Annotated in this window: 150 protein-coding genes, 2 tRNA genes and 4 pseudogenes (1 of these 156 running past the window's edge); 55 read left to right on the forward strand and 101 right to left on the reverse strand. The window is 71.5% G+C overall.

Annotated elements, in window-relative coordinates; translation table 11 throughout:
- Positions 1–70: 70 nt before the first annotated feature.
- Together ACH4D5_RS05700 and ACH4D5_RS05705 are read left to right on the forward strand one after the other, a co-directional pair.
- A complete protein-coding gene (locus ACH4D5_RS05700; protein WP_398298956.1) occupies positions 71–697 on the forward strand; it encodes a TetR/AcrR family transcriptional regulator in 627 nt (208 codons plus the stop codon).
- Complete coding sequence (locus ACH4D5_RS05705; protein WP_398298958.1) at positions 694–1,560, forward strand: alpha/beta fold hydrolase; 867 nt, start codon at positions 694–696, stop codon at positions 1,558–1,560. The genes ACH4D5_RS05700 and ACH4D5_RS05705 overlap by 4 nt, the downstream gene beginning before the upstream one ends.
- 634 nt (positions 1,561–2,194) lie before the next feature.
- Here the strand turns inward: ACH4D5_RS05705 and ACH4D5_RS05710 are convergent.
- From ACH4D5_RS05710 to ACH4D5_RS05730, 5 genes are all read right to left on the reverse strand, one after another.
- Entirely contained in the window at positions 2,195–2,512 is a 318-nt protein-coding gene (locus ACH4D5_RS05710; RefSeq protein ID WP_398299961.1) for an SCO5918 family protein, read from the reverse strand.
- Positions 2,513–2,571: 59 nt separating this feature from the next.
- Positions 2,572–2,856 (reverse strand): CBS domain-containing protein, encoded by a 285-nt coding sequence (locus ACH4D5_RS05715; protein ID WP_398298960.1) that lies wholly within the window; start codon positions 2,854–2,856, stop codon positions 2,572–2,574.
- Between the two features lie 44 nt (positions 2,857–2,900).
- Positions 2,901–4,385, reverse strand: a complete 1,485-nt coding sequence (locus ACH4D5_RS05720) for a DEAD/DEAH box helicase (protein WP_398298962.1) — start codon at positions 4,383–4,385, stop codon at positions 2,901–2,903.
- A gap of 177 nt (positions 4,386–4,562) precedes the next feature.
- Entirely contained in the window at positions 4,563–4,766 is a 204-nt protein-coding gene (locus ACH4D5_RS05725; protein ID WP_004986771.1) for a cold-shock protein, read from the reverse strand.
- Between the two features lie 317 nt (positions 4,767–5,083).
- Positions 5,084–6,934 (reverse strand): APC family permease, encoded by a 1,851-nt coding sequence (locus tag ACH4D5_RS05730; protein ID WP_398298964.1) that lies wholly within the window; start codon positions 6,932–6,934, stop codon positions 5,084–5,086.
- Between the two features lie 244 nt (positions 6,935–7,178).
- Here ACH4D5_RS05730 and ACH4D5_RS05735 point away from each other — a divergent pair, with 244 nt between their 5' ends.
- The 7 genes from ACH4D5_RS05735 (at position 7,179) to ACH4D5_RS05765 (ending at position 13,939) form a co-directional block, all read left to right on the forward strand.
- Positions 7,179–8,333 carry an aminotransferase class V-fold PLP-dependent enzyme gene (locus tag ACH4D5_RS05735; protein WP_398298966.1) on the forward strand — a complete coding sequence of 385 codons (1,155 nt, stop codon included), beginning with the start codon at positions 7,179–7,181 and terminating at the stop codon, positions 8,331–8,333.
- A 450-nt stretch (positions 8,334–8,783) separates the two neighbouring features.
- Positions 8,784–10,127, forward strand: a complete 1,344-nt coding sequence (locus ACH4D5_RS05740; RefSeq protein ID WP_398298968.1) for an ATP-binding protein — start codon at positions 8,784–8,786, stop codon at positions 10,125–10,127.
- A gap of 2 nt (positions 10,128–10,129) precedes the next feature.
- Positions 10,130–10,546: a roadblock/LC7 domain-containing protein gene (locus ACH4D5_RS05745; RefSeq protein WP_362989547.1), complete on the forward strand. Its 417-nt coding sequence runs from the start codon at positions 10,130–10,132 to the stop codon at positions 10,544–10,546.
- A complete protein-coding gene (locus tag ACH4D5_RS05750; protein ID WP_398298970.1) occupies positions 10,543–10,899 on the forward strand; it encodes a DUF742 domain-containing protein in 357 nt (118 codons plus the stop codon). Before ACH4D5_RS05745 ends, ACH4D5_RS05750 begins: the two co-directional genes overlap by 4 nt.
- A complete protein-coding gene (locus ACH4D5_RS05755; RefSeq protein ID WP_398298972.1) occupies positions 10,877–11,488 on the forward strand; it encodes a GTP-binding protein in 612 nt (203 codons plus the stop codon). Before ACH4D5_RS05750 ends, ACH4D5_RS05755 begins: the two co-directional genes overlap by 23 nt.
- Positions 11,485–12,693 carry a cytochrome P450 gene (locus ACH4D5_RS05760; protein ID WP_398298974.1) on the forward strand — a complete coding sequence of 403 codons (1,209 nt, stop codon included), beginning with the start codon at positions 11,485–11,487 and terminating at the stop codon, positions 12,691–12,693. The genes ACH4D5_RS05755 and ACH4D5_RS05760 overlap by 4 nt, the downstream gene beginning before the upstream one ends.
- A 13-nt stretch (positions 12,694–12,706) precedes the next feature.
- Positions 12,707–13,939 (forward strand): cytochrome P450, encoded by a 1,233-nt coding sequence (locus ACH4D5_RS05765; protein ID WP_398298976.1) that lies wholly within the window; start codon positions 12,707–12,709, stop codon positions 13,937–13,939.
- A 45-nt stretch (positions 13,940–13,984) separates the two neighbouring features.
- Here the strand turns inward: ACH4D5_RS05765 and ACH4D5_RS05770 are convergent, their stop codons facing one another.
- Complete coding sequence (locus ACH4D5_RS05770; protein ID WP_398298978.1) at positions 13,985–15,298, reverse strand: cation:proton antiporter; 1,314 nt, start codon at positions 15,296–15,298, stop codon at positions 13,985–13,987.
- Between the two features lie 227 nt (positions 15,299–15,525).
- Here ACH4D5_RS05770 and ACH4D5_RS05775 point away from each other — a divergent pair, with 227 nt between their 5' ends.
- Positions 15,526–15,738, forward strand: a complete 213-nt coding sequence (locus ACH4D5_RS05775; protein WP_398300019.1) for a hypothetical protein — start codon at positions 15,526–15,528, stop codon at positions 15,736–15,738.
- On the opposite strand, the gene ACH4D5_RS05780 is transcribed toward ACH4D5_RS05775, so the two are convergent.
- Positions 15,688–16,377 carry a DUF6300 family protein gene (locus tag ACH4D5_RS05780; RefSeq protein WP_398298980.1) on the reverse strand — a complete coding sequence of 230 codons (690 nt, stop codon included), beginning with the start codon at positions 16,375–16,377 and terminating at the stop codon, positions 15,688–15,690. The genes ACH4D5_RS05775 and ACH4D5_RS05780 overlap by 51 nt on opposite strands.
- A 417-nt stretch (positions 16,378–16,794) precedes the next feature.
- Here ACH4D5_RS05780 and ACH4D5_RS05785 point away from each other — a divergent pair, with 417 nt between their 5' ends.
- The 3 genes from ACH4D5_RS05785 (at position 16,795) to ACH4D5_RS05795 (ending at position 20,785) form a co-directional block, all read left to right on the forward strand.
- Positions 16,795–17,712 (forward strand): hypothetical protein, encoded by a 918-nt coding sequence (locus tag ACH4D5_RS05785; protein ID WP_398298982.1) that lies wholly within the window; start codon positions 16,795–16,797, stop codon positions 17,710–17,712.
- Between the two features lie 364 nt (positions 17,713–18,076).
- Positions 18,077–19,471, forward strand: coding sequence for a Mucin-2 (locus ACH4D5_RS05790; protein WP_398298983.1), 1,395 nt, complete (start codon positions 18,077–18,079; stop codon positions 19,469–19,471).
- 630 nt (positions 19,472–20,101) lie between these two features.
- On the forward strand, positions 20,102–20,785 hold the full coding sequence (locus ACH4D5_RS05795) for a hypothetical protein (RefSeq protein ID WP_398298985.1): 684 nt from the start codon (positions 20,102–20,104) through the stop codon (positions 20,783–20,785).
- A 74-nt stretch (positions 20,786–20,859) separates the two neighbouring features.
- On the opposite strand, the gene ACH4D5_RS05800 is transcribed toward ACH4D5_RS05795, so the two are convergent.
- A complete protein-coding gene (locus ACH4D5_RS05800) occupies positions 20,860–20,994 on the reverse strand; it encodes a hypothetical protein (protein WP_398298987.1) in 135 nt (44 codons plus the stop codon).
- Between the two features lie 48 nt (positions 20,995–21,042).
- On the opposite strand from ACH4D5_RS05800, the gene ACH4D5_RS05805 reads away from it, so the two are divergent.
- A complete protein-coding gene (locus ACH4D5_RS05805; protein ID WP_398298989.1) occupies positions 21,043–21,567 on the forward strand; it encodes an SMI1/KNR4 family protein in 525 nt (174 codons plus the stop codon).
- Between the two features lie 182 nt (positions 21,568–21,749).
- Positions 21,750–22,463 (forward strand): hypothetical protein, encoded by a 714-nt coding sequence (locus tag ACH4D5_RS05810; protein WP_398298991.1) that lies wholly within the window; start codon positions 21,750–21,752, stop codon positions 22,461–22,463.
- 119 nt (positions 22,464–22,582) lie between these two features.
- Here the strand turns inward: ACH4D5_RS05810 and ACH4D5_RS05815 are convergent, their stop codons facing one another.
- Positions 22,583–22,894, reverse strand: coding sequence for a hypothetical protein (locus ACH4D5_RS05815; protein WP_398298993.1), 312 nt, complete (start codon positions 22,892–22,894; stop codon positions 22,583–22,585).
- A gap of 271 nt (positions 22,895–23,165) precedes the next feature.
- Complete coding sequence (locus ACH4D5_RS05820) at positions 23,166–23,804, reverse strand: SMI1/KNR4 family protein (RefSeq protein ID WP_398298995.1); 639 nt, start codon at positions 23,802–23,804, stop codon at positions 23,166–23,168.
- A gap of 344 nt (positions 23,805–24,148) precedes the next feature.
- On the opposite strand from ACH4D5_RS05820, the gene ACH4D5_RS05825 reads away from it, so the two are divergent.
- Positions 24,149–24,736 carry a hypothetical protein gene (locus ACH4D5_RS05825; protein ID WP_398298997.1) on the forward strand — a complete coding sequence of 196 codons (588 nt, stop codon included), beginning with the start codon at positions 24,149–24,151 and terminating at the stop codon, positions 24,734–24,736.
- 908 nt (positions 24,737–25,644) lie between these two features.
- A complete protein-coding gene (locus ACH4D5_RS05830; RefSeq protein ID WP_398298999.1) occupies positions 25,645–25,809 on the forward strand; it encodes a hypothetical protein in 165 nt (54 codons plus the stop codon).
- 1,683 nt (positions 25,810–27,492) lie between these two features.
- On the opposite strand, the gene ACH4D5_RS05835 is transcribed toward ACH4D5_RS05830, so the two are convergent.
- The 5 genes from ACH4D5_RS05835 to ACH4D5_RS05855 all read right to left on the reverse strand — a co-directional run bounded on the left by ACH4D5_RS05835 (position 27,493) and on the right by ACH4D5_RS05855 (position 30,661).
- Positions 27,493–27,960 (reverse strand): hypothetical protein, encoded by a 468-nt coding sequence (locus ACH4D5_RS05835; RefSeq protein ID WP_398299001.1) that lies wholly within the window; start codon positions 27,958–27,960, stop codon positions 27,493–27,495.
- Positions 27,961–28,344: 384 nt separating this feature from the next.
- Positions 28,345–28,482 (reverse strand): hypothetical protein, encoded by a 138-nt coding sequence (locus tag ACH4D5_RS05840; protein WP_398299003.1) that lies wholly within the window; start codon positions 28,480–28,482, stop codon positions 28,345–28,347.
- Positions 28,483–28,510: 28 nt separating this feature from the next.
- Complete coding sequence (locus tag ACH4D5_RS05845; protein WP_398299005.1) at positions 28,511–28,816, reverse strand: hypothetical protein; 306 nt, start codon at positions 28,814–28,816, stop codon at positions 28,511–28,513.
- 1,060 nt (positions 28,817–29,876) lie between these two features.
- Positions 29,877–30,197, reverse strand: coding sequence for a S1 RNA-binding domain-containing protein (locus ACH4D5_RS05850; RefSeq protein ID WP_398299008.1), 321 nt, complete (start codon positions 30,195–30,197; stop codon positions 29,877–29,879).
- Positions 30,194–30,661, reverse strand: a complete 468-nt coding sequence (locus tag ACH4D5_RS05855; protein ID WP_398299010.1) for a S1 RNA-binding domain-containing protein — start codon at positions 30,659–30,661, stop codon at positions 30,194–30,196. Before ACH4D5_RS05855 ends, ACH4D5_RS05850 begins: the two co-directional genes overlap by 4 nt.
- Positions 30,662–30,751: 90 nt before the next feature.
- Here ACH4D5_RS05855 and ACH4D5_RS05860 point away from each other — a divergent pair.
- A pseudogene (locus ACH4D5_RS05860) lies at positions 30,752–30,898 on the forward strand (IS5/IS1182 family transposase); the annotation flags it as partial.
- A pseudogene (locus ACH4D5_RS05865) lies at positions 30,896–31,087 on the forward strand (site-specific integrase); the annotation flags it as partial. The pseudogenes ACH4D5_RS05860 and ACH4D5_RS05865, both read left to right, overlap by 3 nt.
- A gap of 99 nt (positions 31,088–31,186) precedes the next feature.
- Here ACH4D5_RS05865 and ACH4D5_RS05870 read toward each other — a convergent pair.
- A tRNA-Pro gene (locus tag ACH4D5_RS05870) sits at positions 31,187–31,260 on the reverse strand.
- Between the two features lie 107 nt (positions 31,261–31,367).
- Here ACH4D5_RS05870 and ACH4D5_RS05875 point away from each other — a divergent pair.
- A complete protein-coding gene (locus ACH4D5_RS05875; RefSeq protein ID WP_398299012.1) occupies positions 31,368–31,895 on the forward strand; it encodes a DUF309 domain-containing protein in 528 nt (175 codons plus the stop codon).
- 119 nt (positions 31,896–32,014) lie between these two features.
- A complete protein-coding gene (locus tag ACH4D5_RS05880; RefSeq protein WP_398299014.1) occupies positions 32,015–34,102 on the forward strand; it encodes a DHA2 family efflux MFS transporter permease subunit in 2,088 nt (695 codons plus the stop codon).
- On the opposite strand, the pseudogene ACH4D5_RS05885 reads toward ACH4D5_RS05880, so the two are convergent.
- From ACH4D5_RS05885 to ACH4D5_RS05900, 4 genes and pseudogenes are all read right to left on the reverse strand, one after another.
- Positions 34,060–34,164: pseudogene (locus ACH4D5_RS05885) on the reverse strand (sulfite exporter TauE/SafE family protein); the annotation flags it as partial. The gene ACH4D5_RS05880 and the pseudogene ACH4D5_RS05885 sit on opposite strands and share 43 nt — an antisense overlap.
- Before the next feature lie 7 nt (positions 34,165–34,171).
- On the reverse strand, positions 34,172–35,689 hold the full coding sequence (locus ACH4D5_RS05890; protein WP_398299016.1) for a long-chain fatty acid--CoA ligase: 1,518 nt from the start codon (positions 35,687–35,689) through the stop codon (positions 34,172–34,174).
- 493 nt (positions 35,690–36,182) lie between these two features.
- The gene (locus ACH4D5_RS05895) at positions 36,183–37,370 is read right to left on the reverse strand and encodes a thiolase family protein (protein WP_398299018.1); all 1,188 of its coding nucleotides are present in this window, start codon (positions 37,368–37,370) and stop codon (positions 36,183–36,185) included.
- A 97-nt stretch (positions 37,371–37,467) separates the two neighbouring features.
- Complete coding sequence (locus ACH4D5_RS05900) at positions 37,468–37,962, reverse strand: MarR family winged helix-turn-helix transcriptional regulator (protein WP_398299020.1); 495 nt, start codon at positions 37,960–37,962, stop codon at positions 37,468–37,470.
- A 90-nt stretch (positions 37,963–38,052) separates the two neighbouring features.
- On the opposite strand from ACH4D5_RS05900, the gene gap reads away from it, so the two are divergent.
- Entirely contained in the window at positions 38,053–39,057 is a 1,005-nt protein-coding gene (gene gap, locus ACH4D5_RS05905) for a type I glyceraldehyde-3-phosphate dehydrogenase (protein ID WP_398299022.1), read from the forward strand.
- 16 nt (positions 39,058–39,073) lie between these two features.
- On the opposite strand, the gene ACH4D5_RS05910 is transcribed toward gap, so the two are convergent.
- Genes ACH4D5_RS05910 through ACH4D5_RS05920 form a run of 3 tightly spaced genes read right to left on the reverse strand, consistent with a single transcriptional unit; the run spans position 39,074 to position 43,166 of the window.
- Entirely contained in the window at positions 39,074–40,294 is a 1,221-nt protein-coding gene (locus ACH4D5_RS05910) for an NAD(P)/FAD-dependent oxidoreductase (protein WP_398299024.1), read from the reverse strand.
- Positions 40,291–41,706 carry an FAD-dependent oxidoreductase gene (locus ACH4D5_RS05915; protein ID WP_398299026.1) on the reverse strand — a complete coding sequence of 472 codons (1,416 nt, stop codon included), beginning with the start codon at positions 41,704–41,706 and terminating at the stop codon, positions 40,291–40,293. Before ACH4D5_RS05915 ends, ACH4D5_RS05910 begins: the two co-directional genes overlap by 4 nt.
- Complete coding sequence (locus ACH4D5_RS05920) at positions 41,706–43,166, reverse strand: FGGY family carbohydrate kinase (protein WP_398299028.1); 1,461 nt, start codon at positions 43,164–43,166, stop codon at positions 41,706–41,708. The genes ACH4D5_RS05915 and ACH4D5_RS05920 overlap by 1 nt, the downstream gene beginning before the upstream one ends.
- A gap of 256 nt (positions 43,167–43,422) precedes the next feature.
- On the opposite strand from ACH4D5_RS05920, the gene ACH4D5_RS05925 reads away from it, so the two are divergent.
- Positions 43,423–44,415 carry a hypothetical protein gene (locus ACH4D5_RS05925; protein WP_398299030.1) on the forward strand — a complete coding sequence of 331 codons (993 nt, stop codon included), beginning with the start codon at positions 43,423–43,425 and terminating at the stop codon, positions 44,413–44,415.
- 44 nt (positions 44,416–44,459) lie between these two features.
- Positions 44,460–45,986 (forward strand): amino acid permease, encoded by a 1,527-nt coding sequence (locus tag ACH4D5_RS05930; protein WP_398299032.1) that lies wholly within the window; start codon positions 44,460–44,462, stop codon positions 45,984–45,986.
- 1 nt (position 45,987) lies between these two features.
- Here the strand turns inward: ACH4D5_RS05930 and ACH4D5_RS05935 are convergent, their stop codons facing one another.
- The 3 genes from ACH4D5_RS05935 to ACH4D5_RS05945 all read right to left on the reverse strand — a co-directional run bounded on the left by ACH4D5_RS05935 (position 45,988) and on the right by ACH4D5_RS05945 (position 48,811).
- Positions 45,988–46,545 (reverse strand): GNAT family N-acetyltransferase, encoded by a 558-nt coding sequence (locus ACH4D5_RS05935; RefSeq protein ID WP_398299034.1) that lies wholly within the window; start codon positions 46,543–46,545, stop codon positions 45,988–45,990.
- 35 nt (positions 46,546–46,580) lie between these two features.
- Positions 46,581–47,315 (reverse strand): SDR family oxidoreductase, encoded by a 735-nt coding sequence (locus tag ACH4D5_RS05940; protein ID WP_398299036.1) that lies wholly within the window; start codon positions 47,313–47,315, stop codon positions 46,581–46,583.
- A 137-nt stretch (positions 47,316–47,452) separates the two neighbouring features.
- On the reverse strand, positions 47,453–48,811 hold the full coding sequence (locus ACH4D5_RS05945; RefSeq protein WP_398299038.1) for a radical SAM protein: 1,359 nt from the start codon (positions 48,809–48,811) through the stop codon (positions 47,453–47,455).
- Between the two features lie 319 nt (positions 48,812–49,130).
- On the opposite strand from ACH4D5_RS05945, the gene ACH4D5_RS05950 reads away from it, so the two are divergent.
- On the forward strand, positions 49,131–50,831 hold the full coding sequence (locus tag ACH4D5_RS05950) for a translation initiation factor 2 (protein WP_398299040.1): 1,701 nt from the start codon (positions 49,131–49,133) through the stop codon (positions 50,829–50,831).
- A 23-nt stretch (positions 50,832–50,854) separates the two neighbouring features.
- On the opposite strand, the gene ACH4D5_RS05955 is transcribed toward ACH4D5_RS05950, so the two are convergent.
- Complete coding sequence (locus tag ACH4D5_RS05955) at positions 50,855–51,844, reverse strand: helix-turn-helix domain-containing protein (protein WP_398299042.1); 990 nt, start codon at positions 51,842–51,844, stop codon at positions 50,855–50,857.
- A gap of 288 nt (positions 51,845–52,132) precedes the next feature.
- Here ACH4D5_RS05955 and ACH4D5_RS05960 point away from each other — a divergent pair, with 288 nt between their 5' ends.
- Complete coding sequence (locus ACH4D5_RS05960) at positions 52,133–52,516, forward strand: SH3 domain-containing protein (protein ID WP_398299044.1); 384 nt, start codon at positions 52,133–52,135, stop codon at positions 52,514–52,516.
- Here ACH4D5_RS05960 and ACH4D5_RS05965 read toward each other — a convergent pair.
- The 8 genes from ACH4D5_RS05965 to ACH4D5_RS06000 all read right to left on the reverse strand — a co-directional run bounded on the left by ACH4D5_RS05965 (position 52,504) and on the right by ACH4D5_RS06000 (position 62,255).
- Positions 52,504–54,645: an NB-ARC domain-containing protein gene (locus ACH4D5_RS05965; protein ID WP_398299046.1), complete on the reverse strand. Its 2,142-nt coding sequence runs from the start codon at positions 54,643–54,645 to the stop codon at positions 52,504–52,506. The two genes, ACH4D5_RS05960 and ACH4D5_RS05965, sit on opposite strands and share 13 nt — an antisense overlap.
- Before the next feature lie 53 nt (positions 54,646–54,698).
- Positions 54,699–55,721, reverse strand: coding sequence for a Gfo/Idh/MocA family protein (locus tag ACH4D5_RS05970; protein WP_398299048.1), 1,023 nt, complete (start codon positions 55,719–55,721; stop codon positions 54,699–54,701).
- A complete protein-coding gene (locus ACH4D5_RS05975) occupies positions 55,718–56,761 on the reverse strand; it encodes a Gfo/Idh/MocA family protein (RefSeq protein ID WP_398299050.1) in 1,044 nt (347 codons plus the stop codon). The genes ACH4D5_RS05970 and ACH4D5_RS05975 overlap by 4 nt, the downstream gene beginning before the upstream one ends.
- 48 nt (positions 56,762–56,809) lie before the next feature.
- A complete protein-coding gene (locus ACH4D5_RS05980) occupies positions 56,810–57,646 on the reverse strand; it encodes a carbohydrate ABC transporter permease (protein ID WP_398299052.1) in 837 nt (278 codons plus the stop codon).
- Positions 57,639–58,586, reverse strand: a complete 948-nt coding sequence (locus ACH4D5_RS05985; RefSeq protein WP_398299054.1) for a carbohydrate ABC transporter permease — start codon at positions 58,584–58,586, stop codon at positions 57,639–57,641. Before ACH4D5_RS05985 ends, ACH4D5_RS05980 begins: the two co-directional genes overlap by 8 nt.
- Positions 58,583–59,839, reverse strand: a complete 1,257-nt coding sequence (locus ACH4D5_RS05990; protein ID WP_398299056.1) for an ABC transporter substrate-binding protein — start codon at positions 59,837–59,839, stop codon at positions 58,583–58,585. The genes ACH4D5_RS05985 and ACH4D5_RS05990 overlap by 4 nt, the downstream gene beginning before the upstream one ends.
- A 67-nt stretch (positions 59,840–59,906) precedes the next feature.
- Positions 59,907–61,040, reverse strand: coding sequence for an ROK family protein (locus ACH4D5_RS05995; protein ID WP_398299058.1), 1,134 nt, complete (start codon positions 61,038–61,040; stop codon positions 59,907–59,909).
- A 123-nt stretch (positions 61,041–61,163) separates the two neighbouring features.
- Complete coding sequence (locus ACH4D5_RS06000; protein ID WP_398299060.1) at positions 61,164–62,255, reverse strand: amidinotransferase; 1,092 nt, start codon at positions 62,253–62,255, stop codon at positions 61,164–61,166.
- A gap of 327 nt (positions 62,256–62,582) precedes the next feature.
- Between ACH4D5_RS06000 and ACH4D5_RS06005 the strand changes: the two genes are divergently transcribed.
- Positions 62,583–63,671, forward strand: a complete 1,089-nt coding sequence (locus ACH4D5_RS06005) for a mechanosensitive ion channel family protein (RefSeq protein WP_398299061.1) — start codon at positions 62,583–62,585, stop codon at positions 63,669–63,671.
- Between the two features lie 56 nt (positions 63,672–63,727).
- Positions 63,728–64,654, forward strand: a complete 927-nt coding sequence (locus ACH4D5_RS06010) for a cation diffusion facilitator family transporter (protein ID WP_398299063.1) — start codon at positions 63,728–63,730, stop codon at positions 64,652–64,654.
- 23 nt (positions 64,655–64,677) lie between these two features.
- Here ACH4D5_RS06010 and ACH4D5_RS06015 read toward each other — a convergent pair whose 3' ends face one another.
- Complete coding sequence (locus ACH4D5_RS06015; RefSeq protein WP_398299065.1) at positions 64,678–64,899, reverse strand: hypothetical protein; 222 nt, start codon at positions 64,897–64,899, stop codon at positions 64,678–64,680.
- A gap of 279 nt (positions 64,900–65,178) precedes the next feature.
- On the opposite strand from ACH4D5_RS06015, the gene ACH4D5_RS06020 reads away from it, so the two are divergent.
- Positions 65,179–66,171 (forward strand): esterase/lipase family protein, encoded by a 993-nt coding sequence (locus tag ACH4D5_RS06020; protein ID WP_398299067.1) that lies wholly within the window; start codon positions 65,179–65,181, stop codon positions 66,169–66,171.
- Between the two features lie 52 nt (positions 66,172–66,223).
- Here ACH4D5_RS06020 and ACH4D5_RS06025 read toward each other — a convergent pair whose 3' ends face one another.
- Positions 66,224–67,597: a phenylacetate--CoA ligase family protein gene (locus ACH4D5_RS06025; protein WP_398299069.1), complete on the reverse strand. Its 1,374-nt coding sequence runs from the start codon at positions 67,595–67,597 to the stop codon at positions 66,224–66,226.
- A gap of 662 nt (positions 67,598–68,259) precedes the next feature.
- Between ACH4D5_RS06025 and ACH4D5_RS06030 the strand changes: the two genes are divergently transcribed.
- Complete coding sequence (locus ACH4D5_RS06030) at positions 68,260–69,039, forward strand: thioesterase II family protein (protein ID WP_398299071.1); 780 nt, start codon at positions 68,260–68,262, stop codon at positions 69,037–69,039.
- Complete coding sequence (locus ACH4D5_RS06035; protein WP_398299073.1) at positions 69,036–69,839, forward strand: BTAD domain-containing putative transcriptional regulator; 804 nt, start codon at positions 69,036–69,038, stop codon at positions 69,837–69,839. Before ACH4D5_RS06030 ends, ACH4D5_RS06035 begins: the two co-directional genes overlap by 4 nt.
- Before the next feature lie 65 nt (positions 69,840–69,904).
- On the opposite strand, the gene ACH4D5_RS06040 is transcribed toward ACH4D5_RS06035, so the two are convergent.
- A complete protein-coding gene (locus tag ACH4D5_RS06040; protein ID WP_398299075.1) occupies positions 69,905–71,155 on the reverse strand; it encodes a cytochrome P450 in 1,251 nt (416 codons plus the stop codon).
- Between the two features lie 282 nt (positions 71,156–71,437).
- Between ACH4D5_RS06040 and ACH4D5_RS06045 the strand changes: the two genes are divergently transcribed.
- The 5 genes from ACH4D5_RS06045 (at position 71,438) to ACH4D5_RS06065 (ending at position 90,155) form a co-directional block, all read left to right on the forward strand.
- Positions 71,438–76,360, forward strand: a complete 4,923-nt coding sequence (locus tag ACH4D5_RS06045) for a type I polyketide synthase (RefSeq protein ID WP_398299077.1) — start codon at positions 71,438–71,440, stop codon at positions 76,358–76,360.
- A gap of 107 nt (positions 76,361–76,467) precedes the next feature.
- Entirely contained in the window at positions 76,468–87,753 is an 11,286-nt protein-coding gene (locus ACH4D5_RS06050) for a type I polyketide synthase (protein ID WP_398299078.1), read from the forward strand.
- Positions 87,750–88,184 carry a nuclear transport factor 2 family protein gene (locus ACH4D5_RS06055; RefSeq protein WP_398299080.1) on the forward strand — a complete coding sequence of 145 codons (435 nt, stop codon included), beginning with the start codon at positions 87,750–87,752 and terminating at the stop codon, positions 88,182–88,184. The genes ACH4D5_RS06050 and ACH4D5_RS06055 overlap by 4 nt, the downstream gene beginning before the upstream one ends.
- A 55-nt stretch (positions 88,185–88,239) precedes the next feature.
- On the forward strand, positions 88,240–88,662 hold the full coding sequence (locus tag ACH4D5_RS06060) for a nuclear transport factor 2 family protein (RefSeq protein ID WP_398299082.1): 423 nt from the start codon (positions 88,240–88,242) through the stop codon (positions 88,660–88,662).
- On the forward strand, positions 88,659–90,155 hold the full coding sequence (locus ACH4D5_RS06065) for an NAD(P)/FAD-dependent oxidoreductase (RefSeq protein WP_398299084.1): 1,497 nt from the start codon (positions 88,659–88,661) through the stop codon (positions 90,153–90,155). The genes ACH4D5_RS06060 and ACH4D5_RS06065 overlap by 4 nt, the downstream gene beginning before the upstream one ends.
- A 57-nt stretch (positions 90,156–90,212) precedes the next feature.
- Here the strand turns inward: ACH4D5_RS06065 and ACH4D5_RS06070 are convergent, their stop codons facing one another.
- The 7 genes from ACH4D5_RS06070 to ACH4D5_RS06100 all read right to left on the reverse strand — a co-directional run bounded on the left by ACH4D5_RS06070 (position 90,213) and on the right by ACH4D5_RS06100 (position 151,256).
- Complete coding sequence (locus tag ACH4D5_RS06070) at positions 90,213–93,176, reverse strand: AAA family ATPase (protein WP_398299086.1); 2,964 nt, start codon at positions 93,174–93,176, stop codon at positions 90,213–90,215.
- The gene (locus ACH4D5_RS06075) at positions 93,173–98,245 is read right to left on the reverse strand and encodes a type I polyketide synthase (protein WP_398299963.1); all 5,073 of its coding nucleotides are present in this window, start codon (positions 98,243–98,245) and stop codon (positions 93,173–93,175) included. Before ACH4D5_RS06075 ends, ACH4D5_RS06070 begins: the two co-directional genes overlap by 4 nt.
- Positions 98,246–98,280: 35 nt before the next feature.
- A complete protein-coding gene (locus tag ACH4D5_RS06080) occupies positions 98,281–110,532 on the reverse strand; it encodes an SDR family NAD(P)-dependent oxidoreductase (protein ID WP_398299088.1) in 12,252 nt (4,083 codons plus the stop codon).
- A 49-nt stretch (positions 110,533–110,581) separates the two neighbouring features.
- Positions 110,582–122,743 carry an SDR family NAD(P)-dependent oxidoreductase gene (locus tag ACH4D5_RS06085; RefSeq protein ID WP_398299090.1) on the reverse strand — a complete coding sequence of 4,054 codons (12,162 nt, stop codon included), beginning with the start codon at positions 122,741–122,743 and terminating at the stop codon, positions 110,582–110,584.
- A 105-nt stretch (positions 122,744–122,848) separates the two neighbouring features.
- Positions 122,849–135,316, reverse strand: coding sequence for an SDR family NAD(P)-dependent oxidoreductase (locus tag ACH4D5_RS06090; RefSeq protein ID WP_398299092.1), 12,468 nt, complete (start codon positions 135,314–135,316; stop codon positions 122,849–122,851).
- Positions 135,317–135,368: 52 nt separating this feature from the next.
- Positions 135,369–142,091, reverse strand: a complete 6,723-nt coding sequence (locus tag ACH4D5_RS06095) for an SDR family NAD(P)-dependent oxidoreductase (protein ID WP_398299094.1) — start codon at positions 142,089–142,091, stop codon at positions 135,369–135,371.
- Positions 142,092–142,097: 6 nt separating this feature from the next.
- Entirely contained in the window at positions 142,098–151,256 is a 9,159-nt protein-coding gene (locus tag ACH4D5_RS06100; protein WP_398299965.1) for a beta-ketoacyl synthase N-terminal-like domain-containing protein, read from the reverse strand.
- A 275-nt stretch (positions 151,257–151,531) separates the two neighbouring features.
- Here ACH4D5_RS06100 and ACH4D5_RS06105 point away from each other — a divergent pair, with 275 nt between their 5' ends.
- Positions 151,532–152,338, forward strand: a complete 807-nt coding sequence (locus ACH4D5_RS06105) for a thioesterase II family protein (protein ID WP_398299096.1) — start codon at positions 151,532–151,534, stop codon at positions 152,336–152,338.
- Positions 152,339–152,580: 242 nt separating this feature from the next.
- Here the strand turns inward: ACH4D5_RS06105 and ACH4D5_RS06110 are convergent, their stop codons facing one another.
- Complete coding sequence (locus ACH4D5_RS06110; RefSeq protein WP_398299967.1) at positions 152,581–153,096, reverse strand: TetR family transcriptional regulator; 516 nt, start codon at positions 153,094–153,096, stop codon at positions 152,581–152,583.
- Between the two features lie 73 nt (positions 153,097–153,169).
- Complete coding sequence (locus ACH4D5_RS06115) at positions 153,170–154,705, reverse strand: DHA2 family efflux MFS transporter permease subunit (protein ID WP_398299098.1); 1,536 nt, start codon at positions 154,703–154,705, stop codon at positions 153,170–153,172.
- Positions 154,706–154,898: 193 nt separating this feature from the next.
- On the opposite strand from ACH4D5_RS06115, the gene ACH4D5_RS06120 reads away from it, so the two are divergent.
- The 4 genes from ACH4D5_RS06120 to ACH4D5_RS06135 all read left to right on the forward strand — a co-directional run bounded on the left by ACH4D5_RS06120 (position 154,899) and on the right by ACH4D5_RS06135 (position 159,656).
- Entirely contained in the window at positions 154,899–155,765 is an 867-nt protein-coding gene (locus ACH4D5_RS06120) for an SAM-dependent methyltransferase (protein WP_398299100.1), read from the forward strand.
- A gap of 53 nt (positions 155,766–155,818) precedes the next feature.
- Positions 155,819–156,718: an alpha/beta fold hydrolase gene (locus ACH4D5_RS06125; protein ID WP_398299102.1), complete on the forward strand. Its 900-nt coding sequence runs from the start codon at positions 155,819–155,821 to the stop codon at positions 156,716–156,718.
- Between the two features lie 111 nt (positions 156,719–156,829).
- A complete protein-coding gene (locus ACH4D5_RS06130; RefSeq protein WP_398299104.1) occupies positions 156,830–159,304 on the forward strand; it encodes a type I polyketide synthase in 2,475 nt (824 codons plus the stop codon).
- A 34-nt stretch (positions 159,305–159,338) separates the two neighbouring features.
- The gene (locus ACH4D5_RS06135) at positions 159,339–159,656 is read left to right on the forward strand and encodes an acyl carrier protein (RefSeq protein ID WP_398299106.1); all 318 of its coding nucleotides are present in this window, start codon (positions 159,339–159,341) and stop codon (positions 159,654–159,656) included.
- Positions 159,657–159,736: 80 nt separating this feature from the next.
- On the opposite strand, the gene ACH4D5_RS06140 is transcribed toward ACH4D5_RS06135, so the two are convergent.
- Together ACH4D5_RS06140 and ACH4D5_RS06145 are read right to left on the reverse strand one after the other, a co-directional pair.
- Complete coding sequence (locus ACH4D5_RS06140; protein ID WP_398299108.1) at positions 159,737–160,291, reverse strand: hypothetical protein; 555 nt, start codon at positions 160,289–160,291, stop codon at positions 159,737–159,739.
- A gap of 299 nt (positions 160,292–160,590) precedes the next feature.
- Positions 160,591–160,779: an antitoxin gene (locus tag ACH4D5_RS06145; protein WP_398299110.1), complete on the reverse strand. Its 189-nt coding sequence runs from the start codon at positions 160,777–160,779 to the stop codon at positions 160,591–160,593.
- A gap of 209 nt (positions 160,780–160,988) precedes the next feature.
- Here ACH4D5_RS06145 and ACH4D5_RS06150 point away from each other — a divergent pair, with 209 nt between their 5' ends.
- Positions 160,989–161,654 carry a DUF1345 domain-containing protein gene (locus tag ACH4D5_RS06150; protein ID WP_398299112.1) on the forward strand — a complete coding sequence of 222 codons (666 nt, stop codon included), beginning with the start codon at positions 160,989–160,991 and terminating at the stop codon, positions 161,652–161,654.
- A 3-nt stretch (positions 161,655–161,657) separates the two neighbouring features.
- On the opposite strand, the gene ACH4D5_RS06155 is transcribed toward ACH4D5_RS06150, so the two are convergent.
- Together ACH4D5_RS06155 and ACH4D5_RS06160 are read right to left on the reverse strand one after the other, a co-directional pair.
- Positions 161,658–162,074 (reverse strand): DUF6003 family protein, encoded by a 417-nt coding sequence (locus ACH4D5_RS06155; RefSeq protein ID WP_398299114.1) that lies wholly within the window; start codon positions 162,072–162,074, stop codon positions 161,658–161,660.
- Between the two features lie 119 nt (positions 162,075–162,193).
- The gene (locus ACH4D5_RS06160; protein WP_398299116.1) at positions 162,194–163,135 is read right to left on the reverse strand and encodes a LysR family transcriptional regulator; all 942 of its coding nucleotides are present in this window, start codon (positions 163,133–163,135) and stop codon (positions 162,194–162,196) included.
- 70 nt (positions 163,136–163,205) lie between these two features.
- On the opposite strand from ACH4D5_RS06160, the gene ACH4D5_RS06165 reads away from it, so the two are divergent.
- From ACH4D5_RS06165 to ACH4D5_RS06175, 3 genes are all read left to right on the forward strand, one after another.
- The gene (locus ACH4D5_RS06165) at positions 163,206–164,126 is read left to right on the forward strand and encodes a 4-hydroxy-tetrahydrodipicolinate synthase family protein (RefSeq protein ID WP_398299118.1); all 921 of its coding nucleotides are present in this window, start codon (positions 163,206–163,208) and stop codon (positions 164,124–164,126) included.
- Between the two features lie 181 nt (positions 164,127–164,307).
- A complete protein-coding gene (gene gdhA / locus ACH4D5_RS06170; RefSeq protein ID WP_398299120.1) occupies positions 164,308–165,684 on the forward strand; it encodes an NADP-specific glutamate dehydrogenase in 1,377 nt (458 codons plus the stop codon).
- 23 nt (positions 165,685–165,707) lie between these two features.
- Positions 165,708–165,980, forward strand: a complete 273-nt coding sequence (locus tag ACH4D5_RS06175; RefSeq protein ID WP_398299122.1) for a DUF3253 domain-containing protein — start codon at positions 165,708–165,710, stop codon at positions 165,978–165,980.
- 27 nt (positions 165,981–166,007) lie between these two features.
- On the opposite strand, the gene ACH4D5_RS06180 is transcribed toward ACH4D5_RS06175, so the two are convergent.
- The 11 genes from ACH4D5_RS06180 to ACH4D5_RS06230 all read right to left on the reverse strand — a co-directional run bounded on the left by ACH4D5_RS06180 (position 166,008) and on the right by ACH4D5_RS06230 (position 174,324).
- The gene (locus tag ACH4D5_RS06180; RefSeq protein ID WP_398299124.1) at positions 166,008–167,174 is read right to left on the reverse strand and encodes an alkaline phosphatase PhoX; all 1,167 of its coding nucleotides are present in this window, start codon (positions 167,172–167,174) and stop codon (positions 166,008–166,010) included.
- Positions 167,175–167,334: 160 nt separating this feature from the next.
- Positions 167,335–167,523 carry a hypothetical protein gene (locus ACH4D5_RS06185; RefSeq protein ID WP_398299126.1) on the reverse strand — a complete coding sequence of 63 codons (189 nt, stop codon included), beginning with the start codon at positions 167,521–167,523 and terminating at the stop codon, positions 167,335–167,337.
- A complete protein-coding gene (locus tag ACH4D5_RS06190) occupies positions 167,523–168,614 on the reverse strand; it encodes a hypothetical protein (RefSeq protein WP_398299128.1) in 1,092 nt (363 codons plus the stop codon). The genes ACH4D5_RS06185 and ACH4D5_RS06190 overlap by 1 nt, the downstream gene beginning before the upstream one ends.
- Positions 168,615–168,619: 5 nt before the next feature.
- Positions 168,620–169,666, reverse strand: coding sequence for a hypothetical protein (locus ACH4D5_RS06195; protein ID WP_398299130.1), 1,047 nt, complete (start codon positions 169,664–169,666; stop codon positions 168,620–168,622).
- Positions 169,667–169,703: 37 nt separating this feature from the next.
- Complete coding sequence (locus ACH4D5_RS06200; protein WP_398299131.1) at positions 169,704–170,558, reverse strand: phage distal tail protein; 855 nt, start codon at positions 170,556–170,558, stop codon at positions 169,704–169,706.
- 165 nt (positions 170,559–170,723) lie between these two features.
- On the reverse strand, positions 170,724–171,890 hold the full coding sequence (locus ACH4D5_RS06205) for a hypothetical protein (RefSeq protein ID WP_398299133.1): 1,167 nt from the start codon (positions 171,888–171,890) through the stop codon (positions 170,724–170,726).
- A 15-nt stretch (positions 171,891–171,905) separates the two neighbouring features.
- Entirely contained in the window at positions 171,906–172,526 is a 621-nt protein-coding gene (locus ACH4D5_RS06210; protein WP_398299135.1) for a hypothetical protein, read from the reverse strand.
- 28 nt (positions 172,527–172,554) lie between these two features.
- On the reverse strand, positions 172,555–172,932 hold the full coding sequence (locus tag ACH4D5_RS06215; protein ID WP_398299137.1) for a hypothetical protein: 378 nt from the start codon (positions 172,930–172,932) through the stop codon (positions 172,555–172,557).
- A 14-nt stretch (positions 172,933–172,946) separates the two neighbouring features.
- The gene (locus tag ACH4D5_RS06220; RefSeq protein ID WP_398299139.1) at positions 172,947–173,240 is read right to left on the reverse strand and encodes a hypothetical protein; all 294 of its coding nucleotides are present in this window, start codon (positions 173,238–173,240) and stop codon (positions 172,947–172,949) included.
- 48 nt (positions 173,241–173,288) lie between these two features.
- Entirely contained in the window at positions 173,289–173,861 is a 573-nt protein-coding gene (locus tag ACH4D5_RS06225; protein ID WP_398299141.1) for a phage tail protein, read from the reverse strand.
- 55 nt (positions 173,862–173,916) lie between these two features.
- Entirely contained in the window at positions 173,917–174,324 is a 408-nt protein-coding gene (locus ACH4D5_RS06230; protein WP_398299143.1) for a hypothetical protein, read from the reverse strand.
- 494 nt (positions 174,325–174,818) lie between these two features.
- Here ACH4D5_RS06230 and ACH4D5_RS06235 point away from each other — a divergent pair, with 494 nt between their 5' ends.
- Positions 174,819–178,985 carry an NACHT domain-containing protein gene (locus ACH4D5_RS06235; RefSeq protein WP_398299145.1) on the forward strand — a complete coding sequence of 1,389 codons (4,167 nt, stop codon included), beginning with the start codon at positions 174,819–174,821 and terminating at the stop codon, positions 178,983–178,985.
- Positions 178,986–179,426: 441 nt separating this feature from the next.
- Here ACH4D5_RS06235 and ACH4D5_RS06240 read toward each other — a convergent pair.
- From ACH4D5_RS06240 to ACH4D5_RS06265, 6 genes are all read right to left on the reverse strand, one after another.
- Positions 179,427–179,500: transfer RNA gene (locus ACH4D5_RS06240), tRNA-Pro, on the reverse strand.
- A gap of 302 nt (positions 179,501–179,802) precedes the next feature.
- The gene (locus ACH4D5_RS06245) at positions 179,803–180,066 is read right to left on the reverse strand and encodes a hypothetical protein (protein WP_398299147.1); all 264 of its coding nucleotides are present in this window, start codon (positions 180,064–180,066) and stop codon (positions 179,803–179,805) included.
- Positions 180,067–180,160: 94 nt separating this feature from the next.
- On the reverse strand, positions 180,161–180,541 hold the full coding sequence (locus ACH4D5_RS06250) for an MmcQ/YjbR family DNA-binding protein (protein ID WP_398299149.1): 381 nt from the start codon (positions 180,539–180,541) through the stop codon (positions 180,161–180,163).
- 48 nt (positions 180,542–180,589) lie between these two features.
- A complete protein-coding gene (locus ACH4D5_RS06255; RefSeq protein ID WP_398299151.1) occupies positions 180,590–181,564 on the reverse strand; it encodes an alpha/beta fold hydrolase in 975 nt (324 codons plus the stop codon).
- Positions 181,565–181,719: 155 nt separating this feature from the next.
- Positions 181,720–182,334 carry a GNAT family N-acetyltransferase gene (locus ACH4D5_RS06260; protein ID WP_398299153.1) on the reverse strand — a complete coding sequence of 205 codons (615 nt, stop codon included), beginning with the start codon at positions 182,332–182,334 and terminating at the stop codon, positions 181,720–181,722.
- Positions 182,331–182,894, reverse strand: a complete 564-nt coding sequence (locus tag ACH4D5_RS06265; RefSeq protein WP_398299155.1) for a helix-turn-helix domain-containing protein — start codon at positions 182,892–182,894, stop codon at positions 182,331–182,333. Before ACH4D5_RS06265 ends, ACH4D5_RS06260 begins: the two co-directional genes overlap by 4 nt.
- Before the next feature lie 334 nt (positions 182,895–183,228).
- Between ACH4D5_RS06265 and ACH4D5_RS06270 the strand changes: the two genes are divergently transcribed.
- Entirely contained in the window at positions 183,229–184,020 is a 792-nt protein-coding gene (locus tag ACH4D5_RS06270; protein WP_398299157.1) for an SDR family NAD(P)-dependent oxidoreductase, read from the forward strand.
- Between the two features lie 344 nt (positions 184,021–184,364).
- On the opposite strand, the gene ACH4D5_RS06275 is transcribed toward ACH4D5_RS06270, so the two are convergent.
- Entirely contained in the window at positions 184,365–185,246 is an 882-nt protein-coding gene (locus ACH4D5_RS06275) for a PhzF family phenazine biosynthesis protein (RefSeq protein ID WP_398299159.1), read from the reverse strand.
- Between the two features lie 195 nt (positions 185,247–185,441).
- On the opposite strand from ACH4D5_RS06275, the gene ACH4D5_RS06280 reads away from it, so the two are divergent.
- Positions 185,442–186,344: a LysR family transcriptional regulator gene (locus ACH4D5_RS06280; RefSeq protein ID WP_398299161.1), complete on the forward strand. Its 903-nt coding sequence runs from the start codon at positions 185,442–185,444 to the stop codon at positions 186,342–186,344.
- 98 nt (positions 186,345–186,442) lie between these two features.
- Here the strand turns inward: ACH4D5_RS06280 and ACH4D5_RS06285 are convergent, their stop codons facing one another.
- The 3 genes from ACH4D5_RS06285 to tdh form a co-directional block, all read right to left on the reverse strand.
- Entirely contained in the window at positions 186,443–187,342 is a 900-nt protein-coding gene (locus ACH4D5_RS06285; protein ID WP_398299163.1) for a LysR family transcriptional regulator, read from the reverse strand.
- A 515-nt stretch (positions 187,343–187,857) separates the two neighbouring features.
- The gene (locus ACH4D5_RS06290) at positions 187,858–189,057 is read right to left on the reverse strand and encodes a glycine C-acetyltransferase (RefSeq protein WP_398299165.1); all 1,200 of its coding nucleotides are present in this window, start codon (positions 189,055–189,057) and stop codon (positions 187,858–187,860) included.
- Positions 189,058–189,125: 68 nt separating this feature from the next.
- Positions 189,126–190,154 carry an L-threonine 3-dehydrogenase gene (gene tdh / locus ACH4D5_RS06295; protein ID WP_398299969.1) on the reverse strand — a complete coding sequence of 343 codons (1,029 nt, stop codon included), beginning with the start codon at positions 190,152–190,154 and terminating at the stop codon, positions 189,126–189,128.
- A 435-nt stretch (positions 190,155–190,589) separates the two neighbouring features.
- On the opposite strand from tdh, the gene ACH4D5_RS06300 reads away from it, so the two are divergent.
- A complete protein-coding gene (locus ACH4D5_RS06300; protein ID WP_398299166.1) occupies positions 190,590–193,037 on the forward strand; it encodes a polysaccharide lyase 8 family protein in 2,448 nt (815 codons plus the stop codon).
- A 53-nt stretch (positions 193,038–193,090) separates the two neighbouring features.
- Here ACH4D5_RS06300 and ACH4D5_RS06305 read toward each other — a convergent pair.
- The 4 genes and pseudogenes from ACH4D5_RS06305 to ACH4D5_RS06320 all read right to left on the reverse strand — a co-directional run bounded on the left by ACH4D5_RS06305 (position 193,091) and on the right by ACH4D5_RS06320 (position 198,932).
- Positions 193,091–194,311: pseudogene (locus ACH4D5_RS06305) on the reverse strand (alpha/beta hydrolase family esterase).
- A gap of 253 nt (positions 194,312–194,564) precedes the next feature.
- The gene (locus tag ACH4D5_RS06310) at positions 194,565–196,511 is read right to left on the reverse strand and encodes a helix-turn-helix domain-containing protein (RefSeq protein ID WP_398299971.1); all 1,947 of its coding nucleotides are present in this window, start codon (positions 196,509–196,511) and stop codon (positions 194,565–194,567) included.
- 136 nt (positions 196,512–196,647) lie between these two features.
- Positions 196,648–198,048 (reverse strand): MFS transporter, encoded by a 1,401-nt coding sequence (locus ACH4D5_RS06315; RefSeq protein WP_398299168.1) that lies wholly within the window; start codon positions 198,046–198,048, stop codon positions 196,648–196,650.
- Positions 198,049–198,119: 71 nt separating this feature from the next.
- Positions 198,120–198,932 carry a 3-hydroxybutyrate dehydrogenase gene (locus ACH4D5_RS06320; RefSeq protein ID WP_398299169.1) on the reverse strand — a complete coding sequence of 271 codons (813 nt, stop codon included), beginning with the start codon at positions 198,930–198,932 and terminating at the stop codon, positions 198,120–198,122.
- Between the two features lie 318 nt (positions 198,933–199,250).
- Between ACH4D5_RS06320 and ACH4D5_RS06325 the strand changes: the two genes are divergently transcribed.
- Both ACH4D5_RS06325 and ACH4D5_RS06330 read left to right on the forward strand, forming a co-directional pair.
- On the forward strand, positions 199,251–200,033 hold the full coding sequence (locus tag ACH4D5_RS06325) for a CoA transferase subunit A (RefSeq protein ID WP_398299171.1): 783 nt from the start codon (positions 199,251–199,253) through the stop codon (positions 200,031–200,033).
- Between the two features lies 1 nt (position 200,034).
- Positions 200,035–200,694, forward strand: a complete 660-nt coding sequence (locus ACH4D5_RS06330; protein WP_398299173.1) for a CoA transferase subunit B — start codon at positions 200,035–200,037, stop codon at positions 200,692–200,694.
- Between the two features lie 65 nt (positions 200,695–200,759).
- Here ACH4D5_RS06330 and ACH4D5_RS06335 read toward each other — a convergent pair whose 3' ends face one another.
- The 5 genes from ACH4D5_RS06335 to ACH4D5_RS06355 all read right to left on the reverse strand — a co-directional run bounded on the left by ACH4D5_RS06335 (position 200,760) and on the right by ACH4D5_RS06355 (position 204,831).
- Positions 200,760–201,296 (reverse strand): GAF domain-containing protein, encoded by a 537-nt coding sequence (locus ACH4D5_RS06335; RefSeq protein ID WP_398299174.1) that lies wholly within the window; start codon positions 201,294–201,296, stop codon positions 200,760–200,762.
- Complete coding sequence (locus tag ACH4D5_RS06340; protein ID WP_362998458.1) at positions 201,293–201,886, reverse strand: ATP/GTP-binding protein; 594 nt, start codon at positions 201,884–201,886, stop codon at positions 201,293–201,295. The genes ACH4D5_RS06335 and ACH4D5_RS06340 overlap by 4 nt, the downstream gene beginning before the upstream one ends.
- Positions 201,864–202,235 carry a DUF742 domain-containing protein gene (locus tag ACH4D5_RS06345; protein WP_398299176.1) on the reverse strand — a complete coding sequence of 124 codons (372 nt, stop codon included), beginning with the start codon at positions 202,233–202,235 and terminating at the stop codon, positions 201,864–201,866. Before ACH4D5_RS06345 ends, ACH4D5_RS06340 begins: the two co-directional genes overlap by 23 nt.
- A gap of 2 nt (positions 202,236–202,237) precedes the next feature.
- Positions 202,238–202,672: a roadblock/LC7 domain-containing protein gene (locus tag ACH4D5_RS06350; protein WP_398299178.1), complete on the reverse strand. Its 435-nt coding sequence runs from the start codon at positions 202,670–202,672 to the stop codon at positions 202,238–202,240.
- Positions 202,673–202,761: 89 nt separating this feature from the next.
- Complete coding sequence (locus ACH4D5_RS06355; protein ID WP_398299180.1) at positions 202,762–204,831, reverse strand: ATP-binding protein; 2,070 nt, start codon at positions 204,829–204,831, stop codon at positions 202,762–202,764.
- A 289-nt stretch (positions 204,832–205,120) separates the two neighbouring features.
- Here ACH4D5_RS06355 and ACH4D5_RS06360 point away from each other — a divergent pair, with 289 nt between their 5' ends.
- Entirely contained in the window at positions 205,121–205,639 is a 519-nt protein-coding gene (locus ACH4D5_RS06360) for a CGNR zinc finger domain-containing protein (RefSeq protein ID WP_398299181.1), read from the forward strand.
- Positions 205,640–205,704: 65 nt separating this feature from the next.
- Here ACH4D5_RS06360 and ACH4D5_RS06365 read toward each other — a convergent pair whose 3' ends face one another.
- Together ACH4D5_RS06365 and ACH4D5_RS06370 are read right to left on the reverse strand one after the other, a co-directional pair.
- Positions 205,705–206,910: an MBL fold metallo-hydrolase gene (locus tag ACH4D5_RS06365; RefSeq protein ID WP_398299183.1), complete on the reverse strand. Its 1,206-nt coding sequence runs from the start codon at positions 206,908–206,910 to the stop codon at positions 205,705–205,707.
- Between the two features lie 148 nt (positions 206,911–207,058).
- Positions 207,059–207,778, reverse strand: coding sequence for a GAF and ANTAR domain-containing protein (locus ACH4D5_RS06370; protein ID WP_398299185.1), 720 nt, complete (start codon positions 207,776–207,778; stop codon positions 207,059–207,061).
- 308 nt (positions 207,779–208,086) lie between these two features.
- Here ACH4D5_RS06370 and ACH4D5_RS06375 point away from each other — a divergent pair, with 308 nt between their 5' ends.
- On the forward strand, positions 208,087–208,887 hold the full coding sequence (locus tag ACH4D5_RS06375) for an SDR family oxidoreductase (protein WP_398299187.1): 801 nt from the start codon (positions 208,087–208,089) through the stop codon (positions 208,885–208,887).
- A 53-nt stretch (positions 208,888–208,940) separates the two neighbouring features.
- On the opposite strand, the gene ACH4D5_RS06380 is transcribed toward ACH4D5_RS06375, so the two are convergent.
- From ACH4D5_RS06380 to ACH4D5_RS06390, 3 genes are all read right to left on the reverse strand, one after another.
- Positions 208,941–209,837: a LysR family transcriptional regulator gene (locus ACH4D5_RS06380; RefSeq protein WP_398299189.1), complete on the reverse strand. Its 897-nt coding sequence runs from the start codon at positions 209,835–209,837 to the stop codon at positions 208,941–208,943.
- Between the two features lie 84 nt (positions 209,838–209,921).
- Positions 209,922–210,755 carry an SGNH/GDSL hydrolase family protein gene (locus ACH4D5_RS06385; RefSeq protein ID WP_398299191.1) on the reverse strand — a complete coding sequence of 278 codons (834 nt, stop codon included), beginning with the start codon at positions 210,753–210,755 and terminating at the stop codon, positions 209,922–209,924.
- Positions 210,756–210,950: 195 nt separating this feature from the next.
- Positions 210,951–213,041 carry an alpha-galactosidase gene (locus tag ACH4D5_RS06390; RefSeq protein ID WP_398299193.1) on the reverse strand — a complete coding sequence of 697 codons (2,091 nt, stop codon included), beginning with the start codon at positions 213,039–213,041 and terminating at the stop codon, positions 210,951–210,953.
- 155 nt (positions 213,042–213,196) lie between these two features.
- On the opposite strand from ACH4D5_RS06390, the gene ACH4D5_RS06395 reads away from it, so the two are divergent.
- The gene (locus tag ACH4D5_RS06395; RefSeq protein ID WP_398299195.1) at positions 213,197–214,012 is read left to right on the forward strand and encodes an ArsR/SmtB family transcription factor; all 816 of its coding nucleotides are present in this window, start codon (positions 213,197–213,199) and stop codon (positions 214,010–214,012) included.
- A gap of 88 nt (positions 214,013–214,100) precedes the next feature.
- A complete protein-coding gene (locus ACH4D5_RS06400) occupies positions 214,101–214,925 on the forward strand; it encodes a tyrosine-protein phosphatase (protein ID WP_398299197.1) in 825 nt (274 codons plus the stop codon).
- A gap of 30 nt (positions 214,926–214,955) precedes the next feature.
- Here ACH4D5_RS06400 and ACH4D5_RS06405 read toward each other — a convergent pair whose 3' ends face one another.
- The 15 genes from ACH4D5_RS06405 to ACH4D5_RS06475 all read right to left on the reverse strand — a co-directional run.
- A complete protein-coding gene (locus ACH4D5_RS06405) occupies positions 214,956–215,072 on the reverse strand; it encodes a DUF6126 family protein (protein WP_361169991.1) in 117 nt (38 codons plus the stop codon).
- A 53-nt stretch (positions 215,073–215,125) separates the two neighbouring features.
- Positions 215,126–215,761, reverse strand: a complete 636-nt coding sequence (locus ACH4D5_RS06410; RefSeq protein ID WP_398299199.1) for a helix-turn-helix domain-containing protein — start codon at positions 215,759–215,761, stop codon at positions 215,126–215,128.
- A gap of 88 nt (positions 215,762–215,849) precedes the next feature.
- Positions 215,850–217,235, reverse strand: coding sequence for an aspartate aminotransferase family protein (locus ACH4D5_RS06415; RefSeq protein ID WP_398299201.1), 1,386 nt, complete (start codon positions 217,233–217,235; stop codon positions 215,850–215,852).
- The gene (gene dxs / locus ACH4D5_RS06420) at positions 217,232–219,142 is read right to left on the reverse strand and encodes a 1-deoxy-D-xylulose-5-phosphate synthase (RefSeq protein ID WP_398299203.1); all 1,911 of its coding nucleotides are present in this window, start codon (positions 219,140–219,142) and stop codon (positions 217,232–217,234) included. Before dxs ends, ACH4D5_RS06415 begins: the two co-directional genes overlap by 4 nt.
- An 87-nt stretch (positions 219,143–219,229) precedes the next feature.
- On the reverse strand, positions 219,230–220,252 hold the full coding sequence (hpnH, locus tag ACH4D5_RS06425; protein ID WP_398299205.1) for an adenosyl-hopene transferase HpnH: 1,023 nt from the start codon (positions 220,250–220,252) through the stop codon (positions 219,230–219,232).
- Between the two features lie 5 nt (positions 220,253–220,257).
- Positions 220,258–220,911, reverse strand: a complete 654-nt coding sequence (locus ACH4D5_RS06430) for a 1-hydroxy-2-methyl-2-butenyl 4-diphosphate reductase (RefSeq protein WP_398299207.1) — start codon at positions 220,909–220,911, stop codon at positions 220,258–220,260.
- Positions 220,911–222,980, reverse strand: a complete 2,070-nt coding sequence (gene shc / locus ACH4D5_RS06435; RefSeq protein ID WP_398299209.1) for a squalene--hopene cyclase — start codon at positions 222,978–222,980, stop codon at positions 220,911–220,913. The genes ACH4D5_RS06430 and shc overlap by 1 nt, the downstream gene beginning before the upstream one ends.
- A 134-nt stretch (positions 222,981–223,114) precedes the next feature.
- Positions 223,115–224,248, reverse strand: coding sequence for a polyprenyl synthetase family protein (locus ACH4D5_RS06440; protein WP_398299211.1), 1,134 nt, complete (start codon positions 224,246–224,248; stop codon positions 223,115–223,117).
- A complete protein-coding gene (gene hpnE / locus ACH4D5_RS06445; protein ID WP_398299973.1) occupies positions 224,245–225,654 on the reverse strand; it encodes a hydroxysqualene dehydroxylase HpnE in 1,410 nt (469 codons plus the stop codon). The genes ACH4D5_RS06440 and hpnE overlap by 4 nt, the downstream gene beginning before the upstream one ends.
- 124 nt (positions 225,655–225,778) lie before the next feature.
- Positions 225,779–226,729 (reverse strand): presqualene diphosphate synthase HpnD, encoded by a 951-nt coding sequence (hpnD, locus tag ACH4D5_RS06450; protein WP_398299212.1) that lies wholly within the window; start codon positions 226,727–226,729, stop codon positions 225,779–225,781.
- Positions 226,726–227,625 (reverse strand): squalene synthase HpnC, encoded by a 900-nt coding sequence (hpnC, locus tag ACH4D5_RS06455; RefSeq protein ID WP_398299214.1) that lies wholly within the window; start codon positions 227,623–227,625, stop codon positions 226,726–226,728. Before hpnC ends, hpnD begins: the two co-directional genes overlap by 4 nt.
- Positions 227,626–227,972: 347 nt before the next feature.
- Positions 227,973–228,758, reverse strand: coding sequence for an ABC transporter ATP-binding protein (locus ACH4D5_RS06460; RefSeq protein ID WP_398299216.1), 786 nt, complete (start codon positions 228,756–228,758; stop codon positions 227,973–227,975).
- Positions 228,751–229,689 carry an ABC transporter permease gene (locus ACH4D5_RS06465; RefSeq protein WP_398299218.1) on the reverse strand — a complete coding sequence of 313 codons (939 nt, stop codon included), beginning with the start codon at positions 229,687–229,689 and terminating at the stop codon, positions 228,751–228,753. Before ACH4D5_RS06465 ends, ACH4D5_RS06460 begins: the two co-directional genes overlap by 8 nt.
- Positions 229,690–229,784: 95 nt before the next feature.
- A complete protein-coding gene (locus tag ACH4D5_RS06470; RefSeq protein WP_398299975.1) occupies positions 229,785–230,657 on the reverse strand; it encodes a glycosyltransferase family 2 protein in 873 nt (290 codons plus the stop codon).
- A 26-nt stretch (positions 230,658–230,683) separates the two neighbouring features.
- Positions 230,684–230,686, reverse strand: partial view of a CDP-alcohol phosphatidyltransferase family protein gene (locus ACH4D5_RS06475; RefSeq protein WP_223778111.1) — the end only. The gene runs 777 nt beyond the window's last position; only the last 3 of its 780 coding nucleotides appear in the window; its start codon lies off the right edge, out of view; its stop codon occupies positions 230,684–230,686.

Here is a 230,686-nt window from a genome sequence, read left to right on the forward strand (position 1 = left end):
TTTTAGAGACCCCTCTATTTTTAGAGGGGTCTCTAGTTTTTTCCATGTCATGGCGGAGGGGTGCACGCGTATGCGGAAGGTCGAAGAGGGCGGCCTGCGTGAGCAGAACAAGGCCCGGCGGCGGTCCCTGATCCTGGAGGCGACGCGGGCACTCCTGCGGGAGGGCCCGGAGTCGGTGATCAGTACCGAGCGGATCGCCGAGCGGGCGCAGGTCGCCCCGGCCACCGTGTACAACCTGATCGGGCCGCGCGACAAGGTCTGGGAGGCGCTCGCCGCCGGGTTCATGGACGAGCTGGAGCGCCGGCTCGCGGTGTCGGGGGCCGGTGACCCGCGGCACGTCGTGAGGTCGACCGTCCAGCTGTTCGTGGACGACCCGGTCGTGTCGCGGCGCATGGTGCGGGAGTGGCAGGCAAGTGGTCTCGTGTTCGACCGCAGTCCGCTTGTCCAGCTCCGCCGGACGATGGCGGACGCCCGGACGCATGGCCTGCTGCGGGCCGACATCGACACCGACGCGCTGGCGGCCACTGTCGCCGCCTCGTGCGTGGGCGCGCTGCATCAGTGGGTCGCCGACCTGATCGACGACGAGCGGTTCCTGGCGCGCGCCCTGTTCGCACTGGACGTCGCGCTCGCGGCGGCGGCCTCGGACCCCTGCCGCGACGAGCTGCTTGCGCCGCTACGGACCCGGGGCACGGCATGACGCCCGGCGCCGCGCCACGGACCCGGCGCTTCGTGGGCCGCGACGGCATCCGTCTGACGGCGGACGTATGGGGCGAGGCGTCCTCGCCGCCCCTCGTCCTGCTGCACGGCGGCGGCCAGACACGGCACGCCTGGGACCGGACCGGCCCTCGACTGGCCGCCCTGGGGTGGTACGTCGTCGCCCCCGATCTGCGCGGGCACGGCGCCAGCGAGTGGTCGGCCGACGGTGACTACGACCTCGACCTGTTCGCCGACGACATCCGGGCGCTCGTCACCGGCATCGGCGGCCGCCCGGTGCTCGTCGGCGCCTCGCTCGGCGGTCTCGGTTCACTGCTGGCCGCCGGAGAGCCGCCCGGGGCGGCGGTTCGCGCGCTGGTTCTCGTCGACGTCGCCCATCGGCCGGACCTCCACGGCACCCATCGGATCTTCGCTTTCATGCGCCGACGGCCGGACGGCTTCGCCGACGTCGGCGAAGCGGCCGCGGCGGTCTCCGCCTACCTGCCCCACCGGCCGCGTCCGGACGACCCCGAGCGGATACGGAACAACTTGCGCCGCCACGGCGACCGCTGGGTCTGGCACTGGGACCCGCGACTGCTGGACAGTTTCGAGGACCGGATGGATCCGCCCGGCATGGCGGAGCGCCTCCTCGACGCGGCGCGCGGCGCCGGCGTGCCGATCCTGCTCGTCCGCGGCGGGAGCAGTGACGTGGTGCGTCAGGACATCGCCGAGCAGTTCTGTGCCGGCGTCCCCCTCGCGCGGTGCGTGGAGGTGGCCGGTGCGGGACACATGGTGGTCGGCGATCGGAATGAGCGCTTCATCGAGGCGGTCGTCCCGTTCCTCGAAGGGGCGATAGCCCGGTCGTGACGCGCGGGCGTACGGCGGATGAGAGACGCCGCCCATGACGCGCGGGCGTACGGGCGAATGAGAGACGCCGGGCATGTGGAGGGGCCCCGGCGCGTGTGGCACCGGGGCCCCGAAGGAACTACAACACCATCTGCCGACCTCAGTGTTGCGTCGGCTTTCCGTATCCGCACGGCCGTCCGTCGCAGTGACGGGGGTGCGGGGATCGCGGATGCGTGACCGGAGACCACCTGCCTATCGATGTCCTGCGGTACCCGGGTGCAGACTTCCGCCCGGGCGATCCTGACGGCGCTCTATTTCCTCCGTTCTTCCCTCTCTGTACTCAACTGTGGCCTCTTACAGCGCCACTTCGACAGCCGGCCCGTCGCCCATCCCGATCCACTCTGGCTCCGAGCCCCGCCGCCGTACCACTGCCCGGCAGTTCGTGTCTGCCGTGCCTTTCTCGATGCTCAATCTCGACTACAGCAGAAACCATAGACGGGTGAGCACCCAATGTCTACTCCAGCGAGAGCAGATTTTTCGCCTTCTCTCGATGAGGTAATCGGACCCGCTGATCTATGGATGCCGAACGCAGTGAGGGCCTGACCGGCACGTGCCGGTCAGGCCCTCACTGCTGTTCTGGTGGTTGCTCCGGCGGTCAGGCCGGCAGCGGAGCGCCCAACAGGGCGGACGCCCGCTCGAACGGACTGCCCATCCTGGCGGGGGCGACCGGGGCGGCCGCGGGCAGGGTCCGGCAGGTGAAGCCGAGCTGGGCCATGGCCCGGAGGACCTCTCCCGCACTGAAATCACGGGGATCCTGGCGGGTGATGACCCGGCCGACCTGTTTGACGGGGTAGTGGCGGCGCCCGATGATCACGGACTGGCCGGTGACCGGTTCGGGCTTGACGCCCTTCATCGTTTCCAGCACCCCGCTCTTGGTGAGGTCGAACGGGAAGCGAGCGATGACACAGCGCATGAGACCTCGCATGGGGAGGGGGTGGGGAAGAAGGTCGGGGCGGCCCGTGACGGGCTGGTTCAGTGGACGGGGGCGGCGGTGAGGTCCCGCAGGCGCATCAGGTCCGTGTAGCCGGAGCCGTCACGGACAGCCGTGAGCCTGGCCCTGGTGACCAGACCGGTGCGCCGGCCGTCCTCGTCGCAGACGAGCAGGTGCCCGACGCGGGCGCCGGCCATGACGGACAACGCCACCTCGACGGTCATGTCGTCCCATACCCGCGGTCCTGCCTCGGCCGCGGCGTCGCCCGAAGGACCGCGTACGGGCTCGGCGTTCACCGGCCGGGGATGCGTCTGAACCAGCGTCAAAGGTGCCTCCTGAAAGCGGGGTTGATGTCCGGAGCGCGAAGGGGCTACGCCGCGGCGTCGACGGCGGACCGCTGCGAAGCGGCGCGCCGGGCCGCCGAAGCGGGGCGGCGGCGACCGCGTGCGGCGGTGCCGCGCTTGGGGCGTTCGGTGACCGGCGCGGTGATGACGACCGGGATGCCCGAGGGGGCCTGGGCGCCGGTGATGCGGTGCAGCTCCTGCTCGCCGGAGCGGACCTGGGTGATCTGCGGGCGGATCCCGGCGTCCGACATGAGGCGGACCATGCCGCGGCGCTGGTTCGGGGTGACCAGGGTGACGACACTGCCGGACTCACCGGCACGGGCGGTACGGCCGCCGCGGTGCAGGTAATCCTTGTGGTCGGTCGGCGGGTCCACGTTGACGACGAGGTCGAGGTTGTCGACGTGGATGCCGCGGGCGGCGACGTTGGTCGCCACGAGCACGGTGACGTGTCCGGTCTTGAACTGCGTCAGGGTGCGGGTGCGCTGGGGCTGCGACTTCCCGCCGTGCAGCGCGGCGGCCCGTACACCGCTGTTGAGCAGGTCCTGGGTCAGCCGGTCGACGGCGTGCTTGGTGTCCAGGAACATGATCACGCGGCCCTCGCGGGCGGCGATCTCCGTGGTGGCCGTGTGCTTGTCGGCACCGTGGACGTGCAGCACGTGGTGCTCCATCGTCGTGACCGCGCCGGCCGAGGGGTCGACCGAGTGGACGACGGGGTCGGTGAGGTAGCGGCGGACCAGGAGGTCGACGTTGCGGTCCAGGGTGGCCGAGAACAGCATCCGCTGCCCCTCGGGCCGCACCTGGTCGAGGAGCGCGGTGACCTGCGGCATGAACCCCATGTCCGCCATCTGGTCGGCTTCGTCGAGCACGGTGATGGCCACCTGGTTCAGACGGCAGTCGCCACGGTCGATGAGGTCCTTGAGCCGGCCCGGGGTCGCCACGACGATCTCGGACCCGGTGCGCAGCGCGCCGGCCTGTCGGCCGATCGACATGCCGCCGACGACGGTGGCAAGGCGGAGCCGGACGGCGCGGGCGTACGGGGTGAGCGCGTCGGTCACCTGCTGGGCGAGCTCGCGGGTGGGGACCAGGATCAGACCGAGCGGCTGGCGGGGCTCGGCGCGCTGTCCGGCGGTCCTGGCCAGCAGGGCGAGGCCGAAGGCGAGGGTCTTGCCGGAGCCGGTGCGCCCGCGGCCGAGCACGTCACGGCCCGCGAGGGAGTTCGGCAGCGTCGCCCCCTGGATCGGGAAGGGCACGGCCACTCCCTGCCTGCCGAGCTCGGCCAGGAGCGGCGCGGGCATGTCGAGATCGGCGAAGCCCTCCACTGCGGGCAGCGCCGGGGTGACCGTCTTGGGGAGAGCGAACTCACCCTGCACGGGGGCGGGTCGGCGGCTGTAGCCACCGGACCCACCGGATCGGCGCGGGGCCGCCGCTCCGAAGCGGCTACCGCTCTTTCCGGCGTCGGCGCCGCCATTACGGCTGCGGGAAAATCGGTCGTTCGTACGTGTGCGGTTCATGCGGAACCTTCCTCGACGCGGTGCATACCAAGGAATTCTTCCGGCGATGAGCGGCACAGAGAATCACAAGAAATGGACCGAATGGAACGTAAAAGCGAGAATGCTTTACGGTAAAAGAATGCAGCTGGGGCCCGCACCCCGAAGGATGCGGGCCCCAGCTGCAAGTGCGCGTTCGCGTCAGGCGGGAACGATGTTCTCGGCCGTCGGGCCCTTCTGGCCCTGCGCGATGTCGAAGCTCACCTTCTGGCCTTCGAGCAGCTCGCGGAAGCCCTGGGCGGCGATGTTCGAGTAGTGGGCGAACACGTCAGCGCCGCCACCGTCCTGCTCGATGAAGCCGAAACCCTTTTCCGCGTTGAACCACTTCACGGTGCCAGTAGCCATGTCATATCTCCTTGGGGCAGTACATCGGTGTCCACACTGTGCGGACACCGTGTCGCCGCGATGATTAACCCCGCCCGGAAAAATGACCGGAAATACAAGAGTGCTCCCACCGGCAGGGCCGGTCAGGGGCACTTGAAGTTCGGGAACCACAACTGCAACTGAGATCGACAGTAGCACGCTTAAGGGGGCCTGCACACGGCGGAAAATCCCGCTCCTCCGCTGTGCCAAAAACCCTCACCGCGGGGATCGTTAAACCCTCATACGGCGGTCTCATATATTTCCCGACCGGGAGCCCAACGTTTCGGAGAAAATTTTCCTCAGGTCAGCCGGAAGCGGAGGCGGCAGATCGCCGCGTCCGTGTCGCGGCGTACGGCGTGGGCGACGACCGCGCCCCGCTGGTTCTGCAGGATGCGCTGCCAGAGGTGGGCCGGCTCCGTCTCGGGGATGAGGACCGTGACGCGGGTGCCGGGGTGGTAGTCGTAGATCCTCCTGACGTACTCCGCCACGGGGCGGCCCACCGTGCGGTGCCGGGACCTCAGCTCGATCAGGTCGACACCCGGGTTCCACAGCTCCCAGTCGCGGCGCAGCGCGGCCGCCGCCTCGCGGTCCTCGGGCTCGTCGTACGTCACGGTCACCGCCCGCACCTCGTCGCCGAGGGACACCGCCGCGTTCAGCGCCTCACCGGTGAGCTTCGAGAGCCCGCCGACCGGGACGACGACCAGCGAGTGGTCGCGGTGCGGGGGCTCGGGCACGCGGCCGATGCCGAGCCGCTCGCCGATCTTCGCGTACGCGCGGTGGACGGTCTCGAAGGAGAGCACGAGCAGCGGGAGCGCGACCACGATCAGCCAGGCACCGTCGTGGAACTTGGTGGCGGTCACGACGATCGCGCTGACCCCCGTGAGCAGGGCGCCGAGGCCGTTGAGCAGCGCCTTGGCCCGCCACCGGGCGCCGCGCTCGCGCCGCCAGTGCAGCACCATGCCGGTCTGCGCGACGGTGAAGCCGACGAAGACGCCGATCGCGAAGAGCGGTACGAGCGTGTTGGTGTCGCCGCCGGAGAACAGCAGGAGCGCGGCCGAGACGCCCGCGAGCGCGAGCACGCCGTGCCGGTGCACCTGGCGGTCCGCCTTCAGGGCGAAGACGTGCGGCAGGAAGTGGTCGCGGGCGAGCAGTTTGAGCAGGACGGGCAGGCCGCCGAAGGAGGTGTTCGCGGACAGCGCGAGCAGCACCGTGGTCGCGAACTGGATGACGTAGAAGGCCCAGTTGTGCCCGAGGGAGGCGTCGGCGAGCTGGGCGAGGACGGTGACGCCGTCGACCGGCCGCAGGCCGAAGCGGGAGATGAGCACGGCGAGCCCGATCAGCATCGCGCCGAGCAGACCGCCGAGGGCGATCTCCGCGTGCTGGGCGCGCCTGGCCCGCGGCTCGCGGAACGAGGGCACGGCGTTCGCGATGGCTTCGACGCCGGTCAGCGCCGAGCAGCCGGACGCGAAGGCCTTGAGCAGGAGGAGGGCGCCCACGGTGGTGGCGTTCTCCGTGAGGACGGCGGCATGGCCTTCGGCGGTGGCGGTCGAGACGGGCGCGTCCCGGAACAGGCCGACGGCTATCAGCGTGAAGATCGCCACGACGAAGACCGCGGTGGGCACGATGAAGACCTTCGCGGACTCGACGATGCCGCGCAGGTTCACGGCCGTGATCAGGACGAGCACTCCCAGACAGAGGACCAGCCGGTCGTCGTACAGCGCCGGGAAGGCGGAGGTCAGCGCGGCGACGCCGGCGGTGACGGCGACCGCGACGTTCAGCACGTAGTCGAGGACGAGAGAGGCCGCGGCGACCAGGCTGGTCCGGCGTCCCAGGTGGACCTTGGCCACGGCGTAGGAGCCGCCGCCGTCCGGGAACGCGGCGATCACCTGACGGTACGAGGCGACGAGGACAGCGAGCAGGCCGGCGATCGCGAGGGTCACGGGGAGCGTGAACCCGAGGCCGTGCCCGCCGGCCGCGGCGAGCACGAGAACGATCGCCTCGGGCCCGTACGCCACGGACGCCATCGCGTCGAGCGAGAGGGCGGCGAGTCCGGTGAGGGCGGTCAGCCGGTGCTTCTCGCCGGTGTCCGGGGTATCCGGCGGTTCCTCCGCGGCCGGGACGGTGCTTGACTCGACAGTCGGAGCGGACATGTACGCGTACTCCTTCACGCGCCCTCTCGGGCAGATCATGGGCAGGTGCGCCCAGGTTCCGTCCGTTCGGGCCGGCGGGAGTTCGTCCCTTACGGGTCCTTCATGTCCAGGGCCGCATTCCATACGCGGCTCTGACGAGACGCGCCTCCGCGAGGCCATATCCGGCGGCGAGAACGCGACATCCGCGGAAGCGGTGTCGGCGGACGCCTGCGCATGTCGCCGTCCCCCTGAGACGATCGTCGGCGTGCCCGCAATCACCCCCACCTCCCCCGCCGAATTCCCCGGTGGCGCCGAGCTGTTCCGGCTCAGTGCCGACGTAGCCCATCTCAACCACGGGTCCTTCGGAGCCGTCCCCGTTCCCGTCGCCCGCGCCCACCGGCGCCTGACGGAGGAGGCCGCCGCGGATCCGGACGCCTTCTTCCTCGCCGTCCCGGACCGGCTCGCCGAGGCCCGCGCCCGTATCGCGGTCCACCTCGGCGCCGACCCCGACGGAATGGCCCTCGTCACCAACGCCACCGAGGCCGCGGGGCTCGCCCTGGACACCCTGCGGCTCGCGCCGGACGACGAGGTGCTGGTCACCGACCACGGCTACGGCACGGTCGTCGCGGCCGCCGCCCGCCGGGCCCGGGTCGTCACCGTCCCCCTCGACCCGGCGCTCGCCGACGGAGAGGCGGTGCGCAAGGCCGTGCTCGCCGGCCTCACCCCCCGCACCCGGGTCGCGCTGCTCGACCAGATCAGTTCGCCCACCGCCCGGCCCATCGCCACGCCCGGGCTCCTCGCCGACCTCGCGGCGCGGGGCGTGACGACCGTGGTCGACGGCGCCCACGCCCCCGGGATGCTCCCCGATCCCCTCGCCGGAGCACCCGACTTCTGGTTCGGGAACCTCCACAAGTGGGCGTACGCCCCGCCGGGCAGCGCGGTGCTCGCCGTGGCCCCCGCCCACCGGGCACGGGTGCCGGCCCCCGTGCCCTCCTGGGAGGACGACCGCGGCTTCCCCCGCGCCGTCGAGTACCGGGCCACCGCCGACTACACGGGCCTGCTCGCCGCCCCGGACGGCCTGGACCTCCTCGCCTCCCTCGGACCCGGCCGCGTACGCGCCCACAACAGCGCCCTCGCCGGCTACGGCGCCGAACTCCTCGCGGCGCTGCCGGGGCTGAGGCCCCTGCCCGCCGACGAGCGGCTCGCCATGCGGGCGCTGCGGCTGCCGCCGGGCCTCGCCCGCACCCAGGCCGAGGCGGCGGCGCTGCGCGAGGAGATAGCCGGCCGCCTCGGTTTCCGCGTGCTGGTCTGGTCGTGGCCGGGTGGCGGCGGCATCCGCGTCTGCGGACAGATCTACAACGTATCCGCGGAGTACGAACGCCTCGCGGCGGCGCTGCGCCCGCTGCTGGACGGGCGGTGACCAGGTCGCCCGGCGTGGCCCCTGCTCATCTGGACCACGAGCGGTGAACACGACAAGATATCGTTGACGAGCGACGCCAACTGGCTCTTTTCAGAAGCCAATTGGCTGAAAACGTATGCCGTGGGAAGTCTGCCACGACCGAGGAAAGCCAGGAAGTGCTGATGAGTGCAGTGAGACAGGCCGGGCCCTCGAGACGGTCTCGATGCGCCCACTGGCTCGGCTTCCCACAGACGCCCTAGTCGGCACCCGCCCCGCGGCGGCCCGGCCCGTGACGGGCCCGGCCATGTGCCCGCGCGGCTTCCGGACGGGCCCCACGCGTCGTGGCAGCCGAGCGCACCGGATGCCGCCGGGCGGACCGCGGCCCGCGGCACGGCCCGCACCTGCCACAGTCACCCCGTCCAGTCGGCGGCACCCGTCCGCCTCACCCCTTTGAGACCTCTAGAGGACGTGATGACAGACCTGATACAGGCCACCACCGTGGTGCCCTCGGTTCTCGCCCTGGCCGCCGGCGGCGCGGCCTGGCGGTTCTGGGACCAGTACCGGGGCGAGCGCGCCACCAGCGGCCGCCTCCGTGCCGAGGCCGAGGAGATCGCCAGGCGACAGCGCGCCACCGAGGACGTCCTCGCGCAGTTCGCCGGCGGTGTGATTCCCAGGCTGGGGGCCGAGGCGGAGCGTCTCGGCACCGGCCACGGGGTCGACATCGAACTGCCCGAGGCGCTGGTGAACACGGTGCTCGCGCAGCGCCTCGCGGAGCTGGCCGACTCGGCGGCCCACACGGTGCGCAAGGTCCAGTACGACGCGCAGACCAGCACGAGCGCCCAGATCGCCGAGGTCCGGGAGAGCGCTCACGACGAGGTCGCCCGGGCGCGGCAGAGCGCCGAGGAGTCCAGCAGGGCTGCGGTGCGAGCCGTCTCCTCCGCGATGGTGGGCATGGCCTCCAAGCTGAGCCAGCGGGTCAGTCACGGCGTGCGGCGGCACGAGGGAGACGAGGCGTACGAGACGCTGGTCGGCATCGACCACCCCACCCAGCAGATGCTGCTCGTCGCCCAGAACTACGTGGTCCTGTCCGGAGGCAAGTTGTCGCGTCGCTGGCCGGCCACCCCGCTGACCGATGTGGTGCGGGCCGCGATGGGCAGCATCGAGGAGTACGAGCGCGTCGAGCACCAGGAGCTGGACGTCACGCTGACCAGCCGGGCGGTCGGGCCGGTCGTCCACGCCTTGGCGGTGCTCCTGGACAACGCCGTGCGCTACTCCCCCTCCTCCGCGCGCGTCCACGTGGCTTTCCAGGAGGGCCACCACGGCGTCTCGGTCATCGTGGACGACGCCGGTCTGCGCATGAACGAGGAGCAGCTGACCTGGGCCCGAAAGATCCTGACGGGTACTCAGCGCGACGACATCAACCAGCTGGGCGCGCACCCGCAGACCGGCCTGCGAGCGGCCGCGGCCCTCGCCGCCGACTACGGCTTCCGGATCGACCTGGAGGCGCCGAACCCGTTCGGTGGCACGCGCGTGTACATGTTCATCCCCAAGAGCCTGCTGACCGCGTCCGCCGCGCCCTCCCCCGCTCCCCCGCCGGCGGCCGAGCCGTCCCCCGCCAAGCGCACCACCGCCAGCGGGCTCACCGTCCGGTCCCGGTCCGCGGCCGGCCGGTCGCGGACGTCCGCCGCCGCGAGCCCGCGGGCTTCGGCGCCCGAGGCCGCGGCGCCGGGGCGGCCCTCGATCGCCGCCGCCTGGGCGCAGGGGACCCGCAGCGCACGCACCGAAGACCCGACCACCACGCACGAAGGAGCCTGACCGTGACCACCGGCAACGAACTTGGCTGGCTGCTGGACCGCTCACTGGGGTCCCTCGACGGCGTCCGGCACGCGGTGCTGATGAGCTCCGACGGTCTGCTGCACTCCCGGACGTCCGGGATCGGACAGGACGAGGCGGAGAAGTTCGCCGCGATCACCGCGGCCGTCCGCGCCGCCGCGCTCGCCTACGACGAGGAGACCGGCGGCGGGGGCACCCGGCAGGCGCTGATCGAGCTGACCAACCACGTCGGCCTCATCACCCAGGCCGGCGGCAACACCATGCTGTCGGTGCAGACCAGCGGCCCCGACGCGGACATCGGCCTGATCACCCATCACATGCTGGAGCTGGCCCAGCGGGTGGGTCACGAGATGAAGGTCGCGCCGCGGCAGCCCTCCGAGTTCGGCCTGCCGACGACGTGAGCGGACCGCGGCGGGACCCGGACCTGGTCAGGCCGTATGTCCGTACCGACGGGCGGGTCCGCGCCGATCCGGCGGTGCGCCTGGAGACCGTGGTGATCGCCGCGAGCGGGTCGAGCGAGGGCCTGGGGGCGGACGCCCGGCGGGTGATGGGCCTGTTCACCCACGCCGGGGGCGGCGGCCTGGCGGTCGCGGACATCGCGGCCGCCCTGGAGTTCCCTCCTTCGACGGTACGCATCCTCGTCTCCTCGCTCATCGACGAAGGCCTGCTGACCCGCCCTGTCGCCGCCGGTGACGACCAACCCCAAACCGATCTGCTCCAGGAGGTACTGCGTGGTCTCCGCGCCCTCGTCTGACGGCCTCGTCTATGTGCCACCCGGCGTGACCCGGTCCGCGAAGATCGTGATCTCGGGGAGTTTCGCCGTCGGCAAGACGACGTTCGTGGGCAGCGTCTCCCAGATCCCGCCGTTGCGCATGGAGGAGCGGATCACCCAGGCCAGTGCCGGGGTGGACGATCTGGCGCGGACGCCGCGGAAGACGACCACGACCGTCGGCATGGACTTCGGCCGCCTGCACCTGAGCGACTCCCTGGTGCTGTATCTGTTCGGCACTCCCGGTCAGGGGCGGTTCCGTCCCATGTGGGCCGGGCTGACCGAGGGGGCCCTGGGGGCGCTGGTCCTGGTCGACACCCGCAATCTGGAGGCATCCTTCGAGATCCTCGCCCTGCACGAGGAGCAGGGCACTCCGTACGCCGTGGCGGTCAACCTGTTCGACGGAGCGCCGCGTTACGACCTGGACGAGATCCGGCAGGCTCTCGACCTCGACCCGGCCACGCCCCTGACGACGTGCGACGCGCGGGACAGCACCTCCAGCGTGCTGGCCCTGATCACCCTCTGCGAGTACCTGTCCGACCTGCACGCACCTGTTTTGGAGCCCCGCCCGTGACCAGCCCGACCACGACCGACGCGGCGACCGAGCGCCGGATCGCCCTGTACGACGCCGAGTTCGCGGCCGATCCGCACGCGGCGTACGCGCGGATGCGGGCCGAGTTCGGGCCGTTCGTCCCGGTGGACCTCGTTCCCGGGGTCCCCGCGACCCTCGTCGTCGGCTATGCCCAGGCCCGGCGCATCCTCAACGACCCCCTGCGGTTCCCGGCCGACCCGAGGGTGTGGGAACAGTCCGTCCCGGAGACGTGCCCGGTGCGCCCGATGATGGAGCACCGTCCCAACGCGCTGCGCTCGACCGGCCCCGAGCACACCCGCTACCGGTCGGCGAACACGGCCGCGATCGACGCCGTCGACCAGCACGAACTGCGCACGGTGGTCGAGCGGGTCGCCGACGCGACCATCGCCGAGTTCCGCGACTCCGACGGCGCCGATCTGCTCTCCCAGTACGCCTGGCCCATCGCCTTCCGGGTGCTGAGCGCCCTGCTCGGCTGCCCCGACGAGGTGGGCCGCCGCATCGCCGACGGCATGGCCAAAATCTTCGAGGGGGTGGACGCCGCCAGCGGCAACGAGATCCTCGCCCGGGCGGTCGCCGACCTGGTGTCGCTGCGTCGGCGGCAGCCCGGGAACGACATCACCTCGCGGCTCCTCGCGCACGCCGCGGAGCTCGACGACGTGGAGATGGCGCACCAGCTCGTCACGCTCTACGGCGCCGGCATCGAACCCCTGACCAACCTCATCGCCAACACCGTCCTGCGGATCCTCGTCGACGACCAGTTCTCCGGCGACCTCCACGCGGGCGGCTCCTCCGTGCGCGAGGCGCTCGACACGGTGCTCTACACCGACCCGCCCCTGGCGAACTACTGCATCAGCTACCCGCCGCACCCCGTCGACGTGGACGGCTTCCTGCTGCCCGCGCACCAGCCGGTCGTCATCTCGATGGCCGCCTGCAACAACGACCCCGCCCTCGGGGAGCAGCGCATCGCGAGCAACCGCGCCCACCTGTCCTGGAGCACGGGCCCGCACGCCTGTCCCGCGCGCCCGCACGCCTACCTCATTGCCGAGACCGCCATCACCCACCTGCTCGACGCGCTGCCCGAGATGGACCTCGCCGCCGCCCCCGACGACCTGGTCTGGCGCCCCGGGCCCTTCCACCGGGCGCTGTCCGCCCTGCCCGTCCTGTTCCCCACCGCCGCATCCGTCTGAAGGGACCACCACCATGGCCGTGCCCACGCAGCCGATCGTCCTCGACCCCACCGGAGCCCGCGCACACGACGAGCACCACCGGTTGCGGGCGCACGGCCAGGCCGTCCGCGTCGACATCCTGGGCGTCACCGCCTGGTCCGTCACCGACCCGGCGCTCCTCAAGGAGCTGCTGACCAGCCCGAACGTCTCCAAGGACGCCCGCGCCCACTGGCCGGAATTCAACGACACGGTCCAGCGATGGCCGCTCGCGCTGTGGGTCGCGGTGGAGAACATGTTCACCGCGTACGGGGCCGACCACCGGCGGCTGCGGCGCATGGTCGCCCCCGCCTTCAGCCATCGCCGCATCACCGCGCTGCAGGAGAACATAGACACGCTCGTCACCGGCATCCTCGACCGGCTGGCCGCGCTCCCGCCCGGCGAGACGGTCGACCTGCGCGAACAGCTCGCGTATCCGCTGCCCATCGCGGTCATCAGCCAGCTCATGGGCGTACCGGCCGGACAGCAGGACTCCTTCCGCCGGGTCGTCGACGGCGTCTTCGACACCACCCTGACCGCCGAGCAGTCCGAGGCCAACACCAAGGCGCTCTACGAAGCCCTTCACCTGCTCATCGCCGCCAAACGCAGCGAACCCGGCGACGACATGACCTCCCTGCTGATCACCTCGCGCGACGAGGACGAGGAGGGCGGCATGTCGGAGGACGAACTGCGCGACACGCTGCTGCTGATGATCAGCGCCGGGTACGAGACCACCGTCAACGTCATCGACCAGGCGATCACCCAGCTGCTCACCCACCCCGACCAGCTCGCGCTGCTCCGGTCGGGTCAGGTCGACTGGAGCGAGGCCGTCGAGGAGACGCTGCGCCTCGAACCGGCCGTCAGGCACCTGCCCCTGCGGTACGCCGTGACGGACATCGCGCTGCCCGACGGCCAGACCATCGCCCAGGGCGAGGCGATCCTCGCCTCCTACGCGGCCGCCAACCGCCACCCCGACTGGCACGGCGAGAGCGCGGACGACTTCGACATCACCCGCACGGTCAAGGAGCACCTCGCCTTCGGCCACGGCGTCCACTTCTGCCTCGGGGCCCCGCTCGCCCGCCTCGAGGTCATCACGGCCCTGCGCCTCCTGTTCGACCGCTTCCCACAACTCGAACTCGCCGTACCGGCCGACGAGTTGAAGCCGCTCGGCTCCCTGCTCAGCAACGGCCACCAGACCCTGCCCGTACGCCTCCGTCCCGCGCAGCCCTGACGAGGAGGGAGCCGGCGCCGCGCAGCGGGTCGCCGCGACACCCCGCTACGAACCGCGCCCGGTGCCGTCCGCCGCGTGGTCCGTCGCCGGCTCCCCCTCCCGCGAGGTCGTGGTGGTCGTCCTGCGCCGGTCCAGCCGGGAGACGACCGGCCCGGCCGTGAGGCCGTGCACCACGACCGAGACCAGCACGGTGAAGGTCACCACCGCCCACAGCTCCCGCTCCGGCACCGGGAAACTCTGCCGGCCCAGTGCGTAGGCGAGGTAGTACAGCGACCCGATGCCGCGGATGCCGTAGGCGGCGACCACCCAGCGCTCCCGGCCTCGCACCCGGCCGCCCAGCAGCCCCGCCCAGCCGGCGAGCGGCCTGATCACCAGCAGGAGCAACAGCCCGGTGACAGCGCCCTGCCAGGTCAGCGGCGCCAGGCCGCCCAGCGCGATGAAAGCGCCGAGGAGGAACAGCAGGGCCGCGGTGAGCAGGCGCTCGACCTGCTCGACGAAGTCATGCAGCACGTTGTGGAAACCGTGCGCGCGCTCGGCCGCCCGGACGGTGCACGCGGTGGTGAAGACCGCCAGGAAGCCGTAGCCGCCGGCGAGTTCGGTCACTCCGTACGACAGGAAGGTGGCGGCGAGCGCCACGAACCCTTCCTTGTACTCGGACAGGCGCAGCGCGGTCGCCCGGGTCCGGAAGAACAGCCAGCCCAGCAGCCGCCCGACCAGCAGTCCGCTCAGTACGCCGACGACGCACTTGAAGGCGACGTCCTCCAGCGCCCACGCGCCGACCCAGTCGGCCGACCAGCCGGCTCCCGCGGCGGCGGCGAGCGCGATGGCCGCGTAGGTGAAAGGGAAGGCGAGACCGTCGTTGAGCCCAGCCTCACTGGTGAGGGCGAAGCGCACCTCGTCCTCGTCGTGCTCGTCCCTGGTGGGCTCACCCACCCGCACCTCCGAGGCGAGCACGGGGTCCGTCGGCGCGAGGACGGCCGCGAGCAGCAGGGCGGCGGCGGGCGGCCAGTCCAGCAGCCACCATGCCGCCAGTGCGGTGACGACGACGGTCAGGAGCATCGTGATGCCGAGCAGCCGCCAGGTCGAGGACCACAGCCGTGGGCCGACGGGCCTGTTCAGGGCCAGCCCCGCACCCATCAGGGCGATGATGACGCAGACTTCGGTGACGTGCTCGGTCAGCAGCCGGTGCTGCATGGGGTCGACCGCCGGCAAGGGCAGCGGCAGCAGATATACGGCGATACCGCCCACCAGGAAGACCACGGGCAGCGACAGCGGCCGCCCGGCCACCACCCGGGGAAGCACCGCCGCGAGCAGCGCTCCCGCTCCCAGCCACACGAACACGCCGTCGGCAAGCGTCACTGTGCTGTGCCTGTCCTTTCCATGACCCTCAACCCATACTTCACATGGGTTGCACCGCACCACACGGCTCACAGTCCCACGTGCCCTCGCGAGGGCGCCTTACGCGGCGTCAGTGGTGGGCGTGTGTGGGGGTGGCCTCCGTGCTCGGGCACGGCGGTGGAGGTGGCCCGGGTCCCCGACCCGCAGTGCCACCAGGTGCCCGAAAACGGTCGAAGGGCCGTGTAGGTATGAGGCAAGGCGACAACGGTGACGGTGTCTTGGATCCTGCTGTTGCGGCCGCGCTGCTGGATGCGTACTGGCTGATGATCGACTCTCCTGCTCGGTCGCTTTGCGCGCTGTGCCGGACGGAGCAGGCAAAAGACGACACCGAAGGCAATCAGCAGGGGCGCTTATTCAGCATCGACCGCATGTCCGGCAAACGCCGCTGGTCCGGTCCGTGATACTGGCCGTTGCCGCGGCCTCTGTCGTCGCCGCGGCGTGGGCAACGGCCCTGGCCGGAAGCTGAGGGCCTGGCCCAGGGCTCGCCACCGCCGTGACCTGAACCTACCCGAACAGAACACCGCTGCCGCCGACCTCGTCGCCAGCAGCGGGACCCCCACACTCCCGGCAGCACCGTCGTTCCAGCTGCCGTTCCTGCGCCATGCCAACAGCGGAACAGTGGCCGAAGACGAGGCCGACCGATAGCGGCGGGGACACCGACTGCCAGGCCCGGCGTCGCCGTCAGTCGATGAGATGGCCCCGGGACGGCCTGGGGCCAGACCGCAGCCCGACCACCGGCCACCCGGATCGGCAGGGGCTTCCTCCCAGAACCAGCCGTAGGCGCCCATACCTTCCTTGGTCCACTCCATCATCAGCCGCGCTCCCTCCTCGGCCTGCCTGGTGTCGTGGCCACCGCCCGTGCTGAAGAAGCGGATGACAGCGGAGGCCGCAGGCTTATCCGCGTCGCAGACCTTGCACAACTCCAGCCGGATGGGCCGGCCATACGAGTCGGTCTTCGGCATCTTGGCCACGGTGACGAGCTGATCTTGACTACAGCGTGAACAGGCGGGCAGGGTCCGGGATCGCACAACCTGGTTCATAAGGCGCCCCCTTGCGCAAAACGAGAGCCTCCACCCAAGACTCCCTCACACCCCCCTTGCACCCACCGCACACGCCAGAACTTCTCCCAGCCGCCAAACCTGACAGGCTTCTAGCGGTGGTCAGCGGCGGCTCATGCAGCCCGGTAAGACGGACCTGAGTGGGGACATCGGGTGAGACATCCACCAGGGCGAAATGCCTTTCCCTGGGAGGAAGCTCTCGAACGCCGAGTCTTCCCGCTGTCTCACACGTGTCCATCCCAGCGTGGGCCTGGGGATCACTTCGACTTCACGCCCTGAGAGTTGGGTCCTCGGCCTCGCCCGCTCCGGGTCGCCGCTGCAAGGAAGGGAGTGATCCGAAAGACGAACTTAAGTGCACCCCCCTTGGGCATGTACGTAGCTACGTACATGCTGGATTGGGTGCAGTCCAGCGCCCAGAGCGCCGCCAAGGGCAAGCCCGGCTGGGCCGGACGACTCGCCGACGCCCGCCACGTCATCGGCCTGACCCTCACCAAGGCCGTGCTCCTGACCCTCACAGCGCTCGTCCTGGACCTGCGCCTCACCGCCACCGGACTGGCCGCCGGCCTCACCCTGGACGCGGCCTCCCACTGGTGGGCCGACCGACGCTCCACCCTCGCCTGGCTCGCCAAAACCCTGCACCGCTCCGAGTTCTACCACCTCGGCAGCGCCGCCCATCCCGCACACCCGACCACCGCTGAGGGCAGGCACGCCGCACATCTGGGGACCGGCGCGTATGCGCTGGATCTTCTCTGCACCAACCCAGGGCCACGCGGGCGTTTGGTTGGTGAGGGCAGGCACCCGGCACGTTCAGCTAATTCGGAAGCCCAGGTCCGCGAGGAAGTCACGAGGGTGCATGACCTCGATGTCCTGTTCCCGAGCCCTCTTCGTCAGACGATCATCCCCTGTCACGAGGACGCTTTGCTCGTATTGGGCGGTGACGCCGATCAGGGCGTCACGGGTATGCCCTCCAGAGCCCGACCTCAGTTCCTCAAGCGTCGATGTCTCACTGCTCAAGCGGGCCTGGTCAAGGCGCGAAACGTTAAGGACGAATCCACCGCTCGGGACGAGACGGCCAAGGCTGACCAGCACGAGAAGCAGCAGACGCCGCTTCTCCAGATCACCGGTCTCGGCCAGCTCATCGACGGTGACATGTGGGAAGAGGATCTCGACGTTTCCGCTGTCGACAGCTGCGCGAACCGCCTCGTAGGCACCCGAGTGCAATGCGATCGGGTCCACCGCGTTGGAGTCCAGGACGAAGTGCCGCATGGTGCGGACCGTACTTGCTCGCGGCTGTGCCGCGTGGGAGGTGCCCGGTGACGAGTATTGAGCATGTTGCGACGCTGGCAACGTTCGGGGCGGTGTGGGCGGTGTAGGCGGTCCTTGCGGTCGGGCACAACCTGGCAGATCAGGTGATCGGTCAGACCGACCGACAGGCCGCGGGTAAGGGTGCGCCGTCAGCGACGGATGTCGCCGACAGCGTGAACCCGCGGAAGAGCTGGGGTGCGTGCCTGGCTCACGTCACTTCTGTTGGGCTGGTGGCTTGGGAGCCCTCCCCCTGGGCAGGCATCTGTGCTGGTCAAAGCCTCGAGGACTGGTGCCACGGCGGTCGACAGATGTCGTGCATGGCATACGAGATCATGGGCGTGGACCGGCCGGAGAAGACACAGGGGGTAGGGGAATCATGGTTGCGTTCCACGCATCCGCGCTGGACGGAGTGGCCCGAAATCCGGCGCTGCCGACGCCGCTGCTGCTGCGCCTGCTCACCCTCGGGGCAGACGGTGACCGTCCGCCCCGTGACGTTCTTCACCGGGCCGGACTCCCCGAGTCGGCCGTCGCGCTGATCCTGGCCCACCCGAACCCGGGGGCCCGGATCGATTTCGCCATGAGTGCCAGGGCGGAGCCTGCACAGCGGGCTCGACTCGCGGACGATCCTTCTCCCAAGGTGCGGGCAGCTCTCGCATACGGACCCGAGGTGTACGATCCGCGCGCAAGGATCGCGCCGCTCCCGGATGCCGTGTGCGCCCGCCTACTCGACGACCCGGAACCTTCCGTACGCACGGCCCTGCTGGAGTCGCCCCATCTGGCGCCATCGTTCGTGGCATCGATGGCCACTCATCACCGTGCGGCAGCGCGCCGGGAAGCGGTGCGTGCATGGCCGTCCCTGTCGGCGGGCGAGCGGTCGGCACTGCTGGCCGACCCCGACCCCGAGGTGCGGCGGGCCGCCAAGCTGCAGAAGTGCCGGCGGGACGCCCGCGTGACCGCCGAACTCCTCCGCGACCCGAAGTCCGCCGCCGAGGCACTGCGCCGCGGGCTCCTTGACCGTGCCGCCGCCGAGCGGTGCCTCGCCGAGCGGACGCACCTGGCGGCCCTCGCCGAGAACCCGTCGCTGCCCGCCGACCTCGTAGAGCGGCTCGCCGTGGACCCCGACGAGGCCGTACGGCTCGCCGTCTCCCTTCGGCCCGAGCTGGACGAGACGCGGCGCATGGCCATCGACTTCACGGCCGGGGACCTCGACAGGGGTGACGGCGTGTGGTGGGTACGGGACGGGCTCGCCGAACCCGAGGTAATGCGCCGGGCCGCGACCTCCGCTCACCCGTTGCTCCAGCGCGCCGCCGCCCGGAGCCCCCATCTGCCGCCTGACCTGCTGCGCCTGCTTGCACGCGTCGAGGACCCGGTGGTGGAGAACCTCCTGGGCATTCACCACCCCGACGCTCCGGAGGAGGTCCTGATGCGGGTGTTTGCGCGGCTGGGTGGGACGTTCTCCGCCTGGATGGCGGAGACGCACCCTCGGTTTCCCCGCGAGGGCCTAGCCACCCGCTACGCGAACCACCCCGACGGGAACTACCGCCGACTGGCCGTACGGGATCCGGCCGCCACGCCGGAGCTGATCGAACGGCTCAGCCACGACCCCGTCGTCTGGACGCGTCAGGCGGCGGCCCGCGATCCGCGCCTCCCGTTCCACCGGCTCCGCGAGGCCCTCCTCGTCCCCGAACTGGCATCCAGCGCGGGTGCCAACCCGGCGCTCCCCGAGGACGAGATGGCCGCCGTCCTGGACCGAGCTGGCGTTCCCGCCTGACTGCCGGGCGGAACCGACTTGCTCGCACCCCACAGTGAAGGCTGCGATCACCGACCAGCGGTTGGTGTCTGGGCTCGATGAAGCGAAGGAGTCTCATGCACGATCACATGATCAGAACTCAAGGCCCCCGGACCCAACGAATCCCCGAGTTGGTGCAGTTAACAGACCAGAGCTTCCACACTCTATTCCTCTTCCTCGCCGCCCTGCTCATCGCCACCCTCTGACGGACGGCAGCAAGTCCCCCACCAGCGCGAGCCAGAGCTCCGCAGACAACGCAGCCCGTAAGCGGGCCCTGACGGCGCACGACACCTTCGTCGACTCCGCCGCCCGCTACCTGGAGAACACCGCCCGCTGCCCCACCCAAGCCCACCAGGAGAAACACATAACTGAGCAGGCCGACACCGAGCAGCCCGAGCAGGACATCCTCGCCCAGCTGAGGGAAGCCGCGGCAGCGCTGGAGCGGTGCTCGCAGCGGCTCGCCGAGACCATCGCCGAGCCGCTCTCCGTGACGGCGACGCCTGACCAACTCCCGAAGACCAGGCCGTGGCCGCTGCCCTTCCAGACGTTGCCTGCGGCCTTCCTGTCGGTGAGCCGATCCTCTGACCCGGGCCGACGGATACCGTGAGGAGGATGCACAAGGACCACTACGGCCTCTCCTGGATCGGCGAGCATGCCTACGCCGACACGCCGTCTCGCGACACACCAGGTATGCGTGAGGGGATCTCGTTGACCGCGATACGCGGCATTGACACGTCCGCGTGGCTCGACCGCCTGGGCGCTGTCACGACCGGGAGGCCGGTCGCGTACCGGGACTACACCATCCCGGACGACGTCGAAGGGTCGCTCGCCATGGTCGGAACCAGTGGCGACTGGTCCTTTGTCCTGGAGGACGGGGACGCGGCCACAGTGTTCCTGTCCCAGTTCGACAACGATGACGTTCTGTCCCGTGAAGGAGAGGAGATGGTGTGCGTGACGCTCAACCGCCACGATGCGCCTGCCATGATCCTCTACTCCTCTCCGGCCGATGACCGGATGGCATGGTCGGCTGATTTCGGCACGGCCTTCCTGGACGGATACTCCGCGCTTCCCGAAGACACTGCGGCCCGCCTGTCCGTTCTTGACGACAGGCTCGCTGCTTACGGTGCCGTCCATGCCCGGCTCGCTCCTCCGGCCCGTCCGTGGTCGGAGATGGGACTGTCGGACTGGGCGCCGGCCGTGTATCGGGCCGTCGGCTGCCTGTTCGGCATCCGGATCGACCGGGACGACGTCGAACAGGGACAGCTGCCCGCGGTGGTACTGCCGGAGCCCGTGTAGACGCGGCCAGGACACAAGGAGGGGAGGGGGCAAGCCTGGCTGGTGTGCCGCCCCTCCCTTGTGCTGTTACAGGGTCAGCTCGTCTTCATGGTGCACTTGAAGAGGCCGTTCTTGTCCTCGCAGTCGCCGCTCATGCCGGTCTCGAGCCAGTACGCATCGCGGTCGTCGAGACGGAGCTTCTTCGCGAAGCCCACGGAGAACGCGGACATGGACACGGAGCAGTACGGCCCGGTTTCTGGGGGCCATAGGATGCGCTCGTGGCGCAGCTTGATGAGGTCAAGGCGACGTTCCGGGGCGAGGGCCGGTACGGGGTCCAACTGCCGTTGACCGACGCTGTCGTTCAGGATGCCGAGTGTCAGCTCGGTGTCCGTCTGCCGGCTTCGCTGCTGGAGATCCTGCGGATCCAGGACGGCGGTGCGGTGGCGGAGCTGTGGAATGCGTTCCCGACCGATGTGGCGACGTCGTGGAGCGAGAACCACGTTCCGCTCGACGACATGATGGGCATTGGCCGTCACGACGGCCAGTTGTCTTTGCTGGACACGGCGTATCTGGTCGAGGAGTGGGGTCTACCGTCCCCGCTGGTTCTGTTGTCCGGTGATGGTCATTGCTGGATCGCTCTCGACTACCGCAGGTGCGGAAAGCACGGGGAGCCGTCGGTGACGTGGGTCGACGTGGACGACGACACGGAGCTCCCGCTGGCCGCGGACTTCAAGACGTTCGTCGAGCGTCTGGTTGCGGCCACGTCGCTCGATTCCGGTGCCTCGGAGGGTGACCGGTCGTAGTCATGATCCGGCTCTGCCGAGCCTGCCGGGTTCGGGGTGTTCTGACAGGGCGCCAGTAGATCTCGTGCTGGTCGTGGCCGGCGTTGCCGGGCACGGTCCGCCGGTACGACCTTTGTGCTCGCCCGGGTGGCACTCCACCGAAACCGTCCTCGGCGCCCGACGGGCCCCGGTATCACCAGACCGTGATCACCACCTGTCGCGCGGCCCTGGCCGCAGCCTTCCTCGCCCTGCCCCTCACCACTGTGTCTCCGGCCGCAGCCGCCGACGCCGACCTGGTCGCGCTCCCGATGACGCTGAAGCAGGCAGTCGCCGCTCTGCCAGCGGCCGCGGAGAAACGGGAGGGCTACCAGCGCTCTCGCTTCCAGCACTGGACTGACGAGGACCGTGACGGATGTGACATCCGCGAGGAAGTCCTCATCGCCGAGTCCCGCACCGCCCCCACCATCGGCCCGGGCTGCAAGGTCACCGCAGGGGAGTGGTTCTCCTACTACGGCGGCCAGACCACCACCCAGCCCCGCGGCCTGGACATCGACCACATGGTGCCGCTCACCGAAGCCTGGGACTCCGGCGCCTGCACTTGGAGCGCCGCGCGGCGCAAGGCCTACGCCAACGACCTCGGTGACGAACGGTCACTCGTCGCTGACAGCCCGGAGCAGCCGCTCGAAGTCCGACCAAGACCCGGCCGAATGGCAGCCGCCGCTCGCCGACGCCCGCTGCACCTACACCACCCACTGGGTGGCGACCAAGCTCCGCCGGAACCTGGCCGTCGACAAGGCCGGGCGGTAGGCCCTGCAAGAGCCGGCCGCCGGGTGCGGGCAGGAGAGGGTGGAGTACGAGCCCGCCGGCTAACCAACGCCTCTCCGTCCCTGGGCGCCGGGGCGGGGCATCCCGCGTGACCGCCTTCTGCTCAAGCCGGTGCAGGTCGCGGCGGTGGCGGAGGGTGAACCAGGCACACTCATCCGCCATCGCAGCAACCCTCCTGCGCCACCGCGGAATGGCCGAATGAACTGGTGTCTTAGCAGGTCAGCCGGCGTTCGGCGCTTTCGTAGGTGGCGAGGTTGTAGTCGACGCTCACGACGGTCTTGTAGGTGTAGGTGCCGGAACCCGTGCAGGTCCACCACGCCATCTGGGTACCGCTCTCAAGCGGGGCCCAGTCCACTTCCTCCCAGCCGTACCAGCGGTGACGCTGCAGGGAGATGGTGGCATCCGTGCAGCCGCTGCGGGTCTTGCCGGCCTTACCGATGATCTCGCTGATGCCCTTGTAGGGGGCCGAGATGCTGTAGCAGTTCCGGTCCCAGTCCGAGGCGGCGGCCGGAGTGGCCGGCATCAACAGCGTGGCTGCGCAGGCCAGCGCCACGGCGACAGATGACTTTCCGGCGATCCCGAGAGTACACAGCCAGAGCACCGTCAAAACTCATGCGTAGGGCGGCGTCTTGGCCTCCAGCATCCCTACGCGAACCCAGCAAGGTAAAGGAGCGACCTTCAACCCCCGCGGCCAGACCAGCTTGTCGATCCACTGCGCCTCGCCGCGAACTGCCGCTCGCTCTTAAGCGCCGCCAGGTCCGCCCCCGCCCGCCGCGAACCGAGCCCCAACTACGTCAGGTTCGGATCTGCCACTCCAGGCAACGGTGGCCTGATTCGTCCTCGTACGGTGTGGGCCAGTAGTAGAGGAACGGGCCGTCAGATTCCAAAGCGTCGGCCAAGGTTCGAAAAAGCTCCGTCAGACCGGTTGCCCAGAGGGTCCCGTCCAGGTCCCCGGACCCGATGCCCATTTCATATACGTGACCGTATGAGGGTCCGGGGCGGTGATCGACAAAGGCAACCCCGCCATCGTTGGGAAGCGCGAACGGCACGCAGCGGTGCAGATTCACGGCCAGTGCATCGTCCTCCCACAGGTCGGCACCAAGGTTGTCCTTGCCGACATCCACGAGCACGTCGTACATCGTCTCGATGTCGTCCACGCCGCCAAGACGGTGCCCCGAGGGAAGAAAAGCACCAGCAGGAAGGGGCCTGTGGAAGCCAGGAGCGGCAACAGGTTCATCGGCCCCATCATGCTGCTGCAGCAGTGCCTTGAGCTCTGGGTGCAGGTCGAAGCCAAGCCGCGACTCCAGCGCGATGAGCCGCTCGCGCTCCGCCGGCCTTCGCAGCATGGCGTGATCGGCGGGCGAGTTCGAACAGAGCCACGACTTAAACCGAAACCACTCACGCTCGAACGCCGGAAGATCTATCTGTGTCATCCGCTAAACATAGAAGGTCGCACTGACAGCGAGCTCCCAGGCGGCCAGACTGGCCGGCAGGAGTCAGAAACACCTACTCGTCTGCAGGCGGCTGCACTCCGGAGAAGGTCGGCGGCAGGCCATCTCCAGGTGCTGCGAGCGCGGTCAGGCGACCGTAACTCGCACCGCCCTTCCACCACAGAAACTCACGCTCCCTGCGGGGCAGCACTTAAAATGCCGTCCACAATCGCGCAACGGCCCGGGAAAGGAAACTCGTGGTGCGGGAGTGCTGGTTCTGCCGGGAAGCCACACCGGCGTCATGGCACGACCGCGTCCTGGGGTTGCACAAGGACCCCGAAACCACCATGACCCCATGGATCGTCGTCCTGCGCACCACCTGGCGTCAGGAAAGCGTGTCCGTGCCACGCTGTGCCCGCTGCCACACCGGACACCAGATAGAGCTGACCGCGGCGGTGCTCTCCATTGCCGCGTTGATCGCCTACGCTGCCAGCGGCCAGTTGGACCGGCTGCTCGGCATTCTGTCGGCTTCGGCCGGAGAGCGGACAGTCGCGGCGATCTGGGCGGCCGGCGCCTGCCTACCGGGGCTCGCATGGATCGCCATCCGGCAGGGCTGGCTGCCATGGCGGCGCCTGGCACCCCGCCGTCTGGGCTACGCCCGCCACCACCCGGAGTATCTGCGGCTCCGGGACGAGGACTGGAAGCCCAGGTCAGGCCCCCTCCACTACTGGCGAGGCCCGACGAACCCCCATCACCCTCCGCCGCCTAGCCGTCCCCGGCGGCTGATCGGGGGCTTCATCGAGCTGGTCGGAGCAGCCTGCGCGATCGCCATCCCCATCACCTACTTCCAGGGCTACGAAGAACTGGCCGGAGGTTTCATCGCGGCAACGGCAGGGCTGTTCTTCGTGTCCTCGAAGATCAAGCCCGAGGACTGATCGCCGACGAAGGCCGCCCCCACGTCCCGTGAACCCCCAGGTGAGCGCATCTGTTCGAGGGGCTGTTCGAGGTCGTGGCACCATGTACGGCATGACGACCAACCGAAAGGTCCATGCCGCGTAGACGGCCAGGACGCATCCGGGCCGGCATCCCGGACCGACAGCAGTCACAGCACTCAAGGCCGGCCATCGACCGCCTCTCCTCGCGCGCGCTGGCCGAGATAGTTCACCTTGAACGCACTCGGAACTATCTCCAGCCAGGTGACACCAGCGCGGCATTGCGCCTGTGGAAGGATTACGTCCACCGCCCTGCACGCGAACTCTGGCACGACGACGAGTTCGGCAACGTGCACTGGTACTGCTGCGGCAACCCTCTCGAAGGCCGTGCCCTACTCGACGGCGTGATCCGAGCAATGTCACCTCGCGGAGCCCGCGAACTCCGAAAGATCATCGAAGATCTGGACGCCTCGATGGCCCCGTCTTGCCCGGCCACAGACCACCGAAGATAAATAACAAGCTCAAGGCGCATGCCAGGTGCCGGCGTGTCCGACTGCTTCTGCAGGGGGCTCGGGTAGGCGGGCCGTGAGCGCGGGCTTCCTCGTATCTCGTCACTGGTCGGTAGCAGGCTGTCGCGGGGAGGGCCGCTTCATGGTGCGCCATCGCGGCGGCGCCGCAATGAGAAGTACGTTTTGGCCTTCAAAAGCGTTCAATCAGCCGCAATTTGTCGCTGTTACTTGTAGTTCACGGCATGAGAACCGGGTGGGGGCCCGAGGTCATTGTTCCGTAACTCCATGATCACGTTGAGTGGTGTGCGCCCGGCGCACCATGCTGTCGTCCAACTCCTCCGGCGCGCCTGAGCACCGCGCCGGAGGAGCCTTTCCAGATCCTGAAGCCGTAGGGAAGGTGCGATGACAAGCAAGCAGGTGATGGCCGTGGCTGCGCTGCTGCCCTCGCTGGGGCTCCTGGTCCAGCAGACCCTTTCCGCGCTCGGCGGTGCGCAGGCACAGCCAAGCGCGACGCCGGCGGCCGATCCTGCCGCCGTGCCGCCCGGACTTGAGGGGCCGTCACGGTGAAGCCGCCTCAGGTACCCGCTCAGCCCGGAGGGGATCCTCCCAGTCGCCTCGGCCGCCCACCGGGCCCGATCAGCGAGGCGGCGGGTGACATGCACAAGACCTGGCTCTCCGAACCCTGCGAGGCAAGGACGATGGGGAGCTGAAACACGAGTTGAGTCAGCTGCACTCCTGTTTCAACCCGTACAAATACACGCTGGATCCGGGGAAGTAACCTCTAGTGCTGCCCTAATGGCGCCGCCCCCGAGGGGGGCTCCACACCCTCACTTTGGGACGGCGAAAAGTATGACACATGACAGTTCAACGGTGAAGATCGCTCGGCATGCGGCACTGGTTGGCATTGGCGTGTGCGTACTCGTAGTAGTTCTGTGCCTGATTCTCGGCAAGTCGGCTTCCTATATCGCTTACTCCGCAATTTCTACCTTCGCAGCCTGGTTCGCTATACAGTTCATTTTCGATTATGCGAAGTTTAAGATTGCACGTAGCGGCCGATAAGCTGGTGAGCAGGTTGACTGGCGGCGGGGGCATGGCGGGAACAAGAACAGCACTGAGATGTGGTGCCGGGGCTCCGGTCAGCGAGCCGGCAGACCATGCCCTCGGTCGCTCCCGCGGTGGACTGAGACGGCCTGGCCGGAAAGGCCTACATGGCCCGCGATCAAACCGTTTCGGTACCTGATCGTGTATCCGGCGCTCATCCCGGCGATCGGGCGGCGCTGGCGAGCCCTGGACGACAGTTCTACGTCACACACGAGGAGCGACAATGGTTGACGCCACGCCCCACTCTCCAGGCCCCAGCCCACGCCCACGCCCACGCCCACGCCCAGGGCAGGGTGCGCCACATCCCGGTGCCACCCTCCGCGCATGTGCTCAGCACGCTCCACAGGGTCGACTACGAGAATGCCTTGCTCGCCGAACTCGCTTCAGCGCGCGACCGTACCGCCGAACAATGGGCGCGATCGGTCTCCTCGCCGCCGACCCCACCCTCGGACTGCGCGCCGAGCTGCTCTTCCAACGGCAGCAGCACACACTGCTGCTGGCCTGCTTCATCCAACTGGACGACGACACCACACGCGCCCTGTGGGCCCCGGCCGAGAGCCGGCACCCTCAGGTCATGCACCAGATTCTCCAATGGCCGTATCCCGGACGGCGTCGGCCTGCCCCACGAGGACAAGACGCTGGCCGACGGGACACCACAGCGGGAGCCCTCACCGAGGTAACGCAGCGTCGTCCATCCCTCCCACGGTCAGGAGCAGACCGACGGCTGGGGCTCCGGGACGACGGTGCGCACCTAGCGGGGCGACTACGCGCCCATCGGCCAGTTTGGCCAGTTCGGCTGGGACGGTGGAGCCAGGCACCACGGCATACGCCGACCCACACCACCAGCTCGTCGGGTCACGCCCGGGCGGAGCGGGCAGGGTGACCTGCGCGGGATAGTCGGCAACCGTCGTGCGGGCAGGAGCTGTGTCGGACTGGTCCGCGGTGATTGCGTGCGGGGCGTACGTGGCCGGGCCGACGACGTGGTCGAGGAACTCGCTGACAAGCTGTGCGAGAACCCCCGCCGCCGGTCAGGACTTTGCCGGGGTGGGGAACCATGCTGGCGTTGAGGCAGGCGTCCTCGCGGTGTGAGTGCTTCGGGTGGCGGGGCGCACCACCTGAAGCACTCAATGGATGCCATGGCAAGAACGCTTACGCAGATACCGGCGAGACCGCCGTACGGCGACGGTAGTAGTGCACCGTGACCGCGCCCAGCAGAGGACCCCACAGGAGCAGCGGCGCGTAGACGATGTTGAGCAGCCAGATACCCCAGGGGGAGGCATCCATGTCCGCGTTGATCGACGTGTAGACGAACATCGCTCCGAAGACCGTCGTGGCCACGGCGCCGAGCCCCGCCACGACGGTGGCCAGCAGCACCGGGACTCGATGCCCGCGCAGATACGGAATCCAGCGCGGCCAGGTCTCACCCCAACCCTGCACGAGCCCGAGGGCAAGCAACGCGAAGAACTCGGCGACCAGGCTGAGGACGACCAGGTAGAACGATCCCCAGCCAGGGGCGTGCATCTGGTCGTACTCGGACTGGGCCAGCCCGACCGGAAGGCCTACCGCGATGGCCAGGCGCCACAGCCCCGAGGGCACATTGGTCAGCGCGGCACCCATGGCCGCACATTGCGCCCAGCGTGGCACGTTCGGCAGCGTATTCACTCTCAACATGTGATCCACACTCGCGCGCGAGGGCACCGCCACGCGTCGGCCTGCGGTCGAGTCCTCCTCCCCCGAGCGGCGACCCGCAAGTACAACCGCCGCGGCTTGACAGAGCGCGGGCGCTGCCCGCCACAGCCGACGACCTGCCCAAGCACCCGCCATACCGGCTGCAGGGAGGCCGACTGAACGGCGACGGCAGCGGCGGTTGATGCATGTGTTTGTCGAACGTCGGCGGATGGTGGAGAAGCTCGTCACGACGCCGTACGCCATCGGCGAGCTGATGCTCGAAGTCCGGTCAGTTGGGGGGGCGACTCGACGGCTGGTCTGGCTCTGACGTCGTCAGAGCCACTGTGCGGAGGCCTCCTCGACGACGTCACCCGCTGCGATTCCCGGTTCACGGACATCGAGCACCTCGAGTTCGACCTGTAGCCGCCCCGAACAGCCGCTCGCGTACCCCCCGGGGGAACAGATGCTCACGCAGGCGATGCTGTGCTCACCACGCGTCCTACTCAGGAGGCGGCGTCACCAGCTTCGTAGCGCTGGGGTCGACCACCGCTGTGCAGGCCAGGGTCGGCAGGTCGTGGTCAAGCAGGCCGTTCATCTCCATGGCTGCCCGGCTGAGGAGATGGGCAGCCTGCACGGACTGATCGTCGGCGACGGCAGCGTAGAACCGGGCAGCATAGGTGATGGCATCGACATCGCCGATGGTGTCGGACGTCCCGATGGCGAACGGCACGGTGTCAACCAGCTTCCCGGCCTGGGTTGCGGAATGGCAGGAGTTGAGCAGGACCAGCAGCGGCTTATCGTCCACAATGGCTCACAAGTAGCCGTCATGCCGCCCGTCATCATGGGTGGGATCCGGCTCAGGTGGTTCAGGTGCATTGCTCCCGCCAGCGCTAGCGGTACGTTGAGAACGCCGGGTATCCCGCCAGCTGCCATACGCTGCGATCCCGCCCAACAACCCGCCCACTCCTCCGGCCAGCCCGGCCGCCGTCCCCAGCACCAGAGACACACCTTCAACCGCTCCTAGGCCTGTCTCTGTCCCAGGCTCAGGCTTCGGTCCGGGCCCCGGTGGTCGTTTGGATGCTGGCGTCACCTCTTGTACCACCACGCCGGTTCCAGCAGCCGTCGCCACGCCGCCCATCAGAAGGGCGACCATGGCCGCGTAGACCGCCAACCCGTATTTGTTTCCGCGAATCGACGTCTCGAAGCGTGCGGTAAGGCTTGGCTGCCAAGGGGAGGCGCTGACGCTCCGTGGACGGCTGGCGCGGTAGGCGCTGAGTGCAGCCTCTTCGCCCGACAGGATCTGATCGCTCGTGGGTGGCAAGTCCCCTAGATGCAACAGGTGCTGCTCTAAGATCCTTGCGTTCTTTTGCACTTCGGCCTCTGTTGCCGCCCGCCATCGCCGGTATCGACGATTAAGCAGGAGCGACACAAGAGAGAGAACCGCAGCCGCAACAGCGACATACACGAGGATCGGCAACCCGCCCCCCTTACTCCAAGCCGTGCCAACTACGGTACGCGCCCGGTCTGCGGACTGCACCGCCCTCATGCGCGCAGCGGATCTTCCGGCAGGCTTCCGCCCGTCCCAGGCCCTGTCCGCCCCAACCTGGACGACCGACTACGCCAGGAAGCGTCCGCCTTCGTCTGGGCCTACGTCACCGGCGGCGAGCCGCTCTACGCGCCACGGCACATCGAAGCCGAACAGCCCCCGGAGGCTCGCCAAGCCTGGCGGCAGTGCCGGACGAACACCTGGATCCAGCTCTCCCGCCCCGACTCTCTGAACCACTACACAGCCCTACGCGGACTCCTCTGCCAGCACAGCGACGCCCTCATCGAGAAGATCGATCGGGCACCAGCATGCCCATTCGCTAGATTCTGTCCGCTCCACCGACGGCGCCCAGTCGCACCCGGTGACGCTGGAGGTCGACCTCGGAGACCTTCACCGTGATCAGCTCGCCTTCATCGACGAGCTGATCCGGGGTCCCGATCGGCTCTTCAGTCAGCTCTGAGAGGTGAAGGAACCCCACAACGTCGGGAGCAAGCTGCACGAACACACCAAAAGGAACGATCTTGGTGATCGGCCCGGTGAGGACTCTGCCGACCTGATCCGCGAACTGAATGAGTGGATCTTCCTGCAGAGTCTTCAAGGAGAGCATGACCTGTCCGGAGCGTATCTCGGCGATGATCACCTCAGCGGTCTTCCGCTGGCCGGCTTCGACTGCCTCGGAGGGGCGGTTGATCCAGCCCACGTCAGGTCCGGCACCTGGATGAAGCCGGTGCACAGGCCGGCCGGTTCGCCATCGACGTGAACGAAGACCCCGAAGTTGTGAACCTCGGAGACCGTCCCAGCGACGACCTGCCCTCGTTCAAACGCGAGGAGGAAGGACCGCAAGGCCGGAATCTCGCACGCCCTGGCGGAGAGGTGAAGCTGACCGTCGTGCCACCGCCCGATCTCTTCGGCATTGATCTCCTGACCGATCTCGAACAGCTCGGATGGATGCTCCATCCGACGCATCGACGTTTCCTGCTGAGTGATCCGGCCGATCGCGGTCGCCCCTCCTTCGGCAGCTGCGAGCTGCACCAGGACGTCCGCTCCGTCGAACCCGGTGATCTTCACCGTTCTCACGGCCCCCGGCCTGAGGTGGTTGGTCAAGGACTGCATGCGAGGGTCAGGGGCTGGCTCGGACATGGAGGTGAGCCTAAAGCGCGTTGCACAAGGCCGTGAGCTGGGGATCTCCGTTGTATGGCTGGGGTGTTGAGGGCCGAGCGCGTGTGGGTGGAAACATTCACGGGGCTGCGGGTGGATCAGTTCAGGCGGCTGCTGAAGGTGGTGCGGGAGCGGGGCGGTGACGGCACTCTGCAGGGTCGGCCGTGGAGTCTGCCGCTGGCCACACACTGGGACGCCGTGGTCACCAAGCTCGGCTACGAACTCGCCGGCCACGGTTCACTGACCACCACGCAGCGCTACCTGCATCCAGACGTACACAAGATCACGGCTGCCGGGACCGCGCTCTCCGCACACCTCAGCGCGCTGCGCGCTCCACGCTCGCTGCCCAGTCCGATCGTCATGACCCGCTGAACCCGGTCAAGCACGCCGGTCCCCAGCTGGTCCCCAAAAATGATCAAGGGCCGGTTTCGGATTCCTCCAAAACCGGCCCTGACCTGCGACTCTTACGAGTCGGGACGACAGGATTTGAACCTGCGACCCCTTGACCCCCAGTCAAGTGCGCTACCAAGCTGCGCCACGTCCCGTGGTGTTCGGCGCGGTGTCCCGCGTGATCACAGGTAGAACTCTACCCCACGTGGACGGGTGCTTCGTCCTCCGGTGACCGCCGTCAGGCACGCGCGACAATCGTCGTATGAGCTCTGCACCTGGACCGGACGGAAGTGGCCGCGAGCGGGACCGCGACGAGGAGGGACGGGCCCGTAACCAGCGGCCTCGCGACGGGCTCGGGCGGCCGTTGCCCTACGGCACCGACGGGGTGCCACGGCAGCCGGAGGGGGTCGTGCGCGCGCCCGAGGAGTCCGTGGCCGAGGCGCAGGCGCTGTTGGACGCGGGGCGTCCCTTCCACGCGCACGAGGTCTTCGAGGACGCGTGGAAGTCCGGGCCCGAGACGGAGCGCGGGCTGTGGAAGGGGCTGGCCCAGCTCGCTGTCGGCCTCACGCACTCGGCCCGCGGCAACACCACGGGCGGAGCGCGCCTGCTGCTGCGCGGCGCCGGCGCCGTCTCCGAATGGAGCGAGCAGACCGGACAGGACCGGCCGTACGGAATCGGCGTCGCCGAACTGGGCACCTGGGCGGAGACGTTGGCCGGGCGGCTGGAGCGGGAGGAGACCGCGGTGGACGCGGCGTCCCACGCGCCGCGGCTGCGCGGCGGAGCGGGGTAGGGACCGGGGGGGGACGGGGGGAGAGGAAGCAGGGGGTTCGGGGGGTGCGGAGCGGGGCCCGTCACCGCACCGGACTCGCCCCGCATGCACATGGCCGGTGGCGGTGTGAGGGTGGGCGTGTGACGACGACGACCACCGATCAGTCGGCTGCTTCCGCCTTCGTCGAGGCGCAGGCGCCGCCCGTGCTCGACCGGCGGCGCCGCAATGTCGTCTTCGTGACGATCATGCTGGGGATGCTGCTCGCCGCCCTCGACCAGACGATCGTCGGCACCGCGCTGCCGACGATCGTGTCGGATCTGGGCGGCGCGGAACACATGTCGTGGGTCGTCACGTCGTACCTGCTCGCGGAGACCGTCGCCACGGTCCTCGTCGGCAAGTTCGGTGACCTGTTCGGGCGCAAGGTCGTCTTCCAGGTGTCCGCGGTCGTCTTCATCACCGGGTCGTTCCTGTGCGGCCTGTCGACGAACATGACGTTGCTGATCGCCTGGCGGGCGATGCAGGGCATCGGCGCGGGCGGTCTGATGGTCACGTCGATGGCGTTGATCGCCGATGTGATCCCGTTGCGGGAGCGCGGCAAGTACCAGGGGGCGATCGGGGCCGTCTTCGGGGTGGCCACGGTGATCGGGCCGCTGCTGGGCGGGCTCTTCACGGACCATCTGACGTGGCGCTGGGCGTTCTACGTCAACGTGCCCATCGCGATCGTCGTGGTCCTCGCGGCCGCCCGCACGATCCCCGTGGTGAAGTCGGCGGTGCGGCCCGTCATCGACTATCTGGGCATCGCGCTCGTCGCCGTCGGCGCGAGCGCCCTGATCCTGGCGACGAGTTGGGGCGGCAACCAGTACGCGTGGGGGTCGCCGACGATCATCGGCCTCTTCGTCGGCGGGCTGGTCGCGCTGGCGCTGTTCTGCGTCGTCGAGACGCGGGCCGCCGAGCCGATGCTGCCGATGCGGCTCTTCGCCAACCCCGTCTTCACGGTCTGCTCGGTCCTCAGCTTCATCGTGGGCTTCGCGATGCTCGGCGCGATGACGTTCCTGCCGACCTATCTCCAGTACGTCGACGGCGACTCGGCCACCGTCTCGGGTGTCCGCACGCTGCCCATGGTCGTCGGGCTGCTCATCGCGTCCGTCTTCAGCGGCAACGTCGTCAGCAAGACCGGCACGTACCGCATCTTCCCGATCGTCGGCGCGCTGGTGATGGCTCTCGGGCTCTACCTGCTCTCGCTGATGGGGCGGACCACCAGCACCTGGCTGGAGTCGCTGTACATGTTCGTGCTCGGCACCGGCATCGGGCTGTGCATGCAGGTCCTGACGATCGCCGTGCAGAACACCGTCGCGTACACGGACCTGGGCACCGCCACGTCCGGAGTCACCTTCTTCCGTACGCTGGGCAGCTCGTTCGGCACGGCCGTGTTCGGCACCATCTACGCCAACACCCTCGCGCCGAACCTGAAGGACGGGGTCGCCGAGGCGGCGCGGGCCGGCGGTGATCCGGCCGTGCTCGGCAAGGCGGCGCAGAGCCCGGGCGGGCTGCACGAACTGCCGGCGGCCAGCGCCGAGCCCCTCATCAAGGCGTACGCGGATACCCTGCAGACGGTCTTCCTGTGGACCGTCCCGGTGGCGCTTCTCGGGTTCCTGGTGGCGCTCTTCCTCAAGCAGGTGCAGTTGCGCGACAGTGCGCGCATGGGCGCGCCGGACATGGGCGAGGGCTTCGCTCAGCCGTCGAGCGGCGACTCCGGGCATCTGCTGGAGCGGGGCGTCGCCAACATCATCCGGAATGTGGGCATGACCACGGCCCGCGGGATCATCCGGGACTCCGACACCCGTCTGGACATCGCGGGCGCCTGGGCGGTCATGCAGGTCTCGCTCTTCACCCGGATGGTCGGACACGCCAGTCTGGGGCTGATCGCGGCCCGGCGCAGGATTCCGCCCGAGGTGCTCGTGCCCGTCTTCGACCGCATGGTCGAGGAGGGCTATCTGACCCGTACGGACGTGTACTTCTCGCTCACGCCCGCCGGGGAGCGCGAGGCGGAGGTCATCTCCAGGGCATGGTCCGCGTGGCTGGGCGAGGAGATCACGAAGGACATCGGCCGGCCGCCGGACCAGGAGCTCGCCGCGGCGGTCGACGCGATCGCCAAGCGGTTGCTCGCGGAGGATCTGGAGCACGGGCTCTCACCCGAGACGACGGGCGCCACGGTCGGCGCGCGCTGAATGGTATTGGCGCCGCTGACGGCCGTCTTCGAGAAGCCGACCGACAGCGCCGCCGCGGCCAAGGCTTTCCTACGCGCTGTAGTGGGCGCGGAGCTCCCGCTTGAGGACCTTCATGCTGGGGCCGAGCGGGAGCTCGTCGATGAACTCCACGAGGCGCGGGTACTTGTGACGGCCCAGGTGGTCCTTGGACCACTCGATGATCGCCGCCGCCTGTTCGGGGGTGGCGTCGGCGGCCGCGACGACGACGGCGCAGATCTCCTCGCCGTGCACGGGGTCGGGCAGGCCGATCACGGCGGTCTGGGCGACGGCCGGGTGGCGCATCAGGACCTCTTCGACCTCGCGCGGGTAGACGTTGAAGCCGCCGCGGATGATGACGTCCTTCTTGCGGTCGACGATGGTCAGGAAGCCGTCGGCGTCCTTGGTGCCGAGGTCGCCGCTGCGGAACCAGCCGTCGACCAGGGCCTCGGCGGTCGCCTCGGGGCGCCCCAGGTAGCCGGAGAAGACGTTGTGGCCGCGGATGACGACCTCGCCGAGTTCGCCGGTGGGCAGCAGCTCGACGCGGTCGTCGAGGTCGGCGCGGGCGATCTCCACGTCGACGCCCCACAGCGGGTGGCCGATGCTGCCGGGCTTCGTACCGAAGTCGGGCTGGTTGACGGACGCGGTCGGGGAGGTCTCGGAGAGCCCGTATCCCTCGTAGACGGGGGTGCCGAAGGCCTTCTCGAAGCGTTCGAGCACGGCGACGGGCAGCGAGGCGCCGCCCGAGATGCAGATCCGCAGCCGCGGCAGCCGCTCGGCGGCCTCGGCGGCGGCGACCAGGCCCACGTACATGGTCGGGACGCCGTGGAAGGTGTTGACGCCCTCCGCGACCATCAGCTCGATGGCCCGCGCCGCGTCGAAGCGGGGCAGCAGGACGAGGGTGGCGCCCGCCCGCCACGTCGAGTTCATGGAGACGGTCTGGCCGAAGGCGTGGAAGAGCGGGAGCGCGCCGAGGGCGGTGTCGTCGGGCCGGATGTCGTTGGCGTCGAAGGCGTTGACCGTCGCGTTCATCACCAGGTTGAAGTGGCTGAGCACGGCGCCCTTGGGGACGCCTGTGGTGCCGCTGGTGTAGAAGATGACGGCCGGGTCGTCGGCGTCGCGTGTGACGTAGGTGGTGAGGGGTTCGGTGGCGCGGGCCAGGGTCTCCAGCTCGCCCTCGGGTCCGAGCCGCAGCATCCGCACGCCGGTGGCCTCGGCGGCCGCCCCACCCGTCGCGGCCTGCGCGGGATGACAGAGGAGCAGGGTCGCGCCGCTGTCCCGCAGGACGTGCTCGACCTCCTCGGCGGAGAGCAGCAGATGGACGGGTACGACGACTCCGCCGGCGGCGAGGACGGCGTAGTACGCCATCGGGAACTCGGCGGTGTTGGGCGCCATCAGGGCCACGCGGTCTCCCGGCCGCACACCGAGCTCCGCGAGAGCCGCGCCCTGGGCGCGGGCCTCGCGCCACAACTCCCGGAAGGAGAACCGCTGTTCGCCCTCGACGAGGGCGGTGCGGTCCGGGTGGCGGCGGGCGGGCTCGGCGAGGATCGCGGCGAGGGACAGCGTGGCCATGAGGGAGGATGCTCCGTTTCGGTGGGCTTGCGTGAGTCTTTCGTGGGGGTGGGGCTTACGTGTGGCCGGGGTGGGGTTTACGCGGGGCTGGGGCGGGTGGGGTTTACGCGGGGCGGGCGGTAAGTCGTTCGCGGGGCCTTGCCTGAGTCGACGGCGAGTCGGGCCGGCATCTCGCCGGGGGGCATAGTGGGTTCGCCCCCATAGGTAGAGGGCGACGGCGCGTTCAGGGTTGGGTCGCCTCGCCGGAGGAGTTGGGTCGCGCCTCGCCTGGGGCTGAGGCGCACCTCACCGGAGGGTGTGGGACCGCACCTCGCCGGGGTATCGGGCCGTGCCTGCCCGAAGGGCACGCCCCGCCGGAGGAGTGCGTCCTGTCTCACCGGAGAGGGCGGGTCGCGCCCGGGGACGGTCACGCCCCGGGCGGGGCACCCCTGCGGCAGCGGCACGCACCCGCTGCCCTCCCCGCCCCTCCCCCGGCGCGGACGCGCACGCCCGCTCAGTCGCGTTCGACCAGGAGCGCGCTGCCCTGCCCCACGCCCACGCACATCGTGGCGAGGCCGCGCGTTGCGCCGGTGCGGCGCATTCTGTGCAGCAGGGTGGTGAGGATGCGGGCGCCGGAGCAGCCGAGCGGATGGCCGAGCGCGATGGCCCCGCCGGACGGGTTGACCAGCTCCGGGTCGATGCCGAGGGCGTCGACGCAGGCGAGCGCCTGGGCCGCGAACGCCTCGTTGAACTCCGCTTCCTGGAGGTCGCCGATGTCCCAGCCGACCCGGGCGAGCACCTTCCGCGTGGCGGGCACGGGGCCGATGCCCATGACGTCGGGGTGGACGCCGGCCGAGGCCCCGGCCGCGTACCGCCCGAGGGATTCGAGGCCGAGGTCGTTGAGGGCCTCCTCGCTGACGAGGAGCAGCCCGGCCGCGCCGTCGTTCATCGGCGACGCGTTGCCCGCGGTGACGGTGCCGTCCTTGCGGAAGACCGGCCGCAGACCGCTGAGCTTCTCGTACGAGGTGTCCTCGCGCACGCACTCGTCCGCGTCGACGACGACGCCGTCCGGGCGCGTGACGGGGAGGAGTTCGTCGTCGAAGTGGCCGTTCTTGCGGGCGGCGGCCGCGCGCTGGTGGCTGCGGAGCGCGAACTCGTCCTGGCGTTCGCGCGGGACGCCGTACCGCTCGGCGACCTCCTCCGCGGTCTCGCCCATCGCGAGGACCCCGTGCAGCTCCTTCATTTTCTTGTTCGTGAGGCGCCAGCCGAGGCGGGTGTCGGCGGTCTCCATGCGGTGCGGCAGCGCCTCGTCGGGGCGGGGCAGCACGAAGGGCGCGCGGCTCATCGACTCGGAGCCGCCCGCGAGGACGATGTCGGCCTCACCCGCGGCGACGGTGCGCGCGGCGGTCGTGACGGCTTCGAGGCCCGAGGCGCAGAGCCGGTTCACGGTCGCGCCGGGCACGGACTCGGGGAGCCCCGCGAGGAGGGCTGCCATCCTCGCGACGTTGCGGTTGTCCTCGCCCGCCTGGTTGGCGGCGCCCCAGTAGATGTCGTCGATCCGGGCGGGGTCCAGCTGGGGGATGTCGGCGAGGAGTCCCCGCACGACGCCCGCTGCGAGGTCGTCGGGGCGGACGGAGGACAGGGCGCCGCGGAGCTTGCCGATGGGGGTGCGGCGGGCGGCGGCGAAGTGGACGGTGCGCACGATACGGCTCCGGATCGTTCTGCGAGGTCTCGCTGCGTAAATTAGCGCTGCTAGTTTTGGAGTCTATGCGCGAGGTGGGGGCCATGGGAAGGGTGTCCTACGCCTCACCCCGCCCCAGTTCCGCCAGGCGCGCCAGCGCGGGCAGGGCCTCCGCCACCGCCGTGCGCTGCTCCGGGGTCAACTGATCCACGAGCGGCGCGAGATGGCGCGTCCGGTCCTCGTGGCGGGAGCGGCCGATCCGGCGGCCCTTCTCGGTGAGGTGGACGAGGACGGCGCGCCCGTCGCTCGGGTCAGGGCGGCGCTCCACCAGGCCGTCGCGTTCCAGGCGGGTGACCAGCTGAGTGATGCCGGGCTGGCTGACCTGCTCTGTTTTCGCCAGCTCGGTCAGCCGCTTGGGGCCGCCGCCGAACGCGAGGGTGTCAAGGACCGACAGGGTCGTGAACGGCAGCTTCTCCAGCACCGGGAGGCGGATGTAGAAGCGGTTGAAGTTCTCGATCGCCGCGGTGAACTCCTCCACGTCGAGCTCGCCGGGCCGGCCGCCCCCATGGCCGGCACCGTGATCCCGGTTGCCGTCGCTCTGATCGTCGTGCATGTCAGCCACCCTGAAGAATTACATTGCTCACTTATGTAAGCTGCTTATATTGTTCTCGACCGCGCCTCGGCGGCGCAAGGAGAGAGTTCCATGACTGTTCGTATCGGCATCAACGGCTTCGGGCGAATCGGCCGCAACGTCTTCCGGGCGGCGGCAGCACGGGACGCGGACCTGGAGATCGTCGCGGTCAACGATCTGGGCGACGTGCCGACCATGGCGCACCTGCTGGCCTACGACTCGATCCTCGGCCGCTTCCCCGGCGAGGTCACCGCCGAACCGGGAGCGATCCGCGTCGGCGACCGGACGGTCCAGGTGTTCGCCGAACGCGACCCCGCCGGCCTGCCCTGGGGCGAACTCGGCGTGGACGTGGTCATCGAGGCGACGGGCGTCTTCACCGACGCCGACCGGGCCCGCGCGCACGTCGAGGGCGGCGCGAAGAAGGTCATCATCGCGGCCCCGGCCAGCGGTGAGGACGTCACGATCGTGCTCGGCGTGAACGACGACGCCTACGACCCCGAGCGGCACACGATCATCTCCAACGCCTCGTGCACCACCAACTGCCTGGGCGTCCTGGCGAAGGTGCTGCACGACGCCGTGGGCATCGACTCCGGGATGATGACCACCGTCCACGCCTACACCCAGGACCAGAACCTCCAGGACGCCCCGCACAAGGACCTGCGCCGCGCCCGCGCCGCGGGCCTGAACATCGTCCCGACCTCCAGCGGCGCCGCCAAGGCCATCGGCCTCGTCCTGCCCGAACTCGCCGGCCGCCTCGACGCGTTCGCACTACGGGTCCCCGTCCCGACCGGTTCGGTCACCGACCTCACCGTCACCACGCGACGGCCCACGAGCGTCGAGGAGATCAAGGAGGCGTACGCGGCGGCGGCCGCGGGACCGTACAAGGGAGTGCTGTCCTACACCGAGGCCCCCATCGTGAGCACGGACATCGTCACCGACCCCGCGTCCTGCGTCTTCGACGCCGAGCTCACGCGCGTCACGGGACCGCAGGTCAAGGTCGTCGGCTGGTACGACAACGAATGGGGCTACTCCAACCGCCTCATCGACCTCGCCCGGCTGGTCGGCGCCTCCCTGTAGTCGACATCAGGCGACATCAGCCGAGGGCGACCCGCACCGCGCCGCCCCGCACGTCCACCCCCGCCGTCCAGCTTCCGGAGACCCGGAACGGCCGGTTGGGGACGACCGGGCGGCGCGGGCGGGCGCGGTGCAGGGTTCTGCCGTCCTGCGTGACGACCAGCGTGGGACGCGGGACGAACTCCGTGCCGCGGAGGGTGAATTCCTCCGTCGGCTCGTCCAGGCAGAGCCGGTTCGGGGCGATCCAGGCGAGCGGGGCCGCGACCCGCAGCGGCACCGAGGCCGAGGGCCAGTCCCCGTCGGAGAGGTAGCGCCGCACGGCCGCGGCCGCCAAGGCTCCCTCGCGCGCCACCACGCGCGCCGGCTCGGCGGCGTGCAGCACGTTGCCCACCGCGAAGACGCCGCGTTCGTCCGTGCGGAAGGCGCTGTCGACGGCGGGGCCCCGCGTGCCGGGGTCGAGCAACAGGCCGCCGAGGCGGGCCAGTTCGTGGTCGGGGACGAAGTCACCGGTGAAGACGACCGTGTCGCAGGGGACGTCCGCCGTTCTGCCGTCCCGGTGCCGCAGCCTGACCCCCGACAGGCGGCCGCGCCCGAGGAGTTCGGCCACGGTGGCGTCCGTGAGCAGCGGCACGCCGCGCCGCAGCCGTGCGTCCAGGGCGCGGGCGGTCGGCGCCTGGTGGCGCCGGTGCTCGGTGACCTGCGCGGTGACGGAGACCCCGGCCCGGCGCAGCGTGTCCAGCGCCGTGAAGCTCACCGGTTCCGCGCCGACGACGACGGCCCGCGTGCCGATCCGCTGCCGGTGGAGGTGGACGGCCTGCTGGAGCTCGCCGGTGGTGTAGACCCCGGCGGGCCGTGTCCCCGGCACCAGGCGTGCGGCGCGCGGCCGCTCCCGGGCGCCCGTGGCGAGGACCACCGCGCGGGCGGTGATCCGCTCCAGGCCCCGGGGGCTCGTGGTGTCCAGGGTGAGCGGTGCCGCCCAGGAGGTGACGGTGACGCCGGTCCGCAGGACGGCGCCGGTGCCCACGGCCGCCGCCACGCACCGCTCCGCGTACTGCGGCCCCGTCATCCCGAGGCGTCCGAAGCCACCGTGCAGACAGTGCCGCGGCACCCCGCCCGCCTGCCGCTCGCGGTCGACCACCTCGACCTCGCCGACGCCCGCCGCGGCCAGTCCGACCGCCGTGGCGAGGCCCGCGGGCCCGGCGCCGACGACCAGCACGTCGACGATCCGCTCGCGCCTCATCCGGTACCCCACTCCGCACCCCGTTCGTAGAGTTCCCGCACTTCGGCACCGCAGTAGAAGCCCTGGCAGCGACCGCCCCGCGCCCGGGTGCGCCGCCGCAGGCCGTCCAACGATCCGGGCGGCACCGTGGCCGCGAGGGCGTCCCGGATCTCGCCGCGCGTCACCCGTTCACAGTGGCAGACCACGTCACCGTACGCGGGATCGGTGGCGATGAGATCGGCGCGCTGATATGGGCGCGGGAAGGCCTCGCCGAGGTTCGGCATGCGGACGGGCGGCAGGTCGCGGGGGCCGGACAGCTCCAGGCCCGTGGCGGCGAGGAGTTCGGTGACGTGTGCCGCGATGGCCAGGGACGCGGTGAGGCCGGTGGAGCGGATGCCGCCGACGGTGACGTAGCGCTGTTCCTTGTGGGCGCTGATGCGGTAGTCGTCGTGCTCGGTGGCGGCGCGCAGTCCTGCGTAGACCGCGGTGACCTCCTCGTCGAGCAGCTCCGGGAGGATCCGGCAGCCCTTCTCGCGCAGCGCGGCGATGCCGTCGGCCGTCGACCCGGTCGCCGCCTTGTCGTCCAACTCCTCTGCGGTGGGGCCCAGAAGGACGTTGCCGTACACGGTCGGGGCCACGAGGACGCCCTTGCCGAGCGCCGTGGGAACGGGCAGCAGGATGTGCCGCACCAAGTCGCGGGCGAGCTTGTCGAAGACGAGGAGCTGGCCGCGGCGCGGGGTGACGGTGAAGTCGTCGTGGCCGAGCAGCCGGTCGACGGTGTCGGCGTGCAGGCCGGCGGCGTTGACGAGATACCGGGTCCGCACGGGGCCGCGGCTCGTAGTCAGGAGGTGGACGCCATCCGACGTATATACGTTCTCCACGCGGCAGTTGAGGAGCAGGTCGACGCCCGCGCGCACGGCCTGGGTGGCGTAGGCGAGGGTGGTGGTCCAGGGGCAGATGATGCTCTCGCCGGGGACGTCGAGTGCGCCGAGGGCACCGGGTCCGAGGTGCGGCTCGCGCGCCCGGAGCTCCGGAGGTCCGATGATCCGTGCCGCGTCGTAGCCGTTGCGCTCCGCCTTCGCCAAAAGCCCTGGCAGTGCTGCCAGTTGGTCGGCGTCCCAGGCGACGAGCAGTGCGCCGACCGGCTCGACGGGGATCCCGGACTCGGCGGCGTACGCGGCGAGCAGCCGTCGGCCCTCGCGGACCAGACGGGACTCCAGGGACCCGGGCACCGCGTCGAAACCGGTGTGCAGGATCGCCGTGTTCGCCTTCGACGTGCCCTCGCCGACGTCGTTCGAGGCCTCCACAAGGGCGATGCGCAGGCCGGGGTGGCGGGCCAGTTCGCGTGCGACGGCCGAGCCGACGACTCCCGCGCCGATGACGGTTACGTCGTACGTCACGTCGGGCGGCGTGCCACGCCTGGTCAGCGCCATCAGGGCGTACGTTCCAGGAGTGCCGTCACCGCCGCGTCGAAGCCCGCGAGGCGTTCGGCGGCGCGGTCCGCGTCGATCCGCGGTTCGTAGACGGCGGCGGGCCGCCACTCCGGGACGGCGTCGGCGACGGTGAGTGCGGGATCGAGGCCGATGCGGGCGACGGCGGCCGCGCCGAGGGCCGTGACGTCGGGCAACGCCGAGACCTCGATGGGCAGTTGCAGCAGGTCGGCCTGGGTCTGCATGAGCAGGGCCGAGCGGGTCAGACCGCCGTCGACCCGCAGGCTCGTCAGGGGCTGCCCGAGGTCGGCGGCGACGGCGTCGGCGAGCGAGACGACCTGCGCGGCGATGCCCTCGCAGAGGGCGCGCACCAGGTGGCCCGCGGTGGTGTCGAGGCCGAGTCCGGTCAGCGATCCGCGCAGGTCGCCGCGCCACCAGGGTGCCGCGAGACCGGCGAGCGCCGGCACGAAGGTGACGCCCCCGGCGTCCGGGACGGCGGAACCCACGGGGTCGATGTCCTCGGCGCCCGCGATCACGCCGAGATCGGTGAGCCAGCGGACGGCGGACGCGGCCGTGTAGACCTGCCCGTCGAGGCAGTAGCTGCTCTTGCCCGCGAGCCGCCAGGCGACACAGCTGACGAGTCCCGAGCTGCCGCGCCGGGGACGCGCGCCGGTCTGGGCGAGCAGGAACGCCCCGGTTCCGTAGGTGCACTTGGCGCTGCCCGGGGTGGTCACGTCTTGGGCGAGCAGCGCGGCCTGCTGGTCGACGAGGAGGCCGGTGAGGGGGAGTTCGGGGCCGAAGGCGGTGGTCGTGCCGACCGGTCCCGCGGCGTCGACGACGCGGGGTAGGCGCTCGTCACCGAGGCCGTAGAGCTCCAGGGTGCGCGGTGACCATGCGACGGTGTCGAGGTCGAGGAGCTGGGTGCGGCCCGCCGTCGCGGCATCCGTTACGTAGGCGCCGGTGAGGCGGTGGACGAGCCAGGCGTCGCTGGTCGTGACCACACCGCGCCGGGTCAGGTGGCGGCGTATCCACGCCATCTTGGGAGCGGCGAAGTACGGGTCGAGGGGCAGGCCGGTGAGGTCCCGCAACTCCTCTGCATGGTCGGCGAGTTCGGCACAGACCGACTCGGCGCGGCGGTCCTGCCAGACAAGGGCGTCGGTGAGGGGCTGCCCGGTCTCTGGGTCCCAGGCGAGGACGGTCTCGCCCTGGTTGGCGAGGCCGACGGCGGCGACCGGCTCGCCCGCGTCCGCCAGCGCCGCGCGGCCCGCCTCGACGACGGACGAGAACAGTTCGGCGGGGTCGGCCTCCACCAGGCCGCCGGGCAGGAAGCGGGGGCGCACCGGCGCCGCGCCCGATCCGATCACGCCGCGTTCCGGGCAGACGACGAGGGCCTTCGTCCCGGAGGTGCCCTGGTCCACGGCGAGCACGGGGCGCTGCGCCGGGGGCCGCTGATAGGTGATCACCGCGGGAAGACTGCTACAGCGGCCCGGAGGGCGTCAAGGGATCGCGATGACAGATGACGTCCGTCAAATGAGCGCTCGGCGCGCCGTGTTGACAGAACGGGGTCATAAAAGATCGGCGAAGTGCCCTGGAACCGGAAGGGCCGGATCTACACTGTCCGCCGAGCCCCACCCGTCACCCCCCGCCCAAGTCGTCAACTCCCGTACCAATGCGCCCTTTTAAGCGTTCAACCTCCACTCTTCCCCCGACAGAGGTCTCATGCCCATGCCGTTAGGCCGCCCGGTGTACCACCCGGCAGGCCACGACGAAGCGTTGCGCGCGGTGCTCCAGGACCTCAGGACCGGCCGCTGGGTCTCCACGCGCAATCTGCTGACCGAGACACCCGACTGGGGGCTGTGGACACAGCGCACGCAGATCCTGGGGGCCGCCGTCGCCGGGTCAGACGTGGTGCGGACCTGGCGCGCCGAGGAACCGCGCAGCGCGTCGGCCGCCGTGCTGCACACCCGCGTCCTGGTGGAGCGGGCCCTGCGCGCCCACCGCACGGGGCACCGCAGGACAAACGACCTGTGGCGCGAGGCGGTCGCGGCGTGCGCCGACGCCTCGGCCATGTCGCCCGAAGACCCCGTGCCGTGGATCTGCCTGCTCGCCCTGGCCCAGCTGGACGTGGGGCAGCGGTGGGACGAGCACCGGGTGGCACCTCCGGAGCCGATGCTCTTCCCCGGCCCCTGGCAGCTCCTCGCCGAGGCGGACAAGCGGGACCCGGGCAACCGTGAGGCGTACCACCGCATGCTGCAGTTCGTGTACGGGCGCCGCGCGGAAGGGCCGCTCACCGAGGCGTACAACTTCGTGCAGTGGGCGTCGGCGGCGGCGCCCGCGGGCTCCGCCCTGCATCTGCTTCCGCTGTACGTGCGGGTCGAGCGGTACCGCAGGGAGTCCGGGCAGGAGCAGGCCCTCGATCTGCACTGGATCTCCGAGGACGCCACGCGCGCCGCGCTCCTCGCCCTGCAGCTGTGGTTCGACAACGCGACGCCCGCCACGACCTCGCTCCTGGACCTGAACCACCTGGCGCACGCCCTGTGGGGCGCCCACCAGTTCCACGACGCGTCCCGCGTGTTCCAGGCCCTCGACCCCTTCTACACGACCGTGCCGTGGACGTACCGCACCCACTCCCCCGGCGACGCGGACGCCGCCGCCGAGGTCTTCGTCCAGGCCCGCGCCCGCTGCTTCAGCGCTGCCCGGGGCCCCGGGTAGCCCCGCGGACCCCGCCCGTCCCCCACCCCACCGGAGGTCCCACCGTGTCCCGCACCACCTGGTCGTCGAGCTCCGTCCCAGCGCCACGCCAGGACGAGGAGGAACGGCTCAGAGAGCTCGGCTACCAGCCCGTCCTGGCCCGCCGCATGGGCGGCTTCGGCAACTTCGCCATCAGCTTCTCCGTCATCTCCATCCTGTCCGGCTGCATGACCCTGTACGGCTTCGGCCTGCTCACCGGCGGCCCCGCCGTGATGCTCTGGGGCTGGGTCGGAGTCGGCCTGTTCGTGCTCTGCGTAGGCCTCGCGCTCGCCGAGGTCACCAGCGCGTATCCCACATCGGGTGCCCTCTACTACATGGCCGACCGGCTCGGCGGGCGCCGCTGGGGCTGGTACACGGGCTGGCTGAACCTCCTCGGTCTGCTCGGCGCGATCGCGGGCATCGACTACGGCGCCGCCCTGTTCACCGGCGCGTTCCTCAACCTGAAGTTCGGCTTCACGCCGACCCCGGAGAAGACGTTCCTGATCTTCCTGTGCATCCTGCTGCTGCACGCCGTCCTCAACCTCTTCAACGTCCGCCTGGTGAGCCTGCTCAACTCGGTCAGCGTGTGGTGGCACCTGGCCGGTGTCACCGTGATCGTCGGTGTCCTCGCGATCGTGCCTGACCACCACCAGTCGCCGTCCTTCGTCTTCGGCGAGTTCTTCGACGGCACCGGCTGGGACAACCCGCTCTACGTCACCGCCATCGGCCTGCTCCTCGCGCAGTACACCTTCTCCGGCTACGACGCGTCCGCGCACCTGTCCGAGGAGACCTCCAACGCGTCGGTGTCCGCGGCCCGCGGCATCGTGCGCGCCATCTGGGCGTCGTGGATCGCCGGTTTCGTGCTGCTCGCCGGGCTGACCTTCGCGATCCAGGACTACGCGGGCACACTCGCCACCGACACCGGGGTGCCGCCCGCGCAGATTATGATCGACGCGCTCGGCGAGTCCGGGGCGACGGCGCTGCTGCTCATCGTGATCGTGGCGCAGCTGTTCTGCGGCAACGCCGAGACGGCGGCCGCGAGCCGCATGGTCTTCGCGTTCAGCCGCGACAACGCGCTGCCGGGGTCCGCGCTCTGGCGCAAGGTCAGCGCCCGCAGCCAGGTGCCGGTGCCCGCGGTGTGGCTGTCGGTGGGCCTCGCCGCGGTGATCGCCCTGCCGTCCCTGTACTCGGCGACCGCGTACACCGCCGTGACCGCCATCAACGTCATCGGCATCACCCCCGCGTACGCCATCCCGATCTATCTGCGCCTGCGCGCCGGCGACCGGTTCCGGCCGGGGCCGTGGAACCTGGGCCGCTGGAGCAGGCCCATCGGCTGGATCGCCGTGGTCTGGGTGGCGTTCGTGACGGTCCTGTTCTGTCTCCCGCAGGCTTCGCCGGTGACGGCCGAGACGATGAACTACGCGTCGATCGCGCTCGCCGTGGTGCTGCTCCTCGCCACCGTGTGGTGGTTCGTGGCGCGCCGCTCCTACAGCACTCCGCAGGCGTACGGCTCGGACCGCGAACAGGCCGAGGTCGCGGAGAACATCGTCTGAGCTAACCGGCCGGGCGGTCGTTGAGGATCCGCTGGAAGAGCCGGTGATCGCGCCAGGCGCCGTTGATGTGCAGGTACTTCGGCGCGATCCCGTACTCCTCGAAGCCGCACTTGGTGAGCACACGCTGCGAGGCGGTGTTGTGGAGCAGGGTGCCCGCCTCGACGCGGTGCAGGCCGAGCCGGGTGTCGGCCACCTCGCAGACGTGGCGCGTGGCGGCGGACGCGATGCCCCGGCCGACGAGCGCCGCGTCGGTCCAGTAGCCGAGCGCCGCGCTGCGGGCCGGGCCGAGCACGATGTTCGACAGGGCGGCGTGACCGACGATCTCGCCGCCCTCGACGAACACCCAGTGCGCGGCCCGGCCCGCCCGCATCTCCTCCAACTGCCCCCGGACCCGGTCGGCCTGGCCCTCGACGGTGTAGAAGGCCTCGGTCCTTTCGGGGTCCCAGGGGGCGAGGTGGGCGCGGTTGCGCCGGTAGGCGCGGGCCAGCGCCGCCGCGTCGTCGTACGAGACGGCCCGGATCAGGACGTCCCCCGTGAGTACTGCCTCTCCGCCGATCATGCGAACCAGCGTACGAGAGGGCCCGCGCGGGAGCGTCAGCGGCCGCCCGCGACCCGCAGCACCGTTCCCGTCGCGTACGAGGCGTCGTCCGAGAGCAGCCAGGCGACGGCCGCCGCGATCTCCGACGGCTGGCCGGCGCGGCCCAGCGGGATGCCCGACGCGAGCTTCGCGGGGCGCTCGGGGTCGGCGTGGAAGTCGGTCCAGATGACGCCGGGGGCGACGGCGTTGACGCGGATGCCGTCCGCCGCGACCTCCTTGGACAGGCCGACCGTCATCGTGTCGACCGCGCCCTTGGCGGCGGCGTAGTGGACGTACTCGCCGGGTGCGCCGAGGGTGGCCGCGGCGGACGAGAGGTTCACGATCGCGCCGCCGCCGGTGGCCCGCATATCCCGCACCGCGCGCCGGGCGCAGAGCAGATACCCGAGTACGTTCACGTCGAGGGCCCGGCGCATGCCCTCGGCGTCTGCGTCGGCGAGGGGGCCGACGGGGCCGCTGACACCGGCGTTGTTGACCAGTCCGGTGACCGGGCCGAGCTCGGCTGCGGCGGTGTCGAAGAGACGGTCGACGTCGGCCTCGTCGGCGGTGTCGACCTGGACGGTGACGCAGCGGCGGCCGGCCGCGCGGACCGCCTCCGCGGCCTCTTCCGCGGCGGCCGCGTTCGAGCGGTAGCCGATGACGACGTCGTGGCCGTCCTCGGCGAGACGGGCGCTGACAGCGGCGCCGATGCCGCGGCTGCCGCCGGTGACGACAGTGACGGGGTGGGGCTGCACGGGGGACCTCCGGCTGTGGGTGGCTGACTGTCGCGCCGCCCGGACGCGGGGATCGCCCGCGTCCGGATCACGCCGTCATCCTACGAAGCGGTGATCTTCGTCGGGCCGAGGGGCACCGTCGATACGGCCCCGCGGGGCTACTGGGCCTCCGCCGGGATCACGGCGTCCTCCGGGGCCGCCTTCTCCGCGGGCAGGCTGTCCATGAAGGAGCTGACCGAGAAGACCGCGTTGCCGGGTCCTGCCGGGCCGTAGCCGGGCGGGGACGAGAGGCCGTTGGCCTCCATGGTGGCGCGGTAGGCCTCCAGGAGCCGCACGTGGTACTCCAGGGGCGCGCCCTGCGGGTTCGCCTTGCCGAGCGGGGTCGTCGGCTCCGGGCACCAAGTGGTGAAGCGGGGCGTGATGCCGCGCGACATGAAGTACTGCAGCCCCTCGACGGTCGAGTCGATGGCCTCGTCGACGGTCTTGAAGCCGAAGGGCTCCGCCATCTCCACGCCCGCCACGAAGTTCGGGATCACGTTGCGCGGCCCGAAGACCTCCGCGGAGTCCAGGATGCGGCGGTGCCACTCGTCACGGCCGACGTAGCGCTCCTTGCCGGGGCAGTAGCGCTCGAAGAGGTACGGGTCCCACACCTCGTAGTTGGGGTGGTAGATCCGCACGCCGTAGTCGTGGAAGCGCTGCACGTCCGCCTTCGGCAGGGCCTGGGCGACGACCTTGCCGATCCAGCGGCCAGGGAAGCGCTCCTCGATGGCCTTCGCGTACTGCCCGTAGAAGTCGGCCTCGTCCTTGCCCTGGAGCTGCGTGGTGATGGCGCCGCCGGTCAGCGTGTACGCGGTGGACGACTTGTTCGTGTCGTACTTGTCGATGATGGCGAGGGCTTCGAGGACCTCGTCCATCGGCTTCACGCCCGTGTAGGGGCGCCCCGCCGCCTTCTGCTGGCGCCAGTTGTGGTTGATGTCGCAGTACTGGCACTCCTCCTTGGCGCCGAAGTACTGGCAGACCCGGAAGACCGTCAGATAGATGAGGTAGCCCCACTGGATGGTGGGCGCCACCTCCATCACCGACTTGCCGTTCTCCAGCGTGTGCCGGTAGTAGTCCGGCATCGGGGGCAGGCCGACGTCGGAGATCCGCACACCGTCCAGGTAGAGGCCGAGCACGCCGTTGTCGTCGGCGGCCACGCGGTACGGCGACGCCGGGTTCACGCGGACCGAGACGACGGTGCGTCGCAGCTCGTACGGGCCGCCGGTGAGGACGATCTCCTCCGGCGGGCGGCGCAGGGCGGCGGCGCCCAGCTCGGGGAGCGTGCCGTGGTCGAAGGAGAAGATGAAGTACGACTTCGGCTTGACGTCACCCCCTTCGTTGTCGCTGAGCGCCGACTCGTCGAAGGCGATGCCGCCGCGCAGCAGATCCTCCTTGATCACGGCTTCCCGCGGGACGTGCGGGAACCGCTCCATGAGTGACTCGATGAGCTGGGTACGGCTCTCGCTGCGGCTTGCCATGGGCAGGGCACCTCGGATCCTGTCGATCGATCTGTTCCGTCCACGCTAATACCCTGCCGATCCGATCCGGATCCGACTCCGGTCGCAGGACGCATCCGCCGCAGGTCTATCCTGCGGGCCCGGCCGGGCGATCCGGGTACGATCTCCGGCATGCCGCCCGCCAACCCTCACATACCCGCCCCGAAGTGCGGAAACGGGCCCCACGCCGCCTCGCCGCAGACTAGGATGAACACTCCCGAAGCGGGCAGCGGGCAGCGGGCAGCGGGCAGCGGGCAGCGGGCAGCGGGCAGCGGGCAGCGGGCAGCGGGCAGCGGGTCCCGTGGCGGGTGCCTCCCGTGCCGAGAAGCACGTGCTCTTCGCCGCCCGGTCGGCGACCGCCCTGCACCGGCTCCTCGATGTGCTCCCCGTCTTCGCCGGTGACGACCGCATCCGCCGCCGCTTCACCCTCGTCCCCGGCTCCGACTTCGACGCCGACGCCCTCGCGGCCGTCGAGCGGGCGGGCGGCCGCACCATTCCGTGGGCCGAGGCCGTCACCCGCCCCCACGACCTGATCCTGGCCGCCAGCCCCAAGGGCGGACTCGCCGAGCTCCGCGGCCCGCGCGTCCTCCTGCCGCACGGCGCGGGCTACAACAAGGCCCTCGGGGAGAAGACGGAAACGGAATCGGACGGCCCCGGCGACTCCGCGTCCGGCATGGCCCCGGCGCTCCTGATGCCGGGCGGCCGGCCCCTGGCCCGCCTCCACGCACTGGCCCACCCCTCACAGGTCGACCGCCTCGCCACCGAGTGCCCGCCCGCCGCGGCGCGCGCCACGGTGACCGGCGATCCCACGCTCGACCGGGTCCTCGCCTCCCTCCCGCTGCGCGAGCGCTACCGGGCCGCGCTGCGCACCCACGGCCGGCGGCTCGTCGTCCTCACCTCCACGTGGGGGCCGCACTCCCTGATCCGGCGCCACCCCGGACTCCCGGCCCGGCTGGCCGCCGAGCTCCCCCACGACACGTACCAGCTGGGGCTCGTCCTGCACCCCAACGAACACAGCAGGACCGGCGGGTTCGACCTCGCCCAGGCTCTCGCGCCCGCCCTGGACGCGGGCATGGTCCTGGCCCGGCCCCATGAGGAGTGGGCCGCGCTGCTCGTCGCCGCGGACACGGTGGTCACCGACCACGGCTCGGCGGCGCTGTACGCGGCGGCGGCCCGCGACGTTCCCGTGATCGCCGCGGGGGACGGCGGCGGTGAGCTGATACCGGGCACCCCGATGGCCGAACTCCTCGCCCGCGTACCGGTGTTCACCTCGCTGGACCGGCCGACCGCGGCCGATCTGGAGCGCGCCGTCGCGGCGCACAGACCCGGCGTTCCGGCCGCGGCGGCCGGGCAGGCGTTCGCCGAGCGCGGCCATGCCGTACGCCGCCTGCGCGAGGAGCTATACCGCGTCCTCGGCCTGACTCCACTCGACGCGCCCGCCGAGCCCCGCCTCCTGCCGGACCCCGCACCCCCCGCCCGCTCCCTCGCGGCCTTCGCCGTACAGATCGACCGGCGAGGCCCGCACCTGCACATCGAACGACGGCCCGCGCGCTCCGACGCGCCCGCCCATCACCTGGCGGCAGAGGACGGCAGGGCGTCGGACACCCAGCTGCAGAGCGCGGGGCTCCTGTTCCGCCGCGCTGGGCACACTGCCGGCCACCCGGTGCGGGGCGAGACCTGGACCGTCGACGGCTGGACGCGGCACGCGCTCGACGAGTACGGCGGCCCGCGCACGGCCGCCGTCGCCCTGAGCGCCTCGCACTGCGTGCTGCGCCGGACCGGCGGCGCGCTCCTCTCCGTCCGCGTCGAACCGCACCGGGAGCCGGACGGCCGCATCATCCGCGCGGACGCGGCTGCGGTGCTCTCCGGCGTCCACGCGTGGCTCGTGGACCATCCCGGGACGCCCACAGTCCCGGTGTCGATCCCCTGCCTCATCGCGGACCGCACCCACCACGCGACACTGGCCCCCGCCACCCCGGCAGAGGCGCAGCAGGAGATCTAGGGCCCCGCTCCCGGGGAAGTGCCTCACGGAGGCGAGATCAGTTCGATCAGGAACTCCTGGTCGGGGGCGCCGGAGCAGCGGCCCTGGACGATCTCCGCACCGGCTTCGGTGTCCTGGTCGCGCAGGCTCAGACACCGGTCGGTGAGGACAGGGTGAAGGCGGAAGTGCGCCGCGGCGGCCGGGCCGAGGGGGCTGATGCGGAACTGCTGGGCCCGGTCCTCGTCGGAGCAGTCGTCGCGCGGTTCGAGCAGGTCGCGGCCCGGCCCCTTCCGCAGGACCGTCAGGCAGCCGATGCCGTACTTCGGGTGGTGCCACTGGATCTGCACGACGTCCTTGCGCAGAGGTTCGAGGAACACGCGGGGCTGGACCGCCTTCCCGCAGGGTTGCTGGGCGGCGACAGCGGTTCGGTAGGCGCCGGTGCGGTCCTTGCCCTCCGTCACGCAGAACTCCGGCGTCCGGGCGGGGTGGATGCGTGCCCAACTGCCCACGGCCGGGATGCGCACCCCGGTCACCGGCATCGCGACCGACACGGCCGTCGGCTCCGAGGCGTCGACGAGGTTGCCGACGCCGAGGGTGCCGGCGACCCCGAAGCCCGCGGCGGCGGCCAGAGCGGCAGCCGCGTGCCACCGCGGGGCGCGCCCCGGGACGGGCGCGGCGGTCCGGTCGTCGCCGCCCTCGGTGTCGCCGGTCGGTGCGGGCCCGTCGGTGGCGAGGCGCCGGCGGACCGCGAGCCACCGGCGTACTTCCTCGTCACCGAGGCCGCACGCGCGGGTGAAGGCCTCGACGAACCGTTCCCGGGGCAGGGTGACTCGCCCGAGGGTGGTCGCGATCGTGCTGGCGGGCAGGGTGTCGCCGCGCGCGGCGGCCTTGCTCTCGAGCTGGCGGTAGGTCAGTCCGGACCACGTCCGCATCACGCGGAGTGCCGCCGCGAACTCGGTCGCGGTGCTGATCTCGCCCGGCTGCGGTGCTTCGGCCGGCTGCCCGGCCAGGACACCCTCGTCCCGGCTCGTCACGGCATCGCCCTGGGCCGACCGACGGCCCTCGCCATCGGGCGGCGCACTCGTGTTCGGACGTGTACGGAACACGATGAGCACCGTTCCGAACAGGCTCGAACGCCGTTCGGCCTTGTCGGCGCGGTGAGCAACGGGCAGCGTCTGCCCCGACCGGTTCCGACCGCCATGCTGCCGCCCCCTTCGACGCCTGTGCACAGGCAGGCGGCCAACTTACGCACCACCGCTGCCGGTCGGCAGGTTTCATCAAGTCATTGTCATCGTCCGGCCCATCGATCTCCAAGGAGCATCATGCGTACTCGCACCTGGTTCGTCGGACTCTCGGCGGGTGCCGCCCTGCTGGCCGGCGGTTCGGTCACCACCGCGCAGGCGGCTCCCGCCGGCGGGGAACCGCCCAGCTGGACCCCCAGCGGAGTCCAGAGCTGTTCCTCCCACTCCCACCGCGACATCGACCCCGGCGGCGGGGAGACGGTCAGCACCCAGACGCTGCGCCGCAGCGGTCCCCACAACACGTGCGGCAGCAATCCCGTCCACAGCACAGCGGTCAACTACCACTGCTACACGACGAACGAGTCCGGAAACACGTGGACCTATCTGACGGTCCGTTCGACCGGAGCCGAGGGCTGGGTGTACGACGGAAACCTGACGAACGGTGGCAGCACCTACCCGTGCTGAGCTGAGGCCTCACCGACGTCGTCCAGGCCGCCGCCCCGCTCCCGCACCGCGCGCGCCGCGGTGCGGAACTCCGTGGCGGCGGTCTCATCGCCGGTCTCCGCGGCCAGGTCGGCCAGGGCGTCCAGGGCCCGCAGCTCCTCGCGGGGGGACTTGCTGAGGCGGGCCTCCCGGAGCGACTCGTCGTAGAGCGCCATCGCCTCGGCGGGTCGTCCGACGCGCCGCAGCACCCGGGCTAGCGCGAAACCTGTGCGGGCGGTCAGGCGGGCCCGGCCGAGGTCCTCGGCCTGGGTGTGCGCGGCCGTCAACAGGCTTGCCGCGCGGTCGAGTTCGCCGAGTTCGGTGAGGGCCTTGCCGAGGAGGTACGTCTGGAGCATGGCGCCGTAGGCGTTGCCGATCTCCGCGTGGATGCGCCCGGACGCCTCGAAGTCCGTCGCCGCTGCCGCCCAGTCGCCCCGGGCGGAGCTGAGCAGCCCGCGGAACTCGATGACCGAGGCGCGCAGTTTCCTCTCCCGGGTGCTGTCTCCCAGCGTCTCGGCGGCCGCCGACGCGAGGCGGAGTTCCGTCGCCGCGTCGTCGAAGCGTCCCCGCTCCCACAGCGGGCGCGCCAGCTGGCAGCGCATGCGGATCAGCGCGGTGAGCGGGCCTCCGGCGCGCAGCGCGGCGTCGCGTCCCGTGGTGAAGGTGTCGATGACCTGGGTGAGGCGGGGGTGGTCCATGTAGTGGGTCCACAGGGGTTCGCAGAGCGCCCAGGCCTCCGTGTCGAGTCCGTGCGCGTGGGCGACGCGTACGCAGTCGTGGAGCGCGAGCCGCTGGGCCTCCAGCCAGTGCAGCGCCTTCGCCTTCCGCTGCTTCTCGCTGTCGTCGGCGGTGATCCCGAACTCCGTGTCGGGAGTGTCCGGCGCGTCCGGGAGGGGCGGGACCGGCTCGGCGAAGGTCATGCGCGGGCCCGCGCGCAGCGCGTCGGCGCGCTGGGCCTGGCGGAGGTACCAGCGGATGACGCGCCGCCGCCCCTCCGCCGCCTCGGCGCCGCGTTCCCGCTCCGCCCGGCGTGCGGCGTGGGCGCGCAGCAGGTCGTGCAGGCGCAGCCGCCCGTCCCGCTCCCGGGCCAGGAGGCTCGCCCGGACCAGCTCGTCGAGGGCGTCCTCGGCCGCGTCCTCTCCCCTGCCGAGCAGCGCGGTGACCGCCTCGGGATCGATCCATGGGCCGGGGTGCTCGACGAGCAGCCGGTAGAGCGTGCCGGCGTCCGGCGTGAGGTCCTGGTACGCGGCGTCCCACACGGCCTCCACCGTGGGCACCCCCTTCACGTCGAGTTCGGCGGCGAGCTGCGCGGTGAGGCGTGTGAGCCTTCGGGTGCGGTGCTTGCGCAGCCATTCGGCGGCCACGTGGAGGGCGGCGGGCAGGCCGCCGCAGATCCGGGTGAGTTCGGCGGCCGACGCGGGGTCGGCGGCGAGTCGCGGGTCGTCGACGATGCGGCGCAACAGCCGTGCGGCGTGCGGTTCTTCGAGCGGGCCGACGGGGAGTTCCAGGTCGACGCCGCCCTCGACGTCGTAGAGCGTCCGGCGGCTGGTGGCGACGACGACGCTCTCCGCCGACGACGGGAGGAGCTGGGTGATCTCGGTGCCGGAGCGGGCGTTGTCCAGGACCAGGACGAGGCGCCGCTTGCCGGTCTGCTCCCAGTACTGCTTGCGGCGCCGTGCCGGTGTCCCTTCGAGGAGGTCGGTGACCTTGAAGGAGCGCAGCAGTTCGCCCATGACGTCGGCCAGGTCGGCGCCGCCGTCGGGCCGGTGGTCGTCGAGGTCGACGTAGCGCACGACGTAGGCGTGCTCGTCGGCGAGGCGGTGGGCGAGGTGCACGGCGAGCGCGGTCTTGCCGACGCCGTGCACCCCGGTGACCGAGACGACCAGCGGGCGCCCGGCCGCCCGGGGGCGGGCGGCGATGTCGAGCACGCGCGAACGCTGGTCGTCGCGGTCCTCGAAGTGCCGGACGTCCGGGGGCATCTGATGCGGCAGGAGGGAGTCCTCGGGCGCGCCCGGAGCTCCGTACACATTCAGCACCTCTACCGGGCCCGTCTGGACGGCCGTCCCGACCTGCGCCTGCCCGCTCACACTGTTCCGCGTCCGCTCGTCCACGGCGTCAACTGTAGGTGGCGGTAGGGACGTACGCGTCCGAAGGACGTACGCGTCTATTCGTCCCGGCCCAGCGTGACCGGGACTCCGCTGCGGGCCGACGCGTAGCCCGCCTCGACGATGCGCAGCGTGCGCAGGCCGCCCTCGCCGTCCGCGACGGTCATGCCGCCGTCCCCCGGCCCGTAGAGGAAGGCGCGCAGCATCAGTTCGTCCAGGTCGACGCCGAACGGCAATTCCGTGCCGCGTCCTTCGCGTTCGCTGAAGCCGTGCACCTTCTGGTCGAAGGCGTCCATCTCCAGGGTGGCGCGTTCGCCGACGACGGTGAGTTCCAGGCCGCCCCAGGAGTGGTGGGAGCGGGGGTGGGACCAGCTGCAGTCGATGGTGGCGACGGCGCCGTTGGAGTAGGTGACGCTGACCAGGCCGCCGGTCTCGGCGGCGACCTCGTCGGCGTACAGGAGGTTGTTGGTCTGCGCGTACACCTCGACGGGCCTGGCTTGTCCGAAGAGGTCGTCGAGCAGGTCGGCGATGTGCACGGTGTGGTCCATGAGGGCGCCGCCGCCGGAGAGTTCGGGCTCGGCGAACCAGCGGCGGGCGCGGGTCGGCATGGCGCCGTTGTTCGCGCCGGACACCGCGAGGACCCGTCCGGCGTCGCCCGCGTCGACGGTGGCCTTCACGGCGGCGTACGCCGGGCTGAACCGCACGGGGTAGGCGACCGCGAGCCGTACTCCCGCCGCGCGGCAGGCGGCGACCATCGCTTCGCCGTCCTCGACCGTGGCCGCCAGCGGCTTCTCGCAGAGGACGGGCACGCCGTGCGCGGCGGCACGTTCCACGAGGGGGCGGTGCCGGGCGTTCTCAGAGCAGACGATCACCGCGTCCGGTCGCTGGGCGAAGGCTTCCTCGTACGTGTCCGCGTACGCGACGCCTAGTTCGTCGGCGAGCGCGCGGCCCCGTACCTCGCCGGGTGCCGCGAGGTCCGTGTCGGGGTCGCTGCCCAGGACCTCGATGCCGGGCATGCGGTCCAGCAGCCGCAGGTAGCCCGCCGCGTGGACGTGGGCGAACGACAGGACGGCGACCTTCATCGCGCTGCCTCCTCGGTCCGGTCGGAAAGTGTGGCCGCGGCCGGTTCGACGACTTCACCGGTGCGGCTGGATTCCACCGCGGCCTCGGCTATCCGCACCGCTTCGACGCCGTCGCGCGTGCTCACGCGTGGTTCGGGCCCGCCGTCGTGCCAGGACGCGGCGAACTCGCGGAGTTCGGTGAGGAAGGGGCTCTCGGTCATGGGGCTGGACGGGATGCCCTCGTTGGCGGCGCGCATTCCCTGTGCGGTGATCCGGAAGCCGGGCACGGCGGTCGAGTCGTGGTGCAGCAGGCCGTCGGCGCCCGCGACCCGGAACGTGGTGCGGAACGGCTGGTCGGGCAGGCCCCACAGTCCGCTGATGTGGCTGACGGCGCCCGACGCGTGGGTGAGGACGGCGGTCGCGGTGACGACTTCGGGCGGGGCGCCGGTGGCGTGCTCGACGCCGCGGGTCCTGGCGTGGACGCGGACGACGTCGCCCGCGAGCCAGCGCGCGATGTCGATGTCGTGCACCATCAGGTCCATGATGACGCCGCCGGACTGGGCCGGGTCGCCGAACCACGGCGCCCACTGGGGCCTGGCCCCGCCGCGCGTGAAGCGCAGCACGGCGAGGGCGCCGAGGTCGCCGCGGGCAACGGCCCTGTGCAGGGCGGCGTACGCCGGGAAGTAGCGGACCACGTGGGCGGGATGCAGCCGTACGCCTGCCGCGGCGGCCGCGGCGGCGAGCTCCTCGGCGTCGTGGGCGGTGAGGGCGAGCGGCTTCTCGCAGACGACGTGCCGCCTCGCGGCGACGGCCGCGAGGACGAGTTCCTTGTGGGTGGGGGTGGGGGTGCAGACGTCGACGGCGTACGCGTCCGTGAGGAGGGCGTCCAGGGTGTCGACCGCCCGGACGTCGTGCCCGCGCTCGGCGTACTCCGCCGCGAGTTTCTCCGCGGAGCCGTCGACGGTGTACACGCTCACCCGGGCGCCGAGCGCCAGCCAGCCGGGCAGGTGGGCGCGCGCGATGCCGCCGGCGCCGAGCAGGCCTATGTGAAGCGGTGGCATGGAGAGGGGCTGCCTTTCTGTGGGGGGTGGTGAGGGGGCCGGGCCCGGTCAGTTCTTGGAGCCGGAGAGGGCGACGCTCTGGACGAAGTGCCGCTGGAGGAAGACGTAGACGAGCAGCATGGGCAGGCTCGCGACGAGCGAACCGGCCATCATGACCGGGTAGTTGGTCTCGTACTGGCCTTCCAGGGAGGTGAGGCCCGCGCTGATCGGCATCTTCTCCGGGTCGGTGTTGACGATCAGGGGCCACAGCAGGTCGTTCCAGGACCACATGGCGGTGATGACGGCGAGCGCGGCGAGCGCGGGCCGGATCAGCGGCAGCATGATCGACCAGAAGATGCGGAAGGACCCCGCGCCGTCGATGCGGGCGGCTTCCTCCAGCTCCTTGGGGAGCGTCAGGAAGAACTGGCGGAGCATGAAGGTGCCGAACGCGCTGAACATGCCGGGCAGGAAGAGCGCGGGCGCGGAGTTGAGCAGGCCGAGCGACTGGATGATGTCGTACTGCGGCAGGACGAGCAGGGAGCTCGGGACCATCAGGACGGACAGGAAGAGCGCGAACAGGGCGTTGCGGCCGCGGAATTGCATGCGCGCGAAGGCGTAGGCGGCGAGGGAGCAGAACACGAGCTGGCCGAGGGTGCGCCCGACGGTGTTGATCAGGCTGTTGGTCAGCATCTCGCGGAACGGCAGCGCGGTGAAGACCTCTTCGAAGCCGGCCCAGTTCCAGTTGTCGGGCAGGAAGGTGGGCGGCACCCGTGAGGTCTCCGCGAGGGTCTTGAGCGCGGTGAGCAGCTGCCACAGGAACGGGAAGACCATGACCAGTGCGCCGAGGGAGAGCACGGCGTGGGTGGCGACGGATCCGGCGTCGATGCGCCGTCGGCGCTCAGGCATAGTGCACCCACCTCTTCTGGATCCGGAATTGGAGGTACGTCAGGGCCGCGATGACCAGCATCAGCAGGAAGGCGAGCGCGGCTGCGGCGCCCTGGGCGTTCTCGACGAAGGCCCATTTGTAGAAGAGGCCGACGATCGACTGCGTATCGCCGATCGCGGGATTCGACTCACCCATCATGATGTAGATCAGGTCGAAGGTCTGCAGGGAATTGATCATGCAGATGACGGACGCGAAGAAGATGGTCGGGCTGAGCAGCGGGAGCGTGATGGTGAAGAACCGGCGCAGCGCCCCGGCCCCGTCGAGTTCCGCGGCTTCGTAGTAGTCCCGGGGAATTCCTTTGATGCCGGCCATGAAGATGACCAGGTAGTAGCCGGTGGTCGACCAGACGATCACCGTGCCGATCGCGTAGACGGCGGTGGAGGGGTCGGACACCCAGTAGCGGCCGTCGACGCCGACCCAGCCAAGGACTTCGTTGATGAGGCCGAAGTCGCCGTTGTAGAGCCAGTTCCAGACGAGCCCGACGGCGACGGGCAGTGTCACGAACGGTACGAAGTACAGGGCGCGGTAGAGGGCGACGCCGCGCAGCCCGCGCCGGTTGAGGAGGGACGCGACGACGATGGCGACCGGCAGCGCCATCAGCCCGATGGCGCTGTAGATCAGGGTGTTGCCGAGGGCCTGCCAGACGGTGACGTCCTTGACGACGCGGACGTAATTGTCGGTGCCGATGAAGGTGTGGCCGCCGAACGCGCCGAATTCGGTGAAGCTGTAGTAGAAGGTCTGAAGCAGCGGCCAGAAGTAGAAGACGGCGAAGCCGAGGCCGAGCGGCGCGATGAACCAGTAGGCGGAGCGCTGGTTGCGGGCCCCGGGCCGGGCGCCGGACGCGGACGCCCGGTCGCGCCCGGCCGATTTCGCGGCCGCCGTGGCGGGAAAGACACTCATGAGGCGCGTTCCTCCTTCAGGGCCCGGTCCATCTGCTCGCCCAGCGTGCGGGCTGCGCTCTCGATGCCGCCCTTGCCGCTGAAGGCGGCGCCGAGCAGCGGGTATTGCAGGTTCTCCCAGACGGCGGTGTTCTCGGAGCTCGGATAGGGCACCGCGTACTTCTGCATCTCGATGAAGTGCTTGAGGTCGAATTCGGGCATCGACTTGAGCCAGGCGTCCTGCGTGCCCTCGTACGAGGAGATGGTGACGCCCGCCTGTGCCTGGATCTCGGCCGCCTCGCGGCCCGCCATGAAGTGCACGAATTTCCAGGCGGCCGCCTTCTTGTCGCTCTTGGCGGAGATGACGTTCGCAAGGCCGTGGATGATGGTGGCCCTGCGGCGTCCTTTGGGCAGGACGGTGATGCCGCCGTGGTCCTTGATCGCGGGTACGGCGTACATCTGCCCGGCCATCGCGGAGAGGTCGTAGTTCATGGCGACCTTCTCCGACCAGTAGCGCACGCGCCCGACGGATTCGGTCATGGCGCTCTGCGGCGGTGACCAGCCCCGGTCGATCATGTCGGTCAGGAAGCGCAGGCCCTCGATGGTGCGTTCGTCGCCGAAGCCGGAGCGGCCGTCCCGCAGGATGAAGCCGTCGGCGCCGACAACCGCCGGGTAGATCTTGATCTGCCGGTGCATCTCGGCGGCGAAGCCGTGCACCCCCTGGCTGGGATCGGTGAGTTCGGCCGCCGCGTCCCGTACATCGCCCCAAGTCCAGCTCGGGTCCGGGTACTTGATGCCCTTCTTGTCGAACAGCTGCTTGTTGTACCAGAGGCCGATGGTGTCGAAGTCCTTGGGCAGGCCGTACTGCGTGCCGCGGTAGGCGTAGAGCTTCAGCAGGGCTTCCGGGTGGCGGTCCACGGGAGTGGCGTCGGCCTTGATGTGCCCGGAGAGCGGTTCGAGGACGCCGTTGGACGCGTACAGCTGGAAGTTGACGGCGTTCATCCAGAAGACGTCGGGGGCGGTGCCGCCGCGCATGGACGTCTTGAGAGTGGTCCAGTAGCTCGCCCAGGGCGTCAGCTGGATCCGCACGGATATGCGCGGGTTGCGCTTCTCGAACGCGGCGATGATCTTCTCCATGCCCGGCGCCTGCGCCGGATCCCACATGCCGTACGAGAGCGTGGTCCTGCCACCGCTGTCCGTGCCGTCGCTCCCTCCGGAGCAGGCGGCGAGCAAGGGGGCGGCCAGCGCCCCGCCGAGCAGAGTCCTTCTGCGCATGTGCGCCTTCGCCTCCCGATGAGTCGTCGGACGCCCCACGGCTCCCCCGCGCGTGGCGGGCCCGCCGCTACGGCGCCTTGTCCGCGAGCAGGTCCTCCTCCACCAGGTCGAGCGCCTTGCGTACGGCGCCGATGGCCACGCCCCGCTCGCCGAGCGAGCTCAGCGCGATGCGCGGGACGTGCAGGGTCATGGGGCGCAGCCGCTCTTCGAGGAGCGGCACGAGGTGCCGGCCGACGGGTGTCGCCCCGCCCGTCAGCACGATCAGTTCCGGGTCGACGGCGAGGGCGAGGGCGGCGATGCCCGGGGCGATGCGGTCGGCGAAGTCCGCGACGGCGGCTTGGGCGCGCGGGTCTCCGGCGTCCGCCGCGCGGGCCAGGGCGGCCACTTCGGACTCCCCGGCACGCCGCGCACCCGGCCACTTCAGGGCTTCCTGCGCGGTGCTCATGCCGAGCAGCGGCAGCATGCCCAGTTCGCCCGCGCCGCCGCGTCTGCCCCGGTGCAGCCGGCCGCCGATGGTGAGGCTGCACGAGACGCGGTGCCCGGTGAGTACGCAGACGACGTCGCCGGCGAGGGTGGCGGCGCCCTGCCAGCGCTCGGCGAGCACCGCGAGGTTCACGTCGTTCTCGACGAGGGTGTGGCCCGGCCGCCCGTCCTGGAGCAGCCGCCCGATGTCGACACCGGACCACTCGGGCACCACAACAGAGTTCAGGACGCCGCCCGTGTCCACCACTCCCGGCACGCCCACGCAGCGGGCGAGCACGGCGGCGCGGCGCGGGGCGTGGGCGTCGAGGAAGGCTTCCGTGCCGTGCCGCAGCAGGTCGAGGCGGGCGCCGCCGCCGAGCTCCGGGTCGATGTCGCGGCGGTGGGCGGCCAGCACGGTGCCGCCGAGGTCGGCGAGGAGCAGCACCATTTTGTGCAGGCCTATGTCGGCGCCGAGCACATGACCGGCCTCGGTGCGGAAGCGGAAGCGGCGTGCGGGCCGGCCGGGCGTGCGCTCGGCCGACTCCTCGGTGGACTCGCCGACGAGGCCGCGCTCGGACAGTTCCTCGACGGCGGCTTCCACGGTGGGCCGGGAGAGGCCGGTGCTCGCTGCGAGCTCGGCGAGGGTCCGCGGGCTGCGGTGGTGCAGGGCGCGCAGCACGACGGTGGTGTTGAGCCGCCGCAGCGCGTTCAGGTCGTGCCCACGAGCCCTGTTCCGCATCAGTGCTTCACCCCGTATCCGCGCGGCGGCAGCCCACTTGGCGGGCTGTGATGTCCACCGGCCCGCGGAATTAGGGAGGAGACTTGCATAACCGTCGCGGTGGGGGAACCCCTCCGGCGACGGTCAGTCGAAGTACGTCTCGAGCGTGCCGCGGCGCCGGACGTCGAGCGTCGCGCAGTGGAACGAGCCGCCGAAGGGCGCGTAGTGGAGCAGGTCGCACGGGATCGGCTCGAACCCCCACGATTCGAGGGCGCGCAGCATTCCCGTGTGGTGCCGCTCCGCGATGACCCGTTTCTCGTCGATCATCAGCACGTTCATGCTGAGCCACTTGCCGCACATCGAGGTCATCTTGAGCAGGCGCTCGTCGATGGGGTCGGGCTCCGGGGCGATCAGGACGTCCCACGAGTCCAGCACGTCGGGCAGGCGGTCGACGTCGACGTACTCGGGATTGACGAGGACCTTGCCGGGCGCGAGCAGGACGAACGTGGTGTCGATGTGCATGGGCACCCGGCAGCGGCTCTCGATCTCGTGGACGCGGTACTCCGGCCCGAGGTGACGGCGCAGCCATTCGATGCCCATCAGGTTGGTGACGTTGCTCCGCGTCACGAACAGGTCGCGGCCCGCCCGCACGAAATCCGCCGCGTCGAACACCGGCTCGAACTCGGTGAGGATGTAGCGCATCGGTTCGCCCTCCTCGGGAGGGCGGAAGTCCTTCTCGTACAGCGCCTCGGTGAGCTGGGGTCGCGGTGCCGCCGTCCAGCGCGCGCCGCGCCGGAAGTAGTCCTTGAGGAGTTCGCGGTACGAGTGCGTCTCGAAATAGCGGCACGGCCACGCCATCGGGGTCTCGATGATCTCGTCGCCGACGACGAGCATGCTGTCCCGCGGGCAGGAGTTGCAGAAGCCGCGCGACTGCCAGTCGGGGGTCCCGAAGCGGTGCTTGTGGTCGACGGCCGCCGGTCGTCTCACCGTGACGTCGAGGGATTCCAGGAGAGCGATGAACTGGTCGAGCTCCTGCTGCGCCGGCTCGATCAGCCGCTGCGGATACTCGAACCCGGCGGCGAGACCCTGCAGCCGTGCCGCCCAGGTCGGGATGTTGCACGCCACGACCGGATGGCTGGAGGGAATGGTCGCGCCCTCCAGCCGGCCGACGATGATCTCCTCCAGCGGATCCCACTCGTTGTGCGAATTGACGGGTGACATTCCGGGTCTGCACATGGGCGCCATGCTCAACCGCCTCCGCTCACGTAGATCGACCGGCTCGACCGGTCCGCCGAGTGCCGAGTGGCCAAATCGCCTGACTCAATGCTTTACCACGGGCAGCGCGCTCATCGGCGCATGGACAGACGTGGCCGGTCTGTGAAGATCCAGGTGGGGGTATGCACGCCTGCCGTGGGCGGATGGGGCAGGATGACGTCCGCGCCGGAACCGAGCTCTCGTCCCGGCGTGACCGCACTCCCCGGAATCGAGCAGGTATCACAAGGTGACGTCACATCACATACGCCCCACACAGGCGCACTCCCCCCGTACGACGGGAGCGAACTGATGACCCGTGCCCTCACACTGCACGACTGGATCGTGGCCGGTATCGCGGTCGTCGCCGGCGTCGTCGCCGGGCTGCTGCTCCGCGCACTCCTGAGGTGGCTCGGCGAACGGGCGAGCAAGACCCGGTGGAGCGGTGACGACGTCATCGTCGACGCCCTGCGCACTCTCGTGCCCTGCGCGGCCATCACCGCCGGGCTCGCCGCCGCGGCGGGCGCGCTGCCGCTCACGCCGCGCACCGGACGCAACGTCACCATGACGCTGACCGCGCTGCTCATCCTCGCCGCCACGCTCACGGCGGCCCGGATCGTCACCGGCCTGGTGAAGGCCGTGGCGCAGTCCCGCTCCGGAGTGGCCGGATCGGCCACCATCTTCGTGAACATCACCCGCGTCGTGGTGCTCGCGATGGGCTTCCTCATCGTCCTGCAGACCCTCGGCATCTCCATCGCGCCGCTGCTCACCGCACTCGGCGTGGGAGGTCTCGCGGTCGCCCTCGCGCTGCAGGACACGCTCGCCAACCTCTTCGCGGGCGTGCACATCCTCGCCGCGAAGACCGTGCAGCCCGGTGACTACATCCAGCTCAGCAGCGGGGAGGAGGGCTACGTCGTCGACATCAACTGGCGCAACACCACGGTCCGTCAGCTCTCCAACAACCTCGTCATCATCCCCAACGCGAAGCTCGCCGGCACCAACATGACCAACTACAGCCGCCCCGAGCAGGAGCTGTCGATCATGGTGCAGGTCGGGGTCAGCTACGACAGCGACCTGGAGCAGGTCGAGAAGGTCACGACCGAGGTGGTGGACGAGGTGATGGCCGAGATCACCGGCGCGGTCCCCGACCACGAGGCGGCGATCCGCTTCCACACCTTCGGCGACTCGCGGATCAGCTTCACGGTGATCCTCGGCGTCGGCGAGTTCAGCGACCAGTACCGCATCAAGCACGAGTTCATCAAGCGCCTGCACCAGCGGTACCGCGCCGAGGGTATCCGGGTCCCCGCCCCCGTGCGCACGGTCAGGGTGCAGCAGGGCGAGCTGCCGCCGCTCGGCATCCCGCACCAGCGCGACACCTCCACCCAGGCCCGGCTGCACTGAGCCGACCGGCGGTCGCTCGGTGGCGGGTGCCGCGCCGCCGTGGTCCACTCGCGGGCATGGGGCACGACCACGGTCCGTCCGCCGGGGCGGCGGGCGGCACTCTCAGCGGCACGTACCGCAAGCGCCTGCTGTGGACCATCGGCATCAGCGGCTCGATCACCGTCATCCAGGTGGTCGGCGCGCTCCTGTCCGGCAGCCTCGCGCTGCTCGCCGACGCCGCGCACAGCCTGACCGACGCGGTCGGCGTCTCGCTGGCCCTCGGCGCCATCACCCTCGCCCAGCGGGCGCCGACGCCGCGGCGCACCTTCGGGTTCTACCGCGTGGAGATCTTCTCCGCGGTCCTGAACGCGCTGCTCCTGGTCGTCATCTTCGCCTGGGTCCTGTGGTCGGCGATCGGCCGGTTCAGCGAGCCGGTGGAGGTCAAGGGCGGCCTGATGTTCGTGGTCGCGCTGGGCGGGCTCGCCGCCAACCTGGTGGGCCTGTGGCTGCTGCGGGACGCCAAGGAGAAGAGCCTCAATCTGCGGGGCGCGTACCTGGAGGTGCTGGGCGACGCGCTCGGCTCGGTCGCGGTGATCGTGGGCGGCCTGGTCATCCTGCTCACCGGGTGGCAGGCCGCCGACCCCGTCGCGTCGATCGTCATCGGCCTGCTGATCGTGCCGCGCGCGTACGGCCTGCTGCGGGACTCCTTGCACGTCCTGCTGGAGGCGACCCCGCAGGACGTCGACCTCGGCGAGGTGCGCCGGCACCTGCTGGAGGAGCGGGGCGTGGTCGCCGTGCACGATCTGCACGGCTGGACGGTCACCTCGGGGATGCCGGTGCTCACCGCGCACGTGGTGGTCACGGAGGCGGCTCTCGCGAGCGGGTACGGGGAGCTCCTGGGGCGCCTTCAGCGGTGTGTCGGGGGCCACTTCGACGTGACCCACTCGACGATCCAGCTGGAGCCGGAGGGGCATGTGGAGGAGGACGGGGCTCTGCACACGTAGGGCCGCGCAGGGCCGCCGGCGGGTCAGGTGCCCTCGGTTCCGAGGACTCGTCGCACCGCCTGCTGGGCCGCGTAGAAGTCGGCGTCGGAGACTGCCGGGTCGTCCTCGACGCCGTCGAGCCACTCCGCGATCTCGTCGGCCGTCCACAGGTCGAAACCCTTTGGAATGTCCAGTGTCGTGGTCTCCGCGCGGAGCTGCTCGGCGGCAGCCGCTTCCTTCATGCTGCGCGTGCTGACTTCGATCATCGTGATCGTGACGCTCCCTTCGGTTCTTGAGGGGGACGGACGGGCGACCATGCCAGAGGCTCCCCCGGGATGTCCAACCGGACCGTCCGCCCAGGTCACGGTCCCCTCGCGCACGGCGCGGGGCGGCGGGGCCCGGGCGCTTCGCCGGACGGGCCCGGCCAACTGTCAACTACTCGGCCCCGTGGGGCAGTTGACGGCTACTGTGGCGCCGCCGCACGATGAGGTGCTCCCTCTGGCGGGAGTTTCCGCTCACTCGTGAAGGTTCCTGTGGAGGTCACCGTGCGCTTGTCCTCATGGCTCGGCGGACTCGTGGCGGCCGTGCTGGCCGCCACCGTCCTTCCGGTCTCCGCCGCTTCGGCGGCGGACGATTCCTCTCCCCCGTTGGAGATACCGGCGGCCGAGCTCGCCAAGGCGCTGCACTGCGGGACGGAGCTGGGGGACCTGCGTGAGGCCGGTGACAAGCCGACCGTCCTCTTCGTGCCCGGGACCGGCCTCAAGGGCGAGGAGAACTACGCCTGGAACTACATGGCCGAGTTGAAGAAGAAGGGCTACCAGTCCTGTTGGGTGGATTCTCCCGGTCGCGGGCTCCGTGACATGCAGGAGTCCGTCGAGTACGTGGTGTACGCGACCCGCGCGATCCAGGAGGCCACCGGCCGGAAGGTCGATCTCGTCGGGCACAGCCAGGGCGGGCTCCTCACGGCGTGGGCCCTGCGCTTCTGGCCGGACCTGCCGGGGAAGGTCGACGACATGGTGACCCTGGGCTCCCCGTTCCAGGGGACCCGGCTGGCCTCACCCTGCCGCCCGATCGCCGAGGTGGCGGGCTGCCCGGCGTCGGTCCTGCAGTTCGCCCGCGACTCGAACTGGTCGAAGGCTCTCGGCGCCGACGGCACGCCCATGCCCGCAGGACCGTCGTACACCACGATTTATTCGTACGCCGACGAGTCCGTGGTGGCCGACGGGGAGGCGCCGTCGCTGCCGGGCGCCCACCGCATAGGCGTCCAGGACATCTGTCCGGGGCGGCCGTGGCCGACCCACATCGCCATGGTCGTCGACCAGGTCAGCTACGACCTGGTCGCCGACGCGATCGAGCACCCCGGTCCCGCCGACACGAGCCGCATCGACCGCGCGCACTGCGCCAAGCCGGTCATGCCGCTCAACAGCCAGGAGGCCGTCGACGCCCTGCCCGGCCTGCTGAACTTCCCGATCGAGCTGCTGATCCACAGCCAGCCGTGGGTCGACGAGGAGCCTCCGCTGCGCCCGTACGCGCGGTGAGAGCGGCTCAGGCGGCCAGCGCACCGGCGGCGCGCGGATAGTCGGCGAGTGTTCAGGCGGCGAGCGGGATGATCGTCCGGTACTTGCCGCCGGACGCCTGCCGCGGCGGCTCCTCGCCCCGTTCGACGGTTACGTTGTCGAGCTTGTTGTCGGCGAGGAGGTGGGTCAGCCCGTCGTGGGCCCGCTGCCACACGTGGTCCGCGTCGGCGCCGGGCGCCTGGACCACGCGGACGCGCAGGGTCGACGGCGCGGTCTGCTCGATCTGGAAGAGCTCGACTCCGGGCATGCGGTCGAAGAGGCTGCTGAAGGCGAGCGGGGCGAGGCTGACGTCGTCGCCCCGGCCGGAGGGGAAGGTGAGGATGTCGCCCGACCTGCCCTGGACCCGGATCGCGGGCGAGGGGGTGCCGCAGGGGCAGGGGTCGGGGCGGAGCATGACGCTGTCGCCCAGGTCGTAGCGGAGGAACGGCTGGACGCGGTTGGCGAGGTTGCTGATCAGGGTGGTGTGCGAGAACTCCCCCGGCGGGGTGGGCCGGTGGTCGGCGTCGACCGGTTCGAGCACGGCCCAGTCGTCGTTGACGTGGTACCAGCCCTCGGCGCAGCCGTGGCTGAGGTAGGTGCACTCGGTCGCGCTGTACATCGTGCGCACCTTGGCGCCGAAGGCCGCCGCGATGCGGTCGGTGTCGCTCTCGGTCATCGTCTCGCCCGCGGGCTCGACCAGCACCGGGTCGATGTGCAGCCGGCCCGCTTCCTGTTCGGCGGTGAGCAGCATGATCGTACTGGCGTAGCCGATCACGAACGCGGGGCGGTACTCGTTGAGTTCGGCGACCAGGCGCGACATCGGCTCGTGCACGGAGAAGGCGCGGACGAGCTTGCTGCGCGCTCCGCCGTCCTGGCGCAGGCGGGAGTATCCGGCGAAGCCGACGTAATGTCCCTCGGTGGCGACGAGTTGGGCGAAGCGGCCGCCGTGGACGACGGCCCGGGCGATGCCGAGGGGGCCGAGCCAGGAGGCGAGCACCCGGGAGGAGACGGCGGAGGACACGTTCATGTACCGGTCGTCGAGCACGAACAGGCCGCGCCTGCCGCTGGTGCCCGACGTGGTGGCCACCAGATAGCGGCCGAGGAAGCGCCGCCCGATCAGCTCGGGGTCGTCGGTGAACGCGCGGACCTTCTCGAAGGTGATGTCGCGGTCCGTCGGCCAGTCGTCGAAGTGGTCCATCAGCTGCTTCTTGTCCGTGACCGGCAGCAGCGTCGGGTCCTCGATCCGCTCGGGCAGGCCGTGGTAGAGCTCTCGGTAGTACGGCGACGCCGAGCGGGCGTGGGCGACCAGGTCCGCCAGCCGGTCGGCTCGGCGCCGCGCGGTCCCCGCACTGCCCTCCTTGCGGGCCTTGCGGACGTCCCGCGTCAGCCACGCCATGCTCTCGCTCATCGTTCTGTGCTCCTTCCCACTTCACCCATGGCACGACGATCGCGGATGCACCACGGGCCAGGACGCCTTGAACGAGGCCAGTCACCCCAAAAGGTGACAACCCCGTCCCCGGAGCCTGTCAGAGCGAGTGGCCAACTGCCGCTGTTTCACACGCGGCGCCACAAGAAAACAACAAGCCACAATCGCGGTCGAGGCCAGCTCGACCGGCACCCCAGAGGGGAAAGGCGATCTTTTACCACCCATGACGGAAGGCTGGCAAATAGCGCAGGCCAACGGCCGGGGCCGCGAAGCAAACCAATGCAACGTAATAATCCCGCAAAGACCTCGGCGACAGTGGGCGGGGGACGGCGCCCGGAGGCCTCGTCAGGCCATCACGGCTGGCAGGGGTGCCAGTCACCGCCCAGGCGGCCCGTCGCACAAGCGGTGCGACGTTAAGCATTCATATTGAAATTTACTCCATCTTGGCCGCCGGGATTCGATCACGTAAGAATCGCGGAATAAAGGATGGGGAATGTCTGATTCCGCCCTGCTCCCCCGTTAGCGACGTTGCCGTTTAAACTTTGAGCTGCGCATGATCAGGAGCGGCTATGTGATGTGGCGACACACCGTTGTCAGCGTTCCTGGCGAAGGGAAAGATCTTGTCTGCCTTCCCCCCACCCGATATGTCGGACCCTTGGATACGTCGCTTCCGGCCCCGACCGGAAGCCGTCGTTCGCCTGGTCTGCTTCCCCCACGCGGGCGGCTCGGCCTCCTACTACCATCCCCTTGCGCAATCCCCCACTCTCCCGACCGACACCGAGGTCCTCGCGGTGCAGTACCCCGGGCGACAGGACCGCCGCAGAGAGCGGCTCCTGGACGACATCGGGGAACTCGCCGACCTCATCACCGATGCGCTCGGCCCCTTCGACGACCGCCCGTTGGCGTTCTTCGGCCACAGCATGGGCGCCGTCCTCGCCTACGAAGTCGCCCAGCGGCTCCGCGAGCACACGGGCAAGCAGCCCTGCCGGCTGTTCGTGTCGGGACGCCGCGCGCCGTCCCGCTTCCGGCGCGGCACCGTACACCTCCTCGACGACACCGAGTTGGCCGCCGAGCTGCGGCGGGCCGGTGGCACGGACCCGCGGTTCCTGGACGACGAGGAACTGCTCGCGGAGATCCTCCCGGTCGTCCGCAACGACTACCGGGCGGTCGAGCTGTACCGGTGGAACCCGTCGCCGCCGCTGTCCTGCCCCATCACCGCCCTGGTGGGCGACCGGGACCCGCAGGCGCCGCTGGACGAGGTCGAGGCCTGGCAGCAGCACACGGAAGGCCCCTTCGACCTCAAGGTCTTCGCCGGGGGCCACTTCTATCTGAACACGCACCAGCAGGGCGTCACGGAAGTCATCTCCAAGGCCCTGGCCGACAGTGCGCAGCAGCGTGCGACAGCAAGGGGGAACGCTCGGTGAGATACGAAATGCTGGGCCCGCTCCGCATCAAGGACGGAAACGACTACGCCACCATCAACGCCCAGAAGGTGGAGATCGTCCTCACCGTGCTCCTCATCCGCGCCGACCGGGTGGTCTCCCTGGAGCAGCTGATGCGGGAGATCTGGGGCGAGGACCTGCCGCGGCGCGCCACGGCGGGACTGCACGTGTACATCTCCCAGCTCCGCAAGTTCCTCAAGGTGCCCGGTTCGGCGGGCAACCCCGTCGAGACCCGTGCGCCGGGGTACGTCCTGCACAAGCGGGACGACGACCAGATCGATGCCCAGATCTTCCCCGAACTGGTCGACGTGGGGCGGTCGTTGCTCAGGGAGAAGCGGTTCGACGAGGCGGCCTCCTGTTTCGGGCAGGCACTCGCGCTGTGGCGCGGCCCGATCCTCGGGCAGGGCGGGAACGGTCCCGGCACCAACGGCCCGATCATCGACGGCTTCTCGACCTGGCTGACCGAGATCCGCCTGGAGTGTCAGGAGATGCTCGTCGAGTGCCAGCTCCAGCTCGGCCGGCACCGCGAGGCGGTGGGCATGCTCTACGCCCTCACCGCGGAGAACCCGATGTGCGAGGCGTTCTACCGCCAGCTGATGCTGGCGCTCTACCGCTCCGAGCGGCAGGCGGACGCGCTGAAGGTGTACCAGTCGGTGCGCAAGACGCTCAACGACGAGCTGGGGCTCGAACCCGGACGCCCGCTCCAGGAGCTGCAGCGGGCCATACTCGCGGGTGACATGCACCTGATGTCCCCACCGCCCTTGGCCCTGTCCGGTCGCTGACAGTCGTCGGCAGTCGCTGATCGGAGCGTCGTGAGGCGCACATGCGCAGAGGGAAGCGTATGTGCTCAGAAGGCGCAGTGCAGGTGCTTGATCCCTTCGATGAAGCTGGAGTCCAGCCTGCGGGGCTGCCCCACGGCATGGATCTGGGGCAGCGCCGCGAGCAGCTCCCGGTACAGGACGGTGATCTCCATACGGGCGAGGTGGGCCCCGAGGCAGACGTGCGGGCCCACCGCGCCGAACGTGACGTGCGCGTTCGTCCCGCGCGTGATGTCGAACCGGTACGGGTCAGGGAAGACGGATTCGTCCCGGTTGCCCGACCAGTAGAACAGGAAGATCCGATCGCCCCTGCGGAACCTGTGGCCGTTCATGTCGCAGTCGCGGGTGGCGACGCGCCGCATCCAGTTGATGGGCGTGGAGACCCTGAGGATCTCCTCGACCGCGTTCGGCGCGTGCGTGTCGAAGTCCGAGAGCAGCAGCTGCTTCTGCTCGGGATGCTCGGTCAGCAGTACCAGCGCGTGCGAGATGGCGTTGCGGGTGGTCTCCATCCCGGCGATGACGAGCAGGATGAAGAAGGAGACGAGTTCCTGCCGCGTCAACTGCTCACCGTCGGCCTGGACTTGCACGAGCTTGGTGATGAGGTCGTTGCCGGGGGCGGCGAGCCGTTCCGCGCGAAGGCCCGCGATGTAGTCGCCGAGTTCGCGTGACGCATCGATCACCGCGCGTTCGGAGTCCGCCCGGTCCGGCACGTAGTCCGGGTCGAGGGGGCCGACGATCGTGTTGGACCGGTCGAAGAGGAAGTCGTGGTCCTCCGCCGGGATGCCCATCATGTCGCTGAGCACGGCGATGGGCATCTCCGCGGCGACGGGCCTGATGAAGTCGCCGGGTCCCCGCGCGATGAGCTCGTCGATGATGCGGCGGGCGGTGCGGGTCGCCACGGCCTCGAACTCGGGGATCATGTTGCGGCCGAAGGAACGCGAGACGATGCGCCGCAGCCGCGAGTGTTCCGGGTTGTCCATGTTGATCATCGAGCCGTAGTACTCGTCCAGCTCGGGCGGCAGACCGATGATGGTGGTCGCGCCGTTCGAGGAGAAGTCCTGCGGGCGGCGGCTCACCTCCACGATGTCCGCGTACTTGACCAGCGCGTGGTAGCCGAACGTCCAGGGCACGCCGGGCATGTTCTGCCGGATGAACGCCGGCCGCGGCAGCCCGCGCATCTCCTCGAACAGCGCCACGCGTTCCGCGTGCGGCCGCGCCCAGAACGACGGGTCGACCAGGTCGGGGAATGTGGCGGCCGGCTTGCTATCCGTGATGGGCACGATGCCTCGCTTCGCGTTGTCCGGACCCGACGGTCAGGCCCACCGGCCGCACGGGCACGGCACGGGCGACGCCGCTGATCAGGGCGTGACGGCCTGACACCGGCACACCCTGGCAGGCACCGCTTAAGCGCCCCTAAGAAAGCCCCTGTTCCCTGGGCCCGAGCCTCCGACCAGTGCGGACGCCCATGGCAGCGAGCGGTACACAGCCGAGTATTAGGAGGGCTTTAGCGCCGTCGACGAGTCTGCGGTCTGTTCTCGCGGAGAGGGGCGGTTGTCACCGGGATGGCGCACACCGAAGAGAAACTTCTGGAATACCTCAAGCGTGTCACCGCGGACCTGCGTCAGACGGAACGCCGGCTGCAGGACGTCGAGTCGGCGGGCCACGAACCGGTCGCGGTCATCGGCATGGCCTGCCGGCTGCCCGGCGGAGTCCGGTCTCCCGAAGAGTTCTGGGAGCTGGTCTCCACCGGCGGCGACGCCGTCGCGCCCCTGCCCGGCAACCGCAACTGGGACCTCGACTCCCTCTACGACCCGGACCCCGAGAGCACCGGCACCAGTTACGTCCGGGAAGGCGGCTTCGTCTACGACGCCGGTGACTTCGACCCCACCTTCTTCGGCATCGGACCCACCGAGGCCGCGGCCATGGCGCCGCAGCAGCGGCTCGCCCTGGAGACGGCGTGGGAGGCGATCGAGCGGGCCGGCATCGACCCCCTCAGCCTCCGCTCCAGCGACACCAGCACCTTCATCGGCTGCGACGGACTCGACTACGCCCTCGGCGCGTCCGAGGTCCCCGAGGGCACCGCCGGATACTTCACCATCGGCAACTCCGGCAGCGTCACCTCCGGCCGCGTCGCCTACACCCTGGGCCTCGAAGGCCCCGCGGTGACGGTCGACACGGCGTGCTCCTCGTCGCTGGTCTCCCTCCACCTCGCCACCCAGGCCCTGCGCACACAGGAGTGTTCGCTGGCCCTGGCGGGCGGCACGTACGTGATGTCGTCGCCCGCGCCGCTGATCGGCTTCAGCGAACTGCGCGGCTTGGCCCCCGACGGACGGTGCAAGCCGTTCTCGGCGAGCAGCGACGGCATGGGCATGGCGGAGGGCACGGGGGTGGTGCTCCTTGAGCGTCTCTCCGACGCCCGCAGGAAGGGCCACAAGGTCCTCGCGGTGATCCGGGGTTCGGCGATCAACCAGGACGGCGCGAGCAATGGCCTGACCGCCCCCAACGGCCCCGCCCAGGAACGCGTCATCCGCGCCGCCCTCGCCAACGCCCGCCTCACCCCCGAGGACATCGACGCCGTGGAGGCGCACGGCACCGGCACCACGCTCGGCGACCCCATCGAGGCCGGGGCTCTCATCTCCGCCTACGGCCGGGAACGGCCGGAGGACCGGCCGCTGTGGGTGGGAGCGGTGAAGTCCAACATCGGCCACACGCAGATCGCCGCGGGCGTGGCCGGTGTCATCAAGATGGTCCTGGCCCTGCGGCACGACCTGCTGCCCGCCATCCTGCACGTCGACGCCCCCTCGCCCCACGTGGAGTGGGACGGCAGCGGGCTGCGCCTGCTCACCGACCCGGTGAAGTGGCCCCGGGGCGAGCGCCCCCGCCGGGCGGGGGTGTCCTCGTTCGGCTTCTCGGGGACGAACGCGCATCTGATCCTGGAGGAGGCGCCGCCGGAGGAGGAGGACGTGCCGGGCCCCGTGGCCGAGGAGCCGGGTGGGGTCGTTCCGTGGGTGGTCTCCGGGCGGACGCCGGACGCGCTGCGTGCACAGGCGCGGCGACTGGGCGAGTTCGCGGCCGGGCCGGCGGATGCGTCGGCGGCTGATGTGGGCTGGTCGTTGACCACGACCCGGTCGGTGTTCGAGCACCGGGCTGTGGTGGTGGGGCGTGATCGGGATGCGTTGACGGCCGGTCTGGGGGCGTTGGCTGCGGGTGAGGCTTCGGCGGGTGTGGTGGCCGGGGTTGCTGGTGATGTGGGTCCTGGGCCGGTGTTGGTGTTTCCGGGGCAGGGGTCGCAGTGGGTGGGCATGGGTGCCCAGCTCCTTGACGAGTCGCCCGTCTTCGCGGCGCGGATCGCGGAGTGTGAGCGGGCGCTGTCGGCGCATGTGGACTGGTCGCTGAGTGATGTCCTGCGCGGGGACGGGAGTGAGCTGTCCCGGGTGGAAGTCGTGCAGCCGGTGCTGTGGGCGGTCATGGTCTCGCTGGCTGCCGTCTGGGCCGACTATGGCGTCACTCCGGCCGCTGTGATCGGGCACTCGCAGGGCGAGATGGCCGCTGCCTGCGTCGCGGGGGCACTCTCGCTGGAGGATGCGGCGCGGATCGTGGCCGTACGCAGTGAGGCGCTGCGTCAGCTGCAAGGGCACGGCGACATGGCCTCGCTCAGCACCGGTGCCGAGCAGGCCGCGGAGTTGATCGGCGACCGGCCGGGCGTGGTCGTCGCGGCGGTCAACGGGCCGTCGTCGACCGTGATTTCGGGGCCGCCTGAGCATGTGGCAGCGGTCGTCGCCGATGCGGAGGCGCAAGGGCTCAGGGCCCGCGTCATCGACGTCGGATATGCCTCGCACGGCCCCCAGATCGACAAGCTGCACGACCTGCTGACGGAGCGTCTGGCCGACATCCGGCCAGCGACCACGGACGTGGCCTTCTATTCAACGGTCACCGCCGAGCGCCTGACGGACACCACCGCCCTGGACACGGATTACTGGGTCACCAACCTCCGCCAGCCCGTCCGCTTCGCCGACACCATCGAAGCCCTGCTGGCCGACGGCTATCGCCTGTTCATCGAGGCCAGCGCCCACCCCGTGCTGGGCCTGGGCATGGAAGAAACCATCGAGCAGGCGGACATCCCCGCCACCGTCGTCCCCACCCTCCGCCGTGACCACGGCGACACCACCCAGCTCACCCGCGCCGCAGCCCACGCCTTCACCGCCGGCGCCCACGTCGACTGGCGGCGCTGGTTCCCGGCCGACCCCACCCCTCGCACCGTCGACCTCCCCACCTACGCCTTCCAGCGTCAGCACTACTGGCTCGAACGTTCCGCGTCCGCCTCGGGAGCCGCCAGCGGTGAGCAGAGTGCGGCCGAGGCCCAGCTGTGGCACGCCGTCGAGGAGCTCGACCTCGGGCTGCTGGCCGAGACGCTGGGGTCAGAGGAGGGCAGCGAGGAGGCCGTCCGGGCGCTGGAGCCCGCGCTGCCGGTGCTCAAGGGCTGGCGGCGTCGGCACCAGGACCAGGCGACCATCGACTCCTGGCGGTACCGCGTCACGTGGAAACAGCGGTCCGACGGGCCCGCACCGGAACTCGGCGGCGACTGGCTGCTGTTCGTCCCTGCCGACAAGGCGGAGCACCCCGCCGTACGAGCCACCGCCGAGGCGTTGAGCGAGCACGGGGCGGCCGCCGTCCGGCTGCATCCGGTCGAGACCGGCCGGGCGGGACGTGAGGAGCTGGCCGCGGTGGACACGGCCGGTCATGCCGGAATCGTCAATCTGCTGGCGCTGGACGAGGAGCCGCACCCCGAGCACCCGGCCGTGCCCGCGGGGCTCGCCGCGACGACCGCTCTCCTCCAGGCCCTCGGCGACAACGGCACGACCGCACCCCTGCACACCGTCACGCAGGGTGCCGTGTCGACGGGCGCCACCGACCCACTCACCCACCCCCTCCAGGCTCACGTCTGGGGGCTCGGCCGCGTCGCCGCCCTCGAACACCCGCGCCTCTGGGCCGGACTCGTCGACCTCCCCGCTCGTATCGACCGCCACACCCTCCCCCGCCTCGCCGCTGCTCTCCTCCCCCAGGACGAGGACCAGACCGCCGTCCGCCCCACCGGAATCCACCATCGGCGCCTCACGCACGCCGTCGGAAGCACTCAGAATCCCGTGCACAGCGAGGCCACCTGGCGGCCGCGGGGCACCACCCTGATCACCGGTGGGACCGGCGGTATCGGTGCCGTCCTCGCCCGTTGGCTGGCCCGGCAGGGCGCCCCCCGTCTTCACCTCACCAGCCGCCGCGGGCCCGACGCGCCCGGCGCCCGGGAACTCGCCGCCGAGCTCGACGGGCTCGGCACCACCGTCACCATCACCGCCTGCGACGTCAGCGACCCCCGGCAACTGAGCGGCCTCATCGACGACATACCGGCCGAGCATCCCCTCACAGCCGTCATCCACGCGGCGGGCATGACCGATCTGACCGCGATCGGTGATCTGACGACCGCGCGCCTCGGCGAGGTGCTGGGGTCGAAGTCCGACGCGGCCTGGAACCTGCACGAGTTGACGCGCGACCTGGACCTTTCGGCGTTCGTGATGTTCTCGTCGGGCGCCGGCGTGTGGGGCAGTGGCCAGCAGGGCGCCTATGGTGCGGCCAACCACTTCCTCGACGCCCTCGCCGAGCACCGCCGCGCCCAGGGCCTGCCCGCCACCTCCATCGCCTGGGGGCCCTGGGCCGAGGCGGGCATGTCCGCCGACCCGGAGTCACTGACGTACTTCAAGCGCTTCGGTCTGCTCCCGATCGCTCCGGACCTGTGCGTCAAGGCGCTGCACCAGGCGGTCGACGCGGGTGACGCCACGCTGACCGTGGCGAACTTCGACTGGGCGAAGTTCACGCCGACGTTCACCGCGCAGCGGCCCAGTCCGTTCCTCGACGACCTTCCGGAGAACCAGCGGGAGGCCGAGCAGACGGGGTCCGCCGCCGAGACGAGCGCGTTCCGCGAGGAGCTGGCGAAGACGCCCGCGTCGCAGCGGCTCGGCTTCCTGGTCCAGCAGGTCCGGACGTACGCGGCCGCCACGCTCGGCCGCACGGTGGAGGACATTCCCGCCGCGAAGCCGTTCCAGGAGCTGGGCTTCGACTCGCTCACCGCGGTCCAGCTGCGCAACCAGCTCAACACCACGACCGGACTCTCGCTCCCCGCCACCGTGATCTTCGACCATCCCACGTCCGAGGCCCTCGCCACGCACTTGCGCGGACAGCTCGGCGACGGCGCCGAGGCCGCAGGTGAGGGCGACGTGCTCGCGGCGCTCGACAAGTGGGACACGGCGTTCGGCGCGGCCGAGGTGGACGAGGCGGCTCGGCGCCGCATCGTGGGCCGGCTGCAGGTCCTGGTGTCGAAGTGGAGTCCGGCGCAGGACGGGCCGGAAGGCACCGATTCGGCCCATGCCGATCTGGAGGCGGCGAGCGCGGACGACATCTTCGACCTCATCTCCAGCGAGTTCGGGAAGTCCTGAGCAGCCATCAGTCCTGAGCGCGATGGGCCCCGGCCACACCGGCCCCCTTGCCCTCCCCCAACCTCATACGCCCCGATCACCACGTAGCGCCAAGGAGCCTGGGTCAGATGTCGAACGAGGAGAAGCTTCTCGATCACCTCAAGTGGGTCACCGCGGAGCTGCGCGAGGCCCGGCAACGGCTCCACGACAAGGAATCGACCGAGCCGGTCGCCATCGTCGGCATGGCCTGCCGTTACCCGGGCGGCGCCCGGTCGGCGGAGGACCTCTGGGAGCTCGTGCGCGACGGGGGTGACGCGGTCGCGGGGTTCCCCGACGACCGGGGCTGGGACCTGGAGTCGCTGTATCACCCGGATCCGGAGCATCCGGCCACCAGCTATGTGCGGGACGGCGCCTTCCTGTACGACGCCGGCCACTTCGACGCCGAGTTCTTCGGCATCAGCCCGCGCGAGGCCACGGCGATGGACCCGCAGCAGCGGCTGCTCCTGGAGACCGCGTGGGAGGCGATCGAGCACGCGGGCATGAACCCGCACGCGCTGAAGGGCAGCGACACCGGCGTCTTCACCGGAGTGAGCGCCCACGACTACCTGACGCTGATCAGCCAGACGGCCAGCGACGTCGAGGGGTACATCGGCACCGGGAACCTCGGCAGTGTGGTGTCGGGCCGGATCTCCTACACGCTGGGGCTCGAAGGTCCCGCGGTCACCGTCGACACGGCGTGCTCGTCGTCCCTGGTGGCGATCCACCTCGCCAGTCAGGCGCTGCGGCAGGGCGAGTGCTCGCTCGCGCTTGCGGGCGGTTCGACGGTGATGGCGACGCCGGGTTCGTTCACCGAGTTCTCCCGGCAGCGGGGGCTCGCGCCCGACGGGCGGTGCAAGCCGTTCGCGGCCGCCGCCGACGGCACCGGCTGGGGCGAGGGCGCCGGGGTGGTGGTGCTGGAGCTGCTCTCCGAAGCGCGCCGCCGCGGCCACAAGGTCCTTGCGGTGGTACGGGGTTCGGCCACCAACCAGGACGGTACGAGCAACGGGCTCGCCGCCCCCAACGGCCCCTCCCAGGAACGCGTCATCCGCGCCGCCCTCGCCAACGCACGCCTCTCCGCCGAGGACATCGACGCCGTGGAGGCCCACGGCACCGGCACCACGCTCGGCGACCCCATCGAGGCGCAGGCCCTGATCGCCACGTACGGCCAGGGGCGTCCGGAGGACCGTCCGCTCTGGCTCGGCTCGGTGAAATCCAACATCGGTCACACGCAGGCCGCCGCCGGTGTCGCGGGCGTCATCAAGATGGTCATGGCGATGCGCAACGGTCTCCTCCCGACCTCCCTGCACATCGACGCCCCGTCACCGCACGTCCAGTGGGAACAGGGCAGCGTACGACTGCTCTCCGAGCCCGTGGACTGGCCGGCGGAGCGCACGCGGCGGGCAGGCATCTCGGCGTTCGGGATCTCCGGGACGAACGCGCATCTGATTCTGGAGGAGGCACCGCCGGAGGAGGACGTGCCGGGCTCCGTGGTCGAGGAGCCGGGTGGGGTCGTGCCGTGGGTGGTGTCCGGGCGGACTCCGGACGCGCTGCGTGAACAGGCGCGGCGGCTCGCCGAGTTCGTGGTCGGGGCCGGGGATGCGTCGGCGGCCGAGGTGGGCTGGTCGCTGGCCACGACACGCGCCTTGTTCGATCAGCGGGCCGTGGTCGTGGGGCGGGACTTGGCTCAGGCCGGTGCCGGCCTGGAGGCATTGGCTGCGGGTGAGGCGTCGGCGGATGTGGTGGCCGGGGTGGCCGGCGATGTGGGTCCTGGGCCGGTGTTGGTGTTTCCGGGGCAGGGGTCGCAGTGGGTGGGCATGGGTGCCCAACTTCTTGACGAGTCCCCCGTCTTCGCGGCGCGGATCGCGGAGTGTGAGCGGGCGCTGTCGGCGCATGTGGACTGGTCGCTGAGTGATGTCCTGCGCGGGGACGGGAGTGAGCTGTCCCGGGTCGAGGTCGTGCAGCCCGTGCTGTGGGCGGTGATGGTCTCGCTGGCTGCCGTCTGGGCCGACTATGGCGTCACTCCGGCTGCCGTGATCGGGCACTCGCAGGGTGAGATGGCTGCCGCGTGCGTCGCGGGGGCCCTGTCACTGGAGGATGCGGCGCGCATCGTAGCCGTACGCAGTGACGCGCTTCGTCAGCTGCAAGGGCACGGCGACATGGCCTCGCTCAGCACCGGTGCCGAGCAGGCCACTGATCTGATCGGCGACCGGCCGGGCGTGGTCGTCGCAGCGGTCAACGGGCCGTCCTCGACGGTGATTTCGGGGCCGCCTGAGCATGTGGCAGCCGTCGTCGCCGAGGCGGAGGCGCAGGGGCTCAGGGCCCGGGTCATCGACGTCGGGTACGCCTCGCACGGCCCCCAGATCGACCAGCTCCACGACCTCCTCACCGACCGGCTCGCCGACATCCGGCCGACCACCACCGACGTGGCCTTCTACTCGACCGTCACTGCCGCGCGCCTGGCCGACACCACCGCCCTCGACACCGCCTACTGGGTCACCAACCTCCGCCAGCCCGTCCGCTTCGCCGACACCATCGAAGCGCTGCTGGCCGACGGCTACCGCCTGTTCATCGAGGCCAGCCCCCACCCCGTCCTCAACCTCGGCATCCAGGAGACCATCGAGCAGCAGGCCGGTGCCGCGGGGACGGCCGTCACCATCCCCACCCTGCGTCGCGACCACGGTGACACCACCCAGCTCACCCGCGCCGCAGCGCACGCCTTCACCGCCGGCGCCCCCGTCGACTGGCGGCGCTGGTTCCCGGCCGACCCCACTCCCCGTACGGTCGACCTGCCCACCTACGCCTTCCAGCACAAGCACTACTGGGTGGAGCCGCCCGCGGCGGTCGCAGCCGTGGGTGGTGGGCACGATCCGGTCGAGGCCCGGGTGTGGCAGGCGATCGAGGACCTGGACATCGACGCCCTCGCCGGCAGCCTGGAGATCGAGGGGCAGGCGGAGAGCGTCGGAGCGCTGGAGTCCGCACTGCCTGTCCTCTCGGCCTGGCGGCGTCGGCACCGCGAGCAGTCCACCGTCGACTCCTGGCGTTATCAGGTCACTTGGAAGCATCTACCCGATGTGCCGGCGCCGGAGCTCAGCGGGGCCTGGCTGCTGCTCGTGCCCGCCGCGCACGCCGACCACCCGGCCGTCCTCGCGACCGCGCAGACGCTGACCGCCCATGGTGGCGAGGTGCGACGCCACGTGGTCGACACGCGTGCCGTGGAGCGTACGGAGTTGGCGCAGGAGCTGCGTGTCCTGATGGACGGGGCCGCGTTTGCCGGGGTCGTCAATCTGCTGGCCCTGGACGAGGAGCCGCATCCGGAGCACTCGGCCGTGCCCGCGGGGCTCGCCGCGACGACCGCTCTCGTCCAGGCCCTCGGGGACAACGGCGCAGACATCGCCGTACGCACTCTCACGCAGGGGGCTGTTTCCACGAGCGCCGGCGACGCCCTCACCCATCCGGTGCAGGCTCAGGTGTGGGGACTGGGGCGCGTCGCTGCGCTGGAGTATCCGCGGCTGTGGGGCGGGCTCGTCGACCTGCCCGCTCGTATCGACCATCAGACGCTGACCCGGCTGGCCGCCGCGCTGGTTCCGCAGGACGAGGACCAGATCTCCATCCGGCCGTCCGGCGTCCATGCCCGTCGCCTTGCACACGCGCCCGCCAACACGGTCGGCAGCGGGCTTGGTTGGCGGCCCGACGGCACCACTCTCATCACCGGCGGGACCGGCGGCATCGGCGCCGTCCTCGCGCGGTGGCTCGCCCGTGCGGGCGCCCCGCACCTCCTCCTGACCAGCCGCCGCGGCCCCGACGCCCCCGGAGCACAGGAACTCGCCGCGGAACTGACGGAGTTGGGGGCCGCCGTCACCGTCACCGCCTGCGACGTCGGCGACCGCGAGCAGGTGCGACGCCTCATCGACGATGTCCCAGCCGAGCACCCGTTGACCGCCGTCATCCACGCGGCCGGCGTGCCGAACTACATAGGCCTCGGCGACGTGTCGGGTGCCGAGCTGGACGAGGTGCTGCGTCCGAAGGCGCTCGCCGCCCACCATCTGCATGAACTAACACGGGAGTTGCCGCTCTCGGCGTTCGTGATGTTCTCGTCGGGCGCCGGCGTGTGGGGCAGCGGCCAGCAGGGCGCCTATGGTGCGGCCAACCACTTCCTCGACGCCCTTGCCGAGCACCGCCGCGCCGAGGGTCTGCCCGCCACCTCCATCGCCTGGGGGCCTTGGGCCGAGGCGGGCATGGCGGCGGACCAGGCCGCGTTGACGTTCTTCAGCCGCTTCGGCCTGCACCCGCTCAGCCCGGAACTGTGCGTCAAGGCGCTGCAACAGGCCCTGGACGTGGGTGAGACGACACTGACCGTGGCGAACTTCGACTGGGCGCAGTTCACGTCGACGTTCACCGCGCAGCGGCCCAGCCCGCTCCTCGCCGACCTGCCCGAGAACCGGCGGGCCAGCGCACCCACGGCACAGGAAGACGCCACGGAGGCATCGTCGCTCCAGCAGGAGCTGACGGAGGCGAAGCCGGCGCAGCAGCGGCAGTTGCTGCTGCAGCACGTGCGCTCCCAGGCGGCGGCCACGCTGGGGCACTCGGACGTCGACGCGGTGCCCGCCACCAAGCCGTTCCAGGAGCTGGGCTTCGACTCGCTGACGGCGGTGGAGCTGCGCAACAGGCTGAACAAGAGCACCGGCCTGACACTGCCGACCACGGTCGTCTTCGACCACCCCACCCCGGACGCGCTCACCGACGTCCTGCGGGCCGAGCTGTCCGGTGACGCGGCGGCCTCCGCCGACCCGGTGCGGGCGGCCGGGGCCTCCGGAGGCGCCGCCGACGACGAGCCGATCGCGATCGTCGGCATGGCCTGCCGCTATCCGGGCGACGTCCGCTCCGCCGAGGAGCTGTGGGATCTGGTCGCGGCCGGCAAGGACGCCATGGGGGCCTTCCCCGACGACCGGGGCTGGGACCTGGAGACGCTGTACGACCCGGACCCGGAGAGCCGCGGCACCAGCTATGTGCGCGAAGGCGGGTTCCTCTACGACGCGGGCGACTTCGACGCCGGATTCTTCGGCATCAGCCCCCGCGAGGCCGTCGCGATGGACCCGCAGCAGCGGCTGCTCCTGGAGACCGCGTGGGAGGCGATCGAGCGCGCGGGCCTCGACCGGGAGACCCTCAAGGGCAGTGACGCCGGGGTGTTCACGGGCCTGACCATCTTCGACTACCTCGCGCTCGTCGGTGAACAGCCCACCGAGGTCGAGGGCTACATCGGCACCGGGAACCTCGGTTGTGTCGCCTCCGGCCGGGTGTCGTACGTACTCGGCCTCGAAGGCCCCGCCATGACGATCGACACCGGCTGCTCGTCGTCCCTGGTGGCGATCCACCAGGCGGCGCACGCGCTGCGCCAGGGCGAGTGCTCGCTCGCTCTCGCGGGCGGCGCGACGGTGATGGCCACGCCGGGCTCGTTCGTCGAGTTCTCGCTGCAGCGCGGGCTCGCCAAGGACGGCCGGTGCAAGCCGTTCGCGGCCGCCGCCGACGGCACCGGCTGGGCCGAGGGAGTCGGCCTGGTCGTGCTCGAACGGCTCTCGGAGGCACGGCGCAACGGCCACAACGTCCTGGCGGTGATCCGGGGCTCGGCCATCAACCAGGACGGCACGAGCAACGGGCTCACGGCACCCAACGGGCAGGCGCAGCAGCGGGTGATCCGGCAGGCACTCGCCAACGCACGGCTCTCCGCCGAGGACGTCGACGCCGTGGAGGCGCACGGCACCGGCACCATGCTGGGCGACCCCATCGAGGCCAGCGCGCTCGTCGCCACCTACGGCAAGGAGCGGCCCGCGGACCGGCCGCTGTGGCTCGGCTCGATCAAGTCGAACATCGGGCACGCACAGGCGTCGGCCGGTGTCGCCGGTGTGATCAAGATGGTCATGGCGCTGCGCAACGAACAGCTGCCCGCCTCCCTGCACATCGACGCGCCCACGCCGCACGTGGACTGGGACGGCAGTGGCGTCCGCCTGCTGTCCGAACCGGTCGCCTGGCCGCGCGGCGAACGCCCGCGCCGCGCCGGGGTGTCCGCCTTCGGCATCTCCGGCACCAACGCGCACCTCATCCTCGAACAGGCCCCGGACGCTCCGGAGCCCGTGACCACTCCGGCGGAGGACGCCGCGGCGCCGGCCGGAGTGGTGCCCTGGGTGGTGTCGGCGCGCGGCGAGGAGGCGCTGCGGGCCCAGGCCCGCCTGCTGGCCGACCGCGCCACCGCCGACCCGCGGCTCGCGTCGCCGCTGGACGTGGGCTGGTCCCTGGTCAAGACCCGGTCGGTGTTCGAGAACCGAGCCGTCGTCGTGGGCAAGGACCGCGAGACTCTCCTCGCCGGGCTACGGTCCCTGGCGGCGGGCGAGCCGTCACCGGACGTCGTCGAGGGCGCCGTACAGGGCGCCTCCGGCGCGGGTCCGGTGTTGGTGTTCCCGGGGCAGGGGTCGCAGTGGGTGGGCATGGGTGCCCAGCTCCTTGACGAGTCGCCCGTCTTCGCGGCTCGGATCGCGGAGTGTGAGCGGGCGCTGTCGGCGCATGTGGACTGGTCGCTGAGTGCAGTGTTGCGCGGGGACGGGAGTGAGCTGTCCCGGGTCGAGGTCGTGCAGCCCGTGCTGTGGGCGGTGATGGTCTCGCTGGCTGCGGTGTGGGCCGATTACGGCATCACCCCGGCTGCCGTCATCGGGCACTCGCAGGGCGAGATGGCCGCCGCGTGTGTGGCGGGGGCGCTGTCACTGGAGGATGCGGCGCGCATCGTGGCCGTACGCAGTGACGCGCTCCGGCAGCTGATGGGGCAGGGCGACATGGCGTCGTTGGGCACCGGCTCGGAGCAGGCGGCTGAGCTCATCGGTGATCGGCCCGGCGTGTGTGTCGCAGCCGTCAACGGGCCCTCCTCTACGGTCATTTCAGGGCCGCCGGAGCATGTGGCAGCGGTCGTCGCAGACGCGGAGGCACGTGGTCTGCGCGCCCGTGTCATCGACGTCGGGTACGCCTCTCATGGCCCCCAGATCGACCAGCTCCACGACCTCCTGGCCGAACGCCTCGCCGACATCCGGCCTACGAACACGGACGTCGCCTTCTACTCGACGGTCACCGCCGAACGCCTCGACGACACCACTGCCCTCGACACCGACTACTGGGTCACCAACCTCCGCCAGCCCGTCCGCTTCGCCGACACCATCGAAGCGCTGCTGGCCGACGGCTACCGCCTGTTCATCGAGGCCAGTCCCCACCCCGTCCTCAACCTCGGCATGGAGGAGACCATCGAGCGGGCCGACATGCCCGCCACGGTCGTGCCCACCCTGCGCCGCGACCACGGCGACGCCGCGCAGCTCACCCGCGCCGCCGCCCAGGCCTTCGGCGCGGGGGCGGAGGTCGACTGGACGGGCTGGTTCCCGGCCGTGCCGCTGCCTCGGGTGGTGGATCTGCCGACGTACGCCTTCCAGCGGGAGCGATTCTGGCTGGAGGGGCGCAGGGGGCTCGCCGGGGACCCGGCGGGGCTCGGGCTCGCGTCCGCGGGGCATCCGCTGCTCGGGGCCGCCGTGGAACTCGCGGACGGCGGCAGTCACCTGCTGACCGGCCGGATCTCTCCGCGGGACCAGGCGTGGCTGGCCGAGCACCGGGTCATGGACACGGTGCTGCTGCCCGGTTCGGCGTTCGTGGAGCTCGCGCTGCAGGCCGCGGTGCGGGCCGGCTGCGCGGAGGTGGCGGAGCTGACGCTGCACACTCCGCTCGCCTTCGGGGACGAGGGTGCGGGCGCGGTCGACGTGCAGGTGGCGGTCGGTTCCGTGGCCGAGGACGGGCGGCGTCCCGTGACCGTCCATTCGCGGCCCACGGGTGAGGGCGAGGAGGCCGTGTGGACCCGGCATGCCGCGGGCGTGGTCGCTCCCCCGGGTCCCGACGCCGGGGACGCCTCGTTCGGCGGGACGTGGCCGCCGCCGGGCGCCACACCGGTCGGCGGGCAGGACCCGTACGGGGAACTCGCTTCGTACGGCTATGACTTCGGGCCCGGCTCGCAGGGACTGGTGAGCGCGTGGCGGCTCGGGGGCGACCTTTTCGCCGAGGTGGCGCTGCCCGAGACGGAGAGCGGCAGGGCCGACCGCTACCAGCTGCACCCGGTGCTGCTCGACGCCACGCTGCACGCGCTGATCCTGGACGCGGTCACGTCGTCCGCCGACACCGACCAAGTGCTGCTGCCGTTCTCCTGGAGCGGGTTGCGGGTGCACGCGCCGGGCGCTGAGAAGTTGCGGGTACGTATCGCACGCACCGCGCCCGACCAGCTGGCCCTCACGGCCGTGGACGGGGGCGGAGGCGGGGAGCCGGTTCTCACGCTGGAGTCGCTCACGGTACGGCCGGTGGCCGCCCACCAGATCGCGGGCGCCCGCGCGGCGGACCGTGACGCGCTCTTCCGGCTCGTGTGGACGGAGGTCACCGCGCGGGCCGAGGAGACGGGCGGCGGCACCCCGCGTGCCGCGGTCCTCGCGCCGGTCGAGGGTGGCCCGATGGACGGTACGTCGGCCGGTGCGCTGGCCGACGCCTTGTCCGATGCGCTGGCCGCCGGCCCCGTGTGGGACACGTTCGGTGCGCTCCGGGACGGAGTGGCGGCCGGGGGCCAAGCGCCCGATGTCGTGCTCGCCGTGTGTGCCGCGCCCGGTGCAGGTGCCGGGGCCGTTGCGGATGTGGATCGCAGAGGCGGCGACGCGGCCGGGTACGCGCGGCTGGCCACCGTGTCCCTTCTGTCACTGCTCAAGGAGTGGGTGGACGACCCGGCGTTCGCGGCGACCCGTCTCGTCGTCGTCACCCGGGGCGCGGTCGCCGCGCGGCCGGGTGAGACCGCCGGTGATCTGGCGGGCGCGTCGCTGTGGGGTCTGGTGCGCAGCGCGCAGGCCGAGAACCCCGGTCGCCTCACGCTGCTCGACGTGGACGGACTGGAGTCTTCTCCGGCCGTGCTGACCGGCGTACTGGCTTCCGGTGAACCGGAATTGGCGCTGCGTGACGGGCGCGCCTACGTGCCACGGCTCGTGCGCGACGACGCGTCGGTGCGGCTGGTGCCGCCGGTCGGATCGCTCACGTGGCGGCTGGCTCGGGGCCAAGAGGCGGGTGGCGGACAGCAGTTGTCCCTCGTCGACGCTCCCGAGGCCGGGCGGGCGCTGGAGCCGCACGAGGTGCGGGTGGCGGTGCGGGCCGCGGCGCCGGGGCCGCTCACGGCGGGCCAGGTCGAGGGTGCCGGTGTGGTGACGGAGGTCGGCGGCGAGGTCGGTTCGGTGGCCGTGGGCGACCGGGTGATGGGGTTGTTCGACGTGGTGGGCCCGGTGGCCGTCACCGATGCCGCGCTGCTCATGCCGGTTCCGACGGGCTGGAGTTGGGCGCAGGCGGCCGGGTCCCTGGGGGCCTATGTGTCCGCGTACCACGTGCTGTCGGATGTCGTGGCGCCGCGCGGCGGCGAGACTCTGCTCGTCGGGGAGGAAATCGGTTCCGTCGGCCGTGCCGTGCTGCGTCTTGCTCTTGCCGGGCGGTGGCGGGTCGAGGCCGTGGACGGTGCGGCGACGGCGGACGGTTCGGGCCCCGAGCGCGCGGTCGACGTCACCCTCCGCCACGAGGGGGCCCTGGTGGTCCACCGTGCGGGCGGTCGTCCGGACGAGGAGCAGGCTGTCGTGCCGCCCGAGCCCGGGCGCGTACGGGAAATCCTCGCGGAGCTGACAGAGCTGACGGAGCTGACCGAGCTTGCCGAGATCACGGAGTCGGCGGAGTCCGGGCTGCCCGCGGAACGGGGTGGCAGCCGTGCTCTGACGCCGCTCGACATCACCGTGTGGGACATTCGGCAGGCGCCCGCCGCGATGGCGGCCCCGCCCTCGGCGGGCACGACCGTGTTCTCGCTGCCTCCCGCCTTCGACCCCGAGGGCACCGTGCTGATCACCGGCGGCACCGGAGCACTCGGCTCGCTGACGGCCCGTCACCTGGTGGAGCGGTACGGAGCCAGGCACCTGTTGCTGTCCAGCAGGCGGGGAGCCGACGCGCCGGGCGCACTCGAACTGGCCGCCGACCTCTCCGCGCTCGGCGCGCGAGTCACCTTCGCCGCGTGCGATCCGGGCGACCGGGACGAAGCCGCCGCCCTCCTCGCGACGGTGCCCGCGGACCACCCGCTGACCGCCGTCTTCCACTGCGCGGGCACCGTGAACGACGCGGTGGTGCAGAACCTCACGGCCGAGCAGGTCGAGGAGGTGATGCGCGTGAAGGCGGACGCCGCATGGCACCTGCACGAGCTGACGCGGGACGCGGACCTGTCCGCGTTCGTCCTGTACTCCTCGGTCGCCGGGCTGCTCGGCGGCCCCGGCCAGGGCAGCTACACGGCCGCCAACGCCTTCCTGGACGCGTTGGCCCGGCACCGGCACGACGGCGGCGCGGCGGCGACCTCCCTGGCGTGGGGCTACTGGGAGCTGGCGAGCGGCATGTCGGGACGGCTCACCGACGCCGACCGGGCGCGCCACGCCCGCGCCGGCGTGGTCGGGCTCGGCGCCGACGAGGGCCTCGCCCTCCTCGACGCGGCGTGGGCCGGCGGACAGCCCCTGTACGCGCCGGTCCGTCTCGACCTGGCCCGGATGCGTCGGCAGGCCCAGAGCCACCCCGCACCGGCGCTGCTGCGCGACCTGGTGCGCGGGGGGAGCAGGAGCGGCGGCGGTGCCGTGTCGGCGGGGGCGGCCGCGCTGCTCAAGTCGCTCGGCGCGATGTCCGACCCCGAGCGGGAGGAGGCGCTGCTCGACCTGGTGTGCACCCACATCGCGGCCGTCCTCGGCTACGACGCGGCGACACCCGTCAACGCGACACAGGGGCTGCGGGAACTCGGCTTCGACTCCCTGACCGCGGTGGAGCTGCGCAACCGGCTCTCGGCCGCGACGGGGCTGAAGCTGCCCGCCACGTTCGTCTTCGACCATCCCAACCCGGCGGAGCTCGCCGCGCAGCTGCGGCAGGAGCTGGCCCCGCGCGCGGCGGATCCGCTCGCCGACGTCCTGGCGGAGTTCGAGCGCATCGAGGACTCGCTGCTCTCGGTCTCCTCGAAGGACGGCTCGGCGCGGGCCGAACTGGCGGGGCGGCTGCGCGCGACGCTGGCCAGGCTCGACGCGCCGGAGGACACGGCCGGCGAGGTCGCGGTGGCCACTCGTACACGTATCCAGGACGCGTCGACGGACGAGATCTTCGCGTTCATCGACCGGGACCTCGGCAGGGACGGCGCGAGCGGACAGGGCAACTCACAGCCCACCGGGCAGGGCAACGGACACGGCAACGGCAACGGCAACGGCAACGGCAACGGCAACGGCAACGGCAATGGACACGGTCAGGCAGTGGAGGGGCAGCGATGAACGAGTTCGCCCGCAAGAAGCGGGCCCTGGAGCACAGCCGGCGGGTCAACGCCGGGGACCTGGACGCGATCATCGAGCTGTACGCGCCCGACGCGGTCCTCGAGGACCCGGTCGGCCTCCCGCCCGTCACCGGGCACGACGCGCTGCGCGCCCACTACGAACCGCTGCTCGCCGCGCACCTGCGCGAGGAGGCGGCCGAGCCCGTCGCCGGGCAGGACGCCACGCACGCGCTGATCCAGATCTCCTCCGTCATGGACTACCTGCCCGTGGGCCCGCTCTACGCGGAGCGGGGCTGGCTCAAGGCCCCCGACGCCCCGGGGACGGCCCGCATACACCGCACGGCGATGCTCGTGATCCGCATGGACACGTCCGGCCTCATCCGGCATCTGAAGTCGTACTGGGGCACATCCGATCTCACGGTCCTCGGCTGAACCGAACGGCCCTCGATGACTTTCACAAGGTCTGCCCACCCTTCCTGGAGGTGCCATGCCCGACGAGGCCGCGCGCAAGCAGATGGCCGTCGACTACGCCGAGCGCATCAACGCCGGTGACATCGAAGGCGTCCTCGACCTGTTCACGGACGACATCGTCTTCGAGGACCCCGTGGGGCGGCCCCCGATGGTGGGCAAGGACGATCTCCGCCGCCATCTCGAACTGGCCGTCTCCTGCGGTACGCACGAGGTGCCGGACCCGCCGATGACGTCGATGGACGACCGTTTCGTGGTGACGCCGACCACGGTCACCGTGCAGCGGCCGCGGCCGATGACCTTCCGCATCGTCGGCATCGTCGAACTCGACGAGAACGGGCTCGGCCGCCGGGTCCAGGCGTTCTGGGGCGTCACGGACGTGACCATGGACGATCCGGCCGGGCCCGCCGAGACCACCCACCCCGAAGGGATACGCGCGTGACCACCACCCGACCCGCACACGCCGTCGTCCTGGGTGCCAGCATGGCAGGCACCCTGGCGGCCCACGTCCTGGCCCGGCACGTCGACGCCGTCACCGTCGTGGAACGTGACGCGCTGCCGGAGGAGCCCCAGCACCGCAAGGGGGTCCCGCAGGCCCGCCACGCGCACCTCCTGTGGTCCAACGGCGCCCGCCTCATCGAGGAGATGCTGCCCGGCACCACCGACCGCCTGCTCGCGGCCGGCGCCCGCCGCCTCGGCTTCCCCGAGGACCTGGTGACGCTGACCGGGCAGGGGTGGCAGCACCGCTTCCCCGCCACCCAGTTCGCGCTGGTCGCCAGCCGCCCGCTACTGGACTTGACGGTACGTCAGCAGGCCCTGGCGGCTGACAACATCACCGTCCGGCAGCGCACCGAGGCCGTCGAGCTGACGGGAAGTGGTGGTGGCAGTGGCGGCCGGGTCACCGGTGTCGTCGTCCGCGACCTCGACAGCGGTCGGCAGGAGCAGCTGGAGGCCGACCTGGTGATCGACGCCACCGGGCGCGGCTCCCGCCTCAAGCAGTGGCTCGCCGCCCTCGGCGTACCGGCACTTGAAGAGGACGTCGTGGATGCCGGCGTCGCCTACGCCACCCGGCTCTTCAAGGCCCCGCCGGGCGCGACGACGCACTTCCCCGCCGTGAACATCGCCGCCGACGACCGGGTGCGCGAACCCGGCCGCTTCGGCGTGGTCTACCCCATCGAGGGCGGCCGCTGGCTAGCGACGCTCTCCTGCACGCGGGGCGCGCAACTGCCTACGCACGAAGACGAGTTCCTTCCCTTCGCCGAGAACCTGAACCATCCGATCCTCGCCGACCTGCTCCGGGACGCCGAACCACTCACCCCCGTCTTCGGTTCCCGCTCCGGCGCCAACCGCCGCCTCTATCCGGAGCGCCTCGAACAGTGGCCCGACGGCCTGCTCGTCATCGGTGACTCGCTGACCGCGTTCAACCCGATCTACGGCCACGGCATGAGCTCGGCCGCGCGCTGCGCCACCACGATCGACCGCGAGTTCGAGCGGAGCGTGCAGGAGGGTACGGGGTCCGCCCGCGCCGGCACCCGCGCCCTGCAGAAGGCGATCGGCGCGGCCGTGGACGACCCGTGGATCCTCGCCGCCACCAAGGACATCGACTACGTCAACTGCCGGGTCTTGGCGACGGATCCGCGGCTCATCGGTGTGGACACCGAGCAGCGTCTGCGGTTCGCCGAGGCCATCACCGCGGCGTCGATCCGCTCCCCGAAGGCGTCCGAGATCGTCACGGACGTGATGAGCCTCAACGCGCCGCAGGCCGAACTAGGCTCCAACCGTTTCCTGATGGCGATGCGCGCCGACGAACGCCTCCCGGAGCTGGCCGCTCCCCCGTTCCTTCCGGAGGAGCTGGCCGTGGTGGGGCTGGACGCGGCGACGATCTCGCCCACGCCTACGCCCGCGCCTACAGCTACGGCGGCTGTACGGTCCTGACCCAGGAAGGCTGACCGTAGGCGCGTGGCCTGCGGTCAGCCGAGGGCCGCCTGGAGGTCAGCCGAGGGCTGCCTGGAGGTCCAGTCGCCTGACGTCGAGCTTCCGGTAGATCCGGGTCAGGTGCTGTTCCACGGTGCTGACCGTGACGCACAGCTTCCGGGAGATCTCCCGGTTGGTGAACCCTTCGGCGGCCAGCTCGGCCACCCTCCGCTCCGCACTGGTCAGTTCGGCGTCCGGAGTGGCCGGTCCTGGCCTCTCCGGCGGTTCGGGAACGGTGGCGGGCGCGGGGGCGCTGCCCCAGCGCCGGGCCAGCAGCTCCGCCTTGCGGGCCAGCAGCCGGGCGCGTTCCGCCTCCCCCCCTTCTCGTACGGCAACAGCCTGGTCGGCGACGGCCCGCGCCAGCTCGAAGGTGTCGCCGCTCTCCCGGAGCACCGCCACGGCCTCGTCGAGGAGTTCGGCCCGGGCCGGCGCGGGGGACGTGGCCGCCCGCAGGCGCAGCGTCATGCCCCAGGTGCGGCCGTCGGCAGGTGTGGGCAACGACAGCTGGCCGTCGACGAGTTGGCGCGCCAGGAGTGCTTCGCCGAGGGCCAGGTACGCTTCCGCCGCGCCGAGGCGCCACGGCTCCAGCGCGGGCAGGTCCACGCCCCAGCTGCTCATGCGGGTCCCGCAGGCGTAGAAGTCGCACAATGCGGCGTAGTGGCAGCCGGTGGCGAGGTGATAGCGGCCCCGTGCCGCCAGGTAGTGCAGTCCGGTGCGGGTCTGGAAAACCGCCTGGGGCACGGGCCGTTCCAGGAGGGCCGCCGCCCCGTCGACATCGCCGAGGGCCGCCTTGGCCTGTACGGCGGCTGCCAGCGGCAGGCCGATCGCGGCGCCCCAGCCCTTCGGTCCGAGCAGGGCGAGGGCGGTTTCGGCGCGCTGTTCCGCCGCGGCCGGGTCACCCTGCCGCAGGTGGAGCAGGGCACGCCACGCGGTGAACAGGGCCCGCCAGGTGGGGCTGTTGCGCTCGTCGGCCTGGGCGACGAGGCCGTCGCACCAGGCGGCCGCGCGGTGCGGCCGGTCGCGGTAGGTGAGGGCGGCCAGCGCGGCCGTCTGGACCGCGATGGTGCGGGGGCCGAGCCGGTAGCGGTTCAGGGCGCGCTCGGCGGCCTCGGTGGCGTCGCGTTCGCCGCCGTGCAGCAGGTCGTTCATCAGCGTGCCCGCGCCTTGGAGCTCCGGCGTGACCGCCGGCGGGGTCGAGCGCTGCGGGGACAGGGCGCCGGAGCCCAGGCGCTCCTTGACGTGCCCGGGGTACAGGTAGGCGCCCCACAGCCATGGGGTGTCCAGGTCCGCGGGGTTCATCGGCGGCGCACCCGCCGGGTTGGGTCCGGGCCCGGTGAGCGTGCCGATGGCGTCCAGGCCTTCCTCGACCCGCCCGTGCCAGAGCAGGTGGGTGGGGAGGGGTGGGGCGGTCGGGATGAGGGTGGGGGTGGGGGTGGGGGTGGCTGTGGGTGCGGGGTCCGTGTGTGGGGCCACGGCGGCGGGGGCCGTTTGTGGGGCCACGGCGGCAGGGTCCGTGTGTGAGGCCACGGCTGCGGGGTCGGGCAGGTGGCGCAGGACCTTTGCTGGGTCGAGCCGCCACTCGGCGTCGGCGAGCGCGCCGACGACCGCGGCGCGCTGTGCGGCGTCCCGGCACCGCTGATGGGCCGCGCGCAGATAGTCGACGCCGGTCTCCACTTGGTCCTCGTCCAGTGCGAGTTGGGCCGCTTCCTGGAAGACGGGTACCGCCCACGGGGCGTCGGTCCGGTCGGCGGCGACGAGGTGGGCGGCCACTTCGGTGGCCGGCGCCCCCTCCTCGTGCAGGAGGTCGGCGACCCGACCGTGCAGGGCGCGGCGTTCCTCGGGCGGCATGCCGTCCAGGACCGCCGCCGCGAACGCCGGGTGGCACAGGCGGCCCTCGTGCAGCACCTCCGCGACGGTCAGCTGTCGCACGGCCCGCTCGACGGACGCCGCGTCGACGTCGAGCAGCCGCCCGACCGGTCCGGGTCCGGCGTGCGCGCCCAACGCGGCGATGGCGCGGGCGACTTGGATGACCGGAGTCTCGTGCCGGTACAGAAAACTGAGGACGGCACGACCGTACGCCTCCCCGGCGCCGGCCGCCGCACGGTGGTCCTCGGCCAGCGCCCGTACGAGGAGCGGGTGGCCCGCGCTCATGCCGTGGACGGCGGGGGTGAGGTCTTGTGCCGTCCGCTCGTCGAGGTGCCGGGCGAGCAAGGCCTCCACGCCGGCCTTCGACAGCGGTTCCAGGCGGATCCGCCGCAGGGCGGGCTCGTGCAGGAACTCGCTGCTCAGCAGGGCGTTCTGCGCTTTCTGATGGGCGTACTCGGTGAACAGCACATGGAGTCGTGCCGACCGCAGCCGGCGCACCACGGAGAGCAGGCACTGGAGCGACGCCGCGTCGGCGTGGTGCGCGTCGTCGACGGCGACCACGACGGGCCGCTCAGCGAGCAGGTCCCGCAGGACCTCGCACAGGCCTCGCAGGGCGGAGGCGGCCAGGACGGGCTCTCCGCCCGCGCTCGTCTGTCCCACGCCCGTCTGCCCCGCGCCTGTCTGTCCCGCGCCCGTCCCGTTGGCGTTCGTCCCGTTGGCACTCGTCCCGCTGGCGTCCGTCTTTCCGGGGGTGGCCGAGGCCTCCTCGTCCCACCACGCCAGCGCGCGCTCGGCGCTCGCCGGGGGCAGGCCGGGGCTGCGTACCAGCTGTTCCAGGACGCCCAGCGGCAGGTCGCGCTCGGCACGGCAGGCGGCGGCGGTCAGGACGAGGGCGTCGGCGTCGGCGCCGATGCGGTCGGCCCACGCCCGCAGCAGCGCGGTCTTGCCGGTGCCCACCGCGCCGCTGAGCACGACGAGGCTGCCGCCGGTGCCCGGGGAGTCTTCGAAGGCGCCCCGCAGAGCGGCCAGCGCCTCGGCCCGCTCGACCAGGCCCGCGAGTCCGTCACCCTGTTCCACAGGGCCCGCCGACCCCACACCCCGCTCCACCCCGCTCACCGCGTGCCCCACTCCCGGTCGATCAGGGCGAACATGTCGTCGGCGCTCGCGGTCGACAGGTCCTCGGGCGCGGCCTGCTCCTCCTCGTCGGCGGGGCCCGCCGCCCCCATGGCGTCGGGCTGCTTCCACAGCAGCGTCTGTAGACGCCGGACCAGGCCCTTGCGGCGGGGGTCGTCGGCCGGCAGGTCGGTGAGGGCCGCCTCCAGGTCGTCCAGGTGGGCGGCCACGGGAAGCTCTGCCGCGCCGCCGTCGGGCAGCACCCTGTCCAGCAGGTGTTCGGCGAGGGCGCGGGGCGTGGGGTAGTCGTAGACCAGGGTGGCGGGCAGCCGGAGCCCGGTGGCGGCGCGCAGCCGGTTGCGCAGCTCCACGACCACGAGGGAGTCGAAGCCCAGGTCCTTGAAGGCCTTCTCGGGCGCCACGTCTTGGCCGGGCTCGTAGCGCAGGACGGCGGCCACCTGTTTGCGGACCAGGTCGAGAAGTGCCCCGGTCCGCTCCCGCACGGGCAGGGCCGTCAGTTCGCGACGGAGGGCCGAGGCGTTCTCCGAGGCCTCGGCGCTCTCCGAGGAGGCGTCGAGGACCCGCTGGGCCGCGGGGATCCCGTCGAGCAGACGGGTGGGCCTGGCCAGCGTGAACAGCGGCGCGAACCGCTCCCATTCGATGTCGGCGACCAGCGTGTGCCCCTTGCCCCCGTCGAGCGCCGCGCGCAGGGCGCCGAGCGCCAACTGCGGTTCCAGCGGCGGCAGTCCCTGCCTTCGGGACAGCCCGGCGGCGCCGCGCGCCACGTCCCCGTCGTCCGGCAGATCCCAGATGCCCCACCCGACCGAGACCGTCCTGGGGCTCGCGGCATCGGCACCGGCCCGTTGCGCCAGCGCGTCGAGGTAGGCGTTGGCGGCGGCGTACGCGCCGTGCTCCCTGCTGCCGACCGAAGCCGTCACGGAGGAGAAGAACAGCACGGTCTCCACTGACCCGATGCCGGGGAGTTCGCTCAGCCGCGCGGCGGCGGACACGGCCGCGCCGAGCGCGTCGGGGGTGACCTCGGCCAGCGGCGCGAGCTCGCCAGGCAGCGATGTGTGGATGACGGTCCGTATGGGACGTACGGATACGTCTGTCAGCTCGCTCAGGGACCGCAGGACCGTCAGCTCGGTGCCGTGTTCGGCGGCTTCCGCGGCGAGGTCGTCGTCCCGGCCGGGACCACGGGTGTCGGCGGGGCCCGTGTCCAGGAGTACGACGCGTTCGGCGCCGGACGCGGCGAGCCACCGTACGACCTGGTCGGCCAGGTGGCCGACGCCTCCGGTGACGAGGACGGCACCATGCGGCTGCCACTCCCCGGAGGTCGCGTCGGTGGAGGCTGCACCTCCGGACACGTCGGGGGTCACGTCCGGGGTCGCGTCGGGCACCAGGCGACGGCCGAGGACCGCGCCCCGGCGCAGCGCGACCTGATCCTCGCCGCCGTCTCCGCGCAAAACCGCATACAACGTGCTCGCGTCGAGCGACTCCGGGTCGGTGGGCAGGTCGACCAGGCCGCCCCACAGCTCCGGATGCTCCAGAGCGGCCACGCGTCCGAGTCCCCAGACCGGGGCCTGCGACGGGGAGACGAGCGGATCGGCGTCGCCGCACGACACGGCGCCGCGCGTGGCACACCAGAGAGGCGCTTCGACGCCCGCGTCCAGCAGACCGTGCAGCAGCGTCAAGGTGCCGGTGAGGCCGTGGGACGCGAGAGAGCCGGTACCAGAACTGGTATTGGTATTGGAAGTCGTCTCGGAACTGGTGGCCGGTGCCTCGGCGAGAGCCAGCAGGGAGAGCACTCCTCCGAGCTGGGTGGTGTCGTCCGCACAGCTTGCCCGCCATGCCTGGACCAGGTCCGCCATGTCCGCCCGGTCGGCGTCCGGGCCGGCCTCGACGATACGTACCGGCGCGCCCGCCTCCTCCAACACCCGGGCACAGGTTTGCGGCCAATTACCCGCCCCCTGCGTGGGAGCCACGATCAGCCACGCCCCGGGCCCGGTATCGGCGTCGGGGTCGGTGCTGGCGCCCGGAACAGATGTCGGCAGCTCGACGCGCCGCCAGTCGACCCGATACCGCCAGGCATCGACGATCGACCGCTCACGTCGTTCGCGCCGCCACGCGGACAGCGCCGGGAACACCGTCTCCAGAGCCGCCCGGTGCTCGTCGTCCTTGAGGTGCAGGGTGTCGCAGAGCGCCTGGAAGTCCGCACCTTCGACGGCGGCCCAGAACCCGGCCTCCTCACCGTCCGTCGAGGACACGGCCTCGGGCGCCGCGATGTCCGCCAGCCAGAAGCGCCGCCCTTGGAAGGCGTAGGTGGGCAGGTCGACGGTGCGGGGGGCGGGGTCGTCAGGGAAGTACGCCGACCAGTCCACGCTGATACCGGCGACGTGGAGGTCGGCCATGGCGTGCGCGAAGGCCACGTCGTCCGGCCGGTCGGGGTGGAGGGACGCGGTAACGACCGGCTCGGGGCCTTCCGGCTCGGTGATGTGGTCCAAGGTGTGCTGGGCGGCGGTGGTGAGTACGGGGCCGGGGCCGAGTTCGACGAACGCGCGCGCCTCTGCGCCCACTTGGGCGATGCCGGGCTGGAAGAGCACTGTTTGGCGTACATGCCTCGCCCAATACTCCGGATCTGCGATCTCCTCGCCGGCCCGCTCTCCGGAGACATTGCTCATGAGCGGGATCGACGGCTGCCGGAACTTGACCCCTCGTATCGCCTCGGTGAACTCCCCGAGCATCGGCTCCATCAACGCCGAATGGAAAGCATGACTCACGCTCAGCGCCTTCGTCTTACGCCCACGCTCCCGCCACACCCCAGCAATCCGAGCCACCTCACCCGACGGACCCGAAATCACCGTGGAGTCGGGGGTGTTGACCGCCGCAACACTTACAGCCGAGCCGTCCACGTCGGCGGCCAGCTCGGCGGGCGTGGCCTGCACCGCACACATCGCCCCACCCTCAGGCAACCCACCCATCAAACGCGCCCGCGCCCCCACCACCCGGCACGCATCCGCCAGATCGAAAACCCCCGCCACGTGCGCGGCCGCGATCTCACCGATCGAATGCCCGAGTACCACATCCGGCCGCACCCCGACCGACTCCCACAACCGGGCCAACCCCACCTGCAGCGCAAACAGCCCCGCCTGCGCCCACACCGTGTGATCCAACCGCTCCCTCGGGCCACGGAACACCACCTCCCGCAACCCACCTGCCTCCACGCCCAACGGCCCCTCCAACAGGCCGCACACCTCATCAAACGCAGCCGCAAACACCGGGAACCGCTCATACAACCCAGCACCCATACCGACCAGCTGGCTGCCCTGACCACTGAACAGCCACACCACATCACCGCTCGCCGCGACCGCCCCGTCCTCACGGGACCGCGTCACAGCCGGGTGCTCCTCGCCAGCGGCCAACGCAGCAAGCCCCGCCACCAGTTCAGCCCTCTCACACCCCACCACCACCGCCCGCTGCTCGAACAGCGCACGCGACCGCAGCAAAGACCAGCCCACATCGGTGAGCGGCGCTCGGGACGCATCACCGGCAAAGTCGCGCAGACGCAGGGCCTGATCGCGCAGAGCCTGCGGACTACGCGCCGACACCACCCACGGCACCACGAGGCCCTCGGAGGCGCCGGGGGCCTCGGCGCCTTCCGGGGCGTCGTCGGCCGTGTCGGGCGGGGCGGGGGCCTGTTCCACGATCAGGTGGGCGTTGGTGCCGCTGATGCCGAAGGAGGAGACTCCCGCGCGGCGGGGGCGGTCGGCCCGTGGCCACGGCACGGGGTCGGTGAGCAGCCGCACTCCCCCGCCCTCCCAGTCCACGTGGGGCGTGGGCCGGTCGATGTGCAGGGAGGCGGGCAGCTCGCCGTGGCGCATCGCCATCACCATCTTGATGACGCCCGCGACGCCGGCGGCGGCCTGCGTGTGGCCGATGTTCGACTTCACGGAGCCGAGCCACAGCGGCCGGTCGGCGGGGCGGTCCTTTCCGTACGTCGCGAGGAGTGCGTTCCCCTCGATCGGGTCGCCGAGCGTGGTGCCGGTGCCGTGTGCCTCCACGGCGTCGACGGCGTCCGGGGTGACGCGGGCGTTGGTCAGGGCCTGGCGGATCACGCGTTCCTGGGCGACGTCGTTCGGGGCGGTCAGGCCGTTGCTCGCGCCGTCCTGGTTGACGGCCGATCCGCGTACGACACCGAGGACTTGATGTCCGTTGCGGCGGGCGTCGGAGAGGCGTTCCAGGAGGATCAGGCCGACGCCCTCGGAGAATCCGGTGCCGTCGGCGGCCTCGGCGAACGGCTTGCAGCGGCCGTCCGGTGCGAGTCCGCGCTGGCGTGAGAACTCCACGAACGCCGTCGGCGTGGACAGTACGGTCACACCCCCCGCCACCGCCAGGCCGCAGTCGCCCTGGCGCAGGGCCTGGCAGGCGAGGTGGATCGCGACCAGCGATGCCGAGCACGCCGTGTCGAGCGTCACCGCCGGGCCCTCCAGGCCGAAGGTGTAGGCGATGCGGCCGGAGATGACGCTGGAGAGGGTTCCCGTGGTGGCGTAGCCCTCGACCTCCGGCGGGACTCGGCTCCCGGACATGTGGTCCTGGCTGGAGACCCCCGCGTACACGCCGGTGAGGGTGTCCTTGAGCGTGGCGGGGTCGATGCCCGCCCGCTCGAACAGTTCCCACGACACTTCGAGGAGCACCCGTTGCTGCGGGTCGGCGGCGAGCGCCTCGCGCGGGTTGATGCCGAAGAAGTCGGCGTCGAAGCGGGCGGCGTCCCGCAGGAACCCGGCCTCTCTTACGTAGGTCGTGCCGGGGTGGTCCGGGTCGGGGTGGTAGAGGCCGGCCACGTCCCAGCCGCGGTCGGTGGGGAACTCCTCGATGGCGTCGCCGCGCGAGGCGACCAGGTCCCACAGCTGCTCGGGGGAGGCCACCCCGCCCGGGTAGCGGCAGGCCATCGCGACGATGGCGATCGGTTCCCGCTGGCGCTCCTCCACGTCGCGCAGGCGCTGACGGGTCTGTCCGAGATCCGCGGTCACTCGCTTCAGGTAGTGGCGGAGCTTGTCCTCGGTACCCGGCATGTCGTTCGTACCCGGCATGTCTTCTCCACTCCTGATCAAGAAGGCAGTTCTCGGTCGATCAGCTCGAAGAGCTCGTCGTCCGACGCGGACTCGAGGTCTCGGTTCTCGACGGCGTCGCCGTCGGCGTCGCTCGCGCCGGCCGCGTGGTCCGAGCGGACCGAAGTGTCGTCCAGGCGCCACAGCAGGTTCTGCAGGCGTGCCGCCAGGCGGGTCCGGGTGCTCTCGTCGTGCGCGTGCCCCGCGATCACCGTCTCCAGCTTGTCCAGTTCACCGAAGAGCGGCGCGGCCGGGTCGGCCCCCGCGGGGGCCAGCTGTGCGCGCAGTTCGTCGGCGATGGCCGACGGGGTCGGGTGCCGGAAGATGAACGTGGCGGGCAGGCGCAGGCCGGTGGAGGCCGAGAGGCGGTTGCGCAGTTCGACCGCCGTGAGGGAGTCGAAGCCGAGATCCTGGAAGGCGGCGTCGGCGCGTACGGCGTCGGTGCCCGCGTGCCCGAGGACGGCTGCCGCGTGCGTCCGTACCAGGTCGAGGAGGGTGCGGTGCTGTTCCTCGGCGGTCAGCACGGAGAGCTTCGCGGCCCAGTCGACGTTCTGTTGGGCGGTGGCGGCCGCCGGTCGTGCCGGGCCGCCGCCCCGACCGCCGCCTCGGCCGCCTCCCTGACCTCCCTGGTCTCCGGCGAAGGCGCGCAGGAGGGCGGGGAGGGCCGGGGCGGGTTTGTGCGCCAGGACGCGGGTGTCGAGGTCGACGGCGACGAGGTGGGGGCGGCCGTGGCGGTGCGCGGCGTCGAGCAGGGCGAGACCGTGTGCGCTGGTCATCGCCTTGACGCCGATACGTGCCATGCGGGCCACGTCGGTGCCGCTCAGGGTGCCGGTCATGCCCTGGGAAGTGCCGTCGGCGGCAACTCCCGTCTTGGCGTCGGTGGCAACATCCGGTTTGGCGTCGGCGGCAGCACCCGGCTTGGCGTCCGGTGCCTCCCAGAGGCCCCAGCCGACCGACAGGGCGGCCTGGCCCGTGGCCCGTCGGCGCTGCATCAGCGCGTCACAATAGGCGTTCGCAGCAGCGTAGTTGGCCTGGCCCGGGCTGCCGAGCGTGGCGGCCGCCGAGGAGAACACCACGAACAGACCGAGACGCATCTCCCGGGTCGCCTCATGGAGATTCGCCGCCGCAGCAGCCTTGGCCGCCCACACCCGCGCCAGCCCCTCAGGCGTCTGAGCCGTCACGATCCCGTCCTCAAGCACGCCCGCCGCGTGCACGACACCCGTCAGCGGATGCGAGGGATCCGTCTTGCCGACCAGCTCCACCACCGAGGCCGGGTCGCTGACATCGGCCGCCGCGACGGTCACCTCGGCGCCCAGGTCCGACAGCCTGTCGGCGAGTTCGCTGCTGCCGGGGGCGTCCAGTCCACGGCGGCTGGCCAGCAGCAGGTGCCGTACGCCCCACTCCCGGACCAGATGCTCGGCCACGACCTGCCCCAGCGCCCCCGTGCCTCCAGTGATCAGGACGGTCCCGTCGGGGTCGAGCGGCGCGGGCACGTCGAGTACGAGTTTGCCGGTGTGCTTGGCCTGACTCATGAACCGGAACGCCTCACGCGCCTTGTCCAGCGGCCAGGAACGCACCGGCAGAGGGTCAAGGGCACCGGAAGCGAACCTCTCGCCCAGCTCACCCATCATGACCGCGATGCGATCCGGCCCCGCGTCGGTGACGAGGTCGTACACGGTGTAGGTGACGCCCGGGTACTCCGCGGTCACCTCCTCCGGCGTGCGCACATCGGTCTTGCCCATTTCCAGGAACCGGCCGCCGTCGCCGAGCAACCGCAGGGAGGCATCGATGAACTCGCCGGTCAGGCTGTTGAGGACGACGTCCATGCCGCGCCCGTCGGTGGCCTGCCGGAAGGTGTCCTCGAAGGCGAGGTCCCGGGAGGAGGCGCGGTGGGCGGCGTCGATGCCCATCTCCTCCAGTACGGCGTGCTTGGCGGCACTGGCAGTGGCGAACACTTCGGCGCCCAGGTGACGGGCGATCTGCACCGCCGCCATTCCCACACCACCTGTGGCGGCATGGATCAGCACGCGCTCGCCCGCCTTCAGACCGGCCAGCTCCACCAACCCGTACCAAGCCGTCAGATACGCGACGGGCATCGCGGCCGCCTGCCGCATGTCCCAGCCCTGTGGAACCGGGGCGACCATGCGGGTGTCCGCCACGGCCGTCGGGCCGAAGGAGCCGTGGAGGACGCCCATCACACGGTCGCCGACCGACAGGTGGGTGACGCCGGGGCCTGTCTCCGTCACGACACCGGCGCCCTCGCCGCCCAGGCCGACCTGGCCGGGCACCATGCCGAGGCTGACCAGGACGTCGCGGAAGTTGATGCCCGCGGCGTGGATGCCGAGGCGGACCTGGCCGGGGCCCAGGGGTTCCATGACTTCCGGGTACGCGACCGGTGCCACGCTCTCCAGCGTTTCGGCGCTTCCCTTGTCCAGGCGCCAGGCACGGTCGGTGGGTGCCGCGACGAGTCCGCCGCCGGTGGCGCGGACCAGCCGCGGGACGAGCAGCTGTCCGTCGCGCAGGGCGAGTTGGGGTTCGTCGAGTTCCTCGGCGGCGTGACGCAGGGTGGCGTGGGGAAGTCGCCGGCCGTTCAGGTCCGGGTCCAGGTCGCCGCCATTGCCGTCGCCGTCCACGTCCACGTCCACGTCCACGTCGAGCAGGATGAAGCGGCCCGGGTTCTCGGACTGAGCACTGCGGACCAGGCCCCATACGGCTGCGGCGGATGCGTCCACATCACCGTCGCCGTCGCCGCCGGTCGCCACGGCGCCGCGGGTCACCACGAGGAGCCGGGACTCGGCCAGCTCCGGCGCGGCCAGGAACTCCTGTACGAGTGACAGCACCCGCTCCACGACCAGCCGACCGTCAAGACCCTCACGGCGGTCAAAGCTGGCAAGGCCGTCGCCCGCGGACGCATCGACGGGAGCGACCACTGCCCACGGCGCTTCACCACCCGCCGCCGACACCACATCAGCCAGGCTGTCGACACCGTCCGAGAGCACAACCCAGTCGGCATCTCCGTCGGCATCCGTCTGCGGCACATCCGTCCGCGACAGCGGCAGCGGCAGCGGCGTCCAGTCCACCGAGAACAGACCGTCGTCGTGACCCGGCACGGCCTGCAGTTGCCGGATGTCGGCGGGACGCAACGTCACCGACCCCACGCTCAGAACGTCGGCCCCGGTGGCGTCGGCCACCAGTACCTGTATTTCCCGTTCCGCCTCGTCGTGCTCGCCGGGCGAGAGACGTACGCGTACGGTGGCGGCTCCCGCGGCCCGCAAGGAAACCTGGTTCCAGGTGAACGGCAGCCAGACCTTCCCGTCGTCGTCCTGCGCCTCCCCGGGCCACTCGAGGAGCAGGGCCGGGTGGAGGGTGGCGTCGAGGAGGGCGGGGTGGATGCCGTAGCCGTCATGGGCGCCGGCGGCTTCGGGAAGCTCGACCTCGGCCAGCAGGTCCTGGCCGTGCCGCCATACGGCACGCAGCCCCTGGAACCCCGGACCGTACGCATAGCCCGCGTCCGCCACGCGCTCGTAGAAGCCCGCCAGGTCCACCGGCACGGCGCCCGCCGCGGGCCACACGCCGGCCAGTCCGTCGTTCGGAGCGTCGGTGTACTGGGGAGTGAGGGTGCCGGTCGCGTGGCAGATCCACGAGTCGTCGCCGCCCACGGCGTCCGCGTCAGGACGGCTGTAGATCTGAACACCGCGCCGCCCGTCCTCACCCGCCTCCTCGACCACGACCTGAACCCGCAGACCCGACGCCTCAGGCACCACCAAAGGCGCCTGCAACATCAACTCCTCCACCGTCACACAACCGACCTCATCACCGGCCCGCAACGCCCACTCCACCAACGCAGCACCCGGCACCAGAACCGCACCGGCCACCACATGATCAGCAAGCCAGGACACCCCAGACCGCGACAGCCGACCGGTCAGCAGACAGCCACCCCGGTCCGCGAACTCCACCGCCGCACCCAACAACGGATGCCCCGCCGCCACCAACCCCAAAGTCGCCGCATCCCCACTCCCAGAACGGCCGCTCAACCAGAACCGCTCCCGCTGGAACGCATACGTCGGCAACTCCACCAGCCCAGGCACACGATCACCCGTGAACAACACCGACCAGTCCACAGCAACACCAGCGGTATGCAGACGAGCCATCGCCTCCACGAACGCCGACTCCTCAGGACGCTCACCGGCCAGCGAGGACACCAGTACCGGATCGGTACCATGCCTATCGGTTACGTCGTCCAGGGTGTGCTGAGCGGCAGTAGTCAGTACGGGGCCGGGACCGAGCTCGACAAACACGCCTGCACTGGAAGCCACTTGGGCGATGCCGGGCTGGAAGAGCACTGTTTGGCGTACATGGCGTGCCCAGTACTCCGGGGACGCGATCTCCTCACCCGCCTCCAGACCAGAGACGTTGCTGATCAACGACACTTTCGGTCGCGCGAATTTGACCTCTCGTATCGCTTCCGTGAACTCCCCGAGCATCGGCTCCATCAACGCCGAATGGAAAGCATGACTCACGCTCAGCGCCTTCGTCTTACGCCCACGCTCCCGCCACAACCCCGCAATCCGAGCCACCTCATCCGACGGACCCGAAATCACCGTTGAGTCAGGGGTGTTGACTGCCGCCACGCTCACGGACGAACCGTCCACGTCGGCGGCCAGCTCGGCGGGCGTGGCCTGCACCGCGCACATCGCCCCGCCCTCAGGCAGCCCACCCATCAAACGGGCGCGCGCACCCACCACCCGGCATGCATCCGCCAGATCAAAGACCCCCGCCACGTGCGCGGCCGCGATCTCACCGATCGAATGCCCGAGCACCACATCCGGCCGCACCCCGACCGACTCCCACAACCGGGCCAACCCCACCTGCAGCGCAAACAACCCCGCCTGCGCCCACACCGTGTGATCCAACCGCTCCCGCGGGCCACGGAACACCACCTCCCGCAACCCACCCGAACCAACCCCCAGCTCTCCCTCCAGCAGGCCGCACACCTCATCAAACGCAGCCGCGAACACCGGGAACCGCTCATACAACCCAGCACCCATACCGACCAACTGACTGCCCTGGCCACTGAACAGCCACACCACGTCACCGCTCGCAGCGACCGCTGCTTCCTCACGGGACCGCGTCAGAGCCGGGTGTTCCTCACCGGCGGCCAACGCAGCCAGTCCCGACAGGAGTTCGACCCTCTCACGCCCCACCACCACCGCCCGCTGCTCGAACAGCGCACGCGACCGCAGCAAAGACCAGCCCACATCCTGCACCGACACCGTTGAGTCGGCCGCCACCGCATCACGCAGGCGTAGTGCCTGATCGCGCAGGGCCTGCGGGCTGCGGGCCGATACCACCCACGGCACCAAGTACCCGTCAGTCTCAGTGTCGGGAGCCTCACCACAGACGGACGCCGAGTCCTCCCCCAACCCCTCGGGCACAGACTCCACAATCACATGCGCATTCGTCCCCGAAGCCCCGAACGACGACACACCCGCCCGACGCGGACGACCCCCCACCTCCGGCCACGGCACCGACTCAACCGCCAACCGCACCGCACCCGAATCCCACTCCACATGCGGCGACGGCACATCCACATGCAAACTCGCCGGCACCACACCATGCCGCATCGCCATCACCATCTTGATGACACCCGCAACACCCGCAGCCGCCTGCGTATGACCAATATTCGACTTCACCGACCCCAACCACAACGGACGGTCCACCGGACGCCCCTGCCCATACGTGGCCAGCAGAGCCTGCGCCTCGATCGGATCACCCAACGTGGTCCCCGTCCCATGCCCCTCCACCACATCAACATCCACCGACGACAACCCACCACTGGCCAACGCCTGACGAATCACCCGCTCCTGCGACGGACCATTCGGCGCCGTCAACCCATTACTCGCACCGTCCTGATTCACCGCCGAACCCCGCACCACACCCAACACCCGACGCCCATGACGCCGCGCATCCGACAACCGCTCAAGCAACAACACACCGACACCCTCGCCCCAGCCGGTGCCGTCGGCGGCGGCGGCGAACGGCTTGCAGCGGCCGTCGGGGGCCAGGCCTCGCTGGCGCGAGAATCCGGTGAACACCTCGGGCGTGGCCATGACGGTCACGCCGCCTGCCAGGGCGAGAGTGCACTCGCCCTGTCGCAGTGCTTGCGCGGCCAGGTGGATGGAGACCAGGGACGAGGAGCACGCGGTGTCGACCGTCACCGCCGGACCCTCAAGCCCCAGGGTGTAGGCGACGCGGCCGGACACCACGCTGCCGGAACCGGCGAGCATGGAGTAGCCCTCCAGTTGGGCGTCCTGGGCGAGGCCTGCCGCGTAGTCGTGGTACATCACGCCGACATACGTGCCGGTCGGGGTGCCCTTGAGCGTCGTCGGGTCGATACCCGCACGCTCCAACACCTCCCACGACGCCTCCAGCAACAGCCGCTGCTGCGGATCCATCGCCAGCGCCTCCCGCGGATTGATCCCGAAGAACGCCGCATCGAAATCACCCGCGTCAGGAAGGAAGGCCCCTTCGTCGGCGTAACTCGTGCCGGGGTGATCCGGGTCCGGGTGGAAGAGCCGTTCGAGGTCCCAACCGCGGCCCGTCGGGAAGGCACCGACCGTATCCACACCCTCCGCGACCAGGTCCCAGAGGCCTTCCGGCGAGGTCGCTCCGCCCGGGTACTTGCAGGCCATCGCGACGATCGCCACCGGGTCGTCCGCCGCGGCCGCGGAAGGCGCCACGGGTGCGACGGGTGTGGCGGGGGTGGCGGTCCGGCCGCTCAGGCGCGTGTCGAGGTACGCCGCCAGCGCCTGGGGGGTGGGGTGGTCGAAGGCCAGGGTGGCGGGCAGGCGGAGGCCGCTCGCCGCCGAGAGGCGGTTGCGCAGCTGCACCGCAGTGAGCGAGTCGAAGCCGAGGTCCTTGAAGTTGGCCTCGGTGCGTACGTCGGCTGCCGACCGGTGGCCGAGCACGGCCGCCACGCATTCGCGTACGACGTCGGTGACGACAGCCCGGCGCTCGGCCTCGTCCAGGCCGGTGAGGCGCCGCTCCAGCGCGGCCTGGTCGACGGTGGAGTCGGCGGCCGCCCTGCGGCGGGTCCGGCCCGCCAGGTCGCGGAGGATCGCGGGGACGTCGTCCCTGTTCAGTCCGCGTACGTCGATACCGGCCGCGACCACCAGCGAGGTGTGCGCGGCGGTGGCGCGCGCCGCGTCGAGGAGGGCGAGGCCCTGCTCGTCCAGCAGGGGCTTGACCCCGCCGGCGCGCAGCCGCGCGAGGTCGGCGTCGTCCAGGTGCCGGGTCATGGCGCTGCCGCGCGCCCACAGGCCCCAGGCGATCGACAGGCCGGGCAGGCCGGTGGCGCGACGGCGGCCGACCAGGGCGTCGACGAAGGCGTTGGCGGCCGCGTAACCGGCCTGGCCCGCGTTGCCGAGGACGCCGGCGGCGGACGAAAACATCACGAACAAGCCGAGCGGCAGCTCCGCCGTGGCCGCGTCCAGGTTGGCGGCGACGGACGCCTTGGCCGCCCACACCCTGGCCAGCTGGTCGGAGGTCTGCGCGGTGACCACGGCGTCGTCCAGGACGCCGGCCGCGTGGATCACACCGGTGAGCGGGTGCGCCGGGTCGACCGACGCGACGAGGTCCGCGGTGGCCCGCCCCTCCGTCAGGTCGGCCGCGACGATCCGCACCGTCGCACCCAGGCCGGTCAGGCGGTCGGCGAGGTCGCGGGCGTCCGGCGCGTCGGGCCCTTGCCGGCTGACAAGCAGGAGGTGCCGCACCGACCAGGCGCGGACCAGGTGTTCGGCGACGAGACCACCCATCATGCCGGTGCCGCCCGCGATGAGGACGGTGCCGTCGGGGTCCAGCGTCGCGCCGGGTCCAGAGCCGGTGTCGGACTGTGTCTCGGGTGCGGGGGTCGCGGCTCGGGCGAGGCGGGGAGCCAGGAGTTCTCCCGCGCGCACTGCCAGCTGTGGCTCCCCGGTGGAGAGGGCCCGCGCGATGACGGTTCGGTGCGTACCCGATGCGGTGCTGTGGTCAGTACTGGTGTCGGTGTCGGGTCCGGGGTCGGCGTTGGCCTTCGCGTCGGTGTCCAACAGAACGAAGCGGTCCGGGTGTTCGGCCTGTGCGCTGCGGATCAGTCCCCACAGGGCGGCGGCCGGGACGTCGACGGGTGCGGCGTTCACGTCGTCGTCCACCGGGGTCGTCACCGCGTGGTGGGTGATGAGGACGAGCCGGGTCTCGGCGAGGCGCGGTTCGGCGAGCCAGTCCCGCAGCAGGTGCAGGGTGCGCTCGGCGACCGCCCGGCCGGACGCGTCGAGCGTCGCGTCCGCTGTGGTGTTCGGTGTGGCGTGCGAGGTGGCTGTGGTCTCCACGAAGACGGTCGCGGGGGCCTGCATTCCCTCGTCCAGCGCGGCCGACAGGGAGGCCATGTCGGGGTGCCGGGGGATGCCCGCTCCGACCCAGTCGGGTCCGTCCTGACCGAGCACCGCCCAGCCGTCGTCTGCGGCGTGGTCCGCCACGGCCGCCGGGGGCAGAGCGGTCCACTCCACCGTGAACAAACCGTTGGCGCCGCTGCCCGCCCGACCGGCCGTGCGCAGCAGTTCGGGGTCGGCGGGGCGCAGAGCGAGGGAGTCCACGCTCAGCACCGGCGCTCCGGTGGCGTCGGCGACCGTCACGCGCAGCCCGGCGCTATCGTCCGTCTCCCCTCCCCCGTGCGGGGTCAGCCGTACCCGCACGGTCGCGGCGCCGGTGGCCCACAGGGAGACGCCGTTCCACGCGAACGGCAGGCGAAGGGTGGGCTGGGTTGGGTCTTGCTCTTCGCCGGGCACGTTCTGGTCGAGCAGCAGCGCCGGGTGCAGCGCGGCGTCCAGCAGTACGGGGTGGATGCCGAAGTCGTCGTGCGCACCTGCCTGTTCGGGCAGCTCCACCTCTGCCAGCAGGTCCTGCCCGTGCCGCCACACGGAGCGCAGGCCCCGGAACGACGGCCCGTACTCGTATCCCGCCGATGCCGCCTGCTCGTAGAGATCACTGATCTCCAGCGGCTCGGCGCCCGTCGGCGGCCACTGTCCGCTCAGCCCGTCCGGTACCGCACCGGGCTCGGGGCTCAGCACACCGGTCGCGTGGCACGACCACCCCTCGTCCTGCCCCGCTGCCTCGTCGTCCGAGTCGACACGCGAGAAGACGCGCACCTCACGCCGGCCGCCCTGTCCGTCGGCCGCACCCACGACCACCTGGACCTGGAGGCCCCCGGAGCCGGGCAGCACCAGAGGTGCCTGGAGCGTCAGCTCCTCAAGGGAGGGGCAACCCGCCTCGTCGGCGGCCCGCAACGCCCACTCGACCAGCGCGGCACCGGGGACGAGCGTCGTGCCCGCCACCGCGTGATCCGCGAGCCAACCGCCACCACCACCGGACGCCGTGAGCCGTCCGGTCAGCACGAGCGCACCATCGGCGAGACCGAGCGCCGCGGGCAACAGCGAGTGTTCCACCCGCCGCAGCCCGGCCGACCGCACATCTCCGACACCGTCCACCGGCAACCAGTAGCTGCGGCGCTGGAAGGCGTAGGTGGGGAGGTCGATCGTGCGGGGGGTGGGGTCGGCCGGGAACCATCGTCGCCAGTCGACGGGGGCGCCGGCGGTGAAGGCGTGCGCGGCGGCGCGAGTGAGCTGGGTGGTGTCACCGTGATCACGGCGCAGGGTGGTGACGACCGTGGCGGAGATGTCCGCCTGCTCGATGGTTTGTTCCATGCCCAGGCCCAGCACGGGGTGGGCGCTGGCTTCGATGAAGAGGCGGTAGCCGTCCGCGAGAAGGGCTTCGATGGTGTCGGCGAAGCGGACGGGCTGGCGGAGGTTGGTCACCCAGTAATCCGTGTCCAGGGCCGTGGTATCCGTCAGGCGCTCGGCGGTGACCGTCGAGTAGAACGCCACGTCGGTGGTGGTCGGCTGGATGTCGGCGAGCCGGTCGGTGAGGAGGTCGTGGAGCTGGTCGATCTGGGGGCCGTGCGAGGCGTACCCGACGTCGATGACCCGGGCGCGCAGACCAAGAGCCTCCGCGTCGGCGACCACGGCTGCCACATGCTCCGGCGGACCTGAAATGACTGTCGAGGACGGCCCGTTGACCGCTGCGATGCATACGCCGGGCCGGTCGCCGATGAGCTCAGCCGCCTGCTCCGAGCTGGCGCCCAACGACGCCATGTCGCCCTGCCCCATCAGCTGACGAAGCGCGTCACTGCGTACGGCTACGATCCGCGCCGCATCCTCCAAAGACAGCGCCCCCGCGACACACGCAGCAGCCATCTCGCCCTGCGAATGCCCCACCACAGCGGCCGGAGTGACCCCATAGTCCGCCCAGACGGCAGCCAGCGAGACCATCACCGCCCACAACACGGGCTGCACGACCTCGACCCGGGACAGCTCACTCCCGTCCCCGCGCAGGACATCACTCAGCGACCAGTCCACGTGCGCCGACAGCGCCTGCTCACATTCCGCGATCCGCGCCGCGAAGACGGGCGACTCGTTAAGGAGTTGGGCGCCCATGCCCACCCACTGCGACCCTTGCCCCGGAAACACCAACACCGGCCCAGGACCCACATCGCCGGCCACCCCGGCCACTACATCCGCCGACTCCTCACCCGCGGCCAACGCCGCCAGGCCGGTCGTCAGCGCATCCCGATCACGCCCCACCACCACAGCGCGGTGTTCAAGGATCGCCCTGCTCGTGGTCAGTGACCACCCGACGTCAGCGGTCGACGGCTCTGTGTCGGCCACGAACTCGACCAGCCGCCGCGCCTGTTCGCTCAACGCCTCCTCGGTCCGCGCGGAGACCACCCAAGGCACCACCCCGTCCGGCTCCGCAGCCACGGGGGCCGGCACGTCCTCCTCCGGCGGTGCCTCCTCCAGGACCACGTGCGCGTTCGTGCCCGAGATGCCGAAGGAGGAGATGCCGGCGCGGCGCGGGCGGTCGCCGCGCGACCACGGGACCGGTTCGGTCAGGAGGCGTACGCCGCCGCCCTCCCACTGGACGTGCGGGGTCGGCTCGTCGACGTTCAGGGTGGCGGGGAGCAGTTCGCGCTGCAGCGCCATCACCATCTTGATGACTCCGGCGACGCCCGCGGCGGCCTGCGTGTGGCCGATGTTGGACTTGACCGAGCCGAGCCACAGGGGACGGTCGTCCTCGCGCTCCTTGCCGTAGGTGGCGATGAGCGCCTCGGCCTCGATGGGGTCGCCGAGCCTGGTACCGGTACCGTGCGCCTCGACGACGTCGATCTCCGACGTGGAGAGGTGGGCGCTGGAGAGTGCCTGGCGGATGACGCGGCGCTGCGAGGGGCCGTTGGGCGCGGTGAAGCCGTTGCTCGCGCCGTCCTGGTTGATCGCCGAACCCCGGATCACCGCGAGGACCTTGTGGCCCTTCCTGCGGGCGTCGGAGAGGCGCTCCAGGAGGATCAGGCCCGCGCCCTCGCCCCAGCCGGTGCCGTCGGCCGCGGCGGCGAACGGCTTGCAGCGGCCGTCGGGGGCCAGACCCCGCTGACGCGAGAAGCCCGTGAACACCTCGGGGGTGGACATGACGGTGACGCCGCCCGCGAGGGCGAGGTCGCACTCGCCCTGGCGCAGGGCGTTGGCCGCCAGGTGCATCGCCACCAGCGAGGAGGAGCACGCTGTCTCGACGGTCACCGCCGGGCCCTCCAGGCCGAGCGTGAAGGAGAGGCGGCCCGAGAGGACGCTGGGCGCGGTGCCCGCGTAGCCCTCGGTCGCCTTGCCGCCGGGGTCACCCTGGGTCTGGTTGCCGGTGGTCGCGGCGCCGACGTAGACGCCGGTGGGGCTGCCCTTGAGCGAGGCGGGGTTGATGCCCGCCCGTTCCAGGGCCTCCCAGGACGTCTCCAGGAGCAGTCGCAGTTGCGGGCTGCTGGCCAGGGCCTCGCGCGGGCTGAAGCCGAAGAAGTCGGAGTCGAACCGGTCGGGGGCGGCGAGGAACCCGCCTTCCCGGACGTAGCAGGTCCCCGGGTGGTCGGGGTCCGGGTGGTAGATGCCTTCCAGGTCCCAGCCCCGGTCGGTGGGGAAGGGCTCGATGGCGTCGTCGCCGGCGGCGACCAGCTCCCACAGTCCCTCGGGCGTCTCGATGCCGCCGGGGAAACGGCAGGCCATGCCGACGACGGCCACCGGCTCCTGCCGCCGGTCCTCGACCTCGCGCAGGCGCTGCCGGGTGTCGTGCAGTTCGGCGGCGACCCGCTTGAGGTAGTCGACCAGTTCCTCTTCACTCGCCATGAGAGTTCACCCAGCCTTCAGCGTGGTTGTCGCGCCGTGCACGGTCGTTTCACACACCCAGTTCTTTGTCGATGAAGTCGAGGACCTGGTCGGTCGTGGCGACCTGGAGCTGCTCCTTCGTGCTGCCCGAGCCGGGCGCCGCGCTCGCCGCCTTCCAGTTCGACAGGAGTGCTTCCAGTCGGGCCGTGACCGCGTCGGCGTCGAGGTGCTCGACGAGGGTGGAGGAGAGGGCGTTCTCGAGTTTCGCCAGGTCGCGGAGGACCGGGTCGGTGGCTTCCGCACCGGCGGGGGTGTCCCCGTCGGGGGCGAGTTGCGCGCCGAGGTGTTCGGCCAGGATGTCGGCGTCCGGGTGGTCGAAGACCAGGCCGGCGGGGAGCCGGAGACCGGTGGCGGCGGACAGCCTGTTGCGCAGTTCGACCGCGGTCAGGGAGTCGAATCCGAGTTCCTTGAAGGTGCTGCCCGTGGTGAGGCTGTCCGGGTGGTGCCCGAGCACGGTGGCGGCCTGTTCCCTGATGAGCCGCACCAGCGTGTGGTGCCGGTCCGACGGTGACAGCGCGCCCAGCCGGCCCGCCAGGTCGGCGGGCTGTCCGCCCGCCGTCGCGGTCGGCCTGCTCGCCCCGCCGACGGTGGGGGCGGCCAGGCCGCGCAGAAGGGCGGGCCGGGTGTGCAGGGGGTGCGTGGCCAGGGTGCGCAGGTCGAGGTTGAAGCCGACCAGGTGGGGGCGGCCGTGACGGTGCGCGGCGTCGAGCAGGGCGAGACCATGGGCGTTGCTCATGCCCTTGACGCCGATGCGTGCCATGCGGGCTACATCGGTGTCGGTGAGTCCGCCGGTCATGCCCTGAGGGGCGGTGCCGTTCGTGCCCTGGGGAGCGCTGCCGTTCGTGCCGTCGGATAGAGCACTCGCCTTGGCGTCGGCGGCAACACCCGGGTTGGCGTCCGGTGCCTCCCAGAGGCCCCAGCCGACCGACAGGCCGACCTGGCCCGCCGCCCGTCGGCGCTGCATCAGCGCGTCGCAATAGGCGTTCGCGGCCGCGTAGTTGGCCTGGCCCGGACTGCCGAGCGTGGCGGCCGCCGAGGAGAACACCACGAACAGACCGAGACGCATCTCCTGGGTCGCCTCATGGAGATTCGCCGCGGCAGCGGCTTTGGCCGCCCACACCCGCGCCAGCCCCTCCGGCGTCTGCGCGGTCACGACACCGTCCTCCAGCACGCCCGCCGCATGCACGACACCCGTCAACGGATGCGAGGGATCCGTCTTGCCGACCAGCTCCACCACCGATGCCGGGTCGCTGACATCAGCCGCGACAATGGTGACCTCGGCACCCAACCCGGTGAGCTTCGAGGCCAGTTCGTCGCTGCCCGGCGCCTCCGGACCGCGACGGCTGGCCAGCAGCAGGTGCCGTACGCCCCACTCCCGCACCAGATGCTCGGCCACGACCTGCCCCAGCGCACCGGTGCCCCCGGTGACCAGAACCGTGCCCTCGGGGTCGAGGGCAGGCGGGACCTCCAGCACCAGCTTGCCGGTGTGCTTGGCCTGACTCATGAACCGGAACGCCTCCTGCGCCTTGTCCAGCGGCCAGGAACGTACCGGCAGCGGCTTAAGCCGTTCTGAGGCGAACAATTCGACGAGCTTGTCCAGCATGTTGCTGATGCGGTCGGGTCCGGCATCACCGACGAGGTCGTACGCCGTGTACGAGACGTCCGCGTGCTCCGCAGCCACCTCTTCGGCGGCCCGCACATCGGTCTTGCCCATCTCCAGGAACCGGCCGCCGTCGCCGAGCAACCGCAGAGAGGCGTCGATGAACTCGCCGGCAAGGCTGTTGAGCACGACGTCCATGCCGCGGCCGCCCGTTACTTCCCTGAACGTGTCCTCGAAGGCGAGGTCCCGGGAGGAGGCCCGGTGGGCGGCGTCGATGCCCATCTCCTCCAGCACGGCGTGCTTGCCCGGACTCGCGGTCGCGAACACCTCGGCACCCACATGCCGGGCGATCTGCACCGCCGCCATCCCCACACCACCCGTCGCGGCATGGATCAGCACACGCTCGCCCGCCTTCAGACCGGCCAGCTCCACCAACCCGTACCAAGCCGTCAGGAACGCCGCCGGAATACCGGCCGCCTCCCGCATGTCCCAGCCCTGCGGGACAGGTGTGACCATCCGCGCCTCGGCGATCACCACAGGGCCGAACGCGCCCTCGAACACGCCCATCACGTGGTCGCCCACCGAGACATGGGTGACCTCGGGACCGACCTCCGTCACGACACCGGCACCTTCGCCGCCCATGGCCCCGTACGCGGGGACCATGCCCAAGGCCACCAATACGTCACGGAAGTTGATGCCCGCGGCGTGTACGGCGATACGCACCTGCCCCGGCGCCAAGGGCTCCAGGGCCTCCGGGCAGGCCACCGCCGCCAGGGCGTCCAGCGAGCCGTCGTGCACCATCCGCAGGCGCCACGCCGGTTCACCGGGCGGCGCGACGAGTTCGGTGGACTGGCGCGCCTGGGTCAGTCGGGGGACGTAGAGCGTCCCTTCCCGCAGGGCGAGTTGGGGCTCGTCGAGTTCCTCGGCGGCGTGACGCAGGGTGGCGTGGGGCAGATACCGGCCGTTCAGGTCCGAGCCCTGGTCCTCGCCGTCGCCGTCCACGTCGAGCAGGATGAAGCGGCCCGGATTCTCGGACTGAGCACTGCGGACCAGGCCCCAAACGGCTGCGGCGGACGCGTCCACGTCACCGTCACCGTCGACGCCGGTGGCTACCGCGCCACGCGTGACCAAGAGGAGCCGGGACTCGGCCAACTCCGGCACGGCCAGAAACTCCTGTACGAGTGACAGCACCCGCTCCACGACCAGCCGACCGTCAAGCCCCTCACGACCGTCGCCCACAGACGCATCGACGGGAGCGACCACTGCCCACGGCGCTTCACCATCCGCCGCCGACACCACATCAGCCAGACTGCCGACACCGTCCGAGAGCACAACCCAGTCGGCATCCCCGTCGGCATCCGTCCGCGACAGCGGCAGTGGCGTCCACTCCACAGTGAACAGACCGCGTACGTCGCGTTGTTGGGCGGCAGTCAATTGGCTCGGCTTCACGGGGCGGGTCTGGAGGGAGTCGACGCTCAGAACGGGACCGCCGGTCGCATCGGTGACCGTCACGCTCAGCCCCTGGTCGACGCTCTCCCCGACCGGACGGAGGCGCACGCGCACAGTCGTGGCTCCGACCGCCCGCAGAGACACTCCGGCCCACCCGAACGGTACGTAGAGCTGCTCGTCCTCGGAACCGTCCATGAAGCGGGCGGCGAGGAGCGGGTGGAGGGTGGCGTCGAGGAGGGCGGGGTGGATGCCGTAGCCGTCATGGGCACCGGCGGCCTCGGGCAGGACGACCTCGGCCAGCAGGTCCTGACCGTGCCGCCACACGGCACGCAGCCCCTGGAACGCCGGACCGTATCCGTACCCGGCCTCGCCGGCCTGCGCGTAGAAGCCGTCGACATCCAGCGGTTCGGCACCGGCCGGCGGCCAGGCACCACCCAACTCCTCGTCCATACGGGCGCTTTCGGGGGACAGTACGCCGGTCGCGTGGCAGATCCACGAGTCATCGCCGCCCACGGCGTCCGCGTCAGGCCGGCTGTAGATCTGGACACCGCGCCGCCCGTCCTCACCCGCCTCCTCGACCACCACCTGAACCCGCAGACCCGACGCCTCAGGCACCACCAAAGGCGCCTGCAACATCAACTCCTCCACCGTCACACAACCGACCTCATCACCGGCCCGCAACGCCCACTCCACCAACGCAGCACCCGGCACCAGAACCGCACCCGCCACCACATGATCAGCAAGCCACGACACCCCAGACCGCGACAGCCGACCGGTCAGCAGACACCCACCCCGGTCCGCGAACTCCACCGCCGCACCCAACAACGGATGCCCCGCCGCCACCAGACCCAAAGTCGCCGCATCCCCACCCCCAGAACGGCCGCTCAACCAGAACCGCTCCCGCTGGAACGCATACGTCGGCAACTCCACCAGCCCAGGCACACGATCACCCGCGAACAACACCGACCAGTCCACACCAACACCAGCGGTATGCAGACGAGCCATCGCCTCCACAAACGCCGACTCCTCAGGACGCTCACCGGCGAGGGACGCGACCAGCACCGACTCCTGGCTGTCCGACTCGTCCAGAGTGTGCTGGGCGGCAGTGATCAGCACAGGTGCGGGGCCGAGCTCCACAAACACGCCTGCTGAATCCGCTACTTGGGCGATGGCGGGCTGGAAGAGCACCGCGTTACGTACATGCCTCGCCCAGTACTCCGGATCCGTGATCTCCTCGCCGGCCCGCTCTCCGGAGACGTTACTCATGAGCGGGATCGACGGCTGCCTGAACTTGACCCCTCGTATCGCCTCGGTGAACTCCCCGAGCATCGGCTCCATCAACGCCGAATGGAAAGCATGACTGACGCTCAGCGCCTTCGTCTTGCGCCCACGCTCCCGCCACACCCCCGCAATCCGATCCACCTCATCCGACGGACCCGAAATCACCGTCGAATCAGGCGTGTTGACCGCCGCCACACTCACAGACGAGCCATCCACATCCGCGGCCAGCTCGGCGGGCGTGGCCTGCACCGCACACATCGCCCCGCCCTCAGGCAACCCACCCATCAAACGGGCGCGCGCCCCCACCACCCGACACGCATCCGCCAGATCAAAGACCCCCGCCACGTGCGCGGCCGCGATCTCACCGATCGAATGTCCGAGCACCACATCCGGCCGCACCCCGACCGACTCCCACAACCGGGCCAACCCCACCTGCAGCGCAAACAACCCCGCCTGCGCCCACACCGTGTGATCCAACCGCTCCCGCGGGCCACGGAACACCACCTCCCGCAACCCGCCCGAACCGATCCCCAGCTCTCCCTCCAGCAGGCCGCACACCTCATCAAACGCAGCCGCGAACACCGGGAACCGCTCATACAAACCAGCACCCATACCGACCAGCTGACTGCCCTGACCACTGAACAGCCACACCACGTCATCGCCACCCACCCGAGCCTGCGAGCAGGACGGGCCGACCAGCGCCGCGTGCGGCTCGCCCACCGCCAGCGCCTCCAGAGCGGCGATCAGCTCTGCCCGCTCCGCGCCCACCGCAACGGCGCGATGCTCATGTAGCGCACGCGTCTTCAGCAGCGACCAGCCCACGTCGGCGAGCGGCGCGCGGGACGACGCATCACCGGCAAAGTCACGCAGGCGTAGTGCCTGGTCGCGCAGGGCCTGCGGGCTACGGGCCGATACCACCCACGGCACCAAGCGCCCGTCAGTCTCAGTCTCGGTCTCAGTCTCGGGGGCCTCACCGCTGACCGATACCGAGTCCTCCTCCAGCCCGTCGGGAACAGACTCCACGATCACGTGCGCATTCGTCCCCGAAGCGCCGAACGACGACACACCCGCCCGACGCGGACGACCCCCCACCTGCGGCCACGGCACCGACTCAACCGCCAACCGCACCGCACCCGAATCCCACTCCACATGCGGCGACGGCACATCCACATGCAAACTCGCCGGCACCACACCATGCCGCATCGCCATCACCATCTTGATGACACCCGCAACACCCGCAGCCGCCTGCGTATGACCAATATTCGACTTCACCGACCCCAACCACAACGGGCGATCGGCTGGGCGCCCCTGCCCATACGTGGCCAGCAGAGCCTGCGCCTCGATCGGATCACCCAACGTGGTCCCCGTCCCATGCCCCTCCACCACATCAACATCCACCGACGACAACCCACCACTGGCCAACGCCTGCCGAATCACCCGCTCCTGCGACGGACCATTCGGCGCCGTCAACCCATTACTCGCACCGTCCTGATTCACCGCCGAACCCCGCACCACACCCAACACCCGACGCCCATGACGCCGCGCATCCGACAACCGCTCAAGGAGCAACACGCCCACTCCCTCGGAGAATCCGACTCCGTCGGCCGCGGCGGCGTAGGCCTTGCAGCGGCCGTCAGGTGAGAGGCCGCGCTGGCGCGAGAAGCCCGCGAACATGTCCGGGTCGGCCATGACGGTCACGCCGCCTGCCAGGGCGAGGTCGCACTCGCCGTGCCGGAGTGCCTGGGTCGCCAGGTGGATGGAGACCAGGGACGAGGAGCACGCGGTGTCGACCGTCACCGCAGGACCTTCGAGGCCCAGGGTGTAGGCGACGCGGCCGGAGACCATGCTGCCGGTGCTCGCCAGGTAGGAGTAGCCCTCCAGCTGGGCGTCGGCCGTGGGGAAGGACTTGGCGTAGTCGTGGTACATGAGGCCCACGTAGGTGCCGGTCGGGGTGCCCTTGAGCGTCGTCGGGTCGATACCCGCACGCTCCAGCACCTCCCACGACGCCTCCAGCAACAGCCGCTGCTGCGGATCCATCGCCAGCGCCTCCCGCGGATTGATCCCGAAGAACGCCGCATCGAAATCGCCCGCGTCGGGAAGGAATCCGCCCTGGTCGGTGTAGCTGGTGCCGGGGTGGTCCGGGTCGGGGTGGAAGAGGCGTTCCAGGTCCCAGCCGCGGTCGGTGGGGAAGGCGCCCATCGCGTCCTTGCGCGCGTCGAGCAGGTCCCACAGGTCGTCCGGGGACGCGACGCCGCCCGGGAACCGGCACGTCATGGCGACGATGGCGACCGGGTCGTCGGTGTCTGTCTCGACGTCGGCCCCTGCGGCGACGTGGGCGGCTGCCTGCGCCGTCGCATTCACCGTCGTGGTCGCCGAGGTGCTGCCCGCCAAGCGGTCCACCAGATGGGTGGCGAGTGCCTGCGGGGTGGGGTGGTCGAAGATCAGTGTGGCGGGCAGCCGCACGTCGCAGGCGGCCGACAGCCGGTTGCGCAGCTCCACCGCGGTCAGCGAGTCGAAGCCCAGGTCCTTGAAGGCGATGTCGACGCCCACCCGGGCGGCGGAACCGTGGCCGAGGACGGCCGCGACGTACTCGCGTACGACATCGGTGAGGAGCCGCAGGCGGCCGTCCGCGTCGAGGCCGGCCAGGCGGGTCGCGAGCGCCCCGTCGGCGAGGCCTTCGGAGGCCACGCGCCGCCGCGTGGCGGGCGCCGTGAGGGCGCGCAGGAGCGGGGACAGGCCGTCGGTCACGGCGCGCGGGTCGAGGTCGGCCGCGACCACGTAGGCCCGGTCGTGGGCACGGGCGGCGTCGAGCAGGGCCAGGCCGCCCTCGTCGGTGAGCGCGGCGAACCCGGTGCGCTTCATGCGCGCCAGGTCGGTCTCGCTCAGCTGCCCGGTCATGCCGCTGGTCGCCTGCCACAGGCCCCAGGCGATCGAGAGGCCCGCGAGCCCTTGGGCGCGGCGGTGCTGGACGAGGGCGTCGCAATAGGCGTTGGCCGCCGCGTAGTTGGCCTGCCCGGGGCTGCCGAGCGAAGCGGCCGCCGAGGAGAACACCACGAAGAAGTCGAGGGGCGTCTCCCGTGTCGCCTCGTGCAGGTGGCGTGCCGCCGTCGCCTTCGTCGCCCACACCCGCGCGAGGCTCTCGGGGGTCTGGGCGGTGATCACGGCGTCGTCCAGGACGCCGGCCGCGTGGATCACACCGGTGAGCGGGTGCGCCGGGTCGACCGACGCGATCAGTGCGGCGACCGCTTCCGCGTCGCCGACATCGGCCGGGGCGATCTCGACCGATGCTCCCAATTCGCTCAGGCGGGCGCGGAGTTCGGCGCTGCCCGGCGCCTGGTCGCCGCGTCGGCTCGCGAGCAGCAGGTGTCGTACGCCCCACTCCATGACCAGGTGTTCGGCCACCAGTCGGCCGAGTACGCCGGTGCCGCCGGTGATGAGAACCGTACCGTTCCGGTGGAGTCCTTCGGACGGGCCCGCCGTCCGGTCGGCCTCCGGTGTCCCGTTCGGGGCGGTCGGGCCGGTCGTGGCGCGGACCAGTCGCGGCACTCGTATCTCGCCGCCGTGCACCGCCAGTTGAGACTCTTCCAGGTGCGCCGCCTGCATGGCTGCGGCAAGCGTGTCGTCGGGGCCGAGGTCGATCAGCGTGAAGCGGCCGGGGTGCTCCGACTGGGCGCTGCGTACCAGACCCCAAACGGCCGCGGCAGCCACATCCACGTCCATATCCGCATGGCCCTCCCCTCCCCCGCCCCCATCGCCGGTGCGCTCGCCGTGGATGGGCACTGCTCCTCGCGTCACCAGGACCAGGCGGGAGTCGTGCAGGGACGAGGCGAGCCAGGTCTGTACGAGGTCGAGGACGTGGGTGGCGAGTGCCAGGCCGTCGTCGGTCCGGTCGGGTTCGATGGGGGCGGCCACGAGCTGCGGCGCCGGAGCGCCGGCCTCGACGGACGCCAGCAGGTCCGTGAGGCTCGCGGCGTCCTCGCCCAGTGTCACCCACCCTTCGGACGCGTCCCGGGCCGGACCCGCCGCGTTGTCCGCCGCGTTCTCCGGCGTGATCCACTCCAGGTCGAACAGCCCGTGCCGGTCGCGGGTCGCGGCCGCGGCGAGGCGGCCGGTGTCGGTCGGGCGCGAGCGCAGGTCGCGGACGGTGAGCACGGGCGCGCCCACGGCGTCGGCCACGGTGATGCGCAGCCCCTGCTCGATCCGCTCGCCGAGCGGGGTGAGGCGCACCCGGACCGTGGTGGCCCGTACGGCGTGCAGCGCCACGTCGTTCCAGGCGAACGGCAGCCAGACCTGTTCGGCGTCGGTCGGGGGCAGCAGCAGCGCGGCAGGTTGCAGGACGGCGTCGAGGAGGGCCGGGTGGATGCCGAAGCCGTCCGGGTCGCCGGCCTCCTTGGGCAGCGTCACCTCGGCCAGGACGTCCTTGCCGTGGCGCCACAGCGCCCGTACGCCCCGGAAGGCGGGGCCGTAGCCGTATCCGGTGCGGTCGGCCTGCGCGTAGAGGTCGTCGGCGGGGACGGGTTCGGCGTCGGCCGGGGGCCATGCGCCGTCCAGGGTGTCGGCGGCGTCCCGCGTTCCGTTGGTGCCGTCCGTCGGGGCGGGGGCGAGCACGCCCGTGGCGTGGCAGGTCCAGGGGTGCGTCGACGCGAAGGCGTCGTCGTCATCGGGGCGGGAGAACAGCCGGACGTCGCGCCGGCCGTGTGCGTCGGCCGCTTCGACGACGACCTGGATCCGCAGGCCGCCGGTGTCGGGCAGCACGAGCGGCGTCTGGAGCGTCAGCTCCTCCAGGGCGGAGCAGCCCGCGTCGTCGCCGGCCCGCAGCACCCACTCCACCTGCGCCGCGCCGGGCACCAGGGCCTGGCCCGCCACGACGTGGTCGTCCAGCCAGGCGGCGGACTGCCGGGACACCCGCCCGCTCAGCAGGTGTACGTCCCCGCTCGCGAGGCCGACGGAGGCGCCCAGGAGCGGGTGTCCGGAGGCGGCGAGGCCGAGCCCGGCAGGGTCGCCGGACCGCCCGCCGGCGGGGGCAGGCCAGAAGTCCTGGCGCTGGAAGGCGTAGGTGGGCAGGTCGACGGTACGGGGGGCGGGGTCGGCCGGGAACCAGCGCCGCCAGTCGACGTCCGCGCCGGCGGCGAAGGCGTGGGCCGCGGCGCGGGCGAGCTGGGTGGTGTCGCCGTGGTCGCGGCGCAGGGTGGGCACGACCGTGGCGGGCACGGCCGCCCGTTCGATGAGGCCTTCCAGCGCGAGGTTGAGGACGGGGTGGGGGCTCACCTCGATGAACAGGCGGTACCCGTCCGCGAGCAGCGCGTCGATCGTGTCGGCGAAACGCACCGTCCGGCGCACGTTCCGCACCCAGTACGCGGTGTCGAGTTCGGTGGTGTCGGTGAGGTGCCCGGCGGTGACGGTGGAGTAGAACGCGACGTCGGTGGCGGCGGGCCGGATACCGGCCAGGCCCTCCGTGAGCTGGTCCAGGATCGCGTCCAGCTGCGGGCCGTGGCCCGCGACGTCGGAGGCGACGGCCCTGGCGCGAAGGCCGCGCTCCTGGGCGTCGGCGACGACGGCGGCGATACCCTCGGGCGGGCCCGAGATGACGGTGGACGACGGCCCGTTGACGGCCGCGACGACCACGCCCGGGTGTCCGTCGATCAGGTCGGCGGCCTGCTCCTGGCCCATCCCCAGGGACGCCATGCCGCCGCGTCCGGACAGCTGCCGCAGCAGCACACTGCGTACGGCGACGATGCGGGCCGCCTCGTCCAGGGAGATGGCGCCCACGACGCACGCCGCGGCTATCTCGCCCTGCGAGTGGCCGACGACGGCGGCGGGTTCAATGCCCTGGTCCGCCCAGACGGCGGCGAGTGCGACCATGACGGCCCACAGCACGGGCTGGACGACGTCGATCCGGGCCAGCTCCGACCCGTCCCCGCGCAGCACGTCGGTCAGGGACCAGTCCACGTACGCCGACAGGGCCTGCTCGCACTCGGCGATCCGGGCCGCGAACACCGGGGACTCGTCGAGGAGCCGGGCCCCCATGCCCACCCACTGGCCGCCCTGGCCGGGGAACACCATGACCGGCCCGGGCCCCGTGGGGCCGACCGCCCCGGACACCACGTCCGGCGACGCCTCACCTGCCGCCAGCGACCGGAGGCCGTCGAGGAGCGCGTCGCGGTCGTCCCCGACGACGACGGCCCGGTTCTCGAACACCGACCGTGTCGTGGCGAGCGACCACCCCACCTCCAGCGGCGACGCCGGCCGCTGGTCGTCGTCGCGCACGTGCTCGGCGAGCTGTGCGGCCTGGGCCCGCAGCGCTTCCTCGCCCCGGCCGGAGACGACCCACGGGACGACTGTGCCTGTCCCTTCCGCCGGTGTCTCCGCGGCCGGTGTCTCCGCGGCCGCTGCCTCCTCGGGCGGTGCCTCCTCGGGCGGTGCCTCCTCCAGGATCACGTGGGCGTTCGTCCCGGACATGCCGAAGGCGGACACGCCCGCGCGGCGCGGGCGCTCGCCGCGGGTCCACGGGACCGGTTCGGTGAGGAGCCTGACGGAGCCCGAGGACCAGTCGACGTGCGGGGTCGGCTCGTCGACGTACAGCGTGGCGGGAAGCAGTTCGCGCTGCAGCGCCATCACCATCTTGATGACGCCCGCGACGCCCGCTGCGCCCTGCGGGTGCCCGATGTTCGACTTGACCGAGCCCAGCCACAGCGGCCGGTCCTCGTCCCTGTCGCGGCCGTAGGTGGCGAGCAGCGCACCGGCCTCGATGGGGTCGCCGAGCTTCGTGCCGGTGCCGTGCGCCTCGACCGCGTCGACCTCGGCGGCGCCCAGGCCCGCGTTGGCGAGGGCGGCGCGGATGACGCGTTCCTGGGAGGGGCCGTTGGGGGCGGTGAGACCGTTGCTCGCGCCGTCCTGGTTGACGGCCGAGCCGCGGATCACCGCGAGCACCTTGTGGCCGTTGCGGCGCGCGTCGGAGAGCCGCTCCAGGAGGAGCAGTCCCGCGCCCTCCGAGAAACCGGTGCCGTCGGCCGAGGCCGCGAACGCCTTCGAGCGGCCGTCCGGAGACAGCGCGCCCTGGCGGGAGAACTCGGTGAACGCGCCGGGCGTCGACATCACGGTGACACCGCCGGCCAGCGCGAGATCGCACTCCCCCTGCCGCAGCGCCTGAGCCGCCAGGTGCATGGAGACCAGCGAGGAGGAGCACGCCGTGTCGACGCTGACCGACGGGCCCTCGAGGCCGAGCGTGAAGGAGATACGGCCGGACAGGACACTCAGCGCGCTGCCGGTCAGGAGGTGGCCCTCCACCGTCTTGTCGGGCTGCGCGCCGCCGAACCCGAGCACGCCCGCGCCGATGTAGACGCCGGTGGCGCTCAGCTTCAGCGACGCCGGGTCGATGCCGGCCCGCTCCAGGAGCTGCCAGGCCGTCTCCATGAGCACCCGCTGCTGCGGGTCCATGGCCAGGGCCTCGCGCGGGCTGATCCCGAAGAACGACGCGTCGAAGGCGGGGGCGTCGTACAGGAACCCGCCGCGTCGCACATAGCTGGTGCCGGGGTGGTCGGGGTCGGGGTGGTAGAGGCTCTCCAGGTCCCAGCCGCGATTGGTGGGGAAGTCGTCGATGGCGTCGCCGCCCTCGGCGACCAGGTCCCACAGGGCCTCGGGCGTGCGGGTGTCGCCGGGGAAGCGGCACGCCATGGAGACGATGGCGATCGGCTCCTGGGCCCGCTCCTCCACCTCGCGCAGACGCCGGCGGGCCTGGCCGAGGTCCACCGTGACCCGCTTCAGATACTGCCGGAGCTTGGCTTCCGTACTCGACGTACCCGTAGCGGACTCTCCCGTACCGGACACACCCGTGCCAGACACATCAGGACTCGACTCTTCAGCACTCGACATCGAACGTCACTTCTCCATCAGCGAAGGGCACGGGGAACGTGGGGGCGAGGAAGGGGGACGGGGCGGGCAGGGGGGTCACAGCTCTCGGTCGATGAACTCGAACATCTCGTCGTCGGACACGTCGTCCAGCGCGTCCAGCGCGTCCAGGTCCGCGACGTCCGCCGCGCCCACCGGGGAGCCGGCCGTGGCGGCTCCGTTCAGCTTCGACAGCAGGGTGTTCAGACGCCTGGTGACCCGGCTGCGCGCGTCCGCGTCGAGGGCGAGCGCGTCCAGGGAGGACTCGATCCTGCCGAGGTCGTTGAGGACCGGGTCCGCGGCGTCCTTGACGGGCGGCGGCGCGCCGTCGGGCGACAGACGCTCGAGGAGGTGGTCGACGAGGGTGGCCGACTCGGGGTAGTCGAAGACGAGGGCCGCGGGCAGCTTCAGGCCGGTGGCGGCGGCCAGCCGGTTGCGCAGTTCCACGGCGGTCAGGGAGTCGAAGCCGAGCTCCTTGAACGACGTGTCCGGGCGGACGGCGTCGTGGTCGCTGTGCCCGAGGACGCCGGCGACGTTGCCGCGTACGAGGTCGAGCAGCAGTCGGCGCCGTTCGGGATGCGGCAGGCCGGCGAGCCGGTCGGCGAGACCGTCCGCCGGGGCGACGGTGACCGCGGCCGCGGTGCGCCGGGCGGTGCGGGCGCCCGGTGTCGCACCCGTGGCAAGGGCGCGCAGGAGCGCGGGCCGGGAGGGGGCGGGCTGCGCGGCGACGGCGCGCGCGTCGAGGTCCACCGCGACCACGTGCGGGCGGCCGTGGGCGCGGGCGGCGTCGAGGAGGGCCAGGCCGCCTTCGGTGGTCAGCGGGGTGAACCCGGTGCGCTTCATGCGTGCCAGGTCCGTCTCGCCGAGGTGTCCGGTCATGCCGCTCGCCGTCTGCCACAGACCCCAGCCGATCGAGAGACCGGCCAGGCCCTCGGCACGCCGTTGCCGGACGAGGGCGTCGCAATAGGCGTTGGCCGCCGCATAGTTGGCCTGTCCCGGGCTGCCGAGTGTCGCCGCCGCCGAGGAGAACACCAGGAAAAGACCGAGGCGCGCCTCCCGGGTCGCCTCGTGCAGCAGGTGTGCGGCCGTCGCCTTCGCCGCCCACACCCGTGCGAGGCTCTCCGGGGTCTGCGCGGTGACCACGGCGTCGTCCAGCACACCCGCCGCGTGGACCACGCCGGTCAGCGGGTGCGCCGGATCGGTCTTGCCGACGAGCTCCGCCACGGCGTCCGGATCACTGACATCGGCCGCGGCGAAGGTCACCTCGGCCCCCAACTCGGTCAGTTTCGCGGCGAGTTCACCGCCCCCGGGCGCCTCGGAACCGCGCCTCCCGGCCAGCAGCAGGTGTCGTACGCCCCACTCCCTCACCAGGTGCTCGGCCACCGCGGCGGCGAGGACCCCGGTCCCGCCGGTGATGAGCACTGTGCCGTCCGGATCGAGGGCGGGCGGAATCTCCAGCACCAGCTTGCCGGTGTGCTTCGCCTGGCTCATGAACCGGAACGCCTCACGCGCCCGGCCCAGCGGCCAGGTCTGGACGGGCAGCGGCGCCAGGACGCCGGAGGCGAACAACTCGCCCAGCTCCGCCAGCATTTCCCCGATCCGGTCGGGTCCGGCGTGCGGCACGAGGTCGAAGGCCCGGTACCACGCGCCCGCGTGCTCGGCGGCGACCCGGTCGGGGTCGCGCTTGTCTGTCTTGCCCATGTCCACCATGCGCCCGCCCTCGGCGAGCAGCCGCAGCGAGGCGTCGGTGAACTCCCCGGCCAGGCTGTTGAGTACGACATCCATGCCGCGCCCGCCCGTCGCCGCCCGCAAGGTCTCCTCGAAGTCCAGGTCACGGGAGGAGGCGCGGTGGGCCGCGTCGATGCCCATGCCGTCGAGCACGCCGTGCTTGGCGGGGCTCGCGGTGGCGAACACCTCGGCGCCCAAGTGGCGGGCGATCTGGGTGGCGGCCATGCCCACCCCGCCCGTGCCCGCGTGGATGAGCAGCGATTCGCCCGCCCGGAGGCGGCCGAGGTCCACGAGGCCGTACCAGGCCGTCAGGAACACCACGGGCACCGCCGCGGCCTCCTGGAAGCTCCAGCCCTCCGGAATCGGGACGACCATCCGGGCGTCCGCGACGGCCAGCGGCGCGAAAGCGCCCTCGAACAGGCCCATCACCCGGTCACCGACCGACAGATGAGTGACGCCCGGACCCACCTCCGTCACATGTCCGGCGCCCTCGCTTCCCGCGAACGTGCCCTTGTCGGGATACATGCCCAACGCGATCAGCACGTCACGGAAGTTCATGCCCGCCGCCCGCACGGAGATCCGCACCTGCCCGGGCTCCAGCGGCGCGAACGCCTCGGGAGCGTCGATCACCGAGAGATTCTCCAGGGTGGCCGTACCGGAGGTGCCGAGGCGCCAGCCGGACGTACCGACCGGCGGGACGAGCTCCTCGGGGGCGACAGCGGGCGTCATGCGCGGTACGAGGAATTCGCCGCTGCGGAGGGCAAGTTGAGGCTCGTCGAGCTCCTCGACGGCGTGGCGCAGGGCGGCGTACGGCAGTTCCCCGCCGTCCGGGTGGAGGTGCTCCTCCTCGATGTCGAGGAGGACGAAGCGGCCCGGATTCTCCGACTGGGCGCTGCGGACCAGGCCCCAGACCGCTGCCGCGGACGCCGCGACGTCGCCATCGGCGTCGGTGGCCACGGCGCCGCGCGTCACGATGACGAGACGGGACTCGGCCAGCTCCGGGGCGGCCAGGAACTCCTGTACGAGGGAGAGGGTCCGCCGCACCACCGGCAGCCCGTCATCGGCAGAGCCGCCGCCAGCGGGAGCGAGCACTGCCCACGGCGCTCCGCCACCTGCCGTCGTCGCGGACGACACGGCATCAGCCAGAGCTGCACTGGAGTTGTCCGAAAGTATGACCCAGTCGGCGCTCCCCCCGGCATCCGTCCGCGGCAGCGGAAGGGGCTGGGGCAGGGGCAGCGGGGTCCAGTCGACGGTGTAGAGGCCGTCGACACCGCCACGGGCCGCCGCACCCAGCCGGCCGGGATCGGCCGCGCGCAGGGTCAGGGCGTCGACCGTCAGGACGGGTGCGCCGGTCGCGTCGGCGATGACGACCCGCAGGTCACGCTCGGCCGCCTCCCCCTGCGGGGAGAGCCGGACACGGACGTGGGTCGCCCGGTCTGCGTTCAGCGACACCCCGCTCCACGCGAACGGCAGCCACAGCTGCCCGTCCGCGGGCCGGTCGAGGAGCATCAGCGGATGCAGGGCGGCGTCCAGCAGCGCCGGGTGGATGCCGAAACCGTCGTGCGCACCCGCCTGTTCGGGCAGCACCACCTCGGCGAGCAGCTCCGTCCCGTGCCGCCACAGCGCCCGCAGCCCCTGGAACGCCGGACCGTACGCGTATCCGGTCTCCGCGGCCCGCGCGTAGAAGTCCTCGACATCCACGGCTTCGGCCCCGACAGGAGGCCACTGCCCACTCAACTCGGCTGCTGCTTCTGGCGTTTCGGAGCTCACCACACCGACGGCATGGCACACCCACACCGCCGATGCGTCCTGCTCAGACCGGGAATACACATGTACGTCACGACGGCCGCCCTGCTCATCAGCCGCACCCACGACCACCTGAACCTGCAACCCACCCGACTCGGGCAGCACCAACGGCGCCTGGAGAGTCAGTTCCTCAATCGTCGGGCAACCCGCCTCATCACCGGCCCGCAACACCCACTCCACCAACGCCGCACCCGGCACCAGAACCGTCCCCGCCACCACGTGTTCGGCCAGCCAGGACGGAGCCTTGCGCGAGAGCCGCCCGGTGAACAAGTACGAGTCGCTCTCCGCGAGTTCCACGCAGGCACCGAGCAGCGGATGCCCGGCGGCCACCATGCCGAGGTCGGCGGCGTCTCCGGTGAGCCCGGTGGGCTCCTCCAGCCAGTAGTGCTGGTGCTGGAAGGCGTAGGTGGGGAGGTCGACGGTGCGGGGGGTGGGGTCGGCCGGGAACCAGCGTCGCCAGTCGACGGGGGCGCCGGCGGTGAAGGCCTGGGCGGCGGCGCGGGTGAGCTGGGTGGTGTCGCCGTGATCACGGCGCAGGGTGGGGACGACCGTGGCGGGGATGTCCGCCTGCTCGATGGTCTCCTCCATGCCCAGGCCCAGTACCGGGTGTGCGCTGGCTTCGATGAAGAGGCGGTAACCGTCCGCGAGAAGGGCTTCGATGGTGTCGGCGAAACGGACGGGCTGGCGAAGGTTGGTGACCCAGTAATCCGTGTCCAGGGCCGTGGTGTCGTCGAGGCGTTCGGCGGTGACCGTCGAGTAGAAGGCCACGTCGGTGGTGGTCGGCTGGATGTCGGCGAGCCGTTCGGTGAGGAGATCACGGAGCTGGTCGATCTGGGGGCCATGCGAGGCATAGCCGACATCGATGACACGGGCGCGCAGACCACGTGCCTCCGCATCCGCGACCACGGCAGCCACTTGCTCCGGCGGCCCCGAAATCACCGTAGACGACGGCCCATTGACCGCCGCGACGACCACGCCCGGCCGGTCACCGATCAGCTCAGTAGCCTGCTCGGCACCGGTACTGAGCGATGCCATGTCGCCGTGCCCTTGCAACTGGCGAAGCGCCTCACTGCGTACCGCTACGATCCGCGCCGCATCCTCCAGCGACAGCGCCCCCGCCACACACGCGGCAGCCATCTCACCCTGCGAGTGCCCCACCACAGCGGCCGGAGTGACCCCATAGTCCGCCCACACCGCAGCCAGCGAGACCATCACCGCCCACAGCACCGGCTGCACGACCTCGACCCGGGACAGCTCACTCCCGTCCCCTCGCAACACCGCACTCAGCGACCAGTCCACATGCGCCGACAGCGCCCGCTCACACTCCGCAATCCGCGCCGCGAACACCGTAGACTCGTCCAACAGCTGGGCACCCATGCCCACCCACTGCGACCCCTGCCCCGGAAACACCAACACCGGACCCGCACCGGAGGAAGCCGCCGGACCGGACACGACATCTGTCGGCGTCTCCCCTGCGGCCAGCGCCTGGACCCCGGCAACCAGGGCGTCCCGGTCCCGGCCCGCCACCACGGCCCGGTGTTCGAACACCGACCGCGTCGTGGCCAGCGACCAGCCCACCTCGGCAGCCGACACATCCCCGGCCCCGACGACGAACTCGCCCAGCCGACTGGCCTGTTCACGCAGCGCGTCCGGCGTCCGCGCGGACACCACCCACGGCACCACCCCACCCGGCTCCGGCGCCACGGGCTCGGGCAGGTCCTCCTCCGGCGCCTCCTCCAGGATCAGGTGCGCGTTCGTCCCGGAGATCCCGAAGGACGACACCCCGGCGCGCCGTGTGCGCTCGCCGCGCGACCACGGGACCGGTTCGGTCAGGAGGCGTACGCCGCCGCGGTCCCATTCCACGTGGGGGGTCGGCTCGTCGGCGTGCAGGGTCGTGGGCAGTTGCTCGTGGCGCAGTGCCATGACCATCTTGATGACGCCCGCGACACCGGCGGCGGCCTGTGTGTGGCCGATGTTGGATTTCACCGAGCCGAGCCAGAGAGGGCGGTCCTCCGGGCGCCCCTGCCCGTACGTGGCGAGCAGGGCCTGCGCCTCGATCGGGTCGCCGAGCGTGGTGCCGGTGCCGTGCGCCTCCACCACGTCGATGTCCTCGGGACCACGGCCCGCGCCGGCGAGGGCGGCGCGGATGACCCGTTCCTGCGAGGGGCCGTTCGGGGCGGTCATGCCGTTGCTCGCGCCGTCCTGGTTCACGGCCGAGCCGCGCAGCAGGGCGAGGACGCGGTGTCCCTTGCGGCGCGCGTCGGAGAGGCGCTCCAGGACGACGAGTCCGGCGCCCTCGCCCCAGCCGGTGCCGTCCGCCGCGGCGGCGAACGGCTTGCAGCGGCCGTCGGGGGCCAGGCCGCGCTGGCGGGAGAACTCCACGAAGGTGTTCGGGGTGGCCATCACGGTCACACCTCCGGCCAGGGCCAGTTCGCACTCGCCCTGCCGCAGTGCCTGCGCCGCCAGGTGCATCGCGACCAGCGAGGAGGAGCACGCGGTGTCCACCGTGATGGCGGGGCCCTCCAGGCCGAAGGTGTACGCGACCCGGCCGGAGGCCACGCTCGGCGTGCTGCCGGTCATGATGCGGCCCTCGAAGCCGTCCGGTTTGCGCGCGAGGAAGCGGGATCCGTAGTCGTCGTACATGATTCCGGTGATGACGCCGCATGGGGTGCCGCGCAGGGCGGCGGGGTCGATGCCCGCGTGTTCGAAAGCCTGCCAGGCGGTTTCCAGGAGCAGGCGCTGCTGCGGGTCGGTGGCGGCGGCCTCGCGCGGGCTGATGCCGAAGAAGCCCGCGTCGAAGCGGGCGGCGTCGTAGAGGAAGCCGCCTTCGCGGGTGTAACTGTGGCCGACCTGGTCGGGGTCGGGATCGAACAGTCCGGCCGTGTCCCAGCCGCGGTCCTCGGGGAACGGGCCGATGGCGTCGGTGCCCGTGGCCACGAGCTGCCACAGTTGCTCGGGCGAGGTCACGCCGCCCGGGTAGCGGCACGCCATGCCGACGATGGCGATCGGGTCGTCGTCGATGCCGGTGGCCGTGGCGGCGGTGCCCTCCGCAGAGGCGCCGTGAGCAGTCGGGGAAGTGTGCTGCGCCTCGTCGGGAAGGTGGCTGTGGAGATGGCGTACGAGGGCGGTGGGGCTCGGGTGGTCGAAGACGAGGGTGGCGGGCAGCCGGATGCCGGTGGCCGTGGAGAGGCGATTGCGGAGTTCCAGGGCGGTGAGCGAGTCGAAGCCCAACTCCTGGAACGCGCGGCCCAGTTCGATCGTTTCGGGTGAGGGGTGCGCCAGGACGGTCGCGATCTGCTCGCGGATGAGTTCGTTCAGGGCGCGGTCGCGGTCGGCGGCGGACAACCGGGCGAGCCGGGCGGCCCACGAGGAGGGCGCGGTCTCGTCCGTGGCGGACCCGGTGGCTGCGGTGGACCCGGTGGCCCCGGCGGACGCGGTGGGCCGCGGAGTGCGTACCAGGCCGCGCAGGGCGGGCTGCAGGGTGCGGGCGGCGGCCTGGCCGCGCAGCACAGCGCGGTCGAAGCGGGTGGCGAGGACCGTGGGGTGCTCGGCGGTCAGGGCCGCGTCGAAGAGGGTCAGGGCCTGCTCGTCGGTCAGGCCCGCCACGCCGGTGCGGTGGATGCGGGCGCGGTCGGCGTCGCCGAGCCGGGCGGCCATGCCTCCGGACGCGGACTCCCACAGGCCCCACGCCACGGAGGTGGCGGCGAGGCCGGCCGCGCGGCGGTGTTCGGCGAGGGTGTTGAGGAAGGTGTTGGCGGCCGCGTAGTTGGACTGGCCGCCGTTGCCGAGGACGGAGGCGCCCGAGGAGAAGAGGACGAAGGCCGACAGGTCCTTGTCGCGGGTGAGTTCGTGCAGGTGCCAGGCCGCGTGGGCCTTGGGTGCGAGGACGGCGTCGAGCCGCTCGGGGGTCATCGCCGTGATGAGGCTGTCGTCGATGACGCCCGCGGTGTGCACGACCGCGGTGAGCGGGTGCGCGGCGGGGATGTCCGCGAGGAGCCCGGCCAGCGCGTCGCGGTCGGTGATGTCGCAGGCGGCGACGCGTACGTCGACGCCGTCGTCCGCGAGGTCGGCGCGCAGCTCGGCGACGCCCTCGGCGGCGTCGCCCCGGCGGCTGACGAGGAGCAGGTGGCGGGCGCCGTGCGCGGCGGCGAGGTGACGGGCGACGGCCTGCCCGAGGCCACCGGTTCCGCCGGTGATCAGGACGGTGCCGCCGGTTTCCGCGGCGCCCGCGATGCCCGTGGAGTCCACAGTGTCCGTGGTGCTCTCCGGGGCGGTGGCGTGCAGCGCTGGGGTGTCAGTTCGGGGCGGGACGACGGCGAGGCGCGGCACGAGCACGGTGCCCGCGCGCAGGGCGAGCTGTGTCTCGGCTTGGGCGGCCGCCGCGGCCAAGGCGGCGGGCAGAACGTGGCGCGATACGGCGCCCTCGCCGGCGTCCTGGTCGTTCTCCTGGTCGGCGTCCTTGTCGATGTCCACCAGGACGACACGGTCAGGTTGTTCGGCCTGGGCGGCTCGGACCAGGCCCCATACAGGCGCGGTGGCCAGGTCGGCGGGCCCGTCCTCTGGGCGGGCGGCGACCGCACCGGTCGTGAGGACGACGAGGCGGGCGGCGGAGAGAGCGTCCGTGGTGAGCCAGTCGCGCAGCAGCTCCAGGGCGTGCCGGGCGTGGGCTCGTACCTGAGCCGGGACATCGGTCTCCGTCCCCTGCGCGGGGAACGGTGCGAAGACGATGTCCGGCACGGGCTCGCCGGCCTCGACGGCGGCTTTCAGGGCCGCCAGGTCCGGGTAGTGCGCGGCGGGACCGAGGCCCGCGTCGTGCGCTCCGAGCACAGCCCAGGAGTGGGCGGCCGGGTCCGTCTCGGCCGGGTCGGGCAACGGCAGCTCTTGCCAGTCCAGGTGGTACAGGGGGGCGGCTGTGGTGGGGCGGGCCGCGCGCCACCGGTCGGCGGGGATCAACCGCAGTTGGAGGGCGTCGACTGTCGCGACCTGCCCGCCCTCGCTGTCGGTCAGGGACAGCCGCAGCCGATCGTCGCCCTGGGGGCTGAGGCGGACCCGCAGCCGTGTGGCCCCGGTGGCGTGGTGGCGTATGTCGCTGAAGGAGAACGGCAGCCGTACCGGGGCGTCCGCGTCCCCGCGACCCTGCTCCGGCTCCTGACCACCCTGCCCCTGCTCCGGCTCCTGACCACCCTGCCCCTGTTCCTGCCCCCGTCCCTCACTGCCGCGGTACAGCTCGTCGACGGCGTGCAGGGCGGCGTCGAGCAGGGCCGGGTGGAGTGCGAACGCATCGGCTTCAGCGCGCTGTTCGTCGGCGAGGCGGACATCGGCGTAGAGGTCGTCGCCGTGCCGCCAGGCGGCGTGGACGGCCCGGAAGGCGGGCCCGTAGCTGTAGCCCTGCGCGTCGAGCCGGGCGTACAGGGCGTCGACGTCGAGGGCGGTGGCGTCGGCGGGCGGCCAGGGAGCGGCGTCGGGGGCGGCCGGTTCGGCGGCCGGGCCGGCGCTGAGGATGCCGGTGGCGTGACGGCGCCAGCCGCGGGAGCCCCCGCCGTCGCCCAGATCGCCCAGATCACCAGGATCGCCCAGGTCACCCGAACCGCCCGGGCCTCCCCGGCCTGCCGCATCGGCCGCGTCGGCCGCGTCGCCGTCGTCAGCCGCATCGTCGGCAGGACGGGAGTGGACGGTGAGAGCACGGCGGCCGGAGCCGTCGGGAGCACCGAGGGCGAGCTGCACTTCAATGGCATCGACGAGGGCATCGGCGCCCGCACCCACAGCCGCCCCGACACCGGTACCGGTGTCGTCGAGCAGCAGCGGCGTCTCCAGCGTCAGATCGTCGATCGTGCCGCAGTCGGCGTGCCGCCCTGCGAGCAGGGCGAGTTCGACGAAGGCGGTGGCGGGCAGCGGGACGCCGCCCGCGATGGTGTGGTCGGCGAGCCATGGATGCGTACGCAGGGACAGGCGTCCCGCGAGCAGGATGCCCCCGTCGGCCTGCCGGATGACGGCGGGCAGCAGCGGGTGGCCGGTCTCCTGGAGGCCGGCGGCGCGGGCCGGTGCGGCGGCGTCGGGCGCGACGCGCCAGTACCGTCGGCGCTGGAACCGGTAGGTGGGGAGCGGCACGTGCCCGGCGTCGGCGGGGAAGAGGGCGGTGAGGTCGGCCGGCTGTCCGTCGGTGTGGAGCGCGGCGACGGCACCCAGCAGGGTGCGTCCCTCGTCGTGCTTGGAGCGCAGCGCCGCCGCGACGACCGGCTCGGGCTCCTCTCCCTCCGCCGGGGCCGGGAGGCCGTCCTGGACCATGGTGGCGAGGACCGGGTCGGGCCCCAACTCCAGGTAGCGCACGACGCCTTGCTCGCCGAGGGCGCGCAGTCCGTCGTGGAACCGCACCGGTCGGCGTACGTGCCGTACCCAGTACTCGGCGTCGGCCATCAGCTCCGCGTCGGCGAGGCGGCCGGTGAGGTTGGAGACGACGGGCAGCGTCGGCGCGTGGAAGGTCAGCCCGCGGGCCACTTCGCGGAAGTCGTCGAGCATCGGCTCGATGAGCGGCGAGTGGAAGGCGTGACTGACGTTGAGCCGCTTGGTCTTCAGTCCGCGCCCGCGCAGGGCCTTCTCCACCTCCCCGACGGCGGCGGCCTCGCCGGACACGACGACGGCGGTGGGGCCGTTGACGGCGGCGAGGGAGAGACGTTCCTCCTGCCCGGCGAGCAGCGGCAGTACGTCGTCCTCGGCCGCCTGGACGGCGAGCATGGCGCCGCCTGCGGGCAGGGCCTGCATGAGGCGGCCCCGGGCCGCGACCAGCGTGCAGGCGTCCGCCAGGGAGAACACCCCGGCGACGTGCGCGGCGGCGATCTCGCCGACGGAGTGCCCGGTCAGGTGGCTGGGGGCGATCCCGAAGGAGGTGACCTGGCGGTACAGGGCGACTTCGAGGGCGAACAGCGCGGCCTGCGTCATGCCGGTCCCGTGCAGCACGGCGGCCTGCGCGGTGTCGGCGGGGGCGAACAGCACGGGTTTCAGCGGCTGTTCGAGCAGGGGGTCGAGCCGGGCGCAGGTCTCGTCGAGCGACTCGGCGAAGACGTCGAAGGTGTCGTACAACTGCCTGCCCATGCCCGGGCGTTGGCTTCCCTGGCCGGTGAACAGGAAGGCGGTGCCGCCGTTCCTCGCCGGCCCTGCGGCCCGGGTCAGCGCGGGGTGCGCGCGTCCCGCCGCGAGGGCGGCAAGCGCTGCGGCACGCTCATCACGGTCGGCTCCGAGGACGACCGCCCGGTGCTCGAACAGGGTGCGGCGCAGCAGTGTGCCGCCGATGTCGGCGATGGAGTGGTCCGCGTGGGCGACATGGTGCGCCAGCGCGTCGGCCTGGGCGCGGAGCGCGGCGGGGCTGCGGGCGGACAGCAGCCACGGGAGGTGCGGCGTCGGCATCATCGACGACCGCTGCTGCTGACGTTGCTGTTGGTGCTGCTCTTGGCCCGGTCCTTGACCCTGCTTTCGGTCCTGTCCTTGACCCTGCTCTCGGCCCTGCACTTGGCCCTGCTCTTCGCGGGGACCCGTGGTGCCGACCCGCACCACCGGCCGCGCCCCGCCCCCGTCGCCACCGCCGTCGCCGCCCGCTCCTTCGGCGTCGGCCGCGGGCGCCTCCTCCAGGATGAGGTGGGCGTTCGTGCCGGAGATGCCGAAGGAGGAGATGCCCGCCCTGCGGGTGTGCTCCCCGTGCTCCCCGCGCGGCCAGGCGACCGGCGCGCTGAGCAGGCGCACCGCGCCCGACTCCCAGTCGGCGTGCGGGGTGGGCTCGTCGGCGTACAACGTGGCGGGCAGCGTCTCGTGCCGCAGCGCCTGGACCATCTTGATCAGGCCCGCGGCGCCGGCCGCGCCCTGTGTGTGGCCGATGTTGGACTTCACCGAACCGAGCCACAGCGGCCGGCCCCCGTGGCGCTCCTGACCGTAGGTGGCGAGGAGCGCGTCGGCCTCGATGGGGTCGCCCAGCCGGGTGCCGGTGCCGTGCGCCTCGACCGCGTCCACCTCCGCGGGCGAGAGCCGCGCCCCGGCGAGGGCGGCGCGGATCACGCGCTGCTGGGCGGGGCCGTTCGGGGCGGTGAGGCCGTTGCTCGCGCCGTCCTGGTTGACGGCCGAGCCGCGGATGACGGCGAGCACCCGGTGGCCGGCCCGGCGGGCGTCGGAGAGGCGTTCCAGTACGAGGAGTCCGGCGCCCTCGGAAAAGGCCGTGCCGTCCGCGGCGGCCGCGAAGGGCTTGCACCGGCCGTCGGCGGCCAGGCCGCGCTGGCGCGAGAACTCGGTGAACACGTACGGGGTGGTCATGACGGTGACACCGCCGGCGAGCGCCAGATCGCACTCGCGCTGCCGCAGCGCGTGGGCCGCCAGGTGCACGGCGACGAGGGACGACGAGCAGGCGGTGTCGATCGTCACCGCGGGCCCTTCGAGGCCGAAGGTGTAGGCGAGCCGGCCCGAGAGGACGCTCGGGGCGCTGCCGGTGACCAGGTGGCCCTCGGCGGCGGGGTCGATGTGCGGGGTGCCGAAGCCGGGCAGGGCGGCACCCGCGTACACGCCGGTACGACTGCCCTGGAGGGACCGCGGGTCGATGCCCGCGCGCTCCAGTGCCTCCCAGGCGCACTCCAGGAGCAGTCGCTGCTGCGGGTCGAGGACCGCCGCCTCGCGGGGGCTGATGCCGAAGAACTCCGGGTCGAACAGGTCGGCGTCGTGGAGGAAGCCGCCCTCGCGGGCGTAGGTCGTCCCGGGGTGGTCGGGGTCGGGGTGGAAGAGGCGTCGCAGGTCCCAGCCGCGGTTGTCGGGGAAGGCGCCCAGGGCGTTGCCGCCCGCGGCGACCAGGTCCCACAGGTCTTCGGGGGTGCGGATGCCGCCGGGGTAGCGGCAGGCGGCCTCCACCACGGCCACGGGTTCCTGGCCGCGCTCCTCCGCCTCGCGCAGCCGCTGCCGGGTGGCGTGCAGGTCCGCGGAGACACGCTTGAGGTAGTCGACCAGTTTCTCTTCGCTCACCATGTGCGCTGCAGCTCCCCGCCCGTGATCGCCTGGTGTGTGGCCGGCACGCGGCTCACACCCCGAGTTCGTTGTCGATGAAGTCCAGTACTTGCTCGGCGGTGGCCGTCTCCAACTGGTCCACGGCGCCGTCGCCGTCGCTGTCGCCGTCACCCTCCACCGCGGCTCCTGCGGACCCCGTGGCCGCCGTCGTCGCCGTGCAGCGGGCGAGCAGCGCTTCCAGGCGGGCCGCGACGGCCGCCCGGTCCAGGCCGTGCGGGACGGCGGCGGACAGGGTGTGCTCGACGCGGGCCACCTCCAGCAGGACCTGGGCGGTCATGTCACCGCCCGGACCGCCTGCCCCGTACGCGTCACTCACGCCCTCCGCGCCGCTCACACCGCCCATGGCCCCCGCGCCCTCCGGGTCGAGCCGTTCGGCCAGGTGGGCGGCGAGAACGCGAGCCTGCGGGTAGTCGAAGACGAGGGCGGCGGGCAGTTTCAGGCCGGTCGCGGCGGCGATCCGGTTGCGCAGTTCGACGGCGGTCAGCGAGTCGAAGCCGAGTTCCTTGAACGGCGCATCCACCTGGACCGCGCCCGCGTCGGCGTGCCCCAGCACCCCTGCCGCGTGGGTGCACACCAGCTCGGTGAGGAGTTCGAGCCGCGCCTCCTCGGTGAGGCCGGCGAGCCTGCCGGACCAGTCCGTCGCCCCGTCAGCGGCCGCCGCCGCGGTGGGGCGGGCGGTGGTGGGCGCCCCCGCGGCCGCCAGAGTGCGCAGCACGGCGGGCACCGGAGCGTCGGACGCGGCGGGTACGCGGGCGTCCAGGTCCATGGCGAGCAGGTCGGGGCGCCCGTGGGCGCGTGCCGCTGCCAGCAGGGCGCAGCCGCGTGCCGCGCTGGTCGGCCTGATGCCGTACCGGTCGATGCGGGCCCGGTCGGCCGCCGACAACGTCCCGGTCAGGCCGCTGGTCGCCTCCCACAGCCCCCACGCCACGGACAGACCGGCGAGCCCCTCCGCACGCCGGAGAGCGGCCAGCGCGTCGCAATAGGCGTTGGCGGCGGAGTAGTTGGCCTGCCCGGGGGTGCCCATGGTGGAGGCGAAGGAGGAGAACACCACGAACAGTCCCAGCCTCGACTCCCTCGTGGCCTCGTGGAGTTGCTGCGCGGCGACGGCCTTCGCCGCCCATACGCGGGTGAGGCTTTCGGTGGTCTGGGAGCCGATCAGGGCGTTGTCGAGTACTCCGGCGGCGTGCACGACGCCGGTCAGCGGATGGGCCGGATCGATCCCTTCGACCAGGGCGGCGACCGCGCCGGGCTCACTCACGTCGGCAGCGACGAAGGTGGCTTCGGCCCCGAACTCAGCTATACGAGACGCAAGTTCCTCGGCGCCGTCGGCGGCCGGCCCGCTGCGGCTGACGATGAGCAGGTGCTTGCTCTCCCCGGTACGCGCCAGGTGTTCGGCCACGGCGGCGCCGATGGTGCCGGTGCCCCCGGTGACGAGGACGGTGCCGTCGGGGTCGAGCGGCGCGGGCACGTCGAGCACCAGCTTGCCGGTGTGCCTCGCCTGACTCATGTGGCGGAACGCCTCTCGCGCCCGCCCCAGCGGCCATGCGGTGACCGGCAGCGGTACCAGCGATCCGGCGGCGAAGAGCTCGCCGAGCCTGTCGAGCATCAGCCCGAGCCGCTCGGGCCCGGCGTCGGCGACGAGGTCGAAGGCGTCGTACGACACCCCGGGGTGCTCCAGCGCGACCAGCTCGGGGTCGCGCGGATCGCTCTTGCCCATCTCCACGAAGCGCCCGCCGTCGCCGAGCAACCGCAGGGACGCGTCGAGGAGTTCCCCGGTGAGGCTGTTGAGGACGACGTCCACGCCACGGTCTTCGGTGGCCTGCCGGAAGGTGTCCTCGAAGGCGAGGTCCCGGGAGGAGGCGCGGTGGGCGGCGTCGATGCCCATCTCCTCCAGCACGGCGTGCTTGCCCGGACTCGCGGTGGCGAACACCTCGGCACCCAAGTGCCGGGCGATCTGCACCGCCGCCATCCCCACACCACCCGTCGCGGCATGGATCAGCACGCGCTCACCGGCCTTCAGATTGGCCAGCTCCACCAACCCGTACCAAGCCGTCAGGAACGCGGCGGGGGCGGCGGCCGCCTGCCGGGTGTCCCAGCCGGGCGGGACCGGGGCCAGCATGCGCGCGTCGGCGACGGCCCACGGGCCGAAGGCGCCGTCCATCATGCCCATCACGCGGTCGCCCACCGACAGACGGGTGACGCCCGGCCCGACCTCCGTCACCACGCCGGCCGCCTCGGTGCCGGGCAGCGCGTCCGGGTCCGGGTACATGCCCAGGGCGATCAGGACGTCACGGAAATTGACCCCGGCCGTATGGACGGCGACGCGGACCTGGCCCGGCACCAACGGGCGCAGCACGCTGTCGTCGCAGGCTTCCGCCACGACGGCCTCCAGCGTCCCGGAGTCTCCGCCCACCAGCCGCCACGCCCGCGCTCCGGCCGGCCCGGCCAGCTCGACGGGCGCGCCGGCCCGCGCCCACCTGGGCACAAGCAACCGCCCGCCCCGCAGGGCGACTTGGGGCTCGTCCGCCTCCACGGCAGACCGCACCGCGTCCACGAGAGGGGCAACGGACGCCTGGTCGAGGGGCGCGTCGGTGTCCAGCAGTACGAAGCGGCCGGGGTTCTCCGACTGCGCGCTGCGCACCAGGCCCCATACGGCCGCGACCGCCGGGTCGACTGTCTCTGCCGGGGCAGCCGAGCCTCCCGTCGTGCTGCCTGTGTCCGCCGCGCCCCGGGTCACGAAGGCCAGGCGCGTTTGTTTCTGTTCCAGACTCGGTGCGGCCAGGAAGTCCTGGATGACGCGCAACACCCGTTCCGTCAGGGCGAGTCCGTCGCCGCCTGTGGTGTCGCTGTGCACGGGGGCGAGGATCACGGAGGGCGGGGAGGCGGTGTCGGCGAGCGCGTCGACGCCCGGGTAGCAGGGGCAGCCCTCCAGGTCGATGCCCGGGCCCGGTTCCGCGACCAGTTCGCCGAGCACGGCGCATCCGGACAGGTCGGCGGTCACATCGCGGCCGTTTGCGGGGGCCGGTACGGGAAGCGGCTCGGGCAGCGGTGTCCACCGCAGCTCGTAGAGCCCGTCCGCGCCGGGGCCTGCCGACCCCCGCACTTGCCGGGCGCTCGTCGACCGCAACCGCAGCTCTGCCACGTCCACCACGGGGCCACCGGCGGGGTCGGTGACCGTCAGGGACACCGTCTCCTCTTCGCCCCCACCCAGCCCGGCGAGCCGCACCCGCACCGTGGTGGCCTCACTGGCCCACAGCGAAACACCGCTCCAGCTGAAAGGCAGCAGCACCTGCCCGCCGTGGGCCCCCGCCCCGGCCCCGGCCCCGTCCCGGTTCCGCTGCGCGAGCAGCGGGTGCAGGGCGGCGTCCAGCAGCGCCGGGTGGATGCCGAAACCGGCCGGCGAACCGGCCTCCTCCGGCAGCTCGACCTCCGCAAGGAGGTCATCACCGTGCCGCCACATCGCGCGCAGCCCACGGAACGCCGGACCGTACTCGTAACCGGCGGCCGCGACCCCCTCGTAGAAGCCGCCCACCTCCACCGGCTCGGCCCCCGCCGGAGGCCACTGCCCGGCCTGCCGCACCGGCCGCGCCCCCGACGCGCGCCCGAGCTCACCGACGGCATGGCACTGCCACACCGCCGACGCGTCCTGCTCAGACCGCGAATACACATGTACGTCACGACGGCCACCCTGCTCATCAGCCGCACCCACGACCACCTGAACCTGCAACCCACCCGACTCGGGCAGCACCAACGGCGCCTGGAGCGTCAGTTCCTCAAGCGAGGGGCAACCCGCCTCATCACCGGCCCGCAACACCCACTCCACCAACGCCGCACCCGGCACCAGAACCGTCCCTGCCACCACATGCCCGCCCAGCCAGCCACCGCGCTCGGCGGACACCCGGCCGTTCAGCACCACTCCCCCGTCGGCAAGGGCGACCGCGGTCGGCAACTGGGCATGCCCCGACCCGGCCGGGTCCCATCCGCTGTCCCGCTTCACGGTGTCGGCCAGCCAGTAGCGGCGACGCTGGAAGGCGTAGGTGGGCAGGTCGATCGTGCGGGGGGTGGGGTCAGCCGGGAACCAGCGCCGCCAGTCGACGGGGGCGCCGGCGGTGAAGGCGTGCGCTGCGGCACGGGTGAGCTGGGTGGTGTCACCGTGGTCACGGCGCAGGGTGGGGACGACCGTGGCAGGGATGTCCGCCTGCTCGATGGTCTCCTCCATGCCCAAGCCCAGCACCGGGTGCGCGCTGGCCTCGATGAACAGGCGGTAGCCGTCCGCGAGAAGCGCTTCGATGGTGTCGGCGAAACGGACCGGCTGGCGGAGGTTGGTGACCCAGTAATCCGTGTCCAGGGCGGTGGTGTCGGCCAGGCGCTCGGCGGTGACCGTCGAGTAGAAGGCCACGTCGGTGGTGGTCGGCTGGATGTCGGCGAGCCGTTCGGTGAGGAGATCACGGAGCTGGTCGATCTGGGGGCCATGCGAGGCATAGCCGACATCGATGACACGGGCGCGCAGACCACGTGCCTCCGCGTCCGCGACCACGGCTGCCACATGCTCCGGCGGTCCCGAAATCACGGTCGACGACGGCCCGTTGACCGCCGCGACGACCACACCCGGCCGGTCGCCGATCAGCTCAGTAGCCTGCTCGGCACCGGTGCTCAGCGAGGCCATGTCGCCGTGCCCTTGCAACTGGCGAAGCGCGTCACTGCGTACGGCTACGATCCGCGCCGCATCCTCCAGCGACAGCGCCCCCGCCACACACGCGGCAGCCATCTCACCCTGCGAATGCCCGATGACGGCAGCCGGGGTGATGCCATAGTCAGCCCACACCGCAGCGAGTGACACCATCACCGCCCACAGCACGGGCTGCACGACCTCGACCCGGGACAGCTCACTCCCATCCCCGCGCAGGACATCACTCAGCGACCAGTCCACATGCGCCGACAGCGCCCGCTCACACTCCGCGATCCGCGCCGCGAACACCGGCGACTCGTCAAGGAGCTGGGCACCCATGCCCACCCACTGCGACCCCTGCCCCGGAAACACCAACACCGGCCCAGGACCCACATCACCAGCAACCCCGGCCACCACACCCGCCGAAGCCTCACCCGCAGCCAACGCCCCCAAACCGGCCGTCAACGCATCCCGATCACGCCCCACCACCACAGCCCGGTGCTCGAACACCGAACGGGTCGTGGCCAAAGACCAGCCGACCTCGTTCGGCAGTGCGTCCGTGTCGCCCGCCACGAACTCGCCGAGTCGCCGGGCCTGTTCACGCAACGCCTCCGGCGTCCGCCCGGACACCACCCACGGCACGACCCCACCCGACTCCACAACCACTGAGCCCGGCACGTCCTCCTCCGGCGGCGCCTCCTCCAGGATCAAGTGCGCGTTCGTCCCGGAGATCCCGAACGCGGAGACGCCCGCGCGCCGGGGGTGGCCGGTCTCGGGCCACGGGGTGGGCTCCGTGACGACCTCGACCGCGCCCGCGTCCCAGTCGACGTGGGGGCTCAGTTCCTCGACGTGGAGGGTGGCGGGGAGCAGGCCGTTGCGTATCGCCATGACGGTCTTGATGACACCGGCGACACCGGCGGTGGCGTGGGTGTGGCCGATGTTGGACTTGAGGGAGCCGAGGAGGAGGGGCCGGGCGCGGTGTTGCCCGTAGGTGGCGAGCAGCGCTCCGGCCTCGATGGGGTCGCCCAGTTTGGTGCCGGTGCCGTGCGCCTCGACGGCGTCCACCTCGGGCGGGGTGAGGCGGGCGTTGTCGAGGGCGGCGCGGATGACCTGTTCCTGCGCGGCGTCGTTGGGTGCGGTCAGGCCGTTGCTCGCGCCGTCCTGGTTGACGGCGGAGCCGCGGATCACCGCGAGCACCTTGTGGCCGTTGCGGCGCGCGTCGGACAGGCGCTCCAGGAGGAGCAGACCGATGCCCTCCGAGAAGCCGGTGCCGTCCGCCGCGGCGGCGAACGGCTTGCAGCGGCCGTCGGGAGCAAGGCCCCGCTGGCGGCAGAACTCCGTGAACATCAGCGGGCTGGACAGCACGAGCACGCCGCCCGCGAGGGCGAGGTCGCACTCGCGCTGGCGCAGCGCCTGGCTCGCCAGGTGGATGGCGACGAGCGAGGCGGAACAGGCCGTGTCGACGGTGACGGCCGGGCCTTCGAGGCCGTAGTTGTACGCGACCCGGCCCGAGATGACGCTGGTGAGACTGCCGGTGGTGGCGTGCCCCTCGAACCCCTCGGGGATACGGGGCAGTTGGGACATGTAGTCCTCGCTGGACACCCCTGCGTAGACGCCGGTACGGCTGCCCTTGAGGGAGACGGGATCGATGCCGGCGCGCTCGAACAGCTCCCAGGACGTCTCCAGCATCAGCCGCTGCTGCGGGTCCATCGCCAGGGCTTCTCGCGGGCTGATGCCGAAGAAGTCGGCGTCGAAGGAGCCCGCGTCGTCCACGAACCCGCCGTGGCGGACATAGCTGGTGCCGTACGCGGCCGGGTCCGGGTCGTAGAGCGCCTCCAGGTCCCAGCCCCGGTCGGTGGGAAAGTCCTCGATGGCGTCCTTGCCCGCGGCGACCAGGTCCCAGAGGTCCTCCGGAGAGGCCACGCCGCCCGGGAAGCGGCAGGCCATGCCGACCAGGGCCACCGGTTCGTGCCTGCGGTCCTCCTCCTGCACCAGGCGCCGACGCGTGTCATGGAGCTCGGTGGTCACCCTGCGCAGATATTCGACCAGTTGCTCTTCACTCGCCATGTGCGGTCACCCGGCCTTCGGAGTGGGGGTCACGCGCGAGGTGCCGTGCCCGACACCAAGCTCGTTGTCGATGAAGTCGAAGATCTGGTCGGCGGACGCGGCCTTGAGGCGGTCGGCGGCGTCGCCATCGCCGCCGTTGCCGTCGCCGCTGTCGTTCGCCGTGGCGTTCGTGGTCTTCCAGCGCGTGAGGAGCGCTTCGAGCCGGGTGGTGATCTCGCCCGTCTCGGTGTGGGGCAGCTGGGCGGCGAGCACGGAGAGGGTGTTCTCCATGCGGGTCAGGTCGCTCAGCACGGTGTCTGCGGCGGGCGGTCCGGCGGCCGATCCGGCGGGGGCGAGCGCGGACGACGCCTGCCCCGCTGCGGGCGTCTGCCCTCCGGACCTCTGTGTGGCGGCTGTCTCGCTCGGGCTGGTCAGCCGCTCGCGGAGGTGCGCGGCGATCGCCGCGGGGGTCGGGTAGCGGAAGACGAGGGCGGTGGGCAGGCGCAGGCCGGTGTCCTCCACGAGCCGGTTGCGCAGCTCCACAGCGGTCAGCGAGTCAAGGCCGAGCTGCTTGAAGGTGGCGTCCCCGCGCAGCGCTTCCGGGTCGGTGCGGCCGAGGACCGCGGCGGCGTGGGTGCGTACGGCGTCGATGAGCAGACGGAGTTGTTCGGGGGCGGACAGGGGGGCCAGTCGGGCCGGCCAGTCCGTGGGGGGCTTGCGGTCGGCGGCGGTGCGCCGGGTCGGCGCTCCGGCCGCGGCTGCGGCCAGCGCGCGCAGCGGCGCGGGCAGGACGGCGGCGCTCTCGGCGGCGGACTCGGCGGCCAGGGCACGCGCGGCCAAGCGGGCCCCGAGCAGAGGCGAACCGCCCCCGTGAGCGCGAGCGGCGTCGAGCAGCGCGGGGATCCGACCGGGCGCCGTCCCCTTGATGCCGGGCCTCTGCGCGGTGGGCGGCCCGTAGGCGAGGGCCACGCCCGTCGTGCGCGACGACGACAGGGCTGTCGTGCGCGGCGAGGCTGACGTGCGCGGCGGGGCTGTCGTTCGCGGCGGGGCTGTCGTGTCCGTCGTGACGGTCGTGGGCCGGCGCAGGGCGAGTGCAGCGCTGAATGCGTCGGCGCCCGCGGCGGCCGCCGACCGCGCGATGCCCAGGTCCGCGCCCGCCGGGGACAGGACGGCGAACAGGTCCAGGGGAAGGTGGGCGGTCGCGGTGTGCAGGGCGGCGGTGACGCCTGCCCTCGACGACCATGCCTCGGCGAACGAGTCGCTCGCCGAGTCGATCATCAAGTCGCTCGCCGAGTCGCCGGGATCGAACGCGTCCACGACTCCGATGGCGTGGATGACCCCCGTAAGGGGGTGGTCCCCGTCGACGGCGGCGACCACTTCGGCGAGGGCGGTCGGGTCCGCCGGGTCGGCGGTACTCAGGTCCACGGTGGCGCCGAGGCCCCGCACCTCCTCGGCCATTTCCTCCAGTTCACCGTCTCCGGGCAGGAGCAGCAGATGCCTGCACTGCCCGGTGCGTACGAGGTGTTCGGCGAGGTCGGCCACCGGGGCACCGGCCGGCCCCGTGATGAGTACGGTGCCGTCCGGGTCGAGCGGTCGCGACGCTTCGGTGACGGTCGCGTCCCGGAGCACAGTGAGGCGGGGTGCCAGGACGTGTCCCGCCCGCAGGGCGAGTTGCGGTTCGTCGGCGCCGAGAGCCGTGGCCACGGCCTGTTCCAGGAGCGCGTCATCCACTCCGGCACCGACCCCGAGCCCGGCCCCGGCTTCCGTGTCGACGAGGAGGATGCGGCCGGGGTGCCTGACCTGCGCCTGCTCGACCAGTCCTCGTACCACCGCGGCGGCCGGGTCGGGAAGGGAACCGTCACCCGTGGCGACCGCGCCGGACGTGATCACCACCAGCCGGGCGTCGGCGAACCGCGCGTCGGCGAGCCACTGATCGAGGAGCGCGCCGGTCCGCCGCACCGCGCTCAGCGCATCGGCGGCTCCGTCGCCCGCTCCACCAGGGGCGGCAGCCGCGGTGGCGAGAACGACAGACGGCACCGAAGCCCCACCCTCGACGGCCGCGCCGAGAGCGTCCAGGTCCTCGTACCAGCGCTCCACGCGCCCCACGCACTCCCTACGCTCCCCGCGCTCCCCCAGACCGGCCCAGCCCGAGAAGTCAGCACCCTCACCCACCGGCCCCGGGCCCAGCACCGGCACCCACTCCACCGCGTACAGATCGGACACCCGCTCCCCCGCGGCCCGCAGCTCGCGGCGGCCCGCCGCCACCACGACCAGGGCCTCGCAGGTCAGCACCTCCGCGCCGGTCGGGTCGCTCACGCCGACCCGCCAGGCCCGCCCGTCCGCCGACGCGTCGGGGTCGTCGTCCAGCGGGGTGAGACGGACGCGTACAGACGTGGCACCGGTGGCCCACAGGGTCACTCCGGTCAGCGTGAACGGCAGCCACACCTTGTCCTCCTCGGCCGGCCGCTCGCCGAGGAGTGCGGGGTGCAGTGCGGCGTCGAGGAGCGCCGGGTGCATCCCGAACCCGGCCGTTTCCGGGGCTTCTTGCGGCAGCACCGCCTCGGCGAACAGCTCGCCGTCCCGCCGCCACAGGGCGCGCAGCCCCGTGAAGACCGGTCCATAGCCGACTCCGGTGGCGGCGGCCCGTTCGTAGAAGTCGCCCAGGTCGACGGGTTCGGCGCCTGGCGGCGGCCACACCGTGTCCGGGGAGTCCTCCGAGGCCGTGCCGATGGGCTCGGCGCCCAGTCGGCCGTCGGCATGGCAGGTCCACGGCGCGTCGGTGCCGTCGGAGGCGCCCTCGCCCTCAGAGGCTCCCTCGCCCTCGGCGGTGCCCTCGCCCTCAGAGGCGTCCTTGCCGTCGGGGCGGGCGTAGACGTGGAAGTCGCGGTGCCCGTCCCGCGCGTCGGCCGGGCCGACGACGATCTGCACCTGGACGCCCGCGGTCTCGGGCAGCACCAGCGGGGTTCGCAGCGTGAGGTCGTCGACACGCGGGCAGCCGGCCTCGTCGGCGGCGCGCAGCGCCCATTCCGCGAGGACGGAGGCGGGCACGACCGCGGCACCGAAGAGGGTGTGCTGGGCGAGCCAGGGGTGGCTGTGCCTGCTGATACGGCCGGTGAGCAGGCGGATGTCGCCGTCCGCGATCTCGGTGGCCGCCCCGAGGAGCGGGTGCCCCGCAGCGGCGAGGCCAAGCCCTGCCGCGTCCTGGGTGCCTGTGGGGGCCTCCAGCCAGTACCGGCGGCGCTGGAAGGCGTACGTCGGCAGCTCCACGGTGGATGTACCGGCGGCCGGGAACCAGTTCTCCCACCTCACCGCGCACCCGGCGCCGAAGGCCTGTGCCAGCGAGCGGGCCAGGCGTGCCCGGCCGCCGTCGTCGCGCCGCAGTGTGGGGACGGTGACGGCGTCGACCCCGGCCTCCTCGAAGGTCTCCTGGAGGCCGAGAGTGAGGACGGGGTGGCTGCTGGCCTCGATGAAGACCCGGTGGCCGTCGGCGAGGAGCGCGGTGACGGCGTCGGCGAACCGGACCGGGCGGCGCAGGTTCGTGACCCAGTAGTCGGTGTCGAGGCCCGCCGTGTCGATGCGGGTTCCGGTCACGGCCGAGTAGAACGCCACCGGGGCCGTGGTGGGGCGGACACCGGCCAGGGTGTGGGTCAGTTCGTCGGTGATGGCGTCGACCTGGGGGCTGTGCGAGGCATAGTCCACGTCGATGACGCGGCCGCGCAGCTCGCGCGCCTCGGCGTCGGCGACGACGGCGGCGACTTGCTCGGGCGGCCCTGAAATGACGGTCGATGAAGGACCGTTGACGGCGGCGATGCCCACTCCGGGGTGGCCCTCGACGAGTTCGGCGGCCTGCTCCTGGCCCACCCCGAGGGAGGCCATGGCGCCCCCGCCCGAGAGCTGACGCAGCGCCCGGCTGCGCAGGGCCACGATCTTGGCGCCGTCCTCGAGGGTGAGCGCGCCCGCGACGACCGCAGCGGCGATCTCTCCCTGGGAGTGCCCGACGACGGCGGCCGGGGTGACGCCGTGGTCCGCCCAGACGGCGGCGAGCGAGACCATCACCGCCCACAGCACGGGCTGCACGACGTCGACGCGCGACAGTTCGCGCCCGTCCCCGCGCAGGACCTCTGTCAGTGACCAGTCGACGTACGGGGACAGCGCCTGCTCGCACGCGTCGATCCGTGCCGCGAACACCGCCGATTCGGCGAGGAGTTGGGCTCCCATGCCCACCCACTGCGAGCCCTGCCCGGGGAACACCAGCACCGGGCCGGGGCCGACATCGCCCGCGACCCCGCACACGACGTCCGGCGACGCCTCACCCGCCGCAAGGGCCTCAAGGCCGCCGATCAGCGCGTCCCGGTCACGGCCCACGACCACGGCCCGGTGCTCGAACACCGCCCGCGTGGTGACCAGCGACCGGCCCACCCCGGACACAGAGACATCGGCCGAGCCGCCGGTCAACTCACGCAAGCGGCGGGCCTGTTCGCGCAGCGCCGCTCCGGTCCGTCCGGAGACCACCCACGGCAGCACAGCACCGTCCACCGGCCCGGCGTCGTCGGCGACTCCCGCAACGTACTCGTCCTGCCCCGCCTCTTCGAGCACCAGGTGCGCGTTCGTGCCGGAGATGCCGAAGGACGACACCGCGGCGCGGCGCGGACGTTCGCCGCGCGGCCAGACGACCGGCTCGGTGAGCAGTCGCACCGCGCCGGTGGACCAGTCCACGTGGCCGCTCGGCTCGTCGACGTGCAGGGTGGCGGGGAGCAGGTCGTGGCGCATCGCCATCACCATCTTGATGACGCCCGCGACACCCGCGGCGGCCTGCGTGTGACCGATGTTCGACTTCACCGACCCGAGCCACAACGGCCGCTCCGCCGAACGCCCTTGGCCGTACGTGGCGAGCAGGGCCTGCGCCTCGATCGGGTCGCCGAGCGTGGTGCCGGTGCCGTGCGCCTCCACCACGTCGACCTCGTCCGCGGTGAGCCGGGCGGCCGCGAGCGCGGCACGGATGACGCGTTGCTGCGAGGGGCCGTTGGGCGCGGTCAGGCCGTTGCTCGCGCCGTCCTGGTTGATCGCCGAACCCCGGATCACCGCGAGGACGTCGTGGCCCTTGCGCCGGGCCTCGGAGAGCCGTTCGAGGAGGACCAGGCCCACGCCCTCGGCCCAGCCCGTGCCGTCGGCGCCCGCCGCGAACGGCTTGCAGCGGCCGTCGGGGGCGAGGCCCCGCTGCCGCGAGAACTCGGTGAACATGCCCGGCGTGGCCAGGACGGTGGCGCCGCCGGCGAGGGCCAGGTCGCACTCGCCGCGCCGCAGCGCCTGCGCCGCGAGGTGGAGCGTGACCAGCGACGACGAGCAGGCCGTGTCCACCGTCAGGGCGGGCCCCTCAAGGCCGAAGCTGAACGACAGGCGGCCCGAGGCCACGCTCGGCGTGCTGCCGGTCAGCAGATAGCCGTCGGTGGCCTGGGACGGCTCGTGCAGGCGGGGGCCGTAGTCCTGCCCCGTCATGCCGACGAACACGCCGGTGGGGCTGCCCTTGAGCGCCCGCGGGTCCAGGCCCGCCCGTTCGAAGGCCTCCCAGGCGCATTCGAGGAGCAGCCGCTGCTGCGGGTCGACGGCCAGGGCCTCGCGCGGGCTGATGTCGAAGAACTCGGCGTCGAAGTCGGCGGCGTCGTAGAGGAATCCGCCCTGCCGCGTGCAGCTGGTGCCCGACCGGTCGGCGTCGGGGTGGAACAGCCGCGCCAGGTCCCAGCCGCGGTCGGTGGGGAAGTCGCCGATCGCGTCGGCGCCGTCCGCGACCAGCCGCCACAGGTCCTCGGGCGAGCCTGCGCCGCCGGGATAGCGGCAGCTCATGGCCACGATGGCGACCGGGTCCTCGTCCGTGCCGAGGTCACCCGTGCCGAGGCCGCCCGTGGCGGGCGCGGAGCCGGCCGGGACGGTCGTACCGGTGAGCTCCGCGCGCAGGTGCGCGGCGATGGCCAGGGGCGTCGGGTGGTCGAAGGTGAGGGTGGCGGGCAGCGGCAGGCCCGTCTCCGTGCTGAGCCGTTCGCTCAGCTCGGTGGCGGCCATCGAGTCGAAGCCCAACTGCTTGAAGGTGCGGGCGGCTTGGACCGTGCCCGAGGCGTCCCCGAGCACGACGGCCACGTGCTTGGTGACCAGGCCGAGGAGGACCCGCTCCTGGTCGTTCACGGAGAGCCCGGCAAGCCGCCCCTCGGGCCCGCCCCACGCACGCGCCCCCTCCTCCCGCTCATGTCCTGCCTGCTCCGAGGGCTCCGAGGGCTCCGAGGATTCCGGAAGTTCCGGGGTCTCCGGCTCCTGCCCGTGCTGCTGCCCCACCCCGGCGGCGGCAGGCCAGTGGCGCTCGCGCTGGAAGGGATACGTGGGGAGGGGGAAGCGGCGCGTGGTGGTGGGAGCGCCGTAGGCCGGGGTGAAGTCGACGTCGGCGCCGCGGACGTACGCCTGGGCCAGCGACGTCAGGAACGTGGCCACCTCGTCGCGCCCGCGGCGGCATGTGGCGATGGCGGCGGGGCGCGGACGGCTCCGGTCCGCGGGAGCGGGGAAGCAGTCGCGGGCCATCGCGGACAGCGGTGCGTCCGGGCCGAGTTCGACGAACGTGGTCACCCCGCGCTCGCACAGCCCCCGCACCCCGGACAGGAACCGCACGGGCTCGCGCGCATGCCGCGCCCAGTACTCGGGGTCGGCCTGCCCGGCGCCGCTCCCGGTCGCGGTCACCAGTTCACCGGTGACGTTGGAGACGACGGGGATGACCGGCTCGTGGAAGGTCAGGCCAGCGGCGACCGCGCGCAGCTCGTCGAGGATGGGGTCCATGTGCGGGGAGTGGAAGGCGTGGCTGACCTTCAGGTGGTGGGCCTTGCGGCCGCGTCCCCGCCAGGCTGCGGTCAGTTCGTCGACGGTGGCGCGGTCGCCGGAGACGACCACGGAGTCGGGGCCGTTGACGGCGGCCACGGTGACGTGCCGCTCGTGCCCGGCGAGCTGTTCGGCCGCCTCGTCCGCCGTGGCCTGCCACGCGGCCATCGCGCCGGGCGCCCGGACCGCCTGCATGAGCCGTCCCCGCGCGGCCACCAGAGCGCTCGCGTCCGGCAGCGAGAGGACGCCGGCGACGTGCGCGGCTGCGATCTCGCCGACCGAGTGGCCGAGGACGTAGTCCGGCTTCAGGCCGAAGGAGGCCGCCAGCCGGTACAGGCTCGTCTCGATCGCGAAGAGCGCGGGCTGGGTGTAGGCGGTCTGGTCGAGGAGTGCCTGATGGTCGGCACCCTCGCTGATGACGTTCTCACCCGAGACGTTCCCACCCGAGTCGGTCTCGCCCAGGACGATCTCGCGCAGTGGGCGGTCCAGATGTACGTCCAGGGCGGCGAACGCCTCGTCGAGAGCGTCGGCGAAGACGGGGAACGCGGCATACAACTCCCGCCCCATGCCGAGGCGTTGCGCACCCTGCCCACTGAAGAGGAAGGCCGTCCTGCCCTCGGTGTACGCCTCACCGCGCACGATGGACGCGGTCTCCGCGCCCTCGGCCAGCGCGTCCAGGGAGCCCAGCAGTTCGGCGGTGTCGCGGCCGAGCAGGACCGCGCGGTGGGCGAGGGGCGCACGGGTGGTGGCCAGCGCGTGGCCGACCCGCGCGGCGTCGGGGGCGGGGCGGTGGGCGGCGAGGTGCGCCCGCAGGCGACCGGCCTGCGCGCGCAGCGCGGAAGCGCTGTGAGCGCTCACGGGCCATGGCGTCGGCACCACCACCGGCTCAGGGACCTCCACCCACTCAGGAACCCCCACCGGCTCAGGGACCTCCACCCGCTCAGGAACCCCCACCCGCTCAGGGACCTCCACCCGCTCAGGAACCCCCACCCGCTCAGGCGGCCCCACCGGCTCAGGCACCCCCACCGAATCGGGCGCCGCCGCCACGACAAGGTGACCGTTCGTGCCGCCCATGCCGAAGGACGACACCCCGGCGATCAGGGGCTGTTCGGGGCGCGGCCAGTCGGCCAGGTCCTGCTGGACGGTCAGGCCGAGGTCGGCGAGCGGGATGGCCGGATTGGGGGTGGTGAAGTTCAGGCTCGGCGCCAGCCGCCGGTGGTGGATGCTCAGGGCGGTCTTGAGCAGTCCGACGATCCCGGCGGCGGCTTCGAGGTGGCCGACGTTCGTCTTGGCGGAGCCGACGGCCAGCGGCACGGCGCGCGCGGCGTCCTGCCCGAGGGCGGCGCCGAGCGCGGCGGCCTCGATCGGGTCCCCGACGGGCGTGCCGGTGCCGTGCAGTTCGACGTACTGCACCTGGTCCGGCGTGATCCGCGCCCGTCGGCAGGCGAGGCGCACCACGTCCTGCTGCGCCTGCCCGCTGGGCAGGGTGATTCCGTCGGTCGTACCGTCGCTGTTGACGGCGCTCCCCCGGATCACGCAGTACACCGTGTCGCCGTCGCGCCGTGCCGCCGCGAGGGGCTTGAGCACCACGAGGCCGCCGCCCTCGCCGCGTACGAAACCGTCGGCGCGGGCGTCGAAGGTGTGGCAGCGGCCGGCGGCCGAGAGACCGCCGAAGCGGGCCGCGGCCAGCTCGGTGGTGCGCGGCGAGCAGATGAGGTTGACGCCGCCCGCGAAGGCGATGTCGGAGTCGCCGCCGCGGATGCTCTCGCAGGCCAGATGGACGGCGACGAGCGAGGAGGACTGCGCGGTGTCGACGGTGAGGCTCGGACCGGCCAGGTGGTACGCGTACGAGATGCGGTTGGCCAGAATGCTGCGGTGCACGCCGGTCATGGTGTGGCGGGTGACGGCGCCCGGCGCCCGCAGGTTCAGGACGTCGGTGTAGTCGTCCCAGAACGCGCCGACGAAGACGCCGGTGCGGCTGCGCGCCAGGGTTGGCGGCCGGATGCCCGCGTCTTCGAGGGCCTCCCAGCTCAGTTCGAGGAGCAGCCGCTGCTGGGGGTCCATCGCCACGGCCTCGCGCGGGCTGATGTGGAAGAAGTCCGCGTCGAAGCCGTCGATCCGGTCCAGGTAGCCGCCCGGCCCGTGGAGTCCGGAGTCGGCTCGCCGCCGCTCGGGCGGTGTGGTGCTCACCGCGCTGCGCCCCTCGCTCAGCAGCCGCCAGAACGCGTCGGGGTCAGGTGCTCCGGGCAGGCGGCAGGCCATCCCGACGACGGCGATCGGGTCGGGTCCTGCGCTCGGTCCCGAGGGGGACGCTGACGCGGATGCGGCCATCACGTCAGCTGCGGTCGGGCGCTGAACAACTGGCTGCCACAAAACATCAACGGCGCTCCCGGTCCGAAATCGGAGATCGCTTCGAGTACCGGGCTCATCGTGGGCGGGCTGTCTAAAGGCGAACCAAACCCCGGCTAGCCGCCTGCGGCTTTAGCCGGGCGCTATGGGCCGCGGCCAGCATCGGGGCTTGGCCGGCATCGGCGCTTGGCCGGCATCGGGCTTTCGGGGCGGGGGCAGGACAGCGCCCGCGGAGCGACGCGAGGAGAGGGAGAGCGATGGACAGGGGCACGGCGGCGCGGGCACCACAGATCGGTGACGAGTTCGGTGAAGCCACCGGAAACGGGGTGTGGTTGCGGCGGTACCACGCCGCGGCAGAGGCGCCGGTGCGGCTGGTCTGCTTTCCGTTCGCGGGCGGTTCGGCGAGTTACTACTTCGGGCTCTCCGGGCTGCTCGCGCCCGGCGTCGAGGTGCTCGCCGTGCAGTATCCGGGGCGGCAGGACCGTCATGCGGAGCCGTGCCTGGCGTCGGTGGCCGAGCTCGCCGACGGCGTCGTGCCCCACCTGCCGTGCGACGGGAAGCCGTTCGCGCTGTTCGGGCACAGCCTGGGCGCCATCGTGGCGTTCGAGGTGGCGCGGCGGCTGCGGGGACCGGCCGGGCCCGGCCTTCCCGTGCACCTGTTCGTTTCCGGGGGGCTCGCGCGGCCCTACCGTCCCGCGGGGCGTTCGGGGACGTTCGGGGACGCGGACATCCTGGCCCATCTGCGGGCGATGGGCGGCACCGACGAGCGGTTCTTCCGCAGTCCCGAGCTGCAGGAGCTCGTCCTGCCCGCGCTGCGGGCCGACTACCGGGCCGTGGCCACCTACGAGGCGCCGGGACCCGGCCGGCTCGACTGTCCGATCACGGCGCTGATCGGGGACGCCGACGAGCGGACGTCGCCGGAGCAGGCCGCCACGTGGCGGGAGCGGACCGGCGCGGCGTTCGATCTGCGGGTGCTGCCCGGCGGGCACTTCTACCTCGACGACTGTCAGGAGCAGGTGGCGGCCGTCGTGACCGAGGCGCTGACGGCGGGGCCGGGCGTCTGACGGGAGCCGCCGGGAGGGGGCCGGACAGACCCCTGGCGTGCTCCGTCGAGGGAAGCCGGAGCACGCCAGGTTGGACCGGACGCGGCAGCCGGGGGAACAGTGGCCGCGTGCGGTCGTCTCTTTTTTCTTGACCCCGCGCCCCGCGGGGGAATCCGGGGCGCGGGGGTCGTACGCGACGGCCGATGGCGCCTCGTACGACGTCTGGCCGGGGCGGGCTCTGTGGTGTGCGCCCGCCCCTTCGGTCAGGGCCGCAGGTCTTCCAGGTAGTGGAGTGCCTCGTCCAGTGTGGTCGCGAAGTCCATGTCCGGATCGTTGGCCCAGTCCATCGAGACCTGGAGCATCACTCCGAACACGGCTCCGGTGTAGGCGCGGACCGCGGGGTCCCGCGGGTCGCGCCCGGCCCGTTTGGCCACCTGCTCGCTCATGATCTGCATGGTCTGGCCGATGTTGCCGAGGCTGGCGCCCCAGAGCTCCGGCTCGGAGAGAATCAGGACGAACCGCTCGCGCTGCAGGGCCAGTTCCTGCTCGCTGATGTCCTGCAACATCGAGCGGATGGCCTGCCGCTCGGCCTGGATCGGCGTCAGGTCGGGTGACTGGGCCTGCACCATCATCGCGAAGGGCAGATCGTAGTCGTGCGAGAAGACCAGGTCCTGCTTGGTCGCGAAGTAGCGGAAGACGGTGCTGGGGGCGACCTCGGCGGCTTCGGCGATCTGCTCGATGGTCGTGGCGGTGTAGCCCTGTTCCCTGAACAAGCGCACCGCCTCCCGCTGAATCGCGGCCTTCGTCCGGGCCTTCTTGCGTTCTCTCAGACCAGGCACTGTTTTGCCCTGGTCAGACTGCGTCTGCGGCTTCATGCTCAGATTCTGCTGTCTTGGCGGTGCTCTGACCAACATGGCGGGGCAGCCACACCACCGCCAGCACCACACCCAGCAGTCCGAGGCCGCCGGAGACCACGAGCACCACGTCCAGGGCGTGGACGTACGCGGAACGCACCGAGTCGGCCAGTCCGTTGGACTTGATCGCCCGGGCCACCGCGAGGCCGCCGAAGACGGAGTCCTTGACCGCGCCGTGCGCCTGCTCGGGCACGCCGTCGAGGTCGAGCTTGCCGCGGTAGCCGGAGTTGAGGATCGAGCCGAGGATGGCCGCGCCGAAGCTGCCGCCGAGGGTACGGATGGACTGGTTGACGCCGGATCCGACGCCGGCGGAGTCCTCGGAGAGCGCGCCGAGGGCGGCGTCCATGGCGGTGGGCAGGGCGATGCCGAGGCCGAGTCCGTAGGCCGCGGTCCAGGCGGCCGCCAGGCCGGTGCCGCTGCTGACGTCCGTGGTGGCGCCGTAGAACAGGGCGGCGGCGAGGAGGGCGAAGCCGATGCCGACCGCGGTCTTCGGGCCGAGGGCCTTGGCGACCTTGTTGGCGACCGTCACACCCACTAGCAGACCGCCGACCATCGGGAGCAGCCGGAAGCCGCTGCCCATCGCGTCGGTGCCGAGGACCGCCTGGTAGTACTGCGGCATCGTGAAGAGCACGCCGAACATCGTGAAGTTGATGACGGTGCCGAGCATGGTGCCGGAGGTGAACCGGGCCGAGCGGAACAGCGAGAGGTCGACCAGCGGGTCCGCCACCCGCTTCTCCCACATCACGAACAGCACGAGGGCGAGCAGACCGCCGATGCACGGCACCAGCGTGGTGACGTCCGTCCAGCCCTTCTCGCCGCCCTGGATCACGCCGTAGGTCAGCGCGGCGAGACCGACGCTGGAGAACACCAGGCCGCCGATGTCGAACGGCTTGGCCTCCTTGGCCTTGGACTCGGGCAGCCAGGCGGAGACCGCGAGGAAGGCGAGGATCACCACCGGCACGTTGATCAGGAAGACGGAGCCCCACCAGAAGTGGTTGAGCAGGTAGCCGCCGAGGATCGGGCCGAGCGGATAGGCGAGCATCGCCGCGCCGGCCACCGCTCCGATGGCCTTCGGCCGCTCCTCGTCGGAGAACATGACCGGCAGCAGCGACAGCGTCGTCGGCATGATCAGCGCGGCGCCCAGACCGAGCACCGCACGCGCGCCGATGAAGGTGCCGGAGGACGTCGCGTAGGCACAGGCCAGCGAGGCGATGCCGAAGATCACCAGGGCGGTGAGCAGGACCTTCTTGCGTCCGAACCGGTCACCGAGCATGCCGGCCGGGATCATGCCGGCTGCGAACACCAGCGTGTACGACGTCACGAACCACTGCAGCTCGACGTTGTTCGCGCCGAGGTCGTCGGCCATGGCGGGCAGCGCCAGGCTCAGGATCGTCACATCGAAGCCCACGACCATCGAGGCGAGTACGAGAGCACCGACGGCCCACCACCGCCGCGCACCCAGATCAGCAGACATGGGAGTCGACCTCCTAAAGAGAGCTCAATATCTAGTGGGAGCGTACTCTCATTTTTTTCGGAGGGGTACCACCCGTTCCGTATGGAACGCGTCAAGAGCAGCTCCCTAGGGGCGGTCGAGGAGGGCTCATAGGGGCTTTTGAGGGGCGGGGGTGGGGTTGTGGCGCCCGCTGCCGCACGGTGACGCTGAAGCCGTGACGAAGAACGCGACGACCAAGAAGCCCCCGACGGTGAACAAGACCGTCGCCCCCGAGCCCAGCGACATCGGCCACTACTACGACCACAAGGTCTTCGACCTGATGACTCAGCTCGGAGACGGCAATCTGCACTACGGCTACTGGTTCGACGGCGGCGAGCAGCAGGCCACGTTCGACGAGGCCATGGTCCAGATGACCGACGAGATGATCCGCCGCCTCGACCCGGCCCCCGGCGACCGCGTCCTCGACATCGGCTGCGGCAACGGCACCCCGGCCATGCAGCTGGCCCGCGCCCGCGACGTCGAGGTGGTCGGCATCTCCGTCAGCGCCCGCCAGGTCGAGCGCGGCAACCGCCGGGCGCGCGAGGCCGGCCTCGCCGACCGGGTCCGCTTCGAGCAGGTCGACGCCATGAACCTGCCGTTCGACGACGGCTCCTTCGACCACTGCTGGGCCCTGGAGTCCATGCTGCACATGCCGGACAAGCAGCAGGTGCTCACCGAGGCCCACCGCGTCGTGAAGCCCGGCGCGCGGATGCCGATCGCCGACATGGTCTACCTCAACCCCGACCCCAGCCGGCCCCGGACCGCCACCGTCAGCGACACCACGATCTACGCCGCGCTCACCGACATCGGGGACTACCCCGACATCTTCCGCGCCGCCGGCTGGACCGTCCTCGAACTGACCGACATCACCCGCGAGACCGCCAAGACCTACGACGGTTACGTCGAGTGGATCCGCGCCCACCGGGACGAGTACGTGGACATCATCGGCGTAGAGGGATACGAGCTGTTCCTGCACAACCAGGCGGCCCTCGGCAAGATGCCCGAGCTCGGATACATCTTCGCGACCGCGCAGCGCCCCTGAGCGTGCCGCCCCCGCTTTCCTCCCCCAGCACAAGGGATCACAAGGGCCCGCCTGTGAAGAACCTCCGCATCCCCGTGTCGCAGACCGTCTCCCTCAATGTCAGGTACCGGCCCGCGGACGGGCCGGGAGCCCCGGGCCGTCCGTTCCTGCTGCTGCACGGCATGCTGTCGAACGCCCGGATGTGGGACGAGGTCGCCGCCCGTCTCGCCGCCGCAGGACACCCGGCCTACGCCGTCGACCACCGCGGCCACGGCGAGTCGGACACCCCGCCCGACGGGTACGACAACGCGACGGTCGTCACCGACCTGGTGGCGGCCGTCACCGCCCTCGACCTGTCCGGCGCACTGGTGGCCGGGCACTCCTGGGGCGCGCACCTCGCGCTGCGCCTGGCGGCCGAGCACCCGGACCTGGCGGCCGGTCTCGCCCTGATCGACGGCGGCTGGTACGAGTTCGACGGACCGGTCATGCGCGCCTTCTGGGAGCGCACCGCCGACGTGGTCCGGCGCGCCCAGCAGGGCACCACCAGCGCCGCCGACATGCGCGCCTACCTGCGGGCCACCCACCCCGACTGGTCGCCCACCTCCATCGAGGCACGCCTGGCGGACTACCGCGTCGGGCCGGACGGCCTGCTCATCCCCCGCCTGACCTCGACACAGGTCATGTCGATCGTCGCCGGCCTGCAACGGGAGGCACCGGCCGACTGGTACCCCAAGATCACCGTGCCGGTGCGGCTGCTGCCCCTCATCCCCGCCATCCCCCAACTGTCCGACCAGGTACGGGCCTGGGTGGCCGCCGCCGAGGCGGCCCTGGAACAGGTGAGCGTGCGCTGGTACCCGGGCTCCGACCACGATCTGCACGCCGGCGCACCCGACGAGATCGCCGCCGACCTCCTGCTGCTGGCCCGCTCGTGCGAGGCGATGCCCGGCGGCAAGGCGGGAGTTAGACCCGCTTAAGCAGCCGCGGCGACCCTGGCACCCACAGCGCGCGGCTCCTGCCTGCCCACCTTGCCCGACCTCGTCCCACCTGAGGCTTCACGCGCGAGAACAGGAAGGCTGACCATTCCCGTGGCGAACGAAGAGAAGCTCGTCGAATACCTCAAGTGGACGACGGCCGAGCTCCACCAGGCCCAGCAGCAGCTGCGCGAACTGAAGGCCGCACAGCACGAGCCGATCGCCGTCGTCTCCATGGCCTGCCGGCTGCCCGGCAAGACCCGCACCCCGGACGACCTGTGGGATCTGGTGTCCGAGGGCCGCGACGCCGTCACCGGTTTCCCCGACGACCGCGCCTGGGAACTCCCCGAGGAACGCCCGTACGCGGAGCTCGGCGGGTTCCTGGACGACGCGGCCGGCTTCGACGCGGGCTTCTTCGACATCAGCGACACCGAGGCCGTGGCCACCGAACCCCTCCAGCGCCTCATGCTCCACCTCGCGTGGGAGACCGTCGAACGCGGCCACATCGCCCCGCACACCCTGCGCTCCACCCTCACCGGCGTCTACGTCGGCGCCACCGGGCACGACTACGCGACACGGCTCGAGACCGCGCCCGACGAGCTGCTGCCCTATCTGGGCGGCGGCACGTCCGGCAGCCTCGTCTCCGGCCGCATCGCCTACGCCCTCGGCCTCGAGGGCCCCGCCATCAGCGTGGACACGGCCTGCTCGTCCTCCCTGGTCGCCCTCCACCTGGCCTGCCAGGCGCTGCGCCGCGGGGAGTGCAGGCTCGCCTTGGCCGGCGGCGGCACCGTCATGTCGACGCCGCACACCTTCCACGCCTTCGCCCACCAGAAGTCGCTCGCGCAGGACGGCCGTTGCAAACCGTTCGCCGCCGCGGCCGACGGCATGGGCCTGGGCGAAGGAGTCGGCCTCGTCCTCCTTGAGCGGCTCGGCGACGCCAGGAAGAACGGCCACCCGGTGCTCGCCGTCATCCGCGGCTCCGCGGTGAACCAGGACGGCGCCGGATACGGCCTCGCCGCCCCCAACGGCCCCTCCCAGCAGCACGTGATCCGCGCCGCCCTCGCCGACGCCGGGCTCACCCCGGACCAGATCGACGCCGTCGAGGCACACGGGACGGGCACCCCCATCGGCGACGCCATCGAGGTCCAGGCCCTCCTCGCCACCTACGGCGCCGACCGCTCCCCCGACCGGCCCCTGTGGCTCGGCTCCGTCAAGTCCAACACGGGGCACACGCAGGGGGCCGCGGGTGCGGCCGCGCTCATCAAGATGGTCCAGGCGTTCCGGCACGGCACTCTGCCGCCGACCCTCCACGTCGACCGCCCGACGCCCCTCGCCGCCTGGAAGAAGGGCGCGGTACGACTGCTCACCGAGGCGGTCGACTGGCCCCGCCGCGAGGAGCCCCGCCGGGTCGGCATCTCCGCCTTCGCCACGTCCGGCACGAACGCGCACCTCATCCTGGAAGAGCCGCCGGTGGAAGAGGCTCCGGTGCCGGATGCCGCCCGCGACCAGACGTCGACCGTTGCCCCGGAACTCCCGGTGGCCTGGAGCCTGTCCGCCCGTACGCCCGAGGCCCTGCGGGCACAGGCGAAGGCCCTCGTCACCCACCTGGCGGCCACCGACCCCGCGCCCTCCCCCGCCGAGGTCGCCTACTCGCTCGCCGCCACCCGCAGCCCCCTGGAACACCGCGCCGTCCTCACCGGCACCGAACACGCCGAACTCCTCGCCGTCGCCCGCGCCTTGGCCGCCGGAGAGGACCACCCGGACCTGGTCCGGTCCACGCCCGGGGCCGGCCCGAAGAAGATCGCCTGGCACTTCGACGGCCGCCCGGCGGACGGGGTGACGACGGAGACGGCACCCGGAGCCGAACCCGGTGCGGCATTCGGAGCGGCTTTCGGAGGTGCCGAGTTCCACTCGGCGTTCCCGCTCTTCGCGTCCACCTTCGACGAAGCGCGCGCGCTCCTCGACACCCACCTGCCGACTCCCCTCCCCACTCCCCACTCCGAACTCGCGCGCTTCGCGGTCCACACCGCGCTCGCGCGGCTGCTCCTCGAAACGGGGGTACGCCCCCACACCCTCACCGGCGACGGTGTCGGCCACATCGCCGCCGCGTACGCCGCGGGAATCCTCACCCTCGACGACGCGTGCCGCCTGGCCGCCGCCCACGCCGCTGCCGCCCAGGCCACCGAGGCTGGACAACCGGCCCCGCCCGACGCCTATGAGCCCGTGCTGAAGCAGCTGACGTTCCAACGCGCCACGCTCACGCTCACCAGCACCGCCCCGGCCGACACCCCCATCGCCTCCGCCGACTACTGGCACCACCACCTCACCTCGCCGGCCCCCACCACACCCCCCACCCCCGAGACCCACACACTTCTCCACCTGGGCGCGCTCTCACCGGAAGGCACGCAAACCTCCGCCGTACGCGCCCTGTTGACCGCCCTCGCGCGGCTTCACACCACGGGCGGCACCGTCGACTGGACCCCTCTCGTCCAGCGCACGCCCCACCCCCGGACCATCGACCTCCCGACGTACTCCTTCCAGGCCACGCGTTACTGGCTGCACGACCACACCGCGCACGCCGCGGTGTGACGCCCGCCAACACCTCACTCACACAGGAGCAGTCATGACCAGCACCGACCACACCTCCGGCCAGGACGCCACCGAGCTGGAGAAGCAGCTCGCCACGGCCACCCCCGAGGAGCGCGAGAAGCTCCTCACCGACACCATCCGCACCCAGGCCGGCACCCTTCTGAACACCACCCTCAGCGACGACAGCAACTTCCTCGAGAACGGCCTCAACTCCCTTACCGCCCTTGAGCTCACCAAGACGCTGATGACGCTGACCGGGATGGAGATCGCGATGGTCGCCATCGTCGAGAACCCCACCCCCGCGCAGCTCGCCCACCACCTCGGCCAGGAGCTGGCACACACCACCGCGTGACCCCTGGACCACCCGGGCACGACGCCCACCCCGCCCCCGGACGCACGGAGCACCGGGGGCACAAACATGCGGGCACGGAGTCAGGCGGCGGGGCAGAGCGCCGCGGGGCCGGCCGGGTGCGATGCGGCGTGGGCCACGGTCGCGGGCACGGGCGCCGGCACGGGGCGCGCGGGACACGCGGGGCGTACGGCGGCCGCGGCGGGCTGCGAGCGGTTCCGGGCGAAGACGACGAGGCGCAGCACCGCGAACCGCCCCACACCGGCGAGTGCGGATGCCGACAGGTACACGACCTGCTCAAGCACCGCGCCGGGCGCCGCCACCAGCTGCTGCAGGACGAACATCGCCACGCAGGTCACCGCGTACGCGGCCGCCGCGGACCCGGCCGACTGCGCGTGCTGCCGCCAGGTCGCGCGCCCGCCCGCACCGAAGGTGAAGCGGGCGTGGAGCTCGGTGGCGACGACGGTGGAGACCACGGTGACCAGGGCGTTGGCCAGCGCCCAGGGAACCCAGGAGGCGAGGGCGACCACGGCGAAGCTGGAGGCGAGGCCCACGCCACCACCACAGAGCACGAACCGCAAGAAGGTGGCAAAAGCACCGGGCCCGGCGGGCTGCTCCTCGCTCTGTGCTGTCCCCATGATGCAACCCCTCCGACGGCCGACTCCGCGGAACGCGCCCTTCCTGCCCGCGAGTCGGGGCAGCGCGCTCTCGATGACGCCATCATGGCACATGCGTGGCACCACGTGGTGCCATTTTCCCGTCAGGCTGGCACCAAGGGGCCATAGACGGGGCGGAGAGGGGCGGCAGAGACGAGGCCGCACGCGCACACGTCGGCCCCGCATACGCTCCGATTTGCCCGGAGGAGTGCGGGGCCGACGTCTGCGGTGTCTGCGTCAGCGGTCAGCGGTCACCCGGACCGCTTCCGCCCTGACGCTGCCTACCTCTGCGGAGGCTCCTGCTGATCCGAGCCGAACTGGTCCCGGAGCTTGTCCTGGGCCGTGTCGACCTGACCGCTGTACTTGCCCTGCGTCTTCCCGTCGACGAAGTCGCCCGCCTTGTCGATTCCCTGGCCGGCCTTGTCCTCGTGCCCCTTGAGCATCTGCTTGAGCTTGTCCATGACCGTCATGGGCGCACCTGCCTCTCTGCGTTCCTCCCCCCATCCAGGGTCAGGGCACAGCGCACGATCCGCATCCGCAGCCACCACGGCCAGGCCTGGAGGCTTTCCGGCGCAAGCGTTTCGCTCATTCGAGGGCAGGAGATCGCACCGCGCTTTCGGCGGGCGCGGAGCCGGTCACGATCACACAAGGCCCGACGCCCGACCAGAGAGGCTCGTCCGTGCATCGCTGGCTTTCCGAACGGCGCCGGTCGGCGGTGAGCCTGGCCATCGCGGCGTGCGCGGCAGTGGTCCTTCCCATCGACGCCGTGGTGCGGATTTCGGCAGCGGATGTCGGCGTGCTCGTCTTCTTCGCCTACCTGCTGCCCTACCTCGCCATCACCTTGACCGTCTTCGTGAGTGTCGCTCCGGAGCAGGTCCGCTCCTGGGCGCGGCGCGAAGCCCGCGGCACATTCCTGCAGCGTTACGTCCTCGGAACCGCGCCCGGCCCCGGGGGGTCGCTCTTCATCGCGGCTGCCGCGCTGGTGGTGGCGGTGCTGTGGCTTCCCGGCCACCTCAGCACCACCTTCTCCGCGCTCCCCCGCACCCTGGTGGCGCTCGCCCTGGTCGTCGCCGCCTGGATCTGCGTGGTCGTGGCCTTCGCCGTCACCTTCCAGGCCGACAACCTCGTGGAGAACGAGCGGGCACTGGAATTCCCCGGAGAGCGGAGCCCGGCCTGGGCCGACTACGTCTATTTCGCCCTGGCCGCGATGACGACGTTCGGCACCACCGATGTCGACGTGACCTCACGCGACATGCGACGGACCGTGGCGGCGAACACGGTCATCGCCTTCGTCTTCAACACCGTCACGGTCGCCATCCTGGTGTCCGCACTGGGCGGCCGCTAACGTCTACAGGCGGCCGATCTCCTCCGGGTCGAGTCCGGTCAGCCGGGCGATGCGCTGCGCGGGGATGCCCGCGGTCAGGGCCCGGTGCACGAGGGCCTGCCAGTCCTGGGTCGTCTCCCGGAACGCGAGCAGTTCGCTCTCCATGTCCGTGACGGTCTGGGGCGCGCACTCCTGCTCGACCTTGAGCGCCTCCTCCTCGCTCAACGGCACCGGCAGCCGCTCGGCGTCCTTCGGGATGAGCGTCTCGGCATCGGCGGGCAGAATCCTGACCTGTTCCGAGGACACGGAGGCCTCATGAGCCTGCAACCAGGCGTGCACCGCAGGGGTTTCCGTGCATTCCAAGGCACCGACGGCGGCGAGGGCCGCTCCCAGTCGGGGGTGCCGGTCGGGGAGGAGGAACAGGTACGCGTCATCGGCCATCGCGGAAAATCGCCTTCTCGTTCGGACATCAGGACGTCTGGACGTCTGGACGTCGTCAGGACGTCACCAGGCCACGAATGGTGCGGCCCAGGGCACACACATTCCCACGGTCGGCCGGTTCACTCAGAGCCGCCGGCCGGGCCTCGTGAACCCGCCATGCGTTCGACCGCCGTCGTCGCCGCGGCCACGAAAGCGGCGATCGCCGGATGGGCGCCACCGCCCGCGCGGAACGCGACCTTCGAGCGACGGAACAGCGGCAGCTTCGTGAGCACCACACCTGCGGGGCTCGGCTCGGCGGCCATCCGCGGCACGAACCCAGCCCCCTGCCCGGCGGCGACCAGAGCCAGCACCGTGCGGAAGTCGTTGACCTGGTGGCGGATCCTGGGCTGGAACCCGGCGGCCTGACAGGCGCGTACAGCCATCGCGTGACCGGTCGTGCCGTCCCGCGCCGTGATCCACGGAACCTCTGCACAGGGCCCGAGCAGCGCTGCCAGCGTGCTCCCGGACCCGGAGTCCGTGGCAGTGTCCGCGGCATGGGTGACGAGGTACATCGGCTCTTCGAGCAGAGGCACCTCGTCCACGGTCGTGTCCGGCGTCGCGGGTACGAAGTCGTAGTCATGGACGAGGGCCGCGTCCAGCTCACCGGCCCGCAGACCGTCGGAGACGCGCGCGGAGTCGATCTCCCGCACCATCGGCTCCAACGCGGGGTGGCGGGAGGCCAGTTCGGCCAGCGCGCCGGGGACGATGGTGTGGCCGCCGGAAGGGAACGTCCCGATGCGCAGCGGCCCGCCGATGCCGTCCCGTGCGCCCGCCAGCTCGGCGACCGCCTGTTCGAGACGGTTCAGCACCGCGTCGGCGTGTGCGACGAGGGAGCGTCCTGCGGGCGTGAGGACCACGCGCCTGCCGCTGCGTTCCAGCAGCGGCACGCCCGCCTCCCTCTCCAGCACGCCGAGCTGCTGGGAGACGGCGGACGCGGTGAAGGTCAACGCTTCGGCCACGGCGGCGATGGTGCCCCGCCGGTCGAGTTCGCGGAGCAGATGGAGGCGACGGACATCGAGCATAAGTTCAGCTTAGGTGTGACGGCAGGAATCTGAAATGGATCTACCGAGTGGTGTGGGCCAGGGTAAGAGCATGACCCTCGCATCGAGCCTCGAACCGACCACCGAACCGCTCTTCAACGGCCTGTACGTCCCCCTGGTGACTCCGTTCACCGACGATCTGCGCCTGGCCCCCGAGGCGCTGGCCCGACTCGCCGACGAGGCGCTGTCGGCCGGCGCCTCCGGGCTCGTCGCCCTCGGTACGACCGCCGAGGCCGCCACGCTGACCGCCGAGGAGAGAGAGACGGTGATCCGCGTCTGCTCGGCCGCGTGCCGGGCACACGGGGCACCGCTCATCGTCGGGGTGGGCACCAACGACACCGCCACCGCCATCACGGCACTGCGAGAGCTGGCGGCCCGGGGTGACGTCGCCGCCGCGCTGGTCCCCGCGCCGCCCTACATCCGCCCCGGGGAAGCGGGGACCCTGGCGCACTTCGCCGCGCTGGCCGAGCACGGCGGCCTCCCCCTGGTCGTGTACGACATCCCCTACCGCACGGGGCAGACGCTCAGCGCGGGCACGATCACCGCACTCGGCCGCCTGCCGGAGGTGGTCGGCATCAAGCATGCGACCGGCTCGATCGACCCGACCACCATGGAGTTGCTCGACTCGCCCCTGCCCGGCTTCGCCGTGCTCGGCGGTGACGACATCGTCCTCTCGCCGCTGATCGCTGCGGGCGCCCACGGCGGAATCGTGGCGTCGGCCAATCTGCGTACCGCCGACTACGCCGAGATGATCGCGCTGTGGCGACGCGGCTCCGCCGCACCCGCCCGCGCTCTCGGAGCCGACCTCGCCCGCCTTTCCGCCGCCCTCTTCACCGAACCGAACCCGACGGTGATCAAGGGAGTGCTGCACGCCCAGAACCGCATCCCCAGCCCGGCCGTCCGCATGCCGCTGCTGGCCGCCTCCGCCGATGCGGTCCGCCGGGCGGCACCCCTGGCCGCGAGCCGGAAGTGACACGGGGTCCGCAGGCCGGACCGGTGGCCCTACCGGTGGCCCGGTCTCGCATGGTGGTCACTCCCTGGACCGGGGGGCTGGTCGCTGTGTTTACATGCGCGTCATACTTGCGGCTCGAGCGTCTCCCTGCGCACGGCAACGGCGCCGAGCGCCTACGCCGGCCGTGCCAGAAAGGGCTCCTTTGACCACGCGACCCGACACGAAGACAGCTCTCTCGCAGAAGACAGCACTCTCCCAGCTGCTCACCGAGATCGAACACCGCAACCCGGCCCAGCCGGAGTTCCACCAGGCCGCCCGCGAGGTCCTCGAGACACTGGCACCGGTCATCGCGGCTCGCCCCGAGTACGCCGAAGCCGGCCTGATCGAGCGCCTGTGCGAACCGGAGCGTCAGATCGTCTTCCGGGTGCCGTGGCAGGACGACCACGGCCGCGTGCGGGTCAACCGCGGCTTCCGGGTGGAGTTCAACAGCGCCCTCGGCCCGTACAAGGGCGGCCTGCGCTTCCACCCGTCGGTGAACCTCGGCGTCATCAAGTTCCTGGGCTTCGAGCAGATCTTCAAGAACGCGCTGACGGGCCTCGGCATCGGTGGCGGCAAGGGCGGCAGCGACTTCGACCCGCGCGGCCGCAGCGACGCGGAAGTCATGCGTTTCTGCCAGTCGTTCATGACGGAGCTGTACCGGCACATCGGCGAGCACACGGACGTGCCCGCGGGTGACATCGGCGTCGGCGGCCGGGAGATCGGCTATCTGTTCGGTCAGTACCGGCGCATCACCAACCGCTGGGAGGCGGGGGTCCTCACCGGCAAGGGCCGCAACTGGGGCGGCTCCCTGATCCGTCCGGAGGCGACCGGCTACGGCAACGTCCTCTTCGCGGCGGCGATGCTGCGTGAGCGCGGCGAGACCCTCGAAGGCCGGACGGCGGTCGTGTCCGGCTCCGGGAACGTCGCCATCTACACCATCCAGAAGCTCGCCGCCCTGGGCGCCAACGCCGTGACGTGTTCGGACTCCTCCGGCTACGTGGTCGACGAGAAGGGCATCGACCTTGACCTCCTCAAGCAGGTCAAGGAGGTCGAACGCGCCCGCGTGGACACCTACGCCCAGCGCCGCGGCGCCTCGGCCCGCTTCGTGCCGGGCCGCCGGGTGTGGGAGGTGCCTGCCGACATCGCGCTGCCGTCCGCCACGCAGAACGAGCTGGACGCCGACGACGCCGCCGCTCTGATCAGGGGCGGAGTGAAGGCGGTCTCGGAAGGCGCCAACATGCCGACGACCCCCGAGGCCGTGCGCCTGTTCCGGCAGGCAGGCGTCTCCTTCGGGCCCGGCAAGGCGGCCAACGCGGGCGGCGTCGCCGTCAGCGCGCTGGAGATGGCCCAGAACCACGCCCGTACGTCGTGGTCGGCGGAGCGCGTCGAGGAGGAGCTGACGCGCATCATGAACGACATCCACAGCACGTGCCACGAGACCGCCGAACGCTATGGCGCCCCCGGGGACTACGTGACGGGCGCGAACATCGCCGGCTTCGAGCGGGTGGCGGACGCGATGTCCGCCCAGGGCGTCATCTGACCCGCGGTGCGACACTGACGGATGTGACGGACGACGAACGGCGGACGGACCGGCGCCTGGAACAGGCCATCCTGGAACTCCTCGAGCGCCGCAGCCCGTCCGCGACGATCTGCCCCTCCGACGCCGCACGTGCGGTGTACGGAGGGGACGACGACGGCTGGCGCGCCCTGATGGAACCGGCGCGCCGAGCCGCCCGCCGACTGGTCACGGCCGGCGAGGTCGAGATCACCCAGGGGGGCCGCCCCGTGGACCCTGCGGACGCGCGCGGCCCCATCCGGATCCGCCGCGTCCGCTGACCCTCGCCCGGCTTCGGCGGAGCGTGCTCAGACGGTGGTGCGGAAGGGTCCTGTGACCTCGTAGGTGATGCCGCCGGACGAGCTGCCCGACGTACCGCGCTGGCTGGAGAAGTACAGCCGCTTGCCGTCGGGCGAGAAGGCCGGGCCGGTGATCTCGGAGCCGGACTGGCCGTTGACGCGCAGGAAGGGCGCCACGATCTCGGCGGGGGCGATGACGCAGATCTCCATGTTGCCGCCGTCCTCGGCGACGAACAGGTCACCCGAGGAGCTGCCGGTGACGTTGTCGACGCCGGTCAGGGGCGGGGTGCCGTTGGTGACGAGGCTGTCGTCGTAGGCGAGTTCGTAGGTGCTGTCGCGCAGGTTGAGGCGCCAGACGCGGTTGTCGCCCTTGGTGGTGAACCAGACGGTGTCGGAGGCGTAGTGGCAGCCCTCGCCGCCGTTGAAGATCTTGGCGCCGGAGACCTGGTCGCGGGTGTAGGTGGGCGAGCCGTCCGGGTCGGGCACGTTCGTCCAGGTGAAGGAGCCGGACGTGCCGCTGCCCGCGACGAGTACCTGGAGGGTCCCGGCGGAGAGGTCGCCCCAGGTGGTCGGGACGAACCGGTAGAAGCAGCCGTCCGACTCGTCCTCGGTCATGTAGATCACCTTGCGGACCGGGTCGGCCGCGGCGGCCTCGTGCTTGAACTGGCCCATCGCGCCCCGGCGGACGGCGGCCTTCGCGCCCCACGGGTCGGTCTCGTAGACGTAGCCCCGGCTGACTTCCTCGCAGGACAGCCAGGTGTTCCACGGAGTGGCCCCGCCGGCGCAGTTGTTACGGGTGTTGGAGAGGACCCGGTAGGCACCCGTGACGGAACCGGAGGAGTTGAACTTGACGGCGCTCGCCCCGCCCCCGGTGGAGAGCTCGGAGTTGGAGACGTATATCCAGCCCGTGCCGTCGGCGAAACAGGCGCCGCCGTCGGGGGCGCCGTGCCAGGTGTACGAGGTGCCGGAGACCGTGCGGCCCGAGCGGGCTATGACGCGGCTGGTGAAGCCGGCCGGCAGCATGATGCCGTTGGCGTCGGCGGCCAGCAGACCGCCGTAGGGGCTGGTGCCGTTCTGGGCCGGGGCCGCGTAGGCGGCGCCGTGCATGAGGGTGCCGCCGAAGACGGCGGCGGAGGTGCCGAACACCGCACCACGCAAGAAGTTGCGACGGTCCATGGATACTCCTACCCGAGAAGCGAACGATGAGTTGGCGCACGTCGCCGACTGGTCACAGGGGACCGTAGAGGCCCTGAACGGGCAGGGTCAGGGACGAGTCGGCCAACTCCTCGGGAACCTTTGTGACCATGGTGAAGCGCGGTGTTCACGGGTCGAGCTGCTACCGCTCCCCACCGGCTCCCCCGCCCCCGGCCCCGCCTTCGCCTCCGCCCACACCTTCGTCGTCGATTTCCTCCGCCGACCTCGCGGGAGCCGCCGCCGCACGCGTGTTGACGTACGTGGTCAGCTGCCGCACCTGCCGTTCCAGGTTCTTGATGCGGTCCAGGATGTCCTCGGGGAGATTCGGCATCACGGGCCCTCCATGCCTTCGAGGTAGAGTTCCGCCGTTTCGGCGCGGCCCCGCTCGGGGGCGGTGACCTTGACTCCGATGACGCGGTACGTCGCGTCGAGGCCCTCGCTGAACCACACGTCGTGAATGCGCAGCCGCACGGTCGTCCCGAGGAGCGAGGGCGTGGTGTCCGCGTCGAGGCGGATGCGGACGGCGGGGATCACGACCGGGCCGCGGAGCGCGGCGAGTTCGGTGCGGGCCAGGGCGTCGAGTGTGGCCTTGGCGGTGACGTTGCTGTGGTCGGACGTGGTGTCCAGGCGCGGGAAGCCGGCGCCGATCAGCGCGTGCGCCACGTGTTCGTCCGAGACGACGGGGCGGTCCGCGCCTTCGGGGGTGCCGCCGCGGGCGCGCGCGGTGGTGCCGCCGCGGGTGGCGTCGCGGGGGAAGGAGTACGTGAGGATGTCGCCCGGCAGGTCCAGGACCGTGGTGCCCTCGCCGACGTGGATGCGGGGGACGCCGAACAGCAGCCGCTTGGCGCGCTCGCCGGTCGCCGGGTCGCGATACACGCTCACCAGGTACTCGAACCCCGGTTCCATCGTCGCCAGTTGCGCGATGGCCTCCTCCACCGGCGTCTCGTCGCCGTCGAGATACGTCACCGTGCGCGGTGTGCCCGCCGGGGCGGGCGCGAAGCCGACGCCGATGTCGCCGCCGGGCATCTTCTGCATGTGCTCCCACAGGCTGCGCACGATGGTGAGGTCGTCGGTGGCGGTGTACGTGAGGTTCTGCCGGATGCGGCGGTGGCCCGCGTACGAGTCGAAGGTGGCGGCCTGGAGCGCGACGGTGACCATGCCCTGCTCATCCATGGCCGGGGTGAGCGTCCAGACGATGCCGCCCCAGCACACCTGGTCACCGCGTTCGAGGTAGACGGCGGTACGGCCCTCCAGGAGCTCCCCGACCCGCCGCGCCATCCGCCGGTTGGGCACCGGCAGGGTGGCGCTGAGCGATCCCGGCTTGCCGATGTAGTCGTCGAACTCCAGGCCCTGCAGCGGAAGGGCGTCGATGGGGTCGTTGGTGCGCAGGTCGGCGAAGACGGCGAGGTAGGGACTGTCCATCGGGGTCAGACCACCGGGTCGACGCGGACGAAGAGGTTGTCGAAGGCGGCCTCGTTGCCTGCGGTGCCCGACCTGAAGGCGGCGATGGCGGTGTACTGGCTGCCCGGAGTGAGCTGGCCGAGCGGGAAGTTGCTGTACGTGGAGGCCGAGCCTGCCCCGTTGTGGGAGGCCGCCCGGTCGTCGCTGGCGCCGAGCAGCGGGGTGCCGCCCGCCGCCGGACGCACATTCACCGACATGAATGCCTCTTTCCCGCCCGCGCCCCACATGTGGGCGCCGATGGCGATGTGCACCCAGCCCGACGCCGGTGCGACGAAGGTGAGGCCGAAGGGGTTGGAGACGACGTCGACGAGGGTCTCGGTGTAGGTCGCGGAGGTGGTGAAGCCACGGTCGGGGGTGTGCTTGAGCATGGCGTTCGGTGTGTACAGCAGCCACCGGCTGCCGTCCCAGCGCTCGAGGCGTCCGTTGACGTCCCGGTACTCGCCGACGTAGTTGCCGCGCGCGCCGTGCCCGCCCCCGGCGGGCAGGATGCCGCCGAGCGCCGCGGTGTAGCGGCGCCGGTCGGCGACCGCCGTCGCCCAGGTGATGCCCCGCGTGGCCGAGGCGCCCGCGCCGACCGACACCTCGTACAGCAGCTCGGCGGTCTTCGGCAGCGCGGGCGGCACCGGCGCGCTCGCGGGGGTGCCCTGGACGATCTCCAGAACGGCTTCATAACGCCCTGAGGCGTCGTAGTCCGCGTCGTACACCCGCACCACGAGCGCGTCGATGCGCGGCAGCGTGGCATGGCCGTCGGCGAAGGTGAGCTGGGCGTCGGCGTCCACGGTGACCGGGTAGCCGCCCTGGGCCGCCGCGGAGCCGCCGGGCACCCACAGGCGGCCCGGGGAGAGCCGGGCCTGCATGCTGCTCGCCGCGGTGCCGGTCAGCTGGAGACCGCCCACGGCACAGCCGCCGCGGGCGGTCAGCGGGCCGGAGGACGCCATCCCGAGGCTCATGGCGAGCCGGGTGTCCTCCCGGGTCTGTCCGGTGGGCAGATGCCATGCGGAACGTGTCGTCATGGAACTCTCCAAGATCGCCGGTCGATGGGTCGGTCGCTCACCACTCGGCCGAGCGCCAGGCGACGGTGGCCGACGCCAGCGCCACGTCACCGGACTCGGCCCGGAAGGACAGCCGGGAGGCACCGGGTGCCAGGGTGAACAGTTCCTCGGGGACACTGCCGACGACCGCGGTGTGGCGGCGCGACGCGGTCCCGTTCAGCACCACGGAGCCTTCGGCCGTGTCGACCTCCAGCACGTCCCCGGACGACAGGGACAGGCGGTACTCCAGCCAGGTGCCGTCGTCGTGGTTGGCCAGGCGCGGGCGGACACACGGCCCGGTGAAGGTGATCAGGGGGTGGGTCGGGGCGCTTCCCGTGTTCTCCACCGTCGCCTCGCCGACGGACCCCGGGGTGCCCCAGTTCAAGGGCCAGGTCAATGGCCAGGTCAGGCCCGGCTCCCGGCGCGGAAGGCCGATCTCGACCCGGCGCACGACGCTCTCGTACCGCCGTGGGTCCATGGCCTTCCACTGGAGCGTCACCTTGGCCAGGCGGCCGGCGAGGAACTGCCGGTCCGTGGGTACGACGCGCTGGGTGACGCGCGCCTTCACGGCCAGCGTCTCGCCGTACAGCCGCACCGCGAGCCACTCCTCCTCGTCCCGTACCCCGGTGGCGGAGCGCAGCGCGCGCAGGGCGGCCAGGGCCGCTTCGGGGCCGCCGTCCGGGTCCGGGGCGAGCCACAGCTGAGCGGTGATGGTGCGGGGCTGGGCCCACTGGGTGCCCGGCCAGCCGCCGTGCCCGGCCGGACGGTTCGCGTCGGACGACTCCAGGCCGGGCAGTTCCTCCCACCCGGTGAGGCCCTCGGCCGCCACCCAGTAGGCGGTGCCGGGCCCGATCAGGAGATCAGCCCACTGCACCTGCCCGTCCGTGTCGATCAGCCCACCGGGCCCGGCTGCACCCTCCGCCGCGCCGGACGCGCCGGATGCGTACCGCGTTCTCGCTGCCCCCGCTGTCCTCACCGTCCCCGCCGTCCTCGCGTTCATCCGCTCACCACCGCGCCACCCCCGGTTCTCATCGGGGCCTCAGCCCCTGGCCTTCATCAGGAACATCAGGTCCTCGGCGGTCTGCCGGGCGCTGCCGCCGCGCGCCTCGTAGTAGTTCTCGATCACCACACCGCCGCGTTGCTGCGGCCCCAGCGCACGGACCGGCCCCGCACCCGGCCGCGGGCCCCGCGCGAGCAGCGCCTCCAGCCTGTTCAGCGGCAGCACGGCCTCGGCCTGCCCCGCCTCGCCGAGCAGGGCGAGGGTGCCGCCGGCTCGGGGCAGCACGATGCCGCCCTGGGCGAGGGTCGGGATCGTCGGAAGGCTGACGCCGAAGGTCTTGCCACCGACGCCGGGCACCCAGCCCGGGATGGACACCTTGACCTTGTTGAGCGCCCGGATGGCCGAGTTGACCAGGCCGATCACCGCGTTGATGGGCCCCTTCACGGCACCGAGGACGCTGTTGAAGACGCCTTTGGTGAAGTTCGCCAGGCCGTTCCAGGCCCGGTGCAGGCCGTCGCGTACGGCACGGAACGCGGCCGGGACGCGTTCGCGGAGGAAGTTCAGCGCCGGTCTGATCACCGCGAGGACCGCGCGGATCACGGTGGTGATGATGGTCTTGTAGATCGTGAAGTACGTCTTCACGACGGTCCAGATCACTCGCAGGACGACCTGGAAGGCGACCTTGATGGCGTTCCAGGTGGCCTGCACGACCCGCTGTGCCGCCCGCATCGTCGTGCCGATCACCTGCCCGATGACCCGGAACGCCGTCCGCACGATGCGCTGCACGGTCTTGGACTGCATCGCCATGTCGATGAGCTTGGTGATCAGCGGGAGCAGCAGCGCCATGATCGCGCCGAAGACGTTCGCCTTCATGGCGGTGTTCAGGCCGCGCTGCGCGGTGGTGACGCCCTGGAGTCCCGACTTCATCCGCCCCATGAGCCCGCCGCCGCGCGTGGCCGACTTTCCGGCTCCGTCCATGGCCCGATCGGCCTGCCGGACGCTGCGGGCGGTGGCGTCCGCCTGCGTCTTGACCCCGCGGAAGGAACTGGCCGTGCGGTCGAGCCCGCTCTTGATCCGGCCGACGGCCCGGTCCGCCTGCTGCACGGTCGCCCGCAGCTTGCCGACCCCGGAATCGGCCTGCCCCGCGCTCGTCCGCAGACCACGGAACCCGGAGGCGGAGCGGTTGAGGGCTTGTACGAGTGACATGGGGTGCCTTCCTGGCTACAGGGCTCGTACGAGCTGGTCGACCCGTTCTTCGAGGCGTCTGATCGCGTCTGCCGCCGCACGTATGTTGGCGCTGTCCACCTGCTGTTGCTGTGCTCCGCGGCCCGGGGGCCGCGCGGCGGTGGCACGCTGGCGGTCGAGTGCCGTGCGGGCCAGGGCCTGGGCCCGCAGGGCGATGTCCCGGGCCTTGAATGCGTCCGTCCCCGCGTTCCGGGCCGCCATGGCCACTCGGCGGACCTCTCTGGAGAGCCCGCCGACGGTCCTGAGGTTGCGCCCGACCGTGGCCCGGGTCCTGTCGAGCGTGTTCTTCAACTCCTTGATGGAGAGCTGCAGTTGGTCAGGCATCTGGCCTTTGCTGTGAAGCCGGGCCTCCTCGGCCATCTTCGTCAGGTCGAAGAGCGTCTTCTCGGCGCCGACCACTTTGACACCCGCTGCGACGCCGACCCCCTCCACCTTGACCCCGGTGGTTTCCCCTTTGGCACCCGCCGGCTGGAGCAGACCCTTCACGATGTCGGTGACCAGACGCGTGGCCTGCTTGTCCACCCACTCGGAGACAGCGCGCTGGGCCTCGGCGTGCTCCCTGCCGAGGGGCCCCATCGGGCCGGGTGTTACGGACATGAGCCCTCCTTCGACAGCGTCCGCGAGCTCAACCGAAGAAACGGGCCAGTTCGGCGGGCCCGGGAGCGTCGGACGCGGGCGTCCCGTCGGACGCGGCGTCGTCCGCGCCCGGCCGGGGCACCGGCTGCGGCGCCTCCGGTGCCGGCTCGTCCTCGTCCCGGTTGACGGAGGCGAACATCCAGTTGGCGATGGCCAGGTGATCGACCACGGCGGCGAGCAGATGGTCGGTCAGCGACCACTGCGCCCCCTCGCCCTCGTGCGCGAGCCGGAACGCGCTGTCCCGCGGCAGGTGCCGGACGAGCACGGCGAGCCGCCGCGACGACAGTTCGCCGCGGTACCAGCCGAGCAGGTCGACGCCGTAGTGCCGCAGCAGATCCGCCTCCAGGGCCTCGGCGTGCTCCTCCACGAGCGCGCCGAGGCTCAGCCTTCCCCCACGCTCAGCCCTGTCGCCTCGCCGTAGGCGTTCAGGACGGCGGCCACGTCCTGGACGCTGACGTCGTGCTCGGCGAAGCGTTTGTACTGCTCGTCGCCGAGCAGCAGGGCGAGCAGTCCGTCCAGGTCGTTGTCCTCCAGGGAGGAGAGGGTCTGGGCGGAGCGGCGCGGGATCTCGGTGGGGAGCGAGAACGTCTCGCCGTCCACCTCGAACTCCCAGCTCAGGCCCAGCGATTCGAGCCGTTGGGCGCGGGCGGCATTGACATTGAATGGCGCGGACATGGGACTCCTGGGTCGATGGGTGACGGGTCGGCCAGGTGACCGGCGCCGCTACTTCGCGAACGCCGGGTCGTTCATCAGCCAGGTCGCGAGCGGCGTGGTGTTGTCGACCGCGAGCGCGGTGAAGGTGATGCCGAGCTTGACCGACGCGGTGCGGGTGAGCTGGAGTTCTTCGGTCTCGGTGACCTGGCCGCGGGCGATGGTGAAGCGGTACTTGATGACATCGCCGTCGGCGAACTCCACGCCGAGCATCCGCTCGTCCTTCTTGGGCTCGGACGCCACCTGATACGAGTAGAGCTTCGAACCCTCCGCGGTCTCCTTGACCACATCACCCCCGAAGAAGAACGGCAGGGTGTCCTCGTTGAGCTGGAGGAGGGCGAACTTCACGGTCAGGTCCCGGTCCGAGTACACGAACCGGGCGGGGCTGACCGACTGCCAGGTGTCCACCGCGTCGATCTTGTCCTTCTTGTTGAAGCGGATGCCGTCGGTGCTGGTGTAGCCGAGGTCGCGCCAGGCAGCGGCCCAGTTTCCGGTCACATCGGCGGGTACCGGCGTACCGAGCGGGGCGGTGAGGATGCGCCCCGTGCCGGCGACGCGGATCTCGTTCGGGTTCATTCCGGGCATGCGGACTCCTTCGAACTGCTCAGGGCGCGCCGACCTCGCACGCGTACGGGCGCCGTCAGGCCGGGCGGATCGAGAGCCGGGTGGTGGACAGATAGCGGCTGGCCGCCTGCCGGTTGTAGTCGGGCAGCCAGCGCGGCCCGTCCGCCTCGACGACATCGGTGACGTGAGCACCGCCGTACGTGGTGCCGCGCACGGTCAGCAGTGCCGTACGGGCCGCGGTGGCGACCGTGTGCGCGGTCGGCTTGTCGGGGCCGTAGACCTCCAGGTCGATCAGGGGCTGGTCGAGACGCTGGTCATCGACCCACGCCCCGCCCGCCCGGGACACCAGGACGGCCTTCTGCGTGCCGTCGAATCCCGGCGGCGTGCGATTGTCGATCACGACTCCGTCCAGCTCGGGACGGCTCTTGAGGTGGTCGACGACGAGGCGTTCCACATCCGGGAACACGATGGGCGGATCACTCACGCGCAACTCCTTGCGTGGTCCGACCTTCAGTGTGACCCGGGCGCGGGGTGGGTGCAATGCGCCTGCAAGACAATACGGGGACTGTGTAGGTGAATGTGATGCTCCGTCAACTGGCGTGTTATGCGCGCCAGTTGAGGAGCTGGCGGCTCCGCATGCGTGACCCATCTCCGGACGGCCGCGTCCTGTTGCCCTTGGCGAGGCCGTCGAAGGTGCAGGCGGCCGGCTCGCTGGCGTCCAACTTCTCGGTGTGCCACATGCCGCTCTTGCGGCTCAGCCCGTCATAGGCGCTCGCGGCGGAGCGTGACCTGGCCCTTCGCGTCGGCGACCTCCGCCGCTGCCTGGCCGCCCTGTCGCCGGTGGGTGACCTTGTTGTCCTTCTGGATCAGGAGCCCATCCCTGCCAGTGGACGCTCGAGCAAACTCCGGCCCGCCAGGGCTGTGTCCACGCGGTCGCGCAGGTCCGTCTCGTAGTCCCTACGGAACGCGAGGCCGCTGTTGACCGCCGACCAGATGTTCGATGATTTCGTTGCCCCAAGGAACTCCCGGAACCGCACGTATACAGGTCCTCGGAGTCGAACCAGTCGTCGACACCCATGCCTCGATGACCAGAACGCCGCGAGGAGTGATGAGCTCGTCCCGGAAAGGCCCGTCACGTCAACGTCGCCGCCGCACCGTCATCAGGATCTGGCTCAGCACGGCCGCCGCGGCACGGCGGCGAGCCGGGCGCGAGGACCACACGGCTGGGAGAACCACGCCGGTGAACAGCGCCATGAACATCAGGGCAAGCAGCACGATCGCATGCGAGGTCAGCCAGCGCACGGAGGTTCCTTCCTCTCGGACGGCCGCCTGGTGCGGCCGGGGTCCGAGTCTGCGACCACCGAGCTCCCTTGGGGCCGATCGCTGAAGAAGGCCGAAGACGGTGGCATCGACGCAGGTCACGTCATACGCTGGCGACGGTTTTCCCAAAGGCCGCGGAAACGGGGGTGCCGTGTGGGGGATGCAAGGGGCGCCGTGGCGGACTTCTGCGCCACGCTCCGCCGCACCGTGCGCGGCTGCGGGGTTTCACAGACGGAGCTCGCGCGGGTGCTGAACCGGAGCGACTCAGCTGTCTCCATGCTCCTGAACGGCCAGCGCGCGAGGGCACCCCAGCTGGACGAGATCCTGCCTATCGTGAATCACTGCCGCAATCGGGTCGGCGCCCACTCTCCGCCCGGCCTCGTCCTGGATCCGGCATGGTGGCGCGCACGCCTCGCCGAACTGGAGGAAACGGCGGAATGCCAACGACGCCGACGGCCCAGGCATGCCCAGGAGCGGTTACCCATCGAATTGCCGGAGAGCGTCCCGTTCGACTTCGAATCCGCCGTCAAGGTCTTGGTGGGCCATCAGGACGGTTGCAAGGGCATGGACGCGGAGATCCTGGAACCACTCAGGCTGGTCGGCGCAGGGCCCAGCGAGTTATCCAGCCTCTTCAAGGGCTTCGGCGCCCGGGTCCGTGCTTGCAGTGGCACCGCGAGGACAGCGCTACTGTGTGCGGCAGACATGGTCCTCCTCGTAGGCGCCTTCTGCGACGCGGTCGGGCGGCTCGGGGCCGTACGCGAGGCTGAGGCGACGGTGCAGGTAGACCTCCAAGCCCAGGTGCTCGAAGAACTCGGCCGCGTGGCACTCGGATCCACCCGCGTCCGATCCCCCTCCGATCTCCGTGCCGAGATCGCCACCGCCTACGCGGCATCCGCCGACCTCATGGCGTTCGACGGCTTCAGCGGATCGACATCCGACGAACTCGCACGCCTGTCCCTACGTCGTTACGAGGCCCTGCACGCCACGGTCACCTGGGACTCCCCTGAGTTGCGCCTCACCTCCGAGACGTACGACCCTGACGAAGAGGCGGAGAGGCAGCAGGCGACCGCGGACCGGGTCGGCCTCATCGGACTGGGCGTCCTCCTCAAGGAGTTCGCGCACGCCGACCTTGCCACCGCGCGGCAACGGGAACTGCTTCGAGCGCCGATCGCCGCTGCCGGCGGGGCGGGGCCGGTGATTCCCTCCCTGGCAGCCGGCTACGTGAACCCGGCCTTCCGCGTGGCTGGACTCCCGGCCGACCGGCGGCTGTCCGCCGACACCTGGTGGGATGGCCGACCTCTCAGAGAGGACATCGCCGGATTCCTTGCCGCACACCTCCTCAGTCACCAGGCCACCCAGGCGCCCCTATTGGTTCTCGGCCACCCGGGCTCCGGAAAGTCACTGCTGATGAAGCTCATAGCGGCCCGATTACCCCAATCGGAGTTCTCGTGCCTGCACATCGAGCTCCGGCACGTTCCTGCCGAACTCGACGTCCAAGGACAACTCGAGTGGGCCCTGTTCAGGTCGACCGGACACCGGGCGGCTTGGCCGGACGCGCTGCCCTCCGGTGAGGCCGTCCGAGTCGTCCTGCTCGACGGGCTGGACGAACTGCTACAGGCAGGCGCGGGTCGGCTCGACATGAGCAGGCAGTGGCGGTATCTGAGCACCATCGAGCAGCTCCAGCAACGCGAATACGAGCTGGGTCGGCCTGTCATCTTCATCGTGACGAGCCGAACCGTGGTCGCCGACCAGGTGCTGACCCCCACGGCCTCTACGGTCCTCCGTCTCGAGCCCTTCGACGACGCGCGTATCGTCTGCTGGCTGGAGGTCTGGCAGGCCACGAACCGGCGTTACTTCTCCGTGCACGACGTCGAACCGCTCTCGTGGGACGTGGTGCGCCCATACAGGGATCTGGCGTGCCACTCGCTGCTCCTCCTCATGCTCGCGCTGTACGACGCGACCGGCAATCCGCTCCGCCGCCTGGACGGTCGGGACATTCGCCGCGTCGATCTGTACGAACGGCTCTTGGTGGAGTTCGTCCGACGCCAGATCGTCAAACACGACGGCCCGCTGCCACCTTCCGCGGAAGCCGAGGCGGTCGAGAAGGAGCTCAAGCGACTGGGCGCGATCGCCATCGGAATGTTCAACCGCCGCAGTCAAAGCCTCACGGCGGGCGAAGCAGATCGAGATCTCGGCAGTCTGCTCGGCGAAGCCGGCTCCGCTCTGCTCTTCGGCCGGTTCTTCTTCGTACACGAGGCGCAGGCGGTAGTCGCGGAGGAACGCCTGCGCTCGTATGAATTCCTGCACGCGACGTTCGGGGAGTACCTGGTCGCCCGGCTGGTCTGCGACGAACTGGGACGGATGCGCGCCGGAGCCGAGCAGGCCGCGGCGGCGGGGTGCGACGACGCGGTGCTCCGCGCCCTGCTGTCGTTCGTCCCGCTCAGCGACCGCACACACGTCCTCGAAACCCTCCGGGAACTGGCCGGACCGGAGGGGCCACGCTGGCACCGCGGCCTGCCGGGGCTCCTGCGGACCCTGTTCCACACAGACGACCGCGCCGGTGACGGGCAGTCCGACGTCACGTACCTTCCAGCCGCTCGGAGGCGAACCGAACGGGACGCGGTCTACGAGGCGAACCTTCTCCTGCTCGCCCTCGTCGTCGAAGACGGCGTCCGGGCCTCCGACTTCCTGGCGGTTGCGGATCCCGGTGATCGTTGGTGGCGATGTGCACAGTTCTGGCGTTCCCAGTTCGGTGAGGCATCCTGGGAGTCCTTCGCCCGTTCCGTGTCTGTGGAGAGAGCCACCACCGCAGTCGACGGCGGCGGCACGGGTGACTTACAGATCTCCCTTCAGGGGACCACCGAACTCGCGGGCGACGTGTCCTGGATTCTGCGCCGCAGTGTGCTGGGGCCGGCCGCTTTCCACGACGCACGAGGGGTGGACGCCGCCGATCTGACCAGGCGGCTGTCCCTCCTGTGCGACACGGACGTGCAGCACCTGCTCCACGCTCTGGCACCCCTGTTGCGAAGCTTGCCGAACACCCTGCGCACGTACCGCGTCGACCAGGAGCAGCGGGCCGTGTCGGGGGCGCACGCCCTCGTGGGCTTGCTGTGTCGGGACACACATCAGGCTCTCGCCACGCACTATGCCGATGTCCTGGAAGTGCTGCGACACCTGCCCGAGCCGGAGCGCCCGCCCGTCACGGACTTCCTCATACGCCACCTCGTCCATGACGCCTCCCGGCTGCCGGAGGAGATCGTCCAGTCCCTCCTCGTTGAGGTGATCCGGCCGGCTACCGCAGGCGACGGAGCGCTACGGGCTGCGCTGTGGCCCGTGCTCGAGGAGTACGTGATCCGCGGGTTGGCACGGGTGGATCCGGATCAGGAGACGGTGAAGTTCAAGACCCTGGTCGGCCACCTCCGCCGGTACGCGGCACTGTTCCGCGGACCGCGGGAACGCCTGCAGCAGATGCTGAGGGAGGCGGGGACCACCCAGATCTGGGGGGAGGGGGGATGGGGCCCGGGGAGCACGGTCCTGGAGCGGGGGCTCAGACTGCTCGAGGAGCTGCCCGCGGACCAGCGGGACCCAGGACTGGTCATCGGACTTCTGCGGCTGGCTCATGAACTGGGGCAGCGGGAATGGCTTGGCGCGCATGCCGAGCCACTCCTGCTGACTCTGCGGCCGGCGGACGTGCTCCGGATGCGGGCGAGCGACGCCGACGTCCTGCGGCCCGTGGTGCGGGACGCCGGACTGCTGGGCTCGCTCGAGACGATCCAGGAAATCTGGCGTGGTCCCGTCAGGGGCGGCGGCAAGGGGCCGGGCTGAGGGGACCACGTCGAGACGGCAACCGTGCTCACGGCCGACGAGCCCCAGCGCAAAGCAGCTTTCATGGTCGGCTTCGATGTCAGCCTCGCCCAGATCTCCGAGAGCAGGCTCGGCCTAGAAGCGAGAGTCCCCGAGTCACATGGCCGACTTAGCCCTGCCCAACTCCCGGTGGGCGGGCGGCACCGAGGTCTGCATCACAAGATCACACCTTGCGAATGGGCCGGCAGACCGGAGGAAAGTGGAGTTGGCCGGGCGACCTCGAGGCGGACGCGTTCGGGAGTCCGTCGGAAGTCGTCGCGCACGATCACGTCGGTGTCAATCAGCTACGTCGCCGATGCCGGGAGGGCCTGGTTCCCGAACTGGCCCCAAACTGGCCCCAAAAACGATCTTGAGGCCGTATCGAATACTTCCGATACAGCCTCTGACCTGCATAAATGCAAGTCGGGACGACAGGATTTGAACCTGCGACCCCTTGACCCCCAGTCAAGTGCGCTACCAAGCTGCGCCACGTCCCGTTGCCCGTGTGACCTGGGGTTTCCCCTGGCCGAACGCGCACCGAAACAATACCGCACTCCGACCGGTGATCGCTCACCCCTTTCCGGGGTGCGGGCCGCCTCGCACGGCGAGTGACGCTCTAAGCCGCTGCTGGAGCGGCTGTGACGTGACCCGGATCACGCTCCCCGGTGCTTCGAGGGCGCGGCGGGCTTTCGTTCGCTTGTTCGGTTGGGCTGGCGCGGCCCCATCAGCGCGGGGCCGTCGGCATGTACCAGACCGCGGATCGCCGGAACGGAGAACAGGACGGCGCACACCACCACCGTCATCCCCCACCTGTGATCAGGACCGTCTCCGCGCCGAAGGCGGTTGCCGCCGGGCCAGCAAGCGCCTGGCCGACCGGCGGGCGGCGGCCGGACCCGCGCGGTGCCGTGCTGGCCACACCGGGCCGGGAGAAGACAGCGGCCGCGCCGTCTACCGCGCCGATCGCGCAGATCGGGCAGATCGGGCAGAGGACGACGTGCCCCGCGAGGAAGAGTGCCGCCGCGAGCGCCTGAATGCCAAGCCGGACGAGGTCGGCGGCGCTCATCAGCAGGCGGGTGCTGAACCAGTCCGCGAAGACTCAGCCGAAGATCACCAGACCGGCGAAGCAGCCGGTCGTCCAGACAGCGCTCTCTACGCGCTCATCCCGTGGAGACCACTCCCAACTCCGGGTGTTCTTCCAGCAGTCGGGGTGGTGCGGCCTGGCGCCAGGAGTCGGACAGGATGTCTTTGAGCTCGTCGGCGTCCAGGGCCGCGAGGCGCACTCGGACCCAGGCCGAGCCCGCCTCGTGGGCGGCGACCCAGAACTTGTCCGGCTCGGCGAGGACCAGCTCGTCGCGCTCGACCTTCGGGCAGCGCACAGCGAAGGACGTCTCGTCGTCGGGGACCGTCACGAACATCTTTCCGGCCACGCGGAACGTCGGCATGCTCCACGCGACCTTCTCCACCGTCTCCGGCAGGGCGAGGGCGATGCGGCGCACATCCTCGGAGGTGACGCGGGCACGGGATCTGGACTTCGACATGCCAGAACCGTAGCCAACACCACTGACAGTCACCCCTCGGCCATCACCTCAGAGGACCCGCTTGTCCAGCCAGGCCGTCAGGTCCTCCTGGACCTCGTCGCGGTTGGTCTCGTTGAGGATCTCGTGGCGTGCGTCGGGGTAGCCCTTCCATGTCAGGTCCTCGATGCCCGCGTACCGGTAGTCCTCCAGGAGTTCGTGGACCAGCGTCATCCGCTGGTTGCAGGGGTCCTCCTCGCCGACCGCGATGTGGATCGGCAGATCGGTGGGCACGCGCGCGATGTTGCGCGGGTCGTTGATCTTCCGTACAGCGCGCACCCAGTCCAGTGAGAGTCCCGCCGAGAAGGCGAAGCCGCAGCGTTCGTCGGCCACGTAGGCGTCGACCTCGGTCTCGTCCCGCGAGAGCCACTCGAAGCCGGTGCGGTGGGTGTACGGATCGTTGAACGAGGCGAAGAGGTCGGGGACGTACGACGAGAGGGCCGCGCGGCCGCGTTCGGCGATCTCTCGTTCCAGGCGGGCGATCGAGCCCTCGATCTCGGCGCCGGGCAGCGAGCGGAACGTACCCGAGAGGATCACACCGGCGAGCCCGTCGGCGTACTCCTGGGCGTAGTCCCGCGCGAGCAGCGAGCCGAGGCTGTGCCCCAGGAGGAAGAACGGCGTGCCGGGGTGCAGCGTGCGCACCTGGTCGCCGATGGCCTTGAGGTCGTCGACGATCGCGCGCCAGCTGTCGGCGCCCTCCGGGCCCGCCCCGGAGGTCACTCCGTAGCCGCCCGTTGCCTGCGCGGTGGCGCCGTGACCCCGGTGGTCGGAGGCGACCACGCCGTAGCCGTGCGCGGTCAGGTGGCGGGCGAAGCGGTCGTAGCGCAGGGCGTGCTCGGCGGCGCCGTGCGCGATCTGCACGTACGCGCGCGGCCTGCCGTCGGCGGGCAGCCAGGTGTACGTGGCGACGGGCACGCCGTCCGCCGCGTTCAGCAGTCCCGCGGTGTACGCGGCGGGGGTGGTGGCTTCTTCGGCTCGGTCGGGCATCGCGGCGGGCTCCCTGGGTGGTGCGGCTGGTTCTATTCGCTGGTGCTCTTCGCTGGATCTCTTCGCTGGATCTCTTCGGGGCAGCCTCCCCCGCGCGCGGGACGTCATGCGGGCCGATGTGGCTCCATGCCCCGTACAGACCTGGCGGCGCTGCGCTACTGACGCGCCGCGCGGGTCGGCTCCGCGTCGACGCGGGCGCGATCGGCGCCGAGCCGCTTGTAGAAGAGGGTCGTCGGGTGGAGGGTTCCTTTCGGGTCCGCCGCGTAGTCGGGGATGGTTCCGGCCACGGTCCAGCCGGCCTTCCTGTAGACGGTCTCGGCGGGGCTGCCGGTCTCGGTGTCCAGGACGAGAAGGGTCACGCCCGCCTCCGCCGCCGCCCTCTCCGCGGCGTCCAGGAGGGCGCGGGCGAGGCCCCGGCCGCGCGCGGAGGGGTGCACCATCAGTTTGGTGATCTCGGCGCGGTGGCGGCCGTTGGGCTTGTCGGTGAAGGTGACGCCGACCGTGCCCACGACGCGCCGGGCGCCGGGCCCCTTGCCGCGGACCACCCAGACGGCGAGGGCTCCGTCCGCGACCGACGGGGCGAGGCCGCGCCACCAGGCGGCCGCGGTGGCCCGGTCCAGGTCCGCGAGGAAGCCGAGCGAGGAACCGCCCCGTACCGTCTCGACCAGCAGCTCCGCCAGATCGTCGGAGGCGTCGAGAAGCGCGGTGGCGTCGAGGCGTACAGGATGCGTTTCGACTCCTGCGGTCGTCGTCGCGGGAGCTCCAGTCATGGCTTCACCACCACGAGTGCGTACCGCACGGCCTCCTCGCCCCGGCAGCGGAACCGCGACGCGCCCCAGAGCCGGAAGCGCAGACAGTCGCCTGTGCGCAGGGTGTGCACCTCGCCTTGCAAGGTCACCTCCAGGGAGCCTTCGAGCACCCAGATGTGCTGCTCGAGGCCGGGCACCGGCGGCCGGTCGTAGGCGATGTCGGCGCCCGGCTGCAGTCGGCCCTCGACCAGTTCGGCGCGCATTCCGGTGCTGGGGGGCGAGACGGACCAGCGCATGAAGCCCGCCTCGTCGTCGGCCCAGACCGCTTGGTCGACGGCCCGGACCAACTGGGCGGGCTCCGCCTCGACCTCGCTGAGGAGCTGCGACATGGTCCGTTCATAGACGGCACAGAGGCGGTTCAGGAGGGCCGCCGTGGGGCTGATCTCCGCGCGCTCGGCACGGGACAGGGTGGAGCGGCTGATCCCGCTCAGCTCGGCCAACTCGCCCAGGGACCAGCCGCGTTCCGCACGCAGCTCGGCCAGTCGGGCGGCGAGGCGCGCGTCGACTCCATCGTGTTCCATATTTGGCACGCTATCCCGTATCTGGGATGACGGACAACTGTGGTCCACATCTCGGACGTGCCGCGCCTCGCACGCAGCAGGTCCTGTGCCGGGCATCCCTGGTCGTGCGTGGAAACAGCCGCGACAGCCGCGACAGCCGAGAAGTTGAGGCAGTCGGGACGGTCCCGGGCAACTCCCTGATCCGTCCCGTCGCCTCGCGGGTGCCGGTCTCGCGCCGGCTGCGGGTCATGTTGCGCCGAGACTCAGAGGGGGAGCCTGAACGTCCCGGCACACCATGGGCCGCTTGTGGGCACCTGGGTATCGCCGGCTCAGGGAACAGATGGAAGGGGAACTCATGGATCTGCGGCTGACCGGCAAGTCCGCACTCGTGACCGGCGCGAGCCGGGGCATCGGGCTGGCCACGGTGTCCGCGCTGATCGACGAGGGCATGCGCGTCGTGGCGGCGGCCCGCACGCTCACACCGGAGCTCAAGGTCACCGGCGCCGTGGGCGTCGCCGTGGACCTGTCCACTGTGGACGGCCCCGCCCGCCTCGTGGCCCGCGCCGAGGCCGAACTCGGCGGGCTCGACCTCCTCGTCAACAACGTCGGCGGCGGTGACGCGGACGCGGGCTGGACGGGTGGCTTTCTCGCCTGCACCGAGCAGCAGTGGCGCGACGCGTTCGACCTGAACTTCTTCGCCTCGGTGCGCACCACCCGGGCCGCGCTGCCCCACCTCGTCGCCGACAGCGGCGGTGCCATCGTCAACATCTCCTCCACCAGCGCCCGGACGCCACACGCCGGCCCGATCACGTACAGCACCGCCAAGGCCGCGCTGACCGCGTTCGGCAAGGCGCTGGCCGAGGAGTTCGGGCCGCGAGGCGTACGGGTCAACACCGTCTCGCCCGGCCCCGTGCGCACGGACATGTGGGAGAGCTCCGACGGCTACGGCGCCCAGCTCGCCGCGTCCATGGGCGTGCCCCACGAGCGGTTGCTCGACGGCCTCCCGGACGCGGCGGGAATGGTCACCGGCAAGCTCGCGGAGGCGCACGAAGTCGCCGCGCTCGTCGCCTACTTGGGGTCGCCGGTCGCCGCCGGTGTCACCGGGGCGGATTACGTCATCGACGGGAACTCCGTGAAGACGGTGTGATGGGACGTGTGGCGGTGCTCAAGCCTGTCTGTGGGGGCCTCCCTTGGCCTTCCTTGGCCTCCCTTGGCCTTCCTTGGCTCCCGTGGATTGCCCTGCTCGGGCGGAGCCTAGAGCTTGGGGCAGCGTGGGATTGGCGCCGTGCGGCGCGTCGGCGGTTGCCCTCGTGCAAACCCGAACCGTCGTCGCCGCCAAGCTGCGCGTCTCCCGGTGGATACTCAGCCGCGCCCTCGACACCGCGTATCGGTGGCGGCCGCTGCCGGATGCCAACGCTTGGCCGCAGCGGACAGCCCCATCCCCATGCGCGGATCAGGGATCGCGGATCGCGGATCGCGGAAGAGGACGGTCTAGTTGTCGCCTCGGTGTCCGTCGCGGACCACCGCCAACCCGCCGACCCGGGTCGTGATGCCCGTCGGCCCGCGTCGGGCCGAAGCGAGCACGCTGGCCGGTCGGCCGAGGCTGTCCCCCTGTTCCACCTCGATCGCGACCGTCTGTGCCCCTGTCGTGTCGAGCAGGTGGGCGGCCAGGCAGCCGGTGCTGTTGGCGTTGGCGACGTCCTCGTCGACACCGATCGCCGGCGCGAACATCCGCGCCGCACCCGGTCGGTCGCCCACCGGCGGTACGTACACGAAACAGCCGAGGAGCCCGTACCGCCGGCACGCCGCTGTCAGGCTGCCGAGGTGTGGGCGGACTCGGAGCAGCGACGACCGGTCGCGGACGGGCATCAGCATGCGTGGTGCGCCGGGCGCGGCGATCCGTGGCGCGTCCGTCGGATGTGGGTCGTCCGCGGTGAGTCCGAGCGCGGCGACGATCGCGGCGCGCTCGTCCGGTGCCGGGTGACGCAGTGCGACGAGGCCCTGGTCGAACCAGACCTCGATGGCGGCGGGGCGGCGGATCGCGACGGTGTCGAACGTGCGCCCGCCGGTGTGTTGGCGGTCGTTCAGCTCGCCCAGCGCGGTGCGGGCCAACCGGACGGCCTGCGCGGCGACGGTGCCGTGGCCGCAGCCGGACAGTTCGGCGGTGGCGGTGAAGAACCGGACCGGCCGGCCACCGTCCGGCGTCCGCCCCGGTCCGAGGAACGCCGCGTGCGACGTGCCGGCCGCGGCAGCGACCGCACGCCGGTCCGCGTCCGTCGCCGCCGGGTCGTCGTCCGTGACGGCCGTGGGGCTGCCGCCTCGGCCGTCGCGCCGCACGCACACGTCGACCACCGTGACATGCGGCCAGGACATCGGCCCACCTTTCGCTCAACGAACGGATAGAGGATGACGACCAAACCGCCGATGGCGAGCTGCATGCGTGCGATGTCCAGGGCCGCGGTCTGATGAAGCGTCGTATGCGCAGGTTATGACTTGATGTGGGGTCGGGGGAAAGATCGGTACGGGATAGGCTCAGAACGGATCGTTATCAATCGGCGGGGAGGGCGCATGGCGCCGGATACGGTCAGCCTGCGGTACTTCCTGGTGCTGGCGCAGGAGTTGAACTTCACCCGCGCGGCCGCTCGGATCGGTATCGCACAGCCCGCACTCAGCGCCCGGATACGCCGACTGGAAACGGAGCTCGGTACCCCGCTGCTGGTCCGCACCACGCGGAGCGTCGTATTGACCACGGCCGGTGCGGCGTTGGCGGAGTCCGCGCCGCCCGCGCTGGCGGCGCTGGACCGGGCATGGGACACCGCCCGGAGCGCGGCGGCCGGTGAACTGGGCACGCTGCGCATCGGATACAGCCTCAGCACCGGAGCCGAGACCACACCGGTCCTGGTGGACAAGCTGATGCACAGCAGTCCCGGACTCGAGGTCGACGCGGCCCCGATGGCGACGCCCGAGATCTCCCCCGCCGTTGCCGAGGGCCGCATCGATGCCGGGATCACCCGTGGCGAACAGCCGGGCCGCGGCGTACGCCGCTACCTGCTGCGGCGCGCGCGGATCGGCGTCCAGCTGGCGCAGCACCATCCGCTGGCCGAGCACCCGGAGATCGAGATCGCCGACGCGGCCGCGTATCCGTTGCGCCTCCCCCACCGTGCGGCCAACCCCGTCATCCACGACCAGCTGTCCGCGGTGTTCCGCGACATCCGGCCACATCCCCAATTCCTCACGCCCACAGTCTCTTTCGACATGTCACAGCGTGACCTGCGCGACGGGCGCACCCTCGCCCCGGCCGGCGAGGCCGCCGCCACGGCACCACCGCCCGGCATCACCTGGCGCCCGCTGCACGGCGCACCCAGCCTGACCATCCACCTGGTCCTCCCACGCGAACAGTCGCCACTGCACCGCCGCGTCCGTGCCGTCGCCAAAACCGTGGCGCACGAGCTGCACTGGCTGACGGGCTGACGGAGCCGTAGCGGCCCAGGGCGTTGAGGTTCTTGGGCTTCAGCGGGGCAGCACGTACCCGGTGTCGTGGGGCACCGGCGGGGATCAGAGACTGGGTCTCAGGTCGCCGCGTCGCCCAGGGCGTCCAGTACCGGGCGGATCAGCGGGTGGTCCTCCGCGCCGCACCGGACCGCCGCGAAGACGCGGCGCGTGGGGGCCACGCCCTCCACCGGGCGTACCACCGCCCCCGACACGTCCATGCCGCGCAGGGCCGAGCGGGGTACGAGGGCGACTCCCGCACCCGCCGACGCGAGGGCCACCACCGCCCTGAAGTCGTCCGACCAGTGCTCCAGCATGGGCTGGAAGCCGGCCTGCTCGCAGGCGAGGACGACCACGTCGTGGCAGGGGTTGCCCGCGAAGGGGCCGATCCAGGCGTCCTTCGCGAGCTCGGCGAGGGCCACCCGTTCCGCGTCCGCGAGGCGGTGGCCGAGTGGGAGCACCGCGTCGAAGGGTTCGGCGTAGAGCGGTACGCGAGTGAGCCGCGGGTCGTCCGCGCCCGGCGCGCCCCGGTACTCGACGGCTACGGCCACGTCCACCTGCCGGTCGAGGACCATCGGCAGGCTCGCGTCGCCCTCCGCGTCCTGGACGCGGACCCGGATACCGGGCGCGGAGTCGGCGAGGCGGGCCAGGGCGGGGGCGACGACCAGGCCGATGCCGGTGGCGAAGGCCGCGACGGTCACGGTGCCTGCCTCGCCGGAGCTGTACGCGGCGAGCTCCGCCTCGGCGCGCTCCAGCTGGGCCAGGACCGCGTTGGTGTGCGTGAGCAGGATCTCGCCCGCCGCCGTCAGCCGTACGCCGCGCGCGGAACGCTCGACCAGACGGTGGCCCGTCTCCTGCTCCAGGGCGGTGAGCTGCTGGGAGACGGCGGAGGGGGTGAGGTAGAGCGCGGCGGCGGCGGCCGTGACCGTGCGGTGGTCGGCCACGGCACGGAGGATGTGCAGGCGCCGGGCTTCGATCATGCACTGATTCTCCCCTACGGGGGGCTCATCCGTTCTTGGGGGGCGGCCCCTCGCCGGTCGGGGGCTCGCCCTTGCGCAGGGGGCGGTGGGCTCCCCCCTCGCCGATGGGGCACAGGGAGGGGGCGTCCACCGGCCGGTGGGGGCTTGGCGCGCCGTTCCCCGCGCCCCCTGGCAGGGCTTCACCCCCGCCGGGGTCTCCCCCGTCCCGGGGGGGGGTGCTCCCCTCGCCGCTGGGGCGGAGGCGTAGGGGCGTCCACGGGCCGGTGGGGGCTGAGCGCGCAGTTCCCCGCGCCCCTCCTGGCGGGGCTGCGCCCCCGCCAAGGAATCTCGGCCGGCCCGGCGAGGGGACGTCCCACTCGCCGCTGGGGCGGAGGCGTAGGGGCGTCCACCGGCCGGTGGGGGCTGAGCGCGCAGTTCCCCGCGCCCCTGGGGCGGGGGCTGCGCCCCGCCCCCCCGTCGCGGGCCGACCGCCCAGAGAGGCAAGCGCCATCCAGGCCCCTCAAGGCCCGAGCCCCCTACCCCTCCAGCTCAGCCCGCGCAGCGACAAACGCGTCTACCGCGCGGTTGACGTCCTCCGTGGAGTGCGCCGCGGACAGTTGGACTCGGATGCGGGCCGCGCCCTGGGGGACCACCGGGTAGGAGAAGCCGATCACGTAGACGCCCCGGTCCAGGAGGAGTTCGGCCATGCGGGCTGCCACGGCCGCGTCGCCGATCATGACCGGGGCGATCGCGTGGTCGCCGGGCAGGACGTCGAAGCCCTCCTCCGTCATGCGGGAGCGGAAGAGCGCCGTGTTCGCGGCGAGGCGCTCGCGCAGGTCGTCCGCCGACTCCAGGAGGTCGAGGACCTTGAGGGAGGCCGCGGCGATCACCGGGGCGAGGGTGTTCGAGAAGAGGTACGGGCGCGAGCGCTGGCGCAGCAGGGCGACGATCTCGGCGCGGGCCGCGACGTAGCCGCCCGAAGCGCCGCCGAGCGCCTTGCCCAGCGTGCCCGTGATGATGTCGACGCGGTCCATGACGCCGTGCAGTTCGGGAGTGCCGCGGCCGCCGGGGCCCACGAAGCCCACAGCGTGCGAGTCGTCGACCATGACCATGGCGTCGTACCGGTCGGCGAGGTCGCAGATCTCCTGGAGCGGGGCGACGTAGCCGTCCATGGAGAAGACGCCGTCGGTGACGATCAGCTTCCGGCGCGCACCGCCCTCGGACGCCTCCTTCAGCTGCTGCTCCAGGTCCGCCATGTCGCGGTTGGCGTAGCGGAAGCGGCGCGCCTTGGAGAGGCGGATGCCGTCGATGATCGAGGCGTGGTTCAGGGCGTCGGAGATGACCGCGTCCTCCGCGCCGAGCAGCGTCTCGAAGACGCCTCCGTTGGCGTCGAAGCAGGAGGAGTAGAGGATCGTGTCCTCTTGGCCGAGGAAGGCGGAGAGGCGCGCTTCCAGCTCCTTGTGGACCTCCTGCGTGCCGCAGATGAAGCGGACGGAGGCCATGCCGTAGCCCCAGCGGTCGAGCGCCTCGTGCGCGGCGGCGACGACCTCGGGGTGGTCGGCGAGGCCGAGGTAGTTGTTCGCGCAGAAGTTGAGGACCTCGCCGGGGCGGCCCCCCGCGGTGACCGCCACCGTCGCGGACTGCGGGGTGCCGATGACGCGCTCGGGCTTGTGCAGCCCCGCTGCGACGATCTCGTCGAGGGTGGCCTGGAGGTCTTCGCGTACGGAGTCGAACATGCGTGTTCCTTAGGAGATGGGGAGTTCAGGGGCTGGACCGGTGCGAAGGGCCGTGCGTAAGGCGGCGGTCAGGCGGTCCAGTCGAGGATGACCTTGCCGCCGCGGCCGCTCGCCGCGTCGTCGAATGCCGCCTCGAAGTCGCGGTGGCCGTACCGGCCGGTGATGACGGGGGCCAGGTCGAGGCCGCCTTCGAGCAGCACCGACATCGCGTACCAGGTCTCGTACATCTCGCGGCCGTAGATGCCCTTGATGGTGATCATCGAGGTGACGATCCGCGACCAGTCGACGGCGAACTCCTCGGCGGGCAGGCCGAGCATGGCGATCTTGCCGCCGTGGGTCATGTTGGCGACCATGTCGCGCATCGCGCGCGGGTTGCCGGACATCTCCAGGCCGACGTCGAAGCCCTCGCGGAGGCCGAGCTCGCGCTGGCCGTCGGCGATCGTCGACTGCGCCACGTTCAGCGCGAGGCTCGCGCCGATCTTGCGGGCCAGCTCCAGGCGCTCCTCGCTGACGTCGGTGATCACGACGTTGCGGGCGCCCGCGTGGCGCGCGACGGCGGCGGCCATCAGGCCGATCGGGCCCGCCCCGGTGATCAGTACGTCCTCGCCGACCAGCGGGAACGACAGGGCCGTGTGCACGGCGTTGCCGAACGGGTCGAAGATCGCGGCCACGTCCAGGTCGACGGGGACGCGGTGCACCCACACGTTCGACGCGGGGAGCGCGACGTACTCCGCGAAGGCGCCGTCCCGCCCGACCCCGAGGCCGACCGTGGCGCGGCACAGGTGGCGCCGCCCGGCCAGGCAGTTGCGGCACTTGCCGCACACCAGGTGGCCCTCGCCGCTGACGAGGTCGCCGGCCTTGATGTCGGCGACATCACGGCCGGTCTCCACGACCTCGCCGACGAACTCGTGCCCGACCACGAGCGGCGCGGTGATCGTCTGCTGCGCCCAGCCGTCCCAGGACCGGATGTGCAGGTCGGTACCGCAGATCCCGGTGCGGAGCACCTTGATGAGGACGTCTCCGTGGCCGATGACCGGCTCCGGCACGTCCTTCAGGCTGAGACCCGGCTCTGCCTTCTCCTTGACCAGCGCCTTCACGGCCACGGCTCCCGTCGTACGTCGCTTCTTCCCCCGACGACACAGGAATCTTCCCTACGGCGGCGCCCCGGTCCATCGAGGATTTCTTAAGCGCCGCCGCAGCTTTCCTTCAAACCTGTGGGTCGGCGGGTCCGACCGCGCTCGAAGTAGAAGCAGGGGATCAGCTGCTGAACGTCCTCGACCCGTCCTGGACATCCTCGACGTCGAGGAGGGGGCGAGGGGCGAGGGTCGAGGGGTGCCTCAGCGTAGTAATCGGTTACTTCTTCTGTTCATGACCCGGAGCGTCGCGCTCTTGGGCTTTCCTCCCACCTCCTGGAGTCACGGGGGAGAAAGGCCATAGAAAACCGTCCCGAACCCTTGCGCGTCATAGCAACCGCTTACATGCTGTCGCGGAATCGGCTCACCCGGAACGCCCCGACACCTCTGGGAGTTCGCATGCCCACGCCCGACTCCTGCTCCTCCTCCGCGCCCCGCCGTCGCACACTCCTCATCGCGGGCGCCGCGTCCGCCCTCGTACCGCCGGTCGCGGGCGGCACCGCATGGGCCGCACCGGCCGGGAGCGCGCCCGAAGAGGCGTACGACACGCTGCTCGCCCGCGCCGCCACGCAGCTCACCGGCGGTGGCTTCGACGCCTCGGACCCGGACTTCGCCGCGGCCCTGAAAGTCCTGGACGCCCAGGCGTCGGGCTGGTGGCGGCAGTTGGACCGGTCGGCGGGCCGGACCGCGCTGTGGCCCGACCTCTCCCCCGCCTCGGACCCCGGCAACTTCGGCCAGAGCTACACCCGTCTGCGTACCCTCGCGACGGCCTGGGCCACCCCCGGCACCTCGCTCAGCGGCAGCGCGGAGACCGTCGACATCCTGCTCGACGCGCTGCGCTTCCTGCGCTCCACCGGCTACCGTCCCGACCGCCCGGAGTCCGGCAACTGGTGGTTCTGGGAGATCGGCGCGCCCCGAGCGCTCATGGACACGTGCGTGCTGCTGCGGGCCCGCATGCCCGCCGACGACCTGGCCGCGTACACGGCGACGGTCGCGAAGTTCTGCCCGGACCCGGACCGCCGCACCAACTCCCCCTCGCTCGCCGAAACCGGTGCCAACCGCGCCGACAAGGCCGTGATCGTGGCCCTGCGCGGCCTGCTCACCCGGGACACCGCCACGGTGGCGCTGGCCCGCGACGGCCTCTCCGACCGCCGGGACGGCGGCAGGAACAGCCTTTTCCAGTACGTCACTTCGGGGGACGGCTTCTACGAGGACGGGTCGTTCGTGCAGCACGGTTCCGTCGCGTACACGGGAACGTACGGCAGTGTCCTGCTCGGCGCGGCGGGCCAGCTGATCGCGCTCCTCGCGGACTCCCCGTGGGCGGTCACCGATCCGAAGACGTCCGTGCTCTACGAGGCCGTGGACCGGACGTTCGCGCCGGTGGTCTTCGACGGGCTGATGATGGACGCGGTGCGCGGCCGGGCGATATCCAGGGAGAAGGCGCGGGACCACAACGACGGGGCGGCGGCGCTCTCGCACATCCTGCAGCTGGCTTCGGGCGCGCCGACCGCGTACGCGCGGCGCTGGCGGGCCCTCGCCAAGGGTTGGATTCGCCGCAACACAACCACCCCGTACCTGCGTCTCGTGGGCATTCCCGCTCTGGTCCGCGCCAAGGCCGTCCTCGACGACGGGTCGGTGCCGGCCGCGGACCGGCTCACGGGGCACTTCGTCTTCGCCGGCATGGACCGGGTGGTGCACCGGCGGCCCGGCTGGGCCTTCACCCTGTCGCTCTCGTCGAAGCGCGTCGCCGCGTACGAGGCGGGCAACGGCGAGAACCTGCACGGCTGGTACACCGGCGACGGCATGACCTATCTGTACGACGGCGACGACCTCGGGCAGTTCGGCGACGCCTTCTGGGCGACCGTCGATCCGTACCGCCTGCCGGGCACGACCGTGGACACCCGGGCCCGCGCCGACATCGGCACGGGCAGCGGCACGAGCACGTACCGTCCGAAGAACGCCGTGGCGGGCGGCGCGGCCCTGGACTCCCGGCACGGCGCCGCGGCCATGGAACTGATCGCCGACGGCAGCACCTTGCGGGCCCGCAAGGCGTGGTTCTTCCTCGACAACGCCGTCGTCGCGCTCGGCGCGGACATCGGCGCGAGCGACGGGCGCACGATCGAGACGGTCGTCGAGAACCGCAATCTGCACGCCGACGGGCCGGTGCGGCGGCTGACCGTCGACGGCCGCCGGCAGCCGGACCACGACGGCTGGTCCGCCCGGCTCGGCGCTGCCCGGTGGGCGCACCTGGACGGCACCGGCGGCTACGTCTTCCCCGACTTCCCCGGCCGCGTCGGCGACCCGGGCCTGCGCGCGCTGCGCGAGGAGCGCGTCGGCGCGTGGCGGGACATCAACACCGGCGCCGACACAGGGGGGAGCGCCTCACCGGTGCGGCGCCGCTATCTGACTCTCTGGCTCGACCACGGGGTGTCCCCCGCCTCCGCCTCGTACGCCTACGTCCTGCTGCCCGGCGCGAGTGCGGCGGCGACGGCGGCCTGGGCGCAGGGCCGGCCCGTGCGGGTCGTGGCCAACGACGCGACCGTGCAGGCCGTCGAGGCCCGGCGGGACGGGGTACTCGCGGCGCACTTCTGGGGCCACGGCCGGGCCGGGGGCCTCACGTCGTCCGGGCCTTGCACGGTGCTTGTGCGCCGCGGGCGCGGAGGCGTGTCCGTGGCCGTCGCCGATCCCGGCCGCACGGGGACGACAGTGAGCGTCGAACTTCCCTTCGGCGTGCGGGAGGTGGTCCGTGCCGATGACACGGTGACGGTCGTGCCGGGGTCCCGGCCCGTCGTCACCGTGCGGGTGGGCGGTTCCCGGGGCCGCACGCACACGGCGGAACTCGCCTGACCCCTGGGGCGCTCCCGCCGGTCCGGCGTTTGCGGGAGCGTCGTCCTCCCGGCTCAGATCGGTGAGCAGTCGGCCTTGTCCGTCCATCCCGCCGCGCACCGGTAGAGGGTGAAGGGTGTGTTGTAGCCGTGGGCGGCACCCAGTTGGTTGTACTCGGTCACGGTGACGCGCTGGGCCACGTAGTGGTCGGTCGCTGTGCCCATGACGCTGTCGGAGTACGGCGGAGTCGTGCTTGTCGGCGTCGGCGTAGGCGTCGGCGTAGGCGTCGGCGGGTTGCTGTCGTCGATGTCCCAGAAGCGGACGAGGTGGTACGCGGAGCAGATGTTCACGTCCAGGATGTAGGAGACCGCCGAACCGCACTGGGCCGGGCCCGTCCCGGGGTCGATGGGGTGGCCGTGTCCCATGCCGGTGATGTCGTAGGTCTCCACCGTGCCGCCGTAGACCCGGTGGGGGTACCCCGCGACCTTGTCGGTGGTGTCCGGTGTCTGATCGGTGCCGTTGGCGTCGGTGAACTGCTCCATGATCTCGGTGGCGTTCATCGGTTTCACCGTCGCATCCGAAGTGCCGTGCCAGATCGAGACCTTCGGGCGCGGCCCGGAGTACGACGGGAAGGCGGCCCTGACCTTGTCGCCCCACTCCTTGGGGGACTTGCCGACGCCGGGGCTCATGCAACTGTAGGCAGAGGCAACGGAGTTGGCGCAGCCGTAGGGCAGTCCGGCGATCACTCCCCCGCCGGAGAAGACGTCGGGGTAGGCCGCCAGCATGGCGGAGGTCATCCCGCCTCCCGCGGAGAGGCCGCTGACGTACGCCTTGGTCGAACCCTCGTCCTCCTTCGTGCGGTCGACCATCTGCTTGATCGACAGTGCTTCTCCCGAGCCTCACCGTGTGTCGCCGGACTCGAACCAGTTGAAGCAGGAGTTCGCGTTGTTGGCGCTCTGTTGCTGCGGGAAGACGACGGAGAACTTGTACTGGTCGGCCAGCTCGGTCCAGCCGGTGCCTGCCGCGTAGCCGGAGGCGTTCTGGGTGCAGCCGTGCATGGCCACCACGACAGGGCGCCCGCTGGGCAGTCCCACGGGCACGTAACGGAACATGCGCAGGTTGCCCGGGTTGGAACCGAAGCCCGTCACTTCCTGGGGTGTGCCCGCCGCGCGGGCCGGGCCTGAGGTGGCCACGATGGACAGCGCGGCCAGCAGCAGGACGGCGAGTCCCGCGGCCGGTCCGGCGGCGCGTGCCGCGACCGGTCGGCGGCGGACGGTGGCTGGGGCATGGGACATGGGGGGGCCTCCGTATTCGAGTTCTGCGATGACCGCGTGCGCTGACCGATCCCGCTGCGGCCTTCACGAGGTGGTGTGGAGGTTAGGGGCGCACGTGACGGCTGCGCCCCGGGTGGGGCCGCCACAATGCCGATCGCCCGAGTGGTGTCGAGCCACACGCACCGCCCCGGCTGCGCAAAGACGTCTCAGCGACGGTCGTGAGGCGCGGCTCGGCGCCTGTCGTCCCAGTGGTACGCAGAGTGCGGCTCAGCGATCAGGAGCAAGTGCCGTCGGTGGTACGGATCCTGTGGTCGCTCAGGCGGTGCAGGCGCAGGGCCAGCTGTAGTTCGAGGGCCCTGGTGGGGGCGTTCCAGTCGGGGCCGAGGAGTTGGGCGACGCGGTCCAGGCGCTGGACCACGGTGTTGACGTGCACGTGCAGGGCGTCCTTGGCCTTGGACAGGCTCGCGCCATGGGTGTAGTAGGCGTCGAGCGTCTGCGTCAGCTCGGTGCCACGCTGCTGGTCGTACGCGAGGACGGGGCCGAGGTAGCGCTGGACGAAGCCGTTGATGTCGGACCGGTCGCCGAGCAGGACGCCCAGGAAACCCAGTCCGGCGATGTCGCTGCCGTCTCCGGTGCGGCCCAGGGCGTGCAGGGCGGTCAGGCAGCGGCCGGCTTCCGTGTAGGTGTCCGGGAGTCGTTCGGGGCCGGTGACCGGTCCCGCGGATCCCACGGTCACCGGCGTACCGGCGGCCTTCCCGAGTTCAGCGGCCAGTTCGGCGGCGAGTGTCCCGGGGTCGGATGACGGTACGAGCAGGACGATGTGGCCGTCGTGGATTCCCGCGAGCCCGTCCAGCGACCGGGCGCGGCGGACGGTTTCCGCGAACAGGTGGGAGCGCGGTTCGCTGTCCGTGTCCAGGGCCAGGACGGCATGGGGCCGGGAGAGGTTGATGCCGAGCTTGCGGGCGCGCAGGGTCAGGCTTCCGCTGTCGTGGCGGTCGCCGGGGCGGTGGCGGGTGAGCAGGTCGTCGAGGAGTTCGCCGCGCACGCGGTGCTCCGCGTCGGCCATGGTGCGGCGCAGGAGCAGGAGGAGGGCGGCGACCAGGGCGGCGCGTTCGAACAGGCGCCGGTCGGCGTCGGTCAGGTCCGCGCGGCCGGTGAGGACGATGCTGCCGAGGAGCTCGGAGCCGGCCAGCACGGCGCAGACCCAGGTGCCGTCCACCGGGACGGCGCGGCCGCCGGTGCGGGAGGCCGTGATGCCCTGCGGCGAGGGGGTGAGGGGGTCGGTGCCGGCGCGGGCCATTTCGGTGCCGTCGGTGTCGTGGAGGGCGAGGCCGCCGCCGAGCAGCGCGGCGATCTCACGGACCAGATCGTCGACGGTCGCGCCGCGCAGGACCAGGTCGGTGAGCCGGTCGTGGGCGTCGGCGGCACGGCGCAGGGCGATGCTGTGGGCCCGGGCTGTTTCGTTGGCCGTGTTCAGGTCGACCAGGGCGGAGCGGGTCTCCTCCAGCATGCGTGCGCTGTCGATGGCGACCGCGGCGTGGTCGGCGAGCGACGTGAGGAGCGCGATGGCTTCCGGCGGGAAGTCACGTGGGCTGCGGTCCGCGGCGAAGAGCACGCCGATGACGCGTTTGCCGACGCGCAGGGGCACGCCGAGGATGCCGCCGAGCCCTTCTTCCAGCACCGCTTCATCGATGGGGCGGGTGTGCTTGAAGCGGGGGTCGGTCTGGTAGTCGGCGCTGGTGTAGGGGCGGGCGGTCTGGGCGACCAGGCCGCCGAGGCCCTCGCCCATGCCCAGGCGCAGTTGCTGGAAGCGGGCCGATACCGAGCCGTCGGTGACACGCATGTACGTGTCTTTGGCGACGGGGTCGTTGAGGGTGAGGTAGGCGGCGTCGGTGCCGAGGAGGGTTCTGGCCCGGTGGACGATGGCGCGCAGGACGGCGTCCAGGTCGCGCAGGGCCGCGAGGTCGCTGGCGGTGTCGAAGAGCGCGGCCAGCTCGGCCTCGCGCCTGCGGTGCTGGTCGAGGGTGCGGCGGATCTCCAGCGCGATCCGGGTGGCGTCGTCCAGGAGGGACCGCTCCTCGGGCGGGAGCTGTGCGGTGGAGGCGTCGCCCGAGGGACGGGTGAACTGGTCGGCGGGTGCTCCGGAGGCCAGCAGGGTGAGCAGTCGTCTGAGGGCCGCCATCGCGCTGTGAGCCGCTGCGCGGTACGTGCGGTCGCTCATGGTGGTCATGATGGCATTCCTTCCCTCCGGGCGGGGGCTCCGGACACGTGCGGGCCGGGCCCGGCCGGGCGGGAGAGGGCGCCCGGCCGATTGCCCGTATGTTCGCTGCCCGGTCGGGCGGGCGAGGCTCGTCGGATCAGACCCTGTCGGCGCCGACGGGTGGGGACACCTCGTGGCGGGCCTGCTCTGTGCCGTCGGGGGTCATGGCGACGGTCAGGTCCCGGCCGCGTGTTTCCCTGGCGAGGGCGACGGTGATGGTGGTGACGACCGCGGCCAGGCAGAGGTACCAGGCGACGGGGGTGGCGGAGTCGTACTCCTTGAGCAGCTCGACCGCGATGATCGGTGCCAGTGCGCCGGCCACGATGGAGGCGAGCTGCGAGCCCATGGAGGCGCCGGAGTAGCGGACCTTGGTGTCGAACATCTCGGAGATGAAGGCGGCCTGGGGGCCGTACATGGCGCCGTGCAGCAGCAGGCCGATGGTCACCGCGAAAGTGATCACGGCGAAGGACTTGGAGTCGAGCAGGGCGAAGAAGGCGAAGGCCCACAAGGCCATGCCCGCCGAGCCGATGAGGGTGACCGGCCTGCGGCCGATGCGGTCGGAGAGCGCGCCCCACAGGGGGATGGTGACGAAGTGGACGGCCGAGGCGATCAGGACGGCGTTCAGCGCGGTGCTCTTGGGCAGGTCCAGGTGGTTGGTGACGTAGACGAGGAGGAAGGCGGTGAGCACGTAGTAGGAGATGTTCTCGCCGAACCGGGTGCCGATCGCGGTCAGCACCTCGCGCCAGCTGCGGCGGAACACCTCCACCACCGGCGGCTTCTCCTTGACGCCGCGGGCGGCGTCGGCCTGGGCCTTGGCCTGGGCGGCGAGGAAGACGGGCGACTCGGAGACGGAGATGCGGATCCACAGGCCGATCAGGACCAGGACGCCGGAGAGCAGGAACGGGATGCGCCAGCCCCAGGCCTCGAAGGCCTCCTCGGACTGGACGGCGGCGAGCAGGGCGAGGACGCCGGTGGCCAGGAGGTTGCCGCCCGGCGCTCCCGCCTGCGGCCAGGAGGCCCAGAAACCGCGGCTCTTGTCGCCGCCGTGCTCGGAGACAAGGAGGACCGCACCGCCCCACTCGCCGCCCAGCGCGAAACCCTGGACGAGGCGCAGCACGGTGAGCAGGATCGGCGCGCCGACGCCGATGGTGTCGTAGGTGGGGAGCAGGCCCATGGCGAAGGTGGCCCCGCCCATCATGAGCAGGCTGATGACGAGCAGCTTCTTGCGCCCGATCTTGTCGCCGAAGTGCCCGAAGACCACGCCGCCGAGCGGCCTGGCGGCGAACCCGATCGCGTAGGTGATGAAGGCGATCATGGTGCCGACGAGCGGGTCGGCGGTGGGGAAGAACAGGGTGTTGAACACCAGCGCGGCGGCGGAGCCGTAGAGGAAGAAGTCGTACCACTCGATGGTGGTGCCGATCAGGCTCGCGCTGACGATCCGGGCGATGCCGGGAGAGCTGCCTGGCGCGGTGGGGCCGGTGGCCGGGGCGTCGGACATGTGTCACCAGTTTCGGGAGCGGGGTGGGTGCAGGGACAGGGGTGCGCGGGGCACCGGAGGGCGGCAGGGGGTCAGCTCGCTCCCCAGCCGCCGTCGAGGGGCAGCGAGGCTCCGGTGATGTAGCCGGTGTGCGGCCCGCACAGCCACAGGACGGCGCCGGCGACCTCTTCGGCCTCCAGGAGCCGTTTGAGCGGAGTGCGGGAGAGCAGGACGTCGGAGACGACGTCGTCGGGGCTGATGCCGTGGGCCTCGGCCTGGTCCTGGATCTGGGCTTCCACCAGCGGGGTGCGGACATAGCCGGGGTTCACACAGTTGCTCGTCACCCCGTGCGGGGCGCCCTCGACGGCGGTGACCTTGCTCAGTCCCTCCAAGGCGTGCTTGGCGGCGACGTAGGCGGATTTGTAGGCGCTGGCACGCAGCCCGTGGACGCTGGAGATGTTGATCACCCGGCCCCATCCGTTGGCGTACATGTGCGGCAGCACGCGGCGGATCAGCAGGAACGGGGCGGTGACCATCACCTGCTGCATGAGCGCGAAGCGCTCCGGCGGGAACTCGTGGAGCGGGGCGACGTGCTGCAGCCCGGCGTTGTTGACCAGGACGTCGATGCCGGAGGGCAACATGTCGATGACGTCCGGGTCGGCCAGGTCGGCGGCGTGTGCCTGCCCCCCGATGGCCTCGGCGACTGTCTTGGCCTTCTCGGCGTCCAGGTCGACCACGTGGACTTCCGCGCCGGCGACGGCGAGCGCGGCGGCGCATGCCAGGCCGATGCCGCTGCCACCGCCGGTCACCAGTGCCACGCGCCCGGACAAGTCCGCGCCGCGGGCCGTCGAAGAGAGCGAAGCTACCAGCGCCGAGGGGTGTGAGGATGCGAATTCGCTGGTCATGGCCGGAAACAGTAGAGAAACCTGACCGGCTCTCCTATGGCAGCGAACACCACAATGCCTCGCCCAAGAGTGGCGGACTCTCCCATGTCCACGCCTGAAGTGGAACTCGGTCCGCGGTGCTCCGCTGACGTCCGGTACGCGCGGTGCGCTCCCCCACTGGGGAGGCGCTCGGTATGTGAGTGAGAACCATGGTGAGGGATGCTCCGAGGTTCTTAGGCTCAGCGCCGAGTTGGCCGAGCAGGCAGCAACGGTCGTCCACACGTCGGGTTCTGGACGAGCCGGACCGACCGCCTGCAGTGGAGCGCTGGGAGAAGTCGAATGGGTCTGGACAAAACAGTTGCGAGCGTCGCCGAGGCGGTGAGAGGGATCCCCGACGGGGCGTCCCTCGCCGTCGGCGGATTCGGTCTGTGCGGCATACCGAGCGCGTTGATCGACGCGCTGCTGCACGAGGGCGCTTCCCGGCTGCGGATCGTCTCCAACAACTGCGGTGTGGACGACTGGGGGCTCGGCCTGCTCCTGCGGGCGGGCCGGATCGCCCGGATGACCAGCTCGTACGTGGGAGAGAACAAGGAATTCGCCCGGCAGTACCTCAGCGGGGAGCTGGAGGTGGAGCTGGTGCCCCAGGGCACCCTCGCCGAGCGGCTGCGCGCCGGGGGCGCGGGCATCCCCGCCTTCTACACACCGGCCGGCGCCGGAACCCAGATCGCCGAGGGCGGACTGCCCTGGCGCTACGGTCCGGACGGCACCGTCGTCGTCGCCTCACCGCCCAAGGAGAGCCGCGTCTTCGACGGCACCGAGTACCTGCTGGAAGAGAGCATCACCACCGACTACGCACTGGTGCGAGCCACCCTCGGCGACCGCCACGGCAACCTGGTCTTCCACTCCTCCGCCCGCAACTTCAACCCCCTCGCGGCGATGGCCGGCCAGGTCACCGTCGCCGAGGTCGAGCACCTGGTCGAACCCGGCGAGCTGGACCCGGACGAGGTCCACCTGCCCGGTGTGTTCGTCCAGAGCGTGGTCCGCGTCCACCCCGGCGACCCCGCAGCCCAGCGGCGCATCGAACGCCGCACTGTCCGTACCCAGCAGGAAGTCGGTGCCTGACATGGCGCTCACCCGTGAGCAGCTGGCCGCCCGGGCCGCCCGGGAACTGATCGACGGCACGTACGTCAACCTCGGCATCGGGCTGCCCACCCTCATCCCCAACTATCTGCCGCCCGGGGTCGAAGTGGTCCTCCAGTCGGAGAACGGCATCCTCGGCGTCGGCCCCTACCCGACCGAGGACGAACTCGACAGCGACCTCATCAACGCGGGCAAGGAAACAGTGACCACGCTGCCGGGCGCCTCGTTCTTCGACTCCGCGCTCTCCTTCGGCATGATCCGCGGCGGCCACATCGACACCGCCGTCCTCGGCGCCATGCAGGTCTCCGCCACCGGCGACCTCGCCAACTGGATGATCCCCGGCAAGATGGTCAAGGGCATGGGCGGCGCCATGGACCTGGTGCACGGAGCCCGCCGGGTCATCGTCCTCATGGAGCACACGGCCAAGGACGGCGGCCCCAAGCTCGTCGAGAAGTGCACGCTGCCGCTCACCGGCCGCGGCGTGGTCCAGCGCGTCATCACCGACCTCGCCGTCCTCGACGTCACGCCCGACGGCTTCGAGCTGGTGGAACTCGCGCCCGACGTGACGGTCCAGGACGTCGAAGCGGCGACGGCCGCCAAGCTGACCGTGCCCGCTCGGCTCATGGCGCCCACCGGCGCCTGACCGGACAGAGTGAAGTGCTCTGCCGCCGGGCCGAACGCGGCCTCTGAGCCCGGGGCCGGCCGCCGTCAGATCCCGCCCTCCTCACGCCGGTGGATCTGCTCGACCAGCTCCGCGGCCATGCGCTTGATCGTGTCGAGCCCCGCCCTGCCCCAGGGGCGCGGCTCGACATCGACGACGCAGACCGTGCCGAGCGCCATCCCCGTACGGTCGATCAGCGGCGCGCCCAGATAGGAGCGGATGCCGATCTCCTCCACCACGGGGTTGCCCGCGAACCGCGGATAGTCGCGGACGTCCTCCAGGACGAGGGCCTTGCGGCGCACCACGACGTGCGGGCAGTACCCGTGATCGCGGGCCATGTAGCGGCCCGTGACTCCGGCCGGGCGCTCCGGAGTGTGCAGGCCCGCGAAGAACTGTCCGTGCTCGTCGATGAAGTTGACCATCGAGTAGGGCGCCGCGGTCAACTCGGCGAGCCGGTCCGCGAAGACGTCGAAGGCCGGTTCGGGACGCTGCCCGATGCCCAGCCCGCGTAGCCGCCGCACCCGCGCCGGAGCCTCCGTGTCCACCGGGGTGAGCAGCAGCCGCCCTGTCGGGTCGTGTGTCACGTGTGTGCTCCGTGGCTGGCCGCCGGGGCGTGGTTGAGGAGGTGCTTGACGAGGATGAGGAGGGTCTGGATGCCGGAGCTGGAGATCCGCGCGTCACAGCGCACGACCGGCACTTGGGGATCGAGGTCGATGGCGGACCGCACCTCCTCGGGTTCGTAGCGGTGGGCGCCGTCGAACTCGTTGATCGCCACGATGAACCCCATGCCGCGCTGCTCGAAGAAGTCCACGGCGGCGAAGCAGTCCTCAAGGCGCCGGGTGTCGGCGAGGACCACCGCGCCGAGGGCTCCTTCGGAGAGTTCGTCCCACATGAACCAGAACCGCTCCTGGCCGGGCGTGCCGAAGAGGTACAGCACGTGCTGCGGATCGAGGGTGATCCGCCCGAAGTCCATGGCGACGGTCGTCGTGGTCTTGTTCTCCACGCCGGACAGGTCGTCGGTGGCCTCGCTGACCGTGGTGAGCAGCTCCTCGGTGCTCAGCGGAGCGATCTCGCTGACCGCGCCCACGAAGGTCGTCTTGCCGACCCCGAAACCACCCGCGACCAAGATTTTCAGTGCGGTGGGGAAGGGGTCAGAGCTGTCGTCGTAATCCATCGAGCACTGCCTCCAACAGGGACCGGTCAGTCGGGTTGTGGTACAAGTCCGGGGCCTTCTGGGTGAGGGCCCCGCAGTCGAGGAGATCCGAGAGGATCACTTTGGCCACGACCGCGGGCAGCCTCAGCTGCGCCGCGATCTCGGCGACGGAGGTGGGCGCGTCGCACAGGCCGAGGGCCGTGGCGTGCTCGGGCCCGAGGTAGCCGAGCGGAAGGGCGCCGGTCGCCATCACCAGGGAGAGCAGGTCGAGTTGGCTGGTCGGTCTGGTCCGTCCGTTGCTGACGGTGTAGGGACGGACGAGCCGTCCCGCTGCGTCGTCGAGCCAGGGCCCGTCGTGCGGGGCCGCCACCCTCAACGCCTCATCGGCGCGGGTTCGCCGGCCGGCTGCCGGGGGGCGGTGATCAGGTACGGCCGTACGCTCTTGACCAGCATCGCCATCTCGTAGCCGAGGACGGCCGCGTCGGCCTCACGGCCGGCGAGCACGGCCAGACAGGTGCCCGACCCCGCGGTGGAGACGAACAGGAGCGTGGAGTCCAGTTCCACGACGACCTGGCGGACGTCGCCGCCGTCGCCGAAGCGGATGCCCGCGCTGCGCCCGAGCGAGTAGAGCCCCGAGGCGAGGGCCGCCATGTGGTCGGCGCTGTCCGGGTCGAGGCCGTGCACCGACTTCACGAGTCCGTCGGAGGAGAGCAGGACAGCGCTGTGGGTGTGCGGCACACGCTGCACGAGGCCGCTCATCAGCCAGTCGAGATCGGATACATGGCCGGTCGGCGCATCGCTCGCCATGGTGGATCGACTCCTTGAGGTACGGACGTACGTAGGTCTGCGGGGGCAGGGGCGGGGGTGGTCGGCCGGGGCCCGGCCCGGGGTGCTGGTCAGGCGCCGGGTCCCGGCCCGTCGTGCGGGGCGTCGGCCGGGCGCTCCCGCGAGGTGGGATCACGCGCGTCCTGCGCCTGGGCGAGGCCGATGCCCCGCTGGAACGCGGCCATCAGGCCCGGGTCGTGGCCGACGACCTGGTCGGGATCCGGGGCCGGCCGCGGCGCCGGTGAGTCCCGCAGCTGGGGTGCGATGTGTTCCTGGGCGCGCCGTTTGGGGAGCCGGGGCCTTTCGACGCGGCCGCGCACGGCGCCGTTGCGCGGGATCGGCGGTGCCGCCGCGTGCTCGGCGGCGGCCTGCCGGTCCTCGGGCCGGATGCCGGGCGTCGCGTCGGCGGGCGTCGGCCGGTCCTCGCGCGCGCCGCGCACGGGGAGGGGGGCGGGCCGGGTGCCGTTCGCGGGGCGGGGGCGGGGCGGCACGGGGGCGGGTTCGGGGGCGGACGCGGGGTGGGGCTCGGTTCGGGGCGCGAGGTGGGGTTCGGTGCGCGGCGCGGGGTCGGGCTGGGTTCGGGACGCGGGGTGGGGTTCGGTGCGCGGCGCGGGGTGAGGGTCGGTGCGCGGCGCAGGGTCAGGATCGGTTCGCGGCGCAGGGTCGGGCTGGGTTCGCGGGGCGGGGTGGGGTTCGGTTCGCGGCGCGGGGTCAGGCTGGGTTCGCGGGGCGGGGTCGGGCTGGGTTCGGGGGGCGAGGTGGGGGTCGGTTCGGGGATCGGGCAGCGCTGCACCCGGCGCTTCACCCCGTGCGCCGCCCTGTACGACTTCTCGTACGTGCCCGGCGGCGCCCAGCGACGCCGCTTCGGCGGCCGGTCGGCGCCGGGTGACCTGCACCGCCTGCTGCTCGGCGCCCAACAGCTCCTGCGGCAGGATCAGTACGGCCTGGACACCGCCGTAGATGTTGGTCTGCAGCCGCACCGCGACACCGTGCCTGCGGGCGAGCGCGGAGACCACGTAGAGCCCGATGCGGCCGTCCTGCAGCAGGCTCGCGACGTTGACCTGGTCGGGGTCGGTGAGCAGCCGGTTCATCTTCGTCTGCTCGGCGAGGGGCATGCCGAGGCCCCGGTCCTCGACCTCCACGGCGAGCCCGGCGGTCACGAGGTTGGCGCGGAGCAGGACCTGGGTGTGCGGCGCGGAGAACAACGTGGCGTTCTCGACGAGTTCGGCGAGCAGGTGGATGACGTCGGCGACGGCGTGCCCGCGCAGGGTGCCGTCGATCGGCGGCACCAGCTTGACGCGCGAGTACTGCTCGACCTCCGCGATGGCCGAGCGCATCACCTCGGTCATGGAGACCGGGTTGCTCCACTGGCGGCGCGAGACGGCGCCGCCGAGCACGGCGAGGTTCTCGGCGTGCCGGCGGATGCGGGTCGCGAGGTGGTCGACGTGGAAGAGGCCCTTGAGCAGTTCGGGGTCCTCCACCTCGTTCTCCAGCTCGTCGAGCAGCGCGATCTCGCGGTGCACGAGGGACTGCAGGCGCCGGGCGAGGTTGACGAAGACCTCGACCTTCTGTTCGCTGCCCGCGTGGCTGGAGAGCTGGGAGGCCTGTACGACGGCGCCGACGGCCACCTCGTGGGCGCGGTTCAGCTCGTCGGCGAGCAGGTCGAACTCGTCGCCGCCGGGCCGCGCCCGGCCCGGTGTGCGGGGAGCCGGGGTGCCGGAGGCCGGGGTGCCGGGGGTCGGCGGCTGGTCGCCACGGCGCAGCTGTTCGACGACGCCGCGCAGTTCGGTCTGGCTGCGCGCGGTGGCGCGACGCAGCGCGCCGACGCGGTCGCGCACGGACCTGGCGGCGCGCTCGGCGGCGACAGCGGCGAGCACGATGCCCACGAGGCCGACCAGCGCGGCGGCGGTGAGGACGGCGAGCAGGGCGGGACTCGGCCGGGAGCCGGTCGAGCGGAGGGTGAACAGCACGGCCGCGCAGGCGCTCAGGCCCACGGCGACGGCCGGCAGCACGGCGATCCGCAGGAGCTGCGGGCGTATGTGCGTCTCGGGCAGTGCGGCGGCGGTCCGGCTGCCGGGCCTGCCGTGCCGGCCGCCCTCACGGCGGTCTGCGCGGGCGGCCGGTGCGCGTAGGTGAGACATCTTCGTCCTCGGTACGTTGCGACGAGGGTCCGGCGGTCGGCCCGACTCCTCTTTGCGGCGTGGTTGCGGCATCGCCGTGCCGGCCGGCAGGTCGCGACGTCAGCACTGTGTCGTCATCCCTGCGTCGCCCGACGGCCACTCACGGTAGTCGGCAACGCATCACGTGCGGTGGGCAGTTGACAAAGTCAGCGGGGCAGCGTCCCGCTCTGGTATGACGCCTCGTACAGGGGTCCGATTACCGTCGAACGCGAGACCGATGTACGGATGGCCCCCCTGCTGTAATGACCGAATGCACCTCAACCCTTACGGCGCGGACGCCGTGAACCTGGCCGCCGACCTCGCCAACTCCCGCCCGGTCAGCGCGGAGGAGCTCGCGGACCGCTGCCGTGCCGCCGGTCTCACACTCGAACGCCCGGTCGACGCGGACGACTTGGCGCGCGCCCAAGAAGCCCTGGACGCCTGGGAGAAGGTCGTCGACGCCACCGCCGAGAGCGAACGCGCCGAACTGGTCAACGCCATGCTGGCGGCGGCCACCGCCCACCCGCGGCTGACCGACCACGCGGGCAGCGGCTGGCACCTGCACTACCGGGAGGACCGGCAGCCGCTCGGCGCCCTGCTGTTCTCGCTGATCTCCGTCGGCACCGCGCTGCACCTGGCGGGGCGGGGCATGCACCGGCTGCGGCGGTGCGCCGTGGCCGAGTGCACCACGATCTTCGCCGACACCTCACGCACCGGACGGCAGCGCTACTGCTCCCAGCGGTGCGCGAACCGTGACGCGGTCCGCAGACACCGCGCCCGAACGGCCTGAGCCGCCCCGCTGTCCGCCTGCCCGCCTATCCACCTGCCCGCCTATCCGCCTATCCGCCTATCCGCCTATCCGACGGATGTCGTCTCGTGCTCCCCGTTGTCCGCCTTGGGGCCTGCGATCGCGCGGACGACCATGGTCGACGCTCCCGGCCAGCCACCGTCCGGCTCGACGGCGACGCCGCGCCACCACAGCGTGCCGGGCAAGGACCCCGCCCCGGGCTCGAAGGGCTCGCCGGGGCAGGGCAGCGCGATGGTGGCGTCCGCGCGGCGCGCCGCGGCGACCGTGCCCTCCCCCGGCTCCGACCAGGCGTGCGGGGCGAGGTTGAACGTCCCCCAGTGGATCGGCAGGAGCACCCCGCGCGGCTCGCCGCCCTGGAGGTCCAGGTGCGCCCGCACGCCCTCTTCGGGCGTCATGTGGATGTCCGGCCAGAACTCGCTGTAGGCACCGATCTGGATCATCGTGAGGTCGAACGGGCCGTGCGCGGCGCCGATGTCCTGGAAACCCTGGAAGTAGCCGGTGTCGCCGCTGTGGTAGACGCGGTGGTCCGACCCCGCCACCACCCAGGACGCCCACAGCGTGTGCTGCTGGTTGCGCAGGCCCCGGCCGCAGAAGTGCCGTGCGGGGGTGGCCGCGAGGGTCAGCCCGGCCACCTTCGCCGTCTCGTGCCAGTCCAGCTCGCGGAGGCGGTCAACCGGCACGCCCCACCGCTCCAGGTGCGCGCCGACGCCGAGCGGCACCGCGAAGACCGTGTCCGTACCGGCCAGCGCCTTGATCGTGGGCATGTCCAGGTGGTCGTAGTGGTCGTGGGAGATCACGACGACGTCGACCGGGCCGAGCGCCTCCAGCGGCACCGGGACAGGGTGCAGCCGCTTGGGCCCGGCGAAGGAGAACGGCGAACACCGCTCGCCCCACACCGGGTCGAAGAGCACCCGCCGCCCGTCGATCTCGACCAGAACGCTGGAGTGGCCCATCCAGGTGACCCGCAGACCGCTGACCGGCGGCTTGGCGAGGTCGGCGAGGGTGGTGGCGTGCACAGGGACGGTGCCGGCCGGCCCGCGGCGTACCCGCTCCTCCTTGCGGAAGTAGACCTTGGCGAACTCCATGGTCGAGCCGGTCGGCCGGGTCCGCGCCCCCACGGGGTTCTGGAAGGACCCCTCGGCCACGGAGAAGTTCGGCGATCTGCGGATCCGGGCCAGCCGGGCACCCGCGGGATCCGCTCCGAAGGCAGCGGACCGCAGCGAGCGCAGCCCGGGAATCAGGGACCGGGACACGGGACCTCCTGAAGGGGGTGGATAGGCCTCCCCATTATGTCCACCGCCTCCGGGAGAGTGCCGCGCGGGCGGGTGAGGGGCGGCCGCCCGGCGGGAGGAGGGCGGGGGCGGGTGTTGCCTTGAACCGCCCGTCAGGGGGAACCGCCCGTCAGGGGCGGGGGCGCAGGCGGTCGTCCTCGGGCGGACGGCCGCCGAGGCTGGTGATGAGTTCACGGCACAGGTCGCGGAGCTTGACGTTGCGGTTCTGCGACGCACTGCGCAGGATGCCGAACGCTCGTTCGGCGTCACAGCGCTGCTGGCCCATGATGACGCCGATGGCCTGGTCGATGACGCTGCGCGAGCGCATCGCCGTCTCCAGTTCGCTCGCGAACTGCTGCGCGTCCGCGATGCGCTGCGCCAGCGCGATCGCCCCGGTGGCCTGGGCCGCCACCACACGCAGCCCGGTCAGGTCCTCGTCGGTGAAGCCGTCCGGTTTGGGAGCGTAGAGATTGAGGGCCCCCGTGGTGTGGGTGTGCGCGGCGATGGGCAGCGAGAGCGAGGAACGGGTGCCGCACGCCACCGCGTGGGCCGGATAGGCGCCCCACCGCCGCTCGCCCAGCATGTCCGCCACGACGACCTCGTCACCGCTGCGCAGGGCCTGCAGGCACGGCCCGTCGTCCTGGCCGTACTGCTTCTCGTCCAGCTCACTGGCCGCACGGCCCGCGCTGGCCACCGTCAGGTGCCGGCCCGCACGGCTGATGGTGATGCCGCAGCTGTCCGCCGCGACCGTGAGACTCAGCGCGTGGGCGGCCAGCGTCTCCAGGAACTCTTCCAGAGAGTCGGTCTCCAGCAGGAGGTCGGTCACGAGCAGGTCGTCGTCGTACGTCATCGGGGAGCCCCCTCGGGCAGGCGCCGAGCCTGCGTCAGCGGTCGTCTCGGCGCTCCACCGAGCCAGCAGAACGGCTGCACCCCTCACCATCGCACGGACGCGGACGGCAACCGGCCACTTTGCCATAGGGATCTCCTATGGGCCCTGCTGATATTTGGTCTTTGTCGCCCGTTCCACTGCGGCCGTACGGTGAAACAGCTCGACGAGGCGCGCCGCAGTGAATTCCCCGAACTCGCTTACTGCGTACGCTGCGTACGCCTTTCCCTATTCCGTCGGGCGGAAAATCACGTGCTGAGAGGACCGGTGGAATGACCACGATCGAGAGCGGAACGGAAACGCGGGAGTTCGCTGGAAAGCGGGCCCTGGTCACAGGCGGTTCCCGCGGAATCGGAGCGGCCGTCGTACGCCAGCTCCTGGACGCGGGCGCCCAGGTGCTCACGACCGCCAGGTCGGCGGCGAGCACCGTGCCGGAGGGCGCCACCTTCGTGGCGGCCGATGTGCGGACGCGGGCCGGAGCGGAGGCAGTCGCCGCGTCCGTGGAGAAGGAGCTCGGCGGGGTGGACGTCATGGTCCACAACGCGGGCGGTGGGCGACCGTACGAAAGCACCTCCGCCATCCCCGACGAGGAGTGGCAGGACGCGCTGGAGTTGAACTACCTGGCGGCGGTGCGGCTGGACTCGCTGCTGGTACCGGGGATGCGGGACCGGCGCTCGGGGGTGATCGTGCATGTCTCCTCGGCCGCGGTCCCCGCCACGCCGCCGCCGTTCCTGCCCTACACGGCGGCGAAGGCGGCGCTGGAGAACTACAGCCGGGGGCTGGCCTCGGAGCTGGCGCCGTTCGGCATCCGGGTCAACACGGTGTCTCCCGGCAGGGTCGCCACACCGGGCGGCGAAGCGACCCGCGCGGAGTGGGCGCGCCTCGACCCGTCGCAGGAGCGGGGGCAGGGGCAGGCGCAGGAGGAGGGGCAGGCCGACAGCCCTGTGCCGCTGGGGCGTGACGGTCAGCCCGCCGACATCGCCCACGCCCTGCTGTTCCTCATGTCCGACCGGGCGAGCTGGCTCACCGGAAGCAATCTCTTCGTGGACGGAGGTGAATTCCCCAGAGGGTGACGCCGAGGCGATTCCACGCCGCGGTGATTCCACGCCGAGGTGATTCCCGGCCGTCAGGGCACCGGTGAAAAGGCAGCGGAATTCGTCCAGGTTTCCTGGCCCAGGAGTTCGAGCAGGGCCTTTTCCGCCGGGCCCGCGCCCTGCCTGAGCACGGCGATGACGGGCTGGGAGACGCCTGGCGACACCGGGCGGACGAGGGGCTCGTGACCGTGGGGCACCGCGGAGGCCGGCACGAGCGTGACGCCCAGCCCGTGGGCGGCCCACCGCACGGCCGTCGCCGTCTGGGACACGCGGGCGGCCGTGGCCGGAGCCAGGTCGTTGTCCCGCAGCACGCTCAACAGCACGCCGTCGAGCGCGCTGTCACGGTCGAACCTCACCCACGGCTCGCCAGCCAGAGCGCGCAGCTCGACCCGGTCCGCGGCGAGTTGGCGGTGCCCGTCGGCGAGGACCACGACGAACTCCTCGTCGCCGAGGTGGTGGGCGTCGGCGGGGCTTCGCTCGCACGCCGCCATCAGGGCGAGGTCCACCACGCCCCGGCGGCACAGCCGTTCCAGCTCGGCGGAGCTCGGCTCCTCGAAGACGGTGACCTCCAGCCGGGGGAAGCGGCGGCGCAGCGCGCCCAACGCGCCCGGCAACTGCCGTGTGCCGAAGCCCATCTGCGCCGCGACCACCAACTCGCCCACCAGCTCGTCGGCACCGGCCCGCGCCGTCGCCCGCGCCCGCCGCGACGCGCTCACCGCGACCTCCGCCTCCCGCAGGAAGGCGCGGCCGACCACGGTGGGCACCAGTCCGGTCGGTGTGCGGGCGAAGAGCTGCACGCCGAGTTCCCGTTCCAGGCCGCGGATCTGCTGGGACACCGAGGGCTGTGCGACGCGCAGCAGTTCCGCCGCCGCGGTCACCGACCCCTGCTCGGCGACGGCCAGGGCGTACTCGTACTGACGAAGGCTCATTCGGCCGTCGTCCCCCTCCCTGCGGCGGACCGCGACCGCGGTCCGCCCCCGTTTGTCATCCCACAGTCGTACGGGCTCGTCCGCTCAGGAAGCGGCCCCGATCTGCAGCTTGAGGGTGTCGAGGTTGCGGAAGCCCTTCGCCTCCACATGGTCCCCGGAGCTCTCGCCCCGCAGGCGCCGCCCGATCCACGGCACCAGGTACTCGCGCGCCCAGTGGATGTCGTCGCGCCGCACCTCCAGCGTGCCGCGCGGCGGCATCGGAGGCCACGCCTGGTCGGGGTCCGCGGGCACGTCGAGGCCCAGGACCTGACCGGCGCGCAGCGCCACGCGCGTGTGGCCCTCGGCGGAGAGGTGCAGCCGGTCGCCGTCCCAGGCCCGGCGGTCCTGGACGGTCTTGAGGGACCACAGGTCGAGCACGGGGCAGCCGTACCGGTCGGCGATGGCACGGACGTGCATGTTGTACGTGGCGATCTTGCCGCGCAGATGCTTGAGCACCGCGACGCCACGGGTGTCGAAGCCGGTGGTGACCATGACCGTGCCGACCGCCGACGTGAGGTCGGCGACGGCCCGCTCGAACCGCTCGGCGACCTCGTCGGGATCGGTGCCGGGCCGGATGATGTCGTTGCCCCCGGCGCAGAACGTCACCAGGTCGGGGGCGAGCTCCTTGGCCCGCGGCAGCTGGTCCTCCACGATCTGGTCGAGGAGCTTCCCGCGGACGGCGAGGTTGGCATACCGGAAGGTGTGCTCGGGTACCCGGTCGTCCAGCAGGACCGCGAGGCGGTCGGCCCAGCCGACGAAGGTGCCGTCGGGGCCCGGGTCGCCCACGCCTTCGGTGAAGCTGTCGCCGACCGCTGCGTAGGAGTTGAATACGCGGTTGTTGTTGGGGTGGTGGATGAAGGTTGTCGACTCTGCGCTCACGACGTCACATCCTTCACCTCCCTAAGTGACCTACGCCACCGTAGGGAGGGGTTGACGGTGGGTGAGATAAGCCACCGGTCAAGATTCACCCAACTCGGAATAAGTGCACGATCCACCTTTTGCCGCACGTCACGCCCGTTTTCGCGGCGCGTCACGTCCGCAGGCGCCGCCCGGCACCCCCGTTTTCGCCGCACGTCACGCCCGCCGCAGCCGGAACACCGCCGCGTCCAGGTCCCCCTTGAGCCCGGTCCGCAGCCCACGGTGGAGCAGCACCGCACCCCGGTGGGTCTCCCCCGTGTCCGGGCAGAAGTAGGCCGCCGCCGGGTCGAGCCCGCGCAGCCGCACCGGCGCCGGCTCCTCCCCGTACGCCTGCGCCCGCAGCCAGGCCAGGACGACGGACTCGTCGCCCCGCACGTACTGCACGGCACTCAGCCCCTCCCCCGGCGGACGCAGCCGGTAGAGGTCGCCGAGCTGCACCACGGGCCTGATCTCCTTGTAGAGATCCACCCAGTCGCGCGCCTCGGCGAGCTCGCCCTCGGTCCATCGCGTGAGGTCGCCGCCGATGCCGAGCACCCCCGCCATGGCGCTCACGAACCGGAAGCACAGCGAGCTGGTGCGGCCGTTCAGCTGGGTGTTGGGGCTGTCGGTGACCCAGGCGGCCATCACGCGGGCGGGGTGCAGCTGGCTGAAGCCGTGCTGGATGGCCAGCCGGTCCAGCGGGTCGGTGTTGTCGGAGGTCCACACCTGGTCGGTGCGGGAGAGGATGCCGAGGTCGATCCGTCCGCCGCCGCCCGAGCAGGACTCGAAGGCCACGGTGGGATGCGCCGCGCGGAGCCGGTCGAGCAGGTCGTACAGGGCGTGCGTATGACCTGACCAGAGCCGTTGCGGATAGGGCGCGCCGGGTCGGCCGACGTCCGTGAAGGAGCGGTTGAAGTCCCACTTCACGTAGTCGATGGGCGCGCTGGAGAGGAGTTCGTCGAGCCGCCGCCACAGGTGCGCGCGGACGTCCTCCCGCGTGAGGTCGAGGACGAGCTGGTTGCGGTACTCCGTGCGCGTACGGCCGGGTTGGTGCTGCACCCAGTCGGGGTGGGCGCGGTAGAGGTCGCTGTCGGGGTTGACCATCTCCGGTTCCACCCAGATGCCGAACCGCATCCCGAGTTCGTGCACCTCGTGGGCGAGCGGGCCGAGGCCGCCGGGGAAGCGGTCGGGGTTGGGGAACCAGTCGCCGAGGCCCGCCCGGTCACTGACCCGCTCGCCGAACCACGCGTCGTCGACGACGAAGAGTTCCACGCCGAGCGCCGCGGCCCGTCGGGCGAGCCTGCGCTGCTGCCCCTCGGAGATGTCGAAGCCGGTGGCTTCCCAGGAGTTGTAGAGGACGGGGCGGGGCGTGTCGGCGTTTGGGATCACGTGCGCGCGCTGGTAGGCGTGCCAGGCACGGCTGGCGCCGCCGAAGCCGCGGTCGGTCCACAGGCCCGCGAAGACGGGGGTGACGACGGCCGTGCCCGGTGCGAGGAGCTGCTGCCCGGAGTCGTCGTGCCCGCTGCCGCCGGTGATCTGCACGGCGCCGTCCGGCAGTTGGTGCACGGAGATGCGCCACGAACCGGACCAGGCGAGCGCGCAGCTGTAGACCTCGCCGCTCTCCTCGGTGGCGTCACCCTCGTCGAGTGCGACCCAGGGCAGGTGGTGGTGGCCGGTGTGGCCGCGCCGGCTGCCGATGACCTTTTCGCCGTACGTGAGGTCGGCGCGCGTCAGCCGCGACTCGGCCGCCCAGCGGCCGTGCAGCTGCGACAGGCGCCAGCGGTCCCGCCGGGGCAGCGTCCAGGTCGCCGGGTCCTCCCGCAGCAGCTCCAGGTCCGGCGTGCCGAACCGTCCCCGGTGCGTGAGGGCGACCTGTCGCTCGACGACGTCCCCGCGCAGCCGGTAGATGAGCGTGATCTGCAGCTGGTGCACGGAGTCGAGGAAGTGGAGCTGGAGCTCGTCCTCGTCGGCCATGGAGTTCTCGTACCGCCACTCGGTGCCTCGCACGCCGCCGCCGCGTACCGAGAGGGCGGGCGGCACAAAGCGCGGCCCGCCCTCCACCGGATACTCCTCGCGCCCGTCGAGCCATGACTCGAAGGGCCGCTCGGGCGGCAGCGGCTCGGCGGCCAGCGCCTCCGCGTCGGCGAGGGCGATCCGCGGCCCCCAGTGGAGGTGCAGGAGTTCATCGTGTTCCGTCAGCCGCAGGGCGTAGCTGCTCCTGGGTCCGGAGAGCAGCCACGTACGGCCATCGGCACCGGTCTCGATCATCAGGCCCCCGCCCGATCCATGGAGTTCCACTGGGCACGCGCTCGTCCGCCATCGTGCCATCTCTGCTCGTGTCAGCTCTCCGGTTGACATGCAGCCGTCGGGCTGCCAAACATGGAGATGCAGCCGTTCGGCTGCCTGACTGGGGGTGACGGAAGGTGGACGCGGCGTTCAAGGCGCTGGGTGATCCGGTGCGGCGGGAGCTGCTGGACCGGCTGCGGGACCGGAACGGTCAGACCTTGCGGGAGCTGTGCGCGGGTCTGGACATGGCCCGCCAGTCGGTGAGCAAGCACTTGGCCGTGCTGGAGGACGCCCAGCTGGTGACCACGGTGCGGCAGGGGCGGGAAAAGCTGCACTACCTCAACGCCGCACCGATCAACGCCATCGCCGAGCGGTGGATCAGCCAGTTCGACCGCGACCGGGTCAACGCCCTCGCGGACCTGAAGAGAGCATTGGAGCAGACACCCATGCACACCACAGATAACGCAGACAGCACAGACAACACGGGCAGCAAGACCTTCGTGTACACGACGTACATCCGCACCACCCCGGAACGGCTCTGGCAGGCGCTCACCGACCCGGCCTTCACGCACCGTTACTGGGGCGTCAGCTTCGGCACGGACTGGGCGCAGGGCTCCCCGATGACCTGGACCGAGACGGGGGCCACCACCGAGGACCCCGAGCAGATCGTCCTGGTCCACGAACCGCATCACCGCCTTGCGTACACCTGGCACACCTTCAGCCCGCAGTGGGCCGAGGCGAACGGCATCGACGAGGAGCTGCGCGCACGCCTTGCGAGCGAGCGCCGCTCGCGGGTCACCTTCGACCTGGAGCCCCATGGCGACCAGGTCAAGCTCACCGTCACGCACGAGTTCGACCCGTCGGGCACCCTGCACTCCATGTGCAGCCAGGGCTGGCCGGCGATTCTCTCCAGCCTCAAGACGCTCCTGGAGACCGGCGAACCCCTCGCCTGAAGGGGTGATCGTCCCAGGAACGCATGTCGTATCGTCAAAGGCGCACCCACCGGCGAGCCGCGCCGGCCGAAGAGCCTGAGGAGAGCCCGTGACGCAGCAGGTCCCGCCGACAGATCTGTCAGAGGTGTCAGCGCTGTCAGAGCCCGAGCTCTCCGGAGTGCGCAACTTCCGTGACGTGGGCGGGCTCCCGACGGTGGACGGTCGCCGCGTCCGCCAAGGCCGCCTCTTCCGCAGCGGTCACCTCGCGCACGCCACCGCGGCCGACGCCGAGTTCCTCTCCTCGCTGGGCCTGCACACGATCTTCGACTTCCGCAACGCCGCCGACCAGCGCCTCGAAGGCCCGGACATCGCGCTGCCGGGCGTGCGCAACGTGAATCTGCCGCTGACCGACCCGGCCGACGGCGCCGAGTTCTGGAAGATGGTGCGCGACGGCGACCTCGACCAGCTGCGCTCGATCCTCTCGGACGGCCGGGGCGCGGCCCGGATGGAGACGGCGTACCGCACGATCATCAAGGAGCGCACCGCCGAGCACAGCAAGGTCCTGCACGCGCTCGCCGAGGACAGCGTCCCGGCCCTCATGCACTGTGCGGCGGGCAAGGACCGCGCGGGCCTGTCCATAGCCGTCACGCTCCTCGCCGTCGGCGTGGAGCGCGACGCGATCGAGGCGGACTACCTCGAGTCGAACGTGAAGCACCGCCGCTACAAGGTGCACCGCTCGGACAGCTCCGCGAACGCGATGTCGCCCGAGGTCATGGAGCTTCTCGACCCGCTCTTCGACGCCCGCGCCGAGTACCTGGCGGCGGCCTACGAGACGATCGAGCAGACCTGGGGCGACGTCGACACCTATCTCTCGGAGGGTCTCAAGGTGAGCGCCGAGACCCGTGAGCGTCTCCGCGAGCGCCTGCTCGACTGAGCGGACGCCCGCCATCGGCTGTTCCTGCCCCTACTGGTTCTTCGCGCCCAGCTCGAACAGCAGGTAGATGAAGGCCGCGAAGATGTGGCCCACCGCCACATAGATGATCAGGCGGACCCAGAGCGCCCGGGGGAACTTCTCCTCCATGGTGCTGGGCGATGGCCGCTTCGGCTGGGCCGGTCCCTGCTGTTCCGGTTCCGTCATGTCGGGTCTCCCTGAGTGGGGCCACCGAGGCACAGCGCGGTGGCGGGGCTCTGCAGCAGTGTGTGGACGAAGAGGAGATCGACGCCGCCCCGGTCGGCGGCGGCGATCCGGTGCGGGGTCAGCGAGTCGAAGTGCGCGCTGTCCCCCGGGGCGAGGGTGTGCGCGGTGTCGCCGAGGCGCAGCCGCAGCCGTCCCTTCAGGACGTACAGCCACTCCTCGCCGGGGTGCACGCGCACGATGTCCCCCTGCGCGCCGTGCGGCACGTGGACGCGCAGTGCCTGCATGCCCCGGCCCGAGGCGCCCGCCTGCCAGTAGGTCCAGCCGCCGGCGGCGGTCGGTTCCATGTCCGCCGCGCGGACGACCGCGTCCCGGTCGGCGACCGTCTCGCCGAGCAGCTCGGAGACCGTCGTACCGTAGACACGTGCGAGCGCGAGCAGCATCGGCAGCGACGGCTGGCGCTGCCCGGTCTCCAGGCGGGACAGATGGGCGGGCGAGAGCCCGGCGGTGCGGGCGGCGGCCTCCAGGGTGAGGGACGCGCGGCGGCGCAGTTCGCGCAGCTGGGGCGCGACGGCGGGCAGCGATTCGGCCGTCTCGGGCGGATCCGCCGCCCCGGCGGGCTCGGCAGGGCTCATGTTTCGATTGAGCCAGAGCCTTGCCTCTCGGGCAACTTTCTTGCCCGAGAGGCAAAAACGCTCGTCCCGCGGCCGTTCGGCCGGCCGCTCAGCGGTTCGCGACCGCCTGCTTCACCAGTCTCCTGCCGAAGTCCCACATCAGTCCGCCGCCGCTGTGTGCCTCGTCCATCACGGCGGTGAAGGCCGTCACGAACCGGTCGACCTCCCGCTCCCCCACGATCAGCGGCGGGATCAGCTTGATGACCTCCAGGTGGTCCCCGGACACCTGGGTGAGGATGCGGTGTTTCTGCAGCAGCGGTACGACGACCATCTGCGCGAAGAGTCCCTTGCGGGCCGCCTGCAGCATCGTCCAACGCCCGCGCAGCTTCAGCGACTTGGGCCGCCCGAACTCGATGCCGATCATCAGCCCGCGGCCGCGCACCTCGCTCAGCAGCTCATAGCGGTCGACGAGGGCGGCCAGCCGGGACCTGAGCAGCTCCCCCGTGACCCGGGCGTTCTCGACGACCTTCTCGTCCTCCATCACCGACAGGACGGCGAGGCCCGCCGCCATGGCCTGCGCGTTCGAGCCGAAGCTCGCCGAGTGCACGAGCACCCGGTCCATCGACGAGTAGACCTTCTTGAAGATCCAGTCCTTGCCGAGCGTCGCGCCGACCGGCACATAGCCGCCCGACAGCGCCTTGGCCACGCAGACCAGGTCCGGCTCGACGCCCTCCTCGTGCTGGTAGGCGTAGAACTCACCGGTCCTGCCGAGGCCCGTCTGCACCTCGTCGGCGATCAGCAGCGCCTTGTGGCGGTGCAGCAACTCCTGGGCGGCGCGCAGATATCCGGGCGGGCTCTCGTGCACGCCCTTGCCCTGGATGGGCTCGACGATCAGCCCGGCGACATCGCCCTTCCGCAACTCCCGGCGCAGCGCGTCCAGATCGCCGAGCGGCACCGCGGTGTCCGGCAGCAACGGCGCGAAGCCGTCCCGGAACCCGTCCTCGCCGTTGACGGAGAGGGAACCGGTGGTCAGCCCGTGGAAGGCGTGCGTGCAGTAGAGCACCCGCGGTTTCCCGGTCGCGTAACGGGCGAACTTCAGGGCCGTCTCGACGGCCTCCGTGCCGCTGTTGCCGAAGAACACCCGGTCCAGGTGCGGGCTGTGCGTGAGCAGTCGCTCGGCGAGCAGGCCGGGCAGCGGCTGGCAGTCGAACCGGGTGAGGTCGGCGAGGGAGGCGTCGAGGACGTCGTGCAGCGCCTTGCGTACGACGGGGTGGTGCCGGCCGAGGCCCATCACGCCGAAGCCCGCGAGCATGTCGAGGTAGTCGTCGCCCTCCGCGTCCCAGAAGTACACGCCCTCGGCCCGCTCGTAGACCTTGTCGAAGCCGATGGTGTGCAGCATGCGCGGCAGTTGGTGGTTGAGGTGCCGGGCGTGCAGGTCGTACCGCTCGGCGCCCCGCTCGGCGAGGAGCCTGCCGAGGTCGAACTCCTTGGTCATACGCTGTGCTCCTTGCCAGAACCGTACGTGTGCGCGTCCTCCTTGGCCGCCAGCGTGGCGCTGATCCGGCCCGCGATCTCGACCGGGGTGAGGCCGAGGTCGGCGAGGACCTCGCCCCGCTTGGCGTGCGCGAGGAACTGCTCGGGAATGCCGAACCGCCGCACGGGGACGTCCACTTCGGCGTCGCCGAGCGCCAGCGCGACCGCCGCGCCGACCCCGGCGGCTCGGCTGTTGTCCTCGACGACGGCGACGACGCGGTGCCCCGCCGCGAGCCCGGGCAGCTCGGGGTCGACCGGCTTGACCCAGCGCGGGTCGACGACGGTGCAGCGCAGCCCGCGCCCCCTGAGCAGGTCGGCGGCCTGCAGACAGACCGGCGCCATCACCCCGACCGCGACGAACAGCACGTCCGGGTCCGGGTCCCGGGACAGCACGTCCATGCCGCCGATGCGGTCCACGGCGGGGATCTCGGGCCCCACCGACTCCTTGGGGAACCGGACGAGGGTCGGCGCGTCGTCCACGGCGACCGCTTCCCGCAGCTGCGCCCGCAGTTGCTCGGCGTCGCGCGGCGCGGCGATCCGCAGCCCCGGCACGACCTGGAGGACGGACATGTCCCACATGCCGTTGTGGGAGGCGCCGTCGACGCCCGTGACGCCCGCGCGGTCGAGCACGAAGGTGACGCCGCACCGGTGCAGCGCCACGTCCATCAGGAGTTGGTCGAAGGCGCGGTTGAGGAAGGTGGCGTACACCGCGACGACCGGATGCAGGCCACCCGTGGCGAGCCCCGCGGCCGACACCGCGGCGTGCTGCTCGGCGATGCCGACGTCCCACACCCGGTCGGGGTAGGCCGCCGCGAACTTCGTCAGGCCGACCGGGCCCAGCATCGCCGCGGTGATGGCGACGACGTCGTCGCGCTCGGCGCCGATGCGGACGATCTCGTCCCCGAACACCGAGGTCCAGGAAGGGCCGTTGGAGGGGGCGAGCGGCTCGCAGGTGAGCGGGTCCATGACGCCCACGGTGTGGAAGCGGTCCGCCTCGTCGGCGAGCGCGGGCTCGAAACCGCGGCCCTTCTCGGTCAGACAGTGGATGAGCACGGGGCCGTGGAAGCGCTTCGCGCGGCGCAGCGCCGACTCGACGGCACCGATGTCGTGCCCGTCGATCGGCCCGACGTACTTGAGCCCCAGGTCCTCGAACATCCCCTGCGGCGCGAAGGCGTCCTTGAAGCCCTTCTTCGCGCCGTGCAGCGACTCGTACAGCGGCCGGCCGACGACGGGGGTGCGCTGGAGTATGTCCTTCCCCCAGGCGAGGACCCGCTCGTAGCCGTCCGTCGTGCGGAGGGTGGCGAGGTGGTCGGCGAGGCCGCCGATGGTCGGGGCGTACGAGCGTTCGTTGTCGTTGACGACAATGATCAGCGGGCGGTTCTTCGCGGCCGCGATGTTGTTCAGCGCCTCCCAGGCCATGCCCCCGGTGAGCGCCCCGTCCCCGATGACGGCGACGACGTGGCCCCGCTCGCCGAGGACCTGGCGCGCCTTGGCGAGGCCGTCGGCCCAGCCGAGCGCGGTCGAGGCGTGGCTGTTCTCGACGATGTCGTGCTCGGACTCCTCGCGCGAGGGGTAGCCGGACAGGCCGCCCTTGCCGCGCAGCTTGGAGAAGTCCTGCCGCCCGGTGAGGAGCTTGTGCACATAGCTCTGGTGGCCGGTGTCCCACACGAGCCGGTCGACCGGCGACTCGAAGACCCGGTGGAGGGCGATGGACAGTTCCACCACCCCGAGGTTGGGCCCCAGATGACCCCCTGTCCTGGCGACCGCGTGCACCAGGAACTCCCTGATCTCCCCCGCCAGTTCGTCGAGCTCGGCCCCGGAGAGCTTCTTCAGATCCCGTGGCCCCCGAATGGTGTCGAGAATGGTCATGCTCGAGCCCCCTCTCCGAATTGTTCTCAGCTCACGGTGGCAGGGGGCACCCCTGTCGGAGCGCCCCCCGCCGGCCCGTTCATGACGTCACCCGCGGTTCCCCGACACCGTCTCGCGGGCGGCACGGATGGATTCCTTGAGGGAGCCCATGGTGGCGAGGACGGCGGTCGGTTCGTAGCCGCAGTGCGCCATGCAGTTGGCGCAGCGCGGGTCCTTGCCGCGGCCGTACTTGTCCCAGTCGGTCTCCTCGATGAGCTGCCGGTACGTGGGGACGTAACCGTCGCTCATCAGGTAGCAGGGGCGCTGCCAGCCGAAGAGCGAGTAGTTCGGGATCGCCCACGCGGTGCACGGGAAGTCCGCCTTGCCCTCCAGGAAGTCCAGGAAGAGCGGCGAGTGGTTCAATCGCCAGCGCAGCCGGTTGCCGCCCGCGAAGGCCTTCTTGAAGAGCTCGCGGGTCTGCTCGACACCGAGGAAGTGCTCCTGGTCGGGCGCCTTCTCGTAGGCGTAGGCGGGCGACAGCATCATCTCGTCGACCTTCAGGTCGTCGTTGAGGAAGTTCAGGACCTCGATGATGGTCTGCGGGGTGTCCGTGTTGAAGAAGGTGGAATTGGTGGTGACGCGGAAACCGCGCTTCTTGGCCTCCTTGATGGCCGCCACCGCCTCGTCGAACACGCCTTCCTTCGCAACGGACTCGTCGTGCCGCTCCCGCATGCCGTCGATGTGCACGGCGAACGCGAAGTACGGCGACGGCGTGAACTTCTCGATCTTCTTGCGCAACAGCATGGCGTTGGTGCAGAGGAATACGTACTTCTTCCTCGCCACCAACTGCCGTACGATCTCGTCGATCTGAGGGTGCATCAACGGCTCGCCGCCGGCGATGGAGACCATCGGCGCACCCGATTCGAGAACGGCGCCCACGGCCTGGGCCACCGGCATGCGCTGCTTCAGGACCCCGGCCGGGTGCTGGATCTTTCCGCACCCCTCGCACTTCAGGTTGCAGGCGAAGAGCGGTTCCAATTCGACGATCAGCGGAAACTTGTCGCGCTTGCGCAGCTTCTGTTCAAAGAGATACGTAGCTACCTTGATGGACTGACGAAGCGGCATGGCCATCTGGCTCACCTCCGGGGGAGCAGCGAAGAACGGTGCCATTCAAAGAAAGCGGGGAGCACGGCACGAAGAACGCGGAAAGCCGATATTCCACCGCGTACCGTGCCGATGCGGACGAGTTCGTGCTGTGGGGCATCCACGACCACCCGGACGGCGGCAACGGGCCGCTGTCCGGCGCGTACGGCACTGTGCAGCGTGGCGGCGGACTCCATGTCCACGGCGATCGCGCCGGTGGCCAGGAGGGCGCCGCGCTCGGGTCCGCGGACGACGTGGTCGGAACCGGTGAGCGGTCCGGTGTGCACGGCGCGGCCGGGCATGGCCCGCGCCAGCTCCTCGACCAGCAGACCGGTTCCCGTACAAGGCGTGCTGCCGCGCGTGTCCCTGGTCTCCGCGGCGACGACGAGGTCGCCGGGGTGCATGCCGGGGGCGAGTCCGGCACAGAAGCCGGTGGCCAGAACGGCCGCGTCGCGCAGGGTTTCCTCTCCGAGCGCACCGCTGACGGCGCGCTCGGCGTTCTTGGGGCCCATGCCGGTGCGCAGCACGGTCATGGTGTCCGGCGCGCCGCTGCGGTCGCCGGTGCGCAGGGCGAGGCGTTCGATGCCGAGCGCGCAGGCGATCAGCAGCGGCGCGGGGCCCGGCCGCGGAGCCGGGGTCCCGTCCATCAGCTGCCCTTGCCGACGTGGGCGCCGGAGCCGCCGGCGAAGGGCTCTCCGTGGACGTACCTGCCGAGGGCGGTGAGCGGGAACACCTGCCGGTACAGGTGGTAGTTGATGGAGAAGTCCCAGGGGAAGCCGGTGCCGGTGAAGTACGGCTCGTCCCAGGAGCCGTCCTCGCGCTGCGTCGCGGCGAGCCAGGCGACGCCCCGCTCCACGGACTTGGCCTCGCGCTCACCGGCCGAGAGCAGCGCGAGCAGCGCCCAGGCGGTCTGCGACGCGGTCGACGTGCCGCGCCCGACCCAGCCGCGGTCACGGTAGGAGCGCAGGTCCTCGCCCCAGCCGCCGTCGTCGTTCTGCACGGACTCCAGCCACCGCACGGCCCGGCGGATCGCGGGATGCGCGGCGGGCAGGCCCGCCGTGATCAGCGCGGGCACCACCGACCCCGTGCCGTAGAGGTAGTTGACGCCCCAGCGCCCGAACCAGCCGCCGTCGGGCTCCTGTTCGGCGAGGAGCCACTCGATGCCGCGCCGGGTGCGCGGGTCGTGGGCCCTGCCCTCGACGGCGAGCATCTCCACGACGTGTCCGGTGACGTCGGCGGACGGCGGGTCGATGACCTCGCCGAAGTCGCAGAACGGCAGGCGGTTGGGGAAGGGGCTGGTGTTGTCGACGTCGAAGGCGCCCCAGGCGCCGTTCTTCGACTGCATGCCGAGGTTCCAGCGCACTCCGCGCTCGATGGCGTTCTCCACGCGCGCCCGGTCCGGGTGCGCGACCCGGCGCAGCGCGAGGGCGACCTCGGCGGTGTCGTCGATGTCGGGGTAGTTGTCGTTGTGGAACTCGAACGCCCAGCCGCCCGGGGCCAGTTCGGGCCTGCGCACCGACCAGTCCCCCGGCCGTACGATCTGCTCGCTGAGCATCCAGTCGGCGGCCTTGACCAACTGCGGGTGGTCCGCGGGCAGTCCGGCGTCCGCGAGCGCGATGGTCGCCAGGCAGGTGTCCCACACGGGCGACTGGCAGGCCTCGATCATGCGCGCGCCGTCCTCGCGCCACACGGCGAACCGGTCGAGCGAGGCGAGCCCGGCCTTCAGGACGGGGTGCTCCAGGTCGTAGCCGAGCAGGTGCAGCGCGATGACGGAGTAGACGGCGGGCGGCTGGATCCCGCCCCAGCAGCCGTCGTTCTCCTGGCGTTCGATGATCCAGCGGGCGGCGCTGTTCATCGCGGCCTTGCGCAGCCGGCGCGGCGCGACCTTGTGGTAGACGTGCAGCGCCTTGTCGAGCCGCTGGAAGACGCCGTCCCAACTCGCCACAGGTGCGAGGGGTTTGGCGGGGCTCGGGTCGCGCGGGTCGGCGTGCAGCTCGTCCAGGGCGAAGGGCGCGGGCCGCACGGGCCGCTTGGCGGACACGATGGTGAGCGGCACTATGGTCTGCCGCGCCCAGCAGCCGAAGTCGTAGATGTTGAGCGGGACCCACTTGGGGAAGTAGATGAGCTCCGGCGGGAGTTCGGGCAGGTCGTCCCACTTCCACCAGCCGAACAGGGCGAGCCAGATCCGGGTGAAGACCCGGGCCCGGGCGATGCCGCCCTGCTCGCGGATCCACCCGGCGGCCTTCGCCATGTGCGGGTCGTCGGGCCGGTCGCCGGCCAGGCGCAGCGCGACGTACGCCTCGATGGTGGTGGAGAGTTCGCCGGGCCCGCCGAAGAAGGTGGCCCAGGTGCCGTCGTCGCGCTGCTCGCCGCGGATGAAGAGCGCGGCGGCGTGCGTGGTGTGCTCGTCCCGGATGCCCAGGAACTGCCGCAGGAGGAGGTCCTCGGCGTCCATGGTCACATTGGTCTCGAGGTCGCCCTTCCACCAGCCTTCGGCGTCCTGGCGGGAGAGCAGGAAGTCTGTGGAGCGCCGCATGGCGCGCTCGGCGGCCTCGCGGGTACTTGCCGGCGCGGCGATCGTCTCGACGGGGCCGGCTGTGTCGACGCGGTCGATGCCGTCGACCTGCTCAAGGGCTTCGATGGGTTCGGTGGGCTGGCTGGCCGAGGCTGCGCGGGGCGTGGCCGCTCCGGTGCTTCCGTCGGTCGTCGCTGTCATGGCTTCCCCTTCGTGCAGTGCGGTGGCTACGTCTGCTGTGGGTCCGCCGTCGGCCGGCGCGGGGCGCCGGCCGGCGACTGCCTGGGAGCCCGGGGGTCACCCCCCGGGCAACTCCGATATCCGCGCGATAGTGATCACTTCTCTCGTACGACGACGAAGTCGGCGAGCGCGACGAGCTGCGCCCGCACCCGGTCCGGCATCTGGACGTGGTCCAGCGCCTCGATGGCGATGGCGTGCTGGCGCCGGGCCTCCTTGGCGGTCCACTCGCGGCCGCCCGCCTCTTCGATCAGGGCGGCGCGCGCGGCGAACTCGTCCTCGGAGAAGTTCTCGAAGTCGCTGCTCTTGGAGTCGGCGGTGAGCAGCTCGCCGAGCCGCTCGGAGGCGGGGCCGCCCGCGGCGAGCGCGGCGACCACGGGCAGCGACTTCTTGCGCTGCCGCAGATCGCTCCACGTCTGCTTTCCGGTGGCCTCCGGGTCGCCCCAGATGCCGAGCAGGTCGTCCACGGCCTGGAAGGCGAGGCCGAGGTGGTAGCCGTACTTCTCCAGCGTGTCGGCGGTGTGGTCGTCGGCGCCGCCGAGGACGGCGCCGATGGAGACCGCGCAGGCGAGCAGGGCGCCGGTCTTCTTGCCCTCCATCTCCAGGCACTCCTCGACCGTGACCCGGTCGCGGTGCTCGTAGCTGATGTCCTGTGCCTGGCCGTCGATCAGCGCGCGTGTGGCGGTGATGAGGCGGCGGGTGGCGCGGCCCGCCTCGACGGTGCCGAGCTCCAGGAGGATTTCGTTGCCGAGCGCGAAGAGGGCGTCGCCGACGAGGATGGCCTGTGCGGGACCGTGCACCTTCCACACCGTGTCGCGGTGCCTGCGCTGCTCGTCGCCGTCCATCAGGTCGTCGTGCAGCAGTGAGAAGTTGTGCACGAGCTCGACGGCGACCGCGCCGGGGACGCCGATCTCGGGGGCCGCGCCCGCGGCCTCGGCGGAGAGCAGGGCGAGCGCGGGACGCACGGCCTTGCCGCCGTCGCCGTCGGACGGGTTGCCCTCGGCGTCGATCCAGCCGAAGTGGTAGGCGGCGACGGTGTCCATGGGCGGCGCGAGGCGGTCCACCGCGGCCCGCAGCACCGGGGTGGCCAGCGTCCTTCCCTGTTCGAGCAGTGAGGTCACGTCCACCGTGTCGGCAGCCGTTTTCTCGGCCGAGGGCACAGTCGGCACAGTTTCTCCTCTTGTTCCGGTGCTGTTTCTCTGGGGACCTGACCCCAGCAGGTCGAGCTTCACGCCACCGCCTCCTCGAACGCGAAGAGGTGATCACGGGGGCGGTCGAGGGTGGAGAGGGCCGCTTCGGCCGCGCTGAGGCCGCTGCGGACGGCGCCCTCCATGGTCGCGGGCCAGCCGGTCGCGGTCCACGCGCCCGCGAGGTACAGGCCGCGGGCCTTGGTGCGGGCACCGGGGCGGAGCCTGCCGACGCCGGGGGTGGGGGCGAACGTCGCCGTCCGCTCGCGGGTGACGAAGAAGTCCCGCACCTCGGCGCCGTGTGCCGCGGGCAGCAGCCGCTCCAGCTCGGGGAGATAGCGCTCGCGCAGTGCGGCGACGGGCGCGTCGATCTCGTCCTGGGCGGCCGACTGGGAGACCGCCAGGTACTGCCCCTCGGTGAGCCCGGAGGCCTCGGTCCGGTCGAAGACCCACTGGACGGGCGAGCCGATGGCGGCGAAGAACGGCCGCTTCAGCACCTTCCGGTCGTAGACGACATGGAGGTTGAGGATCGGCGCGGTGTCGATGTCGAGCAGCCGGTCGGGCTGGTCGAGCGCGCCGTCCGGGAGGAGGTCGTGCGTCTCGTGCTGCGGCACGGCGAGCACGACGGAGTCGGCCTCCAGGGTCTCGCCGGGCACCTCCACGCGCCAACCGCCGTCCTCCGTACGAGAGATGGAGGTGACGCGGGCTTTCAGTTCCGTACGGACGCCCGCGGCGTCGAGCGCCTTGCGGGCCAGCGTGTCGTGCAGGTCACCGAGGGGTGCCCGGGCCCAGCCGATGTCGGCGGCGCCCGGCTCCGAGAGCAGCCCGGTCTTGAAGACCATCGCGGCGAGCCCGAGGGAGGCGTCGCCCGCGACGGCGTTGAGCGTCGCGACGCCCACCAGGTCCCAGAGCGCCTCGACTGCGCGCGGCGACTGGCCGTGCCTGGCCAGCCAGCTGCCGAAGTCCTGGCCGTCGAGCGCGGGATCGGCCGGGTCGAGCCCCTTGAGGGCGAGCGCCGCGCGCCCCACCTTGGCGCGCTCGGCGACCGACAGGTGGGGATACGTGGCGAGGCTCGCCGCCAGGTGCAGGGGCACGGGCAGCGCGGTGCGCCGCAGCCGGCCGAGCCGGTTGCGGTCGGCGTCGAGGACGGGCACGTCGAGACGTTCCTGCAGGGGCGCGAGGTGCGCGCCGTCGACGCGGTCGAGGAACCATCGGTAGGCGGTGCAGCAGCGCAGGTAGACGTGCTGGCCGTTGTCGACGGTCAGCGCGCCGCGGCGGAAGGAGAACGCGAGCCCGCCGAGCCGCGGCCGCCCTTCGAGCAGCGTCACGCGCAGGCCCGCGTCGGCGAGCGCGAGCGCGGCGGTGATGCCGGCGAGGCCGCCGCCGACCACCACTGCGGCCGCCCCTGCGGGACGGCCTCCGGCGTTCTCGATCAGCCCCTCGGGCTGCATGTCTTCCCTCTTCATGCACCCACCCCTTCGGCCGTTGCAGTCTGGGACGCGACCACGGAGCGGAGGGTTGCCCGCCGCTTTGCGAACGTTGTCCCAGCTGTCCCACGATCACTCCGGACGCTCATCACACACGCCTCCGGACGGTCTGTCGTGACACGTTCCGCGCGTCGAGGCCGGACAGTCCGCGCACGGCGACGTACGCCTTCTCGCGGCCCGGCAGCGAGACGCGGCCGCGCAGGACCGCTTCGGGCTCCCGCTCTATGCGGTCGAGGAGCCGGCGGTAGATGCCGGCCATCGCCGCCACACAGGCACCGCTGCGCCGGTCCAGCATCGGCAGCAGGCGGTAGCCCTCGGCGAACAGGGCACGCGCGCGGCGGACTTCGAAGTGGACGAGGCCCGCGAAGTCGGATCCCGCGGGCGGCTCGGCACCGGAGAACCCGGCGGAGCAGCCGAACTTGGCGAGGTCGTCGGCGGGCAGGTACGTCCGGCCGTCCTGCGCGTCCTCGCGAACGTCGCGGAGAATGTTGGTCAGTTGGAGCGCGAGGCCGAGCGTGTCGGCATACTCCGGCGCGCGCTCGGCATGGAGCGCCCCCCGTTCGCTGCCGAACACGCCGAGCGAGAGCCGCCCGATCGCCCCGGCCACACAGCGGCAGTAGACCTTCAGGTCCTCCCACGTCTCGTACGTCGCGCCGCGTACGTCCATGAGGACGCCGTCGATCAGCTCGTCGAGGCCGTCCATCGGGATGGGGAAGTGCTCGGCGGCGTGCGCGAGGGCGACCGCGACCGGGTCGGTGTCGTCCTCCTGCACCCCTCCCGCGCGGATCCGGGCGACCAGCGCCCTGGTGTCCTCGAGACGGTCCGCCTTGACGTCCGGGGCGAGCGCGCCGTCCCCGATGTCGTCGACCCGCCGCGAGAGCGCGTACAGCGCCGACATGGCCCGGCGCTTGGGCGCCGGCAGCAGCCGGATGCCGTACGCGAAGTTGCGCGCCTGCTGGCCTGTCACCGTCTCGCAGTAGCTGTAGGCGGCGAGCACCGGCGCGGACACGCGCGGATCCGACTCCACGGCCCGGCTCACCCCTCTCCTCGCAGCACGGCGCCCGCCTCGCGGAACATGCGGGGCTTGGTGGGTCTGGGCGGTCCGGGAAGGACGTCGTACCCGGCGGCCACGATCGCCCGGACCGCCGCCCTGCCCCCTCCCACGAATCCGGCCAGCAGCAGCTTCAGCCTGCCGTGGACGCTACCCACCAGGGGGGTGCCTTCATTCAGCAGGCCGCGGGCGCGTTCCGCTTCGAACGCGACCAGCGCGCGCACCGACGCGCCCGCTGTCGGCCGGGCCAGGTCTGACTCGCTCACGTGGAACCGCTTCATGTCCTCGACGGGCAGGTAGATGCGGCCGCGCCGCAGGTCTTCGGCGACGTCCTGGATGTGCTCGACGATCTGCAGCCCGGTGCAGACGGCGTCCGAGTGCCGGATTCGCTCGGGGGTCTCCGTGCCGGTGATGGCCAGGACGAGTCGGCCGATCGGGTTCGCGGAGAGCGCGCAGTACGCCACGAGGTCGTCGTACGTCTCGTAGCGCGTGACGGACTGGTCCTGGCGGTTGGCCGCGATCAGGCCGAGAAAGGGCGTGGCCGTCAGGGTGCCGCGCTCGGCGGCCGGCCGCAGCGCGCGCACCAGCGGGTGGCCGGGCTCGCCGCCGCCGAAGACCTTGTCCAGGTCCGCCTCGACGGCGTCCAGGAGCCGCGCCGGGTCATCGGCGTCGCCGCCGCCGAGGCCCAGATGGCGGGCGTGGGCGGCCTCGGGCACCAGGTCGCCGTCGCCGATGTCGTCGATGAGGCGCACGACGCCGTAGACGGCCATGAGGTCGTCGCGCCAGGCCCGGGGCAGGAAGAACGGCGCCACCGGGAAGTTCTCGTCCGCGGCCTTGTCGAGGACGGCGGATGCATCGCGGAGCCGGAGATCATCCGTAGCCATTGCCGTCACATCTCCCGTTCTACACTGCCGACCCAATACATCCTATTTCGGACACGCCGCCCAGCACTCTCCGAGGTGGACCGTGCTCCGAGCCGGGGCGCTGCGCGATATCGCCCCACTTGCCGCGAATCAGCACCGGTACAGCTTACGTTGTACAACCCCTCCCGCATCGTCGGGGTGTTCGGCGCATCACAACAACACACCGATTGGCGTCAAACTACCTTTTCTAGCGGTGAGTTGAGGGGCTCGTGGGACCTCGGGGACACCATGTCACGACAGTGCCCCGCCGGATTCCTCCCGGCGGGGCACTGCTGCCGAACGGGTGCACGCCCGGTGGCTCGATCGGGCTACTTGCCCGTGAACTTCTCGTACTCCTTGATGACCTCGTCGGTCGGCCCGTCCATGCGCAGCTCGCCGCGCTCCAGCCACAGCACGCGGTCGCAGGTGTCGCGGATCGACTTGTTGTTGTGGCTGACCAGGAAGACCGTGCCGGCCTCCTTGCGGAGCTCGCGGATGCGGGCCTCGGAGCGCTTCTGGAACTTGCGGTCGCCGGTGGCCAGGGCCTCGTCGATCATGAGGACGTCGTGGTCCTTGGCGGCCGCGATGGAGAACCGCAGGCGGGCCGCCATGCCCGAGGAGTAGGTGCGCATCGGCAGGGTGATGAAGTCGCCCTTTTCGTTGATGCCGGAGAAGTCGACGATCTCCTGGTAGCGCTCCTTGATCTGCTCGCGGGTCATGCCCATCGCGAGACCGCCGAGGATGACGTTGCGCTCGCCGGTCAGATCGTTCATCAGGGCCGCGTTGACGCCGAGCAGCGAGGGCTGGCCGTCGGTGTAGACCTTGCCCTGCTCGGCGGGGAGCAGCCCCGCGATGGCACGGAGCAGGGTGGACTTGCCGGAGCCGTTCGAGCCGATGAGGCCGATGGCCTCGCCGCGGTAGGCGGTGAAGCTGACGCCGCGGACGGCGTGCACCTTGCGCACACCGCGCTCCTCGCCGCGCCGGAGGATGCGGCTCAGGGCGGAGGTGGCGCTGCCCTTGCCGGTCTTCGCGCCGTTGACGCGGTAGACGATGTGCAGCTCGTCAGCGATGACGGTGGGGATGTGCCCCTTGTCGGCATTCTTGTCGTCAGCCACGGCCGTAGCGCTCCTCAGCCTTCCAGAAGTACACGAAGCCGCCGGCGGCGACCAGCACGGCCCAGCCCGCCGCGACCGCCCAGACGTGCGTCGGCAGGTACTCGCTGCCGTAGCCGTCGATGAGTGCGAAGCGCATCAGGTCCATGTAGATGGCCGCGGGGTTCCACTGCAGGATGTCCGCGATCCAGGCGGGATGGTCCTCCAGCATGACCGGGATGGAGAACATCACGCCGGACGCGTACATCCACGTACGCATCACGAACGGCATCAGCTGCGCGAGGTCGGGGGTCTTGCTGCCGAGCCGGGCCATGATCATCGCGAGGCCCGTGTTGAACATGAACTGCAGGATCAGGACCGGGAGGATCAGCAGCCACGACAGCTTGGGGTAGCTGCCGAAGCCGATCGTGATGAGGAACAGCACGATCATCGAGAACAGCAGCTGCTGGAGCTGCTGCAGCGAGAACGAGATCGGCAGCGAGGCCCGTGGGAAGTGCAGCGCGCGGACGAGGCCGAGGTTGCCCGCGATCGCCCTGACGCCCGCCATCACAGAGCTCTGCGTGAAGGTGAAGACGAAGACGCCGGTGACCAGGAACGGGATGTAGACCTCACGCTCGAAGCCGCGGTCCGCCTTCAGGATCAGGCCGAAGATCAGGAAGTAGACGAGCGCGTTCAGGAGCGGCGTCGCCACCTGCCACAGCTGGCCGAGCTTGGCCTGGCTGTACTGGGCGGTGAGCTTCGCCTGGGAGAAGGCGAGGATGAAGTGGCGCCGTCCCCAGAGCTGGCGGACGTACTCGAAAAGTCCGGGCCGGGCGCCGCTGACGGTCAGACCGTACTTGGCGGCGAGTTCGGCGCGGGAGAGCCCGTCATCGGGCGGCGGTGTCGACGGGGATGCTGTCACCGTGACTCCGCCGTCATGCGTTGTCTCACTCACGAGTGGAAACTTTCGTCTTCAGATGCGCAGCCGGTCGGGCATAGGCGTGGGCCAGGGACCGGGGTACGGCCCGAATGCTCTCAGACCCGAGCTTGTCAGATGACAGGAGGTCGGCCCAGTCGCGTCAGCCGCCATACCGTACGCCACTTCATCGGCCTGCGCGGTCCGCAGGGCGTCGTCCAGCCTTCCTTGAACCCGCCGAACCAGGCCTTCAGGGCGGGGCCCGAGGGGCGCCGGGCGAGGGTGAGGAGCATCCAGACGCCGAGGTAGACCGGGACCAGGAGCGCGGGAAGGTTGCGACGGGCCAGCCAGACGCGGTTGCGGGCCACCATCCGGTGGTAGACCGCGTGCCGGGAGGGAGCCGTCGTCGGGTGGAAAAGCACCATGTCGGAGCGGTAGTCGATCATCCAGCCGGCGTTCAGCGCGCGCCAGGCGAGGTCGGTCTCCTCGTGCGCGTAGAAGAACTCGCCGGGCAGCCCGCCGACCTCGGCGATGACCTTCGTACGGACGGCGTTGGCGCCGCCGAGGAAGGTCGTCACGCGCGAGGAGCGCATCGGGTCGGAGGCGCGCAGCCGCGGCACGTGGCGGCGCTGGGTCTCCCCCGTGTCCGGGTCCGCGATGCGGAAGCTGATGATGCCGAGCTCCGGATCGGCGGCGAAGGCCTGGCGGCACAGCTGTGCCGTGTCCATGTTCGCGAGGAGGCCGTCGTCGTCCAGGAAGAGCAGGATGTCGACGTCGGTGCCGCCGGGCCCGAAGGCCTCGATGCCGACGTTGCGGCCGCCGGGGATGCCGAGGTTCTCGGGCAGCTCGACGGTGCGCACGCCGTCGGGGACGTCCGGCACCGGGGCGCCGTTGCCGACCACGACCACCTCGACCGGGTCGCCGTCCTGCTTGGCGACCGAGTCGAGGAGGGCGCGCAGCTCCTGCGGCCGGTTGCCCATCGTGATGATGACGGCGCCGACCTTCAGCTTCTCTGCCGGAGTGCTCGGGGTGTTCA

The organism is Streptomyces sp. NPDC018029 (assembly GCF_044327655.1).
Lineage (GTDB): Bacteria > Actinomycetota > Actinomycetes > Streptomycetales > Streptomycetaceae > Streptomyces.

Coding starts and splice junctions, on each gene's coding strand:
- ACH4D5_RS06105 (WP_398299096.1), top strand. CDS start 151,532: ATGGACAGGGGCACGGCGGCGCGGGCACCACAGATCGGTGACGAGTTC.
- ACH4D5_RS05900 (WP_398299020.1), bottom strand. CDS start 37,962: ATGCACGACGATCAGAGCGACGGCAACCGGGATCACGGTGCCGGCCAT.
- ACH4D5_RS05740 (WP_398298968.1), top strand. CDS start 8,784: ATGACAGACCTGATACAGGCCACCACCGTGGTGCCCTCGGTTCTCGCC.
- ACH4D5_RS06015 (WP_398299065.1), bottom strand. CDS start 64,899: ATGATCGAAGTCAGCACGCGCAGCATGAAGGAAGCGGCTGCCGCCGAG.
- ACH4D5_RS05765 (WP_398298976.1), top strand. CDS start 12,707: ATGGCCGTGCCCACGCAGCCGATCGTCCTCGACCCCACCGGAGCCCGC.
- ACH4D5_RS05795 (WP_398298985.1), top strand. CDS start 20,102: ATGCACAAGGACCACTACGGCCTCTCCTGGATCGGCGAGCATGCCTAC.
- ACH4D5_RS06265 (WP_398299155.1), bottom strand. CDS start 182,894: ATGGAACACGATGGAGTCGACGCGCGCCTCGCCGCCCGACTGGCCGAG.
- ACH4D5_RS05875 (WP_398299012.1), top strand. CDS start 31,368: ATGAGCTCTGCACCTGGACCGGACGGAAGTGGCCGCGAGCGGGACCGC.
- ACH4D5_RS06095 (WP_398299094.1), bottom strand. CDS start 142,091: ATGGCGAGTGAAGAGCAACTGGTCGAATATCTGCGCAGGGTGACCACC.
- ACH4D5_RS05945 (WP_398299038.1), bottom strand. CDS start 48,811: ATGGCAAGCCGCAGCGAGAGCCGTACCCAGCTCATCGAGTCACTCATG.
- ACH4D5_RS05975 (WP_398299050.1), bottom strand. CDS start 56,761: ATGCCACCGCTTCACATAGGCCTGCTCGGCGCCGGCGGCATCGCGCGC.
- ACH4D5_RS06375 (WP_398299187.1), top strand. CDS start 208,087: ATGACCACGATCGAGAGCGGAACGGAAACGCGGGAGTTCGCTGGAAAG.
- ACH4D5_RS06310 (WP_398299971.1), bottom strand. CDS start 196,511: ATGAGCGACCGCACGTACCGCGCAGCGGCTCACAGCGCGATGGCGGCC.
- hpnH (WP_398299205.1), bottom strand. CDS start 220,252: ATGGCCATGCCGCTTCGTCAGTCCATCAAGGTAGCTACGTATCTCTTT.
- ACH4D5_RS05925 (WP_398299030.1), top strand. CDS start 43,423: ATGCCCATGCCGTTAGGCCGCCCGGTGTACCACCCGGCAGGCCACGAC.
- ACH4D5_RS06315 (WP_398299168.1), bottom strand. CDS start 198,048: ATGTCCGACGCCCCGGCCACCGGCCCCACCGCGCCAGGCAGCTCTCCC.
- ACH4D5_RS06145 (WP_398299110.1), bottom strand. CDS start 160,779: ATGACGGTCATGGACAAGCTCAAGCAGATGCTCAAGGGGCACGAGGAC.
- ACH4D5_RS06005 (WP_398299061.1), top strand. CDS start 62,583: ATGACCCGTGCCCTCACACTGCACGACTGGATCGTGGCCGGTATCGCG.
- ACH4D5_RS05720 (WP_398298962.1), bottom strand. CDS start 4,385: ATGAACCGCACACGTACGAACGACCGATTTTCCCGCAGCCGTAATGGC.
- ACH4D5_RS05700 (WP_398298956.1), top strand. CDS start 71: ATGCGGAAGGTCGAAGAGGGCGGCCTGCGTGAGCAGAACAAGGCCCGG.
- ACH4D5_RS06280 (WP_398299161.1), top strand. CDS start 185,442: ATGGCGCCGGATACGGTCAGCCTGCGGTACTTCCTGGTGCTGGCGCAG.
- ACH4D5_RS06275 (WP_398299159.1), bottom strand. CDS start 185,246: ATGTCCTGGCCGCATGTCACGGTGGTCGACGTGTGCGTGCGGCGCGAC.
- dxs (WP_398299203.1), bottom strand. CDS start 219,142: ATGACCATTCTCGACACCATTCGGGGGCCACGGGATCTGAAGAAGCTC.
- ACH4D5_RS06250 (WP_398299149.1), bottom strand. CDS start 180,541: ATGTCGAAGTCCAGATCCCGTGCCCGCGTCACCTCCGAGGATGTGCGC.
- ACH4D5_RS05800 (WP_398298987.1), bottom strand. CDS start 20,994: ATGTCCGCGTTCTCCGTGGGCTTCGCGAAGAAGCTCCGTCTCGACGAC.
- ACH4D5_RS06025 (WP_398299069.1), bottom strand. CDS start 67,597: ATGAGCGAGAGCATGGCGTGGCTGACGCGGGACGTCCGCAAGGCCCGC.
- ACH4D5_RS05820 (WP_398298995.1), bottom strand. CDS start 23,804: ATGACACAGATAGATCTTCCGGCGTTCGAGCGTGAGTGGTTTCGGTTT.
- hpnC (WP_398299214.1), bottom strand. CDS start 227,625: ATGGCTACGGATGATCTCCGGCTCCGCGATGCATCCGCCGTCCTCGAC.
- hpnE (WP_398299973.1), bottom strand. CDS start 225,654: ATGCAGCCCGAGGGGCTGATCGAGAACGCCGGAGGCCGTCCCGCAGGG.
- ACH4D5_RS05890 (WP_398299016.1), bottom strand. CDS start 35,689: ATGGCCACGCTGTCCCTCGCCGCGATCCTCGCCGAGCCCGCCCGCCGC.
- ACH4D5_RS06180 (WP_398299124.1), bottom strand. CDS start 167,174: ATGGACCGTCGCAACTTCTTGCGTGGTGCGGTGTTCGGCACCTCCGCC.
- ACH4D5_RS05970 (WP_398299048.1), bottom strand. CDS start 55,721: ATGAAGGTCGCCGTCCTGTCGTTCGCCCACGTCCACGCGGCGGGCTAC.
- ACH4D5_RS06080 (WP_398299088.1), bottom strand. CDS start 110,532: ATGGCGAGTGAAGAGGAACTGGTCGACTACCTCAAGCGGGTCGCCGCC.
- ACH4D5_RS06140 (WP_398299108.1), bottom strand. CDS start 160,291: ATGGGGACAGCACAGAGCGAGGAGCAGCCCGCCGGGCCCGGTGCTTTT.
- ACH4D5_RS05825 (WP_398298997.1), top strand. CDS start 24,149: ATGACCCCATGGATCGTCGTCCTGCGCACCACCTGGCGTCAGGAAAGC.
- ACH4D5_RS06285 (WP_398299163.1), bottom strand. CDS start 187,342: ATGATCGAAGCCCGGCGCCTGCACATCCTCCGTGCCGTGGCCGACCAC.
- ACH4D5_RS06350 (WP_398299178.1), bottom strand. CDS start 202,672: ATGGCGAGCGATGCGCCGACCGGCCATGTATCCGATCTCGACTGGCTG.
- ACH4D5_RS06060 (WP_398299082.1), top strand. CDS start 88,240: ATGCCCGACGAGGCCGCGCGCAAGCAGATGGCCGTCGACTACGCCGAG.
- ACH4D5_RS06300 (WP_398299166.1), top strand. CDS start 190,590: ATGCCCACGCCCGACTCCTGCTCCTCCTCCGCGCCCCGCCGTCGCACA.
- ACH4D5_RS05910 (WP_398299024.1), bottom strand. CDS start 40,294: ATGAGGCGCGAGCGGATCGTCGACGTGCTGGTCGTCGGCGCCGGGCCC.
- ACH4D5_RS06050 (WP_398299078.1), top strand. CDS start 76,468: ATGTCGAACGAGGAGAAGCTTCTCGATCACCTCAAGTGGGTCACCGCG.
- ACH4D5_RS05990 (WP_398299056.1), bottom strand. CDS start 59,839: ATGCGCAGAAGGACTCTGCTCGGCGGGGCGCTGGCCGCCCCCTTGCTC.
- ACH4D5_RS05960 (WP_398299044.1), top strand. CDS start 52,133: ATGCGTACTCGCACCTGGTTCGTCGGACTCTCGGCGGGTGCCGCCCTG.
- ACH4D5_RS06135 (WP_398299106.1), top strand. CDS start 159,339: ATGACCAGCACCGACCACACCTCCGGCCAGGACGCCACCGAGCTGGAG.
- ACH4D5_RS06100 (WP_398299965.1), bottom strand. CDS start 151,256: ATGGCCGCATCCGCGTCAGCGTCCCCCTCGGGACCGAGCGCAGGACCC.
- ACH4D5_RS06325 (WP_398299171.1), top strand. CDS start 199,251: ATGGGTCTGGACAAAACAGTTGCGAGCGTCGCCGAGGCGGTGAGAGGG.
- ACH4D5_RS06340 (WP_362998458.1), bottom strand. CDS start 201,886: ATGGATTACGACGACAGCTCTGACCCCTTCCCCACCGCACTGAAAATC.
- ACH4D5_RS06010 (WP_398299063.1), top strand. CDS start 63,728: ATGGGGCACGACCACGGTCCGTCCGCCGGGGCGGCGGGCGGCACTCTC.
- ACH4D5_RS06075 (WP_398299963.1), bottom strand. CDS start 98,245: ATGCCGGGTACCGAGGACAAGCTCCGCCACTACCTGAAGCGAGTGACC.
- ACH4D5_RS06160 (WP_398299116.1), bottom strand. CDS start 163,135: ATGCTCGATGTCCGTCGCCTCCATCTGCTCCGCGAACTCGACCGGCGG.
- ACH4D5_RS06045 (WP_398299077.1), top strand. CDS start 71,438: ATGGCGCACACCGAAGAGAAACTTCTGGAATACCTCAAGCGTGTCACC.
- ACH4D5_RS06415 (WP_398299201.1), bottom strand. CDS start 217,235: ATGACCAAGGAGTTCGACCTCGGCAGGCTCCTCGCCGAGCGGGGCGCC.
- ACH4D5_RS06190 (WP_398299128.1), bottom strand. CDS start 168,614: ATGGACAGTCCCTACCTCGCCGTCTTCGCCGACCTGCGCACCAACGAC.
- ACH4D5_RS05730 (WP_398298964.1), bottom strand. CDS start 6,934: ATGTCCGCTCCGACTGTCGAGTCAAGCACCGTCCCGGCCGCGGAGGAA.
- ACH4D5_RS06115 (WP_398299098.1), bottom strand. CDS start 154,705: ATGTCTGCTGATCTGGGTGCGCGGCGGTGGTGGGCCGTCGGTGCTCTC.
- ACH4D5_RS06410 (WP_398299199.1), bottom strand. CDS start 215,761: ATGAGCCCTGCCGAGCCCGCCGGGGCGGCGGATCCGCCCGAGACGGCC.
- ACH4D5_RS06405 (WP_361169991.1), bottom strand. CDS start 215,072: ATGGAGGAGAAGTTCCCCCGGGCGCTCTGGGTCCGCCTGATCATCTAT.
- ACH4D5_RS05995 (WP_398299058.1), bottom strand. CDS start 61,040: ATGCGGAACAGGGCTCGTGGGCACGACCTGAACGCGCTGCGGCGGCTC.
- shc (WP_398299209.1), bottom strand. CDS start 222,980: ATGACAGCGACGACCGACGGAAGCACCGGAGCGGCCACGCCCCGCGCA.
- ACH4D5_RS06220 (WP_398299139.1), bottom strand. CDS start 173,240: ATGTCCGCGCCATTCAATGTCAATGCCGCCCGCGCCCAACGGCTCGAA.
- ACH4D5_RS06370 (WP_398299185.1), bottom strand. CDS start 207,778: ATGACGTACGACGACGACCTGCTCGTGACCGACCTCCTGCTGGAGACC.
- ACH4D5_RS06360 (WP_398299181.1), top strand. CDS start 205,121: ATGCACCTCAACCCTTACGGCGCGGACGCCGTGAACCTGGCCGCCGAC.
- ACH4D5_RS05835 (WP_398299001.1), bottom strand. CDS start 27,960: ATGGGTGCCGCGCTGACCAATGTGCCCTCGGGGCTGTGGCGCCTGGCC.
- ACH4D5_RS06155 (WP_398299114.1), bottom strand. CDS start 162,074: ATGGCCGATGACGCGTACCTGTTCCTCCTCCCCGACCGGCACCCCCGA.
- ACH4D5_RS06330 (WP_398299173.1), top strand. CDS start 200,035: ATGGCGCTCACCCGTGAGCAGCTGGCCGCCCGGGCCGCCCGGGAACTG.
- ACH4D5_RS05980 (WP_398299052.1), bottom strand. CDS start 57,646: ATGCCTGAGCGCCGACGGCGCATCGACGCCGGATCCGTCGCCACCCAC.
- ACH4D5_RS06255 (WP_398299151.1), bottom strand. CDS start 181,564: ATGCCCGACCGAGCCGAAGAAGCCACCACCCCCGCCGCGTACACCGCG.
- ACH4D5_RS05710 (WP_398299961.1), bottom strand. CDS start 2,512: ATGCGCTGTGTCATCGCTCGCTTCCCGTTCGACCTCACCAAGAGCGGG.
- ACH4D5_RS06205 (WP_398299133.1), bottom strand. CDS start 171,890: ATGTCACTCGTACAAGCCCTCAACCGCTCCGCCTCCGGGTTCCGTGGT.
- ACH4D5_RS06270 (WP_398299157.1), top strand. CDS start 183,229: ATGGATCTGCGGCTGACCGGCAAGTCCGCACTCGTGACCGGCGCGAGC.
- ACH4D5_RS06380 (WP_398299189.1), bottom strand. CDS start 209,837: ATGAGCCTTCGTCAGTACGAGTACGCCCTGGCCGTCGCCGAGCAGGGG.
- ACH4D5_RS06390 (WP_398299193.1), bottom strand. CDS start 213,041: ATGATCGAGACCGGTGCCGATGGCCGTACGTGGCTGCTCTCCGGACCC.
- ACH4D5_RS05915 (WP_398299026.1), bottom strand. CDS start 41,706: ATGGCGCTGACCAGGCGTGGCACGCCGCCCGACGTGACGTACGACGTA.
- ACH4D5_RS06090 (WP_398299092.1), bottom strand. CDS start 135,316: ATGGTGAGCGAAGAGAAACTGGTCGACTACCTCAAGCGTGTCTCCGCG.
- ACH4D5_RS06225 (WP_398299141.1), bottom strand. CDS start 173,861: ATGCCCGGAATGAACCCGAACGAGATCCGCGTCGCCGGCACGGGGCGC.
- ACH4D5_RS06210 (WP_398299135.1), bottom strand. CDS start 172,526: ATGTCCGTAACACCCGGCCCGATGGGGCCCCTCGGCAGGGAGCACGCC.
- ACH4D5_RS05985 (WP_398299054.1), bottom strand. CDS start 58,586: ATGAGTGTCTTTCCCGCCACGGCGGCCGCGAAATCGGCCGGGCGCGAC.
- ACH4D5_RS06355 (WP_398299180.1), bottom strand. CDS start 204,831: ATGTCTCACCTACGCGCACCGGCCGCCCGCGCAGACCGCCGTGAGGGC.
- ACH4D5_RS06430 (WP_398299207.1), bottom strand. CDS start 220,911: ATGGACGGGACCCCGGCTCCGCGGCCGGGCCCCGCGCCGCTGCTGATC.
- ACH4D5_RS06260 (WP_398299153.1), bottom strand. CDS start 182,334: ATGACTGGAGCTCCCGCGACGACGACCGCAGGAGTCGAAACGCATCCT.
- ACH4D5_RS06165 (WP_398299118.1), top strand. CDS start 163,206: ATGACCCTCGCATCGAGCCTCGAACCGACCACCGAACCGCTCTTCAAC.
- ACH4D5_RS06320 (WP_398299169.1), bottom strand. CDS start 198,932: ATGACCAGCGAATTCGCATCCTCACACCCCTCGGCGCTGGTAGCTTCG.
- ACH4D5_RS06000 (WP_398299060.1), bottom strand. CDS start 62,255: ATGTGCAGACCCGGAATGTCACCCGTCAATTCGCACAACGAGTGGGAT.
- ACH4D5_RS05705 (WP_398298958.1), top strand. CDS start 694: ATGACGCCCGGCGCCGCGCCACGGACCCGGCGCTTCGTGGGCCGCGAC.
- ACH4D5_RS05790 (WP_398298983.1), top strand. CDS start 18,077: ATGGTTGCGTTCCACGCATCCGCGCTGGACGGAGTGGCCCGAAATCCG.
- ACH4D5_RS06030 (WP_398299071.1), top strand. CDS start 68,260: ATGTCGGACCCTTGGATACGTCGCTTCCGGCCCCGACCGGAAGCCGTC.
- ACH4D5_RS06185 (WP_398299126.1), bottom strand. CDS start 167,523: ATGCCGAATCTCCCCGAGGACATCCTGGACCGCATCAAGAACCTGGAA.
- ACH4D5_RS05830 (WP_398298999.1), top strand. CDS start 25,645: ATGACAAGCAAGCAGGTGATGGCCGTGGCTGCGCTGCTGCCCTCGCTG.
- ACH4D5_RS06245 (WP_398299147.1), bottom strand. CDS start 180,066: ATGAGCGCCGCCGACCTCGTCCGGCTTGGCATTCAGGCGCTCGCGGCG.
- ACH4D5_RS05775 (WP_398300019.1), top strand. CDS start 15,526: ATGAGGCAAGGCGACAACGGTGACGGTGTCTTGGATCCTGCTGTTGCG.
- ACH4D5_RS05725 (WP_004986771.1), bottom strand. CDS start 4,766: ATGGCTACTGGCACCGTGAAGTGGTTCAACGCGGAAAAGGGTTTCGGC.
- ACH4D5_RS05815 (WP_398298993.1), bottom strand. CDS start 22,894: ATGCCGGCCACTCCGGCCGCCGCCTCGGACTGGGACCGGAACTGCTAC.
- ACH4D5_RS06290 (WP_398299165.1), bottom strand. CDS start 189,057: ATGTTCGACTCCGTACGCGAAGACCTCCAGGCCACCCTCGACGAGATC.
- gap (WP_398299022.1), top strand. CDS start 38,053: ATGACTGTTCGTATCGGCATCAACGGCTTCGGGCGAATCGGCCGCAAC.
- ACH4D5_RS06055 (WP_398299080.1), top strand. CDS start 87,750: ATGAACGAGTTCGCCCGCAAGAAGCGGGCCCTGGAGCACAGCCGGCGG.
- ACH4D5_RS06195 (WP_398299130.1), bottom strand. CDS start 169,666: ATGACGACACGTTCCGCATGGCATCTGCCCACCGGACAGACCCGGGAG.
- ACH4D5_RS05780 (WP_398298980.1), bottom strand. CDS start 16,377: ATGAACCAGGTTGTGCGATCCCGGACCCTGCCCGCCTGTTCACGCTGT.
- ACH4D5_RS05935 (WP_398299034.1), bottom strand. CDS start 46,545: ATGATCGGCGGAGAGGCAGTACTCACGGGGGACGTCCTGATCCGGGCC.